At 39.2% G+C, this 188,434-nt stretch carries 177 protein-coding genes, 1 tRNA gene, 1 other RNA gene, 1 riboswitch and 5 other annotated features; of the genes, 151 read left to right on the top strand and 28 right to left on the bottom strand.

The features are described from left to right. Together V7108_RS01445 and murC are read left to right on the top strand one after the other, a co-directional pair. Positions 1-1,926, top strand: a 1,926-nt coding sequence (locus V7108_RS01445; RefSeq protein WP_335567186.1) for a DNA translocase FtsK, incomplete at its 5' end; no start/stop codon positions are given. A 227-nt stretch (positions 1,927-2,153) separates the two neighbouring features. Beyond that, entirely contained in the window at positions 2,154-3,455 is a 1,302-nt protein-coding gene (gene murC / locus V7108_RS01440; protein ID WP_335515737.1) for a UDP-N-acetylmuramate--L-alanine ligase, read from the top strand. A 136-nt stretch (positions 3,456-3,591) separates the two neighbouring features. Here the strand turns inward: murC and V7108_RS01435 are convergent, their stop codons facing one another. Beyond that, a complete protein-coding gene (locus V7108_RS01435; protein ID WP_335567185.1) occupies positions 3,592-4,707 on the bottom strand; it encodes an aminopeptidase in 1,116 nt (371 codons plus the stop codon). A gap of 212 nt (positions 4,708-4,919) precedes the next feature. On the opposite strand from V7108_RS01435, the gene V7108_RS01430 reads away from it, so the two are divergent. From V7108_RS01430 to ccpA, 5 genes are all read left to right on the top strand, one after another. Continuing rightward, a complete protein-coding gene (locus tag V7108_RS01430) occupies positions 4,920-5,381 on the top strand; it encodes a DUF948 domain-containing protein (RefSeq protein WP_335567184.1) in 462 nt (153 codons plus the stop codon). 30 nt (positions 5,382-5,411) lie between these two features. Further along, on the top strand, positions 5,412-5,777 hold the full coding sequence (locus V7108_RS01425) for a YtxH domain-containing protein (protein ID WP_335567183.1): 366 nt from the start codon (positions 5,412-5,414) through the stop codon (positions 5,775-5,777). A gap of 75 nt (positions 5,778-5,852) precedes the next feature. After that, positions 5,853-6,188 carry a bacillithiol system redox-active protein YtxJ gene (gene ytxJ, locus V7108_RS01420; protein WP_335567182.1) on the top strand — a complete coding sequence of 112 codons (336 nt, stop codon included), beginning with the start codon at positions 5,853-5,855 and terminating at the stop codon, positions 6,186-6,188. A gap of 227 nt (positions 6,189-6,415) precedes the next feature. Further along, positions 6,416-7,492: a bifunctional 3-deoxy-7-phosphoheptulonate synthase/chorismate mutase gene (locus V7108_RS01415; RefSeq protein WP_335514373.1), complete on the top strand. Its 1,077-nt coding sequence runs from the start codon at positions 6,416-6,418 to the stop codon at positions 7,490-7,492. A 219-nt stretch (positions 7,493-7,711) separates the two neighbouring features. Continuing rightward, complete coding sequence (gene ccpA, locus V7108_RS01410; RefSeq protein ID WP_335514370.1) at positions 7,712-8,710, top strand: catabolite control protein A; 999 nt, start codon at positions 7,712-7,714, stop codon at positions 8,708-8,710. Positions 8,711-8,787: 77 nt separating this feature from the next. Here ccpA and acsA read toward each other — a convergent pair whose 3' ends face one another. Beyond that, positions 8,788-10,506, bottom strand: coding sequence for an acetate--CoA ligase (gene acsA / locus V7108_RS01405; RefSeq protein ID WP_335514368.1), 1,719 nt, complete (start codon positions 10,504-10,506; stop codon positions 8,788-8,790). 183 nt (positions 10,507-10,689) lie between these two features. Between acsA and V7108_RS01400 the strand changes: the two genes are divergently transcribed. From V7108_RS01400 to V7108_RS01390, 3 genes are read left to right on the top strand one after another with little or no spacing between them, the layout of a single operon-like run. Beyond that, positions 10,690-11,328, top strand: coding sequence for a GNAT family N-acetyltransferase (locus tag V7108_RS01400; protein ID WP_335514365.1), 639 nt, complete (start codon positions 10,690-10,692; stop codon positions 11,326-11,328). Further along, positions 11,325-11,972, top strand: coding sequence for an acetoin utilization AcuB family protein (locus V7108_RS01395; protein WP_335514361.1), 648 nt, complete (start codon positions 11,325-11,327; stop codon positions 11,970-11,972). The genes V7108_RS01400 and V7108_RS01395 overlap by 4 nt, the downstream gene beginning before the upstream one ends. Further along, a complete protein-coding gene (locus V7108_RS01390) occupies positions 11,969-13,141 on the top strand; it encodes an acetoin utilization protein AcuC (RefSeq protein WP_335514357.1) in 1,173 nt (390 codons plus the stop codon). Before V7108_RS01395 ends, V7108_RS01390 begins: the two co-directional genes overlap by 4 nt. Before the next feature lie 625 nt (positions 13,142-13,766). Here the strand turns inward: V7108_RS01390 and V7108_RS01385 are convergent. Beyond that, entirely contained in the window at positions 13,767-16,505 is a 2,739-nt protein-coding gene (locus V7108_RS01385; protein WP_335567181.1) for a transglycosylase domain-containing protein, read from the bottom strand. A gap of 145 nt (positions 16,506-16,650) precedes the next feature. After that, positions 16,651-16,868: a binding site (T-box leader), on the top strand. Positions 16,869-16,920: 52 nt separating this feature from the next. Between V7108_RS01385 and tyrS the strand changes: the two genes are divergently transcribed. After that, a complete protein-coding gene (tyrS, locus tag V7108_RS01380) occupies positions 16,921-18,177 on the top strand; it encodes a tyrosine--tRNA ligase (protein WP_335520156.1) in 1,257 nt (418 codons plus the stop codon). A gap of 285 nt (positions 18,178-18,462) precedes the next feature. After that, positions 18,463-18,651: a DUF6954 family protein gene (locus V7108_RS01375; RefSeq protein WP_335520154.1), complete on the top strand. Its 189-nt coding sequence runs from the start codon at positions 18,463-18,465 to the stop codon at positions 18,649-18,651. 44 nt (positions 18,652-18,695) lie between these two features. On the opposite strand, the gene rpsD is transcribed toward V7108_RS01375, so the two are convergent. Next, positions 18,696-19,298 carry a 30S ribosomal protein S4 gene (gene rpsD / locus V7108_RS01370; RefSeq protein ID WP_335509178.1) on the bottom strand — a complete coding sequence of 201 codons (603 nt, stop codon included), beginning with the start codon at positions 19,296-19,298 and terminating at the stop codon, positions 18,696-18,698. Between the two features lie 369 nt (positions 19,299-19,667). Between rpsD and V7108_RS01365 the strand changes: the two genes are divergently transcribed. Continuing rightward, positions 19,668-20,756, top strand: a complete 1,089-nt coding sequence (locus tag V7108_RS01365; RefSeq protein WP_335567180.1) for a sensor domain-containing diguanylate cyclase — start codon at positions 19,668-19,670, stop codon at positions 20,754-20,756. Between the two features lie 108 nt (positions 20,757-20,864). After that, positions 20,865-22,052, top strand: coding sequence for a methionine gamma-lyase (gene megL, locus V7108_RS01360; protein WP_335567179.1), 1,188 nt, complete (start codon positions 20,865-20,867; stop codon positions 22,050-22,052). 26 nt (positions 22,053-22,078) lie between these two features. Here megL and V7108_RS01355 read toward each other — a convergent pair whose 3' ends face one another. Continuing rightward, positions 22,079-22,561 (bottom strand): GAF domain-containing protein, encoded by a 483-nt coding sequence (locus V7108_RS01355; RefSeq protein ID WP_335515668.1) that lies wholly within the window; start codon positions 22,559-22,561, stop codon positions 22,079-22,081. A gap of 155 nt (positions 22,562-22,716) precedes the next feature. Here V7108_RS01355 and refZ point away from each other — a divergent pair, with 155 nt between their 5' ends. The 6 genes from refZ (at position 22,717) to mbcS (ending at position 30,136) form a co-directional block, all read left to right on the top strand. Continuing rightward, complete coding sequence (gene refZ / locus V7108_RS01350; protein WP_335515665.1) at positions 22,717-23,346, top strand: forespore capture DNA-binding protein RefZ; 630 nt, start codon at positions 22,717-22,719, stop codon at positions 23,344-23,346. Positions 23,347-23,620: 274 nt separating this feature from the next. Continuing rightward, on the top strand, positions 23,621-25,306 hold the full coding sequence (gene ezrA, locus V7108_RS01345; RefSeq protein WP_335515662.1) for a septation ring formation regulator EzrA: 1,686 nt from the start codon (positions 23,621-23,623) through the stop codon (positions 25,304-25,306). A 130-nt stretch (positions 25,307-25,436) separates the two neighbouring features. Continuing rightward, the gene (locus V7108_RS01340) at positions 25,437-26,591 is read left to right on the top strand and encodes a cysteine desulfurase family protein (RefSeq protein ID WP_335567178.1); all 1,155 of its coding nucleotides are present in this window, start codon (positions 25,437-25,439) and stop codon (positions 26,589-26,591) included. Continuing rightward, positions 26,581-27,786: a tRNA uracil 4-sulfurtransferase ThiI gene (gene thiI, locus V7108_RS01335; RefSeq protein ID WP_335515656.1), complete on the top strand. Its 1,206-nt coding sequence runs from the start codon at positions 26,581-26,583 to the stop codon at positions 27,784-27,786. Before V7108_RS01340 ends, thiI begins: the two co-directional genes overlap by 11 nt. 411 nt (positions 27,787-28,197) lie before the next feature. After that, positions 28,198-28,404, top strand: coding sequence for an alpha/beta-type small acid-soluble spore protein (locus V7108_RS01330; protein ID WP_335567177.1), 207 nt, complete (start codon positions 28,198-28,200; stop codon positions 28,402-28,404). A 148-nt stretch (positions 28,405-28,552) separates the two neighbouring features. Further along, a complete protein-coding gene (mbcS, locus tag V7108_RS01325) occupies positions 28,553-30,136 on the top strand; it encodes an acyl-CoA synthetase MbcS (protein ID WP_335567176.1) in 1,584 nt (527 codons plus the stop codon). A 45-nt stretch (positions 30,137-30,181) separates the two neighbouring features. Here the strand turns inward: mbcS and V7108_RS01320 are convergent, their stop codons facing one another. Then, the gene (locus V7108_RS01320; RefSeq protein WP_335513679.1) at positions 30,182-31,000 is read right to left on the bottom strand and encodes an NAD kinase; all 819 of its coding nucleotides are present in this window, start codon (positions 30,998-31,000) and stop codon (positions 30,182-30,184) included. Positions 31,001-31,332: 332 nt separating this feature from the next. Here V7108_RS01320 and sppA point away from each other — a divergent pair, with 332 nt between their 5' ends. The 10 genes from sppA to V7108_RS01270 all read left to right on the top strand — a co-directional run bounded on the left by sppA (position 31,333) and on the right by V7108_RS01270 (position 39,080). Continuing rightward, positions 31,333-32,343, top strand: coding sequence for a signal peptide peptidase SppA (gene sppA, locus V7108_RS01315; protein ID WP_335513677.1), 1,011 nt, complete (start codon positions 31,333-31,335; stop codon positions 32,341-32,343). A gap of 12 nt (positions 32,344-32,355) precedes the next feature. Beyond that, positions 32,356-32,823 carry an RDD family protein gene (locus V7108_RS01310; protein WP_335567175.1) on the top strand — a complete coding sequence of 156 codons (468 nt, stop codon included), beginning with the start codon at positions 32,356-32,358 and terminating at the stop codon, positions 32,821-32,823. 74 nt (positions 32,824-32,897) lie between these two features. Further along, entirely contained in the window at positions 32,898-33,596 is a 699-nt protein-coding gene (locus V7108_RS01305) for a DUF2953 domain-containing protein (protein WP_335567174.1), read from the top strand. A gap of 17 nt (positions 33,597-33,613) precedes the next feature. Further along, the gene (ytfJ, locus tag V7108_RS01300; RefSeq protein ID WP_335567173.1) at positions 33,614-34,114 is read left to right on the top strand and encodes a GerW family sporulation protein; all 501 of its coding nucleotides are present in this window, start codon (positions 33,614-33,616) and stop codon (positions 34,112-34,114) included. Positions 34,115-34,278: 164 nt separating this feature from the next. Continuing rightward, a complete protein-coding gene (gene tpx, locus V7108_RS01295; protein WP_335567172.1) occupies positions 34,279-34,779 on the top strand; it encodes a thiol peroxidase in 501 nt (166 codons plus the stop codon). Positions 34,780-34,847: 68 nt separating this feature from the next. Next, complete coding sequence (locus tag V7108_RS01290; RefSeq protein WP_335513666.1) at positions 34,848-35,831, top strand: class I SAM-dependent methyltransferase; 984 nt, start codon at positions 34,848-34,850, stop codon at positions 35,829-35,831. A 243-nt stretch (positions 35,832-36,074) separates the two neighbouring features. Further along, positions 36,075-37,262, top strand: a complete 1,188-nt coding sequence (locus V7108_RS01285; protein WP_335567171.1) for an acetate kinase — start codon at positions 36,075-36,077, stop codon at positions 37,260-37,262. A 112-nt stretch (positions 37,263-37,374) separates the two neighbouring features. After that, positions 37,375-38,211 (top strand): EcsC family protein, encoded by an 837-nt coding sequence (locus V7108_RS01280; protein ID WP_335567170.1) that lies wholly within the window; start codon positions 37,375-37,377, stop codon positions 38,209-38,211. A gap of 1 nt (position 38,212) precedes the next feature. Continuing rightward, the gene (locus V7108_RS01275) at positions 38,213-38,725 is read left to right on the top strand and encodes a MogA/MoaB family molybdenum cofactor biosynthesis protein (protein WP_335567169.1); all 513 of its coding nucleotides are present in this window, start codon (positions 38,213-38,215) and stop codon (positions 38,723-38,725) included. Between the two features lie 79 nt (positions 38,726-38,804). Next, the gene (locus tag V7108_RS01270; protein ID WP_335567168.1) at positions 38,805-39,080 is read left to right on the top strand and encodes a hypothetical protein; all 276 of its coding nucleotides are present in this window, start codon (positions 38,805-38,807) and stop codon (positions 39,078-39,080) included. Between the two features lie 123 nt (positions 39,081-39,203). On the opposite strand, the gene V7108_RS01265 is transcribed toward V7108_RS01270, so the two are convergent. Continuing rightward, positions 39,204-39,518, bottom strand: a complete 315-nt coding sequence (locus V7108_RS01265) for a hypothetical protein (RefSeq protein ID WP_335513659.1) — start codon at positions 39,516-39,518, stop codon at positions 39,204-39,206. An 88-nt stretch (positions 39,519-39,606) separates the two neighbouring features. Further along, entirely contained in the window at positions 39,607-40,062 is a 456-nt protein-coding gene (locus V7108_RS01260) for a universal stress protein (protein ID WP_335513657.1), read from the bottom strand. 104 nt (positions 40,063-40,166) lie between these two features. Between V7108_RS01260 and V7108_RS01255 the strand changes: the two genes are divergently transcribed. From V7108_RS01255 to ald, 3 genes are all read left to right on the top strand, one after another. Continuing rightward, entirely contained in the window at positions 40,167-40,319 is a 153-nt protein-coding gene (locus tag V7108_RS01255) for a hypothetical protein (protein WP_335567167.1), read from the top strand. Positions 40,320-40,462: 143 nt separating this feature from the next. Beyond that, positions 40,463-40,867 carry a hypothetical protein gene (locus V7108_RS01250; RefSeq protein WP_335567166.1) on the top strand — a complete coding sequence of 135 codons (405 nt, stop codon included), beginning with the start codon at positions 40,463-40,465 and terminating at the stop codon, positions 40,865-40,867. Between the two features lie 104 nt (positions 40,868-40,971). After that, the gene (ald, locus tag V7108_RS01245; protein WP_335567165.1) at positions 40,972-42,093 is read left to right on the top strand and encodes an alanine dehydrogenase; all 1,122 of its coding nucleotides are present in this window, start codon (positions 40,972-40,974) and stop codon (positions 42,091-42,093) included. 242 nt (positions 42,094-42,335) lie between these two features. On the opposite strand, the gene ssrS is transcribed toward ald, so the two are convergent. Further along, positions 42,336-42,532: non-coding RNA, 6S RNA (gene ssrS, locus V7108_RS01240), on the bottom strand. A gap of 56 nt (positions 42,533-42,588) precedes the next feature. Next, positions 42,589-43,683, bottom strand: coding sequence for a M24 family metallopeptidase (locus V7108_RS01235; RefSeq protein WP_335513654.1), 1,095 nt, complete (start codon positions 43,681-43,683; stop codon positions 42,589-42,591). Positions 43,684-43,847: 164 nt separating this feature from the next. Here V7108_RS01235 and V7108_RS01230 point away from each other — a divergent pair, with 164 nt between their 5' ends. The 3 genes from V7108_RS01230 to V7108_RS01220 all read left to right on the top strand — a co-directional run bounded on the left by V7108_RS01230 (position 43,848) and on the right by V7108_RS01220 (position 46,278). Then, complete coding sequence (locus V7108_RS01230; RefSeq protein WP_335567164.1) at positions 43,848-44,528, top strand: metal-dependent hydrolase; 681 nt, start codon at positions 43,848-43,850, stop codon at positions 44,526-44,528. Positions 44,529-44,590: 62 nt separating this feature from the next. Continuing rightward, a complete protein-coding gene (locus V7108_RS01225; RefSeq protein WP_335513650.1) occupies positions 44,591-44,824 on the top strand; it encodes a hypothetical protein in 234 nt (77 codons plus the stop codon). A 134-nt stretch (positions 44,825-44,958) separates the two neighbouring features. Beyond that, positions 44,959-46,278 (top strand): CBS domain-containing protein, encoded by a 1,320-nt coding sequence (locus V7108_RS01220; protein ID WP_335513648.1) that lies wholly within the window; start codon positions 44,959-44,961, stop codon positions 46,276-46,278. Between the two features lie 266 nt (positions 46,279-46,544). Here the strand turns inward: V7108_RS01220 and V7108_RS01215 are convergent, their stop codons facing one another. Continuing rightward, a complete protein-coding gene (locus V7108_RS01215; RefSeq protein ID WP_335513646.1) occupies positions 46,545-46,856 on the bottom strand; it encodes a YtpI family protein in 312 nt (103 codons plus the stop codon). A gap of 93 nt (positions 46,857-46,949) precedes the next feature. Between V7108_RS01215 and V7108_RS01210 the strand changes: the two genes are divergently transcribed. Then, on the top strand, positions 46,950-47,894 hold the full coding sequence (locus tag V7108_RS01210; protein WP_335513644.1) for a DHH family phosphoesterase: 945 nt from the start codon (positions 46,950-46,952) through the stop codon (positions 47,892-47,894). 225 nt (positions 47,895-48,119) lie between these two features. Here V7108_RS01210 and ytrI read toward each other — a convergent pair whose 3' ends face one another. Then, positions 48,120-48,623 carry a sporulation membrane protein YtrI gene (gene ytrI / locus V7108_RS01205; protein ID WP_335513642.1) on the bottom strand — a complete coding sequence of 168 codons (504 nt, stop codon included), beginning with the start codon at positions 48,621-48,623 and terminating at the stop codon, positions 48,120-48,122. After that, complete coding sequence (locus V7108_RS01200) at positions 48,620-48,955, bottom strand: YtrH family sporulation protein (protein WP_132093129.1); 336 nt, start codon at positions 48,953-48,955, stop codon at positions 48,620-48,622. The genes ytrI and V7108_RS01200 overlap by 4 nt, the downstream gene beginning before the upstream one ends. A 175-nt stretch (positions 48,956-49,130) precedes the next feature. Here V7108_RS01200 and dnaE point away from each other — a divergent pair, with 175 nt between their 5' ends. The 8 genes from dnaE to V7108_RS01160 all read left to right on the top strand — a co-directional run bounded on the left by dnaE (position 49,131) and on the right by V7108_RS01160 (position 60,343). Then, entirely contained in the window at positions 49,131-52,493 is a 3,363-nt protein-coding gene (gene dnaE, locus V7108_RS01195) for a DNA polymerase III subunit alpha (RefSeq protein ID WP_335567163.1), read from the top strand. Positions 52,494-52,622: 129 nt separating this feature from the next. Further along, complete coding sequence (locus tag V7108_RS01190) at positions 52,623-53,861, top strand: NAD(P)-dependent malic enzyme (RefSeq protein ID WP_335513637.1); 1,239 nt, start codon at positions 52,623-52,625, stop codon at positions 53,859-53,861. 7 nt (positions 53,862-53,868) lie between these two features. Then, entirely contained in the window at positions 53,869-54,492 is a 624-nt protein-coding gene (locus tag V7108_RS01185) for a FadR/GntR family transcriptional regulator (protein WP_335567162.1), read from the top strand. Between the two features lie 201 nt (positions 54,493-54,693). Next, entirely contained in the window at positions 54,694-55,569 is an 876-nt protein-coding gene (gene accD / locus V7108_RS01180) for an acetyl-CoA carboxylase, carboxyltransferase subunit beta (RefSeq protein ID WP_335513633.1), read from the top strand. Continuing rightward, positions 55,563-56,537 (top strand): acetyl-CoA carboxylase carboxyl transferase subunit alpha, encoded by a 975-nt coding sequence (accA, locus tag V7108_RS01175; RefSeq protein WP_335513631.1) that lies wholly within the window; start codon positions 55,563-55,565, stop codon positions 56,535-56,537. The genes accD and accA overlap by 7 nt, the downstream gene beginning before the upstream one ends. Positions 56,538-56,847: 310 nt before the next feature. Continuing rightward, complete coding sequence (gene pfkA / locus V7108_RS01170) at positions 56,848-57,807, top strand: 6-phosphofructokinase (RefSeq protein ID WP_335513629.1); 960 nt, start codon at positions 56,848-56,850, stop codon at positions 57,805-57,807. 100 nt (positions 57,808-57,907) lie between these two features. Next, positions 57,908-59,671 (top strand): pyruvate kinase, encoded by a 1,764-nt coding sequence (pyk, locus tag V7108_RS01165; protein ID WP_335513627.1) that lies wholly within the window; start codon positions 57,908-57,910, stop codon positions 59,669-59,671. A gap of 285 nt (positions 59,672-59,956) precedes the next feature. Further along, positions 59,957-60,343 (top strand): FxsA family protein, encoded by a 387-nt coding sequence (locus tag V7108_RS01160; protein WP_335567161.1) that lies wholly within the window; start codon positions 59,957-59,959, stop codon positions 60,341-60,343. A gap of 42 nt (positions 60,344-60,385) precedes the next feature. On the opposite strand, the gene ytvI is transcribed toward V7108_RS01160, so the two are convergent. After that, on the bottom strand, positions 60,386-61,501 hold the full coding sequence (ytvI, locus tag V7108_RS01155; protein WP_335519802.1) for a sporulation integral membrane protein YtvI: 1,116 nt from the start codon (positions 61,499-61,501) through the stop codon (positions 60,386-60,388). A gap of 106 nt (positions 61,502-61,607) precedes the next feature. Here ytvI and V7108_RS01150 point away from each other — a divergent pair, with 106 nt between their 5' ends. From V7108_RS01150 to coaE, 11 genes are all read left to right on the top strand, one after another. Further along, the gene (locus V7108_RS01150; RefSeq protein WP_335567160.1) at positions 61,608-62,069 is read left to right on the top strand and encodes a DUF441 domain-containing protein; all 462 of its coding nucleotides are present in this window, start codon (positions 61,608-61,610) and stop codon (positions 62,067-62,069) included. 370 nt (positions 62,070-62,439) lie between these two features. Further along, positions 62,440-63,558 carry a citrate synthase gene (citZ, locus tag V7108_RS01145; RefSeq protein ID WP_335567159.1) on the top strand — a complete coding sequence of 373 codons (1,119 nt, stop codon included), beginning with the start codon at positions 62,440-62,442 and terminating at the stop codon, positions 63,556-63,558. A gap of 126 nt (positions 63,559-63,684) precedes the next feature. After that, positions 63,685-64,953 carry an NADP-dependent isocitrate dehydrogenase gene (icd, locus tag V7108_RS01140; RefSeq protein ID WP_335519810.1) on the top strand — a complete coding sequence of 423 codons (1,269 nt, stop codon included), beginning with the start codon at positions 63,685-63,687 and terminating at the stop codon, positions 64,951-64,953. Between the two features lie 107 nt (positions 64,954-65,060). Next, positions 65,061-65,999 (top strand): malate dehydrogenase, encoded by a 939-nt coding sequence (gene mdh / locus V7108_RS01135; RefSeq protein ID WP_335519813.1) that lies wholly within the window; start codon positions 65,061-65,063, stop codon positions 65,997-65,999. A gap of 80 nt (positions 66,000-66,079) precedes the next feature. Next, complete coding sequence (locus V7108_RS01130; RefSeq protein WP_335567158.1) at positions 66,080-66,556, top strand: MaoC/PaaZ C-terminal domain-containing protein; 477 nt, start codon at positions 66,080-66,082, stop codon at positions 66,554-66,556. Between the two features lie 130 nt (positions 66,557-66,686). Further along, a complete protein-coding gene (locus V7108_RS01125) occupies positions 66,687-67,403 on the top strand; it encodes a response regulator transcription factor (RefSeq protein ID WP_335519820.1) in 717 nt (238 codons plus the stop codon). After that, positions 67,400-69,157, top strand: coding sequence for a two-component system histidine kinase PnpS (gene pnpS / locus V7108_RS01120; protein ID WP_335567157.1), 1,758 nt, complete (start codon positions 67,400-67,402; stop codon positions 69,155-69,157). Before V7108_RS01125 ends, pnpS begins: the two co-directional genes overlap by 4 nt. Positions 69,158-69,175: 18 nt before the next feature. Beyond that, positions 69,176-71,809 carry a DNA polymerase I gene (polA, locus tag V7108_RS01115; RefSeq protein WP_335567156.1) on the top strand — a complete coding sequence of 878 codons (2,634 nt, stop codon included), beginning with the start codon at positions 69,176-69,178 and terminating at the stop codon, positions 71,807-71,809. A gap of 54 nt (positions 71,810-71,863) precedes the next feature. Beyond that, a complete protein-coding gene (gene mutM / locus V7108_RS01110) occupies positions 71,864-72,691 on the top strand; it encodes a DNA-formamidopyrimidine glycosylase (protein WP_335517830.1) in 828 nt (275 codons plus the stop codon). Between the two features lie 84 nt (positions 72,692-72,775). Beyond that, a complete protein-coding gene (gene ytaF / locus V7108_RS01105) occupies positions 72,776-73,417 on the top strand; it encodes a sporulation membrane protein YtaF (RefSeq protein ID WP_335517832.1) in 642 nt (213 codons plus the stop codon). Positions 73,418-73,434: 17 nt separating this feature from the next. Next, a complete protein-coding gene (gene coaE / locus V7108_RS01100) occupies positions 73,435-74,040 on the top strand; it encodes a dephospho-CoA kinase (RefSeq protein ID WP_335567155.1) in 606 nt (201 codons plus the stop codon). Between the two features lie 327 nt (positions 74,041-74,367). Here the strand turns inward: coaE and V7108_RS01095 are convergent, their stop codons facing one another. Continuing rightward, positions 74,368-75,276: a nuclease-related domain-containing protein gene (locus tag V7108_RS01095; RefSeq protein WP_335567154.1), complete on the bottom strand. Its 909-nt coding sequence runs from the start codon at positions 75,274-75,276 to the stop codon at positions 74,368-74,370. Between the two features lie 207 nt (positions 75,277-75,483). Between V7108_RS01095 and V7108_RS01090 the strand changes: the two genes are divergently transcribed. The 13 genes from V7108_RS01090 to V7108_RS01030 all read left to right on the top strand — a co-directional run bounded on the left by V7108_RS01090 (position 75,484) and on the right by V7108_RS01030 (position 86,761). After that, positions 75,484-76,515 (top strand): glyceraldehyde-3-phosphate dehydrogenase, encoded by a 1,032-nt coding sequence (locus tag V7108_RS01090; RefSeq protein WP_335567153.1) that lies wholly within the window; start codon positions 75,484-75,486, stop codon positions 76,513-76,515. Between the two features lie 300 nt (positions 76,516-76,815). After that, positions 76,816-77,190, top strand: a complete 375-nt coding sequence (speD, locus tag V7108_RS01085) for an adenosylmethionine decarboxylase (protein ID WP_335509285.1) — start codon at positions 76,816-76,818, stop codon at positions 77,188-77,190. A gap of 110 nt (positions 77,191-77,300) precedes the next feature. Next, positions 77,301-77,690 (top strand): hypothetical protein, encoded by a 390-nt coding sequence (locus tag V7108_RS01080; protein ID WP_335567152.1) that lies wholly within the window; start codon positions 77,301-77,303, stop codon positions 77,688-77,690. Between the two features lie 80 nt (positions 77,691-77,770). After that, the gene (gene nrdR, locus V7108_RS01075) at positions 77,771-78,232 is read left to right on the top strand and encodes a transcriptional regulator NrdR (protein ID WP_045523558.1); all 462 of its coding nucleotides are present in this window, start codon (positions 77,771-77,773) and stop codon (positions 78,230-78,232) included. Between the two features lie 52 nt (positions 78,233-78,284). After that, a complete protein-coding gene (locus V7108_RS01070) occupies positions 78,285-79,670 on the top strand; it encodes a replication initiation and membrane attachment family protein (RefSeq protein ID WP_335567151.1) in 1,386 nt (461 codons plus the stop codon). Between the two features lie 12 nt (positions 79,671-79,682). Next, positions 79,683-80,612: a primosomal protein DnaI gene (dnaI, locus tag V7108_RS01065; RefSeq protein ID WP_335509279.1), complete on the top strand. Its 930-nt coding sequence runs from the start codon at positions 79,683-79,685 to the stop codon at positions 80,610-80,612. Between the two features lie 141 nt (positions 80,613-80,753). Next, positions 80,754-81,617, top strand: coding sequence for a putative sporulation protein YtxC (gene ytxC / locus V7108_RS01060; protein ID WP_335567150.1), 864 nt, complete (start codon positions 80,754-80,756; stop codon positions 81,615-81,617). Between the two features lie 494 nt (positions 81,618-82,111). Then, on the top strand, positions 82,112-84,049 hold the full coding sequence (gene thrS / locus V7108_RS01055; RefSeq protein ID WP_335567149.1) for a threonine--tRNA ligase: 1,938 nt from the start codon (positions 82,112-82,114) through the stop codon (positions 84,047-84,049). A 169-nt stretch (positions 84,050-84,218) separates the two neighbouring features. Continuing rightward, positions 84,219-84,350, top strand: a sequence feature (ribosomal protein L20 leader region). 133 nt (positions 84,351-84,483) lie between these two features. Then, positions 84,484-84,987 (top strand): translation initiation factor IF-3, encoded by a 504-nt coding sequence (gene infC / locus V7108_RS01050; protein WP_034676878.1) that lies wholly within the window; start codon positions 84,484-84,486, stop codon positions 84,985-84,987. 17 nt (positions 84,988-85,004) lie between these two features. Next, entirely contained in the window at positions 85,005-85,205 is a 201-nt protein-coding gene (rpmI, locus tag V7108_RS01045; protein WP_045523549.1) for a 50S ribosomal protein L35, read from the top strand. A gap of 35 nt (positions 85,206-85,240) precedes the next feature. Next, positions 85,241-85,600 carry a 50S ribosomal protein L20 gene (rplT, locus tag V7108_RS01040; RefSeq protein ID WP_335513161.1) on the top strand — a complete coding sequence of 120 codons (360 nt, stop codon included), beginning with the start codon at positions 85,241-85,243 and terminating at the stop codon, positions 85,598-85,600. 57 nt (positions 85,601-85,657) lie between these two features. After that, positions 85,658-85,921 (top strand): DUF1294 domain-containing protein, encoded by a 264-nt coding sequence (locus V7108_RS01035; protein WP_335567148.1) that lies wholly within the window; start codon positions 85,658-85,660, stop codon positions 85,919-85,921. 111 nt (positions 85,922-86,032) lie between these two features. Next, positions 86,033-86,761: a TVP38/TMEM64 family protein gene (locus V7108_RS01030; protein ID WP_335567147.1), complete on the top strand. Its 729-nt coding sequence runs from the start codon at positions 86,033-86,035 to the stop codon at positions 86,759-86,761. Between the two features lie 4 nt (positions 86,762-86,765). Here V7108_RS01030 and V7108_RS01025 read toward each other — a convergent pair whose 3' ends face one another. Beyond that, positions 86,766-87,146 carry a sigma-w pathway protein ysdB gene (locus V7108_RS01025; RefSeq protein WP_335513155.1) on the bottom strand — a complete coding sequence of 127 codons (381 nt, stop codon included), beginning with the start codon at positions 87,144-87,146 and terminating at the stop codon, positions 86,766-86,768. 101 nt (positions 87,147-87,247) lie between these two features. On the opposite strand from V7108_RS01025, the gene V7108_RS01020 reads away from it, so the two are divergent. Then, positions 87,248-87,739 carry a dUTP diphosphatase gene (locus tag V7108_RS01020; RefSeq protein ID WP_335567146.1) on the top strand — a complete coding sequence of 164 codons (492 nt, stop codon included), beginning with the start codon at positions 87,248-87,250 and terminating at the stop codon, positions 87,737-87,739. A gap of 62 nt (positions 87,740-87,801) precedes the next feature. Further along, positions 87,802-88,887, top strand: a complete 1,086-nt coding sequence (locus V7108_RS01015; RefSeq protein ID WP_335567145.1) for a M42 family metallopeptidase — start codon at positions 87,802-87,804, stop codon at positions 88,885-88,887. Positions 88,888-89,170: 283 nt separating this feature from the next. Here the strand turns inward: V7108_RS01015 and sspI are convergent, their stop codons facing one another. Beyond that, complete coding sequence (sspI, locus tag V7108_RS01010) at positions 89,171-89,377, bottom strand: small acid-soluble spore protein SspI (RefSeq protein ID WP_335513147.1); 207 nt, start codon at positions 89,375-89,377, stop codon at positions 89,171-89,173. Positions 89,378-89,488: 111 nt separating this feature from the next. Between sspI and V7108_RS01005 the strand changes: the two genes are divergently transcribed. The 3 genes from V7108_RS01005 to pheT all read left to right on the top strand — a co-directional run bounded on the left by V7108_RS01005 (position 89,489) and on the right by pheT (position 94,101). Beyond that, the gene (locus V7108_RS01005) at positions 89,489-90,238 is read left to right on the top strand and encodes a TrmH family RNA methyltransferase (RefSeq protein WP_335567144.1); all 750 of its coding nucleotides are present in this window, start codon (positions 89,489-89,491) and stop codon (positions 90,236-90,238) included. A 62-nt stretch (positions 90,239-90,300) separates the two neighbouring features. Further along, positions 90,301-90,542: a binding site (T-box leader), on the top strand. A 68-nt stretch (positions 90,543-90,610) separates the two neighbouring features. After that, positions 90,611-91,648 (top strand): phenylalanine--tRNA ligase subunit alpha, encoded by a 1,038-nt coding sequence (pheS, locus tag V7108_RS01000; RefSeq protein ID WP_335567143.1) that lies wholly within the window; start codon positions 90,611-90,613, stop codon positions 91,646-91,648. Between the two features lie 38 nt (positions 91,649-91,686). Beyond that, positions 91,687-94,101, top strand: coding sequence for a phenylalanine--tRNA ligase subunit beta (gene pheT, locus V7108_RS00995; RefSeq protein WP_335567142.1), 2,415 nt, complete (start codon positions 91,687-91,689; stop codon positions 94,099-94,101). Between the two features lie 90 nt (positions 94,102-94,191). Here pheT and V7108_RS00990 read toward each other — a convergent pair whose 3' ends face one another. Both V7108_RS00990 and rnhC read right to left on the bottom strand, forming a co-directional pair. Then, positions 94,192-94,644: a cupredoxin domain-containing protein gene (locus V7108_RS00990; protein ID WP_335567141.1), complete on the bottom strand. Its 453-nt coding sequence runs from the start codon at positions 94,642-94,644 to the stop codon at positions 94,192-94,194. Between the two features lie 244 nt (positions 94,645-94,888). Then, on the bottom strand, positions 94,889-95,824 hold the full coding sequence (rnhC, locus tag V7108_RS00985; RefSeq protein ID WP_335517395.1) for a ribonuclease HIII: 936 nt from the start codon (positions 95,822-95,824) through the stop codon (positions 94,889-94,891). Positions 95,825-95,958: 134 nt separating this feature from the next. Here rnhC and zapA point away from each other — a divergent pair, with 134 nt between their 5' ends. The 13 genes from zapA (at position 95,959) to V7108_RS00920 (ending at position 111,003) form a co-directional block, all read left to right on the top strand. Further along, the gene (gene zapA / locus V7108_RS00980) at positions 95,959-96,219 is read left to right on the top strand and encodes a cell division protein ZapA (protein WP_335517391.1); all 261 of its coding nucleotides are present in this window, start codon (positions 95,959-95,961) and stop codon (positions 96,217-96,219) included. A 7-nt stretch (positions 96,220-96,226) separates the two neighbouring features. After that, the gene (locus V7108_RS00975; RefSeq protein ID WP_335517388.1) at positions 96,227-96,781 is read left to right on the top strand and encodes a CvpA family protein; all 555 of its coding nucleotides are present in this window, start codon (positions 96,227-96,229) and stop codon (positions 96,779-96,781) included. 52 nt (positions 96,782-96,833) lie between these two features. Next, entirely contained in the window at positions 96,834-98,555 is a 1,722-nt protein-coding gene (gene polX / locus V7108_RS00970; RefSeq protein ID WP_335567140.1) for a DNA polymerase/3'-5' exonuclease PolX, read from the top strand. 12 nt (positions 98,556-98,567) lie between these two features. Beyond that, positions 98,568-100,922 (top strand): endonuclease MutS2, encoded by a 2,355-nt coding sequence (locus V7108_RS00965; RefSeq protein WP_335567139.1) that lies wholly within the window; start codon positions 98,568-98,570, stop codon positions 100,920-100,922. A 64-nt stretch (positions 100,923-100,986) separates the two neighbouring features. Next, positions 100,987-101,394, top strand: coding sequence for a DUF350 domain-containing protein (locus V7108_RS00960; protein WP_335517379.1), 408 nt, complete (start codon positions 100,987-100,989; stop codon positions 101,392-101,394). Between the two features lie 246 nt (positions 101,395-101,640). Continuing rightward, the gene (locus V7108_RS00955; protein WP_335567138.1) at positions 101,641-103,344 is read left to right on the top strand and encodes a long-chain-fatty-acid--CoA ligase; all 1,704 of its coding nucleotides are present in this window, start codon (positions 101,641-101,643) and stop codon (positions 103,342-103,344) included. A gap of 297 nt (positions 103,345-103,641) precedes the next feature. Further along, positions 103,642-104,226: a TetR/AcrR family transcriptional regulator gene (locus V7108_RS00950; protein ID WP_335517372.1), complete on the top strand. Its 585-nt coding sequence runs from the start codon at positions 103,642-103,644 to the stop codon at positions 104,224-104,226. Between the two features lie 30 nt (positions 104,227-104,256). Next, a complete protein-coding gene (locus tag V7108_RS00945; protein WP_335567137.1) occupies positions 104,257-105,030 on the top strand; it encodes an enoyl-CoA hydratase in 774 nt (257 codons plus the stop codon). 96 nt (positions 105,031-105,126) lie between these two features. Continuing rightward, on the top strand, positions 105,127-105,900 hold the full coding sequence (locus tag V7108_RS00940) for an electron transfer flavoprotein subunit beta/FixA family protein (RefSeq protein ID WP_335567136.1): 774 nt from the start codon (positions 105,127-105,129) through the stop codon (positions 105,898-105,900). Positions 105,901-105,963: 63 nt separating this feature from the next. After that, a complete protein-coding gene (locus V7108_RS00935) occupies positions 105,964-106,941 on the top strand; it encodes an electron transfer flavoprotein subunit alpha/FixB family protein (RefSeq protein WP_335567135.1) in 978 nt (325 codons plus the stop codon). 162 nt (positions 106,942-107,103) lie between these two features. Then, the gene (gene trxA / locus V7108_RS00930; protein WP_335517360.1) at positions 107,104-107,418 is read left to right on the top strand and encodes a thioredoxin; all 315 of its coding nucleotides are present in this window, start codon (positions 107,104-107,106) and stop codon (positions 107,416-107,418) included. 192 nt (positions 107,419-107,610) lie between these two features. Further along, positions 107,611-109,383: an excinuclease ABC subunit UvrC gene (gene uvrC / locus V7108_RS00925; RefSeq protein WP_335567134.1), complete on the top strand. Its 1,773-nt coding sequence runs from the start codon at positions 107,611-107,613 to the stop codon at positions 109,381-109,383. Positions 109,384-109,487: 104 nt separating this feature from the next. Beyond that, positions 109,488-109,665, top strand: a riboswitch (Lysine riboswitch). Between the two features lie 114 nt (positions 109,666-109,779). Next, positions 109,780-111,003, top strand: a complete 1,224-nt coding sequence (locus tag V7108_RS00920; protein WP_335520567.1) for an aspartate kinase — start codon at positions 109,780-109,782, stop codon at positions 111,001-111,003. 48 nt (positions 111,004-111,051) lie between these two features. Here V7108_RS00920 and V7108_RS00915 read toward each other — a convergent pair whose 3' ends face one another. Continuing rightward, the gene (locus V7108_RS00915) at positions 111,052-111,504 is read right to left on the bottom strand and encodes a YslB family protein (protein ID WP_335567133.1); all 453 of its coding nucleotides are present in this window, start codon (positions 111,502-111,504) and stop codon (positions 111,052-111,054) included. A 449-nt stretch (positions 111,505-111,953) separates the two neighbouring features. Here V7108_RS00915 and V7108_RS00910 point away from each other — a divergent pair, with 449 nt between their 5' ends. From V7108_RS00910 to V7108_RS00855, 12 genes are all read left to right on the top strand, one after another. Next, positions 111,954-112,562, top strand: a complete 609-nt coding sequence (locus tag V7108_RS00910) for a succinate dehydrogenase cytochrome b558 subunit (RefSeq protein ID WP_335514985.1) — start codon at positions 111,954-111,956, stop codon at positions 112,560-112,562. 62 nt (positions 112,563-112,624) lie between these two features. Further along, positions 112,625-114,382 (top strand): succinate dehydrogenase flavoprotein subunit, encoded by a 1,758-nt coding sequence (sdhA, locus tag V7108_RS00905; protein WP_335567132.1) that lies wholly within the window; start codon positions 112,625-112,627, stop codon positions 114,380-114,382. A gap of 6 nt (positions 114,383-114,388) precedes the next feature. Continuing rightward, on the top strand, positions 114,389-115,150 hold the full coding sequence (gene sdhB / locus V7108_RS00900) for a succinate dehydrogenase iron-sulfur subunit (RefSeq protein ID WP_335514980.1): 762 nt from the start codon (positions 114,389-114,391) through the stop codon (positions 115,148-115,150). A gap of 164 nt (positions 115,151-115,314) precedes the next feature. Then, on the top strand, positions 115,315-115,905 hold the full coding sequence (locus V7108_RS00895; RefSeq protein ID WP_335514978.1) for a class D sortase: 591 nt from the start codon (positions 115,315-115,317) through the stop codon (positions 115,903-115,905). 155 nt (positions 115,906-116,060) lie between these two features. Next, positions 116,061-116,285 carry a spore germination transcription factor GerE gene (gerE, locus tag V7108_RS00890; protein ID WP_009796032.1) on the top strand — a complete coding sequence of 75 codons (225 nt, stop codon included), beginning with the start codon at positions 116,061-116,063 and terminating at the stop codon, positions 116,283-116,285. A gap of 174 nt (positions 116,286-116,459) precedes the next feature. Further along, a complete protein-coding gene (locus tag V7108_RS00885) occupies positions 116,460-116,909 on the top strand; it encodes a MarR family winged helix-turn-helix transcriptional regulator (protein ID WP_335514974.1) in 450 nt (149 codons plus the stop codon). Between the two features lie 186 nt (positions 116,910-117,095). After that, positions 117,096-117,890, top strand: coding sequence for a glutamate racemase (racE, locus tag V7108_RS00880; protein WP_335567131.1), 795 nt, complete (start codon positions 117,096-117,098; stop codon positions 117,888-117,890). 643 nt (positions 117,891-118,533) lie between these two features. Next, entirely contained in the window at positions 118,534-119,580 is a 1,047-nt protein-coding gene (locus tag V7108_RS00875; RefSeq protein WP_335567130.1) for a GerMN domain-containing protein, read from the top strand. A gap of 119 nt (positions 119,581-119,699) precedes the next feature. Continuing rightward, a complete protein-coding gene (gene rph / locus V7108_RS00870) occupies positions 119,700-120,452 on the top strand; it encodes a ribonuclease PH (RefSeq protein ID WP_335514967.1) in 753 nt (250 codons plus the stop codon). Positions 120,453-120,465: 13 nt separating this feature from the next. Next, positions 120,466-121,071, top strand: a complete 606-nt coding sequence (locus tag V7108_RS00865) for an XTP/dITP diphosphatase (protein WP_335567129.1) — start codon at positions 120,466-120,468, stop codon at positions 121,069-121,071. 2 nt (positions 121,072-121,073) lie between these two features. Continuing rightward, complete coding sequence (locus V7108_RS00860; protein WP_335567128.1) at positions 121,074-121,592, top strand: metallophosphoesterase family protein; 519 nt, start codon at positions 121,074-121,076, stop codon at positions 121,590-121,592. A gap of 609 nt (positions 121,593-122,201) precedes the next feature. Further along, positions 122,202-122,278 (top strand) — tRNA-Arg (locus tag V7108_RS00855). Between the two features lie 121 nt (positions 122,279-122,399). On the opposite strand, the gene V7108_RS00850 is transcribed toward V7108_RS00855, so the two are convergent. Beyond that, positions 122,400-123,359: a Vgb family protein gene (locus V7108_RS00850; protein ID WP_335567127.1), complete on the bottom strand. Its 960-nt coding sequence runs from the start codon at positions 123,357-123,359 to the stop codon at positions 122,400-122,402. Between the two features lie 193 nt (positions 123,360-123,552). Between V7108_RS00850 and V7108_RS00845 the strand changes: the two genes are divergently transcribed. The 6 genes from V7108_RS00845 (at position 123,553) to yihA (ending at position 132,777) form a co-directional block, all read left to right on the top strand. Further along, the gene (locus V7108_RS00845; RefSeq protein WP_335567126.1) at positions 123,553-124,578 is read left to right on the top strand and encodes a tetratricopeptide repeat protein; all 1,026 of its coding nucleotides are present in this window, start codon (positions 123,553-123,555) and stop codon (positions 124,576-124,578) included. Between the two features lie 170 nt (positions 124,579-124,748). Next, a complete protein-coding gene (gene tig, locus V7108_RS00840) occupies positions 124,749-126,026 on the top strand; it encodes a trigger factor (protein ID WP_335567125.1) in 1,278 nt (425 codons plus the stop codon). Positions 126,027-126,583: 557 nt separating this feature from the next. Then, a complete protein-coding gene (gene clpX, locus V7108_RS00835; protein WP_335510691.1) occupies positions 126,584-127,843 on the top strand; it encodes an ATP-dependent protease ATP-binding subunit ClpX in 1,260 nt (419 codons plus the stop codon). 161 nt (positions 127,844-128,004) lie between these two features. Further along, on the top strand, positions 128,005-129,672 hold the full coding sequence (lonB, locus tag V7108_RS00830; protein WP_335567124.1) for an ATP-dependent protease LonB: 1,668 nt from the start codon (positions 128,005-128,007) through the stop codon (positions 129,670-129,672). 199 nt (positions 129,673-129,871) lie between these two features. Next, complete coding sequence (gene lon / locus V7108_RS00825; protein ID WP_335567123.1) at positions 129,872-132,199, top strand: endopeptidase La; 2,328 nt, start codon at positions 129,872-129,874, stop codon at positions 132,197-132,199. After that, entirely contained in the window at positions 132,196-132,777 is a 582-nt protein-coding gene (yihA, locus tag V7108_RS00820) for a ribosome biogenesis GTP-binding protein YihA/YsxC (protein ID WP_335567122.1), read from the top strand. The genes lon and yihA overlap by 4 nt, the downstream gene beginning before the upstream one ends. 31 nt (positions 132,778-132,808) lie before the next feature. On the opposite strand, the gene V7108_RS00815 is transcribed toward yihA, so the two are convergent. Continuing rightward, positions 132,809-133,297 carry a LiaF transmembrane domain-containing protein gene (locus V7108_RS00815; protein WP_335567187.1) on the bottom strand — a complete coding sequence of 163 codons (489 nt, stop codon included), beginning with the start codon at positions 133,295-133,297 and terminating at the stop codon, positions 132,809-132,811. 264 nt (positions 133,298-133,561) lie between these two features. Between V7108_RS00815 and hemA the strand changes: the two genes are divergently transcribed. The 8 genes from hemA to ysxE all read left to right on the top strand — a co-directional run bounded on the left by hemA (position 133,562) and on the right by ysxE (position 142,822). Then, the gene (hemA, locus tag V7108_RS00810; protein WP_335567121.1) at positions 133,562-134,902 is read left to right on the top strand and encodes a glutamyl-tRNA reductase; all 1,341 of its coding nucleotides are present in this window, start codon (positions 133,562-133,564) and stop codon (positions 134,900-134,902) included. A gap of 12 nt (positions 134,903-134,914) precedes the next feature. Beyond that, positions 134,915-135,748, top strand: coding sequence for a cytochrome C assembly family protein (locus V7108_RS00805; RefSeq protein ID WP_335567120.1), 834 nt, complete (start codon positions 134,915-134,917; stop codon positions 135,746-135,748). Positions 135,749-135,760: 12 nt separating this feature from the next. Beyond that, complete coding sequence (hemC, locus tag V7108_RS00800) at positions 135,761-136,699, top strand: hydroxymethylbilane synthase (protein WP_335510703.1); 939 nt, start codon at positions 135,761-135,763, stop codon at positions 136,697-136,699. Further along, positions 136,693-137,466, top strand: a complete 774-nt coding sequence (locus V7108_RS00795; protein ID WP_335567119.1) for a uroporphyrinogen-III synthase — start codon at positions 136,693-136,695, stop codon at positions 137,464-137,466. Before hemC ends, V7108_RS00795 begins: the two co-directional genes overlap by 7 nt. Before the next feature lie 18 nt (positions 137,467-137,484). Beyond that, positions 137,485-138,465 carry a porphobilinogen synthase gene (hemB, locus tag V7108_RS00790; protein ID WP_335567118.1) on the top strand — a complete coding sequence of 327 codons (981 nt, stop codon included), beginning with the start codon at positions 137,485-137,487 and terminating at the stop codon, positions 138,463-138,465. Positions 138,466-138,490: 25 nt separating this feature from the next. After that, entirely contained in the window at positions 138,491-139,777 is a 1,287-nt protein-coding gene (gene hemL, locus V7108_RS00785; RefSeq protein ID WP_335567117.1) for a glutamate-1-semialdehyde 2,1-aminomutase, read from the top strand. Between the two features lie 569 nt (positions 139,778-140,346). Continuing rightward, positions 140,347-141,465: a stage VI sporulation protein D gene (gene spoVID, locus V7108_RS00780; RefSeq protein ID WP_335567116.1), complete on the top strand. Its 1,119-nt coding sequence runs from the start codon at positions 140,347-140,349 to the stop codon at positions 141,463-141,465. A 319-nt stretch (positions 141,466-141,784) separates the two neighbouring features. Further along, positions 141,785-142,822, top strand: a complete 1,038-nt coding sequence (gene ysxE, locus V7108_RS00775; RefSeq protein WP_335567115.1) for a spore coat protein YsxE — start codon at positions 141,785-141,787, stop codon at positions 142,820-142,822. Positions 142,823-142,839: 17 nt separating this feature from the next. On the opposite strand, the gene V7108_RS00770 is transcribed toward ysxE, so the two are convergent. After that, positions 142,840-143,037 (bottom strand): hypothetical protein, encoded by a 198-nt coding sequence (locus V7108_RS00770; protein WP_335510713.1) that lies wholly within the window; start codon positions 143,035-143,037, stop codon positions 142,840-142,842. A 170-nt stretch (positions 143,038-143,207) separates the two neighbouring features. Beyond that, positions 143,208-143,451 (top strand) — a binding site (T-box leader). Between the two features lie 48 nt (positions 143,452-143,499). Between V7108_RS00770 and V7108_RS00765 the strand changes: the two genes are divergently transcribed. From V7108_RS00765 to minD, 24 genes are all read left to right on the top strand, one after another. Further along, entirely contained in the window at positions 143,500-146,145 is a 2,646-nt protein-coding gene (locus V7108_RS00765; RefSeq protein WP_335567114.1) for a valine--tRNA ligase, read from the top strand. Between the two features lie 118 nt (positions 146,146-146,263). Further along, on the top strand, positions 146,264-147,586 hold the full coding sequence (locus V7108_RS00760) for a bifunctional folylpolyglutamate synthase/dihydrofolate synthase (RefSeq protein ID WP_335567113.1): 1,323 nt from the start codon (positions 146,264-146,266) through the stop codon (positions 147,584-147,586). Positions 147,587-147,656: 70 nt separating this feature from the next. Then, entirely contained in the window at positions 147,657-149,375 is a 1,719-nt protein-coding gene (locus V7108_RS00755) for a sensor domain-containing diguanylate cyclase (protein WP_335567112.1), read from the top strand. Between the two features lie 188 nt (positions 149,376-149,563). Beyond that, the gene (locus V7108_RS00750) at positions 149,564-149,989 is read left to right on the top strand and encodes a type IV pilus modification PilV family protein (RefSeq protein WP_335567111.1); all 426 of its coding nucleotides are present in this window, start codon (positions 149,564-149,566) and stop codon (positions 149,987-149,989) included. Further along, entirely contained in the window at positions 149,977-150,411 is a 435-nt protein-coding gene (locus V7108_RS00745; protein ID WP_335567110.1) for a PilW family protein, read from the top strand. The genes V7108_RS00750 and V7108_RS00745 overlap by 13 nt, the downstream gene beginning before the upstream one ends. Before the next feature lie 9 nt (positions 150,412-150,420). Further along, the gene (locus V7108_RS00740) at positions 150,421-151,845 is read left to right on the top strand and encodes a PilX N-terminal domain-containing pilus assembly protein (protein WP_335567109.1); all 1,425 of its coding nucleotides are present in this window, start codon (positions 150,421-150,423) and stop codon (positions 151,843-151,845) included. Positions 151,846-152,107: 262 nt separating this feature from the next. Continuing rightward, entirely contained in the window at positions 152,108-152,869 is a 762-nt protein-coding gene (locus V7108_RS00735; RefSeq protein WP_335567108.1) for a hypothetical protein, read from the top strand. Between the two features lie 16 nt (positions 152,870-152,885). Next, positions 152,886-154,184, top strand: coding sequence for a VanW family protein (locus tag V7108_RS00730; protein WP_335567107.1), 1,299 nt, complete (start codon positions 152,886-152,888; stop codon positions 154,182-154,184). 18 nt (positions 154,185-154,202) lie between these two features. Further along, complete coding sequence (locus tag V7108_RS00725) at positions 154,203-155,864, top strand: GspE/PulE family protein (protein WP_335567106.1); 1,662 nt, start codon at positions 154,203-154,205, stop codon at positions 155,862-155,864. A gap of 10 nt (positions 155,865-155,874) precedes the next feature. Further along, the gene (locus tag V7108_RS00720) at positions 155,875-156,924 is read left to right on the top strand and encodes a type IV pilus twitching motility protein PilT (protein WP_335567105.1); all 1,050 of its coding nucleotides are present in this window, start codon (positions 155,875-155,877) and stop codon (positions 156,922-156,924) included. Beyond that, positions 156,917-158,122, top strand: a complete 1,206-nt coding sequence (locus V7108_RS00715; RefSeq protein WP_335567104.1) for a type II secretion system F family protein — start codon at positions 156,917-156,919, stop codon at positions 158,120-158,122. Before V7108_RS00720 ends, V7108_RS00715 begins: the two co-directional genes overlap by 8 nt. 134 nt (positions 158,123-158,256) lie before the next feature. Next, on the top strand, positions 158,257-158,691 hold the full coding sequence (locus V7108_RS00710) for a type IV pilin protein (RefSeq protein WP_335567103.1): 435 nt from the start codon (positions 158,257-158,259) through the stop codon (positions 158,689-158,691). A 40-nt stretch (positions 158,692-158,731) separates the two neighbouring features. After that, positions 158,732-159,487: a prepilin peptidase gene (locus V7108_RS00705; RefSeq protein ID WP_335567102.1), complete on the top strand. Its 756-nt coding sequence runs from the start codon at positions 158,732-158,734 to the stop codon at positions 159,485-159,487. 16 nt (positions 159,488-159,503) lie between these two features. Further along, positions 159,504-160,496: a type IV pilus biogenesis protein PilM gene (gene pilM / locus V7108_RS00700; protein WP_335567101.1), complete on the top strand. Its 993-nt coding sequence runs from the start codon at positions 159,504-159,506 to the stop codon at positions 160,494-160,496. Beyond that, complete coding sequence (locus V7108_RS00695) at positions 160,496-161,185, top strand: PilN domain-containing protein (RefSeq protein ID WP_335511073.1); 690 nt, start codon at positions 160,496-160,498, stop codon at positions 161,183-161,185. Before pilM ends, V7108_RS00695 begins: the two co-directional genes overlap by 1 nt. Then, complete coding sequence (locus V7108_RS00690) at positions 161,182-161,967, top strand: pilus assembly protein PilO (protein WP_335567100.1); 786 nt, start codon at positions 161,182-161,184, stop codon at positions 161,965-161,967. The genes V7108_RS00695 and V7108_RS00690 overlap by 4 nt, the downstream gene beginning before the upstream one ends. 124 nt (positions 161,968-162,091) lie before the next feature. Then, on the top strand, positions 162,092-163,180 hold the full coding sequence (locus V7108_RS00685) for a hypothetical protein (protein ID WP_335567099.1): 1,089 nt from the start codon (positions 162,092-162,094) through the stop codon (positions 163,178-163,180). A gap of 229 nt (positions 163,181-163,409) precedes the next feature. Further along, positions 163,410-163,979 (top strand): Maf family protein, encoded by a 570-nt coding sequence (locus V7108_RS00680; RefSeq protein ID WP_335567098.1) that lies wholly within the window; start codon positions 163,410-163,412, stop codon positions 163,977-163,979. A gap of 41 nt (positions 163,980-164,020) precedes the next feature. Further along, positions 164,021-164,710: a RadC family protein gene (gene radC, locus V7108_RS00675; protein ID WP_045523430.1), complete on the top strand. Its 690-nt coding sequence runs from the start codon at positions 164,021-164,023 to the stop codon at positions 164,708-164,710. Positions 164,711-164,866: 156 nt separating this feature from the next. Continuing rightward, complete coding sequence (locus tag V7108_RS00670; protein WP_335511063.1) at positions 164,867-165,889, top strand: rod shape-determining protein; 1,023 nt, start codon at positions 164,867-164,869, stop codon at positions 165,887-165,889. A 78-nt stretch (positions 165,890-165,967) separates the two neighbouring features. Next, entirely contained in the window at positions 165,968-166,849 is an 882-nt protein-coding gene (mreC, locus tag V7108_RS00665) for a rod shape-determining protein MreC (protein WP_335511061.1), read from the top strand. Then, complete coding sequence (mreD, locus tag V7108_RS00660; RefSeq protein ID WP_335511059.1) at positions 166,846-167,364, top strand: rod shape-determining protein MreD; 519 nt, start codon at positions 166,846-166,848, stop codon at positions 167,362-167,364. The genes mreC and mreD overlap by 4 nt, the downstream gene beginning before the upstream one ends. 305 nt (positions 167,365-167,669) lie before the next feature. Then, complete coding sequence (minC, locus tag V7108_RS00655; protein ID WP_335567097.1) at positions 167,670-168,350, top strand: septum site-determining protein MinC; 681 nt, start codon at positions 167,670-167,672, stop codon at positions 168,348-168,350. Between the two features lies 1 nt (position 168,351). Beyond that, positions 168,352-169,152 (top strand): septum site-determining protein MinD, encoded by an 801-nt coding sequence (minD, locus tag V7108_RS00650; protein WP_335511055.1) that lies wholly within the window; start codon positions 168,352-168,354, stop codon positions 169,150-169,152. 248 nt (positions 169,153-169,400) lie between these two features. Here minD and speD (V7108_RS00645) read toward each other — a convergent pair whose 3' ends face one another. The 3 genes from speD (V7108_RS00645) to V7108_RS00635 all read right to left on the bottom strand — a co-directional run bounded on the left by speD (V7108_RS00645) (position 169,401) and on the right by V7108_RS00635 (position 172,902). After that, positions 169,401-169,781 carry an adenosylmethionine decarboxylase gene (speD, locus tag V7108_RS00645; RefSeq protein ID WP_335567096.1) on the bottom strand — a complete coding sequence of 127 codons (381 nt, stop codon included), beginning with the start codon at positions 169,779-169,781 and terminating at the stop codon, positions 169,401-169,403. A gap of 112 nt (positions 169,782-169,893) precedes the next feature. Continuing rightward, the gene (locus V7108_RS00640) at positions 169,894-171,663 is read right to left on the bottom strand and encodes a spermidine synthase (RefSeq protein ID WP_335567095.1); all 1,770 of its coding nucleotides are present in this window, start codon (positions 171,661-171,663) and stop codon (positions 169,894-169,896) included. Positions 171,664-171,936: 273 nt separating this feature from the next. Continuing rightward, a complete protein-coding gene (locus tag V7108_RS00635; protein ID WP_335567094.1) occupies positions 171,937-172,902 on the bottom strand; it encodes an SMP-30/gluconolactonase/LRE family protein in 966 nt (321 codons plus the stop codon). A 396-nt stretch (positions 172,903-173,298) separates the two neighbouring features. Here V7108_RS00635 and V7108_RS00630 point away from each other — a divergent pair, with 396 nt between their 5' ends. The 10 genes from V7108_RS00630 to pheA all read left to right on the top strand — a co-directional run bounded on the left by V7108_RS00630 (position 173,299) and on the right by pheA (position 181,261). After that, positions 173,299-174,084, top strand: a complete 786-nt coding sequence (locus V7108_RS00630) for a M23 family metallopeptidase (protein WP_335567093.1) — start codon at positions 173,299-173,301, stop codon at positions 174,082-174,084. Continuing rightward, positions 174,077-174,943, top strand: a complete 867-nt coding sequence (locus V7108_RS00625) for a M50 family metallopeptidase (protein ID WP_335567092.1) — start codon at positions 174,077-174,079, stop codon at positions 174,941-174,943. Before V7108_RS00630 ends, V7108_RS00625 begins: the two co-directional genes overlap by 8 nt. A 251-nt stretch (positions 174,944-175,194) precedes the next feature. Further along, positions 175,195-176,655 carry an Rne/Rng family ribonuclease gene (locus V7108_RS00620; protein ID WP_335567091.1) on the top strand — a complete coding sequence of 487 codons (1,461 nt, stop codon included), beginning with the start codon at positions 175,195-175,197 and terminating at the stop codon, positions 176,653-176,655. Positions 176,656-176,703: 48 nt separating this feature from the next. Further along, positions 176,704-176,786: a sequence feature (ribosomal protein L21 leader region), on the top strand. Between the two features lie 12 nt (positions 176,787-176,798). Continuing rightward, positions 176,799-177,107 carry a 50S ribosomal protein L21 gene (rplU, locus tag V7108_RS00615; protein WP_045523405.1) on the top strand — a complete coding sequence of 103 codons (309 nt, stop codon included), beginning with the start codon at positions 176,799-176,801 and terminating at the stop codon, positions 177,105-177,107. Positions 177,108-177,120: 13 nt separating this feature from the next. Further along, complete coding sequence (locus tag V7108_RS00610) at positions 177,121-177,450, top strand: ribosomal-processing cysteine protease Prp (protein WP_335511038.1); 330 nt, start codon at positions 177,121-177,123, stop codon at positions 177,448-177,450. A 12-nt stretch (positions 177,451-177,462) separates the two neighbouring features. Then, positions 177,463-177,756: a 50S ribosomal protein L27 gene (gene rpmA / locus V7108_RS00605; RefSeq protein WP_034674968.1), complete on the top strand. Its 294-nt coding sequence runs from the start codon at positions 177,463-177,465 to the stop codon at positions 177,754-177,756. A gap of 211 nt (positions 177,757-177,967) precedes the next feature. Beyond that, positions 177,968-178,498: a sporulation initiation phosphotransferase B gene (locus V7108_RS00600; protein WP_335511034.1), complete on the top strand. Its 531-nt coding sequence runs from the start codon at positions 177,968-177,970 to the stop codon at positions 178,496-178,498. 44 nt (positions 178,499-178,542) lie between these two features. Beyond that, complete coding sequence (gene obgE / locus V7108_RS00595; protein ID WP_335511032.1) at positions 178,543-179,832, top strand: GTPase ObgE; 1,290 nt, start codon at positions 178,543-178,545, stop codon at positions 179,830-179,832. A 76-nt stretch (positions 179,833-179,908) separates the two neighbouring features. After that, a complete protein-coding gene (locus V7108_RS00590) occupies positions 179,909-180,364 on the top strand; it encodes an ACT domain-containing protein (RefSeq protein ID WP_045523396.1) in 456 nt (151 codons plus the stop codon). A gap of 48 nt (positions 180,365-180,412) precedes the next feature. Further along, positions 180,413-181,261, top strand: coding sequence for a prephenate dehydratase (gene pheA, locus V7108_RS00585; protein WP_335511030.1), 849 nt, complete (start codon positions 180,413-180,415; stop codon positions 181,259-181,261). Between the two features lie 367 nt (positions 181,262-181,628). Here the strand turns inward: pheA and V7108_RS00580 are convergent, their stop codons facing one another. Further along, positions 181,629-182,168, bottom strand: a complete 540-nt coding sequence (locus V7108_RS00580; RefSeq protein ID WP_335512789.1) for a transcription repressor NadR — start codon at positions 182,166-182,168, stop codon at positions 181,629-181,631. Positions 182,169-182,199: 31 nt separating this feature from the next. Then, entirely contained in the window at positions 182,200-183,330 is a 1,131-nt protein-coding gene (locus tag V7108_RS00575; RefSeq protein WP_335567090.1) for an IscS subfamily cysteine desulfurase, read from the bottom strand. Between the two features lie 186 nt (positions 183,331-183,516). Here V7108_RS00575 and nadB point away from each other — a divergent pair, with 186 nt between their 5' ends. From nadB to safA, 4 genes are all read left to right on the top strand, one after another. Next, a complete protein-coding gene (nadB, locus tag V7108_RS00570; RefSeq protein WP_335567089.1) occupies positions 183,517-185,094 on the top strand; it encodes an L-aspartate oxidase in 1,578 nt (525 codons plus the stop codon). Next, the gene (nadC, locus tag V7108_RS00565; RefSeq protein WP_335567088.1) at positions 185,063-185,911 is read left to right on the top strand and encodes a carboxylating nicotinate-nucleotide diphosphorylase; all 849 of its coding nucleotides are present in this window, start codon (positions 185,063-185,065) and stop codon (positions 185,909-185,911) included. Before nadB ends, nadC begins: the two co-directional genes overlap by 32 nt. 2 nt (positions 185,912-185,913) lie before the next feature. Then, complete coding sequence (gene nadA, locus V7108_RS00560) at positions 185,914-187,011, top strand: quinolinate synthase NadA (RefSeq protein WP_335567087.1); 1,098 nt, start codon at positions 185,914-185,916, stop codon at positions 187,009-187,011. Between the two features lie 161 nt (positions 187,012-187,172). Beyond that, on the top strand, positions 187,173-188,434 hold a 1,262-nt coding region (gene safA / locus V7108_RS00555; RefSeq protein WP_335567086.1), incomplete at its 3' end, for a SafA/ExsA family spore coat assembly protein.

The following is a 188,434-nucleotide window of genomic DNA, read 5'->3' as shown; positions in this document are numbered from 1 at the left end:
GTTATTGATTCGTCGGTAACTGAAACGAAAGTTGAAGAAAATACTCAAGAACCTAAAGAAAAAGAGAAACCAAGACGCTCTCCTCTTCCGTTCAACGTCATGATGCTAAAACAGGATAGGTTAAAATGGGAAGAACGTAAAAGAACAAAAACAGTCCCTCCGAATGAGACTCAGACCAAGGTTGTCTCTCATGAGAATAAAACGATCGAGGTACAACCGGAAAATACTGCTGTAGGAGATAAACCGGAAGGGGTCCAATCGGAAAATACCGCTCCTGTGGATAAACCGATTGAAAGCCAACCAGAGACCCTTGCAGTAGTGGATAAACCGAAAGAGATTCAATCAGAAACGATTGCTTTAGAGGTTCAACCAAAAGAGTCTCAACCAGAAACCATTGCGCTAGTAGATAAACAGAAAGAGTCTCGACTAAAAACCAATGTTTCAGCATTGCCTAAAAAAGAAATCCTAATAGAGGAAAATCATGTGGAGTCGGGACCAAGCGTATATGAGTTTCCTAAAATGGATTTGTTAAACCCGCCCGTTTTGGTAGAAGACGATACGGCATGGCTATTGTATCAAGAAGAACTTTTAAACCAAACGTTACAAAATTTTAATGTCGGTGCAAGTGTTGTCAATGTCACACAAGGTCCAGCCGTTACTCGGTTTGAAGTCCAGCCGGAGCCGGGGGTAAAAGTAAATAAAATTACAAATTTAAGTGATGATATCAAGCTAAGTCTTGCAGCGAAAGATATCCGGATTGAAGCACCGATTCCTGGTAAACATACGATCGGTATCGAGGTGCCAAACAAAAAATCACGTCCAGTGCTCATCACTGAGATTATTCAAAGCTCGGTTTTTAGAGAGTCTGAATCTCCCTTAACTGCTATCCTAGGTCTAGATATATCCGGAAAGCCAATCGTTACGGATCTTAATAAAATGCCCCATGGGTTAATTGCCGGGGCAACAGGTTCTGGAAAAAGTGTATGTATAAACACCATTTTAATAAGTTTATTATTTAAAGCCAGTCCAGAAGATTTAAAGCTATTATTAATCGATCCTAAAATGGTGGAGCTTGCTCCATATAATCGAATTCCGCATTTGGTTAGTCCTGTTATAACAGACGTAAAAGCAGCCACGGCAGCCTTAAAATGGGCAGTAGATGAAATGGAACGACGCTATGAACTATTTGCGCATACAGGAGTCCGCGACATAAAACGATTTAATGAAATTGCAATGAAGCATAAGCAATACTCTGATAAACTTCCTTTTATTGTAATCATTATTGATGAATTAGCAGATTTAATGATGATGTCACCTGCAGATGTGGAAGAGGCAATATCTAGGATCGCTCAAAAAGCAAGAGCATGCGGTATCCATTTAATTGTTGCGACTCAAAGGCCATCAGTGGATGTTATTACAGGACTAATTAAAGCCAACATCCCTACAAGGATTGCCTTTTCTGTTTCTTCACAGGTGGATTCTCGGACCATTATTGATATTAGTGGCGCTGAGAAATTACTGGGTCGAGGCGATATGCTCTTTTTAGAAAATGGTTCTTCAAAACCAGTTCGTCTCCAAGGAACCTATGTCTCGGATGAAGAAATCGATCTTGTTGTTGGACACGTCAGAGAGCAGCGCGAGCCGCAATATTTATTTGAACAAGAGGAACTATTAAAAAAGGCACAGATAACAGAGGACGAAGATGAGCTTTTTTATGAAGCTTGTGAATTTATTATTGAACAGGGGCTGGCATCTACCTCCAGCTTACAGAGGAGATTTAAAATCGGCTATAATCGGGCAGCACGACTTATGGATATGCTTGAATCCAATGGTTTTATCACAAGTGCCAACGGCAGTAAGCCTCGAGAAGTCTTGATTACAGAGTCAGACTTAGAATTGCTCCACGAAACTGGGGCAATAAATTAATCTTGGTATTTTTTGATAACTTGAACAAAAAATAAGATGTGAAGATGTATCAAATAGTTTTTATTGATAAACAATGTTATAATACTTAAATGTGATTCAAATATAGACTTTTTTCCGTTAGCAAGTTAAAGCGCCAAGGCGCTTCCGCTTTCCGGTTTAAAAATTAGCATTTCAAGATAGATGTCATATACTGTTTTACAGATAGACGTTGGTTGGAGGTTCTTTATATGACTATTTACCATTTTGTAGGTATAAAGGGGTCAGGAATGAGTGCATTAGCACAAATTCTCCATGATATGAATTTCGATGTACAAGGCTCCGATGTCGAAAAGCGCTTTTTTACTCAACTGGCCCTTGAACAATCAGGAATAAAGATTCTCCCCTTTCAAAAGGAAAACATTAAACCGGGGATGAACATTATTGCTGGTAATGCATTTCCTGATACACATGAGGAAATTCAAGAGGCTATGAAGCTCGGTTTACCAATTATTCGTTACCACCGATTTTTAGGCGATTTCATGCAGAATTTTATAAGTGTGGCCGTAACAGGTGCACACGGTAAAACGTCAACAACAGGTCTGCTTGCCCATGTCATTAAAGGTGCTAAGCCAACTTCGTTTTTAATCGGTGACGGTACAGGTAAGGGCGAAGAAGGCTCTAAATATTTTGTTTTCGAAGCATGTGAATATAGAAGACACTTTTTGTCCTATTTTCCAGACTATGCAATTATGACAAATATTGATTTCGATCATCCAGATTATTTTGCCAATATTGATGATGTGTTTTCAGCATTCCAGGAAATGGCCGTTCAAGTGAAGAAGGGTATTTTCGCTTATGGGGATGATGAACAACTTCAAAAAATCCAAGCAAAGGTTCCTGTTTTATTTTATGGCTTCGAAGAGGGAAATGATTATCAAGCCAAAAATCTTGTAAAGACTACAAGCGGAACCAGCTTTGATGTATTTATTCGGAATACATTCTATGATACATTTTCAATCCCTACCTTTGGTGAGCATAGTGTTTTAAATGCACTAGCTGTTATTGGTGTGTGTCACTATGAGGAAATTGATGTTGCGATTGTAAAGGAACAATTAATCACTTTCCAAGGTGTGAAACGTCGATTCACCGAGAAAAGAATAGGGTCACAAATTTTGATTGATGATTATGCCCATCATCCAACAGAAATTAAAGCAACGATTGATGCGGCCAATCAAAAATACCCAGATCGTGAAATTGTTGCTGTATTTCAGCCTCATACGTTTTCCCGAACGCAAGCATTTCTTGAGGACTTTGCAAAAAGCTTGAGACTTGCTGATAAAACCTATTTATGTGAAATTTTCGGATCCGCCCGGGAGAATCATGGGAAACTGACTATTAACGACCTGCAGAAAAAAATCGAAGGTGCAGAAATCTTATCAGAAGATAATACTTCGCTGCTTGAGAAACATCAAAATAGTGTAATCATTTTTATGGGTGCAGGAGATATTCAAAAATTCCAAGAATCCTATGAAAACCAATTAACCTTATAAAAACAAAGGATGTCAGTCCAACTGACATCCTTTGTTTTATTATTGTATAGCTCCAGCGCCTGGGCACTAAGGAAAGCTCCTTAGATTAATCCTCGCAGGAACAAGCTGTGCTTGTTCCAAAGGCGCTTCCGCTTTTCTATTTTAAATTCTCTGGGTTTAATCCTTCTAGTTCCGGAATGACGAAAAGCCCGTCTCTGCGGATCAAGACATCATCAAAATAGATTTCTCCCCCGCCGTATTCTGGACGCTGTATGTTAACCATATCCCAGTGAATATTCGAATGATTTCCGTTAAAGGCTTCATCATAGCATTGACCAGGAGTAAAATGGAAGCTGCCTGCAATTTTTTCATCAAACAAAATATCTTGCATCGGATTTAAGATATATGGATTCACACCGATGGCAAATTCTCCAACATAGCGTGCTCCTTCATCGGTATCTAATATTTTATTGATTCGTTCTGTATCATTCGCAACAGCCTCAACAATTTTTCCATCCTTAAAGGTTAGCTTTACATTTTCAAAAGTAAACCCTTGGTAAGGGGATGGCGTATTATAGGTGATCACACCATTAACTGAATCACGCACAGGCGCAGTATAAACCTCTCCATCTGGGATATTTGCTTGACCAGCACACTTAATAGCAGGGATATCCTTTATAGAAAAGCTGAGGTCCGTTCCAGGACCCGTTAGACGAACTTTGTCTGTACGGTTCATCAAATCAACTAGGCTCTCCATTGCCTTGTCCATTTTTCCATAATTCAAATTGCAAACGTCAAAATAGAAATCTTCAAAGCCCTCCGTACTCATTTTTGCAAGCTGTGCCATGTTGGATGTTGGGTAACGAAGGACCACCCATTTTGTTTTTGGTACTCGGATGTCACGGTGGACTTTTTTACCGATTGTATTTCCATGAATCTTGACCTTATCATCTGGTACGTCTGCCTGCTCATTAATGTTATCACCAGAACGAAGTCCTATGTATGCATCCATTTTGCTCATGACATTTGCTTCAAAATCAGCAATCATGTTAAATTGTTCTTCCTGTGCACCTAGCAGCAGAGCACGATCTACCTGCTGATCCTTTAGCAGTACAAATGGGTATCCGCCAGCAAGATAGGCTTCCTTCACTAGTGCGGTTACCAGTTCACGCTGCAGACCAAAGTTTTCAATTAAAACCTTTTCACCTTTTTGCAGCTCTACAGAGTAATTAATTAAATTTTTTGCTAATTTATCAATACGAGGATCTTTCATGTTTACGCCTCCTAGAACGAAAAATGTTAAACCATATCATCTATTGTAACCGATTACCAAGGATTTTGATAAATTTTAACATTTAAAAGTGAAACGTATTGTAATCCCTGGCAGGAAAATGAGACAATCATCTTGAAGTAGTATTAGATCCTTTCTAGGTTTAACAGGTGAATAGTTAGGTAATACATAAGGTATATACGGAGGTAAAAAATATGGAAATCATTTTATACTTTAGTGTCGCATTGATAGCGATTGCGTTTTTAGTGCTTGTGATTTATTTATCAAAAACACTTAAATCTCTCCAAGGAACCCTTCAAAGTGTTTCAACTACGTTAAGTGGTTTAGAAAAACAATTGGATGGCGTTACGAAAGAAACAACAGAGCTATTACAAAAAACGAATGCACTAGCGGAAGATATTCAGGAGAAATCACAGAATTTAAATAGTGTTGTCACAGCGGTAAAAGACGTTGGGGCAACTGTCAGTAAATTCAATGGTTCCTTAAGGAATTTAACCAATTCATTTGATATACATGTGGAGGAAAATAAAGAAAAAGTTTCCCAAATTGTACAATGGAGTAACATCTTTTTTGAACTAAAAGATAAATGGAATGAGAAAAAGGAAGCAAAAAAGGCGAGCAATACCGAAGCGATGAAGAGAGTTAGGTCAAGATAATTTTTATTATATTTAAGGGAGGATTCCATAATGAGTAGTAAGGATTATGAAATGCGGGAAGCCAGCCAAAGCAAGCGGGAGGAATCATCAAGCAGTTTTTTACTTGGAGCACTTATCGGCGGATTAGTAGGTGCAGCAGCAGCCATCTTCTTAGCACCAAAATCAGGGAAAGAGCTTCGAAGCACGCTTAACAGTCAGGCGGGAACATTAAAGGAAAAAACGGTACAACTTATGAATAAAACAAAGGCAGCAGATGAAGAAGTAGAAGATGATTACTACATTCCAATCGGTGACGTTCCTAAATCAGAAGGGTCTGTAGACGAACTAGCGATAAGAAAAAAATTAGAAGAGGCCAAAAAAGCATTCGAAGAGGAAGAATACAAAGTAACCCATTAGGCAATCTAAATATTTGTAACAGTAATGGTGAAGTGATAGAATTACTTCACCGTTTATTTTTTTGGAGGGAAGTATATGTTAACAAAAATTGATACTTTTGAACAATTTGAAGATGTACTAAAGAAGGATGAGCCATTTTTTCTTTTAAAACATAGTATAACATGTCCGATTAGTGATGCAGCTTACAAGGAATACGAGAAATTCTCAGGGGAAGATGAAAGCGTTCCAACCTATTATTTAGCCGTTCAAGAAGCTCGTCCTTTATCAACTGAAATTGCTGAGAAATTTGAAATAAAACATGAATCACCTCAAGTACTTTTATTTAATAAAGGTGAGGCTGTCTGGAATACTTCACATTGGAAAATCACCAATAAGTCTTTAAAAACAGCAAAAGTTGAAAATAATTTGTAGTCAACTTTGGTATATCTATGCATAGAATGACTAAGAATACAACATTTCACTTTAGTGCTTAAAAGCGTTTAATCATTAAAGAAAAGCGTGACAAACAAATTCTTTTTGGATATAATGAGCCTAATTATTAAATTTTTCTAACAACTTATTTCTAAGGGAGCTAGCTGGCAGGGTACCGCAGCCTTGATGAGGAATCTGTCATGCTATCGAAAGGACGGGGACTAAAATTGAGCAAAAGTAATTTGGAACTATTAAGGACACGTGTTGATGATCTAAACCTAGAATTGTTGAAATTAATCAATGAAAGGGCTCAGCTCGTCCAAGAGATTGGAAAGGCTAAAGAAAGTCAAGGTGTTTTCAAATACGACCCAGTGCGTGAGAGAAAAATGCTGGATGTTATTAAAGAGCATAATGACGGGCCATTTGATAATGCAACAATTGACCATTTATTTAAGGAAATTTTCAAAGCAGGCTTAGATTTGCAAAAAGATGACCATCAGAAAGCACTTCTAGTCTCTAGAAAAAAGAAACCTGAAAATACGATTGTTAATATAAAAGGTCAAACTGTCGGTGACGGGAAACAACATTTTGTGTTTGGTCCATGTGCAGTTGAGTCTTATGAACAAGTCGCAACAGTTGCAAAAGCAATGAAGGAAAAAGGATTGAAACTACTTCGCGGCGGTGCTTATAAGCCTAGAACTTCTCCTTATGATTTCCAGGGTCTTGGCGTGGAAGGCTTAAAGATTCTAAAAAGAGTAGCAGACGAATACGATATGGCTGTTATTAGTGAGATTGTAAATCCTGCTGACATTGAGATGGCTATTGATTATATTGATGTAATCCAAATTGGAGCACGCAACATGCAAAACTTTGAATTACTAAAAGCTGCAGGCGCAGTAAATAAACCTGTTCTTTTAAAACGAGGAATTGCGGCGACGATTGAAGAATTTATAAATGCGGCTGAATACATTATGGCGCAAGGTAATGGGCAAATCATTTTATGTGAGCGTGGAATTCGAACATACGAACGTGCAACAAGAAATACGCTTGATATTTCTGCTGTACCGATTCTAAAGCAAGAAACACATTTACCAGTTATGGTCGATGTCACTCACTCAACAGGAAGAAGAGATTTACTCCTTCCATGTGCAAAAGCGGCACTTGCCATAGGTGCAGATGGCGTTATGGCAGAGGTTCATCCAGATCCAGCAGTAGCTCTTTCTGATGCACAGCAGCAAATGAATCTTGATCAGTTTGATACGTTCTATAATGAACTACTAGCTTCCAACCTTGTTCGTATTTAAATAAGTGAAAAACCCTCTGTTGTTGTCTAGCGGAGGTCTTTTTTTATTATTTAATGAAAATATAGTGAAAATGAGAACAAATACAATTGCGACTTATTTGTACTTATCGTATGATTAAATACATATAAAAGTTTGTATATTTTATCACAATGACTAAATCATTGAAGAATGCTGTAAAATAAGAAAAATACGTATCGTTTTTTAAGGAGAGTGTAAAACGTGAATATTACAATTTATGATGTTGCCAGGGAGGCAAATGTTTCAATGGCAACCGTTTCACGTGTTGTCAATGGTAATCCAAATGTTAAACCTGTTACCCGCAAAAAGGTTTTAGAAGTAATTGAAAGACTTGGCTACCGGCCAAATGCTGTTGCTAGGGGACTGGCTAGTAAGAAGACTACAACTGTTGGGGTAATTATTCCCGATATTTCGAATATCTTTTTTGCAGAATTAGCACGTGGAATTGAAGATATTGCAACCATGTATAAGTACAATATTATTTTAAGCAATTCCGACCAAAACAAAGAGAAAGAATTACACTTATTAAATACAATGCTTGGTAAACAAGTGGATGGGCTTGTATTTATGAGTGGCAATATTACAGAGGAACATGTAGTGGAATTTGGAAAGTCACCAGTACCAATTGTTTTAGCTGGATCGATTGAAGAATCTGAACAGATTCCTTCTGTTAATATTGATTATGAGCAAGCAGTTTATGACTCAGTAAAGGAATTTATTGATAAAGGACATAAAAATATTGCATTCGTTGTTGGACCATTACAAGAACCAAGAAATCTCCATAAAAAACTTAAGGGGTATCAACGAGCATTAGCAGAAGCTGGAATGGATTATAATGATGCGCTAATCGTAGAAGGTGATTATACCTATGACTCGGGCGTTGAAGCGTTCGAAAAATTATTAGAAGCCACAGACAGACCAACTGCAATTCTTGTTGGATCAGATGAAATGGCATTGGGTGTCGTTCATGGTGCCCAAGATAAAGGATATAAAATTCCTGAGGATTTTGAAGTAATCACTTCAGATAATACCAGACTATCCCTAATGGTTCGTCCGCAGCTAACCACACTCGTTCAGCCATTATATGATATTGGTGCTGTTGCAATGCGATTACTTACTAAACTTATGAACAAAGAAGAAGTAGAAGAGCAAACGGTTATTCTTCCACACCGCATTGAACACCGTCAATCAACAAATTAAATTGAAAAGCGTAAGCGTCTTGGTGCTGGAGCTGGACAAAAGAAAAGCGTAAGCGCCTTGGCGCTTACGCTTTTTTATTAGTCTTCCATCGTTGAAAGGTCACCAGTTGGTAAATTAAGCTCCCATGCTTTTAAAACACGTCTCATAATCTTACCACTTCTCGTTTTCGGAAGCTTATCTCGGAAATCGATTTCTCTAGGAGCTGCATGTGCTGCTAGTCCTTTTTTTACAAAAACCCTGATTTCTTCCTTCAGCTCATCAGATGGCTCATATCCATCTCTTAGCGCAATGAATGCTTTAATGATTTCCCCGCGTACTGGGTCAGGCTTTCCAATTACCCCGGCTTCAGCTATCGCAGGGTGCTCTACAAGCTTGCTTTCAACCTCAAATGGTCCAACGCGCTCGCCAGAGGTCATAATAACATCATCAACCCGGCCTTGGAACCAGAAGTATCCATCTTCATCCATATACGCAGAATCACCTGAGAAATACCAGCCGCTCGGCATAAAATAGGAATCATATTTTTCAGGATTATTCCAAATTAAGTGCATCATGGATGGCCAGCCCTTTTTAATCGCAAGATTCCCCATACGATAAGGAGGAAGTTCATTGCCTTGGTCGTCAACGATTGCAGCAACGACACCAGGAATCGGTTTACCCATTGAGCCTGGTTTAATCTCCATACATGGATAGTTACTAATAAGTTGTGCGCCTGTTTCCGTCATCCACCAGTTATCATGTATACGTTTGTTAAAGACCTTCACACCCCATTTTACAACCTCAGGGTTTAACGGCTCCCCAACACTTAATACATGACGAAGGCTGCTTAAATCATATTTCTTAACAAGTTCATCTCCTGCTCCCATTAACATTCGGAAAGCAGTTGGGGCACTATACCAAACAGTCACCCCGAAGTCTTCAATCATTTTATACCAAGTATCTGGACTAAAGCGACCGCCAACAATGACATTAGATGTTCCTGTTAACCATGGTCCAAAAATTCCGTAGGATGTTCCGGTTACCCAGCCTGGGTCAGCTGTACACCAGTACACATCATCTTCTTTCAGATCCAGAACCCATTTGGCTGTTTGATATTGTTGAATCATTGCATTATGTACATGCAGAACGCCTTTAGGTTTACCAGTTGAACCAGAAGTATAATGAAGAATCAAACCATCTGTACGGTCAACCCATTCAATTCTTAACTTGTTGCTTGCAGTCTCGAATTTACTCAAAAAGTTAAGGTATGGTCCTTGTTCTTCAATATTTTCACCGATAAGGAAAATGTGTTTTAATGCTGGCAGCTCATCAACCGGGACACGTTCCAATAGTTCAGGAGTAGTAACCAGTACTTTCGCTTCGCTATCTTGTAAACGATCTCTAACGGCCCCCTCCATGAAAGCTTCAAATAATGGACCCACAATGGCCCCAAGCTTAATTGCACCCAAAACGGTAAAATATAGTTCTGGTGAGCGAGGCATAAAGATGAAAACGCGGTCGCCTTTTTCTACATCTCCATATGTTTTTAAGACATTGCCGGCCTTATTTGAGAGCTCTTTCATTTCTTTAAACGTATACTTTTCATTTCGAGAATTATCGCGATAATAAAGAGCTACTTTATTTTTTCGAAAGGTTTCTGTATGACGGTCAATTGCTTCATAGGCCATATTAACAAGACCCGTTTCATGCCAAGAGAATTCCCTTTCAGTCTCCTCCCAACTAAAGTTTTTATACGTTTGATCATAGTTCGCTAAGTTATGCTCACCTTGCATGACCGGCAGCTTTTCCACTTTCATTCCAATTCCCCCTTTTGATGGTATGAAATTATTATAGCAGAAACTATTCTTAATTTTAAAATAATTTTATCTTTTTGTAAAATTAACACAAAATAAGACGAAAATTATGTAAAGGTGCTAAATATAGAATGAAATTATGTATAATAGAAGTGATTCGCGAATGATTTTTCAGGTGGTGTAGGGATGGAACACAAAAAAACGTATAATGCCAAAGAATTAAAAACTCCCCATGGTAACTTAATCATTGAGGGTCCTATTTCCTCAGATAAACTTGCTGGATATGAATTTCATGAACATCTTACCGCTTTTCGTCAGCCAGAACAGCAGCATCAAGCTTTAGTTGGAATTGCCCAGTTAGAAGAAGGAAGAATCATAATTGCTAGACATCACCATACCATCGTAGGTTATGTGACATATCTTTTTCCTGACCCTCTTGAACGATGGTCAGAAGACAGAATGGATAATTTAATTGAATTAGGAGCAATAGAAGTAATTCCTAAATTTAGGGGCTGCTCCGTCGGAAAAAATCTTCTCACAGTGTCGATGATGGATGATGCCATGGAGGATTACTTAATTATTACAACCGAATATTATTGGCATTGGGACTTAAAGGGAACAGGGCTAAATGTTTGGGAGTATCGTAAAATTATGGAGAAAATGATGAATGCTGGCGGGCTCCAATGGTATGCCACCGATGATCCTGAGATTTGTTCACACCCTGCAAACTGCCTGATGGCGAGAATTGGCAAAAGAGTGGATGTAGAGACGATACAACGGTTTGACCGTCTCCGTTTTATGAACCGAGGGGGGTATTTGGGATGATTGCTGAAGAGATTATGAAAACGAAGGTTTACACAGTTACTCCAGCTGTATCAATTGCTGACACATTGAGATTAATGGAAGAAAGAAAAATTCGGCATATACCTGTGATTAATGCCAATCAACAGCTAGTTGGTATTGTAACCCTATCAGATATTCGCGAGGCTGCACCATCAATATTTCGTGCAAACGAGCATTTGGAGGATTTGCAAAAACCAATTGAATCTATCATGAAAAAAGACGTTATTACTGGTCATCCGCTCGATTTTGTAGAGGAAATAGCAGCTCTCTTTTATGAACACAAAATTGGCTGCCTGCCGATCACAAATGATCAGAAACTGGTAGGAATCGTGACTGAAACGGATTTATTAAGAACACTTGTGGAGTTAACTGGTGCGCACCAGCCTGGTTCCCAAATTGAAATAAGGGTGCCAAATCTTGCAGGAAAGCTTAGTGATATTACAAGTATCATAAAGGGACGAAAAGCAAATATCCTGAGTGTTCTCGTTTATCCTGACAAAAAGGATGACCAATTTAAGATTCTCGTTATAAGGTTACAAACGATGAATCCTACGGCGCTTATCCAAGATTTAAAGCAATCTGGTTATGACGTTCTATGGCCCAATCTGCCAGGTGTATCCCTATGACTGACCAATGTTCATTTGTTTTTTCAGAAGACTTGTTGAAATATAAATTTAACAGTAATCATCCTTTTAATCAGTTTCGTCTCAAACTAACTGTTGATTTGCTGCATAGATTAAATGCCCTGGATGATAATTTTGTAGTTCCTCCTAGAATGGCAACAGAGGAAGAACTAAGCCTTGTTCATGACCCAAGCTATATCGAGGCAGTAAAAATGGCTGGACAGGGACAGCTGCCGCAGCTAGTGGCTGAAAACCATGGGTTAGGTACTGAAGATACTCCTATCTTCCCTAATATGCATGAAGCCAGCGCCTTCCTTGTTGGAGGAACATTAACGGCGGTTGATCAAGTCATGACAGGTCAAGCGCTGCATGCTCTACACCTAGGAGGGGGATTACATCATGGCTTTCGAGGAAAAGCCTCTGGATTTTGCATTTACAATGATAGTTCAGTAGCTATTAAATATTTGCAAGAGAAATATAATGCCAGGGTTCTTTATGTTGATACCGACGCCCATCATGGAGATGGTGTTCAATGGTCCTTTTATGATGATCCCAATGTTTGTACCTTGTCTATTCATGAAACAGGTAGATACTTGTTCCCAGGCACCGGTAATGTTAATGAAAGAGGTCAAGGAAAAGGTTACGGGTATTCATTTAATATTCCTGTTGATGCATTTACAGAGGACGAATCATGGCTTCAGGTTTATACTCAAGCATTGAAGGAAGTAGCTGATTTTTTTAAGCCAGACGTTATTCTTACTCAAAATGGGGCTGATACCCATTATTATGATCCCCTAACTCATTTATCTGCTTCCATGAAAATCTATCGTGAAATCCCAAAGCTAGCTCATGAAATTGCCCATCAATATTGTGGAGGTAAGTGGATTGCAGTCGGCGGAGGGGGCTATGATATTTGGAGGGTGGTCCCGAGAGCCTGGGCACTTATATGGATGGAGATGACTGAAAAATCAAACTGTTATGGCAACTTGCCGAAGGATTGGCTGGATTTCTGGCAAGCAAAGGCACCAGTTACTCTTCCTGCACATTGGGATGATCCACATGATATGTACAAGCCAATCCCAAGGAAAGCGGAAATAACGGAAAAAAATCTACTTACCCTTGAAAAAGCACTCTATCCAATTAGAAATTATCAAAAAAGTGAATCGTCATAGTAGGAAGATAACGGAAAAAGGAGCTTGGATTTCCAAGCTCCTTTTTCAGAATGTAGAGAAAAGGTATTTTTGTAGGCATTATTTTTTTATGTGCCTTGAGGACAAATTGTTCGCGCCGTTGGTCAGATTTGTCCTCAATACAGGTGCTTGAGGACGAAACGCATGAACACCGAGCAAAGATTTGTCCTCAATACGGGGGCTTGAGGACGAAACGCATGAACACAAAGCAAAGATTTGTCCTCAATACAGGGGCTTGAGGACGAAACGCAGAAGCACCGAGCAAAGATTTGTCCTCAATACAGGTGCTTGAGGACGAAACGCATGAACACCGAGCAAAGATTTGTCCCCAATACAGGGTCTTGAGGACGAAACGCATGAACACCGAGCAAAGATTTGTCCCCAATACAGGTGCTTGAGGACGAAACGCATGAACACTGAGCAAAGATTTGTCCTCAATACAGGTGCTTGAGGACGAAACGCATGAGCACCGAGCAAAGATTTGTCCTCAATACACGAATCAGCACTAGTCCACTTTAAACCATTGCCAAAAACCATAAAGGCTGCCAATACCTCCTCGACAGCCTAAAAAAAGGAGCTTGGGAATCTTTCCAAGCTCCTTTTTCCGTTATTCAATAGGTGTAACTCCAACATCCACTTTATTAGAGGGAGGTGATTCCTTCCCAGCAATATCTACAGCCGCAACATAATAAGAACCGGCTGAAGCAGTGAAGGAAAGGCTTGAACCGCTTTTGATACTTGCGACCTTTTTACCATTGTGATACACACGATACCCAACGATATCATTATCGGCCGGCTGTGACCAAATAAGGTTGTTACCGGATAGTGAAAGCGTCACACCATCAGGGTGTTTGCCATTATCGACTATTTTATTATTAGAAACTAAAATATTTGCCCAACGATCCATTTTAGGTATTAGCTGACTAGGATTGCTAAAATTCTTTCCAACCATTTGCGCAATGAAGTCAGGATTTAGGATGACTCCTTGCTGCGAAAATTCGGCTGGTGTAGAATCTAATGCCAAATACTTTTTGTCGCCAATTTGCACATAGTTCCCAGCAATTAAACTATCATCTCGTTTTGTAGGAACATTATCAGCGTTAAAATAATCACTTTCGACTAACCCTGCCTTTGAACAGGCATCAGAAGGCAACAAGCCTGAAACGACACAGTACGAGCGCTTTACAATTCCTGCTGGTACAGGAAATGATTCAGCAGGACTAATTAACTCAGGTTTAATGTCATATGCTGCATTTATTAATGCCGCCCATAAATTGTTCGTTCTTTGTGAATAGGACATCCCGCCAGTTTTTAATGACTTCGGCGTATCATAGCCATTCCAGATTCCAAACGTTACATTTGGGTTGGTAGCCACAAACCAATTGTCATGATAATCATGTCCAGTCCCAGTTTTACCTGCCCAATCGGCCCTAAACTTCAATTTACTGTTGAGACCAGCTGCAGTACCACTTTTGATTACATCCCTCATCATATCAAGCGTCAAAAATGCTGTCTGCGGTTTGAAAACATCGACTGGTTTTACCTCATGCTGGTAGATAGTCTTACCGTTTTTATCCACTATTTTTTCAATCATGTACGCATCAATAAATTTACCCTGATTTGCAAAGGTACCAAATGCATTGGTGTTTTCTTCGACAGTTACCCCATTTTTCATTGATCCAATAGAAGTTGAGAGATTGGTATAATCCTCACTTCTTAGGGAGGTAAAGCCCATTTTCTCAAGATATTTTGCAGGCTGCTGATCAAGTATATCTTTGTATAGCTTAACAGCTGGAACGTTATAAGATTTCTTTAGTGCATGTCTTGCTGAAGTAATCCCGCTGTATCGTCTGTCATAGTTGTTTGGCCATGGTCTCGAAATAGAGGGTTCAAGTCTTAAAGCTACATCCGGTAATGGAGTACCTGGTGAAGCTTTTCCAAGTTCTATAGCAGGTGCATAAACAAGTAAAGGCTTCATGGTAGAACCATTTTGACGAACAGCACCCGTTGCATGATTCAATTCTTGTTGATTATGGTCTCTTCCACCCACAAAACTGATAATTTTACCTGTTTTATTCTCAATGAGCATTGCGCCTACTTCAACTGGTTCCATAACAGTAATTGGTTCATTCGTTTCCGGATCAAGTTTCTGTTCTGCCTTAGCAGGTCCATAATGCGGGTAGTTATTTTTTACTTCTTGAAATACATCATATATTTCTTTGTTAATCGTTGTATGGATTTCGTATCCATTTTGTCTTAAATTTTGCTTTGCTAATGTTTTGTATTTATAAAAAAGATTTTCGTCTTCCTTTAAAGCTGTTTCATCATAGCCATCATTTTTTGCCAATACATTGGTTAATACTTCGACAGCTCGCTTTTCAATTTCAAATGATAAGTATGGATATTTTTCAAGAGGGTTTTCTCCTGCTGGAACAAAATCCTTTGTAATATCGTAGGCGGACGCTTCAGCATACTGTGTTTCATCAATATGACCGCCATCATACATTCGTTTTAGAACGGTCTTCATACGAGTAAGCCCTGGCTCTAAATTGTTTTTTACTGTACCTTCTCGAGTAAAAGGTGTATACCCAAAGGGACTTTGTGGTAAACCTGCAATAAAGGCAGCTTGTGGAAGAGTTAATTCACTAGCATTTTTTCCAAATATGCCTTTTGCAGCTGCTTGTACGCCGCCGATATTTTTACCTGATGAGTTTCTTCCAAAGGTTGAAACATTTAAATACGCTTCAAGAATTTCCTTTTTGCTAAAATATTTCTCTAAGCGAAGGGCAAGTAAGATTTCATTTGCTTTTCTTTCAAATGAAACTTCATTTGTTAAAATTTGGTTCTTGATTAATTGCTGTGTTAAAGTACTACCGCCTGATTGAACAGCAGAGTTGGTTACCTCTTGGAAAAGTGCACGAAAAACAGCTTTTGGCACAACACCTTTGTGTGTATAAAAATACTCATCTTCCGTTGCAATGACTGCTTTTATAAGGAAATCAGATACTTGATCAATTTTTACCTCTTCACGTTCAAGATCTGTCCTCAGCTTTCCAAGATAAACATTATCAGAAAAATATAAGTCCGAAGTTTCTGTATAATTATAAATATCCTTTTTCATGCTGTCGTAAGACCGGACAGGTTCGTCCTTAACAAGCGAGGCAAAATATCCCGCACCCACACCCGTTGCAAATGCTCCCCCTAGGATGACGACCGTCATAACTAGCAGCAAAAGGTTCCAAAATACCTGGTAGGTAATTCGTGCGCCTTTTACAGTTTTTTTATGGGTAAACAAGCTGGGTATGGACTTTGCTTTCGCTTTCCATGCTTGCAATTTATCATTCATAGAATCACCTCGTTTAAAATCACATATATTATAGCATAATGAGGATTATAAAAATGACAAACTTCTACATTTTTCTGATATTACCAGTTCATGTTTGACAACAGAAGTATATTATGGTAAAAATTCTATAAGTTATAAATTAAATAATCAAGCGTTGAAGGGAATCTACTGTAGTTCTTCTATCCCTGTTAATAGAGAGTCAGCGGCTGGTGTAAGCTGATACAAATAGAAGAGTGAATTACGTCCCAGAGCTTTCCCCGTGAATATAGAAGTAGCGGAGAACGGTCAAAAACCGTTAATTTTTCGAGTTGGAGGAATTCATTCCTCAAGCCGGGTGGTACCGCGCGTATATGCGTCCCTGCAATTTTGCAGGGGCGCTTTTTGTTTTTATTTTGAGTAAATGGAGGACAATAACATGGATTTATTACAGGATTTAGCTTGGCGGGGACTTATCTACCAGCAGACAGATGAAGAGAGTCTTAAAGATTTAATGGGAAAGGAGAAAATTTCCCTTTACTGTGGAGTTGATCCAACAGCAGACAGTTTGCATATCGGTCACATGGTGCCGTTTTTAACGCTGAGAAGATTTCAGCAGCATGGACATCGTCCAGTTGTTTTAGTTGGTGGTGCAACAGGTCTTATTGGTGATCCGAGTGGAAAAAGTGAAGAGCGTAATCTCCAAACACTAGAAGCTGTACAGAAAAACGTAGTGGGCATTCAAAAACAGTTAGCTGCGATATTTGACTTTGATGGTGAAAATGGGGCTATTATGGTGAATAACTATGACTGGGCTGGATCCATGGATATCGTTACGTTTTTAAGAGATATTGGGAAGCATATTGGGGTTAATTATATGCTTGCAAAGGATACAATTGCTTCAAGACTTGAATCAGGGATTTCCTTTACAGAGTTTACCTACACGATTCTCCAAGCAATGGATTTCAATCACCTTTATGAGAATTTCAACTGTAAGTTACAGGTTGGAGGAAGTGACCAATGGGGGAATATCACATCCGGCCTTGAATTGATTCGTAAAATGCAGCCGGAAGGTTCTAAGGCATTTGGATTAACCATTCCACTTGTTACAAAAGCGGACGGTACTAAATTCGGAAAAACAGAGGGCGGAGCAGTTTGGCTTGACGCTAAAAAGACGACTCCTTATGAATTCTACCAATTCTGGATCAACGCCGCAGATGCGGACGTAGTTAAATACTTAAAGTACTTTACTTTCTTGTCACACGAAGAAATCGAAGGCTTAGAAAAGTCCGTTCAAGAAGAACCGCATTTACGTAAGGCTCAAAAGGCTTTGGCGGAGGAAATGACTCGTTTGATTCATGGGGAAGAATCGTTACAGCAGGCGATTAAAATAACGGAAGCATTATTTAGTGGTGATGTTCGAAGCCTATCCGCTTTTGAAATCGAGCAAGGGTTCAAAGATGTACCATCATTTAATGCAGCAGATGTAGAGGGCAACTTGGTTGACTTATTAGTGGCAGCGAAAATTTCACCTTCCAAGCGCCAGGCACGCGAGGACATTTCAAATGGCGCCGTTACAGTAAACGGTGAGCGAATTACAGATACATCTTATGAATTACAAGAGTCTGACCGGATTGAAGGGCAGTTTACGATTATTAGAAGAGGTAAGAAGAAGTACACGCTTATTAGATATTAATATTGTAGAGTACCGGCCTGATTTTAGGTCGGTTTTCTTTAGGACTTGACTTGCAGGAGTGGAAATACGGCAACAATCGTTTGATAATTGTGCCCGTAATTGCGGGAAAGATAAAAATACGGTAACAATAAATCGTTATTTGTGCCCGTAAAAGTAGAAATAGAAAAATACGGTCACAATAACGTGCTTAACACTAAAATGCAAACTTCAGTTTACAATCAAAAACGTAACATTAAACGTACCGACATCGTCAATGATTATAGATTCACAACAGGAGGTACTATTATGAAGTTTCTAATTCATGCTTTTTTTATCATTCTCCTACTCCTCGTTACTTTCTTTGGACTAGGACCAGTGCTGTACGCTGACGGGGTATTATCAGAACGCCTTTTGACCGCAGCAGTGGTTGTCATCCTATATGCCATACTTGCATTCTTATATGCAAGGGCAATCAAATGGATAAAAAGAAAATAAAAAAACCGTGCCAAGTAAATGGCACGGTCTTTCTTTCGAACTTATTATCTTGAGTAGAACTCGACGATAAGAGTTTCGTTAATTTCAGCAGGTAATTCAGAACGCTCTGGTAAGCGAGTGAAAGTACCTTCAAGCTTGTCTGCATCAAATGTTAAATAGTCAGGTACGAAGTTATTTACTTCTAGTGCTTCTTTAACAACATCAAGATTACGTGATTTTTCACGAAGAGTGATTGTTTGACCAGCAGCTAAACGGTATGATGGAATATCTACGCGAGATCCATCAACCAAAATGTGACCGTGGTTAACTAATTGGCGAGCTGCACGACGAGTACGAGCAAAACCTAAACGGTAAACTACGTTGTCAAGACGTGATTCAAGTAGGATCATGAAGTTTTCACCGTGAACCCCACCCATTTTGCCTGCTCTATCAAAAAGGTTACGGAATTGACGCTCAGTTACTCCGTACATGTGACGAAGTTTTTGCTTTTCTTGTAATTGCAATCCGTATTCAGAAAGCTTCTTACGTTGGTTAGGACCATGTTGTCCAGGAGCGTAAGGACGCTTTTCTAATTCTTTACCTGTGCCGCTTAGAGAGATTCCAAGACGACGAGAGATTTTCCAGCTAGAGCCAGTATAACGAGCCATGAATGACTCCTCCTTAGTGTTTTTATTTTGGTAAAATAAAAACCGTTATGAAACATCAATGATAGCCATTTTGTTTTCATGCACCTTCGCCCTAGCAGCAGAGGGTTACAAGATACACCATCATATGAGTACAATTGACTCATGAGGAACAAAATGAATCCATTCACGTGTTCACATAGGCTGCAGTTATTTTACACAAAGAATATTATATAATTTTACTCGCAGAGCTGTCAAGTTAATTTACGAAACTATGAATAACCATCAATAAATCAAATAAAAATTAAAAAATCTCTATCACTCTCACCTGTTTATTTACTATAATAGTATCGATGTATAAAATTGGAAAATGGCAATAAAAAGGTGATAAATATGGATGCCAAAGAGTTACAAGAAGAGTTAACGAAATATAAGGAGCTATTTCATGCAATTAACACGATTACGTTACTAGCAAATACAGCTAGCAGCACAATTGAAGAGGCACAAATTTACAAGCAGTTTAAACAGACCATTTCAGAACTGCAAGCCATGAATGAAACCTCTCAAGAATTAAATGCAAATTTCCGCTTATATAAAATCATGGAATTTATGTCGAAGCAAATTATTCAAACATTTCATGCCCAGGAAGTAGGATTCTTCCTTTTTTCCAAAGATCACAATAATCTGAGAGTACTTCCAGGTACAACCCCGTTTTTTTTGACAAAACAGTCAAAGATTTATACTGACCTCCTAGAAGCCAAGATACAAACAGAAAAAGAATCTATATTTATTGGAGACTTTAACCTTCCACACATTAATGACAGTAAAAAATTCCATTCCCTAATGGCAGTACCAATCCTTCTAAGCAATAGTATAAAAGGATTCACGATTGTGATGCACCAAAAACCTAACTACTTCACATTAGAGACATTTAATCTTTTGCAGTCACTCCTTTTTCATTCATCACTTGCATTGACCAATCTATTGCTTAGGGAGGAACTACAACATATGGTCATAACGGACCATTTAACCAAACTTCATTCCCGGAATTTCTTAGATGAAAATATACAGTATTCCATGAAGGATGATCCGGAAGGGACCTTTATTTTAATTGATATTGATAATTTTAAAGAAATCAATGACACATTTGGTCATCAGGTAGGTGACGATGTATTAATTCAGGTAGCAAAATTAATCAAAGAGAATATACGCGGAAATGACGTTGGTGCTCGGTGGGGAGGCGAAGAGCTAGCCATCTATCTTCCTAGAGTTTCAATTGACGAGGGATTAGCGATAGCCGATAGACTAGTGAAAACAATAGCACTATGTACTTTCCCAAAAATAACGGTATCCTGTGGTGTTTCCTATTGGAATAAAGATAAACATGATACATATAAATATTTATTCAAACGGGCAGACGATGCACTTTATCTTGCCAAGGGCACAGGTAAAAATAAAGTGGTTGCACAGAAAACGGCATAATAAATGGAAGGGCACTTGAATGAAGTTGAATTGAGTGCCCTTCCTATTGTTAATGAATAGGATATAACAACCTATATATGGAAGCGTTTACAAGCGGGAGGGGTCACATTGGAAAATAAAAATTATCGTTTTGAAACGGAAGCAATTCATTCGGGTTATCATTCTGATGAGCATAAGGGAAGCTTAGTTCCTCCTTTATATCAAACATCCACTTTTACCTTTTCAAGTGCTGAACAAGGGGAAAGGAGATTTGCAGGGCAAGAAGAAGGTTTTATTTATTCCCGGCTGGGAAATCCAACTGTTAAAGTTCTCGAAGATCGGATGGCGCATCTTGAAAGAGGTGAAGCGGGCCTGGCATTTTCCTCTGGGATGGCAGCCGTATCTGCTGTGCTCACGGCCTTAACCAAAACAGGTGACCATATCTTGTGTTCTCAAGGCGTATATGGTTGTACATTTGGTTTACTGGAGTTATTAAAGAGTAAATACAACATTGACCATGATTTTTCTGCAATGACTTCAAGTGAAACGCTGGAAAATGAGCTCCGACCTAATACTAGTTGTATTTATATTGAAACGCCAATTAACCCGACAATGCAATTAGTTGATTTAGAAATGGCAGCGAGCGTCGCAAAACAACGTGGTATTCCTGTCGTTGTGGACAATACCTTTTGTTCGCCTTATTTACAAACCCCTATCAGTCATGGCTGCGATATTGTTATGCATAGTGCAACAAAATATATATGTGGACACGGTGATGTCATTGCTGGACTTGTAATCGGTACAAGTGAATTTATTAAAAGAGTAGCAAAAACAACGCAGAAGGATTTTGGCGGCACCATCTCTCCATTTGACGCTTGGCTTTTACTAAGGGGGTTAAAAACACTTCCGGTTCGGATGGATCGGCATTGTGAGAATGCAAGTATGCTTGTTGAGTACTTAAAAACACATCCAAAAGTGGAAACACTCTATTTTCCAGGCTTCAGTGACTATGAAAATGATACTAAAATCATGCATAAACAAATGAAAAAACCAGGTGGTTTGATATCGTTTACGATTAAAGGAACAAAAGAAACCGCTCAATTATTTATGAATCATTTAAGATTGATAAAAATAGCGGTGAGTCTAGGGGATGCAGAGACGTTGATACAGCACCCTGCCACGATGACACATGCTGTCGTCCCGAAAGAAGAACGAAGAAAAATGGGAATAGAGGATACATTACTTCGTTTGTCTGTAGGTCTGGAAGCATGGGAGGATATAAAAGAAGACTTAGAGCAGGCACTACAGAATATATAAAAAACTCGCCTCGGCGAGTTTTTTATTTACAAATGCTCAACAAGTATAGCTGTAATTCCTTCTAACTGCTCTCGGTCCAATTCATCGAAACGGTTTTTCTCTGGTGAGTCAATATCCAGGACACCAAGTAATTTTCCATCCTTAATTAGCGGAATGACGATTTCAGAATTGGAGGCAGCATCACAAGCGATATGTCCGGGAAATTGATGAACATCTTCCACTCGGATGGTTTCCATATTCTTAGCAGATGTGCCGCACACACCTTTGCCAAGCGGGATGCGAACACAAGCTGGCAATCCTTGAAAGGGCCCCAATACTAGCTCACTATTGTCATCCATGAGATAGAAACCCACCCAGTTTATCCGATCAAGAAATTGATTTAACAATGCAGCAGTATTACTAAGATTCGCAATTTGATTTTTCTCGCCATGGAGCAGGGCCTGTAATTGTTTCACTAACAATTGATAGTTTTCTTGACGAGTCCCTTTGTACATTTCGACATTAAACATGTTTTTTCACCTCCCGCCAAATAAATCACTTATTTATTTTATCAAATTAACAGGAAAAAGAGCATACTTTGTCGATATTTTTATAAAGGAAAACACTGTGATTAAAAGAATTGTTATAGAAAGGGATAAGTCAAGCGAAAACAGGAGGTGTACGGATGAAAAAGGATTCTAAAGAAGAAATTGTAAAGGCAGCCATATCGCTTTTTAATTCAAATGGATTTGCTGGGACATCGATACGTGATATTGCATCCGTAGCAAGAGTGAACTCAGCAACAATAGCCTACCATTTTGAGAATAAGCGCGGTCTTTTAGAATATTGCTTTACTATCTTTTTTGAGCAATATCTTAGCATTATTGAAAAAAGGTTTTCAATGATGGAAGCAGGAGTAAAGGAATGTTTAAAACAAATTACTGCTGACCTGCTTCACTATCAATGTGAAAATAATGAACTTACAAGCTTTGTCTACCGAGAAATGTCAATGGATTCACAGGTGGTTAGAGAAATTATGTCCACATATGCTTTGAAAGAAAAGTACTATTTTCAAAAGATATTTGAAAAAGGGTTTGAAAGAAAAGAATTCCGTCCACATTCCATTCCCTACCTGATTATCCAATACAAGGGTTTATTGATGATGCCTTTTATTAATGCTCATTATTTACGAGAGGTACTTTATATTTTTCCAAATGAAAGGTTTTTTGAACAAAAGTATTTAAAGGAAATGAATAGGTGGATTGAAAATACAATGGAAATGAAAATAATTGAAAAGAAAGAGGCCATACTTTAATTGAAACGATTATACCGATATTTATATGATGAGCACTAGCTTGGAAAGAATATTTTCTTCAGGCAAGTGCTTTTTCATTTGGTTTTATCAGGGCATTCTGCTCCAATATATTAAATTCACATTTCTTTTTCAAAAAAAATGAAATTAATAGTCAAAAAATGTCGTTTACATGGTATCATAGAAACATTGAACTTAACCGAAATTTAAAGGTTTTTATAGATTCGTATCCACAGCATTGGAGAATTATGAAGTGTTTGAAACAGGAGGCTTGAACGTGAAATTTATTATAGGATTCATTATCCTGCTACTCGCCTTATTCGTACTGGGATATTTTATAAAGAAGAAGTATTTTAAAGAGATGGATAGGTTAGAAGCCTGGAAAATTGATTTATTTAATCGACCAATATTGGATGAAATGTCAAAGGTTAAACAATTGAATATGACAGGGCAAACAGAGGAGTTGTTTGAGGGCTGGCGTAATCAATGGGATGATATTGTAACGGTTAAATTACCGGATCTGGAAGAGATGTTATTCGATGCTGAAGAATATATTGACAAATATCGCTTTAAAAAAGCAAAAGGAATCCAACGGGATATCAATGATAAGTTACTAGCAACTGAAAATGAGATTAATAAAATTGTTGAAGAACTTCATGAGCTTGTTGGCAGCGAAGAAAAGAACAGAATAGAAATAGAACAGCTAAAGGAACTTTACCGAGAAACGAAAAAAACGCTGCTGGCTCATCGTCATAGCTTTGGTAAATCCGAAAAATACCTAGAAACTCAATTGGATGATGTAACGAAAAAGTTTCACGAATTTGATGAGAAAACGGAGCTTGGTAATTATCTTGAAGCGCGTGAACTCGTATTATCAATACATGACCAACTTATTACGATTAAAAATAATATGGATTTAATCCCACAGCTATTAATTGAATGTCAATCTCTGATACCTTCTCAGCTGAGCGATATTCAAGATGGGTATCGTGAAATGAATGAAAAAGGGTATTACTTAAATCACCTTCAGTTAGAGCAGGAAATTGAGAGTTTGCGAGAGAATTTGACCAAGTTTTTGGGGTTTATTGAAGAAACAAAAATAGAGGAAGCGCAAGAAGGAATAGGTGAAGTGAAAGAACGCATTGACATTTTATTTGATCTTCTCGAGAAAGAAGTAAATGCGAAACATTTTATCCTTCAAAATGAAAAAGGAATGAGCGGACTGTTAACTTCTGTATTAGAAGAGCATGATCATCTTTCTAGTGAAGTAAAGCATGTTCAAGAAAGCTATCACCTTACAGACAGCGACTTTGAGATTCAACGACATTTAGAAAGCCAGCTTTCCACTGTTACCAAGCATTATGAAATTTTGATGGAAAAAATTAATCTCAATGAAACAGCATTAACCGCACTTTGTGAGGAACTAAAAGACATAAAAATGCATATTGAAATGATTCAAGAAGAGCAGGAAAGTTTTGGACTCAAGCTTCAAGCACTGCGAAAGGATGAGTTTGAAGCAAGAGAAACACTAAGGGATTTAACGAAAAAAGTGGGCGAAACCATTCGTTTAGTTTCCAAGAGCAATATTCCAGGTTTGCCGGAGGATTATAAGTACTTATTCGAAGATACAAATGAAAGTATCCAGAACGTGAAGCAGCAGCTTCAGGAAAAACCACTTAATGTTTCTGCACTAAACCAATATCTAGAAATAGCGGTTTTAACAGTGGAAAAATTATCTAATTCTACGATGGAATTGATCGAAAATGTTATACTTGCTGAAAAAGCGATTCAGTATGGTAACCGCTATCGAAGCCAATATCCTTCTATTGCTAAGGGACTGGGCGATGCGGAACATGCCTTTAGACATTATGAATATCAGGAAGCTTTAGAACAGGCAGCTGCTTCCCTCGAATCAATAGATCCGGGTGCCCTTAAAAAAATCAAAGCCACAGTTGGAAAGTAAGAAAAAATAAAGCTAAAACCGATTCAGCAAAAAAGCGAATCGGTTTTTATTTGTCGTAAATCACAAAACTTTTTCAATTGTTTAAGTTTATGGTAAGATTTATTCTGCGCAAAGATGAGGTGTATATAAAATGATTTATTTCGATAATAGTGCCACAACAAGACCTTATAAAGAAGTTCTGGATTCCTTTCTGAAGGTATCAAATGATTTTTATGGTAATCCTTCTTCCCTGCATGGGTTAGGGGTGCAGGCTGAAAAACTTCTGACACAGGCACGTTCACAAATAGCTAACCTCCTAGAGGTAAAATCAACTGAGATCTATTTTACCTCCGGCGGTACAGAAAGTAATAACTTGGCAATTAAGGGGACAGCGTTAGTCCATAAAAATAAAGGGAGACACTTACTATTTTCTAGCATTGAGCACCCTTCAGTGCGTGGGGCAATGGAACAGCTAAAAAAGCTCGATTTTGATATTACCACCATCCCAGTTGACTCAAATGGAAGAGTGAATGTAGAAGATGTTAAAGCGTCCATACGTAAGGATACAATCCTTGTTTCCGTAATGCAGGTAAATAATGAAGTAGGAACAATTCAACCCATTAAGGAAATTGGCAAACTTTTGAAACAATATCCTAATATTCTTTTCCATGTGGATGCTGTACAAGCAATTGGAAAGCTGCCATTGGATTTAGTGGGAAATGGTGTAGACTTATGCTCCATTTCTGCACATAAATTTCATGGATTAAAGGGAACCGGAGCGCTGTTTATTCGAGAAGGAGTTAGAATAGACCCATTATTATCTGGCGGTAACCAGGAATGGCAAATTAGAAGCGGAACGGAAAATGTCGCAGGTGCTGTAGCGATGGCAAAAGCTTTAAGAATGACAATGGAAAAAAGTGTATCGGAATTGAAAAGAATGGAAAGAGTAAAATCTGTGCTAAAAGCAGAATTAGAAAAAACGGATGGATTATCGATCAACACACCAGTGGAACATTCAGCGCCGCATATCCTGAACTTTTCAATCAAAGGAATTAAAGCAGAAGTTTTAATTCATACACTTGAACAAAAAGGAATCTATTTATCAACAACAAGTGCATGCTCCTCTAAGAAACAATTACCAAGTCAGACACTATTAGCAATGGGGGTGCCTGACGACTTAGCTGACAGTGCATTTAGGATAAGCTTATCGTATGATAATACAGAAGAGGAAGCAAAACTTGTGGCAGCAGCAATCGAAGAGGCTGCTAAACACCTAAGAAAGGTTATGAAATTAAATGAATTATGATCATATATTGATTCGCTATGGTGAAATTTCCACCAAAGGCAGAAATCGAAACAAATTTGTGGATAAGCTGCGGAAAAGTGTTCGACTTGCGCTGGCTCCCTTTCCAAAGGTAAAGATACGGGCTGAACGGGATCGAATGTATGTGTTATTAAATGGGGAAGACGCTCATGAAATTACAGAGGCATTAAAAAATATTTTTGGTATACAATCCTTTAGTCCGGCGATAAAAGTCAGCAGGGATATTGAACAAATGAAGGCTGCTGCACTTTCATTAGTGAAAAGTCTTTATAGCGAGGGAAAAACTTTTAAAATATCTCCTAAACGCTCTGATAAAACATTTGAATTGGATTCAGATGGGATTAATCATACTTTTGGCGGCCATATATTAGAAAATATACCTGGAATCAAAGTTAATGTTAAAAATCCAGATATCAATTTAAAAATTGAGGTTCGAATTGACGCCATATACATGTCCTCTGAGACCATCTTAGGTGCTGGCGGATTACCTGTTGGATCAAGTGGAAAAGCGTTGTTAATGCTTTCAGGTGGAATTGACAGCCCGGTAGCAGGGTATTTCACGATGAAACGCGGTGTGGAAATAGAGGCGGTTCATTTTTTTAGCCCGCCGTTTACAAGTGAAAGATCGAAGGAGAAAGTGGTTGATTTAGCTAAAAAGCTAGCTGAAATCTCTGGACAAATGAAACTTCATATTGTTCCATTCACTGCTATTCAGCAAACCATTAAAGAACAAATCCCTGAAAATTACTCGATGACATCGACAAGAAGGTTTATGCTTCGAATAACCGATGAAATTCGAAAAAAACAGGAAGCACTTGCGATAATTACAGGAGATAATCTCGGGCAGGTTGCCAGCCAAACATTAGAAAGTATGTACGCTATTAATGAGGTAACGAATACACCGCTTCTTAGGCCGTTGTTGACAATGGACAAAAATGATATTATAAAAATTGCGAAAGAAATTGATACCTATGATATATCAATTCGACCTTTTGAGGATTGCTGCACGATTTTTGTTCCATCTTCTCCAAAAACAAAACCAAAAAGAGAAAAAGTTCAGCGCTATGAAAGCTACTTTGATTTTGAACATTTGATTCAAGAAGCTGTTCAAAAAACAGAAACCTTAACAATAAAGCCCGATAGCAAACAAGACACTGAATTTGAAGATTTATTTTAAAAAATGGCTGTGTTAAAGAGTAATATTGATTTTGGCACCTATTGATTTGCGCGGAAGGCACGGAGACTCCTCGAAAATGCTATCGCATTTTCTTCGTGCGTGGGCAAATTCGAGGAAGAAATTCAATGTCCTGCAGGAGGACGGGACAGGGGAGACCCCGCAGACGCTTTAGCGTCGAGGAGGCTTCCCGAACCGCCTGCGGAAAGCGAAGTGCCTCGGACAGGCAAAAACGGCCTGTCCCTGCGATGATTATTCCTAGAAGCTTTCCTTAGTGGAGTGCAAATCAACAGCCCAGTTAAACACAGCATAAATGAAAAATATGTGAAATATTTGTGAACATTTACCAATTGATAAAAAGAATACAGCCATGTGATTCTACACATTCTATACTCACAAGGAGGTGAATATCACATGGCAAACAACAATAGCTCAAATCAATTACTAGTTCCTGGTGTAGAACAAGCACTTGAACAAATGAAGTATGAAATTGCTTCTGAATTTGGTGTAAACCTTGGTGCTGACACAACTTCACGTGCTAACGGTTCTGTTGGTGGTGAAATCACTAAGCGTTTAGTCGCTATGGCTGAGTCTCAATTAGGCGGCGGATTTTCACGATAAAAAATGAATAAGATGGCTACAGAGGGTGGGATTTTCCCACTCTCTTTTTTGCGGATTTTTTATGACCAGATACTATAGGCTGGTTTAAATATTTCAAATAATTTTGTATAATAATGTTTGTAAAGAATTTTATGTGAGGAGGAGAAACATGAACCGCGAAGAATTAATAGCACCAGAAAAGTATAATTTAGTGTCTGAGGTTGAAAAATTTGCAAAGGATCCACAACGATTGGCGTTAAAGTGGGAAAATGAAGCAGGGGAAACACAACAGGTTACATATGCAGAATTATTGAAAAAGGTAAACCAAGCGGGAAATGTTTTCACACAAAATGGTTTAAAAAAAGGTGATGTGGCCCTAGTCATCATTCCAAGATTAATAGAGGCTTACGTAGTATACTTGGCCGCATTAAAAGCAGGGCTGGTAGTCATTCCAAGTTCGGAGATGCTCCGTGAAAAGGACCTTCAATATCGAGTTACTCATGGAGATGTAAAAGCTGTCATCAGTTATTACCCATTTGTTGATCAATTTGAAAATATTACTAGTAAACAGCCGCTTTTAAAAGTTTCCGTTGGAGAAAAGAAGGATGGCTGGGTCCACTTAGAAGAAGAAATGAAAGCAGCCTCAGAAAACTTTGAGATTGCAGATACCCTTCGCGATGACATGGCGTTTTTATCCTATACATCTGGTACAACTGGTAATCCAAAAGGTGTTGTACATACGCATGGATGGGCATTTGCACATCTAAAAACCGCAGCACCAAAATGGCTGTGTATTGAAGATGGTGATACAGTTTGGGCAACTGCGGCACCGGGATGGCAGAAGTGGATTTGGAGTCCATTTTTATCTGTACTAGGTTCAGGAGGAACTGGACTAGTGTATAACGGGAAGTTTGAGCCACAAAAGTATTTAAGTCTTTTGGAGAAATACTCCGTTAATGTCCTTTGCTGTACACCAACAGAGTATCGATTAATGGCCAAAGTAAAAAACCTAGATGAGTTTAAATTACCAAATCTTCATAGTGCTGTTTCTGCAGGGGAACCTCTCAATCGTGAGGTGATTGAAACCTTTAGGAGGCATTTTAATGTAGATGTTCGGGACGGCTATGGACAGACAGAAAATACCCTGTTGGTGGGTGTAACAAAAGGAATGGAGTTAAAACCAGGTTCAATGGGTAAACCAACCCCTGGCAATACTGTAGAAATCATTAATGATGATGGTGAAATTTGTTCAGTGGGTGAAGTAGGGGACATTGCCGTACATGTAGAGACACCTGCTTTATTTAAAAATTATTATAAAGACCCAGAACGAACAGCCATGCAGTTCCGTGGCGATTACTATGTAACAGGGGATAAGGCCAAAAAGGATGAAGATGGATACTTTTGGTTTGAAGGCCGCGGAGATGATATTATCATCAGCTCAGGCTATACCATTGGGCCTTTCGAGGTGGAGGATGCACTTGTCAAACACCCATTTGTTAAGGAATGTGCGGTTGTGGCAAGTCCAGATGAAATTCGCGGGTTTATTGTAAAAGCATTTGTCGTATTAAAAGAGGATGTCAACGCAAATGATCCGGACTTAACAAAAAACCTTCAAGAGCATGTAAAAACACTTACTGCACCATATAAATATCCAAGAAAAATTGAGTTCATTTCCGAACTGCCGAAAACAACCTCAGGGAAGATTCGAAGAATTGAACTGCGCCAACAGGAATCACAAGCCATGAAACAATAGGTATAAGGGGAGAGGGCTGTCGAAATTTCGACAGCTTTTCTTCCCTTACAAAAATGTTCTCTTAACTTTTTCCCAGAAGGAATTGTCTTTCAGTTTTAATGTTTTGATCTTTTTATCACTAAGTCTAATTTGAATCTTATCTACAAGCCGAATGCTAAGGGCCTCATTGTCTAAGCCCATTGTAGGGTGCTCATTTCCTTCTGAAATAACCTTCAGGGTAAGGGTGCGGCTGCCGCCGATAACAAAAGGAGAACCTAATGTCCGATACTTGTTATTGTTAATGGAAGCAACCTCGCTCACCTGCATGCAGGGAATTAATGGGTCAACTACAGCACCATTTACAGATTTATTGTATGCCGTACTTCCTGTCGGTGTAGCAACGATTAATCCGTCACCGCGGAAGGTTTCAAAATGAATATCACCAATAAAAACATCTAATTCAAGTGTTTTTATGATGGATGAGCGAATACTAAATTCATTCAGGCATGGAAAAATTCCCTGACCGTCGACCATTACCTCGATGATAGGATAACGCCGTACTTTTAAATCTTCATTGGTCACAGCCTCGACCTTAGAAACAGCCTCGACCATTTTTGAGGAATCATTGATTTTGAAATCACAATACATACTTAAACTATCCTTTGTTGTGATTCCACAATAAAGTACATCATCGCGAAAACCAGTCTTCCTTACTGCCTGAAGGAATGTCCCATCATCACCAATGCTTGCAATAATATTGGCGTCACGATGGTCATTTACAATTGTCAAATCATACTGCTTTGCAGAATCATCTAAGTTTCCTACCTTTTCCAGCATTTCATTATCTAAGTGATGATAAAAGAAAATATTACGTCTATGTCCCATATTGTCCTCCATTTTATGTAAATAATGTGTAAAAACACCCCTAAACCTGTTGAATTTTGGTAAACTTAGGTGGTTGCATTTATTTTAGCATTATTTTGAAACAATATTAAATTATATAGGCTGTTTTCGTAACGATTGCTGTTAAAATCTAAAGCCGATTTTAACGTGGAAATAGTTATTTTGCGCCAATGAATTAAGTTTGCAAGCTCTTTTCTTATTAAATTTTTCGCGAAAACACAGTACAATCATTAATTTTTGTTATAAGAAGCAAAGTTTAAGAAAAGAGCCATTATATAAGAAAATATTTAGATGGAAACGAGGAGGATTACAACATGAATGGGAAACGCTGGGCAGCCCTTGGAATTGCTGCCGCATTATTCTTTGTATCAGTTATGGTTAATTTTTTATCTGCCTTTGCATTTAAAGGGGTGGAAACAGACTTAAGTGAGCTTTTTGCAGCCACGGAGCTTCCTTTTACGGAGGAAATTATCCAGGAAGGAAATGAAATGAAAAAAATTGTTGTACTTGATGTCAATGGAGTTATCCAGGAAACAAATGACGCTGAGTCATTGTTTCAGTCTGCTGGATATAATCATCAAGGATTTATGAAACAATTAGACTACATAAAAGATGACGATACTGTAAAAGGGATCGTTCTTAAAGTTAACTCACCAGGCGGCGGGGTCGTTGAGAGTGCTGAGATTCATGATAAGCTTGTAGAAATCCAAAAAGAAACAAAGAAACCAGTGTATATTTCGATGGGATCAATGGCAGCATCAGGGGGCTATTATATATCTGCTGGAGCGAAAAAAATCTTTGCCAGCGAAGAAACACTAACAGGATCGCTTGGGGTAATCATGCAGGGCATTAATTATGAAGGATTGGCGGATAAATATGGTGTGGATTTTGTAACCATCAAAAGTGGCCAATATAAAGATATTATGAGTCCGACTCGACAAATGACAGATGAGGAACGGCAAATTCTCCAAAATATGATTGATAATTCTTATGAAGGTTTTGTTAAAGTCATTTCTGAAGGCAGGAATATGACAACTGAGCAGGTTAAACAGATTGCCGACGGAAGAATTTACGATGGCAGACAGGCGAAAGAATTAAATCTTATTGACGATTTTGGGTATTTAGAAGACGTAATCGAGGGTATGATGGATCAAGAGAAACTAGAAGGTGCAAAGGTTGTCCGCTATACGGATGCACTTGGATTTGGATCATTGTTAAATATAAAGGTACAAAAATTATTCAGTGCAAATAGTGAGATGGCTGGACTTATGGATATTTTATCAAGGCCTAATTCTCCGCGGTTAATGTATTTATATTCAGAGTAGGGGGAACATCGGATGGAAAATGAAAATCTAGAAACCATTAAAGAAGAATCAGAAGAGAATCACTCTATTCGCTATGCTGGATTTTGGATGCGCTTTTGGGCGTATCTACTCGATTTGATTGTGGTGGGAAGTCTTGAGCGGCTAATTATGAAACCTATTTTTAGAAGCTTCGGAATTCCTTTAGTAGAATTTAATATATTTGCCCCTATTTCTATCGCTTCTGCAATCATCTTTTATTTATATTTCGTGTTGATGACCAAGTATTTTAAGCAAACCCTTGGAAAAATGGTATTTGGGATAAAAGTGATTGATTTGAAGAATGACAAATTATCATGGGGAACGGTTCTTTTTCGGGAATGGATTGGGCGGTTTATCTCTGCAACCGTCGTTGTAGGTTATATCATTGTTGCTTTTCTTCCAAAAAAACAAGGTCTTCACGACCTTTTTACGGACACCTCTGTGGTCCACGTTGAAAGATGAATTTTCGACCCGCTAACTATACGTTAGTGGGTTTATTTTTTTGTCTTCAGGTGATACTAATAGGCTGAAAGGTTGTGAAAAAATTGGTTTGGCTGCTAACCGTACTTTTTATTATTATTCTTTTACTTCTGCTAATCATTTTTTCGAAATTGACCATCCATCTTACCTATTTTCATCATAATGACAATGATGAACTAACTCTGAAGTTCAGTATCTGGTTTGGATTAATTAAATACACGATGAATGTACCCTTAATAAAAATTGATGATAATTCGCCGAGTATTGTCGTAAAGGAAAACACGAAAATGGGAGATTCGGGTGAAAGCGAAGCCTCTCAAAAGGAAGCACAAATTACAGAGGATGACATCATATCCAAATGGAATAACGCAAAAGAATTAATCCAGCATGTTTTTAATCTACAGGTGATTGTTAGCAAATTTTTAAAAAGAATAGTAATCAAGCATTTCGAATGGCATTCATTAGTTGGCATAGGGGATGCCGCCCATACAGGTGTTATAGCTGGTGCACTTTGGACAATAAAAGGAAGCATAGTAGGTTTGATTAGCCATTTTTTAAGCCTTAAAAACATGCCGGTATTATCGGTTACCCCCCATTTTCAATTGGCGATCATCCAAACTCGAATCACATGTATTATTCAGTTTCGTATCGGGTATGCTATTTTAGCAGGATTAAAACTAATTAAATTCTGGAAGGGCGGACGCCCGAATCTCAAAATGAATAATGTCTATTCAAAGGGAAATAATACCGTTTAAAAGAGGAGGCAACAGCTATGTCTGAACATCCAATTCAAGGTTTAATGACAACTGCAATGGAAAGTTTAAAAGAAATGATTGATGTTAATACGATTATCGGTGATCCTGTTGAAACACCTGATGGCAGCGTTATACTTACTGTCTCAAAGGTAGGTTTTGGCTTTGCAGCAGGAGGAAGTGAGTTTAAACTTGATGGGTCGTCGTCTCAGTCGAAGGGTGAAGGGCAAGGGCAAGGTCAAGGTCAGCCAAAGCTTCCATTCGGAGGCGGTAGCGGTGGAGGAGTTTCTATTACTCCAATTGCTTTCTTAATCGTAAATTCGCATGGCGTAAAAATGCTTCATCTAGATGAAAGCACCCATCTTTATGAGAAAATTTTAGAAATGGCGCCGCAGGCAGTTGATAAGATTCAGCAAATGTTCTCGAAAAAAAATGAGCAGCAAGGTTCACAGCAAGGTTCACAGCAAGGATCACAGCAATCGAAACAAAACGAACATCAAAAGCAAGAATTTGATATTTAGGAAAAAAAGTTAATCTTCCATGTGCAGAAGGAAGGTTAACTTTTTTTCGTAGAGTGTAATTGATTGCAAAAAGAATTCTGAAAAGTTATATTAACACTGTACATAATTATGATGAAGGCGTAATTTACTTCGCTTTTGTTCGTACGAAAAAGGAGGATGTTTAAATGGCAAACGTAACTTTTAAGGGGAACCCAGTAACATTGCTAGGCAACGAAGTAAAGGTAGGAGATAAAGCTCCAAACTTCAGCGTATTAGCGAATGATTTATCACCTGTAACATTAGAAAATACCAAAGGACAAGTTCGTTTAATCAGTGCAGTACCTTCACTAGATACTGGAGTGTGCGATGCGGAAACACGTCGTTTTAATGAAGAAGCAAATAGTTTAGGAGACGTGAAAATCTTAACGATCAGCGTTGACTTGCCATTTGCACAAAAGCGCTGGTGTGGAGCAGCTGGTATTGATAAAGTCCAAACATTATCTGACCACCGTGATCTTTCTTTCGGAGAAGCATTCGGTGTAGCGATTCAAGAATTAAGATTATTGACTCGTGCAGTATTTGTTGTGGATTCTACGGATACGGTTACGTATGTAGAATATGTAAGCGAGGCAACAAATCACCCGAACTATGAAGCAGCTCTTGAAGCAGCGAGAAATGCAAAGTAAGTATTAATGATGGCGAAAAAGGCCTCGTCAGTGGATGAGGCCTTTTTCATTGTCTGGGAGGTATTCGTATGAAAATTGCTCCAGTAGAACAGCTTTTTACATTATTTAGTGAAACAGCTCGTGTTTTGCAGGAAGAACTGTCTTGTACATATCTAGAAGCATTAGCAGAAACAGGGGAAAATTTATTTCACGGTTCTGTACTTCAAGATGAGTTAAGCGAAATAACGGAAAAAAGACTTAAGAAACAGTATATGGAAGTCAATTTAGGCAATTTTACAAAGGAAGAAATTCGAAAAGCATATCAGCTTGTGATCTTAAAAGGGATGAAAGAAAATGTTCAACCCAACCACCAAATGACACCTGATAGTGTGGGAATGTTGATGAGCTATTTGGTGGATAAATTTGTACAGCAGCCTTCCTTTCGTTTAATGGACCCGGCGATTGGGACCGGAAATTTATTAACGACTGTTTTAAATCAATTACAAAAAGATATACATTCCATTGGTATTGAAGTTGATGATCTGTTAATTAAACTTGCTTATGTGAACGCAAATTTACAAGAGCACCCTCTAGAGCTGTTTAATCAAGATAGTCTAGAACCATTATTTATTGACCCAGTGGATGCAGTTATTGCTGATTTGCCAGTCGGTTTTTATCCCAATGATATTCGTGCAGCAGAATACCAATTAAAAGCAAATGAAGGACACTCATACGCTCATCATTTGTTTATTGAGCAAAGTGTCCGTCACACGAAGCCCGGTGGATATTTATTTTTTATCATTCCAAATGGTCTTTTTGAAAGTGACCAGGCAGGAAAGCTTCGTGCATTCTTTAAAGATGAAGTTATGATTCAGGGGGTCCTGCAGCTGCCATTAAGTATGTTTAAGAATAAAAATGCTGCTAAAAGTATTTTAGTTTTGCAAAAAAAGGGTGAAGGAATCGTCTCGCCCAAACAGGCATTACTTGTTAATTTACCAAATCTATCTAGTGCTGTTGAGATGGAAAGCATTTTGAAAAAGATTGAGAAATGGGTTCAGGAAAATAAGCGGTAAAATCGGTTATAACAATCGGTTTTATCGCTTTTTTTATAGGCTTTAAACTATTAGGAATAATGCGAATAGATTTACATTTAAGGGGTAACCGTTTCCATCCAAAATACCCCTTGAATTGTAAAAAATACAGTGAAATAATGAGATGATGATAGCAATATTCAATGTCGGTTAGTACAAAATAACCATGTACGGAAAATGGACCTTTAACCGATGTTGCTTTTATACAAAGGAGCGGTAAACGAAATGTCTAAAATTATTGCAATTAATGCTGGGAGTTCTTCTTTGAAGTTTCAATTATTTGAAATGCCAAGTGAAGACGTAATCACAAAAGGAATCATAGAAAGAATTGGCTTAAAAGATTCAGTTTTTACTATTTCAGTTAATGGTGAGAAAGTTACAGAAACATCTGATATTCCTGATCATGAAGTAGCAGTTAAAATGCTTTTAGATAAATTAACTACTTTGGGTATTATTCAATCCCTTAATGAAATTGACGGAATTGGACACCGTGTGGTACATGGCGGAGAAACATTTAATGACTCTGTTCTTATTACAGATGAGGTACTAAATAAAATTGATGAGCTTTCCGAATTAGCCCCGCTTCATAATCCTGCTAATGTTACGGGAATTAAGGCTTTCCAACGCGTACTGCCAAACGTTCCTGCGGTTGCAGTATTTGATACAGCCTTTCACCAAACAATGCCAGAAAGTTCATACCTATACAGCCTTCCATATGAATACTATGAAAAGTATGGAATCCGTAAATATGGCTTCCATGGCACGAGCCATAAATACGTTTCACAGCGTGCAGCTGAACTTCTGGGTCGTCCGGTTGAACAGCTTCGCCTGCTTTCTTGCCATTTAGGTAATGGAGCTAGTATTGCAGCCATTGAGGGCGGAAAATCAATTGATACATCAATGGGCTTTACACCACTTGCTGGGGTAACAATGGGTACACGTTCAGGGAACATTGACCCTGCATTGATTCCATACATTATGGAAAAAACGAATAAAACCGCTGAAGAAGTGCTCGATGTATTAAACAAAGAGAGTGGAATGTTAGGTGTTTCTGGTTTCTCTAGTGACCTTAGAGACCTCGAGATTGAAGCGCGTAATGGAAACGATCGTGCACAACTGGCTTTAGACGTTTTTGCGAACCGTATTCATAAATATATTGGCTCTTACGCATCACGTATGTACGGTATCGATGCGATTATTTTCACAGCTGGTATTGGTGAAAATAGTGATGTTGTTCGTGAAAAAGTTCTCAAGGGTCTTGAGTTTATGGGTGTTTATTGGGATCCAGCTCTAAATAAAATTAGAGGCGAGGAAAGATTTATTAACTATCCTCACTCTCCAGTTAAAGTTATTGTTATCCCTACAAATGAAGAAGTTATGATTGCACGCGACGTTGTACGTTTAGCGAAATAAACCATGAAAAAGGCAGACTGTCCAATACGACAGCTGCCTTTTTTCATTTTTTAAGTATAGCTTCATTTGTGTTATACTGGAAAAAAACGAGTGAAGTGAGGAGGGATTGCCTATGCCATTAACTGAGCGGGAAACAAAGGTATTGAATGAAATTCGGGAATGGGAAAATCACTTATTAAACTACGAGGCAAATGATTTACAACTTACATATGAAAAATATTTAGAACGGTCATTCTCCTTATTACCTGAAAATATTCAACGCCAATTTTTTTCAGTCATTGATAGCTGGCTGTTCCATTTACATGGGATGATTCAGAGTTCTCAAATTCAGATGGATGCAAAGGATAGGATCCTTGCTTCAGGCCGTGTTTTTCTACAGGATTTACATCAAATAGAGGATTTGAAAAAATTAGAAATTGGCCAGTTACAATACATAGCCATGCAGCAAATCGCACGACATCGACTTTATTCATTTGCCCAAGGCGGGTTAGCAGGAACTGGCGGAACGCTTCTTTTAGGTACTGACATACCAGCAATGGCTGTCATTAATTTAAGGGCGGTTCAATTAATTGCCATGACATATGGTTTTGAGGTGAATACCCCATATGAAATGATGAGTTCTTTAAGGGTTTTTCATACAGCTACACTTCCTCCTCGTTTACAAAAAGAAGGATGGACAATTTTAATGAATGAAATGGACTCAAGCGGTGACAGTTATTTCTATGAAGGAAATGAAGAAATTACTGATGTGACCTGGTTGGAGCAGCCCATTCAACAATTATTTAAAGCATTGGTCATCACCCTGTTTCGAAAAAAGCTTATTCAAGGGCTGCCGGTTGTAAGTATGGCTATTGGGGCAGGGACGAATTATCAATTAACACGGAAAGTGACGGAGTTCGCCCATAATTATTACCAGCTGAGATATCTTAATCAGAAAGAGGAAATGTAAGATGAGTACCACTGAACATAAGCAATCAGCACCAAAAATCGTATTTTGTAAAGTCATTACAGTTAGTGATACTAGAAATAATGACACAGACAAAAGTGGTAAACTGATGAAGGAATTATTAGAACAAGCCGGACATACCATAGTGGATTATGTGATTGTGAAGGATGAATCAGAACCGATCAAAGAAGCAATCTTAAAGGGTTGTGAGCGTGAAGATATCGATGTCATTCTTACAAACGGGGGGACTGGAATAGCAAAGCGTGATGTTACCATTGAAACCGTCCAAGGCCTGCTTGATAAAGAAATCGTAGGATTCGGAGAGATATTTAGGATGTTGAGCTATCAAGAGGATATCGGTTCCGCAGCCATTCTTTCACGTGCTGTTGCTGGAGTGGTAAAAAATAAAGCTGTCTTTTCTACGCCTGGCTCTACTGGGGCAGTAAATCTTGCTATGAATAAGTTAATCCTGCCTGAATTGGCTCATGTAGTAAGAGAAATAAAAAAAGATCTATAAAGGTAAGCTCCCAGAAAAGGTGCTGGAGTGACCGAATTCCAATCGAAAAAGGGTTTTGGGTCAATGCAAGGGTGCTGGAGTGACCGAAATTCGATCGAAAAAGGGTTTTGGGTCAATGCAGGGGTGCTGGAGTGACCGAATTCCAATCGAAAAAGGTTTTTGGGTCAATGCAAGGGTGCTGGAGCGACCGAAATCCGATCGAAAAAGGGTTTTGGGTCAATGCAGGGGTCCTGGAGTGACCGAACCTGATTATCCAAGCATTTGGGTAACTATAGAAGATTCCAATAATCATACCAAAAGAGCTGGCGCACTCGCCAGCTCTTTTAGTGTCCAGCTCCAGCGCCCTAGCGGCTAGTGTCCTTCGGTCTCCGCCCTACGATAAGTCAACATCGAATCGCCTCCGGCTCTTCGTGTTTCCTTTATCTCAGTTGGAGCCCTCCAGGCCATACGCCGCTGAGCAGGGCGCTTCCGCTTTTCTTCATTGGTGCATTTTATCTGATACAGTTTGATTTGCTCGATACCAGAGCCATAAATCGTTAATAATCGAAGCCAGTTCAGCTATTTCACTGTTTAATTCACATGAGGTTTTAAAGTTACTCTCTTCAGATAATTGTGCCTGCTTTTGATTGATCATTTTTTCAAGGTCAGCAATTCTATCTGGAATGCTGCCTCTGATTTTTTCCCAATGAAACAGGATAGCATGCTGGGTTTCATCACTTAATTGTGCCCATTCCATTGTTAAGTTAGGAATAGGAATACCAAGACGTTGATCAAAGGAAAAATGTTCTTTCAATGTGATAGCCTCCAAGACGGTTATTACCTTATTCTACAACACATCAAGAAAGCATTCACGAATTAATTAGAGCTTTTCTTAAAACTAGTTAAAGGCTGGAGCTTTTTTGTGAACGGACTACGAGGACATCACATGGGGCATAACGAGTTATGTGTTCAGAAACACTGCCAATTAAGAATCTTTCAACGGCATTCATTCCAGTCGCACCGCAAATAATTAGATCTATAGGGTGCATTTTAGCCATTTCCTTAGGTATTTTCACTTTAGGTGAGCCATACTCAATTTCATACTGAACGTGGACCACACCAGCAGCTAATGCTTGTTCTTGATATTTTTCAAGCATATCGATCGCAAGTTTGTTTGCTCTGTCAGCAATATCTGGGTCATAAGAATCAATTACTAGAAAGGACCTTGTGTCGATCACATGTGCCAGTAACAATTTAGCATTGTTTTTTTTCGCGATTTCAATCGATTTTTCTAATGCCCACTCCGATTCTTTTGAACCATCAATCGCAACTAAAATATGGTCATAATGAACGCCCATTGTAATCCCTCCTCATTTAAATTATACAATATTTTCTAGGAGTAAGATGTTTCAATTTTTCGAAAAATAAAAGGGTATTAATTCATTGAAGGGAGATTGAAAATATGTTTAAACAGGAGCCTAGTAAAACTTTTGAATTTAATGAACATGGAGCTAATGAGGTAAGTGAACAAATCATGGATTCCTATAATAGTGGATTCATCGGTCAGGATTTTGGAGTAACAAACGAGGATAAAGCACAGTACACAGCTGAATAGGTATTTACAGGCTCGCCAATCGGCGAGTTTTCCTATGTATATGTCTATTAAATTTCTTGCAGCGGGACATTTACCCAAGAATCTCTTTTTAAGTCTGCATATTCTTTTAATGTGTTAGTAATAAAAATGAGGAGGAATATAAAATGCAAGAAATTGCTAATTATATGGAGTCAATTGATCAAAACGACCAAAGGTTTGGTCACCATGGATTTGGTGGGTTTGGTCACGGGTTTGGAGGGTTTGGTCATGGGTTTGGATTTGGAAGACCAGGGTTTGGATTTGGAAGACCGGGGTTTGGATTTGGAAGACCAGGATTTGGATTTGGCAGACCATTTGGATTCGGCTTTGGCAGACCATTTGGATTCGGCTTTGGTAGACCATTTGGATTCGGCTTTGGTAGACCATTTGGATTTGGATTTGGATTACCATTCTTAGGGGGATTAGCACTGGGGGCAGCATTATCCCCATGGTACGGATATGGATATGGATATGGGTACCCATATTACGGATACCCATATTATGGATATCCATACTATCCTTATTTTTAATATTAGTAAAAATTATCGGCTCCATAACTTATTGCTTGGAGCCTTTTCTATTATATTATGATAAAATGAAAGTGTTTTCAAAGTTTATATTAGGAGGTTTGTATATGCGGATCGGCGTTCCTAAAGAGATAAAAAATAATGAAAACCGTGTTGCAATGACACCGGCTGGGGTTTTCAATATATTGAAATTCGGACATGAGGTTTATATTGAAAAAGGAGCAGGCCTAGGTTCTGGATTCACAGATGAAGACTATGCGTCAGCGGGTGCAAAAATAGTAGAAACGGCATCGGAAGCCTGGTCAATGGAAATGGTGATGAAGGTTAAAGAACCCCTCTCAAGTGAATACCCATATTTCCGTGAAGGTTTAATTCTATTTACATACTTACATTTAGCTCCTGAGCCTGAACTAACGAAAGCCTTAATCGATAAAAAAGTAGTAGGTATTGCATATGAAACGGTACAACTTCCAAATAAATCATTACCATTATTAACACCAATGAGTGAGGTAGCCGGAAGAATGGCGGCACAAATTGGCGCCCAATTCCTTGAAAAGGTTCATGGAGGGAAAGGTATTCTGTTATCAGGAGTCCCAGGTGTACAAAGAGGAACCGTTACCATCATCGGCGGCGGCGTGGCAGGTACAAATGCATCGAAAATGGCAATTGGGCTAGGAGCAAAAGTTACCATTATCGACCTGAATCCAGACCGTCTTCGTCAATTGGATGATATTTTTGGATCAGAAGTGACAACCCTTATTTCTAATCCATATAACATTGCAGAAGCAGTAAAAGAATCAGATGTAGTAATAGGAGCCGTACTTATACCTGGAGCAAAAGCACCTAGGCTGGTAACGGAAGAAATGATTAAATCTATGAATCCAGGAAGTGTGGTTGTGGACATTGCCATTGACCAAGGCGGTATTTTCGAAACAACTGATCGAATTACCACACATGATAACCCAACATATCTTAAGCATGGGGTTGTTCATTATTCTGTTGCAAATATGCCTGGAGCGGTACCAAGAACTTCAACTATGGCCTTAACAAACGTAACTGTTCCCTATGCAATCCAAATTGCAAATAAGGGATATAGGCAGGCATGCCTCGAAAATGAAGCGTTATTAAAAGGGATTAATACACTAGGCGGCTTTGTAACCTATGAAGCAGTGGCAGAAGCACATGGTCTCCATTATTCAGATACAAAAACATTACTTGGACAAATATAAAACAAATTAAGGCTCTTTTCTTAAACCGTATTGCTTTATGGAACTAAATTTAATGATTTTGCTAAGTTTCCGCAGAAAATAGAATAATTCCAATAAGAGAAGAGCCTGCAAACAAAATTCTAAAGCCCAAAATTACTATTTTCACGTTAAAATCGGCTTTAAGATTTTAACAACAATCTATACGAAAACAGCTTAAATAAAAAAGCCAGCTTCATTACGAAGCTGGCCTTAGAAATATTAGTGATAGAGCCGCATTTGCCGTACCTCATATAAGAAAGTTTTAAACCACCACTCCTCAAAGTGGGTGTTCGCAAAAGCCCTTCTGCATGTCCTCCATGTCGTATAGACAGAGGCTTGTCATTACAGCTTCGATAATAAAACTCCCTTTTACAGCTTAAAGGTTAAAACTTTATTATCACTACGAGCAACGCAGCTTGTATAAGTATCTTACTGCAATTCCTGTAAAAGTTCAATGGTAAAAAAATCAAATACCTACTAAATAATTTGTAATTCTTTAGGGAATTTGGTTAAGACTTTTACTCCATCAGCCGTAATATACACATCATCCTCGATACGGACCCCTGCTACTTCTGGTACGTAAATCCCTGGCTCAATCGTATAAACCATTCCTTCTTCAATTACCAATTGGTTTGTTTCTGTCATTGAAGGATATTCATGGACACTAATCCCAAGTCCATGTCCAAGTCGGTGCGGGAAATATTCTCCATAGCCAGCATCTGAAATGATTCTTCTTGCTGTTAAGTCAACCTCAGCAGCCGTAACACCAGGTTTACTAGCCTCAATCGCTGCTAATTGAGCCTTTAGAACGGTGTCATAGATTTCCTTTTGTTTTTCATTTATATCGCCGTAGGCAACCGTTCTTGTAATATCTGAGCAGTAGCGGTCTACAACAACGCCTAAATCAAATAAGACCAAATCACCTTTTTGGATTTTTGCAGCTCCTGGATTGCCATGTGGTGAAGCAGCATTTGCACCGGTAAGCACCATTGTCGAGAATGACATTTCGGTAACCCCTTTTTTCTTAAGGGCATACTCAACGGCATTGAGGACGTCTAATTCTGTTTTTCCTTCTTCAATTTCACTGCACCCGACTTCAATGGCATAATCAGCCAAAGCACATGCTTCTTCAATTATTTTTAGTTCCTTGGAATCTTTAATCATTCGCAGTTGTCTTAACTTTTCTTCTGCTGAAACAAAAGCAGCATTCGGAAATAGAGCGGTTAAGTATTCAAAACGTTCAACATTCATATGTTCTTTTTCAATGGCAACTTTACGAACGTTATGAATTCTTTTATTGATCGACTTATGTACTAATTCCCATGGATTTTGGATATCGCTATAGCCGATGATTTCATGATTCCAACCAGAAGCTTTTACATCATGCACTTCCATTCCTGGACATACAAGGAATGGTTCTTCTTCTTGGAATACAGCTAACCCTAATAAACGCTCGTGAGGATTTGAGAAAAATCCGCTTAAATAAAAGACATTCTCAGTTGAACTGACGAAGCTAACATCAACTCCATTTTCCTTCATCCATGCTTGAAGTTTTGTTACGCGATGATTCATATTATGACCTCCTAAATAAAAACTCCTACATGAGCGTATCAATTTTAAATCCATGTGTAAATATAGCATGTACTAAAACAACTATTTTAAGGATATAAATGATGAAGGAATTTAGAACTTTGTATGGAAGTAATTAATGATGAAACTTTGGAGGAGATGAGCAGATGAAAGTATCTTATCATGGACATTCGGTAGTTCAAATTGATTCAAACGGAAAAAAGATCATTATTGATCCTTTTATCAGGGGTAACCAATCAACTGATTTAAAAGTAGAAGATGTGAACCCAGATGTGATTCTCGTAACGCATGGTCACAATGATCACGTCGGCGATACCGTAGAGATTGCCAAACGAAATAATTCACTTGTTATTGCCAATCATGAGATTGCTACCTTCCTAGGATGGCAAGGAGTAAATACACATGGTATGCATATCGGCGGTTCACGTCAATTCGATTTTGGAAAAGTTAAATTAACACAAGCTTTTCATGGTTCCAGCTATGAAACGGAAAATAATGAACTGATATATTGCGGTATGCCAGCAGGAATTCTTTTTATGGCAGAAGGAAAAACGATTTATCATGCAGGTGATACCGGGTTATTTTCAGATATGAAACTTATTGGTGAAAGACATCCGATAGATGTAGCTTTCTTGCCAATCGGAGATAATTTTACAATGGGGCCAGAAGACGCGGCATACGCAGCAAAATTACTAGGGGCAAAAATGGTTGTTCCCATCCATTACAACACATTTCCGCCAATTAAGCAGGATCCTTTCCAATTTGTTGAAATGCTTGAAAATAAAAATGGAAAAGTACTCGAACCAGGAGAATTTATTGAGTTATAAGACTTTTTTCTCCCTTTCATGCATAAATTGAAACAAGCAGTAGTTGGAAGGGAGAGTAAAAATTGAAAAAAAACAGATATATACTATGCTTGTTGCTCTGTGGTCTAATGATTTATTTTGCTGTTCCAAGATTATCAGTTGGTGCAGAAGGCCTAGGAGGGATCTTTGCTCTAGCCTGGCTTGCATTTGCATTAATCGTAATGGCGGGAAATCTTACCGCACTGTTGTATAGTCCAAAAACTGCGGTAAGAAGCCGGAAGCAGCACAGTATAAACAAAAAATCACGTTCTTATTAAAAGTGATTTACTATGCAGAGGGAGCCTTGGATTTAGGCTCCCTTTGAATTTTTATAAAAGAATTTATGAAATTAATTAAAATAATGGTAAAATTGTATAATGATTATAAAGGGTAATAGAAATGGGTGAAGGACTTGGCTACAAAGCATGAACAGATTCTACAGTATATTGATGAGCTGCCTGTTGGGGAAAAAATATCTGTACGTCAAATCGCCAAGGCGATGAATGTAAGTGAAGGGACAGCTTATAGAGCAATCAAGGAAGCTGAAAATAAAGGGTATGTCAGTACGATTGAGCGTGTTGGTACCATCCGGATTGAACGGAAGAAAAAAGAAAATATTGAAAAGCTCACCTTTGCTGAGGTCGTGAACATTGTAGAGGGTCAGGTTTTAGGCGGAAGAACTGGTTTGCATAAGACGCTTAATAAGTTTGTTATCGGTGCCATGAAACTTGAAGCGATGATGCGCTATACCGGTCCAGATAACTTGTTAATTGTCGGGAACCGCTCGCAGGCACAGGAGCTTGCTTTGAAAGCAGGAGCTGCTGTTTTAATTACTGGTGGATTTGATACAGAAGACGATATCAAAAAATTAGCAGACAGTCTTGAAATGCCGATTATCTCGACTAGTTATGATACCTTTACCGTGGCAACGATGATAAACCGTGCCATCTATGACCAGTTAATTAAAAAAGAAATTATTCTAGTTGAAGATATCCTAACCCCGCTTACTGAAACATATTATTTGAAGACCTCAGATAAGGTTTCTAAGTGGCATGATTTTAATCAAGAAACCACTCATAGCCGTTACCCTGTAGTTGACCAGAACATGAAGGTACAAGGAATGGTAACAGCTAAGGATATTATGGGACAGGATGCAGAGACGATTATCGATCGGATTATGACAAAACAGCCAATGACGGTCTCGGGGAAGACGAGTGTTGCTTCTACAGCACATATGATGGTATGGGAAGGAATTGAAGTCCTTCCAGTTGTGGATGATTCTAACCGTCTTGAAGGGATTATAAGCAGGCAGGACGTATTAAAAGCACTGCAAATGAACCAGCGTCAGCCGCAGGTAGGGGAAACACTTGATGATATTGTTACAAATCAAATGGTATTAATGCGCGGAAGAGCAAAAGGCGAGGAAGTCTATACCTGTGAAGTAACACCGCAAATGACCAATCATTTAGGGACAATATCCTATGGAGTGTTTACCACCATTGTTTCAGATGCAGCGAACAGGGTATTACGTAGTTATAAAAAAGGAGACTTGGTCGTTGAGAACATGACCATTTATTTTTTAAAGCCAGTACAGATGGAAAGTGTTTTAGAAATTTATCCAAAAGTGCTTGATGTAGGCCGTAAGTTCGGAAAGGTTGACGTCGAAGTATTTAACGAAGGCATATTAGTCGGTAAAGCAATGATGATGTGTCAGCTGCTTGATCGGAATTAAGAAAAGCGCAAGCGCCCTCGGACCAAGCCAAAGTGCAGCTTGGTCCTGCGATGATTATTCGAAGCAGCTTTTCTTAGTGGTCAGCGGCGTATGGCCTCCTCGTAAAAGCTAACGCTTTAGAGCCGGAGGCGCATTCGTGCTTGACTTATCGTAGGTAGGTAAAAATCCTGAAGGGATTTTTACTCGCGAAGAGCGAAGGACACTAGCCGTTAGGGCGCAGGAGCTGGACAGTAAAATAAAAAGCTGCTTTAACTAAGCGGCTCTCCTTACGATTTTGCATCAAGACCCTGAGCTTCCTCAATGGCAAATGGCAGGTAGTGTTTATACTTTTTAAAACCAACCCATGAAAACACACCGCCATACAAGACGAAAATGACAGATACGATAAAGGTAACAGTTGTTTCTGATATAAAGAATAAATGATTAATACCAAATAAGCAGACAAATAAACCAAGCGCAATATTGGATTTGGCTCCAAGCCATTTCTTTTCAACTGGACGGCTGCTTCTAAAGTACTTTGTTTTATAGAATAAGTAAAAAGCAAATAGAATCACAATAAAAAACACTAGAATAGTCATTAGATTTCCTCCAAGCCTAAAATTCTCTTGTTTATTGTACATATTATTTTACCAAAATACTAGACATGCTTCAAAAACTATAGAGGTGATACCATGAATGAAAAAATTCTAGAAATGATTGAACAATATGAAACCATTATTGTTCACCGTCATGTCCGCCCGGACCCCGATGCATATGGGTCCCAATGTGGATTAGTAGAAATATTAAAAGTATCTTATCCGAATAAAAAGGTATTTGCTGTTGGGAAGGAAGAAAAGTCGCTCCATTTCATGCGCCGTCTAGACTCTATTCCAGATGAGCTTTATAAAGGGGCATTAGTCATTGTTTGTGACACTGCAAATGAGGAAAGAATTTGTGACAAACGCTATTCATTAGGTGATAAACTAATAAAAATTGACCATCACCCTAACGAGGATCCTTACGGTGATTTACTATGGGTTGATACAACGGCAAGTTCATGCAGTGAGATGATTTATGAATTTTATTTATTTGGTAAGGACCGCGGTTTAAAATTAAATGACGAAGCTGCCAGACTTTTATTTGGCGGTATAGTGGGGGATACAGGAAGATTCCTGTTTCCAAGTACAACGGACAAAACCTTTGCCTACGCCGGGGAACTTATTCATTATAATTTTTCCCGTACTGAACTTTTTGATAAAATGTATGAACTCGACGACAATATTATTAAATTAAACGGTTATGTGTTACAAAACTTTGAAATGCAGAGTAACGGTGTGGCTTCTGTCCTTCTAACCAAGAAGCTATTGGAAGAATACAATGCTGAGCCGCCAGAGGCCTCCTTACTTGTTGGAACATTAGGGAATGTTAAAGGAATTAAAGCATGGGTGTTCTTCATTGAAGAGGAAGACCAAATCCGGGTTCGTCTCCGCTCAAAGGGTCCAGTCATAAATGGAGTTGCCAGGAAGTTTAAAGGCGGCGGGCACCCGCTTGCTTCAGGTGCATCCATTCATTCCTGGGATGAAGTGGATCTAGTATTAAAAGAGCTAAGTCAAGTGTGTGAAAACTTTTCTTCATAAAGTCTGTTTTCGTATTGATTGTTGTTAAAATCTTAAAGCCGATTTTAACGTGGAAATAGTCATTTTGCTCTTTAGAATTTAGTTTGTAGGCTCTTTTCTTATTGGAATTACTCTATTTTCTGCGGAAACTTTAGCATAATCATTATATAGTTCCATAAAGCAACAAAGGTTTAAGAAAAGAGGCTCTATAAAAAAGAATCGACCCAAAATTGCGGGTCGATTCTTTTACTCTTCAAATTCGATTTCAAGCTGAATAGATAACGTGGTGAAGATTACCATTTCCTTAATTTTTAGTTTATATCTTTTATCCTGTATTTTAACGGTTTTAATATGAATGATTTTTTTTATTAATTCTCTGCTTTTATAAACGGTATCCATATCCTTTGCAATCATCATACTAATGTCATCTCTCACTGAGTCTTCTATTTCTGAAACACTTAGTGAGTCTAGCTTGTATTTTTCCGAATTTGTTATTTTTATATTGATTTTTTGAATCGTTAGCTGTTCAATTGTCCGTTTATTTATCTCTTTATATTCTTCCTGCCATATCTTCTTTTCGTTCTCCAGGTCAACAATCTTTTCGCTTTGTTTTTCAATGAGTGCGGTGTGTTCCTCCTGCCATACACCAAAAATATAAATGAAAATACACCAGCTGATCGCACCGCCGATCGCCATCCCGGCAAAAAGGCGCTGCCAAGCAGGTCTTCGATAAAATGGAGGGATTCTCACGATATATACTCCTGCGTTAACCAATTAATAATGAGTGCTCCTGTTTGGGCACCGCCTAATGCAGAAAGAATAATAAGAAGCTGCTTAAAAATATCTCTCGTTTCTGCGTTGAATAAGCCTCTCTCAAAGGTGTAGACGGCATCAAATGTCCCGCCAATCGCAGCGACAATTGCCCATATCCGTAAGTCTGTAGACAGTCGATATACAGCCGTCAGTGGTGGTTGTCCAGTTAGAAAGGCAGCGATTCCCCCTATTAAGGCACCGCCTAAAATAACTCCTAATGCAATAAAATAGCTCTCAATAAAAGTGGGAAAAAAACCAATCTCTTTCATCGCTTTAACCGCCCTTACTCCAATATCCTATGCATCATGTATATGGACAAACATCTCCGATTATGAATTATAAAAATAGGCGGCGTTTGTAAGCTGTAAATAAGAACATATTTTCCTTTTTTCAGGTTTGGCTCTATAATAAGGATAAGAGATTTACTAGGAAGGGTTGACAAAAATGTCTTTTATTCACCTTCACGTATATAGTGCATATAGCCTGTTGTCGAGCACAGCTTCCGTTCCTGAATTGGTACATCAGGCAAAGAATAAAGGTTTCAAAGCTGTAGCGTTAACGGACAGAAATGTCATGTACGGAACGATTGAATTTTATAAGTTATGTTTAAAAAATAATATCCAACCCATCATTGGGTTAACAGTAGATGTTGAAAGTGAAATTGAAAAAGAAAATTCATACCCCTTAGTCTTACTTGCTGAAAATGAAATAGGATTTAAAAACCTTTTGAAAATATCAAGTGCTGTTCAAACAAAAGCAGAAAATGGTATTCCTTTTAAATGGTTAAAACATTATGCTGAAGGTCTTATTGCCATTTCTCCTGGTATAGAAGGGGAAATTGAACAAAATTTACTGAGTGATCACCGAGAACAAGCAATTGAAATCATAAAAAACCTTGAGTCTATCTTTGGCAAAGGTTCTTTTTTTCTAGCACTCCAAAATCATCAACTAGAGGAGGAAGCTACCTTAACAGATAGAATTCAAACGATAGCGAAAGAACTGAATACTCCGTTGGCAGCAACAAATCGAGTACATTACATAGAGCAAGACGATATGTTTGCTCATGAGTGTTTACTAGCAATAAAGAATGGGGACAAACTTCAGGATGACCACCGTGAGAAATTGGGCAGTGACCAATTTTACTTGAAAACTGCAAAGGAAATGATCGAAGGATTTTCTGATATACCAGAAGCATTAGAGAATACGATTACTATCGCTAGAAGATGCATGGTAAATATTGAATTGAACAAAACTTATTTACCTGAATTCCCAACTGAAAATAGCCAGCCAGCCGAGAAATACTTAGAAAAACTCTGTAAACAAGGATTACGGGAGCGCTTTGATTCTCCAACCGAAGAACACTTGGAGCGCTTGGCATATGAATTATCGGTTATTAACTCAATGAAATTCAGTAATTACTTTTTAATTGTTTGGGATTTTATGAGATATGCTCGTGAGAATGGTATTTTGACGGGTCCAGGAAGGGGCTCAGCTGCTGGATCACTTGTAGCCTATGTCTTGTATATTACCGATGTTGATCCCTTAGCCCATAATTTACTATTTGAGCGCTTTTTAAATCCTGAGCGGATATCAATGCCAGATATTGATATTGATTTTCCGGATCACCGACGGGATGAAGTGATAGAATATGTCGCAAAGAAATATGGTGAATTACATGTTGCACAAATCGTAACGTTCGGAACACTGGCCGCAAAAGCAGCGATTAGGGATGTCGGCAGGGTCTTTGGACTAAATACGAAGGAACTGGAGCAATTATCAAGAAGAATCCCAGCGCGCTTAGGAATAAATCTGGAAGACGCATACAAAGAATCGCAGCCTTTAAGAGCTTTTATTAATGAAAGCCCGATAAATCGCAAGCTTTATGAAACAGCATTGAAGCTAGAGGGGCTGCCTCGTCACACGTCTACACATGCTGCAGGCGTAGTGATTAGTGAGAAGCAGCTGATTGAATTAGTGCCTATTCAAAAGGGACATAATCATGTTTATTTAACCCAGTATTCGATGGAGTATCTTGAAGAAATCGGGTTACTAAAAATGGATTTCTTAGGTTTAAGAAATCTTACGCTGATTGAATCAATCGTATCCACGATTCAGAAGAAAACAGGGAGAAAGATCGATATAAAATCCGTACCATTACAGGATGAAAAAACGTTCGAACTTTTAGCAAGAGGAGAGACAACTGGTATATTTCAGCTGGAATCTGAGGGAATGCGAAAGGTTTTGACTCGTCTGAAACCCTCCCGTTTTGAGGATATTGTCGCAGTTAATGCGTTATATCGGCCAGGTCCAATGGAAAATATCCCTTTGTTTATTGATAGAAAACATGGAAAACAAGCTGTGGAATATCCCCATAAGGATTTGGAACCCATTCTGGAAAATACCTATGGAGTCATTGTATACCAGGAACAAATAATGCAAATTGCCTCCAAAATGGCTGGTTTTTCTCTCGGGGAAGCTGACCTGCTGCGGAGGGCGGTAGGTAAAAAGCAAAAGGATGTATTGGACAGGGAGCGGGATCATTTTGTCAAAGGTGCTTTAAAGAAAGGGTATGAAGTTTCACTTGCAAATGATCTTTATGATTTAATTGTACGATTTGCAAATTATGGCTTTAATCGAAGCCATGCTGTTGCCTACAGTATGATTGCTTATCAGCTTGCCTATCTAAAAGCAAACTATCCTCTCTATTTTATGGCTGGCTTGCTCACTTCAGCAATCGGGAACGAGACAAAAATAGCTCAGTATATCTTGGAAACAAAACAAAAGGATATAGATATCCTGCCACCTTCGATCAATTACAGCGGGTATTCCTTCCAGGTAGAAAAGGCAGGTATTCGATATAGCCTCGCTGCCATTAAAAGTGTCGGCGCGCAAGCCTTAAGAGAAATCTTCCGAGAACGAAGAAATAAAAAGTTTGAGGATTTATTCGACTTTTGCACAAGAGTTTCATCCAAAGCAATCAATCGTAAAACCCTTGAGGCTCTAGTCCACTCTGGAAGCTTTGATGAATTTAACGAAGACCGGGCTGTCTTACTTGCAAGTTTGGATGTCGCCCTTGAACACGCCCAATTGTTTAAGGTAGACGAGTCAAGCCAAGTGGAATTATTTCCTGATGAATTTCAACTTAAGCCCAAGTATGTTCAGGTTGACCCTATTAGACTGGAAGATAAGCTGCTTTTTGAAAAAGAGGCTCTTGGATTCTACCTCTCAGACCACCCGGTATCGATCTTTGAAAAAGGGCTTAAACAAGCTGGTGCATGTGTATTGTTTGAGTTATCAGCGGACCATAAACGAGCAGCTGCTGGAGTTTACGTTACAGCCTCACGGAAAATCCGTACAAAAAAAGGGGATTCGATGGCATTTTTAAATGTAAGTGATTCTAGCGGTGAAATGGAAGCTGTTGCATTTCCGGTTGTATACAAGAAATATTCTCACCTTTTAGACCATGGAAAGTTTGCTGTGATAGAGGGGAAAGTAGAAGAACGAGATGGGAAGCTTCAGTTTATTATTCAGCAAGTAACTGAAATGGAAACATGGTTACGTACAAAAACGAAGAAGGAATCCATTTTATATCTAAAAATCGTTAAAGCAAAAGAAGATGAACAATCGTTAACCCATTTAAAGCAATTGTTTAAGGATAATCCTGGGGAAACGAATGTGGTTTTGCATTACGAGACTAGTAAAAAAACGATCAGGCTGGGGAGCGAATTTATGATTAAACCCAGCAATCATCTATTGGAAACATTGTGTGAATTTTTAGGAAATAAAAATGTTGTTTTGAAAGAATAATTCTTTACAACGCTTTCAAATGTGATATAGTTTAAATGATATGGGTGTGGTCTGACCACTAAAAAAACAACTTAGAATTACTAGTATTTAATGATAACTTTTTTGTACTAATTTAAGGGGTGACATATCTTGACGTTACGGGAAGAAGCACTACACATGCATCGAATTAACAAAGGAAAGCTTGAGTCTAAATCAAAAGTACCTGTAAGAAATGCCAAGGATCTGAGTTTAGCGTATTCACCAGGTGTGGCCGAACCGTGCAAGGATATTTATGAAAAGCCAGAAACGGTTTACGAATACACGATGAAGGGTAATATGGTTGCTGTAGTTACTGATGGTACAGCGGTTCTTGGTCTTGGAAATATCGGACCGGAAGCTGCACTTCCAGTTATGGAGGGTAAAGCAGTATTATTTAAGAGCTTTGCTGGCGTCGATGCCTTCCCAATTTGTTTAAACACTACCGATGTTGAGAAAATTATTGAAACCGTTAAGTTACTTGAGCCAACATTTGGCGGAGTAAATCTTGAAGATATCGCAGCGCCAAATTGCTTTGTGATAGAAGAAAGATTGAAAAAAGAAACCAATATTCCTATTTTTCATGATGATCAACATGGTACTGCCATTGTTACTGTAGCTGGTCTTGTTAATGCTCTGAAGCTGATTGGGAAAAAAATAACCGAAATCAAGGTTGTTGCCAATGGTGCGGGTGCTGCTGGAATTGCCATTATAAAGTTATTACACAGCTATGGTGTAAGAGATATCATCATGTGTGATACAAAAGGTGCAATTTATGAAGGCCGCCCTCAAGGTATGAATGATGTGAAGGCAGAAGTAGCAAAATTTACAAATCGAGATAATCTTACTGGAAGCCTCGAAGAGGTTATAAAGGGTGCGGATGTATTTATTGGTGTTTCTGTTGCAGGAGCACTTACAAAAGAAATGGTTGCTTCCATGAATAAAGATTCAATTATTTTTGCAATGGCGAACCCTACTCCAGAAGTCATGCCGGATGAGGCAAAAGAAGCAGGAGCTAGAGTGGTAGGTACAGGAAGATCAGACTTTCCAAACCAAGTAAATAATGTACTGGCTTTCCCTGGAATTTTCCGTGGTGCCCTAGACGTTCGCGCGACACACATAAATGAAGAAATGAAGGTAGCGGCTGTTGAGGCCATTGCTGGTTTGATAACGGACGCAGAGCTAAACGAGGATTATGTGATCCCAGCACCTTTTGATCCAAGAGTGGCTCCAGCTGTTGCTTCGGCAGTTGCAAAAGCGGCTATGGATACCGGAGTGGCTCGTATTAAGGTTGACCCTGAAGATATAAAAGAAAAAACAAAAAGGCTCGCTATTATTGGTAAAAGTGAGTGATTAGCTAGTGGCAAATACAAAGGTATACCTAGAGATAGTTAAGCAACTAAGAGAGATGATATCTGCAGATAAGTTAAAATCTGGAGATAAAATCCCATCTGAACGGGAATTGTCAGAGCGCCTGAATGTCGGGCGCTCTTCTGTTCGAGAGGCCTTAAGAGCTTTGGAATTACTTGGTTTAATTGAAACAAGACGTGGTGAAGGTACGTTCATCAGGGATTTTCAGGGAAACCAGCTTGTGCAGCTGCTTGGCACCTTTATTCTTCAAGATGAAAAAGCAAAGCACGATGTAATTGAAACAAAGAACCTAATGGAAATGGATTTACTTCGATTAGTTCTAAAGAGAGCAGACAAAAAGGAATTATTACAGATAAGAAATTTGGTTGAAAATGAACAATTAAACGACGATCAATTCTTTTATCAACTAATTAAAATTGCGGATAATTATTTGTTTTCAAGAATTTGGTTAGTATTAAAGGATTATTACAATTCTGTTCATTTAGAAAAAGTAGTGTATAATAGGAACATCTTATTTCTGTTAATAGATGCATTGATTGAAAAAGATGAGGAAAAGACTTTATCCTTGTATCGGCAATTAAGAAATTTGTCTATTATTACCGACAAATACTAACAGATTTTGAAGGATTTTTCCTTTATAGTGATAGACAAGCAAACAAGCCCTTCTCAATGGGCATTTTTCATTTTAAGGTGGTCTGACCAGTTTTTAACGCTTAGGTTTGAAATATCATTGTTTAAGGAAAGACTTCAATATAAGATCATAAAAACTTGCCGTTTGGCTTGATTTTTTTCCAACGAGGGAGGTTTGGGCAAATTGCTTAAAGAACTTTTTACAAAAAATACACCTAAAAAGAAAAAATACGCAACGATTCCTACCGAGGCTGCAAAAAGTGATGTACCGGAAGGGATTATGACAAAGTGTCCATCATGTAAAACCATTATGTATACAAAAGAATTAACGAAAAATATGAAGGTTTGCTTGCAGTGTGGATATCACTTTGCTATGAACGCAAAAGAGCGGATAGCCAGCTTTTTAGATGAGGACAGCTTTGTAGAAATCAATGATAACATGGTATCTGAAAATCCCTTAAACTTCCCGGATTATCTTGAAAAAGTAGAAAAAGACCGTCAAAAAACAAAAATGAATGAAGCAGTAGTAACGGGCTGTGGAAGTGTAAACGGAAATAAGCTTGTTTTAGCTGTAATGGATTCTACATTTAGGATGGGAAGCATGGGGTCCGTTGTAGGTGAGAAGATCACTCGTGCAATTGAGAAGGCTGATGAACTGTCCGTACCATTTATTATTTTTACTGCATCGGGCGGTGCCAGAATGCAAGAAGGTGTTTTAAGTTTAATGCAAATGGCAAAAACGAGCGTTGCATTAAAACGATTTAGTGAAAATGGGGGACTTATTATCTCAATGATGACCCACCCAACAACGGGCGGTGTTTCAGCGAGCTTTGCGTCACTGGGTGACTACAACTTTGCAGAACCAGGTGCACTAATTGGTTTTGCTGGCCGCCGGGTGATTGAACAATCGATTCGTGAGGAACTCCCTGAAGATTTTCAAACAGCTGAATTCTTATTAAAGCATGGTCAGCTTGATGCGATCATTTCTCGTCCTGAATTAATCGACAAAATCACAAACTTACTTGAAATTCATCAACCAGGAGGTGAGCTCGGATGGTAGGAGAATTAGAATTTGAACGTCCAATCGTACAACTGCGGGACAAAATCGCCGAACTAAAAGAGTTTACAAAAACCGCAGATGTTGATTTATCTTCAGAAATTGAAAAATTAGAATCAAGGCTTGAAAAACTTGAAAAAGATATCTATAACAACATTAAACCATGGGACCGTGTGCAGATTGCGCGTCATCCAAATCGACCGACCACATTGGATTATGTTGATAACCTGTTTGAAGGATTTTTTGAATGCCATGGAGATAGAGCTTTTGGAGATGATGAAGCAATTGTCGGTGGTGTTGCCAAATTTCGAGGTCTGCCGGTTACGGTGATAGGACATCAAAGAGGAAAAGATACCAAAGAAAATATTCGCAGAAATTTTGGAATGCCTCATCCTGAAGGCTACAGAAAAGCTTTGCGGTTAATGAAGCAAGCCGATAAGTTTAAGCGTCCAATCATTTGTTTTATTGATACAAAAGGTGCCTACCCAGGAAAAGCTGCCGAAGAGCGAGGTCAAAGTGAAGCTATAGCACGTAACCTTTTTGAAATGGCCGGGCTAAAAGTTCCAGTCATTTGCATCGTTATTGGTGAAGGCGGAAGTGGTGGTGCGTTAGCTTTAGGAGTAGGTAACCGCATGTATATGCTTGAAAACTCAACTTACTCTGTTATCTCACCAGAAGGTGCTGCTGCTATTCTTTGGAAAGACTCTTCACTTGCAAAAAAGGCTGCTGAGTCTATGAAGATAACGGCACCTGATTTGAAGGAGCTTGGCATCGTTGATGATATTATCCCAGAAATTAAAGGTGGGGCACATAAAGACGTAAAAGGTCAAGCGGAGGCGATTGACAACTTCCTGAAGAAATCCTTAAAGGAACTTTTAGAATTATCAGAAGAGGAATTAATCGTAGATCGCTATAATAAATTTAGAACAATTGGAGAATATTCCTTTTTAAAAGATTATATAAGTATCTAAAAACGTGCTTACAGAGCGCGTTTTTATTATTTTGGAGATTTCACACATTTGTCAATAAATTACCATTATCTGTTAATGTTGGCGTTACCATTTTTCTATTAAGCGTTTCCAGTTTACCGACAATTCCGTCTATTAATTTTACTAATGTGATTAAGTTGTTATAGGTAACTCTTCATGGTATTTTATAAATATTCCCGGCTTTTATGTGAATAATAGATAAAGTACCGTTGGACCTATTTCATATACTTGAAAAAAGAATTCTATCATGGCTATACATACAATTTTAATAAATAAGCATGAGGTGGTATAAATGAAAAAAATTGGTGTTTTGACTAGCGGCGGTGACTCACCTGGAATGAACCCGGCTATTCGGGCGGTTGTCCGAAAGGCAATCTATCATAACGTTGAGGTTTATGGGATTTATGGTGGATACACTGGACTCATTTCTGGAAAAATAAAAAAACTTGAACTTGGCTCTGTAGGTGATATTATTCATCGCGGAGGAACAGTGCTGCAAACAGCACGCTGTCCAGAATTTAAAACACCAGAGGGACAGCAAAAGGGAATTGAACAGTTAAAAGCACATGGTATTGAAGGAATCGTTGTTATAGGCGGCGATGGTTCTTATCAAGGTGCCAGAGCATTGACACAACAAGGCTTTCCATGCGTGGGTGTGCCTGGAACGATTGATAACGATATTCCTGGTACTGAAGCTACCATTGGTTTTGATACAGCCTTAAACACCGTTATTAATGCATTAGATAAAATCCGTGACACTGCAACATCTCATGAAAGAACCTTTGTCATTGAGGTAATGGGAAGGGACGCAGGGGACCTAGCATTGTATGCTGGATTAGCCGGTGGTGCAGAAACCATACTAATCCCTGAAGAAGTCTATGATTTGGATGAGATCGTAGACAGACTTCGCAAGGGACAGGAACGCGGGAAAAAGCATAGTATCATTATTGTGGCTGAAGGAGTTTGCAACGGCAATGATATTGCCAAACAGCTTAAAGAAGCAACTAACTTTGATGTTAGATTATCTGTACTTGGGCATATACAACGCGGTGGTTCACCAACAGCAGCTGATAGAGTGCTGGCAAGCCGCTTGGGAGCAAGAGCAGTCGAATTATTAATTGAGGGCAAGGGCGGACGTGCTGTGGGAATTGAAAAAAATAGCCTTGTGGATTACGATATCGTCGAAGCTTTAGAAAGAAAGCATAAGCTAGACCTGGAACTTGTAAAACTTTCAAAAGAATTATCTATCTAGGCTGTTTTCTTAAAGATTGTTGTTAAAGTCTTAAGGTCGATTTTAATGTAAAATAGTTATTTCGCGCAAAGTACTAGCTGAATTATAGGAGGAAACAAAGATGTTACGTAAAACGAAAATCGTATGTACGATTGGTCCTGCAAGTGAAAGTATAGAAAAGTTAACTCAATTGATGGAATCCGGAATGAATGTAGCACGCTTGAATTTCTCCCATGGTGACTATGAAGAACATGGTCAGAGAATCCAAAACATTCGTGAAGCAACGAAAATGACTGGTAAAACAGTTGCGATTCTCCTTGATACCAAAGGTCCTGAAATCCGCACAAATAATATGGTAAATGGAGCAATTGAACTTACATCAGGGGATAACATTATTGTTTCAATGACTGAAGTCGAAGGTACCACAGAGAAGTTTTCAATTACATATCCTGGATTAATTGATGATGTTCACGTGGGCTCTAAAATTTTATTAGATGACGGTCTTATTGGACTAGAAGTCCTTGATATTGATAAGGAACAAGGTGAAATTCATACCAAAATCCTTAACACTGGAACCTTGAAAAACAAAAAAGGTGTGAACGTTCCAGGAGTTTCTGTAAAGCTTCCAGGTATCACTGAAAAAGATACAAATGATATTCTTTTCGGTATTGAGCAAGGTGTGGATTTTATCGCGGCTTCATTTGTTCGTCGTGCAAGTGACGTATTGGAGATTCGTCAGATCCTAGAAGAAAAGCAAGCGACACATGTTCATATTATTCCTAAGATTGAAAACCAAGAGGGCGTCGATAATATTGATGAAATCCTTGAAGTTTCTGATGGTTTAATGGTAGCTCGTGGCGATCTTGGCGTGGAAATCCCAGCAGAAGAAGTACCGCTAGTGCAAAAAATGTTAATTAAGAAATGTAATGCACAAGGTAAACCTGTTATAACTGCTACACAAATGCTTGATTCCATGCAGCGGAATCCTCGTCCAACACGTGCAGAAGCAAGTGATGTTGCCAATGCGATCTTTGATGGCACAGATGCTATCATGTTATCCGGTGAAACGGCTGCAGGAGTATATCCAGTTGAAGCTGTACAAACTATGCACAATATTGCTTCTAGAGCAGAACAGGCTTTAGACCATAAAGAAATTCTATCTGCACGCAGTAAAAATACAGAACACAATCTTACGGATGCCATTGGCCAGTCAGTTGCTTATACTGCTTTAAATCTTGATGTAAATGCAATTATTACACCAACTGAGAGTGGACATACCGCTAGAATGATTTCAAAATACCGTACAAAGGCACCAATTGTGGCAGTTACTGCCAACGAGCAAGTTTGCCGCCGTCTATCACTTGTTTGGGGTGTATATTCCCAACTTGGCAGAATATGCAGCTCTACTGACGAAATGCTCGATAGTGCTGTTGAAGAAAGTGTAAACAGCGGAATCGTCAAACATGGTGATTTAGTTGTCATCACTGCTGGTGTTCCAGTTGGTGAAACAGGCACAACCAACTTAATGAAAATTCATGTGGTCGGTGATATCATCGTAAGAGGCCAAGGAATCGGCCGTAAGTCTGCATTTGGTAAAGTGGTAATTGCCAATAATGCGCAGGAAGCAATCGATAAAGTTAAACCAGGTTCCATTTTAGTTACGCTTGGCTCCGACCGTGACATGGTACCGGCGATTGAAAAATGTGCGGCCTTGATTACGCAAGAAGGCGGGTTAACCAGCCATGCAGCAGTCGTCGGACTTAACCTAGGAATACCAGTCATTGTGGGTGTTGAAAACGTCCTAGAACTGTTCAGAGATGGCCAAGAGATAACAGTTGACGGAACAAGAGGTGTCATCTATAACGGGCATGCAAGTGTCCTCTAATGAGAAAAGCGGAAGCGCCCTGGTCAGCGGCGTATGGCCTGGAGCACTCCAACTGAGATAAAGGAAACACGAAGAGCCGGAGGCGATTCGATGTTGACTTATCGTAGGGCGGAGAGCGAAGGACACTAGCCGCTAGGGCGCTGGATCTGGACAGTAAACAAAGTTTAAGAACTATAACATACTTATTTTTAGAAAAAGGAAGGGATTACCCCTTCCTTTTTTTGAGCATTTTTTCACCCATTCGGTATATAATGTATACAAGCTGGTTTTGAAGGAGATTAAAACATGCGCTATTTGGCTTTATCAATTATTGTGATACCCGCAATCGATATTGGGGTGCTGTTATTATCAGGTAAAACATTCGGTTTTTTACCAACCCTAGCATTTATTATCTTAACAGGAGTTGTGGGAGCCTATTTGGCAAAAAGAGAAGGACTGCAAACCATAAAAAAAGCACAGGAACAACTTGCCTACGGTCAAATTCCTGGTGACTCAGTCTTGGATGGCATTTGTATATTAATTGGCGGCACACTTCTATTAACACCTGGTTTTATCACTGACGTATTCGGATTCTTTCTGTTATTTCCTCCAACAAGAAAGCCATTTAAATTCCTTATGATTAACGCTATACGCAGGCGAATCGAAAAAGGGAATATAAAGATAATCAAATAAAAAAACGTCAACTCCTAATGTTGGGGTTGACGTTTTTATTTATTAGTCTTCTTTTCCTTTAATAAAAGCCCACAAATCATGAAAAACATTTGCACGATAGAGCGTGCTTATGATAACAAGGGCAACGGGACCGACGATTAGTCCTAGGAAACCAATTAATTTAAACCCGACAAACAACGCGATTAAGGTGGCCAATGGATCGAGACCAATATTGGACGAAAGAATTTTAGGCTCCATAACTTGTCTCTGAACTAAGACGAGTAAATAAAGTACTCCTAATCCCACGGCAAGTCCCATATCCCCAGCAATGATTTCATAAATAATCCATGGCACAAAAACAGCGCCAGTGCCCAAGTAGGGAATAATATCAACCATCCCCGTGATTAAGGCGATCGTAATTGCGTAATCAACCCGAAGGACCAAGAGCCCAATTAAAATAATGACGGTTGTAATGGAGATAAGTGTTAGCTGAGCCTTCAAAAAGCCAAATAGGGCCTTTTGCAGATCAATAAATACGGTTTTACCACTTGTTTTAGCTTTCTCAGGTAGTATTTTGTTTCCAAGTTGAGAAAACCGCTGCCAATCCTTACTAATAAAGAAAGTGGCTAATAATGAGAAAATAAGCACCGTTGCGGCATTTGGAAACCAGGATAAAATCACAGGAATATTGCCAAAGAGATTTTGAATGAACGTTCCCACAGTGGATCCAATCGTGGCACCCACATTTTGTATGTTTGATATAATGGTATTTTGTTGTCCATCCTCTAACTGGTTAAACATGCTGGTTAATTGATTATAGAGAGGGATAATTTGAGCAGTAATGTATTCTTCAATGTAACCGATTAATGTATCCAAATGCTCCGGTACCACTCTAGCCAGATAATTTGCTCCGGAGACGATTTCCGCTACCAAGAGTGTAACTAAGCCAACAGCTAAGGCGAAAATAATAATTAAAGCTACAAAAACAGCTAATCCCCGAGGCATTCGAAGTTTCTTTTCAAAAGCATTAACAATTGGATTAATAAAAAATGCAATAACTAAGGCAATTAGAAATGGATAGGTCACCTTTGACAAATAATAAAAAGATAGAAGTGCAAGAACTACACTGCCAATGACCAAAATAAATCTCATGGTTCTGTACAAGTACTTTTTATCCAATAACATGCCTCCTTAACCAGTCAACTAGGTACTTTAAGTTTAACATTTTTTGTACAAAACTGCATGATTTTCCATATTAGATTCGAGAAAAGGATGAGTGAAATGGATGTTTAATGAGTCGTTTTTATTCTTATTGCTGCTATTGATTATTGGAATTATTGCAAAAAACCAATCCTTGATCATTGCTATCGTCGTTTTACTTGTATTAAAATTGAGTGGACTTGAAACAAAAACCTTCACTTTTATACAGAGTAAAGGAATAAACTGGGGAGTTACTGTTATTACGATTGCCGTTTTAGCACCGATTGCTTCGGGAGAAATTGGTTTCAAGGACCTTTCTGGTGCCTTTAAATCATCATTAGCTTGGGTGGCACTGATTTCAGGAATAGCCGTTGCCTTACTTGCCAAGGGCGGGGTCTCACTATTAGAAGATGACCCACATATTACAACGGCACTAGTTCTAGGAACGATTTTGTCTGTATCAATCTTTAAAGGTGTGGCCGTAGGTCCATTAATTGGGGCAGGAATAGCCTATACAGCCATGAAAATAATCAACTTTTTTAGTTAGATATTTTGTAAAATAATATTTTTTTGAACTTTTCGGCTCCTTTTCGTTCACAAAAATCTGATAATTGTTTATAATAGGACTTGAAAGCGTATCCTTTTTTACATAAGTCACATAAATATGCTAGATTACTTGGTAATAACTTTTTTTAATAAAGAAAAGGTTATTCAATTTGCTGGCTTTAACCCGAGCAAGCGCTCAATCTAGATATTTGTTTGATGGGTGCGCGCGTTAGTAATTCATATGCAAAATTTGAAATGAAGAGTTTCTTTCAACATGGCTGTAATTAATAACAATTTTCAGCTGATAAAAATAATTCTTTTTTTACAGAGATGGACAATGGGGAAATTAGAAAGCGAAGGAGAGATTTTCTATGACAGTAACACGCGGTCTTGAAGGGGTAGTGGCAACAACTTCTTCTATCAGCTCAATCATTGACGATACGTTGACCTATGTTGGGTATAACATCGATGATTTAGCTCAAAATGCAAGTTTCGAAGAAGTTATTTATTTGTTATGGCACCGTAAATTACCGACAGAACCTCAATTAGCTGAATTGAAACAGCAGCTAGCTGACAACGCGGCATTACCAAAAGAAGTGATTGAGCACTTTAACATGTATCCGATTGATAAAGTTCATCCAATGGCTGCGCTTCGTTCAGCAGTATCATTGTTAGGACTTTATGATGAAGAGGCAGACTTGATGGACGCTGAGTCAAACTATCAAAAGGCTATTCGACTACAAGCTAAAATGCCTGCAATTGTAGCTACTTTTGCACGTGTCAGAAAAGGTCTTAAGCCAATTGCTCCAAAAACAAATTTAGGCTTTGCGGCAAACTTCCTTTATATGTTAACAGGTAATGAGCCGGATAAAATTGCAGTCGATGCATTAGATAAGGCCCTTGTCTTACATGCAGACCACGAACTTAATGCTTCCACATTTACGGCAAGAGTTTGTGTTGCAACTCTATCAGATGTTTATTCCGGTATTACAGCTGCAATCGGAGCACTTAAAGGTCCACTTCATGGCGGTGCGAATGAAGCAGTAATGAAAATGCTTAAAGAAATTGGCACAATCGAAAATGTTGAGCCATATGTTCGCGGAAAGCTCGAAAACAAGGAAAAAATCATGGGCTTTGGACACCGAGTTTATCGCTTAGGCGATCCTCGTGCCAAGCACTTAAGAGAAATGTCTAAAAAGTTAACAGAGCTTACAGGCGAGCCTCATTGGTATGAGATGTCTGAAAAGATAGAAAGCATCGTTACAGGCGAAAAGAAATTACCGCCAAACGTAGATTTCTACTCTGCGTCTATGTACCACAGCTTAGGTATTGACCATGATTTATTTACACCGATTTTTGCTGTAAGCAGGGTTTCTGGATGGCTGGCTCATATCTTAGAACAGTATGATAACAACCGTTTAATTCGTCCGCGTGCGGAATATACTGGTCCCGGCATGCAGACATACGTTCCAATTAACCAAAGAGGTTAATTAATTATTTTACTTTTTTGAAAAAAATTGGTCTAATAGGATTGTATCCTTTGGTTAGAGATACGTATCTCTAACCAAGGAATCAATCTATTGATTGCTTTTTACATACGGAGGGAGACTTTAATCATGACAGGCGAAAAAATCACAGTTACCAATGGAGTATTGAATGTACCAAACAATCCAGTTATCCCATTTATCGAGGGAGACGGAATTGGTCCAGATATTTGGGCAGCTTCCGAGAGAGTTTTAAATGCAGCAGTTGAAAAAGCCTATAAAGGTGAGAAGAAAATCGTTTGGAAAGAAGTTCTTGCGGGGGAAAAGGCTTTTAACCAAACTGGTGAATGGCTTCCACAAGAAACACTTGATCTAATCAACGAATATTTGATTGCAATCAAAGGCCCGCTTACAACACCTGTTGGCGGCGGTATTCGTTCATTGAACGTAGCTTTGCGCCAAGAGTTAGATTTATTTGTATGCTTACGACCAGTTAGATGGTTTGAAGGTGTTCCTTCTCCTGTAAAGCGTCCGCAAGATACGGATATGGTTATTTTCCGTGAAAACACTGAAGATATCTATGCAGGAATCGAATATGAAAAAGGCACAGAAGCTGTTAAAAAAGTAATCAACTTCCTACAAAACGAAATGGGTGTTACGAAAATCAGATTCCCTGAAACTTCAGGTATTGGTATTAAGCCAGTTTCTGAAGAAGGAACTTCTCGTCTTGTACGCGCAGCGATTAACTATGCCATTAAAGAAGGCCGTAAATCTGTTACGCTTGTTCACAAAGGAAATATCATGAAATTCACAGAAGGCGCGTTCAAAAACTGGGGTTATGAGCTTGCTGAAAAAGAATTTGGTGAAAAAGTGTTTACATGGGCTCAATATGATCGCATTAAGGCTGATCAAGGTACAGACGCTGCAAATAAAGCACAGGCTGAAGCTGAAGCAGCTGGAAAGATTATTGTAAAAGATGCAATTGCTGATATCTTCTTACAGCAAATTCTTACACGTCCACGTGAGTTTGATGTTGTAGCAACTATGAACTTAAACGGGGACTTCATTTCTGATGCGCTTGCTGCACAAGTAGGCGGAATTGGAATTGCTCCTGGAGCAAACATCAACTATGAATCTGGTCATGCTATTTTCGAAGCAACACATGGTACAGCTCCAAAATACGCAGGACTTGATAAGGTAAATCCTTCATCTGTTATCCTTTCAGGTGTATTACTGCTTGAGCACTTAGGCTGGAATGAAGCAGCTACTATGGTTATTAAGTCAGTAGAAAAAACGATCGCTTCTAAAGTAGTAACCTATGACTTCGCTCGTTTAATGGATGGAGCAACAGAAGTTAAAACATCTGAATTTGCAGATGAATTAATTAAGAACATGGAATAATTAGTAGGCTAGTGCACCTAGAGAAAACTTGACATGGATAATCAGGGCTGTTTTCGAACAGCCCTTTCGACTATCGACAATAATACTTTCAAAGGGGAGAGTTAAAAATGTCTTTACAGCGTAAAAAGGTTTCCGTAATTGGTGGAGGTTTCACTGGTGCTACAACTGCATTCTTACTTGCTCAAAAAGAATTGGGCGATGTCGTTCTGGTTGATATCCCTCAAATGGAAAATCCTACTAAAGGAAAAGCATTAGACATGCTTGAAGCTAGTCCAGTACAAGGATTTGATTCGAATATCACTGGTACCTCTAATTACGAAGATACTCGTGATTCTGATATCGTTGTTATTACTGCAGGTATTGCTCGTAAGCCTGGAATGAGCCGAGATGACTTAGTTCAAACCAACCAAAAGGTAATGAAAAGTGTTACAAAGGAAATTGTAAAGTATTCTCCAAACTGTATAATCCTTGTATTAACCAATCCGGTTGATGCCATGACTTATACGGTATTTAAAGAATCAGGATTCCCTAAAAACCGTGTAATCGGTCAATCTGGTGTATTGGATACTGCTCGTTTCCGTACATTCGTTGCACAAGAATTAAATCTTTCTGTGAAAGATATTACCGGCTTTGTATTAGGTGGTCATGGTGACGATATGGTTCCACTTGTACGCTATTCCTATGCAGGTGGGATTCCATTAGAAACCTTAATCCCTAAAGATCGTTTAGAGGCTATTGTCGAGCGTACTAGAAAAGGCGGCGGCGAAATCGTTAATTTACTAGGAAACGGCAGTGCCTATTATGCTCCTGCAGCTTCCCTAGTAGAGATGTGTGAGGCAATCTTAAAAGACCAGCGTCGTGTTCTTCCTTCGATTGCCTATCTTGAAGGAGAATTTGGATACGAAGGTATCTACCTTGGTGTGCCAACCATCCTTGGTGCAAACGGAATTGAAAAAGTAATTGAGCTTGATCTAACAGCTGAAGAGAAAGCTGCATTAGACAAGTCCGTTGAATCCGTTCAAAACGTAATGAAAGTATTAGTTTAATAAACTAGAAATTCGGGGAAAAACTTTTCCTCGAATTTTTTCTACCGCACGATGAAACCGTTTACAAAGGAGGCCGCTAAATGCTTTTAGGAAAAAAAAGAAAACTAGGAAGAGAAATTAAAGAAATATCAGTCGGGGAAAAACTAGCATTAACTGAAAAAATCGAGGATAAGGACATTCTTCTTTTTTTAGGGCTTACCGATGATGCCAATCCCCTATTTATTCAACATGATTATGCATCCCAAACACCTTTCAAAAAGCCGATTGTCCCCAGCGTTATGCTTACAGGAATGATTACATCGGCTGTTTCAAAATATTTACCTGGGCCTGGAAGCCATATTATCAGCCAGGAAATCAATTTCCCTAAGCCTGTTTACCACTATGCAACTGTCGAGTTATTGTTAGAGGTTGTTCAAATCGATCACGATGACCATACCGTGGCAATTACAGTTGTTGGGACAAATGAAGAAAACGAAGTTGTTATAACTGGAAAATTAATGGTTTGCCCTCCCTATCGCTTAGGTGGAATGGATGGTACTGTGTTAGATAATTTTTAATACGGTACGATCTGAAAAGGAATGTGCTCACACATTCCTTTTTTTGTGGTTAAGTTGGATAGGAGGTAATCTTTTTGGTTCTATATTATAATGAAAATGTGAAGATTTAAACATACACGCGGAGGGGAATATGAAGAATAAGGTACTTGTTGTAGATGATGAACAGTCAATTGTCACTTTGCTCCAATATAATTTGGAAAAAGCAGGGTATGATGTAATAACAGCCATGGATGGATTGACGGGCAAACAATTAGCAGAAACAATGGCACCTGATATTATTGTTTTAGATCTGATGCTGCCAAATATGGACGGTATAGAAGTCTGTAAACAGCTTCGTCAACAAAAAATCATGACTCCGATTCTTATGTTAACGGCTAAAGATGATGAGTTCGATAAAATATTGGGCCTAGAGCTAGGTGCAGATGATTATATGATCAAGCCCTTTAGTCCAAGAGAAGTAGTTGCCAGGGTAAAAGCAATCCTAAGAAGAATCCAAATACAAACAATTAATAAGGAAGAAGAACAACCGGATACATCAATCATTGCGATTGGAAACCTGCAGATTTATCCTGAGAAATATGAAGCGTATTTTAAAGGGAAGCAATTGGAAATTACGCTAAAAGAATATGAGTTGCTGCATTATTTAGCTCAAAATAAAAATCGAGTTTTAACTCGTGATCAGTTACTAAGTGCTGTTTGGAATTACGAATTTGCTGGTGATACTCGGATTGTTGATGTACATATTTCTCATCTGAGGGAGAAAATTGAAGCTGATACGAGGAAACCAATTTATATCAAAACAGTGCGTGGGTTGGGATATAAACTCGAGGAGCCAAAGACGGAATGAATAGATTTCGGTCTAAGCTCCTTTTCGCCCTTATCTCATTAGTTGTCATTGGTTTGGTCGGATTGGGGATATTACTTGGTCAGCTATTTAAAAGCAATTACCTTGATACATATAATGAACGGCTAAATAAAGAAGGCAGCTTACTAAAGCTTTATATTGAAAATAATGGCGGAGTGAACTCAATCAATCAGGATCAGGTAAACGAAATAAGCCAAATGCTAGATGTAAGGCTCGCCATTACAGACGCCAATGGCGTTCTTCTGTTTGACAGTGGGAAACAGTCAAATTTAAACGGGATTAAAGAAAACATTAATGAGGTTTTAAAGGAAAAACCTGAGAACGAAACGAAGCTGGTAGAACACGATGAATACGACCTGCACTATTCATGGAAACCCGTTTTAAAAGCTGGGAAGTTAGAAGGATATATCTTCATCATTACTAAAACGAGTGAACTTCAAAAGGCATATGGACAAATATGGTTAATTTTATCCATAAGTTTAGTTATTGCATTAGTTGTCTTCATCTATCTTGGATATAGAATAACAGCACGTTATTCAAAACCAATTGAAGCAGCTACCCATGTCGCCATCGAATTAGCTGAAGGAAATTACTGGGCAAGAGTAGAAGGTGATGAACGAAGCGAAACAAGGATGTTAAGTTCATCCATTAATGTGCTTGCCAAAAATCTTCAAGAGATGAGTAAAGCGCAGGAAATTCAGCAGGATCGTTTAAGTGCACTGATTGAAAATATGGGTGCTGGGCTTCTGTTAATCGACAGCGGCGGATTTATAAATCTTATCAATAAGGGATACACTGAAATTTTCCATGTAATATCTACTAATTACCTAAATAAAGCTTATTACGAAGTGATTGAGCAGGAAGAAATCCGCAATGTCATAGGGGAAGTTTTTCGGACAGAACAAAAGGTAAAAAAACATTTGTTGTTACCATTGGGTATTGAAAGAAGGTACTTCGATGTTCAAGGGATACCGATCATCGGAATTAATAATGTCTGGAAAGGTGTTTTACTGGTATTCCATGATATTACAGAAATTAAAAAGCTTGAACAAATGCGAAAAGATTTTGTTGCCAATGTCTCTCATGAACTAAAAACACCGGTCACCTCTATCAAAGGATTTACCGAAACGTTGATTGATGGTGCGATGAACAATCAGGATACACTGGAAGCATTTTTATCCATTATCCATAAAGAAAGCGATCGAATGCAAAAGCTTATCCAAGATCTCCTTGATTTTTCAAAAATTGAGCAGCACGGGTTTAAGCTGTACATTCAGAATTTGGATCTCTTAGAATTAATTAATGAAGTGATCACCATGCTGGATAAAAAAGCAAAATTAAAGAATATTCGTCTAGAACTTGAGATTAATAGGGAAGAATTATATATACAGGGAGATTATGACCGATTAAAGCAGGTTTTTATTAATCTAATAAGTAATGCCATTTTGTATACACAGCCAAATGGAAATGTGAAAATATCACTATTTGATCACGAGAAAACCGTGAAAATACATGTGAAAGATTCAGGTGTAGGAATTAAAAAAGAGGAAATCCCAAGGATATTTGAACGATTTTATCGTGTGGATCGGGCACGAGCCCGTGATTCAGGCGGGACAGGTCTTGGATTAGCGATCGTAAAACATTTAGTTGAAGCGCATCATGGAAACATCAACGTGAGAAGTACGGTTGGTGAAGGCAGTGAATTTATCATCGAATTACATAAATATATTAATTAACCTGAAAGGGGTAAATGGATGGAAAAGAAGAAATTAGTATTAATTGATGGGAACAGTATCGCTTACCGTGCATTTTTTGCGCTGCCCCTGTTAAATAATGATAAAGGTGTCCATACAAACGCAGTTTATGGGTTTACCATGATGCTCAATAAAATTATGGAAGATGAAAAGCCCACACATATACTGGTTGCATTCGATGCGGGGAAGACTACGTTTCGGCATAAGACATTTGGTGAGTATAAAGGCGGCAGGCAAAAGACGCCTCCAGAATTATCGGAGCAATTTCCTTATATTCGGGATCTGCTTGATGCGTATGGGATTCAGCGATATGAACTCGAAAATTATGAGGCAGACGACATTATTGGGACTCTTTCATTATCTGCTGAAAAGGAAGGCTATGAAATTAAAGTCATTTCAGGAGATAAAGACTTAACACAGCTTTCCTCTGAACAAACGACAGTGGGAATAACGAGAAAAGGAATCACAGATATAGAGGAATATACGCCAGAACATGTAATGGAAAAGTACGGTCTAACGCCTGAGCAAATTATCGATATGAAGGGGCTAATGGGTGACGCTTCCGATAATATTCCAGGTGTACCCGGTGTCGGAGAAAAAACGGCGATTAAGCTGTTGAAGGAATTTTCTACATTAGAGAAGTTACTAGATTCGATCGATCAAGTAGCTGGAAATAAGTTAAAGGAAAAACTCGAAGAATTCAAAGAGCAGGCAAAGATGAGTAAGGAGCTTGCCACGATTGAAAGGCAGGCACCCGTCGAAGTATCCGTAGAAAATGCCCTTTTTGAGGGATATGAAAGAGAAAAAATTGTCGCTTTATATAAAGAACTTGGCTTTCATTCATTATTGGAAAAGTTAGGCGGCGACACAACAAGTACCGAACAGCTTGAACTTGAAGAAATAGAGTTTCAAACACCTGAAGTCATAACGGATGAGTTGTTCGCTGAAGATAATCATTTTTATATTGAAATGCTCGACGATAACTATCATTATGCAGATATTATCGGTTTTTCACTTGTAAATGAAACTGGCTATTATTATTTTCCAACTGATGTAGCTTTAAAATCTGAAAGCTTTAAAAAATGGGCTGAAGATGATTCAAAAAAGAAAACAGTTTATGATGCGAAACGTTCAGAGGTTTCCTTAAGAAGGCATGGCATTCATTTAAAAGGGGTCAATTTTGACACGTTAATGGCTTCTTATATTATCAATCCAACTGAATCGATTGATGATCTTGCAGACATCGCGAAAAAATATGGAATTACGATGCAATCAGATGAGTCGTTCTATGGAAAAGGAGCAAAAAGAAAAATTCCAGAAGACACAATGCTGGCAGAGCATCTTGTTCGAAAAAGTCTCGCAATGTTTGATTTGAGACAAAAGCTGGAAGACGAGTTAAAAACAAATGAACAATATGAATTATTTACAGAGCTGGAAATGCCATTATCACTGATATTGGCGGATATGGAATCGTGCGGAATCAAGGTTGACAAGGAACGCCTGCTTAAGATGGGCGGCGAAATTCATGACCGGCTCATTGAAATTGAAGGTACCATTTATGAGTTGGCCGGTGAAAAGTTCAACATTAATTCAACTAAACAATTAGGTGTGATTTTATTTGAAAAGTTGAACCTGACAGCCTTTAAGAAAACAAAAACAGGATATTCCACATCCGCAGACGTCTTGGAGAAATTAGCAGATGATCATGAAATCATTGTGCATATTCTCAATTACCGACAGTTAGGAAAGCTGCAATCTACCTATATTGAAGGTCTGCTTAAAGTGATCAATCCAGAAACAGGTAAGATTCATACAAGATATCAACAAACCTTAACATCGACAGGCAGATTAAGCTCTATTGACCCAAATCTACAAAATATTCCTATCCGGTTAGAGGAGGGGCGGAAAATCCGCCAATCCTTTGTACCATCAGAACCTGGATGGATCATTTTTGCTGCGGACTACTCACAAATTGAGCTTAGAGTTCTTGCCGACATTGCCGGTGATGAGAAACTAATTCAGGCATTCAAGGATGATCTTGATATTCACACGAAAACTGCAATGGATGTATTCCATGTGAGTGCTGATGAGGTAACATCCAATATGAGGCGTCAGGCAAAGGCAGTTAACTTTGGGATAGTTTATGGAATAAGTGATTATGGTCTTTCGCAGAGCCTTGGTATTACCCGTAAGGAAGCTGGACTATTTATTGACCGCTACCTTACAAGCTATCCAGGAGTGAAAGAATATATGGATGACATTATCCATTCCTGCAGAGAAAAAGGCTATGTTACTACCCTTCTGCACAGAAGAAGATATATTCCGGAGATTACGGCCCGTAATTTTAATATTCGAAGCTTTGCCGAAAGAACGGCAATGAACACACCCATTCAGGGAAGTGCCGCTGACATCATCAAAAAGGCCATGATCGATATGGCGGATGCATTGAAGGACTATGGGTTAAAAACAAGACTCCTTCTCCAAGTTCACGATGAACTCATCTTTGAAGCACCAGAAGAGGAAATCGAAACGCTGAAGAAATTAGTTCCGGATGTTATGGAAAATGCACTCGAATTAAAAGTGCCATTAAAAGTAGACTTTTCCTATGGCCCAACATGGTTTGACGCGAAATAGAAAAGCGGAAGCACCTAGAAGCTGAAGCTGGTCATCTTAGGGAGGACTTATTGTATGCCAGAGCTGCCAGAAGTAGAAACAGTTAGAAAAACGTTAAAAAAACTTGTTTCGCAAAAACAGATTGAAAATGTAACCATTCATTGGCCAAAAATTATCAAAAATCCACTCGAAGTTGAACAATTCATGGATGCCCTTAAGGGCGAGACCATTGAGGATGTCGGCCGAAGAGGAAAGTTTTTAATCATCTATACGAATACGTACGCCCTCGTCTCTCATTTACGGATGGAAGGAAAATATGGGCTTTATCCAAGTGAAGAACCATATGACAAGCATACACATGTAATCTTCCATTTTACAGATGGAAGTGAGCTGAGGTATCGCGATGTTCGTAAATTTGGAACGATGCACTTGTATAAAAAAGGGGAGGAATTTCTCAAGCCCCCGCTAATTGACCTTGGACCAGAGCCATTTTCAGAGGAGTTTACTGTAGAGTACTTGACTGAAAGGCTAAAAAAGACGAATCGAAAAATAAAACCTGCACTCCTGGATCAAAAAGTCTTTGTCGGACTCGGGAACATCTATGTGGACGAGGCTTTGTTCCGTTCAGGAATTCATCCCGAAAGGCTAGCCAATTCTTTGAGTGAACCTGAACTAACATTACTTCATCGGGAAATCGTGGCGACATTAGGTGAAGCGGTTGAAAAAGGGGGAAGTACCATTCGTTCGTATGTAAATTCACAGGGTGAAATTGGAATGTTCCAGCTCGAGTTATATGCTTACGGCCGCGAAGGGGAAGCCTGCAAAAACTGTGGAAGGCCGCTGGAAAAAACCAAGGTCGGCGGAAGAGGAACCCATTTCTGTCCTAACTGTCAAAAGCTTTAAGCAAGAGAAGTGTCAATTTAATAACAAAGGATGGGCTCCTGCCATATACTATCGTAGTGATTGACGGAAGGAGCCCTAGACATCATGTTTCAATTGTTCTCACTTCTCCTGCTGGCTTTTGCTCTCAGTCTTGATAGCTTTAGCGTAGGGTTTACGTACGGATTAAGAAAAATGGTACTGCCGCTCAAATCAGTACTCATTATTGCTACCTGTTCTGCAATTTCATTGTTGGTTGCTGTGTCAATTGGACATGGTCTGGAAAGAATCTTATCACCTGGTATCACGGCAAGCCTGGGGGGCTTAATATTAATTGCTCTCGGTGCCTGGGTATTGTATCAATTTTTCCGGCCTGAAAAAGAAAAGGATTCCGAACTGCTGGAACATGAAAAGTTAATTGTCAATTTTGAAATTCAATCTTTAGGAATCGCCATCAATATTCTAAAAAAACCAATGTCTGCGGACTTTGACCGTTCAGGTACCATTACTGGAATTGAGGCATTTATGCTGGGCTTTGCCTTGTCTATTGATGCATTTGCCGCAGGAATTGGTGCGGTTATGATTGGATTCTCCCCTATTTATCTAGCTGTCAGCGTAGCGGTGATGAGTTCTTTATTTGTTCTTTTAGGAATAAAAAGCGGTGCCTATTTTCATAGGTTTAGTTGGGTCCAGAAATTTACCTTTCTACCAGGGATTTTATTAATTATCATCGGTATTTGGAAATTATGATAAGAAAGGAAAAGAGTATGTCACTAGTAATCGGGTTAACAGGCGGAATAGCCAGTGGAAAAAGTACAGTTTCAAACATGTTAAAAGAAATGGACATTACAGTAATTGATGCAGACATAGAAGCCCGCCTTGCTGTTGAAAAAGGAGAACCCGGCTATCAAAAAATCGTTGCTGAATTTGGTCAGGATATTTTACTGGCTAGCGGTGAAATTGATAGGGTGAAACTCGGTTCGATCATTTTTCATAACGCTGAGAAACGACAGCTCTTAAACAATATTGTTCATCCTGAAGTAAGAAAAAGAATGAGTGACAAAGTGGAAGCGGCGAAGGGGAGCGGGGAACAAGTCATTGTCCTCGATATCCCACTCTTGTTTGAAAGTAAATTAACATATATGGTTGAAAAGACCATTTTGGTCTATGTAGATCGTTCGGTCCAATTGCAGCGGCTAATGGAGAGGAATGATCTCACGTTGGAAGATGCGGAGGCACGCGTAAAATCGCAAATGCCGCTTGCGGAAAAAGTGGCTTTAGCCGATGCGATTATTGATAACAACGGGGCCGTGGCTGAATCGAGGGAACAGCTCGTTGAAATATTACGGGGTTGGGGAATTGATAGCTTGTAAAAAAAGAAGGGGGAGACCCCTTCTTTTTTTGTATATAAGATTATAATACAGTGGTGATTGTTCCCGTAAATCCGGTGACCGCGTATTATCGTAACAATCCGGCCAAGATTGTGCCGATAAATTCGGTGAACGTGAATTATCGTAACAATCCGGCCAAGATTGTGCCAATAAATTCGATGAACGCAAATTATCGTAACAATCCGGCCAAGATTGTGCCGATAAATCCGTTGAACGCGAATTATCGTAACAATCCAACCGACATTATGCCTGTAAACCAACTAAGCGTGAATTATAGGCACAATCTAATCAAATACCATTTTTTATAAATTACTCATAATAGCTTTCCTTTGTATTCCCAGTTGCCTTGAGGTTTTTCTTTAAAATTCGTCTTATTGTTTTCATTGAAACACTCCCCCCACACCAATCATGAACTAACTTAGTTGTAATCTTAATCCCTGGAAACAGGAGCTTTAATTCATCTACACTCCGCAGAATCACGGAATCAACGTCTTCTACATGCCCACATTGATTACAGGTTATTTTCTTTCTATTGATCGATAAAGATGACAAGTGGCAATTCCCACAGAACATTGCTTTTTTCAACATATCAAAATCATACTTCGGTAGCCGACTATAAGGATTTTCAGTTATATGCAAGGAAACTAACATGTCTGCAAGCTTCGAATGCCTTTCATTCAGCCTCGAAGGGATCTTTTGTAGTTTTTTAATAAAAGAATTTAATTGTGTCGGTAAGATAATTTGTGGATTTTGGGTTGGATGAAATAAAGTAAATTCGGGGTTATTGAAAACCAAGTGTGCTTCTGTATGGAAATTAAAACCATATTTTTGGATTAATTGGCGGAACAAGGAATGACATCGTTTCAACTGAAGCAAAGGATCCTTCTTTTCGCTTCCAGTTTTTGTTTTAAACAACTCCTTTTCATCATAATAGTACTCTCCTTCAAAATATTTCACATCAATCAGGTGGATAACTCCAGAAAAAATAATTAAAGTGTCGATTTGGAATAAGGATTCACCCACTTCAAGTAACAAATCATTAAGAATCAAATTTTCGTTTTCTAATCCCGCAGTCAGTTTGTCAAACTTCATTTCGCCTTCATACCCTTTTTCCTGATTTGAAAGATGAAGCTTCTCTCTTTCCGTAAATTCCATTTTGCCATTCAAAATTCTCAAAATAACTAATTCAGCAGGTATAGGACGACCTCTAATTAACATACCTCACTCCCTTTCTATAAACTAATTTTATAACAAATATCCCGCCCCAGCGACCCATTAAACATGGATATTCTGTTAACAAGCTATACGGATTAAAAACTTTTGAAAAATCCGCACATTATATATCGCATTTTCATCCAAATATGTTATACTAATTACATCGAATTAAGTTAATAAGTATAACATTATTACGGAAGGGGCCGTGAAATGAAGGCGAGAGTTGCAATTAATGGTTTTGGGAGAATTGGAAGGATGGTTTTTAGAAAAGCTATCCTTGAAAATAAGCTTGATATTATTGCTATTAATGCGAGCTATCCTGCAGAAACATTAGCTCATTTAATTAAATATGATACGGTTCATGGACCATTTCAAGGGGATATCATTGCATTAGATGAAGAGCTAATTGTAAACGGTAAACGTGTAAAATTATTAAGTAATCGAAATCCGGAACAGCTTCCATGGAAAGATTTAAATATTGATGTGGTGATTGAAGCGACCGGAAAATTTAATTCACGTGACAAAGCTAGTCTGCACTTAGACGCAGGAGCAAAAAAGGTAATTATTACTGCGCCGGGGAAAGATGAGGATATTACAATTGTTATGGGGGTTAACGAAGAAAAGTTGGATATCCACCAACACGATGTGATTTCCAACGCTTCTTGTACGACGAACTGTCTAGCACCAGTGGCGAAGATTTTGGATGAAAAATTTGGAATCGAAAATGGTCTTATGACAACCATTCATTCCTATACAAATGATCAGAGGAATATCGATAATCCGCATAAAGATTTGCGGAGAGCCAGAGCATGTGGACAATCTATCATCCCAACCACAACGGGAGCAGCTAAAGCATTGTCACTAGTATTACCGCAGTTAAAGGGTAAGCTGCATGGAATGTCACTTCGCGTACCTACACCAAATGTGTCACTCGTTGACCTGGTTGTCGATTTGAAGCAGGACGTGACACTTGATGAAATCAATCAAGCATTTATTGAAGCAAAAAATGGCCCACTAAAGGGGATTCTAGACTTTACATTGGAACCGCTTGTCTCCGTTGATTTCAATACAAATCCGCATTCTGCGATCATCGATGGACTGTCTACAATGGTAATGGGGGACAGAAAAGTAAAGGTGCTGGCTTGGTACGATAATGAGTGGGGATATTCTTCACGCGTGGTTGATCTTACCTTATATGTTGCCCATTTAATGGCGAATAGCAATTCAGTGAAAGTTGGATAGAATAAAGAAATGCTGTCGATGGACAGCATTTTTTTGTGCCGTTTCCTTTTCCATACAGATTATTGTTTTTTTTGAGGTACATGCCCCTCAAAAAGAAATGGGAATTTTTAGAATGATAGGTTGCAAAAGAAATATAAACTTAGTATACTAATCATCGTGAACTTCTTGAAATTAGGTGCCGATTAATTACTTAAAGGGTTAGGACCTCATTGGACTAACTTTCCCCCGTTGTAATTACTAGATACCATCAACAAATGATTTCAAGAATGAAGCAAAAATGTTTGGAGGGGGAACATAAATATGGAAACAATAGGACGTCACGTAATCTCTGAATTATGGGGATGCGACTTTGAAAAATTGAATAATATGAATTTTATTGAACAAACTTTTGTCGAAGCAGCCCTTAAATCCGGTGCAGAAATTCGTGAGGTAGCTTTTCATAAATTTGCACCACAAGGCGTGAGCGGTGTTGTCATCATTTCTGAATCTCACTTAACCATTCACAGCTTCCCTGAACATGGCTATGCAAGCATTGATGTTTATACATGCGGAGATTTAGATCCCAATGTAGCAGCAGATTATATTGCTGAAAGCTTAAATGCACAAACACGTGAAAATATTGAAATTCCACGTGGTATGGGTCCTGTTCAAGTAAAACAGGCAAAAGCTCTTTAAAATCTATAAAAATAATAATGACAAGGGGTGTATTTTGAGTACACCTCTTTTATTTTTTTCGCAAAGTATTGTAAACTAAGGTAAAAGATATATTTGGAGGCAATTATTCTATGTTAGGTAACTTATTTATTCGTTTTAGAAAGCAGGTCGAAACTTCAGATAATCAAAAGGATAGTGCCTTAACTACCCATTACTATAAAGCCACTTTCAATCAGGTATTTAAATCTGTTGAGGATCTCTTTAGACAGGACGCGGATTGCCGAATCGCAACTGTTTCGAAAGATCATGGGGAAATTGCCGTTGAAATTGATAAACCGGTTCCTTGCTTTCTTATTGTAACGGTAGTTTCAGTGAAACCTATGGAAACAGCAGTAGATTTTAATATTTCTACTGAAAGGTTTTCACCCGTCGGTATGTATCCCGTTTTAAAGAAAAGGTTAATTTCATATTACGAGAAAATTAACAAATTACATACTCTAGTTCGAAGCGGAAAAAATTGATAATTTCTTGTGTTACCGTTTTCTTTTTAATAAGATAGTTCATATATAAATATGTATGGATTGATTTGGGAGTTGATCAAATGAAGTGCCCTTCATGTCAAAATTATGGTACACGTGTGCTTGATTCCCGGCCAGTTGATGAGGGTCGTGCAACCCGAAGAAGGCGTGAGTGTGAAGAATGTGGATATCGTTTTACGACATTCGAGAAGATTGAAGAAATTCCACTGATCGTCGTCAAAAAGGAAGGTACGAGGGAAGAATTCAGTCGCGATAAAATTTTACGTGGCTTAATTAAAGCCTGTGAAAAGCGTCCTGTTGCTTTAAAGGAATTAGAGGATATTACCCAAGGGGTAGAAAAGGAACTGCGCAGTCAAGGAATATCCGAAATAAAAAGTGAATTGATTGGTGAAATGGTCATGGACAGGCTTGCCCATGTGGATGAGGTAGCCTATGTACGGTTTGCGTCTGTGTACCGTCAATTTAAAGATATTAATGTTTTTATTCAAGAATTAAAGGAATTGATAAACAAGGAGAAATCCTAGAGAGCTAAAGAAGTCTTTGGCTCTTTATTACTTTTATAAAAGGGTGAATGAAATGGCGCAGCATTGGCAGGAATTGATTCCGATTGACCGTTACCTTGTTACGTCAAGTGGATTGCTGCATGAATATGACCGCAAAGTGCTGACTTTTTTGTACCAGCCCTTAATCGGCTCTGCTTGTTTAAGTTTATATTTGACACTCTGGGCTGAGATTGAAGAAAATAGACTATGGTCGGAGTCTTCCACCCATCATTTATTAATGAATTTATTAAGTGTCAATTTAAAGGATATCTATGAAGCAAGGCTAAAGCTTGAAGGAATTGGTTTACTAAAAACATACGTAAAATCAGATGATGATGGACGTTCTTTTATCTATGAACTCCATCCGCCGTTAAATCCGGAACAGTTCTTTCTTGATGGAATGTTAAATATTTATTTATATCGTAAAATTGGAAAAAACCACTTTGCCCGGTTAAAACGCTTTTTTAGTGATAAGCAAAAACCTTTGGATGAGGAGTATTCCGACGTAACACGGTCTTTTCAGGATGTGTTTGCATCGGCTACACCTGGAAGTGTTCAATATATGCAAGACCATTCGGAAGACCTAGAAGCACAGCACAACCTAGAATTTATCGGCCGTCAGGATCAAAAACCAATCCAAATCGATACGAAAACCTTTGATTTTGACCTATTAATGGCAGGTCTTCAAGAATCGCTCGTTCCTCAAAAGTCACTAACCAAAAAGGTAAAAGAGGTTATCAGTAACCTAGCCTTCCTTTATGGAATTGGTCCCATTGAAATGAAAAACTTTATTTTAGGGGCTATCAATGAGAAGGATGAAATTGATATTGAGGACTTAAGAAAAGGTGCGCGTGATTGGTATCAATTTGAAAATTATGACCAACTGCCGAGCCTGGTCAATCGAACCCAGCCCGCTGTTCATCAGGAACAAGTAACGGAACCGAAAACGCAGGAACAAAAGTTAGTGCGTTATTATGAAACGACACCACCGATTGTGATTTTTAAAGAACTTTCAGGCGGCGTTGAACCATCAGCTTCGAATCTAAAGATATTAGAGGAAGTAATGATTAAATATAAACTTCCTCCTGGTGTGGTAAACGTGTTGATTGAGGTTGTCCTTAGAAAAACAGATATGAAATTTACTAAGGGATTTGTTGAATCGATAGCCAGCCATTGGGCTCGCCTTAAGATTAAGACCGTTAGGGAAGCAATGGAAGCTGCACGAAAAGAAGAGCGAAGCGTTAAAGAAAGTAAAAAAACCGGGAAATCTTCTAAAAAACCTATCCGGACTGAAGTTTTACCTGATTGGTTTGATGAGAATGGTAAAGATAGTAGTAAAGAAATTCAAACAGATGATAACACAGAGCTTGAAGCGAAAAAGCGTGCAATTGAAGAAAAGCTAAAAGCCTTTCGTAAATAGGGGTTGAGGGTAATGGAAAAAATAAATCGAACACTAAAGCGTTTAGCCTCAAATGAAAGCTTTCAGAAACGCTATGAAGAGCAGCGGCAGCAAGTTCTAAAGCAACCTGATGTTCAAGCTTTTCTGACGGAACATCAAAATGAGCTAACACAGGCAACCATTGAAAAAAGCATGAGTAAGCTTTATGAGTATACCCAGCAAAGTAAAGAATGCAATCGGTGTGAGAGTCTCGATGGCTGTATTAACTTCATGAAAGGATACCATCCGGATTTAGTGCTGGTTCGTAACTCGATTGATGTGGTTTATAAGCGTTGTCCTAGAAAAGTGATGGCAGACGAACAAAAGAAAAATCAAAAACTTATTAAAAGCCTTCATGTGCCAAAAGATATTTTGGAAGCTACTTTTGAAGAGTTCGAAGGTGACTTGGGACGTTTAGACGCAGGAGACAAGGCTGCTACCTTTTTAATGAATTACGAGGCCGGCCTAAAACCAAAGGGCCTATATTTATATGGCAAGTTTGGCGTCGGAAAATCCTATTTATTAGGAGCCATAGCCAATGAATTGGCCAAAAAGCAAATCTCCTCGATGATTGTGTATGTACCTGAGTTGCTGCGTGAAATGAAAAGTGCAATAGGTGATTCTACCTTAAATGAAAAAATTGAAGCTCTCAAAAAAGAACCTATCTTAATGCTTGATGATATCGGTGCAGAAGCGGTTTCCAGCTGGACAAGAGATGAAGTATTAGGTCCAATCCTACAGTTCAGAATGCTTGAAAAGCTTCCAACCTTCTTTACCTCTAATTTTGACTTTCAAGGACTAGAGCACCATTTAACCTACAGTCAACGCGGTGAAGAGGAGAAAATGAAAGCACGAAGAATCATGGAAAGAATCCGAAGTTTAAGTGAACCCGTTCTAGTTGATGGACGAAACCGCAGGGATTAAAAAATAGGGATTGCCGAGTTATTTTCGGTAATCCTTATTTTTTTTCACAATATCGTTGTAACCTAGCTGTCTTAACTTCTATTTTGTCCAAGTCCCCCATATAAATAGTAAAACAGAGTATGGGTCAGAGGGGGGATTTGGTTGGCAGAAATCATCTTCCGAAGCAAGATGGATGTGAAGAGATTTTATGATCACTTGCGGGAGTGCTTAAAATATAATCAAGATATTCTTCTAATAGAAGATCGACATATAGTAAGGATTCTGGAAAACAAGGTAAGTTTAGAAGAGGTCAAGGACGCATTTTATCAATTTATCATAAAAATAAAACGTGATGATTGGCTGCGCTCCATTTTACAGGAGCAGTATTTTTTCGAGGACCCAGAAGAGCAACAGCACATCATGGAGATTATTGATTCTGTTCTTGAGGGTGCTAGGGAGGACCTGACTGTTTTAATTAAGAAAAATGAGGAAATGCCAGATATTAGAGAAGCGATTGATGAAATTTTTCAAGAGAATGTTTCTTTTTCATTTGATTCCTTTCTAAAATTTCGATTGCGTCCTTATATAAAAATGTTAGAGAGTTACGTAGAAATATCCATTGATGAATATAAAATGGAACAAGAGTATCAAATGTTTATCCAAACATTACGGGATTTTTTAGCATGCCGTGAACCAAGAATGGACACGCTGCATTTGTTATTTGATGAGGAGATTACCTTTTTTGATGAAAAATTTGAAGAGATAAAAAGGGGAGAGCTGGTGAGAATGATAGATCGGAAGCTTTTGTTTAATCATCCGGTTTATGTGGATTCTGCATCCATTGCACCTTTATTATCAATCGCACCTAAGAATATTTACCTTTATACAAAAAATCCGGAGGAACCGCTTGTAAGGACGATTAAAAACATCTTTGAAGAAAGAGTTTTAATCAAGTCATATAAAGGTTTGCGAGATACAAAAGAAAGGGTTCAACAGGAAAACAGCGCAAATGAAAACGGTGCTTAAAAAATTGTGTGCTTGGTGTATTGATTTTTTATAAAATTATCATTATAATAACGTACATAATCTAAATGAAGCAAAAGTAATGATAAGGACAACAGTATTTTTTCACGGTTACCAGAGAGGGAGGACCTGGCTGAAAGCCTCCTAGCACGGATTGAATGCTTACCACCTTTAAACTTCAGCGGTGAACGCTTCTTTGAAGTGAGTAATCGACTGACGGGAAACAGCCCGTTACCCTGTCCTAAAGTCATTTTTAAGTGTGTTTATAAAAATGAAAAATTGGGTGGAACCACGTGTTTAATAAACTCGTCCCTTTTCCAGGGACGGGTTTTTTTATTTTTTATCAAATATTCGAGAATTGTCTAGCTGCAGCGCCTAGGGGCTTGGGTCATAAGCCAATCCGTCAAAAAGGTCAAAGAACGACCTTTTCGCCGGCTCGTCTAGACTCACGCCCCTGGGCAAGGCGCTTCCGCTTTTCTCACAAAGGAGGAAAAACCATGTCAGACGTTGTTAAGATTTCGTTTCCAGATGGAGCAGTGAAGGAGTTCCCTCGTGGAACAACAACGGAAGATATTGCCGCTTCCATCAGCCCGGGACTGAAGAAAAAGGCTATTGCCGGGAAATGGAATGGTCAATTATTTGATCTTCGCCGTCCAATCGTAGAGGACGGTTCCATAGAAATCGTTGTCCCAGATTCAAAAGATGCCTTAGAGATTTTGCGTCATAGTACTGCACACTTAATGGCACAAGCGATTAAAAGGCTGTATGGCAAAGAAGTAAACCTTGGGGTAGGTCCCGTTATTGAAGGTGGATTTTATTATGACATCGACCTTGAAGAATCAATTACTCCAGAAGATCTTCCGAAAATTGAAAAAGAAATGGCGAAGATCGTCAATGAAAACATTGAAATCGTTCGTAAAGAGGTTAGCCGTGCGGAAGCCGTTCAGTTCTTCAAAGCAGCCGGTGACCCATACAAGCTTGAACTCATTGAAGCGATCCCTGATGATGAGACAGTGACAATTTATGAGCAAGGTGATTTCGCTGACCTTTGCCGAGGTGTTCACGTACCTTCAACTGGAAAAATTAAAGAATTTAAATTATTAAGCATTGCAGGTGCCTACTGGCGTGGTGACAGCAAAAATAAAATGCTGCAGCGTATTTATGGTACTGCGTTCTTTAAGAAAGAAGACCTTGCAGAGCACCTTCGCTTATTGGAAGAAGCGAAAGAACGTGACCACCGTAAAATTGGTAAAGAGTTGAACCTTTTCACAAGCTCACAATTAGTTGGACAAGGGCTGCCATTATGGTTACCAAAGGGTGCAACTATTCGACGAGTAATTGAACGTTACATTGTTGATAAAGAGCAGCGTCTTGGCTATGACCATGTGTACACTCCAATCATGGGCAGTGTGGATTTATATAAAACTTCAGGTCACTGGGATCATTACCAGGAGGATATGTTCCCTATAATGGACATGGATAACGAGCAATTGGTACTTCGTCCAATGAACTGTCCGCACCACATGATGGTGTACAAAAATGCTATACACAGTTATCGTGAACTTCCAATTCGAATTGCTGAACTTGGAACTATGCACCGTTACGAAATGTCCGGCGCTTTATCTGGACTGCAGCGTGTTCGTGGGATGACATTAAATGATGCTCATATCTTTGTTCGACCTGATCAAATTAAAGATGAATTTAAACGAGTGGTTAATCTTGTTTTAGCTGTATACAAAGATTTCAACATTAATGACTATTCCTTCCGTCTTTCCTACAGAGACCCGCAAGATACTGAAAAGTATTTTGATGATGATGCAATGTGGGAAAAAGCACAAAGTATGTTGAAGGATGCGATGGATGACCTTGGCCTTGATTATTATGAAGCAGAAGGAGAAGCTGCTTTCTACGGTCCTAAGCTCGATGTTCAAGTAAAAACTGCTTTAGGAAAAGAAGAAACACTTTCTACTGTACAGTTAGACTTCTTGCTTCCTGAAAGATTTGATCTGAATTATGTGGGTGAGGACGGGAAACAGCATCGCCCAGTTGTTATCCACCGCGGTGTTGTGTCAACAATGGAACGGTTTGTAGCCTTCTTAATTGAGGAATACAAAGGTGCCTTCCCAACTTGGTTAGCGCCAGTACAGGTACAGGTCATTCCTGTTTCTCCCGATGCACATTATGATTTTGCTAAGCAGGTTCAGGAACAGCTTCAAAATGAAGGCTTCCGTGTTGAAATAGATGGCCGTAATGAAAAAATCGGCTACAAAATCCGTGAAGCACAAATGCAAAAAATTCCATATATGCTCGTTGTCGGTGACAAGGAAGTTGAAGAAAATGCCGTTAACGTCCGTAAATATGGTGAGCAAAAGTCAGTAACAGAGCCATTTGCACAATTCCTTGAATCATTAAAAGCAGAGGTAAAAAGAGGATAAATGATCGCAAGGGGAGATTTTTCTCCCCTTGTTTTTTTGAAAAGAAAAAATTTCTATTGAATAATATTTCATTTCTTGATAGAATGATTTTTGTTGTCATACGAAATGTGTGTTTGACATCATATCTTTGTTTATGTTATAGTTACTAAGGAAAATTGAATACTAGTTTTGGGAAAAGAAGAAGCACCCGCTTCTCACCTGATTGACGCAATTGGCAGTTGGCAGGTTTTACGTGAACTTTTTAGTTTATTACTTTTGTTTCGTAAAGTGTGGGTGTTCGCATCCGCACTTTTTTATTTGCAAAAAAACAAAACATCTAAAAGTTGTTCATTTCTTGCCGAAACAGCAAAGTGTCATAAGTCAGTCAGCTGATTAACTTGACCCAAATGTTGTATTCGTGAAAACCTTGGAGGTGGCTAATTATTAGCAAAGACATGTTGTTAAATGAGGGTATTCGCGCTCGTGAAGTTCGCCTAATTGATCAAAACGGCGAGCAATTGGGGATTAAAACCAAATTTGAAGCGTTGGAGATTGCTGGAAGAGTGAATCTTGATTTGGTACTAGTTGCACCAAATGCGAAGCCTCCGGTAGCCCGAATTATGGACTATGGCAAATTCAAATTCGAGAATCAAAAGAAAGAAAAAGAAGCTCGAAAGAATCAAAAGATTATTGTTACCAAAGAAGTTCGTCTCAGCCCAACAATTGATGAGCACGACTTTAATACAAAACTTCGCAATGCGATTAAGTTTTTGGAAAAAGGCGACAAGGTAAAAGCTTCAATCCGCTTTAAGGGCCGGGCGATTACCCATAAAGAAATCGGTCAACGTGTATTAGACCGTTTTGCTACCGAGTGCAAGGAAGTTGCAACAATCGAGTCTCATCCAAAAATGGATGGACGAAGCATGTTCCTCGTTCTAGCACCTAAAACTGAAAAGTAATAAGGAGGACTATCCCAATGCCAAAAATGAAAACTCACCGTGGCGCTGCAAAGCGTTTCAAGAAAACTGGTTCTGGTAAACTGAAGCGTTCACACGCTTATACTAGCCACTTATTTGCAAATAAGTCTACTAAAGCAAAGCGTAAGCTTCGCAAAGCGTCTGTTGTTTCTAAAGGCGATTTCAAACGCATCCGTTTCTTATTAACAAACATCAAGTAAATTCGAGCGATCGATTTATATAGGAGGGTAATTACATGCCACGTGTAAAAGGCGGTACAGTTACGCGCAAGCGTCGTAAAAAAGTTTTAAAATTAGCAAAAGGTTATTATGGTTCAAAACATACATTATATAAAGTAGCTAACCAACAGGTTATGAAATCTTTAATGTATGCATTCCGCGATCGTCGCCAGAAGAAGCGCGACTTCCGTAAACTTTGGATTACTCGTATCAACGCAGCAGCTCGTATGAACGGTCTTTCTTACAGCCGTTTAATGCATGGCTTAAAGCTTGCTGGTATCGAAGTAAACCGCAAAATGCTTGCTGAATTAGCAGTGAGCGATGCTGCAGCATTTACTGAATTAGCAAACGTTGCAAAACAACAACAATCTAAATAATTTATAAAAAGCCATTCTCCGTCGCGAGGATGGCTTTTTCTATAAGGGAGTGGGGAAATGAATACACTATTAGCGGTGTACATCATCATGAATCTGATTGGTCTTGTGGTGATGAAGGCAGATAAAGAACGGGCAAAAAAACATGAATACCGAATAAGTGAAAGGACGTTGTGGCTGATTGCGGTATTTGGCGGGGCGGTTGGAACAACTGCCGGGATGCAGCTATACCGGCATAAGACAAAGCACCAGGCCTTTAGGATTGGATTTCCCTTACTGGCGGCCGCAGAAATAATTCTTTTCGTTTATATTTACAGATTGTAGACATAACAGCTTGCCCCTATTTATAAGCTTAATTATCAACAAAGAGCGAAAGCGCCTTCGGAACAAGCACAGCTTGTTCCTGCGAAGAGTATTCAAAGGAGCTTTCCCTTTGTGTTCAGCCCCGACAGGCATAAGGCCGAGCTGGCAGGAAGGTTGTTCTTTAACCTTCATGACGGATTGGCTTATGACCCCGAGGGGCTAGGCGATGGAGCTGGATTCACAACAAAGATTAACACCCAGGGGGCATGTACAATGAATGAGGATTTGTCATTGCTGTTAATCATGGTAGAAGCAGGAGGGATTTTTGCTCCTTTGGCATTCATTCTCTTTCATTTGCTAAGATCGTTCCTATTCATTCCTGTATCAGTTGTCGTCATCGCGGGAGGAGTGCTATTTGGAACGGTATGGGGAACGATTTATTCGGTTATTGGCTTAATGGGGGTTAGTATTTCTTTCTATGCTTTTATAGATAGATTGCCGAAAACCCAGAACCGTTTGATACAAATAAAAAATCGCTGGTTCGGTGAATACCGGAATCTTACTGTTGGTCAAATTGCTATTTTAAGACTTATTCCATTTGTACATTACCATTTATTAAGCTTCTGTTTAAAGCAAAGAAAACCAAGATTTAAGGACTACATGAAGGCTTCTTTCCTGACAAATATTCCGATTGCCTTTTTTTGTACTATTTTTGGAGAGTACATCAGCACGTTTACCCCATCCGTTATTGCAGTGATTCTGCTTGGGTTAACATTTCTTGTTTATTTGTTAAGGGAGAAACAAAATGTGATTAAATGGAAGGAGTTTTTTAAAAGAACAAAAGAAAAAGCCGCTGGTTAAGCGGCTATTTTTGATGCAAAAATTCATGGATCGGGCTTTTCCAATTGATCTGGGCAACCGGATATTTTTCATGGATTTTTTTCTCTATAAAATGAAAGTCCTCCTTCGCCATTCCTTGAATGGAAGTAGTCTGATCCGGCCAAAGTGAGATGGAAACAACATCTATTGTATTTTTCGTGGCACCTAGGTATTTTTCTCCTGTAAACAATGCACCATTGTAGGTAAGTTGAAAATTCTTGATAACCTCCTCATTATCAACAAGCAAGAAGCGTTTGTGTTTTCGTGCTGCTTCTAATTTACGGGTTGGTTTGAGGAGGAATTTAATTGTTCGATAAAACAAAAAGATAAACATGCATACTAACAGTAAGCGTAGCAGCCAAACCATGATTTTGCCTCCTAGACCTTTTTCCTACTATACGAAACAGAAAGCGAAAAGTTTCATTCTTATCATAGTTTGATATAATTTTACTAAGGGAGTGTTGATAAATGCAGCTAGATCAATTATTTGAAATGCAGCAAGGATTGGACCAGCATATTGAAGAAAAGCATGGATTACAGAACGAAGATTTGTTTAATAGAAAGGTTCTTGCATTGCTGGTGGAGCTCGGAGAATTGGCAAATGAAACACGCTGTTTCAAGTTTTGGAGCGTCAAGCCTTCATCGGAAAAGAGTGTGATTTTAGAGGAATATGTTGATGGGGTGCATTTCATTTTATCACTTGGAATTGAATGCAAATTTCAAAAACTCGATTACACACTTGATTTGGAACCAACAACAGTAAGCACAACAGAGCAATTCCTTTTGATTTATGAAAAAGTAAATGCGTTTAAAAACAGTAAAAATGAACGTGATTTCAAAACTTTGTTACAATCTTATTTGCAGCTTGGCGGACTGCTTGGAATATCCTACAATGAAATGGAAAAAGCATATTTTGCAAAAAACGAAGTAAATTATCAGAGACAGCAGAATAATTATTAGCTGAACATAATCACTATATTCTGTATAATAAATTTCGATATACATAAAAAGGGGGAGCAGCAATGGCTAATTTGGATGAGACCTTAACGATGTTAAAGGATTTAACCGATGCCAAAGGAATTCCTGGCAACGAGCGGGAAGTCCGCGAAGTAATGAAAAAATACATAGCTCCATATGCGGATGAAGTGACAACCGATGGACTTGGCAGTTTAATCGCCAAAAAGGTTGGAAAAGAGGGCGGTCCGAAAATTATTGTGGCTGGCCACTTAGATGAAGTCGGTTTTATGGTTACGCAAATTGACGACAAGGGATTCCTCCGTTTTCAAACCCTTGGCGGCTGGTGGTCGCAGGTGATGCTTGCGCAGCGCGTCACAGTGGTAACGAATAAGGGTGATATCATAGGTGTCGTCGGGTCGAAGCCTCCGCATATCTTACCTGCAGAAGCGCGTAAAAAACCAGTAGACATTAAAGACATGTTTATTGATATTGGTGCTTCTAGCCGCGAGGAAGCCCTTGAATGGGGTGTTCTTCCAGGAGATATGGTTGTACCGTATTTCGAATTTACTGTTATGAATAATGAAAAATTGCTGTTAGCAAAGGCATGGGATAACCGAATCGGCTGTGCGATTGCGATTAATGTATTGAAGCAATTAAAGGGTAGTGACCATCCGAATGAGGTGTATGGACTCGGAACCACCCAAGAAGAAATTGGCTCTCGTGGTGCAAAGACTGCGGCTGAAAAAATCAATCCTGATATCGCTTTTGCGGTGGATGTAGGAATTGCCGGAGATACACCTGGAATTTCTGAGAAAGAAGCCATGAGCAAAATGGGGAAAGGTCCACAAATTATATTATATGATGCGACCCTTGTAGCCCATAAAGGATTACGCGACTTTATTATTGATGTTGCGGATGAATTAAATATCCCTTATCAATTTGATGTTATTCCTGGAGGCGGGACAGATGCTGGTCCAATCCACACTGCCCATAATGGCGTTCCATCAATCGCCATTACGATAGCAACACGCTATATTCATACGCATGCCGCAATGCTCCACCGTGATGACTATGAAAACACAGTGAAGCTTATCGTAGAAGTCACCAAGCGGCTGGACCGGGAAACAGTTGATAAGATTACCTATGAGTAACAGCTCTATCCCCGACGGATTCGTTGGGGATTTTTAATGCAGATGGAGGGTAAGCGGAAAATACTGGCGGATAGCGAGAAATACTGGCGGATAGCAAGAAATACTGGCGGATAGCGAGAAATACTGGCGGATAGCGAGAAATACTGGCGGATAGCGAAAAATACTGGCGGATAGCGAAAAATACTGGCGGATAGCAAGAAATACTTGTGGATAGCGAAAAATACTGGCGGATAGCACGCAAAAACAAGTAGAGCTGCCGAGTTAGTATCGGCAGCTACAACTATTACTTCAATCCACTCTCAAGTGCAGCGAGCATTTCCTTCTTCTCATCCTCAGATGAATTCTTCCAAATGATTTCAAACAGTACACCTAGACCTGGTAGCATTTTTTCCTCGCCATTTTGGATTGCGTCAACGATTGTATCTTCTAATTCAGCTTGTGAGTTACCAGTGACATTGTGTACAATGGCATTTCGCAAATTTAAATTCATGATTATACACTCCTTTATTATCCTGCATTACTTTTATATGTTTTCTAATTTTGGTTTTATTATGTATTTTTTTTGGGATATAATGAGGAAAAACACTAGAGGGGTACAAACTTGAAACATATTGAATCCATTCAAAATCCAAAAGTAAAACAATGGAAAAAGCTTTTAACAAAAAAGGAACGAGATAAATCTGGGACATTTTTAGTGGAAGGGTTTCATTTAGTTGAAGAAGCATTAAAACATAGTGAAAGTGTAATCGAAATCATCGTTTCTACGAATGTAGGGATTCCACCGCGCTGGGACTTTAATGAAATACCTGTTACGACCGTCACAGAAGAGATTTCAAACACTTTATCAGATACGGAAGCACCGCAAGGAATCTATGCAGTTTGCAGACAAGTCTCAATCGAGGTGCCAGATGGGAAGACATATCTTTTAATAGATGCGGTGCAGGATCCAGGGAATTTAGGCACCATGATTCGCACAGCGGACGCAGCTGGTATTGACGCAGTTATAGTAGGAAGGGGCAGCGTAGACGTATATAATTCAAAGGTACTCCGATCAGCTCAGGGAAGTCATTTTCACCTGCCGATTATAACCGGTGACCTCCATGAATGGATGGAACAGCTAAAGGAAAAAAATATTTCCGTTTATGGTACAGCACTTGAAGGGGCATCTGCATATACTGATATTTCAACAGAGGATAGATTTGCATTACTTGTTGGCAACGAGGGCAGCGGGGTTAGCAAAGAGCTGCTTTCTAAAACGGACGCGAACCTGTATATTCCGATTTACGGAAAAAGCGAGTCGCTTAATGTTGCCGTAGCAACCGGCATCTTGTTATATTTTTTGAAAAAATAGACGATACTTGTTTGAAACCACTGATAAAGTATTATATAATAATTTACATTATTGAAAAATACTAAAAAACGATGACGGAGAAAAGTATCTTATCACAGACCAATTAGGGAGAAAGTGCCGTGACTGAAAGCACTTTTATGGGAATGGTAAGAGAAGTTCACCTCCTGAGTTGGCACCGGGACCACGTAGAAAGCGCGTGTAAAGGTGCACCGGCCTAGCCGTTATCCGAATGAAGCGAACACATGTGTTTTATACATACCGTGTTTACAAGGGTGGTACCGCGACTATAAACCTCGTCCCTTTCCAGGGATGGGGTTTTTTTGTTTTCATTTACTTCATTCGAAATATCATCAAATTTAAGGAGGAATTTCAATGCAAGAAAGATTAAAGGAATTGCAGCAGGAAGCTATTCAAAAAGTTGAACAGTCTTCAAGCTTGAAAGAATTAAATGACATTCGTGTTGCCTATCTAGGAAAAAAAGGTCCCATTACCGAAGTACTGCGCGGCATGGGGAAACTTTCAGCAGAAGAGCGCCCTGTTATGGGAGCACTGGCAAATGAAGTTCGTGAGGCGATTGCTACTACATTAGAAGCAAAACAAAAGGATCTAGAGGAAGCAGCCGTATTAGAAAGACTAGCTTCTGAATCTATTGACGTTACCTTACCAGGAAGTCCGGTTAAGGTTGGAAATCACCATCCTTTAACGAGAATTATTGAAGAAATTGAAGATTTATTTATAGGAATGGGCTATCAAATTGCGGAAGGACCAGAAGTTGAGCAGGATTATTATAACTTTGAAGCTCTAAATTTACCAAAAGGTCACCCGGCACGCGATATGCAGGATTCCTTCTATATTACAGATGAGATTTTGCTGCGTACGCATACTTCACCCGTACAGGCTCGGACAATGGAAAAGAACGAGGGGAAAGGGCCAATCAAAATTATCTGCCCCGGTAAAGTTTACCGCCGCGATAATGATGACGCGACACATTCTCACCAGTTTATGCAAATCGAAGGTCTTGTCATCGGCGAGAATATTCGCATGAGCGATCTAAAAGGTACTTTAGAGGTTTTTGCAAAGAAAATGTTTGGTGAAGATCGTGAAATTAGATTACGCCCAAGTTTCTTCCCATTCACAGAACCATCTGTAGAAATGGACATTTCCTGTATGATTTGCGGCGGACATGGCTGTAATGTTTGTAAGAAAACAGGCTGGATTGAAATTCTTGGAGCAGGAATGGTCCATCCAAACGTTCTTGAAATGGCTGGCTATGACTCTAAAAAATACACTGGATTTGCCTTCGGAATGGGACCAGAGCGAATTGCTATGTTGAAATACGGTATCGATGATATTCGTCATTTCTACACAAATGATGTTCGTTTCTTAAAACAATTTTCAAAACATGAATAAAATTACCACCTCGAATTAGAAAAAAGGAGGAACACGAGATGTTCGTTTCATATAAATGGCTCCAGGATTATGTTGATTTATCCGGAGTTTCAGCTGATGAATTAGCTGAAAAAATCACAAAAAGCGGGATTGAGGTTGAGGGTGTAGATGTCCTTAACGAAGGAATTAAGGGAGTAGTCGTTGGTCACGTGGTTGAACGTGTCCAGCATCCAAATGCAGATAAATTAAGCAAATGTCAGGTGGATATCGGTCAGGGAGAACCTGTACAAATTATTTGTGGAGCACCAAATGTTGCCGAGGGGCAGAAGGCTGCAGTAGCAACAGTTGGGGCAGTTCTGCCAGGTAATTTTAAAATTAAACGTGCAAAGCTTCGCGGTGAAGAATCAAATGGAATGATCTGCTCGCTAACCGAACTTGGAATGGAAGCGAAGATTGTACCGAAGGAGTATGCAGAAGGGATCTTTGTTTTCCCTCAGGATGCAGAGGTTGGAAGTGATGCGATCGCATTATTAAACCGTGATGATGAAGTTCTTGAACTTGGCCTAACACCAAACCGTGCAGATTGCTTGAGTATGCTAGGAGTGGCTTATGAGGTTGCTGCGATTCTGGGTCGTGATGTAAAATTGCCAGAAATCAATCTTGAGCCTGTGAATGAAAAAGCGACAGATTATATAACCATAAAAGTGGAAGCAAATGAAGATAATCCTTTATATGCAGCAAAAGTCATTAAAAATGTAAAAATCGGTCCTGCACCACTATGGATGCAAACAAGACTAATGTCTGCAGGCATTCGTCCGCACAATAATGTGGTCGATATCACCAATTATATTCTATTAGAATATGGTCAGCCATTACATGCGTTTGACTATGATCGTTTAGGTTCAAAAGAAATTCTTGTTCGCCGTGCACAGGATGGCGAGAAATTTGTAACTCTTGATAACGCAGAACGTACCTTAACATCTGACCATTTAGTGATTACCAATGGAACAGAACCGGTTGCATTAGCAGGTGTAATGGGCGGAGCAAATTCGGAGGTAACGTCAGATACAACATCAGTATTGTTGGAGGCGGCTTATTTCGCAGGTGGTACTGTGAGAAAAGCATCAAAAGACCACGGTTTACGAAGTGAAGCGAGTGCTCGTTTTGAAAAGGGCGTTGATCCAAATCGAGTTCGTGCTGCTGGAGAACGTGCAGCCTACTTGATGGCAAAATATGCAGGCGGTGAAGTATTAGAAGGTACATCAGAAGTTGATACACTAACCGTTGAACCAGCAGTCGTTTCTGTTACGTTGGAAAAAATAAATAATGTAATTGGCACAAACCTGACAGTTACTGAGGTTGAGGCTATTTTCGAACGTCTTCAATTTTCGGTCAGCAGTGAAGGTGAAACAATTACGGTAACAGCTCCAACACGCCGCGGCGACATCAAAATTGAAGAAGACTTGATTGAAGAAGTGGCACGTTTATATGGCTACGACAATATTCCAAAAACATTGCCAATCGGTGAAGCGACACCAGGAAAGTTATCTGCTTATCAGGAAAAACGCCGTGTTGTGCGCCAATATTTAGAAGGTGCTGGTTTGTACCAAGCGGTAACATATTCATTAACAAGTGAAGAAAAGGCTGCCCAATTCGCACTTGAAAAGCGCGACTTCATTCGTTTAGCAATGCCGATGAGTGAGGATCGCAGTATCCTGCGTTTAAGTATTATGCCGCAGCTATTGGAAGTTTTAAAATACAACAGTGCTCGTAAAAACGACAGCCTCGCTGTATATGAGACAGGCGCAGTATTCTTAGCTAATGGAAACGAAGTCTTACCTGAAGAGCAGGAGCATTTAGCTGGAGCGATTACAGGTCTATGGCACAGCCATTTATGGCAGGGTGAGAAAAAGGCTGTTGACTTCTATGTTCTTAAAGGTATTTTAGAAGGTTTGTTTGCAAAATTAGGACTTACTGAAAAGGTGAATTTTGTTCAAGCTAAAGTGGACAATATGCACCCAGGACGTACTGCAGAGATTCACTTAAATGGTCAAAGAATCGGTTTTGTTGGCCAAGTGCACCCAACGATGCAAAAAGAGCTTGATTTAAAAGACACCTATGTGTTTGAGCTTTCCTTAAAAGCAGTACTTGAGGAAGCGACAGCAGCCTTAAGATACGAAGCTATCCCACGTTTCCCTTCCATCACAAGAGACATCGCACTTGTCGTGGATAAAGAAACCGTTGCAGGTGAATTAAAGGATATCATTCAAACTGCGGGCGGACAGCTATTAAAAGAAGTACAGGTATTTGACCTATACGAAGGTGAACGCATGGAAGAAGGTAAAAAATCCATTGCCTACTCGCTGAAATATATGGACCCAGAACGAACATTAACAGATGAAGAAGTAACAAAAGTCCACTCTCAAGTGCTAGAAGCTTTGAAGAATAAGGCTGGAGCTGTACTTAGAGGATAAATAGTACCGCAAAAAAGAGTATCGATTACCGATACTCTTTTTCTTATCCCCTACACTTTGTTATTTTTTTGAATAAAAAGAGTGCTAGCTCTAATTAACAACAATATAACCAATCATAGGGACCGAGTGGTCACGATGAGCATGCGTTTCACAAATTAATCGGTATGTTCCCGCTTTATCGAATTGAAGCGGAACCATTGTTTGCTCGCCTTTACTAACTTTTCCGCTAATATCTGTGCCTTCAATATAAAAAGGGTGATCTTCATTCCCGATACCACTAATATATAAATTAACTTTCTCGCCCTTTTCTAAAAAAATAGTTCCTGGGTCCCAGCGAAAAGTCTCCATCTGTTTACCATCTACCGTATGAGATTTTAATTCAGCTGTAATCATATCAATTTCCCGAACTTCACTATCAGATTGTTGATTAAATACCATCGTACTATCTTCTTTGAACATAAACCATCCGTATAAAGCAGCGAGAACTACAGCACCTGCTAAAACGAACAGAATGGTATCTTTCTTAATTGCTAAAAATCTCATGTCAAAACCCCTCTCAGATATTTGTCCTAATTCATACATATGCAGGGTAGCTATGTAAACTTGTCTACTTTTTGTGTGAGTTAGAAAAAATCTGAATGAGGTGCAACTTAAAGGGTTCATGAAGCACGAAATCTTCAGATTCAAAAAAAGTGACCTCATGAAAGGTTCATGAAGCCCGAAATCCCCAAAATTCTAAAAAGAGGCCTCATGAAACGTATTACTTACAAAAACAATTGCAAACCCATTATCCTCTCTTTTTATTCACAAGATTCATTGCCTTTTCCGTATTAGCAAAGTGCAGCTTCACAAATTGCGGCAATACTTCGCGGCCTTTTTTTAAAATTAGCCTAGCTGCAGCCTCATCGACTTGAGCACCGGCACCTTTTGGTATCTTAAAGCCTGCTGATTCACTAAGTTTGTCGATATATTGAACAAACGCATACCTGGCAAGGATTGACGCTGCTGCTACAGCCAGATGAATACCCTCCGCTTTCGTACTAAAATAAACATTTTCCTGCGCTACGGCTTTTTGATTTTTCACATGCTGATAATAGGTGCTCCCCTGGACAAATTGGTCAATGAGTATAGCATCTGGTTTAACGGGAGAAATTTTCTCCAATACATTTAGAATCGCCTGGTTATGAAGAATTGCTTTCATTTTACCCTGGGACATTCCTGACTTTTGAAGTTGGTTGTATTTATCATTTTTTAACGTCATCAAACTAAATGGAACGACATCTTTGATTACCTTAGCTATCGCAATGATTTTTTCATCATTTAAATCCTTGGAATCTCTGACACCTAATTCCTTTAATAACGGGATATCTTCTTTTCGAACATAGGCGGCTACGACAGTTATGGGGCCAAAAAAATCACCGGTACCAACTTCATCAGAACCTATGACAGACAATTGACTGAACCCCTGCGGTAAATTACCGCTGGGAGCTTTTGATTTTGCAGGGGCATTCGAACTAGTTGCCTCTCCCCACCTGCTGGCCTCCGCTTCATTGCCCATTCCCTGAAACAACACCTTACCTGATTTATAGGCTGTAATTGTACAGCCCGCCGTTTTCGCTGCAAACACACTGCCTGGTGGCATTTTTTCTAGCAATTTACCCTGATAATAGGTTTTCATTTTATTAATTTCTGACAAACTTAGATTTAGTACTACATTTCCCAATCAAAAACCACTCCTCGACAATTTTCTATTAAAAGGAAAAAAAGTCCACGTGAGACTGTTTCCCTTTTCGACACATATCTGTTCGTGTTATATTATAAAATAGGGATTTCTTCGAATCGAATGGAGGCAGTAACTTGTCAAATAAAGAAAAAACCAGAACAACCGTAGATATATACGGAACCCAATATGTTATTTTAGGTAACGAGGATCAAAATCATGTTCGACATGTCGCTTCATTGGTTGACAAGAAAATGCGCGAAATTGGTTCCAGAAATCCATTGTTAGATGTGAATAAGCTCGCTGTTTTAACTGCGGTTAATGCTGTCAATGATTTTATTAAAGTGAAGGAACAATTAGAGCGGCTTCAAGCTGAACTACAAAAGGAAAAGGACTGAATAAGTCATGCTTGATTTAGCAATTATTTTATTATTCGTTTTTGGTTTTTTCATCGGTTTAAAAAGAGGTTTTATTTTACAGTTCGTCCATATAACAGGTTTTATTATTGCATACATCGTAGCATATTTATACTATGGTGATTTGGCGCCTAAATTAACACTATGGGTTCCATATCCGAATCTTGGAACCACTTCTCCTTTAAAATTATTAAGTGAGAATGGTAATATGGAGGAGGCTTTTTACCGCGCAATAGCATTTGTTATCATATTTCTTGCGGTGAAAATACTGCTGCAAATTATTGGATCCATGCTCGATTTTATTGCCCATTTGCCTATTCTTAGACAATTAAATGTATGGGCAGGGGGAATACTAGGTTTTGCTGAAGTCTATTTAATTATCTTTATTTTATTATATATTGGTGCGCTAGTACCAATGGAATTTATGCAGAAACCTTTGGATGATTCCATTATCGCAAACTTAATGGTCAACCATACGCCGTTCCTTTCGCAACAAATAAAAAGTATGTGGATTGAATATTCAGCTGCATTGACTTCTCTGTAAGGAGAAGTTTTTCTATTAGAAAGGTTAAAATAAAGCAAGGTGGGTGGAAATTGTGGAGATAAACAAAAAGGATGTTATCCGTCATTTAGAAATGATTGCTATATATATGGAGCTGAAAGGTGAAAATCCCTTCAAGGTATCTGCCTTTCGCAAAGCTGCGTCTGCATTGGAATTTGATGATCGCAGCGTAACTGAGATCGAGGATTTTACTAAGCTATCAGGAATCGGCAAGGGGACGGCAGCTGTTATTGAAGAATACATAAACGAGGGGACTTCCTCGGTGTTGGAAGAGCTAAAAGAAGAGGTTCCGAAAGGTTTAATTCCGTTATTACAATTACCTGGGCTTGGCGGGAAAAAGATTGCAAAGCTTCACAAAGAATTAGGAATTGAAGATGTCACTACATTAGAAGAAGCCTGTAATGCAGGAAAAGTACAGGCTCTGGCAGGCTTTGGCAAAAAAACGGAAGAAAAGATACTAAGTGCAATTGCTAATGTGGGTTCAAGACCTGAGAGACTGCCGCTTGCCTACATGCTTCCTATAGCAGAGCAGATTGAAGCAAAGCTTTCTGAACTTCCTGAAATTCATCGATTCTCACGTGCAGGAAGTCTGCGAAGAGTGCGGGAGACCGTTAAAGATCTAGACTTTATTATTTCAAGCGAACAGCCTGAAAAGGTAAAGCAGTTCTTGTTGGATTTACCTAATAGTAAAGAAATAATTGGCGCTGGAGATACGAAGGTATCACTTGTTTTTGGGTTTGATTATGATGTTTCTGTTGATTTTCGAATTGTGAAACCAGAAGAATTTATTACTACTCTCCACCATTTTACCGGTTCAAAGGACCACAATGTCCGGATGAGGCAGCTGGCGAAGGAACGCGGTGAAAAAATAAGTGAGTATGGCGTGGAAAATGTGGAGACTGGTGAAATTCTTACTTTTACTTCGGAAGAAGAGTTTTTCAAGCATTTTGACCTGCCATTTATTCCGCCAGAAGTACGAGAAGACGGGAAAGAAGTCGAGGATTTTCATGACTTTAAAGATGAATTAATCCAACTAAGTGATATTAAGGGTGACCTTCACATGCATACCACTTGGAGCGATGGAGCTCATACGATTGAAGAAATGGTTGAAGCGTGCCGTGCAAAGGGTTATAAATATATGGCCATTACCGACCACTCTCAATACTTAAAAGTCGCAAATGGGCTGACGCGTGAGCGTCTACTGCAGCAAAAAGAAGAAATAAAAAAATTAAATGAAAAATACGATGATATACTAATATTATCAGGTGTTGAAATGGACATCTTGCCAGATGGTACGTTGGATTATGAGGATGATCTGCTGGCAGAAATGGATTTTGTCATCGCGTCCATTCACTCTGCCTTTTCACAGCCAAAAGAAAAAATTATGGAACGGTTAACGACAGCATTAAAAAATGCACATGTTGATTTAATAGCCCATCCTACCGGCAGGAAAATTGGCCGCCGCGAAGGGTATGATGTTGATATTGATCTGCTTATAGACTTAGCAAAACAAACAAATACAGCTTTAGAGCTGAATGCCAACCCTAATCGCTTAGACCTTAAAGCGGAATATCTTAGGAAAGCCCAAGACGCTGGGGTGAAACTATTTATTAATACAGATGCCCATAAAAAAGAAACGTTATCACATATGGATGTTGGTGTTTCAACTGCGAAAAAGGGCTGGATAAAAAAATCTTCGGTTATCAATACATTGGAACCGACTGACTTACTAGAGTTTTTGCATAACCGAAAATAAGGAGGTTACTCCATGCAAGAAAGAACCTTAAAGGTATTGGAATTTACCAAAGTGAGGGATCAGCTCATTGAGCATGCATCATCATCACTAGGAATAGATAAATTAAGGAATTTGATCCCATCAACAGATTACGAAGAAGTTGTACGGCTTCAAAAGGAAACAGATGAGGCCTCAACGGTTATAAGGATTAAAGGAAATGTCCCATTATCAGGAATTTATGACATCCGCGGACATGTTAAACGCTCGGTAATTGGCGGTGTCTTAAGTTCTCATGAGTTGGTGCAAATCGCTAGTACCATCCGTGCTAGCCGGCAAATGAAGCGATTTATTGAGGAGATTGCTGAAGAAAGAACAGAAATTCCGATTCTAATGGAACATGTAGACCGGATTATCGTTTTAGCAAACCTAGAAGAGTCCATTCGGCACGCGATTGATGAAAGCGGTGAGGTCCTTGATAGTGCAAGTGATCTTTTACGTACGTTAAGGCAGCAGCTGAGGTCAAATGAAGCACGTGTCCGTGAAAAATTAGAGAGTATGATCCGCTCATCAAATGCAGCTAAGATGTTGTCGGATTCCATTGTCACCATCCGAAATGACCGTTTTGTTATTCCTGTCAAACAAGAGTATCGGGGTCATTATGGCGGTATTATCCATGACCAAAGTGCATCAGGGCAAACGCTCTTTATTGAACCGCAAGTGATTGTCCAATTAAACAATCAGTTGCAGGATATTCGAGTAAAAGAACAGCTTGAAATTGAAAGAATCTTGATGGAGCTTTCTGCCAAAAGTGCTGAATTTGAGTCGGAGCTTCAAGTAATCGTAGAGGTACTGGCGAATTTGGATTTTATTTTTGCTAAAGCCAGATATGGTCGGAAAATTAAAGCAAGTATGCCTCAGATTAATAATGAGGGACGAATTGCATTGTATAAAGCAAGGCACCCATTAATAGCTATTGACGAGGTTGTTCCAAATGATATTTTGCTTGGGAAAGACTATACAACCATTGTCATTACTGGACCAAACACGGGTGGTAAAACGGTTACCTTAAAGACACTCGGTTTATGTTCGTTAATGGCGCAAGCAGGATTACAGGTTCCTGCTTATGACGGGTCAGAGCTGGCAGTTTTCGATGCCATCTATGCAGACATTGGTGATGAGCAGTCCATTGAACAAAGCTTGAGTACTTTTTCATCCCACATGGTTAATATTGTTGATATTTTGGAAAAAGTTGATTTCAACTCTCTGGTACTGTTTGATGAGCTTGGTGCGGGTACTGACCCGCAGGAAGGTGCTGCGCTTGCGATTTCCATACTAGACGAGGTGCATAATCGAGGTGCGAGAGTAATAGCTACCACGCATTACCCAGAATTAAAGGCATATGGCTATAATCGTGATGGTGTCTTAAATGCCAGTGTCGAGTTTGACGTTGAAACATTGAGCCCAACCTATAAGCTCCTGCTTGGAGTTCCAGGACGAAGTAATGCCTTTGAAATATCAAAACGATTAGGTTTAAATGACCGTGTCATTCAGGCGGCAAGGTCACATGTAAGTGAGGATAGCAATCAGATTGATAAGATGATTGCTTCGCTTGAGGCAAGTAAGCGGCAGGCTGAAACGGAACAAGAAGAGGCACGTGATTATTTAAGACAGGCAGAAAAGCTTCATCAGGATATGCAAAAGCAAATGATTGAATTTTATGAGAACAAGGATGCCATGCTTGAAAAAGCTGCTGAACAAGCTGGTGAATTACTCGAAGAGGCGAAGAGTGAGGCTGAAAAGGTTATTCGTGATCTTCGTAAAATGAGGATTGAAAAGCATGCAGAAATTAAGGAACATGAATTAATTGATGCAAAACGCCGTCTCGAAGCCGCGACACCTGAAGTGAAGAAATCATCTCAAGCTAGCAAGAAAACGAAAAAGCATACCTTGACACCCGGTGATGAGGTCAAAGTTCTCACATTTGATCAAAAGGGTACACTGGTTGAAAAAGTCTCCAATAATGAATGGCTGGTTCAAATCGGTATCCTGAAAATGAAGGTCAAAGAAAAGGATTTAGAGTTTATGAACACGCCGAAGCCGGTAGAGACAAGACCAATGGCAATCGTTAGAGGCAGAGATGCGGATGTGAAGCTTGAGTTGGATTTACGTGGAGAAAGATATGAGGCAGCCCTTTCAAGAGTGGAAAAATATATAGATGATGCCTTATTATCAAACTATCCTCGTGTATCGATTATTCATGGGAAAGGCACGGGTGCATTAAGACAGGGAGTACAGGAGTATTTAAGAAATCATCGCTCTGTTAAGAAAATCCGGTTTGGAGAAGCTGGAGAGGGCGGCTCAGGTGTTACCATCGTGGAATTTAAATAAGGTCCTTTTTGTATGGTTCTCGATTGTATAAAAAGCCTTTAATAATATTCGGGGAGATTGTGCAATGAACCAGTTTTGGGATAATATGTATGTTCAAAGTGCAGCCAATTATAGCGTAGTTATATTATGTGTCATAGTATTTTTAGCCATTTTTGAATTAGTTACAAAATATAAAAATTGGGATGAAATCAAAAACGGTAATTTTGCTGTGGCAATGGCAACCGGAGGGAAAATATTCGGAATTGCTAACATTTTCCGTTATTCCATTGAACAAAATGATTCTTTGGTAACAATGATTAGCTGGGGAGTATTTGGTTTTATGCTTTTACTGGCTGGATATTTTATCTTTGAATTTTTAACACCTAAATTTAACATAGATGATGAAATTAAAAATGACAATCGTGCTGTTGGATTCATTGCCATGATTATATCGATCGGCTTATCCTATGTAATAGGTGCGGGAATATTGTAAGGGGAGAAAAAAGTGGAGACATTAGCTAAAGTACTTCTTGGTTTATGCGCCTTGTTTTTGCTAATCGGTTTGGGGTACATGTTGTTATAATCAATCAGAAAAATCATCGCCGTTACATTTGCGCGATGATTTTTTTCTTTCGTGAAATAGTAAACATATCTTATAATTCTAATTGTTTAAAGAGTCTGACTATATTATAATGAAGGGGAGTGGAAAATTTTACAATTGAATATAAGGAGGGTTACTATGTATGAGTCAAAACCGTGGCTCGTGTCTTATCCAGATGAAATTCCTAGAGAACTAGAATTTAGAAAGGCGCCAGTTCAACAGTATCTTGTTGATGCGGCGAATAACTTTCCAGAAAAAACAGCTATCCATTTTATGGGGAAGGAAATGACCTATAAAGAGCTATACGAAGAGTCATTATCTTTTGCCAGCTACCTTCAGCAAATTGGGATATCAAAAGGTGACCGAGTTGCGATCATGCTAGCTAATACCCCGCAATCAGTCATCAGTTATTTTGGGATACTAATGGCTGGTGGGATTGTTGTTCAAACAAACCCATTATACACGGAACGTGAACTTGAATACCAAATGAAGGACTCCGGAGCAAAAGCGATCATCACACTCGACATCCTCTATCCTCGTGCTTCTAAGGTGATGCCTAAGACTAATTTGCAGCACATAATTGTAACCGCTATCAAAGACTATCTGCCATTTCCAAAAAATTTAGTTTACCCTTTTATCCAGAAAAAGCAATATGGAATTGTCGTGAATGTTAAACATGAAGGCAATACTCACTTATTTAAAGAAATCGTAAAAATGAAACCTACAAAACTAGTGGAGTATAGCTTCGATTTTGAGGAGGATGTTGCCCTGCTTCAATATACAGGCGGAACAACAGGTTCTCCCAAAGGAGTTATGCTGACACATCGAAATTTAGTAGCAAACTCTTCCATGTGCAGCGCCTGGCTGTACAAAGCAAAGCCAGGAGAAGAGTCAATTTTAGGGATTGTCCCATTTTTCCACGTATATGGGATGACAATCATTATGATTTTATCTGTTATGCAGGCATATAAAATGATTATCTTACCAAAGTTTGATGCTTTAACTACATTAAAAACGATTCAAAAGCAGCGGCCAACACTTTTTCCAGGTGCACCAACCATTTATATCGGTCTATTAAATCATCCAGATATAAAAAAATACGATTTGTCATCGATTGATTCCTGCCTAAGCGGCTCGGCACCGCTGCCAATTGAAGTACAAGAGGCATTTGAGGAGATTACTGGCGGAAAACTCGTTGAAGGATATGGATTGACAGAATCATCCCCTGTGACACATGCAAATTTCTTATGGGATCGTCCACGGATAAAAGGAAGTATCGGTGTTCCATGGCCAAATACAGAAGTGAAAATTGTTTCTATGGAAAATGGGGACATCGTACCTGTTGGAGAAATTGGTGAAATCATCATTAAAGGTCCTCAAGTCATGAAAGGGTATTGGAATAGTCCAGAGGCAACGGAGGAAACCATCAAAGATGGCTGGCTGTATACAGGTGACCTTGGATATATGGACGATAATGGATACTTCTATGTCGTCGATCGAAAGAAAGATATGATTATCGCTGGCGGATTTAATATATATCCAAGAGAAATAGAAGAAGTTTTGTATGAACATCCTGAGGTTGTAGAGGCAGTTGCTGCTGGTATTCCTGACCCATACCGTGGAGAAACCGTAAAAGCCTATGTGGTGTTAAAAGAAGGCTCAAAGCTTACTTCTGAAGACTTAAACCAATTTGCAAGGAAATATTTAGCTGCCTATAAGGCGCCAAGATTATATGAATTTAGAGAGGAATTACCGAAAACAGCAATAGGGAAAATTTTACGAAGAACACTCGTTGAAGAAGACATGAGAAAAATAGAGGAAGAAAACAAAAAACATGCCTAACTTCTTGCACTTCTTTTTTTTGCATGATAAAGCTTGTCTCTTAACATGGAGTAAAGTAATATAAAATAGTCTTTGTTTTCTTGACAGAAATCAAAGTAATATCTATTATAAAAATATGAATGATTATTCATTCATATTTTTTCTTTTTGATAAAGGCTATTTTCGTAATGACTGTTGTTAAAATCTTAAAGCCGATTTTAACGTGGAAATAGTTATTTTTCGTTTTTAGAATCTAGTTTGCAAGCTTTTTTCTTCAAAAGAGCTTTAATAAATCTTCTTTACAGAGGAGAGAAAATAGTGAAAAAAAATAAACCTAAATACATGCAGATCATTGATGCAGCGGTCATTGCGATTGCTGAGGTGGGATATCATCAGGCACAGGTTTCGAAAATCGCGAAGCAGGCAGGTGTTGCGGATGGTACCATATATCTTTATTTTAAAAACAAAGAAGACATCCTCATTTCCCTCTTTGAAGAGAAAATGGGAAGCTTTATTGAAAAAATAGAGGAATTAATAGCAGGAAAAGAGACGGCGGTGGAGAAGTTATTAATGATGATAGATGCTCATTTCAAAAACCTAGCTGATGATCATCACATGGCAATCGTAACACAGCTCGAATTACGACAATCTAATAAAGAGCTGCGTCTGAGAATAAATAATGTTCTTAAAGGATATTTGCAAGTGATCGATAAAATCATCATCGAAGGTAAAGAATCGGGAGAGTTTGCGAGTGATCTCGATGTCCGTCTTGCTAGACAAATGATTTTCGGCACGATGGATGAGACCGTTACAACCTGGGTTTTGAATGAGGAAAAATATGATTTAGTTGCACTTGCTCAGCCTATTCATCAGCTGCTGGTTAAGGCCTGCAGCAGGCAGTAAAATCCAAGTGTAAGAAGGAGAGGGAGTCTTTTGGAATACTTAAAATGGTCTTATCAAGACGGGATAGCGACAATCGCCATCGAACGTCCGCCGGCAAACGCCCTATCAACAGGATTATTAAGGGAATTGTCAACTGTTCTAGACGAGATCGAACCTAATACTGACATCAAGGTGATTGTCATTCATGGGGAAGGTCGATTCTTCTCAGCGGGTGCGGATATCAAAGAATTCACAACCGTTTTTTCTTCAGAAGGATTTGCGAATATTGGAAAGTATGGCCAAGCTTTGTTTGAACGGATGGAGAAATTCCCCAAACCAATCCTTGCAGCTATTCATGGTGCTGCACTTGGCGGCGGCTTAGAGCTGGCAATGGCATGTCATATCCGTTTAGTGGGAGAAAACACGAAACTTGGCCTGCCAGAACTTCAGCTCGGCTTAATCCCAGGGTATGCTGGTACACAACGACTGCCTAAATATGTCGGAGTGGCACGGGCCGCAGAAATGCTATTTACCTCTGAACCAATCACAGGATTGGAAGCGGTTCAATTTGGTTTGGCGAACCATGCATATCCAGAAAACGAAGTGTTGGAGCAAGCATTGAAAATGGCAGGTAAAATTGCTAAGAAAAGCACTGGTTCATTAAAAGCTACAATCCAACTATTAAATTATGCAAAAACCGAAGAGTTTTATGAAGGCGTGAAAAAGGAAGTTGAGCTGTTTGGAGAAATATTTGAAACACCTGATGCAAAGGAAGGAATTCAGGCCTTCATTGAAAAAAGGGAGCCTCACTTTAAAGGTGAATAACTTCTATTCTTACTAGAAGTTACCAATAAATTTTTTTGCTATAAATATTCTTAATCTTTGGAACAGAAATAATCTTTGCATTTTAGGAGGGAAAACATGAACATTTATGTACTTTTGAAAAGAACATTCGACACTGAGGAAAAAATCACCATTGCTGGCGGAAAAATTAATGAGGATGGAGCAGAGTTTATCATCAATCCTTATGATGAATATGCAGTTGAAGAGGCGATCCAAGTCCGCGATGCCCAAGGCGGTGAGGTAACGGTTATCTCCGTTGGTACGGAAGAATCCGAAAAACAATTACGTACAGCCCTTGCAATGGGTGCGGATAAAGCAGTGTTAATTAATACGGAAGACGATGTAGAAAACGGTGACCAATTTACCACTGCAAAAATCATAGCTGAATATCTAAAGGATAAAAATGCTGACCTTATTTTAGGTGGAAATGTAGCCATTGACGGTGGTTCTGGCCAAGTTGGTCCACGTGTAGCTGAATTGTTGAACATTCCATATGTAACAACTATAACTAAACTAGAAATTGATGGTACAAACGTAACGGTTACCCGTGATGTTGAAGGTGATTCTGAAGTAATCGAAACGAGCCTGCCGTTACTCGTTACTGCTCAGCAAGGGTTAAATGAGCCGCGTTATCCATCATTACCAGGAATCATGAAGGCAAAGAAAAAGCCTTTAGAGGAACTAGAATTAGATGATTTAGATCTAGAAGAAGACGATGTCGAAGCAAAAACAAAAACAATCGAAATCTACTTACCGGCTAAAAAGGAAGCGGGAAAAGTTTTATCTGGAGACTTAAATGATCAGGTAAAGGAACTTGTAAACCTTCTTCACTCGGAAGCAAAAGTCGTTTAATACTTATTTACGTAAATTTTCAGAATACTGTTAAGCAAAAATTGATTTGCAGGAGGTAAAGGGATGACTAGAAAAGTATTGGTATTAGGGGAAACACGTGACGGTTCTTTACGTAATGTTACGTTCGAAGCAATTGCTGCTGGAAAAACAGTGGCAGAAGGCGGAGAAGTTGTAGGGGTTTTAATTGGACAGAATGTTAGCGCTTTATCTGCAGAAATCGTTCAATATGGTGCGGACCGTGTTGTTGTGGTAGAGGATGAAAAGTTAGGTCAATATACTTCTGATGGTTTTGCTCAAGCATTACTAGCTGTACTTGACCAAGAAAAACCAGAAGGGCTTGTTTTGGGACATACATCTCTTGGGAAAGATCTTTCTCCAAGAATTGCTGCCAAACTATCTTCTGGATTAATTTCTGACGCAACAGCTGTTGAGGTTGTAGGTGGAAATGTTGTCTTCACTAGACCAATTTATTCAGGAAAAGCCTTTGAAAAGAAAATTGTTACAGATGGACTTATTTTTGCAACAGTAAGACCAAATAATATTGCACCACTAACAAAGGATGAAAGCAGAACTGGTGAAGTGGCTTCCCTTTCTGTTGAAATTAAGGACCTTCGTGCCATTATTAAAGAAGTAGTAAGAAAAGCGAGTGAAGGTGTAGATTTAAGTGAAGCAAAAGTTGTTATCTCAGGCGGACGCGGTGTAAAAAGTGCGGGAGGCTTCGAACCTCTAAAAGAACTCGCCAATGTCTTAGGCGGCGCTGTTGGAGCTTCACGTGGTGCTTGTGATGCGGACTATTGCGACTACTCCTTACAAATTGGACAAACAGGTAAGGTTGTAACACCTGACTTATATATTGCCTGCGGAATTTCTGGTGCCATCCAGCACTTAGCGGGTATGTCTAACTCAAAGGTAATTGTTGCAATTAACAAAGATCCTGAGGCAAATATCTTTAAAGTAGCGGATTACGGTATTGTTGGTGATCTATTTGAAGTGGTGCCACTTTTAACAGAAGAATTTAAAAAGCTTAAAGTTCATTCTTAATGTCAATACTAGATAAGGTGAGCGAGCAATCGCTCGCCTTATTACATAGAATATCAAAAGAAATTTAGGGAAAATTACATGCGAGACAGATTATTAGCATGATGATTTAAACAATGCTATACTTTCGTTAGTAATTAGTAATTTTTTAGGAGGCATAAACAAATGGCTATTTCAAACGTAACCGATTCAAATTTCTCTGCCGAAACAGGCTCTGGTCTTGTACTTGCAGATTTCTGGGCTCCATGGTGTGGACCTTGTAAAATGATCGCTCCAGTTCTTGAAGAACTTGATTCAGAAATGGGCGAGAAAGTTAAAATCGTGAAATTAGATGTAGATGATAACCAAGAAACTGCTGCAAAATACGGCGTTATGAGTATCCCTACATTATTAGTGTTCAAAAATGGCGAAGTAGTTGACAAAGTTGTCGGCTTCCAACCAAAAGACGCATTAGCAAGCGTATTAGAAAAGCACGTATAAGAAAGAAAAACCTTAGCTGGATTTGTTCTAGCTGGGGTTTTTTATTTTTGAAAGACCGGGTTAAACATAAAAATTTTGGCACCCTGTTGATTGAAGCGGACAGCCAATGGAAAAAGATTAGGCTTTTCTTTATTCGCTTAATCATTTAAAATTTTAGGATAGATAATTAAGAGACGGGGAGGAGCAGCTGGAATGAATGAAAATATTAAACAAAAATTAACACTGCTGCCTGATCAGCCTGGCTGCTACTTAATGAAAGACCGTCAGGGAACGATCATTTATGTAGGAAAAGCAAAAGTACTTAAAAACCGAGTTCGCTCTTATTTCACTGGCTCGCATGATGGGAAAACATTACGGCTGGTCAATGAAATTGAGGACTTTGAATATATCGTTACCTCATCCAATATTGAAGCACTGCTGCTTGAATTAAATTTAATCAAAAAATATGATCCAAAATACAATGTCATGTTAAAGGATGATAAAACTTATCCGTTCATCAAATTGACAGCGGAAAGACACCCGAAACTTATCATTACTAGAAAAGTAAAAAAGGATAAAGGCAAATACTTTGGTCCATATCCAAATGTCATGGCAGCTAACGAAACAAAAAAACTGCTTGACCGAATTTATCCCTTACGAAAATGTTCAACGCTTCCGGACCGGGTTTGTTTGTACTACCATTTGGGTCAGTGTCTGGCACCTTGTGTGAATGAGGTACACGATGAGGAATACAAGCAAATGACAGACGAGATTACCCGTTTCCTTAATGGCGGATTTAAAGAAATAAAGAAAGAACTGACGGAGAAAATGACGAGTGCTTCGGAAGAATTGGATTTTGAACGTGCCAAGGAATTCCGAGATAAAATTATTCATATCGAAACCATAATGGAAAAGCAAAAAATTACGATGACGGATTTTACAGATCGTGATGTATTTGGCTATGCAGTCGATAAGGGCTGGATGTGTGTACAGGTTTTCTTCGTACGCCAAGGAAAACTAATTGAACGTGACGTCTCGATGTTCCCGTTTTACAATGAGCCGGAAGAAGAAATTCTCACTTTTCTTGGTCGATTTTATGAAAAATCCAATCATATTAAACCTAAAGAAGTTCTTATTCAGGATGAAATCGATTTAACGATTGCCGAACAGCTCCTTCAAGTGAAAGTTCTAAAGCCGCAGCGCGGTCAGAAAAGGGACCTTGTTAAGATGGCGATCAAAAATGCGAAAATTGCATTGGCTGAGAAGTTTTCACTGATTGAAAAAGATGAGGTAAGAACGATAAAAGCGGTTGAGAATCTTGGTGAACTTATGGGAATTTATACCCCTCATCGAATCGAGTCATTCGATAATTCGAATATTCAAGGGACAGACCCTGTATCCGCCATGGTTGTATTTATCGATGGCAAGCCAAACAAGCGTGAATACCGAAAATATAAGATCAAATCTGTTACGGGTCCTGATGATTACGAATCCATGCGTGAAGTAACAAGAAGAAGGTATTCGAGGGCACTTAAGGAAGAACTGCCGCTGCCAGATTTAATTCTTATAGATGGCGGTAAAGGACATGTTGAGGCTGTCAGGGATGTACTCGAAAATGAGTTAGGATTAGATATTCCGTTAGCTGGAATGGTGAAGGATGAGAAGCACCGGACTTCTCAGCTTCTCTATGGAACTCCGCTTGAAATTATACCACTTGGCAGAAACAGCCAAGAGTTTTATTTATTACAAAGAATCCAGGACGAAGTTCACCGTTTTGCGATTACCTTTCATCGTCAAACCCGCTCAAAAAGCGCATTTCACTCCTTGTTGGATGACATTCCTGGTGTAGGGGAGAAGCGAAAAAAGCAATTGCTTAAAGAATTTGGCTCTGTTAAGAAAATGAAAGAAGCCACTTTTGAAGAGTTTAGGGCAATTGGGATTCCTGCACCTGTAGCAGAGGAATTAATGAAAAAACTTCAATCATAGCAATGGTCTTTTTACAATAATCTTAACAAAAACAGCCTTGTAAGAAAAAATTGGCTATGCTATAATGAGTGAAAATTTAAATTACTATCACTTTTTAATACTGAAGTGAAGGTAGAGGTGCGAGCTTCAATAGTAATGATTCTGAGAAGGATGAGCTTCTGGGAAGAATCATGAAAGGGGATGTTCGCCGAAGTGAAGAAAGTCTCATTTCTTTCTTTGCTGGTCCTGCATTGAATAAATGCCGGATTGTCAAGACGATTGTCTTGGAGAGCTATCTTACATTGTAGACGCAAGAATTTTTTGTGTATGTTAAACAATGAGATGCCCTCTCATTGTTTTTTATTTTTTACGGAAAGATAATGATTCTTAACCTACAAGTGAAAGCAGGGGAAAAAGATGGGTTTAATTGTTCAAAAATTTGGCGGCACTTCGGTAGGAAGTGTGGAAAAAATTCTAAATGTAGCAGGGCGGGTAAAAGCAGAAACAGACCAAGGGAATCAGGTGGTAGTCGTTGTCTCAGCAATGGGAAAATCAACAGATCATCTGGTCGGCTTGGCGAAAGAAATTTCTGGGCAGCCAAATAAACGCGACATGGATATGCTGTTAAGCACTGGAGAACAGGTGACCATATCATTATTATCAATGGCTTTAAATGAACAGAAATTGCCTGCGGTATCATTTACTGGCTGGCAGGCTGGTATTTTAACAGAGCCTGTCCATGGCAATGCACGTATTACAACGATTAATGCAGAATCCGTACAGAAACAGCTGGACGAAGGTAAAGTCGTTATTGTTGCGGGATTCCAAGGGATCACTGAAGATGGCGAGATTACCACACTCGGCCGTGGCGGATCTGATACGACAGCGGTAGCACTTGCGGCAGCTCTTAAAGCGGATAAGTGTGATATCTATACGGATGTAACTGGGGTATACACCACTGATCCAAGATATGTAAAGAGTGCACGTAAATTAAAATCAGTGTCTTATGATGAAATGCTTGAACTTGCTAATTTAGGTGCGGGGGTATTACACCCAAGAGCAGTAGAATTTGCAAAAAATTATCAAGTACCACTTCAGGTACGTTCGAGCTTGGAGATAGAAGAAGGAACAGTGATTGAGGAGGAAGCATCGATGGAACAAAACCTTGTAGTTCGTGGAGTGGCATTCGAAGATGAAATTACGAAGGTGAGCGTACTGGGTCTCGCCAATTCTTTAACAAGTTTATCTACAATCTTTTCAACGCTTGCGGAAAACCATTTAAACGTTGATATTATCGTGCAAAGTACAACAGAAGCAGAAACAGCGAATCTTGCCTTCTCGATTAAAACGGATGACCTTATAGAGACGTTAAATGTCCTTGAAAATAACAAGGATGTACTTAACTATGAGAGACTTGACGCTGAAAATAAATTGGCTAAAGTATCAATTGTCGGTTCAGGCATGATTTCAAACCCTGGGGTCGCAGCACAAATGTTTGAAGTCCTTGCAGCCAACGGGATCCAAATCAAAATGGTCAGCACCTCAGAAATCAAAGTTTCAGTCGTCCTTGAAGAAAAACATATGTTAAAAGCAGTAGAAGTACTACACCAAGCATTTGGTCTTTCTGCGGTCAGCGAATAAAGAGAAAAAAAGCTTTCATCTATTCGATGAAAGCTTTTTAAAAATTTTTTAAAGTGTATCTTTTCGATCCCATTTGACGGTGAATTGTACTTTATTTGCTTTTTTTACTGGGTGTTCGAAGGTTTCGGTGATGGCTTGTTTTTGGAGTTCGATTTGCTGGGCAAGGAAGCCTGCTTCAATTTGAAAGTAATGTTCCGCTTTTGATTTGACTCGAGAGACAATGAGCGGGCTTGTTAGTTCAAGTTCGATTTCATTTTTTCGCTCATTTTTTAATTCGAGCTGCCCCCAAGAGGCTTTTGTGAAAAAATCAATTACTTCATCAAGAGTGTTTAATGGGTGCTTGCGCGCTAATCGTTTTCCGGCCCAGTAAAGAATTTCGGGAGTGTCTTTTCCTAAGATTTCTGGCAATACAAATTCCCTAATTAATTCATAGCCAAACAACGAAATATTTTTTGGTTCGTCCGAATGTAAATTAAGTTCGACGACATTACTATCTTTCATATAGCTTCCCCTCTTTCTACCATTCTATTATATACAATTATGGCTTCCGATAAGAACACTTTTTATCGTGATGTGTGTAAAGCATTAGAGTAATAAAGGATTGTTATTTTGCAATATAATAGCCTGTCTTTCATCATAATTATGTTTTCCAAAAACGATGGAGGGCTCCCGGATAATTGTAAAAAATGTTAGGAATTTTATTGGGTTTCATACAAAATAATCCCAATTACTAGAAAAGAAACTTATAATTTAATATAATATCAATATATTTTAAAAATTTTATTTTTTTAAAGTTTTTGTGTATACGTTTTCTTGACGCTCTATGCGGATGAGAGTAAAATGGACTTGTCACATAATTGTCACAGTGGTGCTAAGTTTACTAACTATTAAAATGAACAGTAAGTTAAAAAGGGCTTAACATCATTTTAAAAATTCAAGGGGGGTTAATTATGGCGGGGAATCGTGAGTTTTTGAATCGAAGATTGCATTCATTACTAGGAGTTATTCCAATAGGTTTATTCCTTGTGCAGCATCTAGTAGTCAACCATTTTGCTACAGGAGGACCGGAATCCTTTAACAAAGCTGCAGGTTTTATGGGGAACCTACCTTTTAGAATTATCCTAGAAACAGTAATTATTTATTTACCAATCTTATTTCATGCAATCTATGGGCTTTACATTGCTTTTACAGCGAAAAACAATGCAGGGAATTATGGGTTTTTCAGGAACTGGATGTTCCTATTACAACGCGTATCAGGTGTTATTACCCTAATCTTTATTGCATGGCACGTTTGGCAAACTCGGGTTGCGGCAGCATTCGGTACAGAAGTTAACTTTGATATGATGGCCAATATTCTGTCTTCACCATTTATGTTTATTTTCTATATAATTGGTGTAATCTCGACTATTTTCCACTTTGCTAATGGTCTGTGGTCATTCTTTGTAAGCTGGGGTATTACAGTTTCCCCACGTTCACAAGTAATTTCTACATATTTTACAATTGGCGTTTTTGTAGTTCTTTCAATTGTAGCCATTCGAACACTTTTAGCATTTGCTTAAACAATTACATCATACTATGTGTTGAAAAATATCGGATTTTTGGATTAAGGGAGTGAGTCACAATGAGTAAAGGTAAGGTGATCATAGTTGGCGGCGGCTTAGCCGGCTTAATGGCAACCATAAAAGTTGCTGAGTCAGGAACACCTGTAGAATTATTTTCACTTGTTCCAGTTAAACGTTCCCACTCAGTTTGTGCCCAAGGCGGTATAAATGGAGCAGTAAATACAAAAGGAGAAGGCGATTCTCCTTGGATTCACTTTGATGATACTGTTTATGGCGGTGACTTCCTAGCTAACCAGCCGCCAGTAAAGGCGATGTGTGAAGCTGCCCCTGGAATTATTCACTTAATGGACCGTATGGGCGTTATGTTTAACCGTACCCCAGAAGGACTATTAGATTTCCGCCGCTTTGGCGGTACGCAGCACCACCGTACAGCATTTGCGGGTGCGACAACAGGTCAGCAGCTTCTATATGCGTTGGACGAGCAGGTTCGCCGCCACGAAGTAGCTGGATTAGTTACAAAATATGAAGGCTGGGAATTCTTAGGATCAGTTGTGGATGACGATGGCGTTTGCCGCGGAATCGTTGCACAGAACTTAACGTCTATGGAAATTAAATCCTTCGCAGGGGATGCCGTAATCTTGGCAACAGGCGGCCCTGGTATTATCTTTGGTAAGACAACAAACTCTGTTATAAATACAGGTTCAGCTGCATCTATCGTTTATCAACAAGGTGCATATTATGCAAATGGTGAGATGATTCAGATTCATCCAACTGCTATTCCTGGAGATGATAAGCTCCGATTAATGAGTGAATCAGCTCGTGGAGAAGGCGGCCGGGTTTGGACGTATAAAGACGGAAAACCTTGGTACTTCCTTGAAGAGAAATATCCTGCATACGGAAACCTCGTACCGCGTGATATTGCGACACGTGAAATTTTCGATGTGTGTGTGAATCAGAAACTAGGAGTGAATGGTGAGAACATGGTTTACCTTGACCTTTCTCACAAGGATCCACATGAATTGGATATTAAACTCGGCGGAATTATCGAAATCTATGAGAAGTTCACTGGAGACGATCCGCGTAAACTTCCTATGAAAATCTTCCCTGCTGTCCACTATTCAATGGGCGGACTATGGGTTGATTATGATCAAATGACCAATATTCCAGGACTTTTTGCTGCTGGAGAATGTGATTTCTCACAGCATGGTGCCAATCGTCTAGGTGCCAATTCATTACTTTCAGCAATATACGGCGGTATGGTCGTTGGGCCAAATGCAGTTCGATATATTAAGGGTCTTGAGAAGAGTTCAGATGCTGTTTCTTCTACTGTATTTGACCGTCATGTCAAGGAACAGGAAAACAAGTGGAACTCAATTATGTCATTAAACGGTAAAGAAAATGCTTATGTTCTGCATAAAGAGCTTGGCGAGTGGATGACGGATAATGTTACCGTTGTTCGTTTTAATGACAAGCTATTAAAGACGGATGAGAAAATCCAAGAACTTTTAGAACGCTATAAAAATATCAATATCAATGATACTTCTAAGTGGAGTAACCAGGGAGCAGTATTCACCCGCCAATTAGAGAACATGCTGCAATTAGCACGTGTTATCACCATTGGTGCTTATAACCGTAATGAAAGCCGTGGTGCTCACTACAAGCCTGAATTCCCTAACCGTAATGATGAAGACTTCTTGAAAACAACAATGGCGAAATTTGTTGATAGTTCATCTGCACCGGCATTCCATTACGAAGAAGTAGATGTTTCATTGATTCAGCCACGTAAACGCGATTACTCAAAAAGCAAGGGGGAGTAGAATAGCATGTCTGAAAATAAAACAGTAAAATTTATTGTTACACGTCAAGATGGCCCAGATTCTGCTCCATATGAAGAGGAGTTTGAACTCGCTTATCGTCCCAATATGAACGTAATTTCTGCATTAATGGAAATTCGTAGAAATCCTATAAACACAAAAGGACAAAGTACTACTCCGATTACTTGGGATAGTAACTGTCTTGAGGAAGTTTGCGGAGCTTGTTCTATGGTGATTAACGGAAAGCCGCGCCAATCATGTTCAGCCCTGGTTGATCAACTTGAGCAGCCGATCCGGTTAGAGCCAATGAAAACATTCCCTGTTGTGCGTGACCTGCAAGTTGACCGCAGCAGAATGTTCGATGCCTTAAAGAAAGTAAAAGCTTGGATTCCAATTGATGGAACCTATGACCTTGGACCAGGACCACGGATGCCTGAGAAAAAGCGTCAATGGGCTTATGAACTTTCAAAATGTATGACTTGTGGTGTCTGCCTTGAGGCTTGTCCAAATGTAAACAGCAACTCAAGCTTTATTGGACCACAGCCGCTTTCACAAGTACGTCTTTTCAATGCTCATCCAACTGGTGAGATGAATAAGGCTGAGCGCTTAGAAGCGATTATGGGCGATGGTGGACTAGCTAACTGTGGTAACTCACAAAACTGTGTACAATCATGTCCGAAAGGAATTCCTTTAACGACATCGATTGCCGCATTGAACCGTGATACTACCATCCAAGCATTTAGAAACTTCTTCGGAAGCGATCATGCTTAAATAACAGCTGCGCCTAGGTGCCTGAGCTGGATTTAAAGCTTAATTCTAAACCTTCTTTTCTATTATGAAGAGAAGGTTTTTCTTTCCTAAATGCTAAGACTTTTATTAGGCCTTTTGTTATACTAAAAGTAAGAAATTTCTCAAAGTTAGAAAAAGGATGGTATATGAGTGTGAAAAAGCTTCCGTTATTAATCATACTTGCCGGTTTGGTTGTCATTGGAGTCGGAGTCTGGCAAATTATAGAGACCAAGTTTCAAACTGATACTTCACTCAAAGAAGCAAAGGAGATTGTTGCAAAGGCCGAGTCTCCTGAATTTAAAGAGGAACTTCCGAAAAGAAATAAAAAGATGGAACCTCCAAACTTTGGCGATACAGTAGGATTATTGACGATACCAAAAATTAAAGCTGAGTTGGCTATTGTTGAAGGCACAGACCCGAATGATCTGAAAAAAGGTGTTGGACATTACAAGGGCTCTTACTTTCCAGGAGAGAATGGCCAGATTGTTTTATCTGGACACCGTGATACGGTTTTCAGGCGTTTAGGAGAATTGGAGCCTGGGGATATCTTTGAAGTTCATATGCCGAATGGGAAATTTAAATATGAATTAACCCATACAAAAATCGTCGATAAGGATGATCGAAGTATTATTACTTTGCAAAATACCGAAGAAGAATTAATCGTCATCACCTGTTATCCATTCCGTTTTGTTGGAGACGCTCCGGAACGCTACATCATATATGCTAAACCAATTTAAAGTCCTTTGAATAGGGACTTTTTATTTTTTTATAAAATTATTATCTCTATAGCAATTATAGTCACTCCACCAGTGTCATTCACATATGATATCGTGACTAAATATATACCCACCCCAAGGTTCATTACTGGCGAAGGCAAGGAGGGTCACAATACTTGAAGGAGAATGAATATACTCACAAGCCGTTACTCACCAAACGTGAAAGAGAAGTATTCGAACTGTTAGTACAGGATAAAACTACTAAGGAAATCGCTGGTGAATTATTTATAAGCGAAAAGACGGTTCGAAATCATATTTCCAATGCTATGCAAAAGCTTGGTGTTAAGGGGCGTTCACAAGCAGTTGTAGAGCTCCTTCGTATGGGAGAGCTAGAACTTTAATCATGACCGGCATCCTACGGGAGGCCGGTTCATGTTTTTAAAAGCGCTTTTTCTTGCTTTGAAATTTTTTCAACTTGAAATTTCACCGGAAAAGGTAGAAAATAAGAACAAGTTTAAAGTACGGGAAAAGACTACGAAATTGCATTGGGAAAACCAATATAGGAGTGTTATAGAATGACTGTGGAAAATTCACAAAAGGTTAGTGCAGAAATTGTGGCTAAAATTGAAAAAGATTTGCGTTATATTTCAGGAATCATTAAGCAAAAAGGCAGAGAAATATTAAGTCATTATAAAATAACTCCGCCGCAATTTGTGGCACTTCAATGGCTTTTTGAGGATGGCGATATGACTATTGGAGAGTTGTCTACTAAAATGTATTTGGCATTCAGTACAACAACCGACCTTGTAGATAGAATGGAGAAAAATCAACTGGTTGTACGAGTGAAAGACCCGAAGGATCGCCGGGTTGTTAGAATTCACTTACTTGAAGAAGGTGAAAGAATAATAGATGAGGTCATTAAGAAACGTCAAGTTTACTTACAGGAAGTTTTGGCAAATTTCACGTTGGACGAGGTCCAGCAACTTCAAAACAATATGATGAAACTGCATCAAGATATGCTTTAAAAAGTTCTTGTTAAAATCCTAAAGCCGATTTTAACGTGGAACAAACTATTTTTTGCTTGAAATAAAGTTTGCAGCTCTTTTCTTACAATTGAAGGCTATTTTGGACCAAATCATAGCCTATATAAGCGCTTTTATCTCAAAAAGCAATAAAGTTTAAGAAAAGAGCCTTAAAAAGAGGCGAGAATTTTGAAACAACCGATTGGTGTGATTGATTCCGGAGTTGGTGGATTAACGGTTGCGAAGGAAATCATTAGACAGCTTCCGAATGAAAAAATAATCTACTTGGGTGATACAGCACGGTGCCCGTATGGCCCGAGACCTCTCAAGGAAGTCAAACGCTTTACTTGGGAATTAACAAATTTCCTATTAGAAAAAAACATAAAAATGCTCGTGATTGCGTGTAATACGGCAACGGCAGCAGTCTTGGATGATATTCGAAGAGAGCTGCGTATTCCAGTGATAGGAGTGATTTATCCTGGAGCACGTACAGCAATCAAGCGTACAAAAAATTATCGGGTTGGGATTATTGGTACAGAAGGGACCATCAAAAGCGGTGCTTATGAAAAAGCGTTAAAGGCACTAAACAGCCGTTTGTTTGTAACTGGACAAGCATGCCCTAAGTTCGTTCCACTTGTTGAGAGTGGAGAGTACGACGGGGAGATTGCGGAAAGAATTGTCATAGAAGCCTTAAAGCCATTGCAAAATCAAAATCTCGATACCCTAATCCTTGGCTGCACCCATTACCCTCTGCTCGAACCTCTCATCCAAAAGGTGATGGGAGACAGTGTAAATGTCATCAGCTCAGGTGATGAAACGGCAAGGGAGATTAGTGCCATTCTTCAATATAACGGTATCCTAGAAACCGATGAGAATGAACCAAGCCATGAATTTTATACTACAGGATCGAGATATATTTTCTCGAAAATTGCTACCCAGTGGCTCGGATTCCCTGTAAACGATGTAAAAAAAATAAAACTATAGTCAAAGCTCCCTATTTAGGGGGCTATTTTTCAGGTTTTTAAAAGGCTACAAGAATTGTTGACGTATGAATTGGTATACGTCTTTTTCCATATTAATAAAGTAAGGTTATAAAAGCTGTTGATTCCCGCATCTCGGATCAAGAGGGTCCGGGGGATCAGATTAAGCACCTGCTCTGATAAATAGACGGAAAAATTCCGCTTAATTAATAAATACTAATAAAAATAGCTCAAATAAACGGAGTTATTCCGCCTATTGACTCGAATAACGTGAAAATGGGAGGTTTTGATTTGCATAACCGGAAAATCTCCCCCTATATTCCATGAAATGAGCTTCATTCTGCAGATAACCGGAAAATCTCCGTTTATTTTACATATGCTGGTTACTCGGTTAAATAATGTTTTTATATTCCTAATAAAGAAACTCACTAGCGGCGAGTTTTACCTTTTTATATACCAATAGCGCTGCCAATCCAACTGTCATTTCACCACTTATTTTAGGAAAAGCACCCAAAGCGGAACGCTATTCTATGTCAAAGTGCTATTTTTCAAGAAAATATTTGTCCCATTTTCTTTCCTAAGGCGGTCTAATTAGTTTAATAGGCTCGTATACATGATAGTACAAACTGTCTTAGGAGGGAAAAAATATGTCAAAAAATAAAGTGAAACCACTAGTCACAGCTGTTTTTGCTTCAACACTTCTTTTATCGGGGTGTGGTTTGTTTGGAAACGAAGTGCAGAAAAAAGTAGATCCACCAAAACAGGTTACAGAAAATAAAGCAAACCCGACTAAGGAAACCACTGGTCAAAATGAAGAAGTTGAAGGAACAGTAAAAACAGAATTATACTTAATTAATAAAGATGGATATGTGGTACCGCAAACATTAACGCTTCCAAAAACAACCTCTGTAGCAAAACAGGCATTGGAGCACTTGGTTACAAATGGACCAGTTACAGACATGCTGCCAAATGACTTCCGAGCCGTGCTGCCGGAAGATACTCAGATTTCCGTTAATATTAAAGATGGGCTTGCGGTAGTCGATTTCTCGAAGGAGTTTAAGAACTACCAGCCTGAGGATGAAAGGAAAATCCTTGAATCCATTACATGGACGCTCACTCAGTTTGATACCATAAAAAAGGTTAAGCTTCAAATGAATGGGCATGAACTTAATGAAATGCCTGTAAACGGCACACCAATTAGTGAAAACCTATCAAGAGCTACAGGTATTAATCTTGATACTGAAGGGGTTACGGATATTACCAATACCAAACCGGTAACCGTCTATTATATTGGCGGTGAAGAAGATTCATATTACTATGTACCGGTAACAAAACGTGTTAACACAAGTGAGAAAAATAATGTGGTTGCAGTCGTAAATGAGTTGGTGAAAGGTCCAAATACAAAATCAAACCTTGCTTCAGACTTTATGCCTGACGTGGAATTATTAGAGGCACCAAAAGTCGAAGATGGAAAAGTCACGTTAAATTTCAATAAGTCGATTTATGGTAGCTTTGAAGAAAAAATTGTTTCCGAACAATTACTTAATGCACTCGTACTTTCATTGACCGAACAAAAGGGGATTGAAAGTGTTGCTGTTATGGTAGATGGCAAGGGCGAACTGGTAAATGATAAGGGTGTAAAATTATCTGAACCAGTAACTCGTCCAGAAAAAGTCAATACAGGTAGTTTCTAAAAATTTATTTTTGATATACTATATAGTGACAATCTCGAGGAGGGGCCTTTTTGGCTTCCTCTTCTTTATTTGATTTTTTATGGTGGTGAGGTTATTTCACCATTAAGGAGGAAATGGTAGTGCGTGTTGATGGTAGAGAAAGACTGCAATTAAGACCTATACATATTGAAACAGGCTATTTAATGCACCCTGAAGGCTCTGTCCTTATTTCTGTGGGGAATACAAAAGTGATTTGCGCGGCAAGTATTGAAGAGCGAGTGCCGCCGTTTATGCGAGGAGAAGGAAAGGGCTGGATCACTGCAGAATACTCTATGCTGCCTCGGGCAACCGAAACAAGGAACATTCGTGAATCATCAAAAGGGAAGGTTACCGGCAGAACCATGGAAATCCAGCGGTTAATTGGCCGTGCTCTAAGAGCCGTTGTGGATCTTTCTGCCCTTGGTGAAAGAACGGTTTGGATCGATTGTGATGTCATTCAAGCCGATGGCGGTACAAGAACTGCTTCGATTACGGGAGCATTTGTGGCAATGGCTATTGCCCTCAATCGTCTGGGTGATAAAAAAGGTTTTAAGTTCCCGATTACAGATTACCTAGCTGCAACGAGTGTAGGGATTTTAAAGAATAACGAAACCGTTCTTGATTTGAATTATGCGGAAGATTCAAAAGCCTTAGTGGATATGAATATTGTAATGACGGGCAATGGTGAATTTGTAGAATTGCAGGGCACAGGAGAAGAATCTACGTTCTCTTACCAGCAGCTGCACGATTTATTAGGAGCTGCTCAAGAAGGGCTGATGGAACTGTTTGAACACCAAAAGACCGCATTAGGGGAAGAAATCAAATCAAAAATAGAAGCAAGAAAAAAGAAATAAGGGGCTAGACGGTATGAAGGAAGTAATTATTGCGACAAAAAATCCGGGTAAGGCTAGAGAATTTGAACATATTTTTGCTCCTAGAGGAATAGCGGTGCGGACACTGCTAGATTACCCTGAAATCGAAGATGTGGAAGAAACAGGTACAACGTTTGAGGAAAATGCAACATTGAAAGCAGAGGCCATATCGTTGCGATTGAATAAAATGGTGATTGGTGATGATTCTGGTTTAATCGTGGATGCCTTAGAAGGCAGACCTGGAATTTACTCAGCAAGGTATGCTGGTGAGCCTAAAAATGATCAAAGGAATCTTGAAAAGGTGTTGGAAGATTTAAAGGGTGTTTCAGTGGAGAAACGAACTGCCCGCTTTTATTGTGCACTTGCCGTTGCAATCCCTGATAAAGAGACCATTACTGTAGCTGGTACGTGTGAAGGCCGGTTACTAGATGAGCAAAGGGGAACGAATGGATTTGGCTATGACCCGGTCTTTTATGTTCCGGAAAAAGACTGCACAATGGCAGAATTATCTTCCGATGAGAAGAACAAAATAAGTCATCGGGCCAATGCTTTGAAAAAACTCGATGTCATCTTAGATTCCATTGTAGAAAGAGCGGAATAATCATGAGTAAAATTCTTGTTGTAAGTGATAGTCATGGTTTAACGGAGGAACTAGAGGAAATAAGGGAAAGGCATTTGAACAACGTTGATTTAATGATTCATTGTGGCGATTCAGAAATAATGCCTGACGAAGAAGTGATGAAGGGTTATTTGACTGTGAGGGGAAATTGCGATTTTGACAATTATCCATTAGAGACGACAACGATGGTCGCTGGAAGGAAGTTGTTTATTACCCATGGTCACAAGTATTCAGTAAAAACATCCCTAATGAATCTGTCCTACAAAGCAGCAGAAGTAGCCGCCAATATTGTTTGTTTTGGCCATTCACATGTATTAGGTGCAGAAGTAATTGGAGGCACGCTTTATTTAAATCCCGGCAGCATTCGTTTGCCCCGCGGGCGTATCGAAAAAACGTATGTTATCTTAGACTTATTAGAGGATAAGATTAAGATGTCGGTGTATGACATTAGCGGACGTGAACTAAAAGAGTTAGCTAATGAGTTTGTATTGTCAAAAGGATGAGGGAAGAGGGCTATCCCGCCATTAGACTAGCTGGAATGCCCCAAAAGCTTTTAAGAAGTGGATTTGGGTCAATGCAGACTAGCTGGAGTGCCCCAAAGGCCTTTCAGAATTAGTTTTGGGTCAATGCAGGATAGCTTGAGTGCCCCAAATGCCTTTCAGAATTAGTTTTGGGTTAATGCAGGATAGCTGGAGTGCCCCAAATGCTTTTCAGAATTAGTTTGGGTCAATGCAGACTAGCTGGAGTGCCCCAAATGCCTTTCAGAATTAGTTTTGGGTCAATGCAGGATAGCTTGAGTGCCCCAAATGCCTTTCAGAATTAGTTTTAGGTTAATGCAGGATAGCTGGAGTGCCCGAAAGGCCTTACAAAATAAGTTTTGGGTTAATGCAGACCACTTGCATTGACCCAAAGGCTTTTCGTAATTGGGTTTGGGTCACTCCGAAATATCTGCATTTCTATCACTGACTATATTTGGAAGAAAATATCCGCTACAAGTCGAATAAAATCTTCAATCAACCCAATATTTTTAGGAACAAAAAATTTCTACAAATAGTGTTGACTTTTACCTATATCCTTTATATAATAAATCTTGTCTTTGAAAAACTTATTATGTCCCAGTAGCTCAGCCGGATAGAGCATACGCCTTCTAAGCGTACGGTCGGGAGTTCGAATCTCTCCTGGGACGCCATTTAACTACATACCAAAATAGAATTATATTCACCTCTTATATCACTTTCGATATAAGAGGTTTTTTTGTTGCCGAAAAGGGCGGTACCGCTCGGGTCCGCCCTTCATACATAAAGCTCGTCCTATTCGCCCTGATAAGCTAAGGTCCCAGGATCCGTTTTATCAAATGTCAGATACCAGAATTGAGCTAATGGTACTTGTGCGAAAACATCAAAAGTTTTGCTCTGAACGTCATAACGCCGTACAGAGCCTGTATCAGGTCCGCCGCCTGAAATCGGAACAAACAATTTTCCGTCTGGTCCAAATAGGATGGCCATTGCAAAGGCACGCGGTTGACCAACGACATCAAGGTCAATCTTGTCCAAAAATGCGCCAGACTCGCCATCAAAAATAAGGATCTTATCGGTGTCATTCTCGTCCGCACGGAAACTCGTTACATAAAGATTGCCATCTGGACCAAAGACTAAGCCTTCAGGACGGTGGAGGTTATTGATAGCATTGCTTTCGACGAAAACGTCAATAAACTCCATTGTTCCAGGATCGAAGCGCAGCACCCAGCCATCTAGTGGATTAAAAGGGTTGAAGACCGATACATATAGTAAATTGTCTGGCCCAATTACTACACTTCGAGGAAAAAACGTTCCTTCGAAGCAGGAGTGATCGGAAAGACCGAGAAAAGCACCTGTAGTACCATCATAAGCTCGCAGTTCGCCTGGCTCTGGCTGGTCAGGGTCGACACTAGGGCTTTGTAGGTCTGCAACATATAAAATATTGTTGCTCGAAAGGACAATGCCGCGCGGTGCAAACGGAGCGCCATTTTGGACGGAGCTGACGAGAGCTCTCAGAAATGCCCCGGTCTGTCCATTGTACTCTAATATATTGCCGTTCTGGGGTTGTTCAACGTTCTGATTGGAGACAAGAAGATTGCCCGTATGGTTGAAAATAATTCCTCTAGGCCCATTCAAGCCACCGCTAAAGGATGTCACAAAACTATCAATTACCTGCCCAGTTATAGCATTGAAACGAACCACAGAACTATCGCTGACATCACCGACGTATAAAAAATCTCTGCGAATTCCCAAAAAAAAAACTCCCTTCAAATAATATTAAGCAAAAAAATTTGCTTACTTTAATCTATGAGAATGTGAGACTTTTGGTATGGACAAGCATAGTTATGAAATGACACAATTTTCGATAGAGAACATAGTTTTTTGTTTTTCATAAAATTCATGCTAAACTATTTTTCATAATGGAAAGAAAAGGGAAGGTAATCATATGAAAAAACGGGAACGAGTGAAACGGAAAGATAATGTCATATTCCTTCCCGGACTCGAAAAGAGACTAACGGATAAGGGCCTAGAGAGCTTGCAGAATAAAAGGTATAGAGAAGCGATTACCTTGCTCGAGGGAGCAAGGGAGCATGATGCCGAAAATAGTGAAATATTAGTCGGGCTCGTGCTTGCATACTTTGAATCCGGAGCCTTTACAAAAGCCAAAGAACTTGCCAATGAAATGCTGCTTAAAGGAATTGGTGACTATTTTCAGATGGTCGATCTATATTTGACCATCTTAATTCAGCTGCATGAATACCAAGAAATTGTCTCAACCATTGAAGCCCTCTTTGATGAAAAAGAGATTCCGCCTGACCGGCAAGACCATTTTCTTACAATCCTGCAATTTAGCAAACGAATGGCAGACAACAATCATCCTGAGCCAAGCGAATTTCCTAAAGAAAATGTTCCTGTAAAAGAGCTGAAACTTTCTTCATTAGATAGCCTTAATGAGCAAATGCTTGTTATTTCTAGTTTGGCAGAAAAAAATATCCGGCCATTTATGGAAGAAATCAAGGAATTCCTCCACTCTGATTCAGGGCATCCCTTCTTAAAAACAATGTTGTTAACACTGTTAAGAGAGCAGGAATATGACAAAGAAATTAACGTTAATAAGTTTAGTGAAGAAATAAGTGTGGTGCCAACAGAACTGCCTGATATTCAATCACAGCCGATAATGAAAGAAATCCTCCATTTACTAGAAAAAAGATTGGAACATAGTGACCCCGTTCTATTTGAAAATATTAAAGGGATGGTAGAAAGGATTTTCTTTATCAGTTATCCTTTTGAGCTTGAACCTAGAAACGTATCAGCTTGGGCAGCAGCTTTTCATTTCCTTGTTCTTGGGTATCTAGGAATTGAGCAGGATTTAAGTGATCTATCAGATGAATACGAGAGTTCTACTGAAATGATAGAGCAGGCACTAGTAAAAATTACAAAATTAGAAGAAATTTCTTATCCTAATATATAAGTAACTGTGTTGAAAGTAAAAAAACCTGTGTTATAATGTAAGGGTTGCATTGTGTAAAAACTATATTTTACATAAAAAAAGCGGATAATGGCTTGGAGGACAAGACATCTTCCTACCAAATTTGTTACGAATGAAATGATAATAGATTATTGTTGGAGGGAAAAAAAGGTATGACAGTAAAGTGGGAAAAGTTAGAAGGAAACACCGGTGTCCTTACTGTTGAAGTAAGCGCGGAAAAAGTAAACGAAGGCTTAACAGCTGCTTTTAATAAAGTTGTTAAACAAGTAAATGTACCAGGCTTCCGTAAAGGAAAAATGCCTCGTCCAATGTTTGAAAAGCGTTTCGGCGTAGAATCTCTATATCAAGATGCATTAGATATTCTTCTTCCAGAAGCATATGGCAATGCGATTGACGAAGCAGGAATCGAGCCAATCGACCGTCCTGATATCGACATTGAGCAAATGGAAAAAGGTAAAGAACTGATCTTCAAAGCTACTGTACAAGTTAAGCCTGAAGTAACATTAGGCGAGTACAAAGGCTTAGAAGTTGAAGAGTTAGATACAAACGTAACAGATGAAGACGTAGCAAAAGAATTAGAAACTCTTCAAAACCGTCAAGCTGAGCTTGTGGTGAAAGAAGAAGGTACTGCTGAACTTGGCGATACTGTTGTACTTGACTTTGAAGGATTCGTTGATGGCGAAGCATTCGAAGGCGGAAAAGCTGAAAACCATTCACTAGAATTAGGTTCTGGCTCATTCATCCCTGGATTCGAGGAGCAACTGGTAGGAGTAGCTGCTGGCGAATCTAAAGATGTTGAAGTATCATTCCCTGAAGAATATCATGCGGCTGAACTTGCTGGTAAACCAGCAGTATTCAAAGTAACCGTTCATGAAATCAAAGGAAAAGAGCTTCCAGAATTAGATGACGAGTTTGCAAAAGATGTGGATGAAGAAGTTGAAACATTAGACGCATTAAAAGAAAAAATCAGAACTCGTTTAGAAGACAGCAAGAAGCACGAAGCTGAGCACCACTTACGTGATACATTAGTTGAAAAAGCTGCTGAAAATGCACAGGTTGAAATTCCAGAAGTAATGGTTACAAACGAAGTGAATCGTATGCTTCAAGAATTTGAACAACGTTTACAAATGCAAGGAATGAACCTTGAGCTTTACTTCCAATTCTCAGGTCAAGATGAAAATGCATTACGTGAACAAATGAATGAAGAAGCTCAAAACCGTGTTCGCGTTGCTTTAACTTTAGAAGCAATTGCAAAAGCTGAAAACATTGAAGCTACTGATGAAGATGTTAATGCTGAACTTGAAAAAATGGCTGGCATGTACAACATGACAGTTGACAATATTAAGGCAGCACTTGGCGGTCTTGAAGGTATCAAAGGCGATCTTCAAAAGCAAAAAGCAGTTGAATTCTTAATCGAAAACAAAAAATAATTCATAATTAAAACACATGGCACGATTTTATCGTGCCTGTTTTTATACTTTTTTCCAATTACATATTATAATAAGGACAGGGAAACCTTTTTAATGTCGAGCTGTAGCGCCTAGGGGCTCGGGGTCATAAGCCAATCCGTCAAAAAGGTTAAAGAGCAACCTTTCTGCCGGCCCGTCTTATGCCCGACGCCCCTAGGAAAAATTGAACTGCATTTTTCCCTGGTCAAGGCGCTTCCGCTTTTCTTTTAACAAGCAATGAAACTAATGCAGGAAAAACAGGTTTACATAGCGAATTAAGTAAAACCGGCTTAATGAGATTTATTTTTAGAAAAAGTGGTTATGCTTAATGGGTACAATGGCTTTTATTTAAAGGTTGTTCAAACAAAAATACGCTTTCAAAAAAACATAATTGAAGTAAGCTTTTTATTACCTGTCCTTTGGGTGCATGTGTTACAATGCAATACATACCGCTGAATAGTTTCGAAAAAATACGGATTTTTTGTTTGTAGTAGACAACTTTAAATATGGTTAAAACACGTTTTCAAGGGGTGAAAGATTTGTTTAAATTTAATGATGAAAAAGGTCAATTAAAGTGTTCATTCTGTGGAAAAACACAAGACCAAGTACGTAAATTGGTTGCCGGACCAGGTGTATATATATGTGACGAGTGTATCGAGCTTTGCACAGAAATTGTCGAAGAAGAGCTGGGAACAGAAGAAGAAGTAGAATTTAAAGACGTTCCGAAGCCAAAAGAAATCTGTGAGATTCTTGATGAATATGTCATTGGTCAGGACCAAGCTAAAAAATCGCTTTCGGTTGCGGTTTACAACCATTATAAGCGTATCAATTCTAACAGCAAGATTGATGATGTTGAACTTGCTAAGAGTAATATCTGTATGATTGGACCAACGGGAAGTGGTAAAACATTATTAGCGCAAACATTAGCTCGTATTCTTAATGTTCCGTTTGCCATCGCTGATGCAACGTCTCTAACCGAAGCGGGTTATGTAGGTGAAGACGTTGAAAATATTCTTTTAAAATTAATACAAGCTGCTGATTATGATGTTGAAAAAGCAGAAAAGGGTATCATTTATATCGACGAAATTGATAAAATTGCCCGTAAATCTGAAAATCCTTCCATCACAAGAGATGTCTCTGGTGAAGGTGTACAGCAAGCATTATTGAAAATCTTAGAAGGTACGGTTGCGAGCGTTCCTCCACAAGGCGGACGTAAACATCCTCATCAGGAATTCATTCAAATTGATACAACAAATATTTTATTTATTTGTGGTGGAGCATTTGATGGAATCGAGCCAATTATTAAGCGCCGATTAGGTCAAAAGGTTATTGGTTTCGGTTCTGATGTGAAGCAAGTGGATATTACACAGAAAGAGCTTCTTTCAAAAGTGCTGCCTGAAGATTTACTTCGCTTCGGCTTAATTCCTGAATTCATCGGTCGTCTGCCTGTAATTGCAAGCCTTGAGCAATTAGATGAGTCCGCATTAATTGAAATCTTAACGAAGCCAAAGAATGCTTTAGTTAAGCAATATCAAAAAATGTTAGAAATCGATGAAGTTGAATTGGAATTCGAAGAAGGCGCCCTAATTGAAATCGCGAAGAAGGCGATTGAACGTAAAACAGGTGCCCGCGGATTGCGTTCTATTATTGAAGGAATCATGTTAGACGTGATGTTTGATCTGCCTTCTCGTAATGATATTCAAAAATGTATCATTACAAAAGAAACGGTCATCGATAATAGCCTTCCTAAGCTTATCTTAGAAGATGGAACGGTTGTAGCAGAGGAAAAATCAGCTTAATATAAAATGTAAGAGGATCCGGTAAATTTACTGGGTCCTTTTTTTTGTATATTATTCTATTATCCATCAACAGTTTCTTACAAATTGTGGTTTATTCCATCTCTATGCAGGAAATACTTATTAATATCTATTGAAGTATTCTTGTAGCAGGAGGGAAAAATATGAGTTGGACGGGGATTGCCTTATTTATACAGCTTTTTTTCGGGATAATTATCGGGCTGTATTTCTGGAATTTGCTTAGGAACCAACGGACACAGAAGGTTTCCATTGATCGGGAATCCCGTAAGGAAATGGAACAGCTTCGCAAAATGAGATCGATTTCATTAACAGAACCATTAGCAGAAAAAGTACGCCCTACAAGCTTCCATGATATTGTTGGACAAGAAGATGGTATAAAGTCATTGAAGGCAGCATTATGTGGTCCCAACCCTCAGCACGTGATTATTTATGGACCACCGGGGGTAGGGAAAACAGCTGCAGCCAGATTAGTTTTAGAAGAAGCGAAAAAAAATCAGAAATCACCATTTAAACAAAACTCAGTATTTATTGAATTAGATGCCACAACCGCTCGATTTGATGAAAGAGGGATTGCCGACCCGTTAATAGGATCGGTTCACGACCCGATTTATCAAGGGGCTGGAGCGATGGGACAAGCTGGAATTCCACAGCCGAAGCAAGGGGCTGTTACAAATGCACATGGTGGTGTCCTATTCATTGATGAGATTGGCGAACTACATCCAATTCAAATGAACAAGCTGTTAAAGGTCCTTGAGGATCGTAAGGTATTTCTTGAAAGTGCCTATTATCATGAGGAAAATAATCAAATCCCTACACATATCCATGACATTTTTAAAAATGGGCTTCCTGCTGATTTTCGCTTAATCGGTGCAACAACAAGAACGCCTAGTGAAATACCGCCAGCGATTCGGTCGCGCTGTATGGAAGTTTTCTTTAGAGAATTAACACAAGAAGAGATCATTCAGGTTGGTAAAAAAGCGGCTGAAAAAGTGAATTTAGACATTAGTGAAGTTGGATTAGATATTTTATCTACATATGCAAGGAATGGGCGCGAAGCCGTAAATATGGTTCAGATTGCGGCCGGGCTTGCCATTACGGATGAACGAAATTTTATAAAAGATGAAGATTTAGAATGGGTTGCTCATTCCAGTCAATTGTCTCCAAGAATGGAAAGGAAAATCAATGACGATTCACGGGTCGGCCTTGTTAATGGATTAGCTGTTTATGGACCAAATACAGGGGCGCTTCTTGAAATCGAGGTAACGGTGATCCCTGCGAAGGATAAAGGTTCCATTAACATTACTGGAATTGTCGATGAAGAAAGTATTGGCGGCCAAGGTAAATCTATCCGTAGAAAAAGTATGGCACGCGGATCGATTGAAAATGTTATTACTGTTCTTCGGTCGATGGGTGTTCCAGCTGATGATTTTGATATTCATGTAAATTTCCCAGGCGGGGTTCCAATTGACGGTCCCTCGGCAGGTATTGCGATGGCAACAGGAATCTATTCTGCCATATATAAAATCCCAATTGATAACAAAGTAGCAATGACGGGAGAAATAAGCATCCATGGGAATGTTAAGCCAATCGGCGGTGTTTACCCGAAAGTAAAGGCAGCCAGGAAGGCAGGAGCCACGACCGTGATCATTCCTGAGGAAAACGTGCAGTCGATTTTAAATGAAATAACAGGAATTCGCCTTGTTCCAGTTACGCATTTGAGTGAAGTCTTTGACGTTGCTCTTGTCCATAACCAGCCGCTCAATCAAGTGATTCCGGCTTCTATCGAGCTATCCAAAAAAGAATCCATTTAAACGATAACACTTCGGTTGTCTGACCGAAGTGTTTTTTATGAAAGAAATCTTAGAGCTTGGGGAAAATTAATTATTGACAACACATTCTTAAGCTTTCGTAATATTAGACACATATTTGCAAATAAGATAGAATTGTACAAAGATGTTTTTCTTGTTATCAGCAGGAAAGATTGATTAATGCATGTGGAGGTGCAAGTTAATGGCGGAAGATAGAGAATTGATCGTCCCCCTCCTGCCGCTTCGAGGGTTGCTGGTGTATCCGACAATGGTTCTTCATTTAGATGTAGGCCGTGAAAGGTCGGTTGAAGCTCTTGAAAAAGCGATGGTAGATGACCATTTAATTTTTTTAACGACACAAAAGGATATAGCTATAGACGAGCCATCTGAAGAAGATTTATACGAAATTGGTACCTTAACAAAGGTAAAACAAATGCTTAAGCTTCCGAACGGTACGATACGAGTGCTGGTTGAGGGACTAAATAGAGCAAAAATCCAGTCGTTCCATGATGAAGACGACTATTATGCAGTCAGTATTGTGACTTATGATGAACCGACAACCAAGGATGTTGAGGATCAGGCATTAATGAGAACAATGCTAGAGTATTTCGAGCAATACATAAAGTTATCGAAGAAAATTTCGGCTGAAACGTATACTTCCGTTGTAGATATTGAGGAACCAGGCAGAATGGCTGATATTATTGCTTCCCATTTGCCAATCAAACTAAAGGAAAAACAAGAAATCCTCGAAATGATTGATGTCAAAAAACGCATGAATAGCGTCATTTCAACGATTCAAAATGAAAAAGAAGTACTTAATCTTGAGAAAAAGATTGGGCAGCGCGTAAAGCGCTCCATGGAAAGAACGCAAAAGGAATATTATTTGCGTGAGCAAATGAAGGCAATTCAGAAGGAATTAGGCGATAAAGAAGGTAAAACTGGTGAAATTGCCGAACTTACTGAAAAAATTAAAAATGCCGGTATGCCTGAACATGTTCAGCAGACTGCCTTGAAAGAACTTGACCGTTATGAGAAAGTTCCGTCCAGTTCAGCTGAAAGTGCAGTTATTCGCAACTATATCGAGTGGCTGGTTACCATTCCATGGTCAAAAAAGACCGATGACGATATTGATATAAATCGCGCTGAGAAAATCCTGAATCAGGACCATTTTGGTCTCGAAAAAGTAAAGGAACGTGTATTGGAGTTTTTGGCGGTACAAAAGCTGACGAATTCCTTAAAAGGACCAATTCTATGTCTGGCTGGACCTCCTGGAGTGGGGAAAACCAGCTTAGCCCGTTCCATTGCGAATTCATTAAATCGTAATTTTGTCCGTGTCTCCCTTGGAGGCGTTCGTGATGAGTCCGAAATTCGCGGTCACCGAAGAACGTATGTCGGGGCAATGCCAGGTCGGATTATTCAAGGAATGAAAAAAGCGGGCACGATTAATCCAGTCTTTTTGTTAGACGAGATTGATAAAATGTCGAGTGACTTCCGCGGCGATCCATCCTCTGCCATGCTTGAAGTTTTAGACCCTGAACAAAACCATAATTTTAGTGATCATTATATTGAAGAAACATATGACCTTTCCAAAGTCATGTTTATTGCAACTGCCAATAACTTATCCACGATTCCGGGCCCACTGCTGGATCGAATGGAAATTATCACAATTGCAGGCTACACTGAACTTGAAAAAGTCCATATTACAAGAGATCATTTGCTCCCGAAGCAAATAAAAGAAAATGGACTGACTAAAGGGATTCTGCAGGTACGCGATGATGCCATCCTTAAGGTAGTGAGATATTATACCCGTGAAGCTGGGGTACGGAGTATGGAGAGGCAAATGGCTACCATCTGCCGGAAGACAGCAAAAATCGTGGTTTCTGGAGAGAAAAAACGAGTGATCGTAACGGAAAAGAACGTCGAGGAGTTCTTAGGTAAACCAAGGTACCGGTATGGTCAAGCTGAAACAGAAGATCAGGTCGGTGTTGCAACAGGTCTAGCCTACACAACGGTGGGCGGCGATACACTGCAGATTGAAGTTTCCTTGTCTCCTGGTAAGGGTAGACTTGTTCTAACAGGTAAGCTGGGCGATGTCATGAAGGAATCTGCGCAGGCTGCCTTTAGTTATGTACGTTCTAAAGCTGGAGAGCTAGGAATTGAAGAAGATTTTCATGAAAAATATGACGTACACATTCACGTTCCAGAAGGGGCTGTTCCAAAAGATGGACCTTCTGCGGGAATAACAATGGCTACTGCCCTGGTGTCCGCCTTAACAGGAAGAGCGATTCGACGTGAAGTAGGGATGACAGGAGAAATTACCCTTAGAGGAAGGGTTCTCCCAATTGGCGGCTTAAAGGAAAAAACACTCAGTGCCCATAGAGCGGGATTAACAAAGGTCATTCTTCCGAAAGATAATGAATTGGATATCGATGATATACCAGAAAGTGTTAGAAATGAAATTGAGTTTGTCCTTGTTTCACATGTCGATGAAGTTCTCCGGCATGCACTAGTAGAAGGTGGTTTGCAATGAAAGTAGTAAGTTCAGATATCGTCATCAGTGCCGTGAGGCCGGAGCAGTACCCAGAAACAGAACTGCCTGAATTTGCCTTGGCCGGACGATCAAATGTAGGCAAGTCTTCTTTTATTAATAAGATGTTAAATCGAAAAGGTCTTGCAAGAATATCGTCTAAGCCAGGAAAAACTCAAACGTTAAACTTTTATTTAATTAATGAAATTCTACATTTTGTCGATGTTCCTGGTTATGGATATGCCAAGGTTTCGAAGTCGGAACGGGCAGCGTGGGGGAAGATGATTGAAACGTATATCACCACTCGTGAACAGCTAAGAGCTGTCGTTTTGATTGTTGACTTAAGGCACCCGCCGACCCAGGATGATATCATGATGTACGACTTCCTTAAGCATTATGACATTCCGTGTATCGTCATCGCGACGAAAGCAGATAAAATCCCAAGAGGAAAGTGGCAGAAATATTTAAAAGTCACAAAAGAAACCCTCGACTTAGCAGAAAATGACCAAATTGTCCTTTTCTCATCCGAAACGGGCGAAGGTAAAGACAAAGCGTGGTCGATTTTACAAAGTTATATTTAAAAAGTAACGTCAGGCGATTCATAGCCTGACGTTATTTTTTTCTCCGAAAAAGAAAGTAGATCCCGACCAGAATAATAATCGCCGGCCAAAACTTCCAGGCGAAACTTAAACCATTTTGAAGTAAATTTAGGTATTCTGTAACTTTATCGTAAAATAATAGCAATAATGCCAATACTAAAAAAAGAAAGGCTTGAAATAAACCGTTATTGTTTTTTTGAAAACGAAGAAAGCATCCGATGGATATAAATAATACCAGCATCCCAATCGTATTGTTCGGCCAGAAAGAGATTTTTCCCGCAAGATGAAAATGGAGACCGAAGCCCGCGATGATAACTCCAGGCAGTATAGCTTCATAATCATTTGCTGAATATCCCTGTCCTAAAAATGCCACGCCAACAATAATAAGAAGGGTTGGCCATGAATACAATGGTTGTAGAGCTGTAAATCCTGATTGCTGTAAGAATAAAAAGGCACCAAAGCCTATGAGAATAATTCCAGGAAATATCCGTTGATTCTTCATTTTAACACCACTTCCAGTAAGGTTTACTTGAATCTCTTCTGTTTTTTTGGTACTGTACATAAGATGATACATTATTAAAACATAACTTTTTTCCTATTTAACAGGTTTATTCTAGATATAAAGCTTCCGCTTTTTATAGTAACATATTGTTTCGCTTTCTGTTCACAATTTAAGGGTAAATTTGAAAAAACCCATGTTATAATCAGACTAGTTAATTATGTAGCAGGAGTTTTATTGTATTACTTATTGGGGGTGTTCTTAGAAATGCATATTGTAGTAATCGGTTTAAACTATAAAACTGCCCCTGTGGAAATCCGTGAGCGGTTGACATTTAATGAAGCCGAACTTGCGGATGCCATGACAAAATTAAATTCTAAAAAAAGCATCCTGGAAAATATCATTGTGTCGACATGTAATCGTACAGAGATTTATGCAGTTGTCGATCAAATGCATACAGGTCGCTATTATGTGAAGGAATTTCTATCTGAATGGTTCGGAATTGAACAATCTGAGTTTTCACCATTTCTATTTGTTTATGAAGAGGACGGTGCGGTTGAGCATTTATTCAAGGTAGCATGCGGTCTTCATTCAATGGTGTTAGGGGAAACACAAATTTTAGGGCAGGTTCGGTCAAGCTTTATATTAGCGCAAGAACAAGGAACAACTGGCACAGTCTTCAACCACCTTTTTAAGCAGGCCATCACAGTGGCGAAACGTGGACACGCTGAAACCGATATCGGTGCCAATGCTGTATCCGTCAGCTATGCTGCTGTAGAACTAGCAAAGAAAATTTTCGGTTCGCTTGAGAACAAACATGTGTTAATTTTTGGTGCCGGAAAAATGGGTGAGTTAGCAGCCCAAAATCTGCATGGCAATGGTGTTAAAAAGGTTTCAGTTATTAACCGTACATTTGAGAAGGCACAGGTTCTGGCTGCGCGTTTTGCTGGAAATGCCAAAACAGTTGATGACCTTCAAAAAACGCTTATTGATGCAGATATTTTGATTAGTTCTACGGGTGCGAAGGATTTTGTTATCACGAAAGCCATGATGGAAAAAGTGGAAAAGCAGCGTAAGGGTAAGCCATTATTTATGGTGGATATTGCTGTTCCGCGGGACTTAGATCCAAAAATTGCAGAACTAGAAAGTGTATTTTTATATGATATCGATGATTTAGAGGGGATTGTTGAGGCAAACCTTCAGGAGCGGAAGAAAGCAGCTCAAGTCATTATGCTGATGATAGAAAAGGAAATCGTTGATTTCAAACAATGGCTAGGAACGCTGGGCGTGGTTCCAGTTATCGCTGCTCTTAGAGATAAGGCTGGTGCGATTCAATCTGAAACAATGGTCAGCCTTGAACGTAAGCTGCCGCATTTATCAGACCGTGATATTAAGGTATTAAACAAACATACAAAGAGCATTATTAATCAGCTATTAAAAGATCCTATCTTACAAGCAAAAGAATTGGCTGCTCGTCCTGACGCCGATGAGGCATTGGACTTATTTATGAAAATATTTAATATTGAAGAGCTTGTTGAAAAACAAACAAAAGCAGCCGAAACCAAAAATGCAATGGTTCATGTACCTCAGGCTACTTTTCAGTCATAAGAGGTACTCATTATGTATGACTTTTATATGACACGACTGCACGAATTGACAGTAGTCCTATATGCCTTCAGTGTATTGTTATATTTTTTCGATTTTCTCAATCATAACCGGAAGGCAAACCGTATTGCCTTCTGGTTACTTGCGTTTGTATGGGTTTTACAAACAATCTTCCTAACCTCTTATATGATAAAAACAGGCAGATTTCCTGCGTTAACGATATTTGAGGGTCTTTATTTTTATGCATGGGTATTGGTTACGCTATCACTCGGAATTAACAAACTGCTGAAGGTAGACTTTATCGTCTTTTTTACAAATATTCTTGGTTTTATTGTTATTGCGATCCACACGTTTGCTCCAGTTCAATATGATTCACATGTGATAAGCAACCAGCTTATGTCTGAACTCTTGCTTATACATATCACGATGGCAATCTTATCGTATGGGGCTTTCTCATTATCTTTCGTCCTTTCGCTTCTCTATCTGATTCAATATGACTTGTTGAAGAGGAAAAAGTGGGGAGCGAGACTTTTGAGAATCGCAGATTTAAGCAAGCTGGAGAGGTCTTCTTATATTTTAGTAGTCATAGGAGTTCCTATGCTGTTATTAAGCCTAATTCTTGGCTTACAGTGGGCCATTTTAAAGGTTCCAGGAATGCCTTGGTATGATATGAAAATTGTAGGTTCATTTCTTTTATTAACAGGCTACAGTATTTATTTGTACCTGCGAATTGTAAAAAACATGTCAGGCAGACAACTAGCCCTTTGGAACGTCGGATCTTTTTTAGTTGTATTAGTTAACTTTTTCTTATTTGGTCAATTATCATCATTTCATTTTTGGTACTCATAATAGGAGGCAGTCATGAGAAAAATTATCGTAGGTTCTAGACGCAGTAAATTGGCTTTAACACAAACAAATTGGGTAATTGAACAGCTGAAAAAGCTCGGAGGACCTTTTGAATTTGAAGTAAAAGAAATTGTCACAAAAGGGGACAAAATCCTTGATGTGACCCTTTCAAAAGTAGGCGGAAAAGGCTTATTTGTGAAGGAAATCGAGCAGGCTATGATGGATAAAGAGATTGATATGGCTGTTCATAGTATGAAAGACATGCCGGCCGTGCTTCCAGAGGGGCTGACAATTGGCTGTATTCCTTTCCGTGAGGACCACCGTGATGCATTGATTTCAAGAGACCATATTAAGCTAAAAGATTTGAAGCCTGGATCCATTATTGGCACTAGCAGTCTTCGCCGCAGTGCACAGCTGTTAGCGCAGCGTCCTGATTTAGAAATTAAATGGATCCGTGGTAACGTCGATACGAGATTACAAAAGCTTAAAGATGAGGAATACGACGCAATAATCCTAGCTGCGGCAGGCCTTTCACGTCTTGGCTGGGCAAAGGAAACCATCACTGAATTTATTGACGAGGATATTTGTGTACCGGCTGTTGGACAAGGGGCATTATCAATCGAATGCCGCGAGGATGATAAAGAACTTCTTGAACTCTTTGAAAAATTCACATGCAAGAAAACGGAAAGAGCTGTTAAAGCGGAACGTGCTTTTCTTCATAAAATGGAAGGCGGCTGCCAAGTGCCAATCGCTGGTTTCGCCCAAATACAGGAAAATGATGAAATCGCTCTAACGGTATTAGTTGGTTCCCCTGAAGGTCAGGAAATCTTCAAAGAAGAAGTGAGAGGCCAAGATCCAGAGGCACTTGGTATTCAAGCGGCAGACCTGCTAATCGAAAAAGGAGCTAAAGACCTTATCGAAAGGGTTAAACGGGAGCTCGAAGGTCAATGCTAGAACCATGTGGTTTGAAAGACAAAAAGGTCCTTGTTCCACGCGGAACAGGGCAGGCAAAATCCTTTTCACAACTTGTAGAAAAGTATGGAGGGATTTCAATCGAAATCCCTCTAATTGCGTTTCGTCCGATTGAAATCAATCAGCGTCTTCAAACTGCAATGGATCAAATTGATACATATGAGTGGATTATCTTTACGAGCAATGTCACGGTGGAAACTTTCTTTTCTTTTAAAAAAAAGGAAGAGTTCTGCAGCTTCCCGAAGATTGCTGTTATTGGAAAAAAAACCGAAGAAGTCTTGAATGAATTTGGCTTACATGCCGAATTTGTCCCATCGGCCTATGTGGCAGAGGTTTTTGTTGAAGAATTTCTTCCTTTTGTCGAAAAAGGGTCAAAAATTCTTTTGCCAAAAGGAAATCTGGCCAGGGAATATATCGCAAGCTCGCTCATTCAGAACGGTTCGTATGTAGATGAAATCGTCATTTACGAAACATACATGCCGACTGAGAGCCGTGAAAAACTAGCTGGGATGCTTTCTGCAGGTGAGCTGGACATTCTAATGTTTACGAGTCCCTCCACTGTGGACCATTTAATGAGTGTGGTGCAGGAGTACAAACTTGAGAGTCATCTAGAGCAATGCATTATAGGCTGCATTGGACCGGTCACCGAGAAAAAATTGCTCTCTTACGGATTGCCAATCCATGCCTCACCTGAGGAATACACCGTGAAAGAAATGATTAAAAGTACAATAAAATACTTAGAAAAATGATTTTGGGGGTAAATATAAATGGAACTTCAATTTTCACGTCATCGCCGCTTACGTTCAAGTGCTAATATGCGCGCACTTGTAAGAGAAAATCACTTGCGGCCAGAGGACTTCATCTATCCGTTATTTATTTATGAAGGCGAAAACATTCGTAAGGAAGTATCATCCATGCCAGGTGTATTCCAGGTATCAATGGACAATTTAAAAGCTGAAATGGATGATATCGTAGCACACGGAATTAAGTCTGTTTTATTATTTGGAATTCCGGCTGTAAAGGATGAGTGTGGAACACAGGCGTTTCATGATCACGGAATCATTCAAGTTGCCACTCGTTACATAAAAGAACATTACCCAGAGATGATTGTTGTCGCAGATACTTGTTTGTGTGAATATACCAGCCACGGTCACTGCGGTGTCGTAGAAGGAGAACAGGTACTTAACGACGAATCTCTTGAATTACTCGTGAAAACAGCGATTGCTCAAGCAGAGGCCGGAGCAGACATCATTGCACCGTCAAATATGATGGACGGCTTCGTGGCAGCTATTCGTGCTGGCTTAGATGAAGCGGGATTTAAAGAGATTCCGATTATGTCCTATGCGGTTAAATATGCTTCAGCATTCTACGGACCGTTTCGTGAAGCTGCTGAGGGAGCACCGCAATTTGGAGATCGTAAAACCTATCAAATGGACCCTGCCAACCGGATGGAGGCATTTAGAGAAGCTGAATCGGATGTTGCTGAGGGCGCCGACTTTTTAATCGTGAAACCAGGATTACCTTATCTTGATATCGTCCGTGATGTAAAAAACAACTTCAATCTTCCAGTGGTTATTTACAATGTCAGCGGTGAATATGCAATGGTGAAGGCAGCCGCTGCAAACGGCTGGATTGATGAAAAGAATACAGTTCTAGAAATGTTAGTAGGGATGAAGCGGGCAGGTGCTGATTTGATTATTACGTATGCAGCAAAAGATGCATGCCGCTGGCTAAAAGAGGATCAATAATATCAACTGAAAAGAGGAACGCAAAATGCGCTCATATACAAAATCAATTGAAGCCTTTAAAGAAGCTCAAAACTTAATGCCTGGCGGGGTGAACAGCCCGGTACGTGCATTTAAATCTGTGAATATGGATCCAATTTTCATGGAAAGAGGAAAAGGATCAAAAATCTATGATATTGATGGCAATGAATATATTGATTATGTATTGTCATGGGGTCCGTTAATCCTTGGTCACTCTAACGATCGAGTGGTGGAAGGAATCAAAAAGGTGGCTGAGCTTGGTACGAGCTATGGTGCACCAACGTTAATGGAAAATGAATTGGCGAAGCTAGTGATTGAACGTGTACCATCGATTGAAGTGGTAAGAATGGTATCTTCCGGAACAGAAGCAACGATGAGTGCGCTTCGCCTAGCACGCGGCTATACGGGCCGTAATAAGATTTTAAAATTCGAAGGTTGTTACCATGGACATGGTGATTCCCTATTGATTAAGGCAGGCTCTGGCGTCGCTACACTTGGTTTGCCAGACAGCCCCGGTGTTCCTGAAGGAATTGCTAAAAATACGATCACAGTCCCTTACAATGACCTAGAAGCAGTGAAATATGCTTTTAAACAATTTGGCGACGATATTGCTTGTATCATCGTCGAGCCTGTTGCTGGAAATATGGGTCTTGTACCACCATTACCAGGATTCTTAGAGGGTCTTCGTGAAATTACGACCGAAAAGGGAGCATTGCTGATTTTTGATGAGGTAATGACAGGCTTCCGTGTAGGCTACAATTGTGCTCAAGGCTATTTCAATATCACTCCGGATATCACTTGTCTTGGAAAAGTAATCGGAGGAGGACTTCCAGTTGGTGCATACGGAGGTAAAGCGGAAATCATGAAGCAAATTGCTCCATCCGGACCAATCTATCAGGCAGGAACACTTTCCGGAAATCCGCTTGCGATGACGGCAGGTTATGAGACTTTAAGTCAACTAACACCAGAGCACTACCAGGAGTTCAAACGTTTAGGCGACTTACTCGAAAAAGGAATCACGGAGGCAGCTAAAAAATATGATATTCCTGTTACCTTTAACCGTGCTGGTTCTATGATTGGGTTCTTCTTCACCAATGAAGACGTCATTAACTATGAAAAAGCAAAAACGTCGAACCTAGACTATTTTGCTGCCTACTACCGCGAAATGGCTGAACAAGGTGTATTCCTGCCGCCATCTCAGTTTGAAGGTTTATTCTTATCTACCGAACACACCGATGAAGACATCGAAAAAACAATCAAAGCAGTAGAAGTAGCATTTTCAAAACTTAAATAATACCTTTTACAGACACTTATCAACTTGATGAGTGTCTTTTATTTTTTTAGTGGAGCCGAAGCGACCGTGAGATGGAAAAAGAAAGAGTTTCGATCAATGCAGGAGGTCTGGAGTGACCGAGAGATGGAAAAAGGAAGAGTTTCAGTCCATGCAGGAGGTCTGGAGTGACCGAAAGATGGAAAAAGAAAGAGTTTCAGTCAATGCAGGGGGTCTGGAGTGACCGAAAGATGGAAAAAGAAAGAGTTTCGGTCAATGCAGGAGGTCTGGAGTGACCGAGAGATGGAAAAAGGAAAAGTTTAGGTCAATGCAGGAGGTCTGGAGTGACCGAAACATAGAAAAAGAAAGATTTTCGGTCAATGCAAGTGGATCAGGAATATTCCGGTCTATGTGAATGACCCCTTGAATAATCATATATCCCATAGAAATTTTTATACCCAATCCAATGAAACTACCCTACCCCTAATCTTTTTTACATCAAAAGGCATTTTTATCATATTTAAAAGCATTAGTTCATAAAGTGTAAGTGACATAGTGATTTTACGTGAAAGGAAACGAAAGGAGGAGTCGCTTTGTCTCAAGAGAATCAATCGTGCCTGCGATTTTCCTTGGAGGAATCTTTGTGGTTTAGAAAGGGACAGGAAGTAGCAGAACTTGTGTCGATTTCTCTAGACCCGGATATTACCATCCAAGAAAACGATCAATACGTAACCATACGTGGTTCGCTAGAATTAACAGGGGAATATAGAAATGACGAAGATAGCGCTGAGAATGATGATGAAAATGTACCACACCAAAAGTATGTAGAAAGAGTGGATCCCCAGGAGGAAGGAATCTGTGAATTCACACACCGTTTTCCTGTTGATATTACCATTCCAAACAACCGAATTCAAAGTATCTACGATATCGACGTCATCGTCGAGTCATTTGATTATGCCCTCCCGGAGCGCAGCTGTCTGAAACTATCCGCAGAATTAACCATCAGCGGCTTGTACGATTCATCCTTGCAGCAAGAGGATGAGGAAGTGGAAGAAGAGGCAGTGGAAGAAGAGGAGTTTGAAGTACTCCATCGTTATCAGGTGGAAGCTCCGGAACAAGCTGAACAAGAAGAAGAAACACAACTAGAAGAAAATCAATTTGAGGATACTTTCTTGTTTGAAGCAGAAGCCAGAAAGCAGCCAGAGGAAGAGAAAAAGGTTGAAGCTTTTCCGAAATTCCCAACCTTTACCTATCAGGAACCTGAAGAGGAAGAAGAGGAAGAAACACCTCAGCAGCCTGCCATATTTGAGTTTGCCCGTAGTGAAGTAAGCGAGCAGGTTGAGGTGAAACAGCAAGTGGAAGAAGCTCCTGCAGCACCAATTGCGGAAGTGGCAAAGGAGCCTGCGCAACAGAAGGAACCTGTGATGGAAGAGAGTTCCTCCTCACCTGAAGAACCGCCTAAGCAGGCAAAAAAGAAGCCAGGCAAAAAGAAAACAATGACACTCACGGAGTTCTTTGCCCGCAAGGAAGATAGCTCCGATCAAGCTAGATTAAAAGTTTGCATTGTTCAAAAGGGCGATACACTCGACAGTCTTTCCGATCGTTACGACGTTTCTGTCCCAAATCTACTTAGATATAACAATCTCGAACTCAATCAAGATGTGTACGAGGGTCAAGTACTATATGTACCAGTTGCATTAGCGAAAAAATAACTAAACGATACAAGGTGAGCGGGTGTTAAACCTGCTCACATCTTTTTAAGAACAAGATAATAAAAGTTTTTGGAACTTAGTTTACTGTCTAGCTCCAGCGCCCTAGCGGCTAGTGTCCTTCGCTCTCCGCCCTACGATAAGTCAAACACGAACGCGCCTCCGTCTCTTCGTGTTTCCTTTATCTCAGTTGGAGCGCTCCACAAGGAACGCTTCGGCAGCATAGGCTTCGCACGAAGAAAAAGCGGTAGCTTTTTCGAGGAGGCCATACGCCGCTGACCAGGGCACTTACGCTTTTCTAATGAAAGGCAGTTGAAAGCCGATGAGTGAATCAAATCTGGTGGATCCACTACTACCCATATTAAACAACTATCAAGTAAAACCGTATTATGTTGAAGAACATGGCAATATAAAAAAAATCTATTCCGATAAGGGTACGTTTGCATTAAAGAAAATTGTCCCAACAACCGGAACCGATTTTATCCGACATGTTCATCTGCTTTATCAAAAGGGATATAATCGGATTGTACCGATCTATCCAACCATTGACGGAAGATATGCAGTCCTGCATGATAAGGCTCTCTATTACTTAATGCCTTGGATGCCCAATGAAGTAAAGGGAGAACGCGAGCATAAACATCAACAGCTATTTCGGGAATTAGCAAGGCTCCACACGCTCTCTGCTAAAGAAATCACAGTGAATAAAGAGGAGCGGACAGAGCATTATGAGAAAACCATCGAATTACTTGATAAAAAACAGGAGTTTCTTGATGGTTTTATTGATGAATGTGAAAAAAAGACGTATATGTCACCGTTTGAACTCGTGTTTTGCTTGTACTATAACGAAATAACCCAGGCACTTCGTTTTTCAAAAACCAAATTTGAGGAATGGTATGAAAAAACAAAGGAAGAAGAAAAAGCACGAATGGTGATTACCCATGGAAAATTATCAACCGAGCATTTTCTTTATGACGACAAAGGGTATGGTTACTTTATTAACTTTGAAAATGCCCGTTTCGGCTCACCGATTCATGATTTATTGCCATATCTTTCACGGTCCTTTAACACGCGGCCAACACGGAATGATGAATCAGTTGACTGGGTGTACCATTATTTTAAATATTTTCCTTTTAAAGCCGATGAGAAACTTCTTTTCCATAGTTATTTGGCCTACCCGATTCCCATCATCCAGGTAGTCGAACGGTATTATAAAAAAGAAAAGCCCAAAAATGAACTGAAATATGTACGGATGCTGCAGCGTAAATACTGGAATTTAAAGAATTCAGAGTATGTAGTGATGAGGATGACAGAGATAGACGAACAACAAAAGAAGGCAAAAGAAGGAGCCCAGCAGCAATAACTTTTGCTTTTGGGCTCTTAAACTATTTCAAAGTAGATCGATACGGCAATCGCAATAAAAACGCATAATAATAAAACATCAAAAACGGTTGGAATAAACAGGGTTCGGATTAATTGAAAAATTGTAAACGGCAGTACCAGCTGCGCGAATACTCCCCTAATGGTTCGATACCAAGGAGTGTAGGCATACTTGGTGATAAATTTCCTCCGCTTCATACATACCTTCCTCTCCAAAATGGCATTTCTTTTATGTATATTCTTCCTGTCTAATGAATTCCCCTAATTCCTTAACGTTTTTTTCAAAATGGTATATAATATAAAAAAATTGGCTATCATTATTGACGCCAAGATAACTTTTTGGGTAGTATAACTATATCAATTAAAAAGCAAAAGCATAGACAGGGAAGAGTACGATGTGCCCCTGCTTCAAGAGAGGGAAGCCATTAGCTGAAAGGTTTCCTAAGCAGACACTCGGAAGGTCGCCCTTGAGCTTCTTTAGTGAACGGATTCCACGTACGAATCTTATTAGTTAAAGACGGATCAAATCCGTTATCCATTTAAGCGCCAACTCAATTTTTTTAGGGTTGGAAAAAAGGTGGTACCGCGAAGCAAACTCCATTCGTCCTTTTATGACGAGTGGGGTTTTTTGTTGTTGATTGGAAAAAGGAGGAAAACGAAATGGAAACAAAAGAAATTACCATGCCGACGAAGTATGACCCACAGGCGATCGAGCAGGGACGTTATGAATGGTGGTTAAAAGGAAAGTTTTTTGAAGCTCAGAATGATGAAGGCAAACAGCCTTATACCATCGTAATTCCACCGCCAAACGTTACCGGAAAGCTTCATTTAGGGCATGCTTGGGATACAACACTACAAGATATTGTTACACGTATGAAGCGGATGCAAGGGTATGATGTTCTATGGCTCCCTGGAATGGACCACGCTGGTATTGCTACGCAGGCGAAGGTTGAAGAAAAGCTCCGCAGTGAAGGCAAAAGTCGTTACGATTTAGGACGTGAAAAGTTCGTAGAAGAAACATGGAAGTGGAAGGAAGAGTATGCCTCCCATATCCGCCAGCAATGGGCGAAATTAGGTCTAGGATTAGACTACAGCCGTGAGCGTTTCACGCTAGATGAAGGTTTATCTGCAGCGGTTCGGGAAGTATTCGTTACTCTATATAAAAAAGGTCTTATCTACCGCGGCGAATACATTATAAACTGGGATCCATCCACGAAGACGGCTCTATCTGATATCGAAGTTATCTACAAGGATGTACAAGGTGCCTTTTATCATATGAAATATCCGTTAGCTGACGGTTCTGGACATATCGAAGTAGCGACTACCCGTCCGGAAACCATGCTTGGTGATACAGCGGTTGCGGTTCATCCAGAAGATGAGCGCTACAAGCACTTAATTGGAAAAACTGTTATCCTGCCGATCGTTGGCCGTGAGATTAAAATTGTTGGCGATGATTATGTGGATATGGAATTCGGTTCTGGTGCCGTTAAAATTACTCCAGCACATGATCCGAACGATTTTGAAATTGGTAACCGCCATAATCTTGAACGTGTTCTTGTAATGAACGAAGACGGCACAATGAACGACAGAGCCGGAAAATACAAAGGGTTGGATCGTTTTGAATGCCGAAAGCAAATTGTGAAGGACCTTCAAGAACAAGGTGTTCTTTTTAAAATTGAAGAGCATTTGCACTCCGTTGGACATTCCGAGCGCAGCGGGGCAGTAGTTGAGCCTTACCTTTCCACACAATGGTTTGTTAAAATGCAGCCACTTGCCGACGAAGCGATTGCACTGCAAAATAAAGAAAACAAAGTTAATTTTGTACCTGATCGTTTCGAAAAAACGTACCTGCACTGGATGGAGAATATCCGCGACTGGTGTATTTCAAGACAGCTTTGGTGGGGTCATCGAATTCCTGCTTGGTATCATAAGGAAACAGGCGAAGTTTATGTTGGACACGAAGCTCCTGCAGACAGTGAAAATTGGGAACAGGATAAAGACGTATTGGATACGTGGTTTAGTTCAGCGCTATGGCCATTTTCCACAATGGGCTGGCCAAATGTAGAGGCAGAGGACTTCAAGCGCTTCTTCCCAACAGATGTACTTGTAACCGGCTATGATATCATCTTCTTTTGGGTTTCTAGAATGATTTTCCAAAGCCTTGAATTTACCGGTGACCGGCCATTTAAAGATGTACTAATCCATGGCTTAGTTCGTGACGAACAAGGTCGTAAGATGAGTAAATCTCTTGGTAACGGAGTGGACCCAATGGATGTTATCGCAAAATACGGTGCAGATTCCCTACGTTACTTCCTTTCAACTGGAGGCTCTCCAGGCCAGGATTTACGTTTTAGCTTTGAAAAAGTTGAATCTACTTGGAATTTTGCTAATAAGATTTGGAATGCTTCTCGTTTTGCCTTGATGAACATGGATGGCATGACCTATGAAGAGATTGATTTTAGCGGTGAAAAATCAGTTGCAGATAAATGGATCCTCACTCAATTAAACGAAACGATTGAAAGTGTTACGAAGCTTTCAGAGCGTTACGAATTCGGAGAAGCTGGTCGCGCCCTTTACAACTTTATCTGGGATGATTTCTGTGATTGGTATATTGAAATGGCAAAGCTTCCTTTATACGGTGAGGATGAAGCTGCAAAGAAAACAACACGTTCGATACTTGCATATGTTCTCGATCAGACGATGAGATTGTTACATCCGTTTATGCCATTCATTACCGAGGAAATCTGGCAGAACCTTCCACATAATGGCGAGTCCATTACAACTGCCAAGTGGCCTGAGGTAATTACAGCTTATTCGGATGAACAAGCAGCACAGGAAATGAAGATGTTAATGGAAATGATTCGATCTGTTCGAAATATCCGTGCAGAAGTTAACACGCCAATGAGCAAAAAGATTAAAATGCTTATTAAGGCAAAGGATGAATCCGTATTAAAAGCGATTGAAAAGAACCGGAGTTATATTGAAAAATTCTGTAACCCAGAAGAACTACAAATGGGTACAAATCTCGAAACGCCGGAGAAGGCTATGACAGCTGTGATTACCGGGTTGGAAATCTACCTGCCACTTGAAGGTTTGATTAACATTGACGAAGAAATTGCTCGTCTACAAAAAGAATACGACAAGTTAACAAAAGAAGTAGAGCGAGTTGAAAAGAAACTAAACAACGAAGGCTTTATGAAAAAAGCTCCGGAAAGCGTTGTTGCCGAGGAGCGTGCAAAAGAAAAAGACTATCGTGAGAAACGAGCACTTGTTGAGGCGCGCATTAATGAGCTAAAAGGTTTATAATAAGAAGTGAAGACGAGTCCAAAATAGGATTCGTCTTCTTTTAGAAAGGCTCTTTTCTCAACTTTGTTGCTTTTTCAATACGATAACAGCCTTCAAAAAATAAAATGGGGTGTCATAGATGTTTACAAAATATAGCGAAGCCCTTGAATGGATTCATGGAAGATTACGACTTGGGATTAAACCAGGACTAGCCCGAATGGAATGGATGATGGACAAGCTAGGTCATCCTGAACGGAAAATGAAAACCGTACATATAGGCGGTACAAATGGTAAAGGTTCAACGGTGACCTACCTGCGCTGTATTCTTGAAGCGGCAGGCTACTCCGTTGGAACATTTACATCACCATATATTGAACAATTCAATGAGCGGATTTCTGTTAATGGAAGGCCAATCTCTGACGAAGAAATCCTGGAGTTAACGAATGTGATTCGTCCCCTTGCGGATGAATTAGAAAAAACCGAGCTAGGCGGACCAACCGAGTTTGAAGTGATTACGGCGATGTCATTCTATTATTTTGCGAATGTAAATCAGGTGGACATTGTCATCTATGAAGTCGGCTTGGGCGGAAGATTTGATTCTACGAATATTATTCAGCCAATCGCATCTATCATCACAAACATTGGTTTGGATCATACCAATATTCTAGGCTATACGTACGGAGAAATTGCCTTTGAAAAAGCGGGGATTATCAAAGATGGGATACCTACTTTCACCGCAGTGAAAAATGAAGAGGCAATTAAGGTCATTACAGAACAGGCTGAAAAAAAGCAGGCAGCTCTTTTTAGATTGAATCAGGATTTTAAAGTAACCTCCCACAGCCCACAAGCGAATGGAGAGATTTTTACTCTAAAACAAGCTGGACAGACTTTAGAGCAATTGGAAATTGGTATGATTGGCCAGCACCAAACTGAAAATGCAGCCTTAGCCGTCATGGCAGCTCAGTCCATAAATCAAGATGAGAATTTTATTATTACCGAAGAAGCTATAAGAACAGGATTAAAGACAGCCTATTGGCCAGGAAGATTTGAAATCCTTTCCAATCAACCACTTGTCATTATTGATGGTGCCCATAATGACGAGGGTATTTCGGCACTTGTTCAGGAACTTTCCACTCGTTATTCTAACAATAGTATTCATATTGTATTTGCCGCTTTAAAGGATAAAAAGCTGGACAAAATGATTGCACAATTGGATCAAATCGCAGATGAAATTTCCTTTGTATCCTTTGATTTTCCTCGGGCAGCTCAAGCGGAAGATTTATTTGCTTTAAGTAAATCCAAAAATAAAGTTATGGCATACAAATGGGATACACATCTTTCTGAGGTTATTAAATCTCTACAGAACGAACAAATTCTAGTCGTTACAGGATCTTTGTATTTTATTTCAGAGGCGAAACCGTATTTAAGTGAATTTTTGAAAAACAATAAGATTTCATTATGACAGGCTATTGAATTTTTGGTAAAATAGATATATCTTGATTTCAAAATAATCTCAGGTGGGAGGGGTAAGAATGACAGTTGCCGCAAAAACAAAACGAAATATTTTTCTTGTCTGGCTCTTGTTGGTTCCAGCAGGAATGTGGTTTACTTATCAAACTTTCCCTCCTCACTTTTCAGGGAAATGGGTAGATTTACTAGCATTTTTGATCTTAACATCTGTTGTTGCCTTTATGCCAATGGTGATCAATAATACCCCTATTTTCTTAATTCAGTGGGTATCACTCGCAACATTTTTAAGTTTTGGACTATTTGTTGAAATGGTATTTGCACAGGCAGCTGTTATACTGCTGCTGCTTAGGCTGCGAATTCCAAATGAACAAATTTTTCGAGTCCCACTAAACTTGATTATGTTTTTTATCGTATCTTTCGTAAGCGGTATCGTGTATTACTCTCTTGGTGGACAAACCGGTCCCAGCCTAATAAATGATCCGCATTCCCTTTGGCTTGCAGGAGTATATGCAGTGGTGAGTTACCTCCTTAATCAGGTCATCGTCTCCTTTAATCTATACTTTATTTATAAGAGTAAGGGATCCTACTTTGGGAAGGATTTCGTCGTAGAGACGGTTACCACATTTATTACTTTGCCGCTAGGCTTTGTGCTTTATATGTTTTATAACCATGTAGACCTGTTAGCGCTTGTGATTGTAGCTTTTCCGTTTGCAAGTTTATCCATCATTTTTAAGCTTTATTATGCCAGCGAAAAAATTAACGCCTATTTACAAAAGGCTGCTGAAATTGGACACCAAATGGCAGAGCGGCTGGAGGTAAATGGGGTAATTGATCTGTTCATTCAAAAGCTAAGCGAAATGCTTCCAGTAGACTATGCCTATATCTTCGAGGTCGTAAATGAGGACGAGCTTCAATTAATCCGTCGTATTCAAGATGGAGATCATGAATTACCATTGAACATCCCCAAGTTAAAAAAGAATGAAGGAATAAGCGGATTTGTTTGGTTAAAAGAGAAAGCGCATTTATATGCAACAGGCAAGCAATGGAAACGATATTCGAAAGGAAATATTCCTGCTGATGCGGAAAGTATTCTAGCCGTACCAATTCGGAAAAATAAAAAGGTAATTGGTGTAGTATTGTTAGCTTCCAAACGTAAAAGAGCATACGAAAAAACTCAGTTGATGATCGTTGATATCTTATGTTCCTATTTTGCGGTGGCAATGGAAAATGCAAAGCATTATGAAGTAACAAAATCACAGAGCGAACGTTGCGCGTTAACGAAATTATATAATTATCGCTACTTTGAAAAATTATTAACCGAAGAATTCGATAAACTGTACCAATTTGAACGCAAGGTATTATCATTAATCATTCTGGATATTGACCATTTTAAAGCAGTCAATGATACGTACGGGCACCAAAGTGGAAATGAAATTCTATGTGAATTGGCTGCCAGATTAAATAGTCTGATAGATTCACGGGGAACGGTCGCTCGGTACGGCGGTGAAGAATTTGTAGTTTTACTGCCGGACGTTGATAAAGAGGAAGCCTATCAAATGGCAGAAATGATTAGACAATCTATTGCCAACTGGCCATTTACGCTGCAGCAAACCTTAGAGTTTAAGCAGCATCAAATAAAAATTACGGCTTCGATGGGCGTCGCGACAGCACCTGAGGATGCAGAAGAACCGTTGGCTTTGGTACGGCATGCGGATCGGGCACTGTATGTTGGGGCTAAAAGGGCTGGAAGAAACCGGGTTGCGGAATATTCATCCTGTTAACTATTCAAAAGGTGACCATAAATGTTATTTTCTAGCATTTATGGTGGCCTTTTTTTAATTGGTACTATATGACTATCTATTGAAAAGTAAATATCTTACTGCTAAACTGAAAATGATATAATAGAACAAAAAAATACAAATAAATACAAATACTTTGATAGATTAATAAAAATAAAGGGGTGGTGAGTATGAACGAAAAAGGGATGACTTTAATTGAAATTTTGGCATCAATTGTAATCTTGTCTATAATCGTTGTTTCTCTTTTGTCCTTTTTTGTTCAAACAGCACGCTCCAATAATGTTTCGAAAAATATAATGGATGCTACCTATGTAGCAGAAAATGAAATGGAAGAAGTGTATAGCCAGATAAAAGCTTCAACATCTCTTGCAACTCTTGCAACTCCTGCAGGGTACACACAAAAAGGCAAAACGACAGTTACTGCTTTTTATGAGAAAAACGTACCACTGGTTAATCCTAAACATTATATAACACTAGAGTTGGTGTCCGCAGCAGTAGGAGACCCAATAGTAAAAGTTAAGGTAAAAGTATATAAAGATAATACAAAAGCCATGCTAGAAGCACAAATGGAGATGTTAGTGCAATGGAAAAAATAATAGAAAAAAATATATTAAATAGTGAGAAAGGTGTGACTTTAGTAGAGATTTTGGCTGGTTTAGCTCTCCTATCGATGATACTGCTCTTGGTAAATTCTGTGCACTTATTTAGCCAAAAACAAACAATATCTCAAACGAAAGATGTACAGCAACAATCGGACGTTAGACTTGCTGCTAATATTTTAACTAAAGATATCAGAAGAGCGGAAAGTGTCAAAGTTGATAGTTCTACAAAATTTGAAATCAAAAAAGCAACTAGTGCTACTCCTGATAAATATTTGTATGATGGCAAAGATCTGTTAAAAAATAGTGTGCCCTTAATAACAGGTATACCAAATTTCTCCATAATGAAAAACTCCGAGCGCAGTATTTCCTTAACAATCGGAACACTCCCAAAAACAACGATTACGATTAGAAAATAGGTGAGATAAATGAAGAAATGGTACCAATTTTTAAAGTCAAAAAATAATGAGCAGGGAATGGCATTAGTAGCAGTCTTAATGGTAGTTGTTGTTGTTTCGATAATGGGTGTTTCTATGATGGGATTAACAGCTTCAAACCTTAAGATGAGTACGGGGGAACGTAATCATCAATCAACCTATTATATTGCTGAATCTGGTGCAAATTTGTTAATGAGTGAAGTAACAAAAAAAGTACAAGAGGCGTATACGGCCTCTAAAACTCGAGAGGGATTTTATGCCCTTGCGAAAACGAAATTTACTGAAAATAATTATTTTGCAGAACAAAATTTATCTAGCTTTGAGAAGGCATTTGGAGAACAACCGAATGCAAATTATAGACTCCAAGAAGTTAATGCGGAAAATGGTCAATATAAAATTATTTCAAAGGGAACTATAGATAACCGAACTCGAACTGTGGAACAAGAGATTAATCTTAGGTGGAGTATGGCGTTTCCCAAAACGGCTGTTTTCGTAGATAGCACGATAACCGTTGATAGTGGAAGTGCCATAATTAATGGATCTATTGGCACTAATTCAACAGCTGAAGATGCAATAACATTGCAGGACCCAGGAAGTATCCAAATTGGTGCGGAGATTATTGTAGGACCTAATGCACCAAACCAAGGAAAAGATGTTGTTAACATTTCATATTCGAATATTAAGGTTTTAGAAGAAAAAATCCCTTTAGATTTAAAGGAATTTAAATCAGCGCCGACTCTTCAATATCCAGAAACAGTTAGAATCTACCGTGGCACTACACCTATTGATATTCAAGTTAGAAACAATAATGGAGATTTACCAATAAATCAAGGAAATGATTCCGTTTCGAATTTAACGATAAGTGATACTATGCTTGTAAATAATGCAATGGTTTTAAATGATTTAAAAATTTATGATAAAAATACATTAAATATTAATATTGCCGAAAATAAAAATGTTGAATTGTATGTTAATAGCCTAGATGTAAGTGGCACATTAAATATTGTTGGCGGCGGGAAGTTGTCTATTTATGTTGGTGGAAATCTCACCTTTCATAATGGAGTGATTAATGAGATTACGGCTAATAGGGATAAATTGAGTATTTATCTCAAAAAATCAACTACAAGCACTCCGAAAATAGTAACTGCTTCTTCCACTCCAACTGGAATCAATTGCAGCATTTTTGCAGAAGATGCGACATTTGATTTTACTGGAGGTACCTTCCGAGGTAAATTTGTTACTGGAGGAGCTGTAACCATAGGAGGTAATAATATTATTGAAGGTGCTATTGTGGCTGAATCGTTGCATTTAAAAGGGAACTCGACTATTACTTTTATTGAAAATGATCATATTGCTTTACCATTTCCTGCTTTTATCATTGATCCATTGAATCCTAATCCTGTTCGTGAAACGTAATTTATATTTTTCAATAGTGAATCTATCGCATTTTTCACCACTTTTAAATATGGAATGTGTCCCCTTTGGGTACCATTTTCCTATTAAAGGTGGTTTTTTATTTTTTAAATATAAAAGTTTTCCAGCTTCTTTTAAACTAAGACGAAATATAATACAATAATGAATAGGCGAAAATTGTCTATTTATAGTGAAATTGCACTAATAATATAATTTATTGAATAAAAAAATGTAGTTTATGAGGGAAATAGAAGGAGAGTTAAGTATGCAAACAATTATATGGGCCTTTGGAGCTATGTTGCTTCTTACGTTAATAATATCTTTTTTACCGCTTGCTTTTAATCCTAAGGGGAAGCTTACTGTGGTATTATCGGCTTTTGTAATTGCGCTTGGCGGGCTAGCTGCTGTTCAATTATTTCCTATATGGCAGACAATCTTACTTCTGCTAGTTTTAACTTTTTTTGCTTCCTATATTTTGGACAGTCGTTTAGGTAATGTCATCTATCAGACAGCTACAGCTGAAGAAGAGGTACTAGATGACATTAACCTTCCATTCACGAATGAGCAATTAGAACAGAAATCCGAATTTGATTTGCTAGAGTTGGATGAAATCGATGTAGTTACACCGTCTAAGCTTTCTGATATTTTGTCTTCTTCAGAACCAGAATCTTACCAAAGTTTAGATGATAGTTTAGAAGTTTCATTTTTACAAGACAGTGATACTGACAATATAGATGATATTAATGAAAAGGATGAATTGCAAATTTCCGATGGTTATTTAGCGGATATTGAAAATTTACTTTTAGAAGAATCTGAAGAAGAAGTAAAACCTATAGAAGATGACTGGCTATCTGAGCTGGCTGACCTTGAAAAGATTGAGGCAAAGGAAAATAAGAATAAAGAAGAAAACCAATTAGACGACGCTGAATTGGAAATTCTTTTCGCATTTAATGAAGCTGCTGCTGGTAACAATGATCCTCTAGAACATGAAAGTTCAGATAAAAAAGTACTATTAGAAAAGAGATAGAGAGGGGGCTAGCTGGTTGGCTAAATATTCACGTTTTTTAAAACTATTCGTGGTGCTTTTTTTTGGCACTGCATTTATTTTTAGTTTCTCACATTTTGGTGCTAACGCATTTGAGAATTTCACGGGTGCGGATGGAAAATACTCTGAAGGAACAACTGTTGGTACTATTAATATCTCTGGCAAAACAGAGAGTGAAGCCATCTCTGTTTTAGAAGAAAAGTATGTTGACTGGGTGAAGAATACTAAGTTTGAACTTCAATACAGTGAATTAATCGTCCCTTTTGATACGAATCTATTCCATTTTGATTCAGTACAAACCTTATCATCGGTTACAGATGGGCAGCAAAACCAAGCAATTATTACGATTGACATGCTACAGGTAGGAGAACAAATGCAAATTTTCTTTCCTCAGCTTGATAGCAATAAACTGGAACTTACTAAACTTACTTCGGATTTATCCAATGCTGCATCACAGTTTAACAATGGACCTTTTATATTTAATATCAGTAAGGACTACTTGATTAATGACCCAGCTTCAAAGAATGCAGTCATTAGTGAGGAAATTGTTAAGTTGACTGATGTTTCGAATGAATTACAGTCAGTAATTGATGAAAATCCGCAAATCCTTCTAGACAAAAAAGTTATCTTTTCACTATTAGAATTTGCTAAAACTCAAAAAATAGAAAATTCAACTGTCCTAAGTGTTCTTGCAACAGGTATTTATCAAGCTGTCCTGCCAACCAATTTTACTATTACCGAGAGAAATATTGGCAGTGTACTCCCTGATTATGCGACCTTAGGAATGGAAGCAAAGGTTAATACAGCAACTGGCTCCGATTTGGTTATAGTTAATCCGAACGAGTCATTGTACACGATAGAACTTAGGTTAGATAACAATAACTTGATTGTGACGTTAAGAGGTGAAAAGCTTCTTTATGACTATGAAATAAGCAAAAAGGACGAGCAACAATTAAAACCAAAAACAATCAAGCAATATAGCCCATTAGTCCTGCCTGGAAATATAAAAGTACAAACAGAAGGTGCTGATGGGAAAATTGTGAAAGTATATCGGGATATATACCAAGAAAGTCAATTGATTAAGAGTGAACAGATTTCTGAGGATTATTATCCGCCTGTTTATCGTGTTGAAATTCATGGACTAACAGGAACAGAAAAAGACACTACAACGCCTGCAGGCAGCGATCCTGCTGCAAATACAGATCCAAACGGAACTCAAAAACCGCTATTACCTGCAGAAGAACAAGCAGCTGATGAGAATGGCTTATGGGGGAAACCGAATGAACAACCTAAATAAAGTAAGAAGTGATAAGAAATGAAACAGGGCCGAAAAAGACTTGGAGATTTGTTAATAGAGGAAGGGTTACTAACTCCTGAACAGCTTCAAACGGCATTATCCGAAAAAGCACCAAATCAAAAAATTGGTGATGCTTTATTACAAAGAGGGTATATTACCGATCAGCAATTAGCAGAAGTTCTCGAAGTTCAGCTAGGAATACCGAGTGTCAATCTATTTCAATATCCTTTTGATACCAATCTTTTTTCACTTATTTCAAAAGAAACAGCAAAGCGGAATTTAATTATTCCGTTAAAACGAGAAGGTAATAAGCTGTATGTAGCCATGGTAGATCCAATGGATTTCATCGTGATTGATGACCTAAGACTTTCTACTGGATTTCAAATTGAAACGGTTATTGCGACAAAAGATGGCATTTTAAGAGCAATCAATAAATATTACAATGTCGATCAAGATTTTGAAGAGCTGTTTGATGAAATTGGGGGGAATGAGCGCGGACGGGATGAAGATGTAACGGATTTAGATTCACCGATTGTCCGACTTGTTAACCAGCTCCTGACGAATGCTGTTATTCAAAAGGCTAGTGATATTCATATTGATCCGCAGGAAACAAAGGTTGTGGTTAGGTATCGTGTCGATGGGGTATTGCGGGTTGAACGTGTTCTGCCGCGTCATATGCAAAGCGTTCTAACGGCCAGAGTAAAAATCATGTCTAATCTCGATATTACTGAACACAGAATTCCACAGGACGGACGGATTAAAATAAATCTTGAGTTCCATCCGATTGACCTTCGGGTTTCGACATTGCCTACAGTATATGGCGAGAAAATTGTTATGCGGATACTAGACATGGGTGCAGCCTTAAATGACCTGAATAAAATAGGTTTTAATGCACTTAATTTAAAACGGTTCTCAGAATTGATTGAACAGCCGACAGGGATTGTGTTGATTACAGGGCCAACTGGATCTGGAAAATCGTCTACACTTTATGCAGCACTTAATAAATTAAATAGCGAGCAGGTTAACATTATCACCATCGAGGATCCTGTTGAGTACCAGTTAGAAGGGATCAACCAAATTCAGGTTAACACGAATGTGGGGATGACCTTTGCTGCAGGACTGAGGTCCATCCTTCGTCAGGATCCCAACATTATCATGGTGGGGGAAATTCGTGATAAGGAAACAGCCGAGATTGCTGTTCGTGCCTCCTTAACGGGACACTTAGTGTTAAGTACGATTCATACAAATGATTCATTGGGAACCGTAACAAGGCTTGTTGATATGGGTGTTGAACCGTTCTTGATTGCCTCTTCATTAAGCGGAATTGTGGCCCAGCGTCTAGTTCGAAAGGTTTGTCGTGATTGTGGAGAGCTCCAGGAAGCTTCTAAGCGGGAAGTGGAGATTTTTGCAAGACGCGGCTTGAAAATTGAAAAAGTCAATCGGGGGAAAGGCTGTCCTTCGTGTAATATGACAGGGTATAAGGGGAGAATTGCCCTCCATGAAGTCCTTGTCATCAACGATGATATGCGTAGAGCCATCATGAATGACGACTCCTTTCAAAATTTAAAAGAGCTCGCGATTAAAAATAAAACAATCTTTTTAATTGATGATGGTCTTTTAAAAGTAAAACAAGGGTTAACCACTACTGAGGAAATATTACGCGTAGCGATATTGGAGTAGGAGATAAAAAATGAAAGAAAAACTAGAGAATATACTGCGTGCTGCACTGGAATTTAAAGCATCTGATATCCATTTTACTGTTGGGGTTCCACCAATTTTTCGAATCAACGGAGACATAAAGCGGTATGGAAAAGATATTTTACTACCTCCTGATACAGAGGAGATTGCCAAATTAACGATTCCAGAAAATATGTATGATCTATTCAAGGAAAAAGGAGAACTTGATTACTCATATGGCCTCCCTGGTGTATCACGGTTCCGTGTGAATGCTTATCACCAAAGGAAAAGTGTTTCGTTGGCATTAAGGGTTGTAGCCTCGAAAACACCCACCCTTGAGGATTTAGACTTACCTAAAATCGTTTCAGAACTTGTTGAGAAGCCTCAAGGGTTAATTCTCGTCACAGGTCCGACAGGTAGTGGGAAATCGACAACCCTTGCATCCATGATTGATTATGTTAATAGAACCATGCGTAAGCATATTGTTACCCTAGAAGACCCAATTGAATATTTGCATAAACATGGAAGCTCGATTATCGACCAGCGTGAGGTTGGTTTTGATACACAATCGTATGCCAATGGCTTAAAGGGTGCACTGCGTCAAGATCCAGATATTATTCTCGTTGGTGAGATGCGAGATTTGGAAACAATCGGAATCGCGATTACAGCTGCAGAAACAGGTCACTTAGTACTGGGAACACTTCATACATCCAGTGCACCAGCAACGATAAATCGGATTATAGATGTATTTCCACCTGCCCAGCAGCCGCAAATAAGAGTTCAGTTAGCGTCTGTTCTAGTAGGTGTAATATCGCAACGACTATTTCCTACTGTTGATAAAAAAGGCAGGAAAGCAGCAACAGAAGTCCTGGTAAACAACCCAGCGATAGCGAACTTAATCCGAGCTGAAAAAATTCACCAAATCCAAAGCACAATGCAAACATCACGTGCCCAAGGAATGCACACCTTAGAAATGAGCATCAGAGATTTAATTGACCGCAACTTAATCCAAAAAGAAGCAGCAACCAAATATCTTCAAGAAAAGATGATGATGGATGGCTAGATTTAAATATTCAGGCCGCGATCGCCGCGGAAAAAAAGCAGGGATGATAAACGCGGCTTCGCGAAGAGAGGCAATGACCAAGTTAAAGGAAGAGGGAATAAGGGTCATTGAAATGACAGAAGTTCCTGAAACGCTGATGACAAAGGATTTATCTTTTGGAAATCCTGTTAAACTGCAGCATTTTGTCATTTATTTAAGGCAATTTGCGACCTTAATTAAAGCAGGAGTTACAATCGTTGATGCCACTGGTATTCTAGCAGCCCAAACGGAAAGCAAGGGATTAAAGAAGGCTTTAGTTGCAGTTGAACAGGAACTGCGTGAAGGAAATCCCTATTCTGAAGCGATAGCTAAACATAAGAAAATATTTAATTCCATGTTTATCAATATGGTTAAAGCTGGAGAAGCTAGTGGAAATATAGATGAAACCCTTGAAAGACTTGCTGATGATTTTGAAAAGCAGCATGATACAAGACAAAAGGTTGTGTCAGCCTTAACTTATCCTGCTGTAATAGGACTTATTGCCATAGGTGCTGTTATTTTTCTGCTTGTATCAGTCGTTCCTACTTTTGTTAATATGTTTGCTGATTTAGGAGGGGAACTCCCCGGAATAACCAAATTTGTCTTGTCAGCAAGTAAGTTTATGCAAAAGTTTTGGTGGCTAATTATTCTAATTATATTCTTATTTGTGTCGTTAATTATGTATTTTAAAAAAAACAAGAAAACAAAGTATTATTTGGATTATTTTGTATTAAAAATGCCAATTTTCGGTAACATGATGCAAAAGGCAGCACTTGCTAGAATGATGAGGACATTAAGTTCACTATTTTCAAGTTCTGTACCAATTCTCCAAGCTATGGCAATAGTAGAAAAAGTTGTTGAAAACGAGGTCATCTCAAAGGTAATTCGTGAATCACGTGACTCTCTAGAAAAAGGCCGTTCAATGACTGAACCGATGAATACACACTGGGCATTTCCGCCACTAGTTACTCAAATGATCTCAATTGGGGAGGGTACAGGGGCATTAGATGCGATGTTGTCTAAAATTGCCGAATTCTACGAAAAAGAAGTGGAGCAAAGTACAGATAGACTTAAATCATTAATTGAGCCTATCATGATAGTAGTATTAGCTGGTCTAGTTGGAGTTATAGTAATGTCAATAATGGTCCCAATGTTTTCGATGTTTGAAAACATTAGATAAATCTATAAACCTACAAAGATGTAAATATTAGGACAAAAATCGCTAAAAATCTCTTTTATTTAGATTACATTTATTGTATACTCATAGAGAAATAAGACTAGGTTCATAGAACCATAAAAGGAGAGAAAGTCATAATGTTAAAAAGCTTAAAGTTAAAAGCAAAAGAACAGAAAGGTTTTACCCTGATTGAATTATTAGCAGTTATCGTTATTTTAGGAATTCTAGCAGCAATTGCAATTCCAAGTATTTCAAATATTATTCAAAATTCAAGAGTTGATGCGGTAAAAACAGACGCTCTTGCTATTATGAATGCTGGAAAATTATATTTAACTCAAAATCCTGAGGATGATTCAATAGACTATACAGATCTTGATGATTTTGTGGATAATACTTCTTTAGATACAAGTTCAATACTTATTACAGTTACTTCAGGTGTATTATCACTTGACGCAATAGGTACTGCAGGTTCTGTCACTTATACTATTAGTGATGCAACCTTTGAAACACTTAATGATGAAGCTGAGTGGGAGCAAGAACCAGTTACCAATGCAGTAACTATAGCACCATAATAAAATTGGTAGCAAATTAAATTTTTTGGAGTGGTAACTATTGATATACTCATTACTCTTTATATATGGAATTCTTCTAGGTTCTTTTTATAATGTAGTTGGCCTCCGAGTACCTTTAAAGCAATCAATTGTTACTCCTCGTTCAGCTTGTCGCACTTGTGGGCACCAATTAAAACCTTATGAACTTATACCAGTAATTTCATATTTGCTTCAAAAAGGGAAATGCCGCGGCTGTCAGTCGCGGATTTCTCCTATATACCCAGTTTTTGAATTACTTACTGGAATATTATTTGCAACAGCACCGCTTGTTATTGGTTGGTCAGGAGAGCTTGTAGTTGTCCTTACGCTCATTTCGATGTTTATGATTCTCATCGTATCAGATATACACTATATGCTCATCCCTGATAAAATTTTAATTTGGTTTGCAGGGATTTTTTTATTGGAAAGGATTATTTGGCCATTAACCCCTTGGTGGGACAGTCTTCTTGGTGCAGGCACCGGATTTATACTCCTACTTATTATTGCCCTTGTTAGTAAAGGCGGAATGGGTGGGGGCGATGTGAAGCTTTATGCTCTACTAGGATTTGTTTTAGGATTTAAAATTGTACTTTTATCATTCTTCCTTTCCACATTGTTCGGTGCTGTAATAGGCGGTTTGGCACTCCTTTTCAATATTGTAAAGAGAAAACAACCTATTCCATTTGGCCCGTTTATTGCGGCTGGGACTTTGACCGCTTATTATTGGGGATCAGATTTAATAGATTTATATTTACACTTTCTTTATCAAGGATTATAAGTAAGGGGTAATAGATATGGGATTCTCCCTTTTTTTAGCTAAAAACAGAATAATCAACTTGGTACTAAATGACCACTCAATTCGTTTTTTAGAATTAAAACAAACGAACCCCCCTACTGCCCAAAAATGGAGTGAACGTTTTCTACCGCCAGGTATCATTGTTGACGGTAAAATTGTTGACATAGATTCCTTAGGCAACATTCTAGAACAATGCGTTGAAGAATGGAAGATAAAAGGGCGTTCAATTCGCTTCATTGTACCAGATCAGCTGGTCATTATTCGAAAGGTTTCCATTCCGGCCGATATTCAAGAAGATGAAGTAAAAGGATATCTGTATTTAGAACTGGGTTCTACGATTCACTTACCATTTGAAGAACCTGTTTTTGATTATCATCTTCTATCGAATAATGGGAAAACACAGGATATTCTATTATTTGCTGCACCGGAGCAGTTCGTAATGGAATATGCGGAATTATTTACAAGTTTAAAGCTAAATCCAGTGGCAGCAGATATTTCGCCACTATCACTATATCGTCTCTATCACCAACTAGAAAAAAGTAATGATAAAGAAATTCTATTCACCGTTCAGTTTGATTTGACAAGTGTCAATCTGTGTATTTTTGAAGGCAGCGTGCCGATGGTAATGCGCCAATTTGCCTTGCCTTTCAATATTGAAGACTGGGAATATAACCAAGGATTGTCAGGTTTAGTTGAGTTTACCTTTACTGGGGCTTCGGAAGAATTGGTAATTCATTTTGAAGATATATTTAGGGAAATCAATAAATTAGTAGATTATTACCGTTTTTCGCTTAGCAATGAGAAACTAGACGTTACCAAGTTCCTGGTAAATGGTGATCATCCAATGTTAAAAGCCATTTATGATGAAATGATAGATAGATTAGACGTTCCTGTAGAAATGCTTATGGTAACTTCAGAGGAAAAAGGCAAAACGAATGTTCCTTCCAGTTTATTATTACCTTTAGGTCTTGCCTTGAAAGAGGTGCAGTAATGTTAGTAGAAATTAACCTGCTTCCTCAGAAAGAACCAAGGAAATTTAATATTATTTTACTTATTGTACTGCTTGCTCTTATTTTATTTGTTGGTATTTTTTACTATTGGCAAATTCAGTCTACCAAAACTGAATTGCAAAATTTAGACAAACAAATTTCAGTGACCAAGGAAATTGCTGTTAAGGAAGAAAAAAACACTGATAAAAATGCTTCTCAAATGTCTGTTAGTATATTAAAAAATGCTGTAGAGTGGGCAAACACCTATCCGATTCAAACGATACCGATTATGCAGCACTTAACATCTCTATTACCAGAACGTGGGTTTATTCAGTCCTTTGCCTATGCGGAGGCTGGAACAGTTATCCTTACAGTCCAGTTTGATAGCGCGCGTGAAGCAGCTTACTTTTTAGATAATCTTGGTGATTCAGAATGGGTCGGGGAACCAACCTTAAATTCGCTTACAATCCAAGAGCCAGAAGCAGCCGAAAGCACGGCAACTGAGTCTACAAATGAAGAGAATGCTGATCCTGCTGCAAATCAAAACTCTACACCTGAAGTTGAGAACAATCTTAATTCAATAGACCACTATCTTCCAAGATATATCGGCCAATTTGAGATTAAGTTAAATATGGTGAAAATCAAAGAACTGACTGGGAAAAGTGATGAGGAAGGAGTGACACAATCTTGAAACTCCGACTCTCAAAAATTGACAAAATTATTTTTTTAGCTGGCACTCTTTTGATAGTACTTCTCATTGTCTTTGCACAATTTATGAAGCTAACACCATTGAAATCTGATGTAAGTATGAGAGAGCAGTCATTGAAGACAGAACAGAAGCTTTTGGACGTTGTTACACAGAAGAAAGTTGATGATACTGTTAAGGTTGTTGAAGATACACGAGAATTGCAAAAGAAAGTACCAGTAAAGCCCCTTTTAGAACAATTAATCTTAGACCTAGAAAAAGCTGAAACGGTTTCAAGTAGTGTTATTTCTTCCATGAGCTTTTCTAAAGACGCGGATGTTGTATTAGCAACGACAGAGACACCAACTGACCAGCCTAATGTTACAAGCCAAGAAACTACTGCAGCCACCGATCAAACGAATGCAGAAAACCCTGAAGCGGCTGTACCTGATCAAGCGACCGAACCAGCTGTTTCAAACGGTTTAAAAAAGCTTTCTGTTAGTTTGAGTGTTGAATCACCAACCTATGAGGATTTAGAAAAATTTATTGGAACTCTTGAATCTTTAGAGCGAATCATAGTTGTCGAATCTATCAGTTATTCCGGCGGAGAAGAAATTACCTCTTTAGAGCAGGAAGTTGCACCGTTAACGTATTCGCTTACCGTTGCTGCTTATTACCTGCCAACATTAGATGATCTAATCGCTGAGCTTCCAAAAATCGATGCTCCGGCACCGGCAAACAAGAAAAATCCATTAAGCTCTTTTTCAGATACGACACAAGCAAATTAATACTATCGCGAAGTTACAATTAATTTGACGAAAGCATTGTATAACAAGACGACAAAAGTCTTGTTATTTTTTTTTGTCCGTATGTTAGGATGGAAGAAATTAGCTATCGTAGAGGGAGGAGTACGTGTTAGTGGACAAGCCGAATCGTGGCAATACCATCAAAATAAAGTTAAACGGAGAAACGCAAACATTCTCAGAAGAGCCCATCCAAAAAGAACCTACTACGGGTCCTTTAGATAAAGTGATAAAAATCGACGAGGATTTCAACGAGCAGGATGTATTTGTAGAAACTGCCGCTGCCAAGGAACCTATTGAGGATGAGAGTTTTGACTGGATCATTCCTGAATCTTCCGATCAAGACATTCAGCCATATAAAATAGTTAGCAGCCAGAATCAGAAGCAGAAAAAAAGCGGAGGTAAGAAGCCTGTTGCATTCTCCACTTTTTCAAACAAGCGGAATGGTGGGGTGTTAAAAACAATTTTGATAACGGCCCTATTTGCAATTTTGATCGGGACAAGCTTTGGTGTCCTAATGCTGCAGTTATTCATTACTGATAACAGTAAACCGGCTATAACAGAGCCAGTCGTGGTAGATAAGGGGTCGAATCAAGGTTCCGAAAACAAAGGTGAGAAGGGTACTTCTGCCGTCATAGGAGCCCAAACTGCGTTTATTGTCCAAGGTGGTGCTTTTACCACCAAGGCTGCCGCTTCTGCTACTGCCAGTCAAGCAAAAGGGAAGGGATTGCCAGCCCAAACACTGACTATGGACAATAAAGAGTTTTTGTTTTTAGGGGTTGCCGATTCGATTGAAACGGCAAAGGGGTTAGGAGCACAGTATAAAACAAATGGGTTTGAGGATGTGTTTTCAAAACAAATTCCTATTGCTGAAAAGACGGTGTCAGATATAAATGAAAGCGAAAAGGGTTTTTTAGAAGCTGCACCAGCGATTTTTCAGCAGTTGTCAAAGATTACCTCCAATGCGATGGTCTCAGGAAGTATTTCATCAGATGCTGGTAAAGAAGTCACAAGCTTGTCTGAACAACTGAATCAAGGTACAAAAGAACTGAAACATGAAAAAGTTAAAACCTTGAATGAGGAATTATCAAGTTCACTCACAAAGGTTAAGGCATTTCAAGAAAAGAAAAGTAAAGATAGTTTGGTTGAAGCACAACAGCATTTATTAAACTATTTATCTATTTTTTATTCTTTGTAGTCGACAAAAGTTGATATTTTCCGGGAAATTATTTTACAATTCAAGCCTGTCATTCAACCGACAGGCTTTTTGAATTACTATCAAAATATTTTGAATTTGGCGTCATAAGTTTTTTGCATAATCTGCCAAATTTCTTCAAACTTTAATGAAGTAAAAATTGTTTGCTTCTACAAATTCTGATACGATTAACATGTATCTCCCTAAATGATGCAAAAGGTAAGGTGATTAAATGCAGAACCTCATTTTAGCCTCTTCTTCTCCACGGCGAAAAGAACTTCTAGAAAACCTCCGATTAACATTCACGATCTCAAGCAGTGAAGTAGATGAAAGCTTTGATCCAGCGCTTTCTCCAGAGGATGTAGTCATGGATCTTGCCGAGCGAAAAGCACAGGTAATTTTTAAAGAAAACAAACAAGCATATGTTATCGGTTCCGACACGATTGTTGTGGCTGATGGCCAAGTGTTAGGTAAACCAACTGACGAGGCTGAGGCCACAAGAATGTTAAAGATGCTTTCTGGTCGAAAGCATGATGTTTACACAGGTGTGTCCATTTTGTCTCCGAATGGGACAGCACGTTTTTATGAAAGAACAGAAGTTTGGTTTTGGGAGTTAAGTGACGAAGAAATAAAGTTCTATGTACAAAGTGGTGAACCGCTTGATAAAGCAGGATCATACGGCATTCAGCAACTAGGAAGCATGCTTGTCAAAAAAATTAATGGAGATTATTTTGCGGTTGTCGGCCTGCCGGTCGCGAAAACCTATCGCGAATTAAAAAGGTTGGGCTATCAGTTGCCATAAGGGTTGGTTCCTTAACTCCCTTATTATAGGGAGGACAAAAAATGTCTACGAATTCATTAATGATCCGTGATTTCCCGCAAGACGAAAGACCAAGAGAACGATTTATTCAGAATGGTCCTGAGAGCTTATCGAACCATGAACTAATTGCCATCTTACTAAGAACCGGCACTAAGGATGAAAGTGTTCTACAATTATCCAATCGCTTGCTGACAAACTTTGAAGGCTTACGGCTTTTAAAAGCGGCGACTCTGGAAGAAATGACAGAAATAAAGGGAATTGGTCAAGCTAAGGCCATTCAGATTCTCGCTGCCGTTGAAATAGGCAGAAGGATAGCGAATCTAAACTATACAGACCGTTATGTGATTCGCTCTCCAGAAGACGGTGCTAATTATGTGATGAATGACATGCGCTTTCTATCCCAGGAGCATTTCGTTTGTTTATATCTCAATACGAAAAACCAAGTGCTACATAAGCAAACGATTTTTATTGGCAGCTTAAACGCCTCGATCGTCCATCCGCGCGAGGTGTTTCGGGAGGCATTAAAGCGCTCAGCAGCTTCCATTATTTGCCTCCATAATCATCCCTCTGGAGATCCCGCACCAAGCCGCGAAGATATAGAGGTCACAAAGCGGCTTGTGGAATGCGGGAAAATGATAGGTATAGACGTGCTCGACCACCTCATCATCGGCGAAAATAAATTTGTCTCTCTCAAGGAAAAAGGCTATTTATAATACTATGATTTTAATTGACGTTAGGATATAATAATGGTTATGATTTTTTAGGACATCTATTGGATTTACGATATAAATTACTAGAAAATATACATGGATTAGAAGGTATATTTACTTACCTTTTGCAATTTTCGTATCAGAAAGGGAGATACAACTATGTTTGGAATTGGGACTAGAGACCTTGGAATTGACTTGGGGACAGCAAATACCCTTGTTTATGTAAAAGGAAAAGGGATTGTATTAAGAGAGCCATCCGTTGTGGCTATGCAAACAGACACAAAAGCGATTGTAGCGGTTGGAAACGACGCAAAAAACATGATTGGACGAACTCCAGGAAATGTCGTAGCGATGAGACCGATGAAAGATGGCGTTATTGCCGACTTTGAAATTACAGCAGTGATGATGAAATACCATATTCGTCAGGCCATTAAAAGTAAGAGCATTTTCTCAGGTAAGCCATATGTCATGGTTTGTGTACCATCTGGTATTACGGCAGTAGAGGAACGAGCGGTGATTGATGCTACACGTCAAGCTGGTGCTAAGGACGCATATACGATTGAGGAGCCATTTGCGGCTGCCATCGGAGCCAATCTGCCTGTATGGGAGCCAACTGGCAGTATGGTCGTTGATATTGGTGGTGGTACCACAGAAGTAGCGATTATCTCTCTAGGCGGTATCGTTACAAGTATATCGATTCGCGTTGGCGGGGATGAAATGGACGATTCGATCGTTTCTTTTATCCGCAAAAATTACAACCTGATGATTGGGGAACGTACTGCAGAAGCAATTAAAATGGAAATTGGTTCTGCTGGTGATTCTGAAGGCATCGATAATATGGAGATTCGCGGACGTGATTTATTAACCGGGCTGCCTAAAACAATTGAAATCACGGCGAAGGAAATTGGTTCTGCCTTAAAAGATACCGTTTATGCAATTGTGGAGGCTGTGAAAAATACATTAGAAAAGACGCCGCCAGAGCTTGCTGCTGATATTATGGACCGGGGAATTGTCTTAACAGGCGGGGGTGCGTTACTTCGCAATTTGGACAAGGTCATTAGTGAAGAAACCAATATGCCTGTACTCATTGCAGAAAACCCGCTGGATTGTGTGGCGATAGGGACTGGAAAAGCCCTAGACCATATCCAATTATTTAAAAACAAAGCGAAAGATACAAGATAATTGAAAAGTGAAGCGGTGCAAAAGGGCGGAAGGTCCTAGGTGCTGAAACTAGACATAAAGAAATAGAGGTGTATCATCATGCCACAGTTCTTCTTGAATAAACGATTGATCGTTTTGCTGGTAAGCATAATTATTCTCGTGGCATTGATTGGGTTTTCGTTAAGGGAGAGAAGTAAACTAACCTGGCCGGAGCAATTCTTAAAGGATACTGTCGGCTTGGTTCAATCCCTGGTTTCAAAGCCTGCTCATTTAGTGGCAGGTTTCTTTGAAAATCTTCAGGACTTGCAAAATACATATGAAGAGAATAAAGAACTAAAATCACGGATGGAGAAACTTGTTAGCCTTGAAGCACAGGTACAGGAGCTAGAAAAGGACAATAAAGAGCTGCGTGATATTCTCGGTGAGGAAGAGACCCTGAGAGATTTTGAACCTTTACAGGCAACTGTAATAGGTAGAAACCCTGATCGTTGGCATGAAATGATTATTATCAATAAAGGGAAAACAAACGGAATTAAAAAAAATATGGCAGTTATCACTGCGCATGGGTTGATTGGCAAAGTCAAAACTGTCAACCAGTTCAGCTCAACGGTTCAATTATTGAGCGCAAAGGATCCGAAGAATCGGATTTCCGCGATTGTCCAAGGCGATACAAATATTTTTGGACTTGTTGAGGGCTTTGATGAAGAGAAAAAAGCTTTATTGATAAAGGCGATTCCTTCAGGAGTTGAAATTAAAAAAGGTCAAAACGTGATTACCTCCGGTTTAGGAGGAGTTTTCCCTCAAGGCTTGCAAATTGGGAAAGTCATTGACGTGAAGCCAGACCAGTATGGATTGAACCAAACAGCCTTGGTAGAACCAGGTGCTGACTTTTATGATTTGGAAAACATTATTGTGATTAAAAGAACCATGACTCAGCCTGCACAGGCGGATATGGGCGGTGGAGAGGAGGAGGATTTGTGAAGAAATTCCTACTTCCTCTTTTGTTTCTATTCCTATTTCTTTTAGAAAGTTTGTTTGTCCAATATATTCCTCCTGAGGTATTTGGGCGAAACTACATATTGGCTCCGCATTTTCTGTTTGCAGGAATTTTGTTTCTTACGATCTATGCAGGCAGAAAATATGGAATTATTTATGGTGCCATTTTTGGATTGATTTTTGATATTGTCTGGATCGAGATTATCGGCATTTACTTTTTCCTTTTTCCATTTATTGCGTACCTTATTTCGAAAATCATGCATGTGCTGCAGACAAATATTATTGTCGCCTTTTTAGTATCTTTAGTGGGGATTGCCCTACTTGAATTGGGTGTCTATGAAATGGACTTTTTAATTCATATCACGACGCTCGAATTTATGAGCTTTTTAGATATTCGCTTTTATTCTTCACTCCTTTTAAATGCCGCCTTTCTGTTGATTGCAGCGTATCCTTTAAAGCGGTATTTTGAAAGTTTTGCGGAAAGTTTACGGGATGAATGAATTTTTAAAGCTCTTTTCATAAACTTTGCTGTTTTTTGAACAAATTTAATGATTGTACAAGTACGGCAAGAAATAAATTTAATAAGAAAAGAGCCTGTAAACTAAATTCTAAAGCGTAAAATACTATTTCCACGTTAAAATCGTCTTTAAGATTTTAACTACAATCTTTACATTCACAGCCTTTTTAAAAAAGGAGAATACACAAAGCGTGTCGAATTGTATAATAAAAGTGTGTCTCTGGCTTGGGTAGGGTGCCGATTTCTGGGCACTACTGTGTTTCTTATTATTTGAGGTGAGTTTTCTCCATGAAAAAGCGACAAAACGTTACGATTAAAGGTACGAAGGATGGAATTGTCCTTCATCTTGATGATAGCTGTTCCTTTCAGGAGCTTCAAAAGGAGCTCGATGAAAAACTTTCTGCAAATCAACAAACTCAGGCTGAGCGTCATTTAACTCCTGTAAAAGTCGACGTGGGCAACAGGTATTTGAATGATGCTCAGCGAGAAGAAATAAAGAATCTCATACGCCAAAAGAAGAATTTAATGGTGGATGATATTGAATCCAATGTTGTCACAAAAGCAGAAGCAGATAAGCTGAAAGCGGAAAATGAAGTTGTCACCGTGGCTCGAATCGTTCGATCTGGACAAGTTTTAGAGGTCCCAGGTGATTTATTGCTTATTGGGGATGTAAACCCAGGTGGAACTGTGATTGCAGGCGGAAATATTTTTGTTATGGGTGCATTGAAGGGAATTGCTCATGCAGGTGTTTTCGGAAATGATCAAGCGGTTATTACGGCTTCGAGCATGCAGCCGTCGCAGCTGAGGATTCATGATTGTATCAACAGATCACCCGATAAAGTACAAAATAACGAAAAACGAGAAATGGAATGTGCATACATCGACGATAACCATCAAATCATCGTAGATAGATTGCAAGTTTTAATAAATTTAAGGCCTAATTTAACGAGATTAGAAGGGGGACTTTAATGTGGGAGAGGCAATAGTAATAACATCTGGTAAGGGCGGCGTAGGAAAAACTACGACTTCTGCAAATATTGGTACAGCGTTGGCCCTTCAAGGTAAAAAAGTATGCTTAGTGGATACAGATATTGGCCTTCGAAATTTAGATGTTGTTATGGGGCTTGAAAATAGAATCATTTATGATCTTGTTGATGTAGTTGAGGGAAGATGCAAAATCCATCAAGCATTGGTGAAGGATAAAAGATTCGAAGATTTATTATATTTGCTTCCAGCCGCGCAAACGGTTGATAAATCAGCTGTTAAGCCTGAACAGATGCACAAACTAATCAATGAACTTAAACAAGACTATGATTATATTATTATTGATTGTCCTGCAGGAATTGAGCAGGGCTTCCAAAATGCCATCGCAGGTGCTGACCGTGCAATTGTCGTGACAACCCCTGAAGTATCAGCTGTACGCGATGCAGACAGAATTATTGGATTGCTCGAGAAATCTAAGACAGTGGAGTCGAAATTAGTAATCAACCGGATCCGGAATCATATGATGAAGAGCGGCGATATGTTAGATGTGGATGAAATTACAACCCATTTATCGATCGAGTTAATTGGGATTGTCGCTGACGACGAAGAGGTCATTAAAGCCTCTAACCACGGCGAACCAATTGCTTTAAATCCAAACAGCAAGGCCTCCATTGCGTATCGAAATATCGCAAGACGTATTCTTGGCGAATCAATCCCGCTGCAGCCTCTTGAAGAAAACAACAAAGGTATGTTTGGTAAAATTAAAAAATTCTTTGGTGTACGATAATAAATGAAGCCTGCCCAAGTGGACAGGCTTTTTCCTGTTTTCATGCTGCTACTCTAGTAAATGCACAGTTAGCGTTGCACGATGATAACTTGGCAGTCTGCCCCAGGAGCAAAAAATATCCGCAAAATAAATTCCGATGTCGTCGTCAGCATTCATCAAAGCTTGTACACTTGTACCTGTGACGGTCCACCAATAGCACCTAACGTAGAACCAATCAAAGGTCCAGAACCATCACTTCTGAGGTTATTTCAACTGTCTATTTCTTCACAGTTAATCACTTGAGGATAAGAAACGCCACGGGAAACGGAGTAAACCATTGCACGCTTTGATGACAATTCTTTTATAAGAAATTCTACCTGTGGTGTAAGCTCAAGAGTCCCGCACGTATAAAAATCTAGCGACACATATTTTTCTTCAGGCCATGTATGAATGGATAAATGTGAAGTCGATAAAACGAGCACCCCGGTTACACCTTGTGGATCAAATTGGTGAAAGTACGTGTATAAAATCTCCATATCTGCGTCAAGAGCAGCCTTCGTACACATTTCTTCTAAAAATTTGATGTCATCTAAATGGGCAGAATCGCACTCAAATGCGTCAATGATTATATGTTTTCCTTCTTTCGTCAATGTCTTATCATTCCCCTCCGTTTTCCTTTGTAAATTATCGTATGGGATTACGCGTAAAATAAATTGTACGGTTGTCCATGTTTATTGAATATAGTGCTCAAAATGTTGAAAGTTATTTTCGTAATTCTTGTTTATATATATCATGTAATTTTAGGTTGGACAGGGTATTCTGATGTGAATTCTCCAGAACAGAGCGGCTATTCGATGAAAAGACAAATAAACTTGACAGGTCTTCTGGGAGTGTAGAATAAGGGACATAATTTTTCCTTTTTCTTACTTGCAGCGGCTTTTTCGAAGCGAGGTGAAACCCCCAGTCTCCAAATGAAGGGACAGGAATATGATAGCTCCGGATATTCAGACCAGTTCCCTTGAGTGTTAATCCGATACTCCAGTATACAAACGGTGCATACTCCGGCGAATGAGATTGACAGACAAGAATGCCGTCTTCCGTTAACAAATTACATAATTTACTAAAAAACTCTACCGTGTACAATCGGCTTAATACTTCATTGCCTGGGTCTGGCAGGTCCACGATGATAACATCATAAGGTTCGTTTTTTTCTTTTTGGAATACCTGGATATCTTTTTGATGAACAGATACCCGTTTATCATGGAGGGCTCTATCGTTAAGGGAAGATACCTTTGAAATATTACGTGCCAGATGGATCATCAATGGATCGAGATCGACCAAATCAATATGTTTCACATCATGGTATTTTAATACTTCGCGAACGGCAAACCCATCTCCGCCGCCGGCAATTAGGACACGATCACGTTTTTTGGCCATAGAAAGGGCTGGATGAACAAGTGCCTCATGATAGATTTGCTCATCTAAAGAACTAAACTGAAGCTGCTTGTCTAGGTATAAGCGGACATCATTTGTCTTCAAGACTAATACCCGATCCCCAGCTGGTCCGCCTTCATAAAGCACAGTGTGGGGATTGGAGAGCAGATAACAAAGTTCTTTCTTGTCTTCCGGTTCCTGAGTACCTTCTGAAAAAGGTTTGTATAGGTTTAAGGATTTTATTGAGTTAACTACCGCTTGTTTCCTTACTGACATCACACGCTGAGAAAAAGTAAACCATGTTTTTAGATTTTCAGGGAGTGAACGGTTGTGAACACACGGCTTTTCCTCTTGACACCATTGTAAAACTTTCTTCCCAGCAAGATGAAATCCGCAAACTCCAAACCAAGGAACATTGACATGATAGTTAAGGGTATGAAGAGCCGTACTTCGCAGTGTTTTTTCAATACTCCAGAATGTTAACGGAGTGTCTTCAGGCGACGCAGACTGGATAACCAATATTCCACAATCAGTCAGGAGATTGGACAACTTCCTAAAGAATTCTTTTGTATAGAGTTTGCAATTTTCCTCGGTTTCCGGATCTGGAAGATTCCCTATTATCACATCAAACTGCAGTTGTTCTGTTTTTAGGAAATCATTTATACTTTTGCTGATTTGAACACGTTTATCGTAAAAGGAACCTTCGTTCAGTTCAGAAATTTCAGGTGTTTTCTCGGCAGCTAGAAGGGTTGCTGCGGATAGTGATACTTGACTAACGTGGCATACACTGGAATATTTGAGGACCTCTCGCAAGGCCAATCCGCATTCATCCCCGATAATTAGAACTCGTTCGTGTTGTTCTGCTAAAATAAAAGCCGGATGGACGAGAGCTTCATGAAAAATCCGTTCATCCAAGCTATTCCAAACTATTTGATCGTTCTGGTATAAGCGTATATTCTTGGATTCTAGCAAGAGCACGTCCTGGAATGGACTTTTTCCCTCAAAAAGTACTTGGTGAGGACTCTTTAATAATTGCTCTAACTCAATTAAATCGTAAACATCACCACGAAAACTGTCATGGTTTTGACTATTAGACAAATTGATTCACCTCTATATATTTAACTTACAGCCATTATATGGATAAGCAATAAAAATGTGTGGCTTATCCAGTTTATCAAGGCTTATTTTTAATTGTAGAAATTTAGTAATAAATGTCTAAATGTACAAACCCCATAAAAAATGTATAAAACGTATTAAAAAGTTTCCAAAATAATTGGAAGGTGAAAAACGAGCGTACAAAAAAAGGCTGCGCATTTGCGACAGCCCTAGAGAATCCGAGAGATAGTTGAAAGGGATCCTTACCTACCTAGTCTATTGTAAACCGAAAGGCAGCAAACCTTCTTTTTTAACCTTAATACGCCAAACTTCATTTTTCAGTGACTCGGTCACATATAGATAGCCATTATGAAAAGTCAGGTTAGTAGTAAATGTTCCTGCATCTTCAGGCAGGCGAATTGTACCGTACTTAAATCCACTCGCATCCACTACGACAATTTCACCTGCTTGGAAATGTGCAACATAAAGATTACCCTCTTTATCCACAGCCAATCCATCTGGTCCAATTCCACCTTCAAACTGTGCGAAAGCAAATGCCATTTCCCGCTGGTCTTTCGCAGTCTTCGATGGAACTGAAATAATTCGGTTGCTGCCAAATTCAGAGATATAAACACGCTGTCCATCAGCAGAAATGGCTATACCATTTGGATAAGCAATGCCCTCTTGAAAAAGCTGCAGCTCGGTCCCGCCTGGAGGCAAATAGAAGACACGGCCTACAGGATTCGTTACGCTTGATCCAAATGGCTCGGTAAAGTAAAGCCCTCCAGCGTCATCAAATACCAAGTCATTAAGTCCTTTCAAAGGCGAACCATTGTAAGAATTAACAATGGTCTGACGCTCTTTGGTTTTGGTGTTATAAGCGTAAAGTTCACCTGTTCCATCGGTGATAAAAAGGCGTCCGTCTTTATGAAACTTTGCGCCGATAGGAAATTTATCTTTATCAACAATTGAAACCATATCTCCCTCAACCTTCATAATTTCGCCCGTGGCCGGACTGACCATCCATATTTGGCCGTTACGGTCAAAATTAATTCCTTCCATAAATCCGCTGCCAGTGGCTACCTTTTCCCATTTGCTATTAGGATGAACAATTTCTGAAATGTTGTGTCTATCTTTTGTTGGAACAGGTTTTGAAGGATAAAGTGATTTTGCTCCAGCCATTGTTACGGTTACCAGTGATAAGATTATTAATAGTGTTATGGTTAATACTCTTTTTCTCATTTCAAAAAATTCCTCCTTTATTCTTGTGAAATTTTGTAGTTTACTAATCTCTCGGTTAGTAGAACTGTGATAAAATACTTTCACAAAATAGTAATAACAAATGAAAGCGCTTATCGTCCCATTAACATAGCATTATAAAATGGCTAGAAACAAGATGAAAAACTATCTGAATTCTTTTAAAAAATAGTGGCTTTTTTATGCTATCTGCAAAATGCATGTTCTGTTAAACTTATAGTTTTCGTTAAGTGGTAGTGTAATGAGCCATTACCGAAAAGAGTAGTTGATAGTATAAGATTAAAACTGAAATCGTCTTGAAAAAAATCTTAAAAGTCATACTCCTGAGGACAACCTCATAAACTTGTACAAAAAGCTGTTTAAAAGGTTGGTGGATAAGAAATGCGGTCTACACCAGAGGAAATACGGAGACGAATCGCAAAGCGAAAAAAAGGCAATGGTTCATCTGGAAAGGGTCCAGAACAAGAAATAAACTGGCCAGGGGAGGATGAAAAATACGGATTTAACCATTATTCATCTTATGAAGTTGGTAAGGACGATGTTGTGCATCCATTATTTAAAAAAGAAGTTTTCATCTTTAAAATCCTGGCATCCGCCCTCCTATTTCTTGTGATTGCCATTCTGTACCGTGAAAACAATGCAACATTTGCACCAGCGAAGGATTTTGTGGCGAAAACGATGGAGCAGGATTTTAAATTTGCAACCGTATCAAAATGGTATGAAGATCAATTTGGTAAGCCGCTCGCTCTCCTCCCGTTTACCGGCGAAGAAACAGTAGGAGAGAAGAAAGTAGTCGAAAAAGATCATGTGGTACCTGTTTTTTCAGGAAAGATTCTCGAAAACTTTGAAAAGAATGGACAGGGAGTCATGATTGAAACCACAAAAGGGGCTCCTGTGGAAGCGATGAATGAAGGAAATGTTATGTTTGCAGGTGTTAAGGAAGATACGGGTAAGACCGTTATCATTCAGCATGCGGATCAAACTGAAACTACCTACGGTAATCTTGAGGAAATAAAGGTAAGTCTATATGAGTTTATAAAAACAGAAACGGTCGTGGGTACAGCATCAGAATCAACAGGTGAAGACAAAACCAAGGGCAGGTATTACTTTGCGATTAAAAAGGGCGATGATTTTATTGACCCGATCCAGGTGATTCGCTTTGAATAAAGCCATCTATTTATTACAACAAGTCCATGTACATCCATTATTATGGATTGTCATCGCCATATCCATTGCTACAGCACATTTCCTCGAGGTTTGCCTATTAATCGGCATTATTTTTATCCATGAAATGGGGCATGCTGCTGCGGCTTCTTTTTTTTCATGGAGAATCAAAAAAATCACCCTCCTCCCCTTTGGAGGGGTGGCTGAAATGGAAGAGCATGGGAACCGCCCGTTAAAGGAAGAAGCAATTGTTGTGCTTGCAGGTCCGCTGCAGCATATCTGGATGGTTGGACTTGCATATGCACTATTATTTTTTAATCTTATTCCGGAAGATTTGTATCAATTATTTTTCCAATACAATCTAATGATACTTCTATTCAATCTGTTTCCAGTCTGGCCGCTGGATGGCGGAAAGCTAATCTTTATGCTTCTTTCATTAAAAAAATCATTTCCGATTGCTCACCGCTTAACCTTGCTAATCTCTTTTCTTAGCATTGCGGTTTTTTCTATTCTCACACTCATAGCAGCCCCACAGCAAATAAATGTATGGATTATCGTCGGCTTCTTATTATTCTCTCTTTATCACGAGTGGAAGCAGCGCCGCTATATTTTTATGAGATTCCTTCTCGAGCGTTACTATGGGAAAAAGAGCGACCTCCAAGCACTCAAACCCATCCAAGCCAATGAGCAAGATTTGCTGATAGACGTGTTAGAAAAATTCCAACGCGGCTGCAAACATCCGATTATTGTTGAGAGTGACGGCAAAGAAAAAGGAATGTTGGATGAAAATGAACTGCTGCATGCTTATTTTACAGAAAAACGATTAACCGATAAAATCAGCGACCTTCTCTTTTCTTACTAAAAGGGTATAATATATACACCAATTAAAAAAAGCGAAAGCGCCTTCGGAACAAGCACAGCTTGTTCCTGCGAGGATTAATCTAAGGAGCTTTCCTTAGTGCACAGGGAAAAAGGAAGTTCTTTTTTTCCTCGGGGCGACAGGCATAAGACGAGCCGGCATGAAGGTTGTTCTTTAACCTTCTTGACGGATTGACTTATGACCCGAGCCCCTAGGCGCTGGAGCTGGATTAGTAAAAAAGCGAGGATGTTAGTTTGGAGAAATTAATTATTAACGCAGCTTCTAGAGAAAAGAGATTTGCTTTTGTTCGAAATAATACAGTTGAAAAGATTATTTTTGACCGACCAGAGCAGCAATCTCTGGTCGGTAATATTTATTATGGGACAGTAACCAAGGTTTTGCCTGGGATGAACGCTGCATTTATCGATATTGGCGAGGAGAAAAACGCCTACCTTCATCGTGATGTGCTCCCTTCCTATGTATTATCACCGGAACGGAGTATTGATAAAGAGAAGAAAAGTGTCTCAGCTTTTGTTCATCAGGGTGAGAAGTTATTGGTGCAAGTGGAAAAGGACGCAACTGGAACAAAAGGACCGAGAGTAACAGGAATTATTGAGATTACAGGAACGAATATTATCTATATGCCGCAAGGGCGGTATGTTGCTGTTTCGAAAAAGATTATCCATGAAAAAGAATATCTTCGCCGAATCGGTATGGTGTTGAAAACGGAAGAAGAAGGGATTATTTTTCGAACATCAAGTACATCAGTGTCTGAATCGGAAATTGAAGAGGAACTTACCACTCTTAGACAGGTAGCCATTGAATTAAAGGAGAAATCTGCTGGACTTAAAAAGCCCGGTGTCATTTTTCAAAAAGACACATTTACAGAAATGGTCATAGATTCTATGATGCAAATGTTTGAGGGTGAGGTAATTGTCGATGACCTTTCTTTAAAAAAAGTCCTTGATAGCAGAAATCCAAATCTAAAGATAACCTACTATAATGGTAAAGAAAATATTTTCACTGTTCATCGAATTGAACATGAAATTGACAAAGCGTTGAAGCGAATTGTCTGGCTGGACAAAGGAGCTTATCTGATATTTGATGAAACCGAGGCTTTAACGGTGATTGATGTCAATACCGGCAAGTTCTCAGGTAAACATGATTATCAGGATACAGTGGTAAAAACAAATACGCTTGCTGCCATCGAAATTGCACGCCAGCTTAAGCTTCGTGATATCGGGGGGATCGTCCTCATTGACTTTATTGATATGAAAAATGAGAAGGACAAACGTTCCATCTTGGAGACGATAGAATCCGAATTACAGAATGATAAAACGGTAACAAAAATAATGGGTTTTACCTCACTTGGAATTCTGCAGCTAACAAGGAAGAAAACCAAAGTCTCGCTGTCAGAAGCTCTTCAGGTGAAATGTCCAGTTTGTGACGGAACTGGCCGGATTATTAGCGCGGAGACAATGGCGTTTCGTTTAGAGCGGGAATTGCTTGAACATCGGAATTCAGATGCAGAAGCGGTATTAATTGAAACAACAAACGAAGTAAAAGAGGCAATACTGCCACATATAGAAATGGTAGAAGAGTGGATACATATGAAAGTGTATTTTTCAATCCAGCCATCACCCCATCATCACTATGTGTTAAAACAATTTGGAAATCATGAAGAGATCGCCCAAAAAGCTGGAGAACTCTATTGACACTATCGCTTATACCATGTTAAAATTATCGATGTTATGTTTGTAGCACCCGTGCTACAACCGCACAGAACAGGTCTTAAGTCGATTGCTTTTTGCATGAGCGCCTGTATTTGGCGAGTCTGAGTTTATAAGGAGGTGCAAGTATGTACGCAATTATCGAAACAGGTGGTAAGCAAATCAAGGTAGAAGCTGGTCAAGCTATCTACATCGAGAAGCTTAACGCAGAAGCAGGCGAAACAGTTACATTTGATAAGGTTTTATTCGTTGGCGGAGAAAACGTAAAAGTAGGAAGCCCATTAGTGGCTGGTGCTACTGTTACAGCTAAAGTTGAAAAACAAGGCCGCGCTAAGAAAATCATCGTTTTCAAATACAAAGCGAAGAAAAACAACCGTAAAAAGCAAGGTCATCGTCAGCCATACACTAAAGTTGTGATTGAAGCAATCAACGCGTAAGGTGTTGGGATAGATGATATCTATTACAATTAATCGTTCTGAATCCGAATCGATTCAATCATTTACCATAAGTGGTCATGCATTCTTCGCTGATCGGGGAAAGGATATCGTCTGTGCAGGCGCATCCGCAGTTTCCGTCGGCGCAATCAATGCCGTGCACGCCATTACTGGTGTTACACCTGAGATTGAACAAGGAGATGGCTTTCTCCGCTGTGTTCTTCCAGATAAACTTCCGGAAGATATAAATGAGAGAGTTCAGCTCCTGCTAGAAGGTATGATCGTTTCATTGCAGACGATTGAAGAAGAGTACGGAGAACACATAAAAATAACCTTCAAAAAGTAGGAGGTGGAATACATGTTATTAAAATTAGATCTTCAGTTGTTTGCATCTAAAAAGGGAGTAGGTTCTACAAAGAACGGACGTGACTCTATCGCAAAGCGCCTTGGTGCTAAGCGTGCAGATGGTCAATTCGTAACTGGTGGTTCAATCCTTTACCGTCAACGCGGTACAAAGATTTACCCAGGTGAAAACGTAGGCCGTGGCGGTGACGACACTCTATTTGCGAAAATCGACGGCGTTGTAAAATTTGAACGTTTAGGTCGTGACCGTAAAAAAGTGAGCGTTTATCCAACAGCTCAAGAAGCGTAAGCTTTCAGTGAAAACTCTAACCCGATTGGTTAGGGTTTTCTTTTTTAAATAATAAGGAAAAATTATCCAAATGAACTCCATTTGATCTCCTGAAAAGATCCTCATACCTTCCTCAATTGGAAAACAAAAGCATAAAATGCTTACTCCTGGCAAGTTTTTTGATATACTAACAGAAAATAGTTTTTTTGACACTTAAGCTAGGAGAGCGATTATGGAGAAAGAATGGGATATCGTTGAAGTGCTGCGGCATTCACGGCATGATTGGCTCAATCGATTGCAGCTAATCAAAGGAAACTTGGATTTAAATAGAATTGACCGGGCAAAAGCATATATAAATGAAATTGTAATTGAAGTACAGCATGAATCTAAGCTTTCAAATTTTCATTTGCCGAAATTTGCCTCCTTGCTTTTAAAATCTAACTGGGAGAGTCATTTATTTCAGCTTGAATACGAGGTGCTGAACGATTTAGAAGCTGTGAAAATAAATGATCACATCTTATCAAATTGGACAAAAGCCTTCTTTTCTGTATTAGATCAAGCGATAGAGGCTTTTCAAGAAAATCATTTATCAATTACAATACAACCGCAATCAGATGGAGTTCGTTTCTTTTTTGATTTTAGCGGAATAATAATTAAAAAAGAACTGATAGAACAATTCCTGGAAGCATCTGAAAATGATGTGATGGTAAAGGAGTTTTCAGAAAACGAACTGGGGTTAGAAGTCTTTATGTCGGTGATGTAAGTTTTAATTTCGTTCGTTTGTCAGTCAAAATCAGGAGGAATTAAATGTTTGTCGATCAAACGAAGATATACGTAAAAGGCGGAGACGGCGGTAATGGAATGGTCGCATTTCGTCGTGAAAAATATGTTCCAATGGGCGGACCTGCTGGCGGAGATGGCGGTAAGGGTGCAGATGTCGTTTTTGAAGTCAATGAGGGTCTGCGGACATTAATGGACTTCCGTTATCAACGCCATTGGAAAGCGCCTCGTGGTGAGCATGGCATGTCCAAAAATCAGCATGGGAAAAATGCGAAAGATATGATTGTTAAGGTGCCACCGGGTACTGTCGTTATGGATGCAGAAACGAAAGAAGTCATTGCCGATCTTGTTGAGCATGGTCAGCGTGCAGTCATTGCCAAAGGTGGACGTGGCGGACGCGGAAATTCGCGGTTTGCGACCCCTGCTAATCCAGCTCCAGAGCTTGCTGAAAATGGCGAACCAGGTCAAGAGCGCGATGTTGTCCTAGAATTAAAGCTGCTTGCAGACGTTGGACTAGTCGGCTTCCCAAGTGTTGGGAAATCTACATTATTATCCGTCGTTTCTTCAGCAAAACCTAAAATTGCTGAATACCATTTCACCACCATTGTGCCAAATCTTGGGATGGTTGAAACAGAGGATAATAGAAGTTTTGTTATGGCAGACCTGCCAGGTTTGATTGAGGGTGCAAGTGAAGGTGTAGGACTTGGCCATCAATTTTTACGTCATATTGAACGAACACGTGTTATCGTTCATGTCATTGATATGGCTGCAACCGAAGGACGAGATCCTTATGAGGATTACTTGACGATCAATAAAGAGCTGGAAGAGTACAATTTACGTTTAACCGAGCGTCCACAGATTATTGTTGCTAATAAAATGGACATGCCGGAAGCGGAAGAGAATCTGCAAAAATTTAGAGAACGAGTTCAAGAAGATTTCCCGATTTTCCCGATTTCTGCTTTATCAAGAAAGGGCTTGAGAGAGCTATTATATGCGGTTGCGGATAAAATCGAAGAAACTCCAGAATTTCCACTTGAGCATGAAGAAGAAGAAACGGGTATTAACCGGGTTCTTTATAAGCATGAGGCAGATCCAGAGGCCTTCTATATTACCAGAGAACCGGATGGATCATTTGTGGTTTCAGGAGAAAAAATTGAAAAGCTGTTTAAGATGACAAATTTCCAAACCGAAGAATCGATTCGACGTTTTTCAAGACAGCTTCGTGGTCTTGGAGTCGATGAAGCCTTAAGGCAAAAAGGGGCAAAAGACGGGGATACGGTTAAATTATTAGACTTTGAATTTGAGTTTGTTGAGTAGTAGAAATTCTAGCTGAGGCGCCCGATGAATAGTAAAGGCGGGTGCCTATGCTTTTTCTAATCAGGTGGGTAGAGAGATGAAAAATGAAAAATTTGATAAGAAATTTTATTTAATTAGAGAAGATGTCTTGCCTGAAGCGATGAAGAAAACACTTGATGTAAAAGAGATGCTTGAACGAGGCAAGGCTGAGTCGATTTGGGACGCCGTTCAACAGGTTGATTTAAGCAGAAGTGCCTACTACAAATATAGGGATACGGTATTTCCGTTTTCCACGATTGTAAAGGAACGATTGGTGACACTCTTTTTTCATCTTGAGGACCGTTCAGGTACACTTTCGAAACTACTGGGTGTTGTTGCTTCTTCTGGCTGCAATGTGTTGACTATACATCAAACCATTCCATTGCAAGGAAGGGCAAACGTTACACTTTCGCTCAATACCACCGAGATTTCAACTGACATAGATGAGTTGCTTGCTGAATTACGGAAGCTTGAATTTGTAGAAAAAGTGGAAGTACTTGGAACAGGCGCTTAAGTTTATTTTAACAGTAGATAGAGATTTTGTTAGGGAGTGTATGAAATCATGAGAGTTGGTTTTTTAGGACCAAAGGCAACATTCACCGAAATAGCGGTGAAGAAAGTTTTTCCTGGATTTGAGCTTGAACCATTTCGAACCATTCCCGAATCCATGGATGCTGTGGTTAGTGAAAAGGTAGAAGTTGCGGTTGTTCCTGTGGAAAATACCCTGGAAGGTACCGTTAATATTACATTAGATTATTTAACCCATGTTGTTCAATTGCCGATTGTTGGGGAAATTACTATCCCTATTAAGCAGCATTTAATGGTTCACCCGGATAATCGCGAAAATTGGCAGGATGTAAATAAGGTATTTAGTCACTCCCATGCGATTGCGCAATGCCATAAGTTCTTACATACTCAGTTAAATGGGGTTCCTTATGAAAGTGTAAGCTCCACGGCTGCTGCAGCCAAAATGGTGAAAGATCAGCCGGAATTACGAGTGGCTGCGATTGCCAATGAATTGGCCGCTGAAGAATACGGTTTGTCGATTGTACAAAAGGATATTCACGACTTCGATCACAATCATACTCGGTTTTTCGTACTCTCGGAACAGGCGCTTAATTTTGAAGAGCTTAGCGGCTCGAACCATTATAAAACAACACTAATGGTCACCCTTCCAACTGACAAAGCTGGAACGCTGCATATGGTTCTTTCTGCCTTCGCTTGGCGGAAAATTAACTTGTCAAAAATTGAATCAAGACCAATGAAAACAGGAATAGGCAATTATTTCTTTATTATTGATTTGGAAATGAAGCTTGATGAAGTTTTGATTCCGGGCGCAATGGCCGAGCTCGAAGCACTAGGGTGTGGAGTGAGGTTACTGGGGAGCTACCCATCGAAAATGATTAAATAACAGTAAAAACAGTGGGAATTCGAGTGAATCCCACTGTTTTTTTGTTTTTGGAATCCTAAACAAGATAACAAGAAAGATTCCATCATCGGTTCGGACATAGAAAGACGTTCTATAGTTACCCAATTGCTATTACAACCGAGGCTACGGTCACTATAAGAGCTCTATAGTTACCCAAAAGCTATTTCCAACAAGGCTACGGTCACTATAAGAGCTCTATAGTTACCCAAAAGCTATTTCCAACAAGGCTACGGTCACTATAAGAGCTCTATAGTTACCCAGGTGCTGTTTCAACCAAGGTTACGGTCACTATAAAGTTACGATAGTAAAAAAGTGGTCCCAAGTATGGGCCACTTTTTATAGTTACAATCTAATATTCAATCAAAAACCCAGCTTCTTTCAAAGCCGCCTCAGCTTTGTCTAGAATTTGAACACTGGATCCTGCAATCGTATGAAGATGAATGCCTCCCGTTAATTCCGATAATAACGAAGCATTTGTCTGATACATGTTTTCTAAAAATTGTTTTACCTCTTGGCGATTGGATACCATAATCGAGGCTGTTAAATCTCCGTAAACTCCATGCTCAATTTTTACATCCTTGACTAATACACCATGATCCACCATTAAATTTAGCTCATTTTCAGTGTCATCCGGTGAGTGTTTGCAGGCAATGGTCCGTTCAAATAATGGCGCACCTGTGTTTTGTTTAAAATAAAGATAGCCTTGGCTAGTTGCAATGATTGGCTCATCTCTTGCTTTAAGGAGTGTAATATCGCCGACAATCACCTGCCTGCTTACATTTGTTCGTGTGGCTAACTCACTTCCTGTTAGCGGCGTAGGGCTGTCTTTAAGCAGCTCTAGAATGAAAGCTCTCCTTTCATCTCCTAATCTCTTTTTCTGCTCTGCCATCATATTCACCTCATCTTTCTCATTACCCTATTTAGTTTTTAAATTTTTTTACGATATCGACTATAGTTTCCCCAAGCTTTATAACATCTTCCCTCTTGGTTGAATTCCCAAAAGAAATTCTGATAAACTCTTTTGCTTCTTGCTTGCTTAACCCTAAGGCCTGTGTCACTTTTGCAGGTGACTGCATGCCGATTTGACAAGCACTACCGGTAGAAATCGCGAATCCAAACCGGTTGCATTCCAACATCATCCATTGTCCCTCAATTCCGGCGATTCGTAAACCAATGATAGAAGGTAATTGTGAATTGATTTTTGCTTGATGAAGATGGACAAATTCCTTAATAGGCTCAAGCGACTCAATAAAATTGGCACGCAAAGATAGGAACCGCTCCTGATTACTCGAAATTTGGTTATTTATTTTTTGCGCAGCTGCAGTCATTGCCGCAATGGCAGGAACGTTTACGGTTCCGGGCCGGAATCCTTTTTCGTGTGAACTCCCCGGGAAAAAAGCCTTCCAGGAAATGGCTGGGTCGATATAGACACCTCCAACCCCTTTTGGACCATAAATTTTATGACCTGAAAAAGAAAAGCTGCTAACGAGCGGGGCAATCCTTTTCAGGTCAATTTTTCCAAAGGACTGAACAAAATCACTGTGAAAATGAATATTTTGCTCTTCGCAAACGCGAGCGATGTCTTCAATCGGCTGAATCGTTCCAATTTCAGAATTAACATGCTGTATCGCCACTAATACGGTGTCAGGGGTAATGGCTCCGACCAGCTCATCTATGTCAATTAAACCAGATGGATTAAAGGGTAAATAGGTAACATTGTACCCTCCTAAACGGTTTAGGACACCATGAATAGAAGAGTGCTCTGCCATTCCGGCAATGATGTGCTTTCCCTGTTTTTTAGGAGCGGACAAAAGAGCCTCAATGGCTAAAAAATTCCCCTCAGATCCACCGCTTGTAAAGAACAAGCCTTTTTTATTTACACCTACTAAATTTGCCAACTCTTCACGGCAATTTTCTAATAAGTCCTGTGACTGTCCACCGATATCATGAAGCGAGCTTGAATTTCCAAAGTACTCAGTTGAAGCCTGAACAAAAACCTCGGCTGCTTCTGAATCTAAAGGAGTAGTGGCCGCAAAATCAAAATATATCATTTGTAATCTCCAATTCTCGTATTTGGCCTAGCATACTAGAGAAGCTTTGCATTGAACGAAAGAAAAGCGTTAGCTCTTCCGAGGAGTTTAAATGCCGCTTCCGCTTTTTGAAAAAATTTCTTGTATTTAGTTTAATTCTATGTAAATATAGATGTCAAGACACCTGTTAATCCAGGAGGAGTCAAGATGATGAAAAATGATGATGTGTTAATTTTAGGAAGTGGGATAGCTGCACTTCAGTTATCCTCACTTTTAAATAAGGATTTGAATGTGAGGATACTCACAAAAGAGAAAATGAGAACAGCCAATTCTTATCTTGCTCAAGGTGGTATTGCAGCTGCGGTTGGCACTGATGACCATCCATCGAAACATGTTGCTGATACGCTGGAAGCAGGAAGATATCACAATAATAGAGAAGCAGTCGAGGAAATTATAAATGCTGCACCTGGGCTCATCAAGTTCATTGCTGAACAAGGATCTGTTTTTGATAAAAATCAAAATGGTGAATTGCTTTTGGGGATGGAAGGGGCCCATAGTGAAAAGCGAATTGTCCATGGCGGAGGTGACGCAACCGGCAAAAATATGGTTGAGTTCCTAATAACAACGCTAAAGGACAATATCACAATCGAAGAAAATGTTTTTGCATATGAGCTTTTGTTGAATGCAGAGAAACGATGTATCGGTGTAAAAGCAAAAATGCCTGATGGTACGATAAAGAACTATTACAGCCGGAATACAATTTTAGCTACAGGCGGCTGTGGTCAATTGTTCACGTATACCTCTAATGCCCATACCGTCTCAGGTGATGGAATTGCAATGGCCTACATCGCAGGTGCCGAAGTGACCGATATGGAGTTTATTCAATTTCATCCGACGCTTCTTTACTTGAACGGTGAAACAAAAGGCCTCATCTCCGAAGCGGTTCGCGGTGAAGGCGCCATCCTAGTAACCGAGGACGGAACGCGGATTATGGAAGGTGTTCATCCGCAAAAGGATCTAGCTCCAAGGCATGTAGTGTCACAGAAAATCTATGAATATCTTAAAAATGGACATAACGTATTTTTAGATATTCGTAATATAGAAAATTTTTCACAGCGATTCCCGTCGATAACGGCCATTTGTGATGAAAATGGGCTTCAGTTATCTGATGGCAAAATCCCGGTAGCTCCCGGCAGTCATTTTTTAATGGGAGGAATCAAAACCGACCTTTCCGGGCGAACATCCATAAATGGCTTATATGCAATTGGTGAAGCGGCCTGCACGGGATTGCATGGCGCCAACCGTCTAGCAAGCAATTCGTTATTAGAAGGTTTATATATGGGTGAAAAGCTATCTTCATGGCTAAATACGGCCGTAAATGAAGACTACCCTCGGTTAGAAGCAGCTCGTCCTTATACGCCTTATGAAAAAGTAAGCTTACCAACGAAACAAGAAATTAAGAATTCCATGATGGAACGGGTAGGAATAGTCCGGAACGAGGTCAATCTTAAAAAGCAAAAAACATGGCTGGATACTTTTAATATCCATCAAATAGATGATCTCAAGGCTTATTCCTTTGACGAGATGACAAAGATTTTTATGCTCGTAATCGCGAGTCTCATTACCGACTCGGCATTGAAACGGACAGAAAGCCGTGGGGGTCATTTTCGAAGTGATTACCCAATGGAAGACGATCAACATTGGTTAAAGAAATCAATTATTCATAAAAATAGCTGGGGAATGGGGTCAAACCATGAACACGTTGAAACTGCGCTCGCTACTTGAGCAATTTTTTATTGAAGATATTGGAGAACAGGATATCACAACCGATCTAATTTTCCCGGATGATACAACAGGAGAAATTGTTTTCCTCTCAAAGGATAACGGAATTTTTTGTGGGGAAGAAATTATTAAAACAGGTTTTAACCTTTTGAATCAAGACATTGAAACGAAGCTTTTTGTGAAGGATGGTCAAAACATTGAATTTGGTCAAAAACTTGCAACAGCTTCTGGAAAGATTGCTGATTTATTAAAAGGGGAAAGAGTGGTTCTTAACCTTATCCAAAGAATGAGCGGGATTGCGACACTTACACGTAACGCTGTTTCAACATTGGACAGTGGCCATACCAAAATTTGCGATACGCGAAAAACAACCCCCGGCTTAAGAATGCTTGAAAAATATGCCGTTACTGCTGGAGGAGGCTTTAATCATCGTTTTGGTTTATATGACGGTATTATGATTAAAGACAACCATATTTCGTTTGCGGGCTCTATTACAAATGCAGTTGAAAGTGTTCGAAAAAAAGCCGGTCATATGGTGAAGGTAGAAGTAGAAGTTGAAACAGAGGCACAAGTGAGAGAAGCTGTCAGCGCTGGAGCAGATGTGATTATGTTTGATAATCGTACGCCAGAAGAGATTAAAGAACTTATCAAATTGGTTCCTTCAGGATTTATAACCGAAGCTTCTGGCGGTATACAATTGGCTAATTTAGCTGGCTATCGTGATACAGGTGTTGACTATATTTCACTAGGTTTCTTAACACATTCATATAAAGCCCTTGATATAAGCGTTAAAGTTCTATTAAAGGAAGGGGAGGAATAAAAATGAGTATTTTAGCAGCCATGCAAAAAAATAAAATGATTCCTGAAAAGTATAAACAAATGTCGAAGGAAGAATTAGAAGCTAGAGTGGTTGAAGTGAAAAGTAAATTAGGCTCAAAGTTATTCATTCCTGGCCACCACTATCAAAAAGATGAAGTAATTCAGTTTGCTGATGCTACAGGAGATTCTTTAAAACTGGCTCAATTATCAGCTGAAAATACGGAAGCAGAATTTATTGTTTTTTGCGGTGTTCATTTTATGGCGGAAACAGCAGATATCCTAACTAACGATAACCAAAAGGTTATTTTGCCTGATATGCGTGCTGGCTGTTCGATGGCGGACATGGCTGACCTTGATCAAACTGAAAAGGCATGGGTAATTCTCCAAGGGATTTTTGGAGATACGATTTTGCCTTTAACCTATGTGAATTCAACCGCTGCGATTAAATCTTTTGTCGGAGCACATGGAGGGGCGAGCGTAACGTCCTCTAATGCCGAGACCATGGTCAAGTGGGCATTTACTCAAAAAGAAAGAATTCTATTTTTACCAGACCAGCATTTAGGACGGAATACTGCTTATGACTTAGGCATTGGCTTAGATGAAATGGCTGTTTGGAACCCAATTACGAATAAGCTTGAATACGAAGGTGACACTTCAAAAATAAAAGTTATCCTTTGGAAAGGTCATTGCTCTGTACATGAGAATTTTACCGTTCATAATATCCATGAAACACGCAGCCAATACCCTAACATGACGATTATTGTACACCCTGAGTGCCGTCGTGAAGTTGTCGAACTATCAGATATGGCAGGTTCAACAAGTTATATCATTAATGCCATTGAAAAAGCAGAGCCGGGCTCTGAATGGGCAATTGGAACCGAAATGAATCTCGTTAATCGCCTCATTCAGAATCATCCTGATAAAAAAATTATTTCTTTAAATCCAGCGATGTGTCCATGTTTAACGATGAATCGAATTGATCTTCCGCATTTAGTGTGGAGCTTAGATACATTAGAGGAGACAAATAATACGATTAAGGTCGCTCCGGAAATTGCTGAAAATGCAAAATTAGCGCTGGAACGTATGTTACAAAACGCATAATAATAAGGTAGGTGCAATTTTTAATAATTGCATCTATTTTTATTTTCCTACTGGTTGATTCATATTCTTCCGAAAAAAAGCATAAGTTTTTCTGAAGAATGTTAGCACTTTGCCTATCATCACATAGAATATATGGACTTATGCATAGGAGGGAAATCAGAGTGAAGATCCATATCGTACAGAAAGGGGATACTCTTTGGAAAATCGCCAAGAAGTACGGCGTGAATTTTGAAGAGCTGAAAAAGATGAATTCACAGCTCAGCAACCCTGATATGATTATGCCCGGTATGAAAATAAAAGTCCCAACAACAGGTGGAAATATAAAAAAAGAAGCGCCTATGGGAACAAAGCCGGGGGCCACAATCAACTTAGGCGCCAAAAAGGAAATGCCGATTACCAAAGAGAAACCAAAAGAAATGCCAATTAAAACAGCTCCAAAAAAGGAAGTTCCAATTAAAGAGGTTCCAATTAAAGAGGTTCCAATTAAAGAGGTTCCAAAAGCAGTTCCAATCCCAGTTCCAATTCCGATTCCAATTAAAGAAAAACCTGTAAAAGAGATCCCTATCAAAGAAGTACCTAAGAAGGAAGTGCCTGTAAAAATACCAGTAAAAGAACCAATAAAAGAACCAATAAAAGAGCCAATAAAAGCACCAATAAAAGAACCAATAAAAGCACCAATAAAAGCACCAATAAAAGAACCAGTAAAAACTCCAATTATGGAAACACCTAAAACACCATATACTCCAAAAATGCCTCTGCAAATCATTCCAGAAATTGATATTAATAACTATTATATGAACAATATGTCCAATATTGAGGTTAAACAGCCTCAACTGCCGCCGAAACCAGCCAATATACTTCCAGAAGTAAAAGTACCACAGAAAGAAAACCCAGTAATGCCTGAGGTATCTCCATTCATGGAGCAGCCGCTAATGCAGCCGCAAATGCAAATGCCCCAGGATTACTGTGTACCTGTAACACCGATTATGCCTGGATCAGGATTCTGCCCGCCACCACCACAATGGTGTCCGCCGCCTCCTTGTCCGCCAATGTCGTTCATGCCATATTCTCAAGTGCAAGGAGCAGCAATGGAGCCTATGCCTAATATGCTGCCTAATCAACCTGGAGGAATGCCAGGAGTTGCTGGAACAGAATTTATGCAGCATGGATATGTTGATGAATCTTCTTCCTTCATGCCACAATTACCAATGGGCAGCCAAATGCCGGTAATGGGGCAGATGCCAATGGGCGGCCAAATGCCAGGAATGGGTCAAATGCCAATGGGCGGCCAAATGCCAGGAATGGGTCAAATGCCAATGAGCGGCCAAATGCCGGAAATGGGTCAAATGCCAATGAGCAGCCAAATGCCGGGAATGGGACAAATGCCAATGAGCGGCCAAATGCCGGGAATGGGACAAATGCC

The sequence above is a fragment of the Neobacillus vireti genome, from assembly GCF_036962345.1.
Taxonomy (GTDB): domain Bacteria; phylum Bacillota; class Bacilli; order Bacillales; family Cytobacillaceae; genus Neobacillus; species Neobacillus vireti_A.
Note: the sequence above shows the minus strand (reverse complement) of the source record. Positions and strands in the feature narration are given on the sequence as shown.

Coding starts and splice junctions, on each gene's coding strand:
- V7108_RS01035 (WP_335567148.1), top strand. CDS start 85,658: ATGAATACACTATTAGCGGTGTACATCATCATGAATCTGATTGGTCTT.
- tpx (WP_335567172.1), top strand. CDS start 34,279: ATGGCAAACGTAACTTTTAAGGGGAACCCAGTAACATTGCTAGGCAAC.
- nrdR (WP_045523558.1), top strand. CDS start 77,771: ATGAAGTGCCCTTCATGTCAAAATTATGGTACACGTGTGCTTGATTCC.
- V7108_RS01395 (WP_335514361.1), top strand. CDS start 11,325: ATGATTGCTGAAGAGATTATGAAAACGAAGGTTTACACAGTTACTCCA.
- V7108_RS01020 (WP_335567146.1), top strand. CDS start 87,248: ATGCAGCTAGATCAATTATTTGAAATGCAGCAAGGATTGGACCAGCAT.
- ald (WP_335567165.1), top strand. CDS start 40,972: ATGCGGATCGGCGTTCCTAAAGAGATAAAAAATAATGAAAACCGTGTT.
- V7108_RS01280 (WP_335567170.1), top strand. CDS start 37,375: ATGCCATTAACTGAGCGGGAAACAAAGGTATTGAATGAAATTCGGGAA.
- V7108_RS00635 (WP_335567094.1), bottom strand. CDS start 172,902: ATGAGAAAAAGAGTATTAACCATAACACTATTAATAATCTTATCACTG.
- V7108_RS00965 (WP_335567139.1), top strand. CDS start 98,568: ATGCAAGAAAGAACCTTAAAGGTATTGGAATTTACCAAAGTGAGGGAT.
- V7108_RS00935 (WP_335567135.1), top strand. CDS start 105,964: ATGACTAGAAAAGTATTGGTATTAGGGGAAACACGTGACGGTTCTTTA.
- V7108_RS00760 (WP_335567113.1), top strand. CDS start 146,264: ATGTTTACAAAATATAGCGAAGCCCTTGAATGGATTCATGGAAGATTA.
- V7108_RS00920 (WP_335520567.1), top strand. CDS start 109,780: ATGGGTTTAATTGTTCAAAAATTTGGCGGCACTTCGGTAGGAAGTGTG.
- rpsD (WP_335509178.1), bottom strand. CDS start 19,298: ATGGCTCGTTATACTGGCTCTAGCTGGAAAATCTCTCGTCGTCTTGGA.
- V7108_RS00865 (WP_335567129.1), top strand. CDS start 120,466: ATGAAGGAAGTAATTATTGCGACAAAAAATCCGGGTAAGGCTAGAGAA.
- nadC (WP_335567088.1), top strand. CDS start 185,063: ATGAACACGTTGAAACTGCGCTCGCTACTTGAGCAATTTTTTATTGAA.
- citZ (WP_335567159.1), top strand. CDS start 62,440: ATGACAGTAACACGCGGTCTTGAAGGGGTAGTGGCAACAACTTCTTCT.
- V7108_RS00680 (WP_335567098.1), top strand. CDS start 163,410: ATGCAGAACCTCATTTTAGCCTCTTCTTCTCCACGGCGAAAAGAACTT.
- V7108_RS01310 (WP_335567175.1), top strand. CDS start 32,356: ATGGAAAATGAAAATCTAGAAACCATTAAAGAAGAATCAGAAGAGAAT.
- V7108_RS00670 (WP_335511063.1), top strand. CDS start 164,867: ATGTTTGGAATTGGGACTAGAGACCTTGGAATTGACTTGGGGACAGCA.
- V7108_RS01125 (WP_335519820.1), top strand. CDS start 66,687: ATGAAGAATAAGGTACTTGTTGTAGATGATGAACAGTCAATTGTCACT.
- V7108_RS01385 (WP_335567181.1), bottom strand. CDS start 16,505: ATGAATGATAAATTGCAAGCATGGAAAGCGAAAGCAAAGTCCATACCC.
- V7108_RS01160 (WP_335567161.1), top strand. CDS start 59,957: ATGCGCTATTTGGCTTTATCAATTATTGTGATACCCGCAATCGATATT.
- V7108_RS01090 (WP_335567153.1), top strand. CDS start 75,484: ATGAAGGCGAGAGTTGCAATTAATGGTTTTGGGAGAATTGGAAGGATG.
- V7108_RS00875 (WP_335567130.1), top strand. CDS start 118,534: ATGTCAAAAAATAAAGTGAAACCACTAGTCACAGCTGTTTTTGCTTCA.
- V7108_RS00915 (WP_335567133.1), bottom strand. CDS start 111,504: ATGAAAGATAGTAATGTCGTCGAACTTAATTTACATTCGGACGAACCA.
- V7108_RS00885 (WP_335514974.1), top strand. CDS start 116,460: ATGACTGTGGAAAATTCACAAAAGGTTAGTGCAGAAATTGTGGCTAAA.
- V7108_RS00805 (WP_335567120.1), top strand. CDS start 134,915: ATGTATGACTTTTATATGACACGACTGCACGAATTGACAGTAGTCCTA.
- rpmI (WP_045523549.1), top strand. CDS start 85,005: ATGCCAAAAATGAAAACTCACCGTGGCGCTGCAAAGCGTTTCAAGAAA.
- sspI (WP_335513147.1), bottom strand. CDS start 89,377: ATGAATTTAAATTTGCGAAATGCCATTGTACACAATGTCACTGGTAAC.
- thrS (WP_335567149.1), top strand. CDS start 82,112: ATGTCAGACGTTGTTAAGATTTCGTTTCCAGATGGAGCAGTGAAGGAG.
- V7108_RS01255 (WP_335567167.1), top strand. CDS start 40,167: ATGTTTAAACAGGAGCCTAGTAAAACTTTTGAATTTAATGAACATGGA.
- minC (WP_335567097.1), top strand. CDS start 167,670: ATGAAAAAGCGACAAAACGTTACGATTAAAGGTACGAAGGATGGAATT.
- V7108_RS01275 (WP_335567169.1), top strand. CDS start 38,213: ATGAGTACCACTGAACATAAGCAATCAGCACCAAAAATCGTATTTTGT.
- V7108_RS00630 (WP_335567093.1), top strand. CDS start 173,299: ATGCGGTCTACACCAGAGGAAATACGGAGACGAATCGCAAAGCGAAAA.
- uvrC (WP_335567134.1), top strand. CDS start 107,611: ATGAATGAAAATATTAAACAAAAATTAACACTGCTGCCTGATCAGCCT.
- dnaE (WP_335567163.1), top strand. CDS start 49,131: ATGTCTTTTATTCACCTTCACGTATATAGTGCATATAGCCTGTTGTCG.
- V7108_RS00845 (WP_335567126.1), top strand. CDS start 123,553: ATGAAAAAACGGGAACGAGTGAAACGGAAAGATAATGTCATATTCCTT.
- mreC (WP_335511061.1), top strand. CDS start 165,968: ATGCCACAGTTCTTCTTGAATAAACGATTGATCGTTTTGCTGGTAAGC.
- V7108_RS01080 (WP_335567152.1), top strand. CDS start 77,301: ATGTTAGGTAACTTATTTATTCGTTTTAGAAAGCAGGTCGAAACTTCA.
- ytxJ (WP_335567182.1), top strand. CDS start 5,853: ATGTTAACAAAAATTGATACTTTTGAACAATTTGAAGATGTACTAAAG.
- V7108_RS00990 (WP_335567141.1), bottom strand. CDS start 94,644: ATGAGATTTTTAGCAATTAAGAAAGATACCATTCTGTTCGTTTTAGCA.
- yihA (WP_335567122.1), top strand. CDS start 132,196: ATGAAAGTAGTAAGTTCAGATATCGTCATCAGTGCCGTGAGGCCGGAG.
- ytaF (WP_335517832.1), top strand. CDS start 72,776: ATGTTTCAATTGTTCTCACTTCTCCTGCTGGCTTTTGCTCTCAGTCTT.
- rpmA (WP_034674968.1), top strand. CDS start 177,463: ATGTTATTAAAATTAGATCTTCAGTTGTTTGCATCTAAAAAGGGAGTA.
- acsA (WP_335514368.1), bottom strand. CDS start 10,506: ATGAAAGTGGAAAAGCTGCCGGTCATGCAAGGTGAGCATAACTTAGCG.
- coaE (WP_335567155.1), top strand. CDS start 73,435: ATGTCACTAGTAATCGGGTTAACAGGCGGAATAGCCAGTGGAAAAAGT.
- V7108_RS00575 (WP_335567090.1), bottom strand. CDS start 183,330: ATGATATATTTTGATTTTGCGGCCACTACTCCTTTAGATTCAGAAGCA.
- pheS (WP_335567143.1), top strand. CDS start 90,611: ATGCAAGAAAGATTAAAGGAATTGCAGCAGGAAGCTATTCAAAAAGTT.
- ytfJ (WP_335567173.1), top strand. CDS start 33,614: ATGTCTGAACATCCAATTCAAGGTTTAATGACAACTGCAATGGAAAGT.
- tyrS (WP_335520156.1), top strand. CDS start 16,921: ATGGATTTATTACAGGATTTAGCTTGGCGGGGACTTATCTACCAGCAG.
- V7108_RS01230 (WP_335567164.1), top strand. CDS start 43,848: ATGAAAGTATCTTATCATGGACATTCGGTAGTTCAAATTGATTCAAAC.
- ysxE (WP_335567115.1), top strand. CDS start 141,785: ATGAGTGAATCAAATCTGGTGGATCCACTACTACCCATATTAAACAAC.
- V7108_RS00795 (WP_335567119.1), top strand. CDS start 136,693: ATGCTAGAACCATGTGGTTTGAAAGACAAAAAGGTCCTTGTTCCACGC.
- V7108_RS01210 (WP_335513644.1), top strand. CDS start 46,950: ATGAATGAAAAAATTCTAGAAATGATTGAACAATATGAAACCATTATT.
- pfkA (WP_335513629.1), top strand. CDS start 56,848: ATGAAAAAAATTGGTGTTTTGACTAGCGGCGGTGACTCACCTGGAATG.
- V7108_RS01340 (WP_335567178.1), top strand. CDS start 25,437: ATGATTTATTTCGATAATAGTGCCACAACAAGACCTTATAAAGAAGTT.
- tig (WP_335567125.1), top strand. CDS start 124,749: ATGACAGTAAAGTGGGAAAAGTTAGAAGGAAACACCGGTGTCCTTACT.
- V7108_RS01070 (WP_335567151.1), top strand. CDS start 78,285: ATGGCGCAGCATTGGCAGGAATTGATTCCGATTGACCGTTACCTTGTT.
- polA (WP_335567156.1), top strand. CDS start 69,176: ATGGAAAAGAAGAAATTAGTATTAATTGATGGGAACAGTATCGCTTAC.
- accA (WP_335513631.1), top strand. CDS start 55,563: ATGGTAGGAGAATTAGAATTTGAACGTCCAATCGTACAACTGCGGGAC.
- V7108_RS01365 (WP_335567180.1), top strand. CDS start 19,668: ATGGATGCCAAAGAGTTACAAGAAGAGTTAACGAAATATAAGGAGCTA.
- V7108_RS01260 (WP_335513657.1), bottom strand. CDS start 40,062: ATGGGCGTTCATTATGACCATATTTTAGTTGCGATTGATGGTTCAAAA.
- dnaI (WP_335509279.1), top strand. CDS start 79,683: ATGGAAAAAATAAATCGAACACTAAAGCGTTTAGCCTCAAATGAAAGC.
- V7108_RS01375 (WP_335520154.1), top strand. CDS start 18,463: ATGAAGTTTCTAATTCATGCTTTTTTTATCATTCTCCTACTCCTCGTT.
- nadB (WP_335567089.1), top strand. CDS start 183,517: ATGATGAAAAATGATGATGTGTTAATTTTAGGAAGTGGGATAGCTGCA.
- V7108_RS01215 (WP_335513646.1), bottom strand. CDS start 46,856: ATGACTATTCTAGTGTTTTTTATTGTGATTCTATTTGCTTTTTACTTA.
- V7108_RS00860 (WP_335567128.1), top strand. CDS start 121,074: ATGAGTAAAATTCTTGTTGTAAGTGATAGTCATGGTTTAACGGAGGAA.
- V7108_RS00755 (WP_335567112.1), top strand. CDS start 147,657: ATGACAGTTGCCGCAAAAACAAAACGAAATATTTTTCTTGTCTGGCTC.
- V7108_RS01355 (WP_335515668.1), bottom strand. CDS start 22,561: ATGTTTAATGTCGAAATGTACAAAGGGACTCGTCAAGAAAACTATCAA.
- V7108_RS01235 (WP_335513654.1), bottom strand. CDS start 43,683: ATGAATCATCGCGTAACAAAACTTCAAGCATGGATGAAGGAAAATGGA.
- V7108_RS00735 (WP_335567108.1), top strand. CDS start 152,108: ATGCAAACAATTATATGGGCCTTTGGAGCTATGTTGCTTCTTACGTTA.
- trxA (WP_335517360.1), top strand. CDS start 107,104: ATGGCTATTTCAAACGTAACCGATTCAAATTTCTCTGCCGAAACAGGC.
- V7108_RS00580 (WP_335512789.1), bottom strand. CDS start 182,168: ATGGCAGAGCAGAAAAAGAGATTAGGAGATGAAAGGAGAGCTTTCATT.
- lon (WP_335567123.1), top strand. CDS start 129,872: ATGGCGGAAGATAGAGAATTGATCGTCCCCCTCCTGCCGCTTCGAGGG.
- rplT (WP_335513161.1), top strand. CDS start 85,241: ATGCCACGTGTAAAAGGCGGTACAGTTACGCGCAAGCGTCGTAAAAAA.
- V7108_RS01200 (WP_132093129.1), bottom strand. CDS start 48,955: ATGAAAGAGATTGGTTTTTTTCCCACTTTTATTGAGAGCTATTTTATT.
- pyk (WP_335513627.1), top strand. CDS start 57,908: ATGTTACGTAAAACGAAAATCGTATGTACGATTGGTCCTGCAAGTGAA.
- V7108_RS01130 (WP_335567158.1), top strand. CDS start 66,080: ATGCTTTTAGGAAAAAAAAGAAAACTAGGAAGAGAAATTAAAGAAATA.
- speD (WP_335509285.1), top strand. CDS start 76,816: ATGGAAACAATAGGACGTCACGTAATCTCTGAATTATGGGGATGCGAC.
- V7108_RS01430 (WP_335567184.1), top strand. CDS start 4,920: ATGGAAATCATTTTATACTTTAGTGTCGCATTGATAGCGATTGCGTTT.
- V7108_RS01425 (WP_335567183.1), top strand. CDS start 5,412: ATGAGTAGTAAGGATTATGAAATGCGGGAAGCCAGCCAAAGCAAGCGG.
- V7108_RS01320 (WP_335513679.1), bottom strand. CDS start 31,000: ATGGGACATAGACGTAATATTTTCTTTTATCATCACTTAGATAATGAA.
- V7108_RS00975 (WP_335517388.1), top strand. CDS start 96,227: ATGCTTGATTTAGCAATTATTTTATTATTCGTTTTTGGTTTTTTCATC.
- V7108_RS00750 (WP_335567111.1), top strand. CDS start 149,564: ATGAACGAAAAAGGGATGACTTTAATTGAAATTTTGGCATCAATTGTA.
- pilM (WP_335567101.1), top strand. CDS start 159,504: ATGGGATTCTCCCTTTTTTTAGCTAAAAACAGAATAATCAACTTGGTA.
- V7108_RS00895 (WP_335514978.1), top strand. CDS start 115,315: ATGAGTGTGAAAAAGCTTCCGTTATTAATCATACTTGCCGGTTTGGTT.
- hemA (WP_335567121.1), top strand. CDS start 133,562: ATGCATATTGTAGTAATCGGTTTAAACTATAAAACTGCCCCTGTGGAA.
- V7108_RS01150 (WP_335567160.1), top strand. CDS start 61,608: ATGTTTAATGAGTCGTTTTTATTCTTATTGCTGCTATTGATTATTGGA.
- obgE (WP_335511032.1), top strand. CDS start 178,543: ATGTTTGTCGATCAAACGAAGATATACGTAAAAGGCGGAGACGGCGGT.
- V7108_RS00765 (WP_335567114.1), top strand. CDS start 143,500: ATGGAAACAAAAGAAATTACCATGCCGACGAAGTATGACCCACAGGCG.
- V7108_RS00710 (WP_335567103.1), top strand. CDS start 158,257: ATGTTAAAAAGCTTAAAGTTAAAAGCAAAAGAACAGAAAGGTTTTACC.
- murC (WP_335515737.1), top strand. CDS start 2,154: ATGACTATTTACCATTTTGTAGGTATAAAGGGGTCAGGAATGAGTGCA.
- infC (WP_034676878.1), top strand. CDS start 84,484: ATGTTGTTAAATGAGGGTATTCGCGCTCGTGAAGTTCGCCTAATTGAT.
- V7108_RS00600 (WP_335511034.1), top strand. CDS start 177,968: ATGGAGAAAGAATGGGATATCGTTGAAGTGCTGCGGCATTCACGGCAT.
- mutM (WP_335517830.1), top strand. CDS start 71,864: ATGCCAGAGCTGCCAGAAGTAGAAACAGTTAGAAAAACGTTAAAAAAA.
- thiI (WP_335515656.1), top strand. CDS start 26,581: ATGAATTATGATCATATATTGATTCGCTATGGTGAAATTTCCACCAAA.
- nadA (WP_335567087.1), top strand. CDS start 185,914: ATGAGTATTTTAGCAGCCATGCAAAAAAATAAAATGATTCCTGAAAAG.
- hemL (WP_335567117.1), top strand. CDS start 138,491: ATGCGCTCATATACAAAATCAATTGAAGCCTTTAAAGAAGCTCAAAAC.
- radC (WP_045523430.1), top strand. CDS start 164,021: ATGTCTACGAATTCATTAATGATCCGTGATTTCCCGCAAGACGAAAGA.
- V7108_RS00815 (WP_335567187.1), bottom strand. CDS start 133,297: ATGAAGAATCAACGGATATTTCCTGGAATTATTCTCATAGGCTTTGGT.
- V7108_RS00720 (WP_335567105.1), top strand. CDS start 155,875: ATGAAAGAAAAACTAGAGAATATACTGCGTGCTGCACTGGAATTTAAA.
- V7108_RS01400 (WP_335514365.1), top strand. CDS start 10,690: ATGGAACACAAAAAAACGTATAATGCCAAAGAATTAAAAACTCCCCAT.
- V7108_RS00740 (WP_335567109.1), top strand. CDS start 150,421: ATGAAGAAATGGTACCAATTTTTAAAGTCAAAAAATAATGAGCAGGGA.
- lonB (WP_335567124.1), top strand. CDS start 128,005: ATGAGTTGGACGGGGATTGCCTTATTTATACAGCTTTTTTTCGGGATA.
- sdhB (WP_335514980.1), top strand. CDS start 114,389: ATGTCTGAAAATAAAACAGTAAAATTTATTGTTACACGTCAAGATGGC.
- pnpS (WP_335567157.1), top strand. CDS start 67,400: ATGAATAGATTTCGGTCTAAGCTCCTTTTCGCCCTTATCTCATTAGTT.
- V7108_RS01435 (WP_335567185.1), bottom strand. CDS start 4,707: ATGAAAGATCCTCGTATTGATAAATTAGCAAAAAATTTAATTAATTAC.
- sdhA (WP_335567132.1), top strand. CDS start 112,625: ATGAGTAAAGGTAAGGTGATCATAGTTGGCGGCGGCTTAGCCGGCTTA.
- rplU (WP_045523405.1), top strand. CDS start 176,799: ATGTACGCAATTATCGAAACAGGTGGTAAGCAAATCAAGGTAGAAGCT.
- hemB (WP_335567118.1), top strand. CDS start 137,485: ATGGAACTTCAATTTTCACGTCATCGCCGCTTACGTTCAAGTGCTAAT.
- pheA (WP_335511030.1), top strand. CDS start 180,413: ATGAGAGTTGGTTTTTTAGGACCAAAGGCAACATTCACCGAAATAGCG.
- icd (WP_335519810.1), top strand. CDS start 63,685: ATGACAGGCGAAAAAATCACAGTTACCAATGGAGTATTGAATGTACCA.
- sppA (WP_335513677.1), top strand. CDS start 31,333: ATGAATGGGAAACGCTGGGCAGCCCTTGGAATTGCTGCCGCATTATTC.
- V7108_RS01025 (WP_335513155.1), bottom strand. CDS start 87,146: ATGGTTTGGCTGCTACGCTTACTGTTAGTATGCATGTTTATCTTTTTG.
- pheT (WP_335567142.1), top strand. CDS start 91,687: ATGTTCGTTTCATATAAATGGCTCCAGGATTATGTTGATTTATCCGGA.
- V7108_RS00770 (WP_335510713.1), bottom strand. CDS start 143,037: ATGAAGCGGAGGAAATTTATCACCAAGTATGCCTACACTCCTTGGTAT.
- V7108_RS00610 (WP_335511038.1), top strand. CDS start 177,121: ATGATATCTATTACAATTAATCGTTCTGAATCCGAATCGATTCAATCA.
- mdh (WP_335519813.1), top strand. CDS start 65,061: ATGTCTTTACAGCGTAAAAAGGTTTCCGTAATTGGTGGAGGTTTCACT.
- mbcS (WP_335567176.1), top strand. CDS start 28,553: ATGAACCGCGAAGAATTAATAGCACCAGAAAAGTATAATTTAGTGTCT.
- V7108_RS00960 (WP_335517379.1), top strand. CDS start 100,987: ATGAACCAGTTTTGGGATAATATGTATGTTCAAAGTGCAGCCAATTAT.
- V7108_RS00940 (WP_335567136.1), top strand. CDS start 105,127: ATGAACATTTATGTACTTTTGAAAAGAACATTCGACACTGAGGAAAAA.
- V7108_RS00590 (WP_045523396.1), top strand. CDS start 179,909: ATGAAAAATGAAAAATTTGATAAGAAATTTTATTTAATTAGAGAAGAT.
- V7108_RS01390 (WP_335514357.1), top strand. CDS start 11,969: ATGACTGACCAATGTTCATTTGTTTTTTCAGAAGACTTGTTGAAATAT.
- V7108_RS00725 (WP_335567106.1), top strand. CDS start 154,203: ATGAAACAGGGCCGAAAAAGACTTGGAGATTTGTTAATAGAGGAAGGG.
- V7108_RS01250 (WP_335567166.1), top strand. CDS start 40,463: ATGCAAGAAATTGCTAATTATATGGAGTCAATTGATCAAAACGACCAA.
- V7108_RS01285 (WP_335567171.1), top strand. CDS start 36,075: ATGTCTAAAATTATTGCAATTAATGCTGGGAGTTCTTCTTTGAAGTTT.
- V7108_RS00715 (WP_335567104.1), top strand. CDS start 156,917: ATGGCTAGATTTAAATATTCAGGCCGCGATCGCCGCGGAAAAAAAGCA.
- V7108_RS01015 (WP_335567145.1), top strand. CDS start 87,802: ATGGCTAATTTGGATGAGACCTTAACGATGTTAAAGGATTTAACCGAT.
- V7108_RS00695 (WP_335511073.1), top strand. CDS start 160,496: ATGTTAGTAGAAATTAACCTGCTTCCTCAGAAAGAACCAAGGAAATTT.
- V7108_RS00745 (WP_335567110.1), top strand. CDS start 149,977: ATGGAAAAAATAATAGAAAAAAATATATTAAATAGTGAGAAAGGTGTG.
- V7108_RS01330 (WP_335567177.1), top strand. CDS start 28,198: ATGGCAAACAACAATAGCTCAAATCAATTACTAGTTCCTGGTGTAGAA.
- hemC (WP_335510703.1), top strand. CDS start 135,761: ATGAGAAAAATTATCGTAGGTTCTAGACGCAGTAAATTGGCTTTAACA.
- V7108_RS01290 (WP_335513666.1), top strand. CDS start 34,848: ATGAAAATTGCTCCAGTAGAACAGCTTTTTACATTATTTAGTGAAACA.
- V7108_RS00910 (WP_335514985.1), top strand. CDS start 111,954: ATGGCGGGGAATCGTGAGTTTTTGAATCGAAGATTGCATTCATTACTA.
- V7108_RS00955 (WP_335567138.1), top strand. CDS start 101,641: ATGTATGAGTCAAAACCGTGGCTCGTGTCTTATCCAGATGAAATTCCT.
- V7108_RS01095 (WP_335567154.1), bottom strand. CDS start 75,276: ATGTTAATTAGAGGTCGTCCTATACCTGCTGAATTAGTTATTTTGAGA.
- refZ (WP_335515665.1), top strand. CDS start 22,717: ATGAAAAAGGATTCTAAAGAAGAAATTGTAAAGGCAGCCATATCGCTT.